Source organism: Nonomuraea sp. NPDC049378 (assembly GCF_055586745.1).
Window position 1 is genome coordinate 237,169 of record NZ_JBVJHP010000007.1, and the last position, 182,755, is coordinate 419,923.

Annotated in this window: 172 protein-coding genes, 1 rRNA gene and 1 pseudogene (1 of these 174 cut by a window edge); 85 read left to right on the top strand and 89 right to left on the bottom strand. The window is 69.9% G+C overall.

What is annotated here, in order from left to right; translation table 11 throughout:
• Positions 1–56, bottom strand: the start of a protein-coding gene (locus tag ACZ6SA_RS17410; RefSeq protein ID WP_465828896.1) for an FGGY-family carbohydrate kinase. The gene continues 1,435 nt to the left of window position 1, outside the view; only the first 56 of its 1,491 coding nucleotides appear in the window; the start codon lies at positions 54–56; its stop codon lies beyond the left edge, outside the window.
• A gap of 61 nt (positions 57–117) precedes the next feature.
• Between ACZ6SA_RS17410 and ACZ6SA_RS17415 the strand changes: the two genes are divergently transcribed.
• A complete protein-coding gene (locus tag ACZ6SA_RS17415; RefSeq protein WP_347644486.1) occupies positions 118–894 on the top strand; it encodes a DeoR/GlpR family DNA-binding transcription regulator in 777 nt (258 codons plus the stop codon).
• A gap of 24 nt (positions 895–918) precedes the next feature.
• Here ACZ6SA_RS17415 and ACZ6SA_RS17420 read toward each other — a convergent pair whose 3' ends face one another.
• Together ACZ6SA_RS17420 and ACZ6SA_RS17425 are read right to left on the bottom strand one after the other, a co-directional pair.
• Entirely contained in the window at positions 919–1,041 is a 123-nt protein-coding gene (locus tag ACZ6SA_RS17420) for a hypothetical protein (protein WP_347644487.1), read from the bottom strand.
• On the bottom strand, positions 1,038–2,363 hold the full coding sequence (locus tag ACZ6SA_RS17425; protein WP_465828897.1) for an SLC13 family permease: 1,326 nt from the start codon (positions 2,361–2,363) through the stop codon (positions 1,038–1,040). The genes ACZ6SA_RS17420 and ACZ6SA_RS17425 overlap by 4 nt, the downstream gene beginning before the upstream one ends.
• A 105-nt stretch (positions 2,364–2,468) precedes the next feature.
• Between ACZ6SA_RS17425 and ACZ6SA_RS17430 the strand changes: the two genes are divergently transcribed.
• Positions 2,469–3,095, top strand: coding sequence for a FadR/GntR family transcriptional regulator (locus ACZ6SA_RS17430; protein WP_347644489.1), 627 nt, complete (start codon positions 2,469–2,471; stop codon positions 3,093–3,095).
• A 255-nt stretch (positions 3,096–3,350) separates the two neighbouring features.
• Positions 3,351–5,672, top strand: a complete 2,322-nt coding sequence (locus ACZ6SA_RS17435; RefSeq protein WP_347644490.1) for a rhamnogalacturonan lyase — start codon at positions 3,351–3,353, stop codon at positions 5,670–5,672.
• 19 nt (positions 5,673–5,691) lie between these two features.
• Here ACZ6SA_RS17435 and ACZ6SA_RS17440 read toward each other — a convergent pair whose 3' ends face one another.
• From ACZ6SA_RS17440 to ACZ6SA_RS17455, 4 genes are all read right to left on the bottom strand, one after another.
• The gene (locus tag ACZ6SA_RS17440; RefSeq protein WP_465828899.1) at positions 5,692–6,603 is read right to left on the bottom strand and encodes a hypothetical protein; all 912 of its coding nucleotides are present in this window, start codon (positions 6,601–6,603) and stop codon (positions 5,692–5,694) included.
• 95 nt (positions 6,604–6,698) lie between these two features.
• Positions 6,699–7,262 carry a hypothetical protein gene (locus tag ACZ6SA_RS17445; protein WP_347644492.1) on the bottom strand — a complete coding sequence of 188 codons (564 nt, stop codon included), beginning with the start codon at positions 7,260–7,262 and terminating at the stop codon, positions 6,699–6,701.
• 239 nt (positions 7,263–7,501) lie between these two features.
• Positions 7,502–8,239 (bottom strand): hypothetical protein, encoded by a 738-nt coding sequence (locus ACZ6SA_RS17450; RefSeq protein ID WP_465828900.1) that lies wholly within the window; start codon positions 8,237–8,239, stop codon positions 7,502–7,504.
• Positions 8,236–8,949 carry an ABC transporter ATP-binding protein gene (locus tag ACZ6SA_RS17455; protein WP_465828901.1) on the bottom strand — a complete coding sequence of 238 codons (714 nt, stop codon included), beginning with the start codon at positions 8,947–8,949 and terminating at the stop codon, positions 8,236–8,238. The genes ACZ6SA_RS17450 and ACZ6SA_RS17455 overlap by 4 nt, the downstream gene beginning before the upstream one ends.
• Before the next feature lie 161 nt (positions 8,950–9,110).
• Here ACZ6SA_RS17455 and ACZ6SA_RS17460 point away from each other — a divergent pair, with 161 nt between their 5' ends.
• Genes ACZ6SA_RS17460 through ACZ6SA_RS17470 form a run of 3 tightly spaced genes read left to right on the top strand, consistent with a single transcriptional unit; the run spans position 9,111 to position 11,841 of the window.
• Entirely contained in the window at positions 9,111–10,283 is a 1,173-nt protein-coding gene (locus tag ACZ6SA_RS17460) for a sensor histidine kinase (RefSeq protein WP_465828903.1), read from the top strand.
• A 4-nt stretch (positions 10,284–10,287) separates the two neighbouring features.
• On the top strand, positions 10,288–10,941 hold the full coding sequence (locus ACZ6SA_RS17465) for a response regulator transcription factor (RefSeq protein ID WP_347644496.1): 654 nt from the start codon (positions 10,288–10,290) through the stop codon (positions 10,939–10,941).
• Entirely contained in the window at positions 10,942–11,841 is a 900-nt protein-coding gene (locus tag ACZ6SA_RS17470) for a phosphotransferase enzyme family protein (RefSeq protein WP_465828905.1), read from the top strand. It abuts the gene before it with no gap.
• Positions 11,842–11,851: 10 nt separating this feature from the next.
• Here the strand turns inward: ACZ6SA_RS17470 and ACZ6SA_RS17475 are convergent, their stop codons facing one another.
• Complete coding sequence (locus tag ACZ6SA_RS17475) at positions 11,852–12,829, bottom strand: nucleoside hydrolase (protein ID WP_465828906.1); 978 nt, start codon at positions 12,827–12,829, stop codon at positions 11,852–11,854.
• 104 nt (positions 12,830–12,933) lie between these two features.
• On the opposite strand from ACZ6SA_RS17475, the gene ACZ6SA_RS17480 reads away from it, so the two are divergent.
• From ACZ6SA_RS17480 to ACZ6SA_RS17490, 3 genes are read left to right on the top strand one after another with little or no spacing between them, the layout of a single operon-like run.
• Entirely contained in the window at positions 12,934–14,262 is a 1,329-nt protein-coding gene (locus ACZ6SA_RS17480) for an MFS transporter (RefSeq protein WP_465828908.1), read from the top strand.
• Entirely contained in the window at positions 14,259–15,791 is a 1,533-nt protein-coding gene (locus tag ACZ6SA_RS17485; protein ID WP_465828910.1) for a sulfatase family protein, read from the top strand. The genes ACZ6SA_RS17480 and ACZ6SA_RS17485 overlap by 4 nt, the downstream gene beginning before the upstream one ends.
• Before the next feature lie 23 nt (positions 15,792–15,814).
• Positions 15,815–16,564, top strand: a complete 750-nt coding sequence (locus tag ACZ6SA_RS17490) for a GntR family transcriptional regulator (protein ID WP_347644781.1) — start codon at positions 15,815–15,817, stop codon at positions 16,562–16,564.
• On the opposite strand, the gene ACZ6SA_RS17495 is transcribed toward ACZ6SA_RS17490, so the two are convergent.
• Entirely contained in the window at positions 16,558–17,352 is a 795-nt protein-coding gene (locus tag ACZ6SA_RS17495; RefSeq protein ID WP_465828912.1) for a cupin domain-containing protein, read from the bottom strand. The two genes, ACZ6SA_RS17490 and ACZ6SA_RS17495, sit on opposite strands and share 7 nt — an antisense overlap.
• On the bottom strand, positions 17,352–18,377 hold the full coding sequence (locus ACZ6SA_RS17500; protein ID WP_347644502.1) for a LacI family DNA-binding transcriptional regulator: 1,026 nt from the start codon (positions 18,375–18,377) through the stop codon (positions 17,352–17,354). Before ACZ6SA_RS17500 ends, ACZ6SA_RS17495 begins: the two co-directional genes overlap by 1 nt.
• A 311-nt stretch (positions 18,378–18,688) precedes the next feature.
• Here ACZ6SA_RS17500 and ACZ6SA_RS17505 point away from each other — a divergent pair, with 311 nt between their 5' ends.
• Genes ACZ6SA_RS17505 through ACZ6SA_RS17520 form a run of 4 tightly spaced genes read left to right on the top strand, consistent with a single transcriptional unit; the run spans position 18,689 to position 25,053 of the window.
• Entirely contained in the window at positions 18,689–20,998 is a 2,310-nt protein-coding gene (locus ACZ6SA_RS17505; RefSeq protein ID WP_465828914.1) for a beta-xylosidase/alpha-l-arabinosidase, read from the top strand.
• Positions 20,995–22,083: a Gfo/Idh/MocA family protein gene (locus ACZ6SA_RS17510; RefSeq protein ID WP_465828916.1), complete on the top strand. Its 1,089-nt coding sequence runs from the start codon at positions 20,995–20,997 to the stop codon at positions 22,081–22,083. Before ACZ6SA_RS17505 ends, ACZ6SA_RS17510 begins: the two co-directional genes overlap by 4 nt.
• Positions 22,083–23,018 carry a DUF6807 domain-containing protein gene (locus ACZ6SA_RS17515; RefSeq protein WP_465828917.1) on the top strand — a complete coding sequence of 312 codons (936 nt, stop codon included), beginning with the start codon at positions 22,083–22,085 and terminating at the stop codon, positions 23,016–23,018. The genes ACZ6SA_RS17510 and ACZ6SA_RS17515 overlap by 1 nt, the downstream gene beginning before the upstream one ends.
• Positions 23,019–23,031: 13 nt before the next feature.
• A complete protein-coding gene (locus tag ACZ6SA_RS17520; protein WP_465828919.1) occupies positions 23,032–25,053 on the top strand; it encodes a beta-galactosidase in 2,022 nt (673 codons plus the stop codon).
• Positions 25,054–25,061: 8 nt separating this feature from the next.
• Here ACZ6SA_RS17520 and ACZ6SA_RS17525 read toward each other — a convergent pair whose 3' ends face one another.
• Both ACZ6SA_RS17525 and ACZ6SA_RS17530 read right to left on the bottom strand, forming a co-directional pair.
• Entirely contained in the window at positions 25,062–25,232 is a 171-nt protein-coding gene (locus ACZ6SA_RS17525; protein WP_465828921.1) for a hypothetical protein, read from the bottom strand.
• 34 nt (positions 25,233–25,266) lie between these two features.
• Positions 25,267–25,614 carry a class I SAM-dependent methyltransferase gene (locus ACZ6SA_RS17530; protein ID WP_465828923.1) on the bottom strand — a complete coding sequence of 116 codons (348 nt, stop codon included), beginning with the start codon at positions 25,612–25,614 and terminating at the stop codon, positions 25,267–25,269.
• Between the two features lie 19 nt (positions 25,615–25,633).
• Here ACZ6SA_RS17530 and ACZ6SA_RS17535 point away from each other — a divergent pair, with 19 nt between their 5' ends.
• On the top strand, positions 25,634–26,089 hold the full coding sequence (locus tag ACZ6SA_RS17535; protein WP_347644782.1) for an NUDIX hydrolase: 456 nt from the start codon (positions 25,634–25,636) through the stop codon (positions 26,087–26,089).
• Between the two features lie 10 nt (positions 26,090–26,099).
• Here ACZ6SA_RS17535 and ACZ6SA_RS17540 read toward each other — a convergent pair whose 3' ends face one another.
• The 6 genes and pseudogenes from ACZ6SA_RS17540 to ACZ6SA_RS17565 all read right to left on the bottom strand — a co-directional run.
• A complete protein-coding gene (locus ACZ6SA_RS17540; protein ID WP_347644509.1) occupies positions 26,100–26,510 on the bottom strand; it encodes a VOC family protein in 411 nt (136 codons plus the stop codon).
• A gap of 296 nt (positions 26,511–26,806) precedes the next feature.
• Positions 26,807–27,868, bottom strand: a complete 1,062-nt coding sequence (locus ACZ6SA_RS17545) for a phosphotransferase family protein (RefSeq protein ID WP_465828925.1) — start codon at positions 27,866–27,868, stop codon at positions 26,807–26,809.
• 32 nt (positions 27,869–27,900) lie between these two features.
• Positions 27,901–28,728, bottom strand: coding sequence for a TIGR02569 family protein (locus ACZ6SA_RS17550; RefSeq protein ID WP_465828927.1), 828 nt, complete (start codon positions 28,726–28,728; stop codon positions 27,901–27,903).
• Positions 28,725–29,672, bottom strand: a complete 948-nt coding sequence (add, locus tag ACZ6SA_RS17555) for an adenosine deaminase (RefSeq protein ID WP_465828929.1) — start codon at positions 29,670–29,672, stop codon at positions 28,725–28,727. Before add ends, ACZ6SA_RS17550 begins: the two co-directional genes overlap by 4 nt.
• 56 nt (positions 29,673–29,728) lie before the next feature.
• The gene (locus ACZ6SA_RS17560) at positions 29,729–30,499 is read right to left on the bottom strand and encodes a class I SAM-dependent methyltransferase (RefSeq protein WP_347644513.1); all 771 of its coding nucleotides are present in this window, start codon (positions 30,497–30,499) and stop codon (positions 29,729–29,731) included.
• 109 nt (positions 30,500–30,608) lie between these two features.
• Positions 30,609–31,511 (bottom strand): annotated as a pseudogene (locus tag ACZ6SA_RS17565) (RNA polymerase sigma factor); the annotation flags it as partial.
• Positions 31,512–31,711: 200 nt separating this feature from the next.
• Here ACZ6SA_RS17565 and ACZ6SA_RS17570 point away from each other — a divergent pair.
• The 3 genes from ACZ6SA_RS17570 (at position 31,712) to ACZ6SA_RS17580 (ending at position 33,507) form a co-directional block, all read left to right on the top strand.
• Positions 31,712–32,518, top strand: coding sequence for a TetR/AcrR family transcriptional regulator (locus ACZ6SA_RS17570; protein ID WP_465828931.1), 807 nt, complete (start codon positions 31,712–31,714; stop codon positions 32,516–32,518).
• Positions 32,519–32,679: 161 nt separating this feature from the next.
• The gene (locus tag ACZ6SA_RS17575) at positions 32,680–32,880 is read left to right on the top strand and encodes a hypothetical protein (RefSeq protein WP_465828933.1); all 201 of its coding nucleotides are present in this window, start codon (positions 32,680–32,682) and stop codon (positions 32,878–32,880) included.
• A 108-nt stretch (positions 32,881–32,988) separates the two neighbouring features.
• Positions 32,989–33,507, top strand: a complete 519-nt coding sequence (locus ACZ6SA_RS17580) for a GNAT family N-acetyltransferase (RefSeq protein ID WP_465828935.1) — start codon at positions 32,989–32,991, stop codon at positions 33,505–33,507.
• Between the two features lie 105 nt (positions 33,508–33,612).
• Here ACZ6SA_RS17580 and ACZ6SA_RS17585 read toward each other — a convergent pair whose 3' ends face one another.
• Positions 33,613–35,043, bottom strand: coding sequence for a WS/DGAT/MGAT family O-acyltransferase (locus tag ACZ6SA_RS17585; RefSeq protein ID WP_465828937.1), 1,431 nt, complete (start codon positions 35,041–35,043; stop codon positions 33,613–33,615).
• Positions 35,044–35,258: 215 nt separating this feature from the next.
• Here ACZ6SA_RS17585 and ACZ6SA_RS17590 point away from each other — a divergent pair, with 215 nt between their 5' ends.
• From ACZ6SA_RS17590 to ACZ6SA_RS17600, 3 genes are all read left to right on the top strand, one after another.
• Complete coding sequence (locus tag ACZ6SA_RS17590) at positions 35,259–36,437, top strand: cysteine desulfurase-like protein (RefSeq protein WP_465828939.1); 1,179 nt, start codon at positions 35,259–35,261, stop codon at positions 36,435–36,437.
• Positions 36,438–36,494: 57 nt separating this feature from the next.
• Positions 36,495–38,150 carry an acetolactate synthase large subunit gene (locus tag ACZ6SA_RS17595; protein ID WP_465828941.1) on the top strand — a complete coding sequence of 552 codons (1,656 nt, stop codon included), beginning with the start codon at positions 36,495–36,497 and terminating at the stop codon, positions 38,148–38,150.
• A gap of 457 nt (positions 38,151–38,607) precedes the next feature.
• The gene (locus ACZ6SA_RS17600) at positions 38,608–40,062 is read left to right on the top strand and encodes an RNA polymerase sigma factor (protein ID WP_465828943.1); all 1,455 of its coding nucleotides are present in this window, start codon (positions 38,608–38,610) and stop codon (positions 40,060–40,062) included.
• A gap of 27 nt (positions 40,063–40,089) precedes the next feature.
• Here ACZ6SA_RS17600 and ACZ6SA_RS17605 read toward each other — a convergent pair whose 3' ends face one another.
• From ACZ6SA_RS17605 to ACZ6SA_RS17625, 5 genes are read right to left on the bottom strand one after another with little or no spacing between them, the layout of a single operon-like run.
• Positions 40,090–41,256 (bottom strand): lipid-transfer protein, encoded by a 1,167-nt coding sequence (locus ACZ6SA_RS17605; protein ID WP_465828945.1) that lies wholly within the window; start codon positions 41,254–41,256, stop codon positions 40,090–40,092.
• A 17-nt stretch (positions 41,257–41,273) separates the two neighbouring features.
• The gene (locus ACZ6SA_RS17610; protein ID WP_465828947.1) at positions 41,274–41,687 is read right to left on the bottom strand and encodes a MaoC/PaaZ C-terminal domain-containing protein; all 414 of its coding nucleotides are present in this window, start codon (positions 41,685–41,687) and stop codon (positions 41,274–41,276) included.
• Entirely contained in the window at positions 41,687–42,619 is a 933-nt protein-coding gene (locus ACZ6SA_RS17615) for a bifunctional MaoC family dehydratase N-terminal/OB-fold nucleic acid binding domain-containing protein (RefSeq protein ID WP_465828949.1), read from the bottom strand. Before ACZ6SA_RS17615 ends, ACZ6SA_RS17610 begins: the two co-directional genes overlap by 1 nt.
• Entirely contained in the window at positions 42,616–43,770 is a 1,155-nt protein-coding gene (locus ACZ6SA_RS17620) for an acyl-CoA dehydrogenase family protein (protein ID WP_465828951.1), read from the bottom strand. The genes ACZ6SA_RS17615 and ACZ6SA_RS17620 overlap by 4 nt, the downstream gene beginning before the upstream one ends.
• Positions 43,770–44,915, bottom strand: a complete 1,146-nt coding sequence (locus tag ACZ6SA_RS17625; RefSeq protein WP_465828953.1) for an acyl-CoA dehydrogenase family protein — start codon at positions 44,913–44,915, stop codon at positions 43,770–43,772. The genes ACZ6SA_RS17620 and ACZ6SA_RS17625 overlap by 1 nt, the downstream gene beginning before the upstream one ends.
• A 181-nt stretch (positions 44,916–45,096) precedes the next feature.
• On the opposite strand from ACZ6SA_RS17625, the gene ACZ6SA_RS17630 reads away from it, so the two are divergent.
• The 6 genes from ACZ6SA_RS17630 (at position 45,097) to ACZ6SA_RS17655 (ending at position 50,246) form a co-directional block, all read left to right on the top strand.
• Positions 45,097–45,264: a hypothetical protein gene (locus ACZ6SA_RS17630; RefSeq protein WP_465828955.1), complete on the top strand. Its 168-nt coding sequence runs from the start codon at positions 45,097–45,099 to the stop codon at positions 45,262–45,264.
• Positions 45,265–45,430: 166 nt separating this feature from the next.
• Positions 45,431–46,093 carry a TetR family transcriptional regulator gene (locus tag ACZ6SA_RS17635; RefSeq protein ID WP_465828957.1) on the top strand — a complete coding sequence of 221 codons (663 nt, stop codon included), beginning with the start codon at positions 45,431–45,433 and terminating at the stop codon, positions 46,091–46,093.
• Positions 46,094–46,318: 225 nt separating this feature from the next.
• The gene (locus tag ACZ6SA_RS17640) at positions 46,319–47,314 is read left to right on the top strand and encodes a sigma-70 family RNA polymerase sigma factor (protein WP_465828959.1); all 996 of its coding nucleotides are present in this window, start codon (positions 46,319–46,321) and stop codon (positions 47,312–47,314) included.
• Between the two features lie 43 nt (positions 47,315–47,357).
• Entirely contained in the window at positions 47,358–48,473 is a 1,116-nt protein-coding gene (locus tag ACZ6SA_RS17645; RefSeq protein WP_465828961.1) for a steroid 3-ketoacyl-CoA thiolase, read from the top strand.
• Between the two features lie 44 nt (positions 48,474–48,517).
• Positions 48,518–49,540: an MBL fold metallo-hydrolase gene (locus tag ACZ6SA_RS17650; protein WP_465828963.1), complete on the top strand. Its 1,023-nt coding sequence runs from the start codon at positions 48,518–48,520 to the stop codon at positions 49,538–49,540.
• A gap of 25 nt (positions 49,541–49,565) precedes the next feature.
• Positions 49,566–50,246 (top strand): FadR/GntR family transcriptional regulator, encoded by a 681-nt coding sequence (locus ACZ6SA_RS17655; RefSeq protein WP_347645474.1) that lies wholly within the window; start codon positions 49,566–49,568, stop codon positions 50,244–50,246.
• Here ACZ6SA_RS17655 and ACZ6SA_RS17660 read toward each other — a convergent pair whose 3' ends face one another.
• Positions 50,247–50,978 carry an SDR family NAD(P)-dependent oxidoreductase gene (locus ACZ6SA_RS17660; protein ID WP_465828965.1) on the bottom strand — a complete coding sequence of 244 codons (732 nt, stop codon included), beginning with the start codon at positions 50,976–50,978 and terminating at the stop codon, positions 50,247–50,249.
• Between the two features lie 101 nt (positions 50,979–51,079).
• Between ACZ6SA_RS17660 and ACZ6SA_RS17665 the strand changes: the two genes are divergently transcribed.
• Positions 51,080–51,940, top strand: coding sequence for a helix-turn-helix transcriptional regulator (locus ACZ6SA_RS17665; protein ID WP_465828967.1), 861 nt, complete (start codon positions 51,080–51,082; stop codon positions 51,938–51,940).
• Between the two features lie 303 nt (positions 51,941–52,243).
• On the opposite strand, the gene arfA is transcribed toward ACZ6SA_RS17665, so the two are convergent.
• Complete coding sequence (arfA, locus tag ACZ6SA_RS17670; RefSeq protein WP_465828969.1) at positions 52,244–53,740, bottom strand: arabinosylfuranosidase ArfA; 1,497 nt, start codon at positions 53,738–53,740, stop codon at positions 52,244–52,246.
• Between the two features lie 83 nt (positions 53,741–53,823).
• On the opposite strand from arfA, the gene ACZ6SA_RS17675 reads away from it, so the two are divergent.
• Positions 53,824–54,840 carry a LacI family DNA-binding transcriptional regulator gene (locus tag ACZ6SA_RS17675; RefSeq protein ID WP_347645478.1) on the top strand — a complete coding sequence of 339 codons (1,017 nt, stop codon included), beginning with the start codon at positions 53,824–53,826 and terminating at the stop codon, positions 54,838–54,840.
• A 9-nt stretch (positions 54,841–54,849) separates the two neighbouring features.
• On the top strand, positions 54,850–55,797 hold the full coding sequence (locus ACZ6SA_RS17680) for a DNA polymerase ligase N-terminal domain-containing protein (RefSeq protein ID WP_465828972.1): 948 nt from the start codon (positions 54,850–54,852) through the stop codon (positions 55,795–55,797).
• 428 nt (positions 55,798–56,225) lie between these two features.
• Here ACZ6SA_RS17680 and ACZ6SA_RS17685 read toward each other — a convergent pair whose 3' ends face one another.
• Genes ACZ6SA_RS17685 through ACZ6SA_RS17715 form a run of 7 tightly spaced genes read right to left on the bottom strand, consistent with a single transcriptional unit; the run spans position 56,226 to position 63,528 of the window.
• Positions 56,226–57,149: an aldo/keto reductase gene (locus tag ACZ6SA_RS17685; RefSeq protein WP_347645480.1), complete on the bottom strand. Its 924-nt coding sequence runs from the start codon at positions 57,147–57,149 to the stop codon at positions 56,226–56,228.
• 5 nt (positions 57,150–57,154) lie between these two features.
• Positions 57,155–58,129, bottom strand: coding sequence for an ABC transporter permease (locus ACZ6SA_RS17690; RefSeq protein ID WP_347645548.1), 975 nt, complete (start codon positions 58,127–58,129; stop codon positions 57,155–57,157).
• 11 nt (positions 58,130–58,140) lie between these two features.
• Positions 58,141–59,622 (bottom strand): sugar ABC transporter ATP-binding protein, encoded by a 1,482-nt coding sequence (locus ACZ6SA_RS17695; protein WP_465828974.1) that lies wholly within the window; start codon positions 59,620–59,622, stop codon positions 58,141–58,143.
• Positions 59,622–60,644, bottom strand: a complete 1,023-nt coding sequence (locus ACZ6SA_RS17700) for a sugar ABC transporter substrate-binding protein (RefSeq protein ID WP_465828976.1) — start codon at positions 60,642–60,644, stop codon at positions 59,622–59,624. Before ACZ6SA_RS17700 ends, ACZ6SA_RS17695 begins: the two co-directional genes overlap by 1 nt.
• Positions 60,645–60,665: 21 nt before the next feature.
• On the bottom strand, positions 60,666–61,391 hold the full coding sequence (locus tag ACZ6SA_RS17705; RefSeq protein WP_465829096.1) for an SDR family NAD(P)-dependent oxidoreductase: 726 nt from the start codon (positions 61,389–61,391) through the stop codon (positions 60,666–60,668).
• Positions 61,392–61,393: 2 nt separating this feature from the next.
• Positions 61,394–62,686 carry an enolase C-terminal domain-like protein gene (locus ACZ6SA_RS17710; protein WP_465828978.1) on the bottom strand — a complete coding sequence of 431 codons (1,293 nt, stop codon included), beginning with the start codon at positions 62,684–62,686 and terminating at the stop codon, positions 61,394–61,396.
• Positions 62,683–63,528, bottom strand: a complete 846-nt coding sequence (locus tag ACZ6SA_RS17715) for a fumarylacetoacetate hydrolase family protein (RefSeq protein WP_443154876.1) — start codon at positions 63,526–63,528, stop codon at positions 62,683–62,685. The genes ACZ6SA_RS17710 and ACZ6SA_RS17715 overlap by 4 nt, the downstream gene beginning before the upstream one ends.
• Before the next feature lie 365 nt (positions 63,529–63,893).
• Between ACZ6SA_RS17715 and ACZ6SA_RS17720 the strand changes: the two genes are divergently transcribed.
• On the top strand, positions 63,894–65,078 hold the full coding sequence (locus tag ACZ6SA_RS17720) for a cytochrome P450 (protein WP_465828979.1): 1,185 nt from the start codon (positions 63,894–63,896) through the stop codon (positions 65,076–65,078).
• Between the two features lie 66 nt (positions 65,079–65,144).
• On the opposite strand, the gene ACZ6SA_RS17725 is transcribed toward ACZ6SA_RS17720, so the two are convergent.
• The 6 genes from ACZ6SA_RS17725 to ACZ6SA_RS17750 form a co-directional block, all read right to left on the bottom strand.
• On the bottom strand, positions 65,145–66,002 hold the full coding sequence (locus ACZ6SA_RS17725; protein ID WP_465828981.1) for a hypothetical protein: 858 nt from the start codon (positions 66,000–66,002) through the stop codon (positions 65,145–65,147).
• A 205-nt stretch (positions 66,003–66,207) separates the two neighbouring features.
• Complete coding sequence (locus tag ACZ6SA_RS17730) at positions 66,208–67,026, bottom strand: hypothetical protein (protein WP_347645488.1); 819 nt, start codon at positions 67,024–67,026, stop codon at positions 66,208–66,210.
• A gap of 155 nt (positions 67,027–67,181) precedes the next feature.
• Complete coding sequence (locus ACZ6SA_RS17735; RefSeq protein ID WP_465828982.1) at positions 67,182–67,562, bottom strand: SgcJ/EcaC family oxidoreductase; 381 nt, start codon at positions 67,560–67,562, stop codon at positions 67,182–67,184.
• 153 nt (positions 67,563–67,715) lie between these two features.
• Positions 67,716–68,126 (bottom strand): DUF2000 domain-containing protein, encoded by a 411-nt coding sequence (locus ACZ6SA_RS17740; RefSeq protein ID WP_347645490.1) that lies wholly within the window; start codon positions 68,124–68,126, stop codon positions 67,716–67,718.
• Positions 68,127–68,179: 53 nt separating this feature from the next.
• Positions 68,180–69,013, bottom strand: a complete 834-nt coding sequence (locus tag ACZ6SA_RS17745) for an SRPBCC family protein (RefSeq protein WP_347645491.1) — start codon at positions 69,011–69,013, stop codon at positions 68,180–68,182.
• Positions 69,006–69,584: a helix-turn-helix domain-containing protein gene (locus ACZ6SA_RS17750; RefSeq protein ID WP_347645492.1), complete on the bottom strand. Its 579-nt coding sequence runs from the start codon at positions 69,582–69,584 to the stop codon at positions 69,006–69,008. The genes ACZ6SA_RS17745 and ACZ6SA_RS17750 overlap by 8 nt, the downstream gene beginning before the upstream one ends.
• A gap of 59 nt (positions 69,585–69,643) precedes the next feature.
• Between ACZ6SA_RS17750 and ACZ6SA_RS17755 the strand changes: the two genes are divergently transcribed.
• Complete coding sequence (locus ACZ6SA_RS17755; protein WP_347645493.1) at positions 69,644–70,498, top strand: helix-turn-helix transcriptional regulator; 855 nt, start codon at positions 69,644–69,646, stop codon at positions 70,496–70,498.
• Positions 70,499–70,761: 263 nt separating this feature from the next.
• On the opposite strand, the gene ACZ6SA_RS17760 is transcribed toward ACZ6SA_RS17755, so the two are convergent.
• Entirely contained in the window at positions 70,762–71,793 is a 1,032-nt protein-coding gene (locus ACZ6SA_RS17760; RefSeq protein ID WP_347645494.1) for a GDP-mannose 4,6-dehydratase, read from the bottom strand.
• Between the two features lie 249 nt (positions 71,794–72,042).
• Between ACZ6SA_RS17760 and ACZ6SA_RS17765 the strand changes: the two genes are divergently transcribed.
• The 5 genes from ACZ6SA_RS17765 to ACZ6SA_RS17785 all read left to right on the top strand — a co-directional run bounded on the left by ACZ6SA_RS17765 (position 72,043) and on the right by ACZ6SA_RS17785 (position 77,679).
• Positions 72,043–73,287, top strand: a complete 1,245-nt coding sequence (locus ACZ6SA_RS17765; protein ID WP_347645495.1) for a glycosyltransferase family 4 protein — start codon at positions 72,043–72,045, stop codon at positions 73,285–73,287.
• A 41-nt stretch (positions 73,288–73,328) separates the two neighbouring features.
• On the top strand, positions 73,329–74,039 hold the full coding sequence (locus tag ACZ6SA_RS17770) for a class I SAM-dependent methyltransferase (protein WP_347645496.1): 711 nt from the start codon (positions 73,329–73,331) through the stop codon (positions 74,037–74,039).
• Entirely contained in the window at positions 74,036–75,118 is a 1,083-nt protein-coding gene (locus ACZ6SA_RS17775) for a prenyltransferase (protein ID WP_465828985.1), read from the top strand. The genes ACZ6SA_RS17770 and ACZ6SA_RS17775 overlap by 4 nt, the downstream gene beginning before the upstream one ends.
• Positions 75,119–75,249: 131 nt before the next feature.
• A complete protein-coding gene (locus ACZ6SA_RS17780; protein ID WP_465828987.1) occupies positions 75,250–76,245 on the top strand; it encodes a DUF1702 family protein in 996 nt (331 codons plus the stop codon).
• A 111-nt stretch (positions 76,246–76,356) separates the two neighbouring features.
• Positions 76,357–77,679, top strand: a complete 1,323-nt coding sequence (locus ACZ6SA_RS17785) for an MFS transporter (protein WP_465828989.1) — start codon at positions 76,357–76,359, stop codon at positions 77,677–77,679.
• On the opposite strand, the gene ACZ6SA_RS17790 is transcribed toward ACZ6SA_RS17785, so the two are convergent.
• Positions 77,676–78,305 (bottom strand): class I SAM-dependent methyltransferase, encoded by a 630-nt coding sequence (locus ACZ6SA_RS17790; protein WP_465829098.1) that lies wholly within the window; start codon positions 78,303–78,305, stop codon positions 77,676–77,678. The two genes, ACZ6SA_RS17785 and ACZ6SA_RS17790, sit on opposite strands and share 4 nt — an antisense overlap.
• An 85-nt stretch (positions 78,306–78,390) precedes the next feature.
• Here ACZ6SA_RS17790 and ACZ6SA_RS17795 point away from each other — a divergent pair, with 85 nt between their 5' ends.
• Genes ACZ6SA_RS17795 through ACZ6SA_RS17805 form a run of 3 tightly spaced genes read left to right on the top strand, consistent with a single transcriptional unit; the run spans position 78,391 to position 80,179 of the window.
• A complete protein-coding gene (locus ACZ6SA_RS17795; protein WP_465828990.1) occupies positions 78,391–78,843 on the top strand; it encodes a pyridoxamine 5'-phosphate oxidase family protein in 453 nt (150 codons plus the stop codon).
• Complete coding sequence (locus ACZ6SA_RS17800) at positions 78,840–79,031, top strand: ferredoxin (protein WP_465828992.1); 192 nt, start codon at positions 78,840–78,842, stop codon at positions 79,029–79,031. The genes ACZ6SA_RS17795 and ACZ6SA_RS17800 overlap by 4 nt, the downstream gene beginning before the upstream one ends.
• Positions 79,032–79,090: 59 nt before the next feature.
• Complete coding sequence (locus tag ACZ6SA_RS17805; RefSeq protein ID WP_347645502.1) at positions 79,091–80,179, top strand: Zn-dependent alcohol dehydrogenase; 1,089 nt, start codon at positions 79,091–79,093, stop codon at positions 80,177–80,179.
• Between the two features lie 98 nt (positions 80,180–80,277).
• Here ACZ6SA_RS17805 and ACZ6SA_RS17810 read toward each other — a convergent pair whose 3' ends face one another.
• The 11 genes from ACZ6SA_RS17810 to ACZ6SA_RS17860 form a co-directional block, all read right to left on the bottom strand.
• Entirely contained in the window at positions 80,278–81,171 is an 894-nt protein-coding gene (locus tag ACZ6SA_RS17810) for a hypothetical protein (RefSeq protein WP_465828993.1), read from the bottom strand.
• 81 nt (positions 81,172–81,252) lie between these two features.
• Complete coding sequence (locus ACZ6SA_RS17815; protein WP_465828995.1) at positions 81,253–81,642, bottom strand: peptidase inhibitor family I36 protein; 390 nt, start codon at positions 81,640–81,642, stop codon at positions 81,253–81,255.
• A 55-nt stretch (positions 81,643–81,697) separates the two neighbouring features.
• The gene (locus ACZ6SA_RS17820; RefSeq protein WP_465828997.1) at positions 81,698–82,096 is read right to left on the bottom strand and encodes a peptidase inhibitor family I36 protein; all 399 of its coding nucleotides are present in this window, start codon (positions 82,094–82,096) and stop codon (positions 81,698–81,700) included.
• A 485-nt stretch (positions 82,097–82,581) separates the two neighbouring features.
• Entirely contained in the window at positions 82,582–83,583 is a 1,002-nt protein-coding gene (locus ACZ6SA_RS17825) for a sugar phosphate isomerase/epimerase family protein (RefSeq protein ID WP_347645508.1), read from the bottom strand.
• A 3-nt stretch (positions 83,584–83,586) separates the two neighbouring features.
• Positions 83,587–84,750: a Gfo/Idh/MocA family protein gene (locus ACZ6SA_RS17830; RefSeq protein WP_347645509.1), complete on the bottom strand. Its 1,164-nt coding sequence runs from the start codon at positions 84,748–84,750 to the stop codon at positions 83,587–83,589.
• An 11-nt stretch (positions 84,751–84,761) separates the two neighbouring features.
• Positions 84,762–85,808, bottom strand: a complete 1,047-nt coding sequence (locus ACZ6SA_RS17835; RefSeq protein WP_347645510.1) for an ABC transporter substrate-binding protein — start codon at positions 85,806–85,808, stop codon at positions 84,762–84,764.
• Positions 85,805–86,836: an ABC transporter permease gene (locus tag ACZ6SA_RS17840; RefSeq protein ID WP_347645512.1), complete on the bottom strand. Its 1,032-nt coding sequence runs from the start codon at positions 86,834–86,836 to the stop codon at positions 85,805–85,807. The genes ACZ6SA_RS17835 and ACZ6SA_RS17840 overlap by 4 nt, the downstream gene beginning before the upstream one ends.
• Complete coding sequence (locus tag ACZ6SA_RS17845) at positions 86,836–88,320, bottom strand: sugar ABC transporter ATP-binding protein (protein ID WP_465829000.1); 1,485 nt, start codon at positions 88,318–88,320, stop codon at positions 86,836–86,838. The genes ACZ6SA_RS17840 and ACZ6SA_RS17845 overlap by 1 nt, the downstream gene beginning before the upstream one ends.
• A 37-nt stretch (positions 88,321–88,357) precedes the next feature.
• Complete coding sequence (locus tag ACZ6SA_RS17850) at positions 88,358–89,515, bottom strand: ROK family transcriptional regulator (RefSeq protein ID WP_347645514.1); 1,158 nt, start codon at positions 89,513–89,515, stop codon at positions 88,358–88,360.
• Between the two features lie 202 nt (positions 89,516–89,717).
• Complete coding sequence (locus ACZ6SA_RS17855) at positions 89,718–90,590, bottom strand: SDR family oxidoreductase (protein ID WP_465829002.1); 873 nt, start codon at positions 90,588–90,590, stop codon at positions 89,718–89,720.
• A gap of 105 nt (positions 90,591–90,695) precedes the next feature.
• The gene (locus ACZ6SA_RS17860; RefSeq protein WP_465829004.1) at positions 90,696–91,754 is read right to left on the bottom strand and encodes an MBL fold metallo-hydrolase; all 1,059 of its coding nucleotides are present in this window, start codon (positions 91,752–91,754) and stop codon (positions 90,696–90,698) included.
• A 55-nt stretch (positions 91,755–91,809) separates the two neighbouring features.
• Here ACZ6SA_RS17860 and ACZ6SA_RS17865 point away from each other — a divergent pair, with 55 nt between their 5' ends.
• A complete protein-coding gene (locus tag ACZ6SA_RS17865; RefSeq protein WP_465829006.1) occupies positions 91,810–92,655 on the top strand; it encodes a glutathione S-transferase family protein in 846 nt (281 codons plus the stop codon).
• On the opposite strand, the gene ACZ6SA_RS17870 is transcribed toward ACZ6SA_RS17865, so the two are convergent.
• Together ACZ6SA_RS17870 and ACZ6SA_RS17875 are read right to left on the bottom strand one after the other, a co-directional pair.
• Positions 92,603–93,886, bottom strand: coding sequence for an MFS transporter (locus ACZ6SA_RS17870; RefSeq protein WP_465829008.1), 1,284 nt, complete (start codon positions 93,884–93,886; stop codon positions 92,603–92,605). The two genes, ACZ6SA_RS17865 and ACZ6SA_RS17870, sit on opposite strands and share 53 nt — an antisense overlap.
• Entirely contained in the window at positions 93,883–94,458 is a 576-nt protein-coding gene (locus tag ACZ6SA_RS17875; protein WP_347645519.1) for a winged helix-turn-helix domain-containing protein, read from the bottom strand. The genes ACZ6SA_RS17870 and ACZ6SA_RS17875 overlap by 4 nt, the downstream gene beginning before the upstream one ends.
• A 73-nt stretch (positions 94,459–94,531) precedes the next feature.
• Here ACZ6SA_RS17875 and ACZ6SA_RS17880 point away from each other — a divergent pair, with 73 nt between their 5' ends.
• The 5 genes from ACZ6SA_RS17880 to ACZ6SA_RS17900 all read left to right on the top strand — a co-directional run bounded on the left by ACZ6SA_RS17880 (position 94,532) and on the right by ACZ6SA_RS17900 (position 100,936).
• Positions 94,532–95,176 (top strand): B3/B4 domain-containing protein, encoded by a 645-nt coding sequence (locus tag ACZ6SA_RS17880; RefSeq protein WP_465829010.1) that lies wholly within the window; start codon positions 94,532–94,534, stop codon positions 95,174–95,176.
• 204 nt (positions 95,177–95,380) lie between these two features.
• Positions 95,381–99,019 (top strand): multifunctional oxoglutarate decarboxylase/oxoglutarate dehydrogenase thiamine pyrophosphate-binding subunit/dihydrolipoyllysine-residue succinyltransferase subunit, encoded by a 3,639-nt coding sequence (locus ACZ6SA_RS17885; RefSeq protein ID WP_347645521.1) that lies wholly within the window; start codon positions 95,381–95,383, stop codon positions 99,017–99,019.
• Between the two features lie 98 nt (positions 99,020–99,117).
• Positions 99,118–99,297: a DUF6104 family protein gene (locus tag ACZ6SA_RS17890; RefSeq protein WP_020544136.1), complete on the top strand. Its 180-nt coding sequence runs from the start codon at positions 99,118–99,120 to the stop codon at positions 99,295–99,297.
• Between the two features lie 98 nt (positions 99,298–99,395).
• Positions 99,396–100,199 carry a DUF4097 family beta strand repeat-containing protein gene (locus ACZ6SA_RS17895; protein ID WP_347645522.1) on the top strand — a complete coding sequence of 268 codons (804 nt, stop codon included), beginning with the start codon at positions 99,396–99,398 and terminating at the stop codon, positions 100,197–100,199.
• The gene (locus tag ACZ6SA_RS17900) at positions 100,196–100,936 is read left to right on the top strand and encodes a PadR family transcriptional regulator (protein WP_465829013.1); all 741 of its coding nucleotides are present in this window, start codon (positions 100,196–100,198) and stop codon (positions 100,934–100,936) included. The genes ACZ6SA_RS17895 and ACZ6SA_RS17900 overlap by 4 nt, the downstream gene beginning before the upstream one ends.
• A 30-nt stretch (positions 100,937–100,966) precedes the next feature.
• Here ACZ6SA_RS17900 and ACZ6SA_RS17905 read toward each other — a convergent pair whose 3' ends face one another.
• From ACZ6SA_RS17905 to ACZ6SA_RS17930, 6 genes are all read right to left on the bottom strand, one after another.
• Positions 100,967–101,824, bottom strand: a complete 858-nt coding sequence (locus ACZ6SA_RS17905; protein WP_347645524.1) for an oxygenase MpaB family protein — start codon at positions 101,822–101,824, stop codon at positions 100,967–100,969.
• Positions 101,825–101,899: 75 nt separating this feature from the next.
• A complete protein-coding gene (locus ACZ6SA_RS17910) occupies positions 101,900–102,856 on the bottom strand; it encodes a zinc-binding dehydrogenase (protein WP_465829015.1) in 957 nt (318 codons plus the stop codon).
• A 65-nt stretch (positions 102,857–102,921) separates the two neighbouring features.
• The gene (locus ACZ6SA_RS17915; protein ID WP_347645526.1) at positions 102,922–103,827 is read right to left on the bottom strand and encodes a hypothetical protein; all 906 of its coding nucleotides are present in this window, start codon (positions 103,825–103,827) and stop codon (positions 102,922–102,924) included.
• A 44-nt stretch (positions 103,828–103,871) separates the two neighbouring features.
• Positions 103,872–104,291, bottom strand: a complete 420-nt coding sequence (locus ACZ6SA_RS17920) for a type II toxin-antitoxin system VapC family toxin (protein ID WP_443156327.1) — start codon at positions 104,289–104,291, stop codon at positions 103,872–103,874.
• Positions 104,284–104,538, bottom strand: coding sequence for a hypothetical protein (locus ACZ6SA_RS17925; protein ID WP_443156287.1), 255 nt, complete (start codon positions 104,536–104,538; stop codon positions 104,284–104,286). The genes ACZ6SA_RS17920 and ACZ6SA_RS17925 overlap by 8 nt, the downstream gene beginning before the upstream one ends.
• Before the next feature lie 99 nt (positions 104,539–104,637).
• Complete coding sequence (locus tag ACZ6SA_RS17930) at positions 104,638–106,089, bottom strand: acetyl-CoA synthetase (protein ID WP_465829019.1); 1,452 nt, start codon at positions 106,087–106,089, stop codon at positions 104,638–104,640.
• Between the two features lie 284 nt (positions 106,090–106,373).
• Between ACZ6SA_RS17930 and ACZ6SA_RS17935 the strand changes: the two genes are divergently transcribed.
• The 3 genes from ACZ6SA_RS17935 to ACZ6SA_RS17945 all read left to right on the top strand — a co-directional run bounded on the left by ACZ6SA_RS17935 (position 106,374) and on the right by ACZ6SA_RS17945 (position 109,634).
• Positions 106,374–107,498, top strand: a complete 1,125-nt coding sequence (locus ACZ6SA_RS17935) for a trypsin-like serine peptidase (protein WP_347645529.1) — start codon at positions 106,374–106,376, stop codon at positions 107,496–107,498.
• 337 nt (positions 107,499–107,835) lie between these two features.
• Positions 107,836–108,945 carry a trypsin-like serine peptidase gene (locus ACZ6SA_RS17940; RefSeq protein ID WP_465829021.1) on the top strand — a complete coding sequence of 370 codons (1,110 nt, stop codon included), beginning with the start codon at positions 107,836–107,838 and terminating at the stop codon, positions 108,943–108,945.
• A gap of 29 nt (positions 108,946–108,974) precedes the next feature.
• Positions 108,975–109,634 (top strand): Fic family protein, encoded by a 660-nt coding sequence (locus ACZ6SA_RS17945; RefSeq protein WP_465829023.1) that lies wholly within the window; start codon positions 108,975–108,977, stop codon positions 109,632–109,634.
• Between the two features lie 156 nt (positions 109,635–109,790).
• On the opposite strand, the gene ACZ6SA_RS17950 is transcribed toward ACZ6SA_RS17945, so the two are convergent.
• The gene (locus ACZ6SA_RS17950; protein ID WP_465829025.1) at positions 109,791–111,836 is read right to left on the bottom strand and encodes a sugar transferase; all 2,046 of its coding nucleotides are present in this window, start codon (positions 111,834–111,836) and stop codon (positions 109,791–109,793) included.
• A gap of 352 nt (positions 111,837–112,188) precedes the next feature.
• On the bottom strand, positions 112,189–112,407 hold the full coding sequence (locus ACZ6SA_RS17955) for a hypothetical protein (RefSeq protein ID WP_465829027.1): 219 nt from the start codon (positions 112,405–112,407) through the stop codon (positions 112,189–112,191).
• 98 nt (positions 112,408–112,505) lie between these two features.
• Between ACZ6SA_RS17955 and ACZ6SA_RS17960 the strand changes: the two genes are divergently transcribed.
• Complete coding sequence (locus ACZ6SA_RS17960) at positions 112,506–112,742, top strand: GntR family transcriptional regulator (protein WP_347618857.1); 237 nt, start codon at positions 112,506–112,508, stop codon at positions 112,740–112,742.
• Between the two features lie 25 nt (positions 112,743–112,767).
• Here ACZ6SA_RS17960 and ACZ6SA_RS17965 read toward each other — a convergent pair whose 3' ends face one another.
• Positions 112,768–113,844: a DUF418 domain-containing protein gene (locus tag ACZ6SA_RS17965; protein WP_465829029.1), complete on the bottom strand. Its 1,077-nt coding sequence runs from the start codon at positions 113,842–113,844 to the stop codon at positions 112,768–112,770.
• A gap of 149 nt (positions 113,845–113,993) precedes the next feature.
• On the opposite strand from ACZ6SA_RS17965, the gene ACZ6SA_RS17970 reads away from it, so the two are divergent.
• Entirely contained in the window at positions 113,994–114,485 is a 492-nt protein-coding gene (locus ACZ6SA_RS17970; RefSeq protein ID WP_465829031.1) for a hypothetical protein, read from the top strand.
• Positions 114,486–114,949: 464 nt separating this feature from the next.
• Here the strand turns inward: ACZ6SA_RS17970 and ACZ6SA_RS17975 are convergent, their stop codons facing one another.
• From ACZ6SA_RS17975 to ACZ6SA_RS17985, 3 genes are all read right to left on the bottom strand, one after another.
• Complete coding sequence (locus tag ACZ6SA_RS17975; RefSeq protein ID WP_465829033.1) at positions 114,950–115,543, bottom strand: DUF4240 domain-containing protein; 594 nt, start codon at positions 115,541–115,543, stop codon at positions 114,950–114,952.
• 1,153 nt (positions 115,544–116,696) lie between these two features.
• Positions 116,697–117,128, bottom strand: a complete 432-nt coding sequence (locus ACZ6SA_RS17980) for a hypothetical protein (RefSeq protein WP_347645538.1) — start codon at positions 117,126–117,128, stop codon at positions 116,697–116,699.
• Between the two features lie 73 nt (positions 117,129–117,201).
• Positions 117,202–124,455: an RHS repeat-associated core domain-containing protein gene (locus ACZ6SA_RS17985; RefSeq protein WP_465829035.1), complete on the bottom strand. Its 7,254-nt coding sequence runs from the start codon at positions 124,453–124,455 to the stop codon at positions 117,202–117,204.
• A gap of 768 nt (positions 124,456–125,223) precedes the next feature.
• On the opposite strand from ACZ6SA_RS17985, the gene ACZ6SA_RS17990 reads away from it, so the two are divergent.
• The 4 genes from ACZ6SA_RS17990 to ACZ6SA_RS18005 all read left to right on the top strand — a co-directional run bounded on the left by ACZ6SA_RS17990 (position 125,224) and on the right by ACZ6SA_RS18005 (position 131,280).
• Complete coding sequence (locus tag ACZ6SA_RS17990; protein ID WP_443156297.1) at positions 125,224–125,658, top strand: transposase; 435 nt, start codon at positions 125,224–125,226, stop codon at positions 125,656–125,658.
• Between the two features lie 452 nt (positions 125,659–126,110).
• On the top strand, positions 126,111–127,640 hold the full coding sequence (locus ACZ6SA_RS17995; RefSeq protein WP_347650498.1) for a trypsin-like serine peptidase: 1,530 nt from the start codon (positions 126,111–126,113) through the stop codon (positions 127,638–127,640).
• Positions 127,641–128,073: 433 nt separating this feature from the next.
• Positions 128,074–129,606: a trypsin-like serine peptidase gene (locus tag ACZ6SA_RS18000; RefSeq protein ID WP_465829038.1), complete on the top strand. Its 1,533-nt coding sequence runs from the start codon at positions 128,074–128,076 to the stop codon at positions 129,604–129,606.
• A gap of 174 nt (positions 129,607–129,780) precedes the next feature.
• A complete protein-coding gene (locus ACZ6SA_RS18005) occupies positions 129,781–131,280 on the top strand; it encodes a trypsin-like serine peptidase (protein ID WP_465829040.1) in 1,500 nt (499 codons plus the stop codon).
• Positions 131,281–131,363: 83 nt separating this feature from the next.
• Here ACZ6SA_RS18005 and ACZ6SA_RS18010 read toward each other — a convergent pair whose 3' ends face one another.
• Both ACZ6SA_RS18010 and ACZ6SA_RS18015 read right to left on the bottom strand, forming a co-directional pair.
• Positions 131,364–132,716, bottom strand: coding sequence for a tetratricopeptide repeat protein (locus tag ACZ6SA_RS18010; protein WP_347650495.1), 1,353 nt, complete (start codon positions 132,714–132,716; stop codon positions 131,364–131,366).
• Between the two features lie 236 nt (positions 132,717–132,952).
• Complete coding sequence (locus ACZ6SA_RS18015; RefSeq protein ID WP_347650494.1) at positions 132,953–134,143, bottom strand: NAD(P)-dependent malic enzyme; 1,191 nt, start codon at positions 134,141–134,143, stop codon at positions 132,953–132,955.
• Between the two features lie 272 nt (positions 134,144–134,415).
• Between ACZ6SA_RS18015 and ACZ6SA_RS18020 the strand changes: the two genes are divergently transcribed.
• The 4 genes from ACZ6SA_RS18020 (at position 134,416) to ACZ6SA_RS18035 (ending at position 137,334) form a co-directional block, all read left to right on the top strand.
• Positions 134,416–135,270: an ABC transporter substrate-binding protein gene (locus ACZ6SA_RS18020; protein WP_465829043.1), complete on the top strand. Its 855-nt coding sequence runs from the start codon at positions 134,416–134,418 to the stop codon at positions 135,268–135,270.
• Positions 135,271–135,273: 3 nt separating this feature from the next.
• Complete coding sequence (locus tag ACZ6SA_RS18025) at positions 135,274–136,101, top strand: amino acid ABC transporter permease (protein ID WP_347650492.1); 828 nt, start codon at positions 135,274–135,276, stop codon at positions 136,099–136,101.
• The gene (locus ACZ6SA_RS18030) at positions 136,098–136,841 is read left to right on the top strand and encodes an amino acid ABC transporter ATP-binding protein (RefSeq protein WP_465829046.1); all 744 of its coding nucleotides are present in this window, start codon (positions 136,098–136,100) and stop codon (positions 136,839–136,841) included. Before ACZ6SA_RS18025 ends, ACZ6SA_RS18030 begins: the two co-directional genes overlap by 4 nt.
• 67 nt (positions 136,842–136,908) lie before the next feature.
• The gene (locus ACZ6SA_RS18035; RefSeq protein ID WP_347624494.1) at positions 136,909–137,334 is read left to right on the top strand and encodes a CGNR zinc finger domain-containing protein; all 426 of its coding nucleotides are present in this window, start codon (positions 136,909–136,911) and stop codon (positions 137,332–137,334) included.
• Between the two features lies 1 nt (position 137,335).
• On the opposite strand, the gene ACZ6SA_RS18040 is transcribed toward ACZ6SA_RS18035, so the two are convergent.
• Positions 137,336–137,716, bottom strand: coding sequence for a S24 family peptidase (locus ACZ6SA_RS18040; RefSeq protein WP_465829048.1), 381 nt, complete (start codon positions 137,714–137,716; stop codon positions 137,336–137,338).
• A 17-nt stretch (positions 137,717–137,733) separates the two neighbouring features.
• On the opposite strand from ACZ6SA_RS18040, the gene sodN reads away from it, so the two are divergent.
• From sodN to ACZ6SA_RS18055, 3 genes are all read left to right on the top strand, one after another.
• The gene (gene sodN, locus ACZ6SA_RS18045) at positions 137,734–138,135 is read left to right on the top strand and encodes a superoxide dismutase, Ni (RefSeq protein WP_132331356.1); all 402 of its coding nucleotides are present in this window, start codon (positions 137,734–137,736) and stop codon (positions 138,133–138,135) included.
• Between the two features lie 173 nt (positions 138,136–138,308).
• Positions 138,309–138,755, top strand: a complete 447-nt coding sequence (locus tag ACZ6SA_RS18050; RefSeq protein WP_132510121.1) for an ATP-binding protein — start codon at positions 138,309–138,311, stop codon at positions 138,753–138,755.
• Between the two features lie 17 nt (positions 138,756–138,772).
• Positions 138,773–139,552, top strand: coding sequence for an RNA polymerase sigma factor SigF (locus ACZ6SA_RS18055; RefSeq protein WP_171055307.1), 780 nt, complete (start codon positions 138,773–138,775; stop codon positions 139,550–139,552).
• Here the strand turns inward: ACZ6SA_RS18055 and ACZ6SA_RS18060 are convergent.
• On the bottom strand, positions 139,549–139,932 hold the full coding sequence (locus tag ACZ6SA_RS18060) for a hypothetical protein (RefSeq protein WP_347650488.1): 384 nt from the start codon (positions 139,930–139,932) through the stop codon (positions 139,549–139,551). The two genes, ACZ6SA_RS18055 and ACZ6SA_RS18060, sit on opposite strands and share 4 nt — an antisense overlap.
• A gap of 89 nt (positions 139,933–140,021) precedes the next feature.
• Here ACZ6SA_RS18060 and ACZ6SA_RS18065 point away from each other — a divergent pair, with 89 nt between their 5' ends.
• On the top strand, positions 140,022–140,981 hold the full coding sequence (locus ACZ6SA_RS18065; RefSeq protein ID WP_347650487.1) for a diacylglycerol/lipid kinase family protein: 960 nt from the start codon (positions 140,022–140,024) through the stop codon (positions 140,979–140,981).
• Positions 140,982–141,257: 276 nt separating this feature from the next.
• The gene (locus tag ACZ6SA_RS18070; RefSeq protein ID WP_347624499.1) at positions 141,258–141,512 is read left to right on the top strand and encodes a WhiB family transcriptional regulator; all 255 of its coding nucleotides are present in this window, start codon (positions 141,258–141,260) and stop codon (positions 141,510–141,512) included.
• A gap of 76 nt (positions 141,513–141,588) precedes the next feature.
• Here the strand turns inward: ACZ6SA_RS18070 and ACZ6SA_RS18075 are convergent, their stop codons facing one another.
• Positions 141,589–143,058, bottom strand: a complete 1,470-nt coding sequence (locus ACZ6SA_RS18075) for a histidine kinase N-terminal domain-containing protein (RefSeq protein ID WP_347650486.1) — start codon at positions 143,056–143,058, stop codon at positions 141,589–141,591.
• Positions 143,059–143,566: 508 nt separating this feature from the next.
• Between ACZ6SA_RS18075 and ACZ6SA_RS18080 the strand changes: the two genes are divergently transcribed.
• The 6 genes from ACZ6SA_RS18080 to ACZ6SA_RS18105 all read left to right on the top strand — a co-directional run bounded on the left by ACZ6SA_RS18080 (position 143,567) and on the right by ACZ6SA_RS18105 (position 149,521).
• Positions 143,567–144,286: a GntR family transcriptional regulator gene (locus ACZ6SA_RS18080; protein ID WP_347624501.1), complete on the top strand. Its 720-nt coding sequence runs from the start codon at positions 143,567–143,569 to the stop codon at positions 144,284–144,286.
• A gap of 150 nt (positions 144,287–144,436) precedes the next feature.
• Positions 144,437–145,150, top strand: coding sequence for a dethiobiotin synthase (gene bioD, locus ACZ6SA_RS18085; protein WP_347650485.1), 714 nt, complete (start codon positions 144,437–144,439; stop codon positions 145,148–145,150).
• Between the two features lie 80 nt (positions 145,151–145,230).
• Positions 145,231–146,391 carry a sensor histidine kinase gene (locus tag ACZ6SA_RS18090; RefSeq protein ID WP_347650484.1) on the top strand — a complete coding sequence of 387 codons (1,161 nt, stop codon included), beginning with the start codon at positions 145,231–145,233 and terminating at the stop codon, positions 146,389–146,391.
• Complete coding sequence (locus tag ACZ6SA_RS18095) at positions 146,382–147,038, top strand: response regulator transcription factor (protein ID WP_347624504.1); 657 nt, start codon at positions 146,382–146,384, stop codon at positions 147,036–147,038. Before ACZ6SA_RS18090 ends, ACZ6SA_RS18095 begins: the two co-directional genes overlap by 10 nt.
• Positions 147,035–147,811, top strand: coding sequence for a DUF4097 family beta strand repeat-containing protein (locus tag ACZ6SA_RS18100; protein WP_465829055.1), 777 nt, complete (start codon positions 147,035–147,037; stop codon positions 147,809–147,811). The genes ACZ6SA_RS18095 and ACZ6SA_RS18100 overlap by 4 nt, the downstream gene beginning before the upstream one ends.
• Before the next feature lie 63 nt (positions 147,812–147,874).
• Entirely contained in the window at positions 147,875–149,521 is a 1,647-nt protein-coding gene (locus ACZ6SA_RS18105) for an acetolactate synthase (protein ID WP_465829057.1), read from the top strand.
• Positions 149,522–149,523: 2 nt separating this feature from the next.
• On the opposite strand, the gene ACZ6SA_RS18110 is transcribed toward ACZ6SA_RS18105, so the two are convergent.
• Positions 149,524–151,053: a serine/threonine protein kinase gene (locus tag ACZ6SA_RS18110; RefSeq protein ID WP_465829059.1), complete on the bottom strand. Its 1,530-nt coding sequence runs from the start codon at positions 151,051–151,053 to the stop codon at positions 149,524–149,526.
• A 274-nt stretch (positions 151,054–151,327) separates the two neighbouring features.
• On the opposite strand from ACZ6SA_RS18110, the gene ACZ6SA_RS18115 reads away from it, so the two are divergent.
• Positions 151,328–151,717: a thioesterase family protein gene (locus ACZ6SA_RS18115; protein WP_347624508.1), complete on the top strand. Its 390-nt coding sequence runs from the start codon at positions 151,328–151,330 to the stop codon at positions 151,715–151,717.
• Between the two features lie 6 nt (positions 151,718–151,723).
• Here the strand turns inward: ACZ6SA_RS18115 and ACZ6SA_RS18120 are convergent, their stop codons facing one another.
• From ACZ6SA_RS18120 to ACZ6SA_RS18155, 8 genes are all read right to left on the bottom strand, one after another.
• Positions 151,724–151,939 (bottom strand): biotin/lipoyl-binding carrier protein, encoded by a 216-nt coding sequence (locus tag ACZ6SA_RS18120; RefSeq protein ID WP_132336371.1) that lies wholly within the window; start codon positions 151,937–151,939, stop codon positions 151,724–151,726.
• Positions 151,940–151,979: 40 nt separating this feature from the next.
• A complete protein-coding gene (locus ACZ6SA_RS18125; protein ID WP_347650480.1) occupies positions 151,980–153,344 on the bottom strand; it encodes an acetyl-CoA carboxylase biotin carboxylase subunit in 1,365 nt (454 codons plus the stop codon).
• A gap of 132 nt (positions 153,345–153,476) precedes the next feature.
• Positions 153,477–154,772 (bottom strand): HD-GYP domain-containing protein, encoded by a 1,296-nt coding sequence (locus ACZ6SA_RS18130; RefSeq protein ID WP_465829062.1) that lies wholly within the window; start codon positions 154,770–154,772, stop codon positions 153,477–153,479.
• The gene (locus ACZ6SA_RS18135) at positions 154,769–156,124 is read right to left on the bottom strand and encodes an HD-GYP domain-containing protein (RefSeq protein WP_465829064.1); all 1,356 of its coding nucleotides are present in this window, start codon (positions 156,122–156,124) and stop codon (positions 154,769–154,771) included. The genes ACZ6SA_RS18130 and ACZ6SA_RS18135 overlap by 4 nt, the downstream gene beginning before the upstream one ends.
• An 18-nt stretch (positions 156,125–156,142) precedes the next feature.
• Positions 156,143–156,265, bottom strand: a complete 123-nt coding sequence (locus tag ACZ6SA_RS18140) for a hypothetical protein (RefSeq protein WP_347650477.1) — start codon at positions 156,263–156,265, stop codon at positions 156,143–156,145.
• A 94-nt stretch (positions 156,266–156,359) separates the two neighbouring features.
• Positions 156,360–157,301, bottom strand: coding sequence for an NAD-dependent epimerase/dehydratase family protein (locus ACZ6SA_RS18145; protein WP_347650476.1), 942 nt, complete (start codon positions 157,299–157,301; stop codon positions 156,360–156,362).
• Between the two features lie 10 nt (positions 157,302–157,311).
• On the bottom strand, positions 157,312–157,539 hold the full coding sequence (gene rsrA, locus ACZ6SA_RS18150) for a mycothiol system anti-sigma-R factor (protein WP_443156313.1): 228 nt from the start codon (positions 157,537–157,539) through the stop codon (positions 157,312–157,314).
• A gap of 35 nt (positions 157,540–157,574) precedes the next feature.
• Complete coding sequence (locus ACZ6SA_RS18155; protein ID WP_132630305.1) at positions 157,575–158,180, bottom strand: sigma-70 family RNA polymerase sigma factor; 606 nt, start codon at positions 158,178–158,180, stop codon at positions 157,575–157,577.
• Between the two features lie 234 nt (positions 158,181–158,414).
• On the opposite strand from ACZ6SA_RS18155, the gene ACZ6SA_RS18160 reads away from it, so the two are divergent.
• Positions 158,415–159,155 (top strand): class I SAM-dependent methyltransferase, encoded by a 741-nt coding sequence (locus tag ACZ6SA_RS18160; protein WP_132336385.1) that lies wholly within the window; start codon positions 158,415–158,417, stop codon positions 159,153–159,155.
• Positions 159,156–159,179: 24 nt separating this feature from the next.
• On the opposite strand, the gene ACZ6SA_RS18165 is transcribed toward ACZ6SA_RS18160, so the two are convergent.
• Positions 159,180–159,512, bottom strand: coding sequence for a TraR/DksA family transcriptional regulator (locus tag ACZ6SA_RS18165; protein ID WP_347650475.1), 333 nt, complete (start codon positions 159,510–159,512; stop codon positions 159,180–159,182).
• Positions 159,513–159,669: 157 nt separating this feature from the next.
• Complete coding sequence (locus ACZ6SA_RS18170; protein WP_347650474.1) at positions 159,670–160,470, bottom strand: SOS response-associated peptidase; 801 nt, start codon at positions 160,468–160,470, stop codon at positions 159,670–159,672.
• A gap of 97 nt (positions 160,471–160,567) precedes the next feature.
• Here ACZ6SA_RS18170 and aroA point away from each other — a divergent pair, with 97 nt between their 5' ends.
• The 3 genes from aroA (at position 160,568) to hisN (ending at position 164,035) form a co-directional block, all read left to right on the top strand.
• The gene (gene aroA, locus ACZ6SA_RS18175; protein ID WP_347650473.1) at positions 160,568–161,839 is read left to right on the top strand and encodes a 3-phosphoshikimate 1-carboxyvinyltransferase; all 1,272 of its coding nucleotides are present in this window, start codon (positions 160,568–160,570) and stop codon (positions 161,837–161,839) included.
• 174 nt (positions 161,840–162,013) lie between these two features.
• Positions 162,014–163,057, top strand: a complete 1,044-nt coding sequence (gene rsgA / locus ACZ6SA_RS18180) for a ribosome small subunit-dependent GTPase A (RefSeq protein WP_347650500.1) — start codon at positions 162,014–162,016, stop codon at positions 163,055–163,057.
• A 159-nt stretch (positions 163,058–163,216) separates the two neighbouring features.
• Positions 163,217–164,035 (top strand): histidinol-phosphatase, encoded by an 819-nt coding sequence (hisN, locus tag ACZ6SA_RS18185; RefSeq protein WP_465829069.1) that lies wholly within the window; start codon positions 163,217–163,219, stop codon positions 164,033–164,035.
• Here the strand turns inward: hisN and ACZ6SA_RS18190 are convergent.
• A complete protein-coding gene (locus ACZ6SA_RS18190; protein WP_465829071.1) occupies positions 164,025–165,731 on the bottom strand; it encodes a right-handed parallel beta-helix repeat-containing protein in 1,707 nt (568 codons plus the stop codon). The two genes, hisN and ACZ6SA_RS18190, sit on opposite strands and share 11 nt — an antisense overlap.
• Before the next feature lie 64 nt (positions 165,732–165,795).
• Here ACZ6SA_RS18190 and ACZ6SA_RS18195 point away from each other — a divergent pair, with 64 nt between their 5' ends.
• On the top strand, positions 165,796–166,638 hold the full coding sequence (locus ACZ6SA_RS18195; protein ID WP_465829073.1) for a TetR/AcrR family transcriptional regulator: 843 nt from the start codon (positions 165,796–165,798) through the stop codon (positions 166,636–166,638).
• On the opposite strand, the gene ACZ6SA_RS18200 is transcribed toward ACZ6SA_RS18195, so the two are convergent.
• Together ACZ6SA_RS18200 and ACZ6SA_RS18205 are read right to left on the bottom strand one after the other, a co-directional pair.
• The gene (locus ACZ6SA_RS18200; RefSeq protein WP_465829075.1) at positions 166,635–167,474 is read right to left on the bottom strand and encodes a fructosamine kinase family protein; all 840 of its coding nucleotides are present in this window, start codon (positions 167,472–167,474) and stop codon (positions 166,635–166,637) included. The genes ACZ6SA_RS18195 and ACZ6SA_RS18200 overlap by 4 nt on opposite strands.
• Positions 167,461–167,946, bottom strand: coding sequence for a low molecular weight protein-tyrosine-phosphatase (locus ACZ6SA_RS18205; protein ID WP_347650468.1), 486 nt, complete (start codon positions 167,944–167,946; stop codon positions 167,461–167,463). Before ACZ6SA_RS18205 ends, ACZ6SA_RS18200 begins: the two co-directional genes overlap by 14 nt.
• 120 nt (positions 167,947–168,066) lie before the next feature.
• On the opposite strand from ACZ6SA_RS18205, the gene pstS reads away from it, so the two are divergent.
• The 5 genes from pstS to ACZ6SA_RS18230 are packed head-to-tail and all read left to right on the top strand — an operon-like array spanning position 168,067 to position 172,540.
• The gene (pstS, locus tag ACZ6SA_RS18210) at positions 168,067–169,164 is read left to right on the top strand and encodes a phosphate ABC transporter substrate-binding protein PstS (protein WP_347650467.1); all 1,098 of its coding nucleotides are present in this window, start codon (positions 168,067–168,069) and stop codon (positions 169,162–169,164) included.
• Between the two features lie 6 nt (positions 169,165–169,170).
• Positions 169,171–170,151, top strand: coding sequence for a phosphate ABC transporter permease subunit PstC (pstC, locus tag ACZ6SA_RS18215; protein ID WP_347650466.1), 981 nt, complete (start codon positions 169,171–169,173; stop codon positions 170,149–170,151).
• Entirely contained in the window at positions 170,148–171,023 is an 876-nt protein-coding gene (pstA, locus tag ACZ6SA_RS18220) for a phosphate ABC transporter permease PstA (RefSeq protein ID WP_465829078.1), read from the top strand. Before pstC ends, pstA begins: the two co-directional genes overlap by 4 nt.
• 15 nt (positions 171,024–171,038) lie before the next feature.
• Entirely contained in the window at positions 171,039–171,815 is a 777-nt protein-coding gene (pstB, locus tag ACZ6SA_RS18225) for a phosphate ABC transporter ATP-binding protein PstB (protein WP_347650464.1), read from the top strand.
• The gene (locus ACZ6SA_RS18230; RefSeq protein ID WP_347650463.1) at positions 171,815–172,540 is read left to right on the top strand and encodes a winged helix-turn-helix transcriptional regulator; all 726 of its coding nucleotides are present in this window, start codon (positions 171,815–171,817) and stop codon (positions 172,538–172,540) included. Before pstB ends, ACZ6SA_RS18230 begins: the two co-directional genes overlap by 1 nt.
• Here ACZ6SA_RS18230 and ACZ6SA_RS18235 read toward each other — a convergent pair.
• The gene (locus ACZ6SA_RS18235) at positions 172,509–173,450 is read right to left on the bottom strand and encodes a serine hydrolase (RefSeq protein ID WP_465829081.1); all 942 of its coding nucleotides are present in this window, start codon (positions 173,448–173,450) and stop codon (positions 172,509–172,511) included. The genes ACZ6SA_RS18230 and ACZ6SA_RS18235 overlap by 32 nt on opposite strands.
• Before the next feature lie 146 nt (positions 173,451–173,596).
• Positions 173,597–174,751 carry an ROK family transcriptional regulator gene (locus tag ACZ6SA_RS18240; protein WP_465829083.1) on the bottom strand — a complete coding sequence of 385 codons (1,155 nt, stop codon included), beginning with the start codon at positions 174,749–174,751 and terminating at the stop codon, positions 173,597–173,599.
• A 243-nt stretch (positions 174,752–174,994) separates the two neighbouring features.
• Here ACZ6SA_RS18240 and ACZ6SA_RS18245 point away from each other — a divergent pair, with 243 nt between their 5' ends.
• The 4 genes from ACZ6SA_RS18245 to ACZ6SA_RS18260 all read left to right on the top strand — a co-directional run bounded on the left by ACZ6SA_RS18245 (position 174,995) and on the right by ACZ6SA_RS18260 (position 180,918).
• Positions 174,995–176,608 carry a beta-N-acetylhexosaminidase gene (locus tag ACZ6SA_RS18245; protein WP_465829085.1) on the top strand — a complete coding sequence of 538 codons (1,614 nt, stop codon included), beginning with the start codon at positions 174,995–174,997 and terminating at the stop codon, positions 176,606–176,608.
• Positions 176,605–178,527: an ABC transporter permease gene (locus ACZ6SA_RS18250; RefSeq protein WP_465829087.1), complete on the top strand. Its 1,923-nt coding sequence runs from the start codon at positions 176,605–176,607 to the stop codon at positions 178,525–178,527. The genes ACZ6SA_RS18245 and ACZ6SA_RS18250 overlap by 4 nt, the downstream gene beginning before the upstream one ends.
• Positions 178,528–178,549: 22 nt before the next feature.
• Positions 178,550–179,812, top strand: coding sequence for an extracellular solute-binding protein (locus tag ACZ6SA_RS18255; protein WP_465829089.1), 1,263 nt, complete (start codon positions 178,550–178,552; stop codon positions 179,810–179,812).
• 413 nt (positions 179,813–180,225) lie between these two features.
• On the top strand, positions 180,226–180,918 hold the full coding sequence (locus ACZ6SA_RS18260) for an SRPBCC family protein (protein WP_465829091.1): 693 nt from the start codon (positions 180,226–180,228) through the stop codon (positions 180,916–180,918).
• 224 nt (positions 180,919–181,142) lie between these two features.
• Here ACZ6SA_RS18260 and ACZ6SA_RS18265 read toward each other — a convergent pair whose 3' ends face one another.
• Positions 181,143–182,030 carry a phenylalanine 4-monooxygenase gene (locus ACZ6SA_RS18265; protein ID WP_347650456.1) on the bottom strand — a complete coding sequence of 296 codons (888 nt, stop codon included), beginning with the start codon at positions 182,028–182,030 and terminating at the stop codon, positions 181,143–181,145.
• A gap of 127 nt (positions 182,031–182,157) precedes the next feature.
• Between ACZ6SA_RS18265 and ACZ6SA_RS18270 the strand changes: the two genes are divergently transcribed.
• Positions 182,158–182,616: an Lrp/AsnC family transcriptional regulator gene (locus ACZ6SA_RS18270; protein WP_347624534.1), complete on the top strand. Its 459-nt coding sequence runs from the start codon at positions 182,158–182,160 to the stop codon at positions 182,614–182,616.
• 63 nt (positions 182,617–182,679) lie between these two features.
• On the opposite strand, the gene rrf is transcribed toward ACZ6SA_RS18270, so the two are convergent.
• A 5S ribosomal RNA gene (rrf, locus tag ACZ6SA_RS18275) occupies positions 182,680–182,755 on the bottom strand; the annotation flags it as partial.

Below are 182,755 nucleotides of genomic sequence, written 5' to 3' on the forward strand. Positions count from 1 at the left end.
AAGAAGCCCACCTTGACGTGGGTGGTGCCCACGTCGATCCCGCACAACAACGCCATATTGTCACTATAAGTCCATAAGTTGGCCGAAAAACGCCAACTTATGGGGCATCATGGTCATATGAGCGACATGGAGGCGAGCCTGCGCTACTCGTCGGCCCCGCACAGGCGCGAGGCGATCCTGCGCAGGATCGAGCTCGACGGGTACGTCGCCGCCGCCGACCTGGTCACCGAGCTGGGCGTCTCCCCCAACACCGTCAGGCGCGACCTGCGCAGGCTGGCCGGTGACGGCCTGGTCAGGGCGGTACGCGGAGGCGCCGCAGCAGCCGACATGGGTGCCACGCCGTTCACCGACCGCTCCGTTCAGGCGTCCGCCGCCAAGCGGGCGATCGCCGCCGCCGCCGTACGCCACGTGGAGCCGGGCACGGCCATCGCCCTCGACTCGGGCACCACCACGCTGGAGATCGCCAAACTGCTCCCCTCCGGGGCGAACCTCACCGTGATCACCCACTCGCTGCCCGCCATCGCCGTGCTCGCGCCGAGACCCGACATCACGCTCATCGGGGTCGGCGGCCAGTACGGCAGGGACACCCGCTCGTTCGGCGGGCCGGAGACCCTGGCGTGGCTGGAGCACATGAGCGTGCGCACCCTGTTCCTGGCGGCCACCGCGCTCGACGGGAACGGCGTCTACGGGGCCACACCGTACGAGGCCGAGACCAAGCGCCGGCTCATCGCCATCGCGCGCAGGACGATCGTGGTGGGCGACGCGCGCAAGTTCGCGCTGAGCGCCCCGATCCGGGTGTGCGGCTGGGACGCGGCCGAACTCCTGGTGACCGACGGCGTGCCGCCCTGGTTCGAGGACGTCGGCGTCGAGTTCGCGTCACAGGCCCCCTCCTGAGGGCCCTCACCACCTCGGCCGGCGTCACGCGACCGCGTCGTCGACGGCGGTTCCGGGTGCGGTGGCGGAGTGGCGCGTGTCGGTGGCGCTGCCGAGGATCCGGTACCGGCGGAGCCGTTCGGCGAGCAGGTCGGCGGAGCGGGTCATGACAGCCCCGGCACGATCAGGACAAGCCAGCACAGAAGCGGCGCGGCGACCACGATGGTCATGCCCCACGTCATCAGGCGCTTGAACACGTCGTCCCGGACCGCCACGTCGGCGTTCGCGACGATCAGCGCGCCGTTGGTGGAGAAGGGGCTGCAGTCCACCACCGAGGAGGAGATCGCCAGCGCCGTGACCATGCCGACAGCGCCGACCTGCCCGGTCTGCAGGAAGGGTACGGCGAGCGGGATCAGCGCGCCCAGGATGCCGGTCGTGGAGGCGAAGGCGGACACCACGGCGCCGATCAGGCAGATCAGCAGGGCCGCCAGGAGCGGAGCGCCGACCTCGGCCACGCCGTCGCCGAGCCACTTCACCGTGCCCTGGTCCTGCAGCAGGGCGACGTACGTGACGATGCCGCCGACCAGGAGCACCGTACCCCAGCTGATCTTGTCGACGGCTCCGCGGGCGGCGGAGGGGAAGATCAGGGTCAGCACGACCGCCACCGCGAGCGCGAGGAAACCGATGTCGAGGTCGAAGACGAGCGCGCCCACCGCCAGCACGAGCAGGCCGATCAGCGTGAGCGAGCGCTGCGCGTCTAGGCGGGGCAGGGCGTCGTCCACGGGGTGGTCGCCGCCGTCAGTATCGCCGTCGGGGCCGTCACCGGGGCCGGGGCCGCCGCCGGCGCGGCTCATGACCGCCGTCCTGAACGACTGCCGGTCACGCTGCAGCAGCTTGGTGCCTCCGAAGGCGAGGAAGCCGACGAGGCTGATGAGAGCGCACGCGCCCAGCGCCCCACCGAACAGGACGGCCGCGTTGCCCGGCAGGTCGCTCTGGTCGACGACGCCGTTGGTGATCGCGCCGAAGATGCCGATCGGTGAGAAGCTCCCACCGGTCGAGCCCTGCACCACCATCAGGCCCATCATCACGGGGTGGATCCGGTAGCGGGCCGCGAAGCCCATCGCCACCGGCGCCACGATGGCCACCGCGGCCGGGCTGGCGGCGCCGATCGCGGTGATCGCGGCGCAGACCGCGAACATCACCCACGGCATCAGGGCGACGCGACCGCGCACGGCGACCACCGCCCGGTGCACGATCCAGTCCACGGTGCCGTTGGTCTTGGCCAGCGCGAACAGGTACGTGACGCCCACCAGGATGACGAACAGGTTCGCCGGGAAGCCGCCGAGCACGTCGTCCACCTCCACGCCGAACACGGAGGTCCCCACGACGAAGGCGGCCACGAGTGCGAGCGCGCCCATGTTGATGGATCGGATGGTGGCCACCAGGAACACCAGTACGAGCACGACCAGCGCGATGATCTCCGCTGACATCGGCAGCTCCTCAGGGGGTCGGGCGCCTGACCCGGTTACGTGCGCCATTTCCAGATTGGCCTAGCCTCTGCTCCACTGAGGCGGGCTGTCAATAGACTGTCCTCCGTGACCAAGAAGCGCCCGCAGACCTCCGCCGTTCCAGGACGCCTGGAACGGCCGCGCCTGTATGTGCAGCTGGCCGATCACATCGCGCGCTTCATCGAGGCCCAGGGGCTCTCCCCCGGCGATCGCCTGCCGCCCGAGCGGCTCCTGGCCGCGGAGCTGGGGGTCAGCCGCGCGTCGCTCAGCCGCGCCCTGGTGGCGCTGGAGGTTCAGGGCAAGGTCGAGGTGCAGCACGGCAACGGCGCCGTGGTGCTCGCGCCGACCCTCCAGGACGAGAAGCCGGCCCTGTCGTCGTTGTGGGCCGAGCGTGATCCCGCCGATCTCGCCCGGGCGCGGGAGGCCGTCATGTCGGGGCTGGCGCGCAGCGCGGCGGCCCACCCCGACAGGAGCCTCCGGCTCGCCCTGCTCGACGCGGACGGCTCTCAGGTCCGCTTCTCCGACACCTGGCCCTGCGTGCGCCGGCTGTCCGGGCCGAGCCTGCTGGCCGAGCTCGACGACCTGCTCGCGGAGGTGGCGCCGGTGGACGAGTCCCGGATCGCGGCCGACCGCCTGGTGGCTCTGGCCCGTGCCGTCGTGGTAGGTGACGAGCAGGCCGCCGCCTCCGCCTGCGCCGGCCTGTTCCACTTCTGACGCCCCGCACGGGACGCGCGCGGGGCGTTCGCCGGAGTACGGGCCGGCCGGAGCGAACCCAAAGAACCGCGCATTATCCATCAAATGTCCCGTGAAATACCGCCACGTCGCAATAAGTCGGTAAATAGCGGCGATACGCACCCTTGACACCTTGCCAAGGCAGCAATAACCTCCCGATTGATTATATCGATTTAATCCGCCAGGGTGCCGGGCCGACCGCATCCATGCGGGCGTCACCCCCAGGAGCCCGTGACCATGAAACCCCCCAGCAGCATCCGCCGCGCGCTCATCACCTCCCTGGCCGCCCTGCTCTGCCTCCCCCTCAGCGCGGCCCCGGCCGCGGCGGGCGGAGCCGGTCACGGACGGCCGGGCGCGAGCCTCCGGCTCGAACACCTCGACCGCGGCCTGGTGGCGGCCACGACCAGCGGCGGCGTCTTCCTGAGCTGGCGGCTGCTCGGCGACGAGGTGACGGGGTACGGCGAGACCGGCATGAAGGGCCCGGCCTTCCGCGTCCACCGCGACGGCCGCCCCATCGCCACGGTCACCGACAGCACCAACCACCTCGACGCCGGCGGCACCCGCTCCTCGCGCTACCACGTGACCCCGGTGACCAGGGGCCGGGAGGGCCGGCCCAGCGCCTCAGTCCAGCCATGGGATAAATCGTTTTATGACCTCAAGCTGCGAAAACCGGCCGACGGCGTGACGCCCACGGGCGAGGCCTACACGTACACCGCCAACGACATGAGCGTCGGCGACGTGGACGGCGACGGCCGCTACGAGTACGTCGTCAAGTGGGACCCGTCCAACTCCAAGGACGTCTCCCAGCGCGGCTACACCGGCAACACCTACGTCGACACCTACGAGCTCGACGGCACCCTGCGCTGGCGGCTCGACCTGGGCGTCAACATCCGTTCCGGCGCCCACTACACCCAGTTCACGGTCTACGACCTCGACGGCGACGGCCGATCGGAGATGATGCTCAAGACCGCACCCGGCACGAGGATCATCCGGTACGGGAGCAGGGGCCAGGTCGTCTCCGAGCGTTACGTCACCATGCCGCGCCGGGACGTCAGAGCGGGCTATTCGCACCAGGACGACTATCGCAAAAGCGCAGCAGACTATTTCGACCATGTTGTGGACATGTTCGCGAAATGGCACAAGCACCCGGAGGTGGTCGCGAAACGCTGGCCGGCCACGCTGGAAGAGGCCTTCGGCATCGAGCCGGCCCACGAATATCCGCTCTCCCATGAGGACGCCGTAGAGCTCGCCACCTATTTCGTCGACGTCTACGCCCCGGGGCGCAGCGGCAACAACCGGCTGCGCGAGTTCGAGGGCTTCGTCCTCACCGGCCCCGAATACCTGTCGGTGCTCGACGGCGCCACCGGCAGGGAACTGCAGACGATCCCCTACAAGCCCGGCCGCGGCGACGACGGGCTCATGTGGGGCGACTACGCGATGTCCAGGATCGAGCCGGGCAACCGGGTCGACCGGTTCCTGTCCGCGGTGGCCTACCTCGACGGCAGGCGCCCGTCAGCGGTGTTCGCCCGCGGGTACTACACCCGCACCACGCTCGTCGCCTACACCTGGAACGGCCGGCGGCTGGAGGAGGTCTGGTACGTCGACAGCGGCCACGCCCCGATGGCGAACCCGTTCGACGCCTCACCTCACGGCGTCCCCGGCAGCAACCCGGAATATGCCGACCTGACCACGCAGGGCTTCCACTCGATGAGCGCAGCCGACGTGGACGGCGACGGCAGGCAGGAGATCGTCTACGGCGCCGCGACCATCGACGACGACGGCGACCTGCTGTACTCGTCGTTCGCCGAGGGCCCGCCGCAGAGCAGCGTGCCCGGGCAGAACGTCCGGCTCGGCCACGGCGACGCCCTGCACGTGGGCGACTTCGACCCCGACCGGCCGGGCCTGGAGATCTGGACGGTGCACGAGGGCGGCGCCTGGGCGCCGTACGGATGGGCGTTGCGCGACGCGGCCACCGGCGAGGTGATCCACGGCGGCTACAGCGGCCGGGACACCGGTCGTGGCATGGTCGGCGACATCGACCCGGCCGTCCGCGGGGTGGAGGCGTGGTCGTCGATGCCCCCCGACCAGGAGATCCAGGCGGGCCTGTGGTCGGCCCGCGGCGAGCACCTGGGGCGCGGCACCCCCGGCACGAACATGAGCATCCGCTGGGCCGCCGACATGACCACGCAGCTCGTCAACGGCGCCGCGACCACCGAGCTGCAGACGCCGACGATCGACGACTGGAGGCGCGGCACGGTCCTCGCCGCCGACGGCACGCTGGCGAACAACTGGACGAAGGGCAACCCGGGGCTGGTCGCCGACGTCTTCGGCGACTGGCGCGAGGAACTGCTGGTCCGTACGGCGGACGGCGAGGCGGTGCGGATCTATCTGAGCACCGAGGTGACCGGCAGGAAGATGTACACGCTGATGCACGACCCGCAGTACCGCGCCGACGTGGCCCGGCAGCAGACGGCCTACAACCAGCCGGCGTACCCGGGCTTCTACTTCGGCTCCGACATCGACTGGTCGCGGGTCCCCGTGCCCCGCGTCAGGACATAGGCACGGGGCCCGGCCCGCCTCACGCGGCAGGCCCGTCGACGGGCAGGATCGGCCCGTCGAGGGGCTCGTCGCGGTCGCAGGTCAGCTCGCCGTCGCGCACCCGCAGCCGCGCGACCTGGACGGACGACCGGCGGCCTCCGTCGGGGTGGGTGAAGTAGAAGGCGAGCGCGTCCTCCCCCGTCACGACGACGTCGGCGTGGTGACCGAACCCGCCGTCGTCCCGGTGGGCGCCGGGCCGGTCGAGGATCAGGCCGCGCGGCTCCCAGGCGTCGAGGTCGGCAGAGGCGAGCACGCGCTGGCCGCGCCATTCGTCGACGATCATCCAGTGCCGGCCGCCGAGCGTGAACACGTTGGGCCCCTCATGCGCCGAGATCGTCACCACGGGGCCCCTGACCTGCCAGTGGTGCAGGTCGGGGCTGTCGGCGGCCCAGGTGTGGGACCCGTCGGCCTCGTCCTTGTACCAGAGCCGGTGGCCACCGCCCGGCAGCGGCGCCACGCAGGCGTCGATCACGTAGGGGGACGACAGGTTCAAGGTGGAGCGGTAGTCCCAGCGCACCAGGTCGGGGCTGGTGTAGTGGCGGATGTGGCGCTCGTGGGGCCGCCAGGCGGCGGGCACGCCGCGGATGACGCTGACGTACATGTGGTACGTGGCGCCGTCGTCGACGATCTCCGGCGCCCAGTAGGTGTGCCGGCCCCACTCGGTGCCGAGCCCTTCGACAGTGCCGCGGTAGAGCCAGGTGACGCCGCCGTCGGTGGACGACGCCACGCCGAGGTCGGTGCCGTGCACCCAGCTCACGTCGCCCCGGTCGGGAGCCGTCGCGCGCCTGCTGGTGTAGACGAGCCACCACGCGCGCTCCGCCCGGTTCCAGATGACGGTCGGGTCGGTGGCGCCGTCGTGGATGGGGTCGCGGTAGAGCGGCCGGGGGACCATCTGGCGCCTTCCTGTAGGTGATCGCCGCCACGATACCGGCCGGACGCGCCGAGGGCGCCCCCCGGTGCGGGAGCGCCCTCGGCGTACGTGCCGGGTCAGGCGGGAAGCTTCACCAGAACCGGCGTGGTCGCGGGCCGGGTGTCCTTCTCGGCCCACGCGCCGGTCGAGAAGGACACCGGGTGGTTCTTCTTGCCGGCCCCGTCGCCCCACTTGGTGACGACGTAGTCGATCTTGATGTGGCCCTTGCCCCCGTTGTCCTCGACGCCGAGCGTCTCGGAGTTGAAGGTGCCGCCGGTCAGCTCGGCGAAGGTCTTCGCGTCCAGGTCGAGCATGACCCCGCGGCTGGAGGGGTCGCCCGGGCCGCGGTCGCCGACGAAGAACGGCACCTTCTTGCCCTGGTAGATGGCGTACCCCTCGGTCATGAGGGGCCAGCTGGGGCTGGCGGCCAGGCCCTTCTGCATGGGCTTGCCCGAGGCGGGCAGGCCGGTGTCGCCGGCCCGTCCGGAGGCGTCGTCCCAGAAGTACGACGCGGTCGTCGAGCCCTTGAGCATGACCTGCTGCACGGTGCCGTTGTCGGCGTGTGCCGGAGCGGCGCCCATGGCCAGGGCGGTCGCGGCGGTCGTGGCCAGCATGGCAAAGGTACGCAGGCGAGCTGTCATGATGGTGTCAGGTCCTTTGTTAGGGGACTATGGCAGTTCGCGCTCGCTTGGACGGACGTAGCCGGGCGGCACGCCATACGGGACGCTACGCGGAGCACGGGGGAATCCAGCGGAGGGATCCGGGTTCCGGCGCCCTCGCCGCGACTGCGCGGGCATGGGTCATCGCCGGACAGTCACCAATTTAGCCCCTAAACCGGACAAAGGCAAACATATCGCCATGAAACGGATATAGATCTACCTCAACCGATCTCTCTGCGCATCGTCCGCACCATGCCCGCCGCCATCGGCAGCACGATCCACGCCAGCGCCGACACGGCCAGCCGGGCGGCGTCGCCGCCCGTCATGTCGCCGTTCACCAGCGGGACGGTGGCGGTGTTGAGGTCCAGCCACTCCATCGCGGCCTCCCCCGCGGCACCCAGCCGGCCCACGACACTCCAGACGACCGTGCTGGACAGGCAGATCACGATCGCCGCGGGCGCGTTCATCAGCACCGTCCCCAGGGCCAGCCCCTGGGCGGTGAGCAGGACCGTCGTCGCCGTCCATCCCGCCAGGGCCGGCGGCGCGACCTGCCAGTCGGCCGGCACGCCCTGCGCCGCCGCGACGGCCGCCGTCACCGGCACCGCGACCACCAGCGCGAACGCGCAGGCCACCACGGAGGCGACCAGGGGCGGCAGGCACTTGGCGGCCATCACCCGCCCCCTGCGGGGTTCGAGCGTGAACGTGGTCAGCGCGGTGCGGTGACTCCACTCGCCGGTGACGGTGAGGATGGCGAGCACGGGAAGCAGGATGCCGAACACGATGCCGGCCGTCCCCGCGACGGTCTGGAACTCGGGCCCCGAGACGGCGCCGCGGCCGACGACCGAGCCGACCGCCAGGGCGACCAGCACCCCGGCGATGATCCTGCTGCCGCGGGTGTCGACGAGCTTGCGCATCTCCACGCGCAGCAACGTCGGGAAGGGGACGCGTCGGGTGTTCATGCCAGGCTCCTGTCGGCGGCGGCGGTCAGTTCGAGGAACGTCTGCTCCAGGCCACGGCCCTGGCCGAGCTCGGCCGGAGTGCCCTGGGCGAGCAGGTGGCCGCGTCCGATCATCACGATGCGATCGGCGACCTGCTCCACCTCGTGCAGCAGGTGCGAGCTGAGCAGCACCGCGCATCCCGAGTCGGCCAGGTCGCGCAGCAGCCCGCGCATCCAGTGGATGCCCTGGGGGTCGAGGCCGTTGGCGGGCTCGTCCAGGATGAGCGCCCGGGGCCGGCCGAGCAGGGCGTGCCCGATGCCGAGCCGCTGCCGCATGCCCAGCGAGTAGCCGCCGACCGCCCGCCGTCCCTCCTTGCCGGTCAGGCCGACCAGCTCCAGGACCTCGTCCACGCGCGAACGTGGCAGGCCCAGCATCATCGCGCCGAGCGTCAGGACCTCCCGGCCGCTGCGGCCGGGGTGCTGGGCGGAGGCGTCGAGCAGCGTGCCCACCTCGTAGCCGGGGCGCTCCAGCTCGGCGTACCGCCGCCCGAGCACGGTGGCGGAGCCGGAGGTGGGACGGGACAGCCCCGCCAGGATGCGCATGGCCGTCGACTTCCCCGCCCCGTTGGGCCCGAGAAACCCGGTGACGGAGCCGGCCGGCACGGTGAAGGACACGTCGTCGAGCGCCTTCACGTCGCTGTACCTCTTGCCGAGGCGTTGAAATTCGATCACCCTCAGAGTCCATCGAACGCGCGCCCCGCGTGCATCGGACCTGGGTCCACGCCGGGTGGCGGCCCGGCCGCCACCCGGCGCCCGCGGTGTAGACCAGGGTCTGCAGCACGATGGACCCCGGTCGCTGACCGGCGCGGCGGCGGGTCCCTAGGCTGGTGGGCGTGCACGACGCCGACGAGCACCAGCCGCCCATCGACCGGCTGGGCAGCACGCTGCGCCACCTGTTCGCGGCGCTGCCCCTGCTGCTCTACGTCGTCATGGTGGTGCTCCTGTCGGGCCGCGTGCCGATGCCGTACAGCTCGCTCGGCTGGGTGCTGGCCGACATGGGGCTGGGCGCGGCCGGGCTGGTCCTCATGCGCTGGCGGCGCAGGTGGCCGTGGCAGATCGCGCTGGCCACCACGATCCCGACCATCGCGTCCTTCACCGCGAGCGGGCCCGCGCTCGTCGCCTACACCTCGCTGGTCACGCACCGGCGCTGGCGCCAGATCGTGCCGGTGGCCGCCGTGGCGATCCTGAGCATGTTCCTGGCGGGCCGGTGGCAGGGCACCCCCACCACGGGCCTGCTCAACGCGGCGGTCGGCGCCGTCACGCTCGCCGGCGCCACCGTCCTCGGCCTGTACGCCCGCAGCCGCCGTGACCTGGCCGCCTCCCAGCGGGAGGCGGAGGCGGCGGCCCAGCGGCAGCGGGTCGAGCAGGCCCAGCTCGCGGAGCGGCTGCAGATCGCCCAGGAGATGCACGACGTGCTGGCGCACCGGATCTCGCTGCTGGCGATGCTGGCCGGCGGGCTGGCGTACCGGAAGGACCTCACGCCCGAGCAGACCAGGGAGGCGGCGCTGGCCATCCAGGAGAACGCCCACCAGTCGCTCAACGAGCTGCGTGCCGTGCTCGGCACGCTCAGGCGGGACGGCGGTCCCACCGGCGGTGCGAATGAGGGTCCCGAGGGCCCGCAGCCGACGCTGGACCATCTGGACACCCTGTTCGAGGAGGTGCGGGCGGCCGGGCAGCGGGTCGAGGTGGACGACGCCATCGACTGCCGCGAGCGGTTGCCCACCCAGACGGGACGCCACGCGTACCGGATCGTGCAGGAGGCGCTCACCAACGCGCGCAAGCACGCGCCGGGCAGCCGTGTGACGGCGGAGCTGGGCGGCCGGCCGGGCGAGGGGCTGCGCATCAGGGTGAGCAACCCGGCGCCGCCCGGCCAGTCGGCGGGGCCCGGCAGCCGGCTGGGCCTGGTCGGCCTGGCCGAGCGCACCCGGATGGCCGGCGGCACCATCAGCCACACCGTCCGTCACGGACGGTTCATCCTCGACGCCCGGCTGCCGTGGGAGGCTTGAACCCATGACCCGCCTTCGCATAGTGATCGTGGACGACGACCCGATGGTGCGCACGGGGCTGCGCCTCATCCTGGGCGGCGAGCCCGACCTCGAGCTGGCCGGGGAGGCGGCCGACGGCAGGCAGGCCATGGCCGTGATCCGCGACCTGCGCCCCGACGTCGTGCTGATGGACATCCGCATGCCGCACCAGGACGGCCTCGCCACCACCGAGCTGGTGCTCAAGAGCCCTTCCCCGCCCAAGATCCTGGTGCTGACCACGTTCGACGCCGACGACATGGTGCTGCGCGCCCTGCAGCTCGGGGCGCACGGCTTCCTGCTGAAGGACACGCCGCCGCCCAAGATGATCGAGGCCGTGCGCGCGTGCGCGCGGGGCGAGCCGGTGCTGTCCCCGAGCGTCGCCCAGCAGGTCATCGCGGCCGCCACCGGCAGGCACGACCCGCGGCGACCGCAGGCGCTGGAGGAGCTGTCCCGGCTGACCGAACGCGAGCGGGAGGTCGCCGTCGAGATCGCCAAGGGCGGCTCCAACACCGAGATCGCGGCCGGCCTCTGCGTGAGCGTGGCCACGGTCAAGGCCAACATCACCCGCATCTTCGCCAAGCTCGGCACCGACAACCGGGTTCACGTGGCCATGAAGGTGCGCGACGCGGGACTGATCTGAATGCCGCTGGACACCGACCGGCTGCTCGCCGCGCTGACCGCCTGGAACCTGCCGGTGGCCTCCGCCGAGCCGCTGCCCGGTGGCTGGAACTCCGTCACCTGGCTGGTCCGCACCCCTCCCGGCACGCGCTACGTCGCCAAACTGTCCGACGTGGGGTCCGCCACCGCCTTCCTCGGCGGCCTGCGGGTGGCGGCCCGCGCGGAGCGGGGCGGGCTGGCCAGCGGCGCTCCCGTTCCCCTGCCCGGCGGCCGCCTGGCCGCGGACCTGGACGAAGGGCTGCTGGCCCTGCTGCGCTACGTCCCCGGCCGCCCGCCGGACGCCTCCTCGGCGGGCGACCTGCACCGGATGGGGGCCGTACTGGCCCGCGCGCACCGCGCGCTCGGCAACGACATCGCCGACGTCGGCAGGCAACACCGGTGGCCGTGGCCGTGGGCGAGCGACTGCCTGCGGGAGCTGCCGATGCCGCCGCACGTCCGCACGGCGGCGGCGCGCGTGCTGGAAGAGGCGCGCGAGACCGCCCCGCACCTGCGCGCCGGCGTGGTCAACGGCGACCCCGGCCTCGACGGCTTCCGCCTCAGCGCGCGCTCGCCCGAGGAGGACGGCCTGGTCGACTGGGGCGCGGTCCTGCAGGCCCCCATCCTGTACGACCTCGCGTCCGCCGCCGTGCTGACCCGCGACACCCCCCACGCGATCCGGCACATCGTGGCCGGCTACCGGGCCGTCGCCCCGGCCATCGACGACGAGCTGCCCCATCTGGGCACGTTCGTGCGGCTGCGCTGGATGGCCCACGCGATCTACTTCTCCGACCGCATCGAGCGCGGCCTGCTCAGGGGCGTCACCAGCGCGGCGGGCAACGAGGAGGGGCTCGAGGAGGCGTACGCCGGCATGCGCGGCCGCTGACGCGCCAGCCCTACGAGGGCCCTACGAGGGGAGGGCCGCTCAGCAGCGTGTCGAGGAAGAGCTCGCGGTAGCGGAGGGCGTCGACGCCGAGCGCCACGTCGACGCCGTGCGCCGTCCCGGCCAGCCCGTGGGCGGCGTCCTCGCCCGGCAGCGCCCGCCGGTCCACCAGCGTCTGGCCCCTGCTGTATCCGGGGGCGAGCTCCACGCTCACCGGCAGCCGCTCGGTGGTCAGGCCCTCGGGGTCGGCCACCGCGCACACCGCTCCCGCGTCGCCGAGCAGCCCGTCGCCGTTGACGCGGGGGTCGGCCCCGCACAGGGCGATCTGGTGCCGCAGCAGCAGGCCCGCCAGGCGGCTGCCCGGCTCCTCGTGCCCGATCAGCTCCGCGCACGTGGGCGCGTCCACGGAGACGTGGTAGAAGACGTCCAGCCCGTACATCGTCACCGGCACCCCGGCGTCCACCACGATCGCGGCCGCTTCCGGGTCGTGCCACACGTTGAACTCGGCGACGGGGGTGGCGTTGCCGGTCGAGGCGCTGCCTCCCATGAGGACCAGCCGCTCGATGTTGCCGGCGACCTCCGGGTAGGCCCGCAGCAGCAGCGCCAGGTTGGTGAGCGGGGCCAGGCCCACCACGACGACGGGCTCTGGGGCGCCGAGGATCGTGTCGCGCAGCAGGTCGACGGCGGGCACGCCCGCCGTTTCGCGGGCCGAGGCGGGCAGCCCGAGGTCGGCGAGACCGTCGGCGCCGTGGATGTGGCTGGCGTCGCGGGCCGGCCCGATGAGCGGCCGTTCCGCGCCCGCGCTCACCGGCACGTCCGGCGCGCCGGCCGCGTCAAGGACCTTGAGCGTGTTGGTGACCACCTGGCCGAGGCCCGCGTTGCCGGCCACGCACGTCACCGCGCGCAGCCGCAGCTCCGGGTGGCGCACGGCGAAGAGGAGGGCCAGCGCGTCGTCCACGCCGGTGTCCACGTCGAGAATCAGGTCCTTCATCCCATTCCTTCCTCGATGCACCTTGACAGGTGCGCGGACACCATCCCACCATGTCCTATCTGACCCATGAGGTCTAGACGTCTACCCTCCAACGGGAGCACGCCGTGACAGACGTCCCGCCCACCCCGTCCACCACCACCCCCTCAACCGAGAGGGCCCGCGCCGTGCCGTGGAAGCTCACCGCGGCCACGATCGTCGGCAACACCATCGAGTTCTACGACTTCACCATCTACGGCACCCTCACCGCGCTGGTCTTCGGCCGGCTCTTCTTCCCCACGTCCGACCCCCTCGCGGGAACGCTGCTCGCGTTCGGCACCTTCGCCGTCGGCTTCGTGTCACGCCCCCTCGGCGGCGTGCTCTTCGGGCACCTCGGCGATCGGCTCGGCCGCAAACCGACGCTCACGTGGAGCCTCGCCGTGATGGGCACGGCCACGTTCCTCATGGGATTGTTGCCGACGTACGCGGACATCGGCGTCTGGGCGCCCATCATGCTCACCTTCCTGCGATTCTGCCAGGGGCTGGGCATCGGCGGCGAATGGGGTGGCGCGGTCAGTCTCATGGTCGAAAGCGCGCCCCCGTCCAGGCGCGGGTGGTACGGCAGCCTCGTCCAGACCGGCAGCGGCTTCGGCATCATCCTGTCCAGCCTCACCCTCACCACGCTGCTGGCCACGCTCGGCACCGGCGAGCTGCTGGCCTGGGGCTGGCGCATCCCGTTCCTGGTCAGCGTGGTCCTGGTCGGCGTCGGCGTCGTGGTGCGCATGCAGATCCAGGAGTCACCCGAGTTCCACGAGGTCAAGGCCGGGAAGCAGGTCGAGCGGGCGCCGGTGTGGCAGACCGTGCGGGAGCACCCGCGCACGATCGCGCTCGCGATCGGCATGTACGTCGCCATCGCCGCCTTCGGCTTCGTCATCGGCGTGTTCGTGATCTCGTACACCGTCCAGGAGCTGGGCCTGTCGCGGGAGCTGGCGGTCACCGCCAACCTCGTCAACGGGGTCTTCTACGTGATCGGCATCCTGGCGGCGGGGGCGCTGTCCGACCGGATCGGCAAGCGCAGGACGTACCTGCTGTGCGGGCTGCTGCTGATCCCGGCCCCGTTCCTCTACTTCGCGCTGCTCGACACCCGGTCGATCCCGCTGATCCTCGCGGGCAGCGTGTTCGTCGGCCTGGTCAGCGGCCTGCCGTACGGCGTGCAGGCCTCGCTGTTCTGCGAGCTGTTCCCCGCCAGGCTCCGCTACAGCGGGATCTCGCTCGGCTTCCAGGTCGCGACCGTGCTGGGCGGGGCGCTCGCGCCGACCGTGGCCTCGCTGCTGTTCGCGGCGGCGGAGCACAGCTGGGCCATCTCGGCCTACATCGCGGGCCTCGCCGTGATCATGGTCCTCTGCACGCTGGCCGTACGGCCGTACCCGGAGACGACGAAAGGCATCAACGGATGACGAACCGGCCGAACATCGTGCTGGTCATGGTCGACCAGCTGGCCGCGCGCTGGCTGGAGCGGGCCTGGCAGGGCGTGGTCGACCTGCCGAACCTGCGGGCGCTGGCCGAGGGCGGCGTGCGGTTCCCCAACGCGTTCACGCCCAACCCCGTCTGCGCCCCGGCGCGCGCCACCGTCGCCACCGGGCTGACCAGCCAGGGGCACGGCGTCACCGAGTGCGGCTACGACCTCGACCCGGCCCTGCCCACGTTCATGCGCACGCTCCAGCGGGGCGGGTGGCGTACGGGCGCGTTCGGCAAGCTGCACCTGCGCACGCAGATCGGCGGCGTGCGCCCCGACTACCGCCCCTACGGGTTCGACGTCACCCACATCACGGAGGACTCCCGCGCGGGCGAGTGGCTGGACTGGGTGCGCGAGCACCACCCCGAGCACTACCGGGCGGCGCTGTCCACCGTCTGGATGACGATGATCCCCGAGCTGCGCGCGTACGGGCCGGAGCGGCGCGACCTGGTGGCCGAGATCGAGGCCGCCCGGCGGGAGTTCCCCGCCTCCACCGGCGAGGCGTACACGCTGCCGTTCCCCGCCGAGATCTCCCAGACCAACTGGATCACCGAGCGCGCGTGTGACTTCATCCGCGATACCGAGGCCGGGCGGCCGCTGTTCGCGCACGTCAGCTACGTGCAGCCGCACAACCCCTTCGCTCCGCCCGCCGGGTACCTGCCGCGCGTGCGGGCCGAGCGCATCCCCGGCCCGCTGCCCGCGGAGTGGCGCTCGGGCGGGCCCGCCTACTTCGACCGGGAGCAGTACCGGCAGGCGTCCTACGACGTCGACGACTGGAAGAGCCACCGGCTGCACTACTTCGCCGACCTGGCGCACCTGGACGAGCAGCTCGGGCGGCTGGTGGACTGCCTGCGCGAGACGGGGCGGCTGGCCGGCACGTACGTGATCTTCACGTCGGACCACGGCGAGCTGCTGCACGACCACGGGCTGGTCGGCAAGTGGGAGCGCCACTACGACACCTGCATCCGCGTGCCGCTCATCGTCTCGGGACCCGGGCTGAGCCCCGGCGTGCGCTCCGAGCTCGCCGAGCTGACCGACCTCGCGCCCACCATCCTCGACCTGGCCGGCCTCGAACCCGACCCGCTGGCCCGCCCCCAGCTCGGCAACCCGCACGTCCCACGGCAGCTGCCCGCCCTGCCGGGCAGCTCGCTGCTGCCCCTGTGCCAGGGCCTGGACCTCGACTGGCGCACCGCGGTCTACGTGCAGAGCAACAACAACCACTGGGAGGCCTCGCCCCGGAGCTGGTCGCGTACGGTCCGCACCGCCCGCCACCGCTACACCCGGTATTTCGGCGGGGGCGGCGAGCAGCTCTTCGACCTGGAGGCGGACCCGGACGAGCAGCACGACCTCGCCGCCGACCCCGCCGCCGAGCCGATCCGCCGGCGGCTCCACGACGAGCTGCTGGAGCTCGTCGTGCTCGACGGATATCCCAACAGCCCGCGCGGGCTTTACGGCATCGGAACGTGGTAGCGCGGCTCTACAGTAGTCCCGTGATGAAACCGCCCAAGCGAGCCGCCATGGCCGCCCAGGCGATCCGTGAGCTCATCGCGGCGGAGTTCGAGCTGGGCGACCAGCTGCCCTCCGAGGCCGAGCTGGCCCGGCGGCTGGCCGTGAGCCGGGTCACCATCCGCGAGGCCCTCGGACAGCTCTGGCTCGAAGGCCTCATCTCCCGCCGCTGGGGTGTGGGCACGTTCGTCCGGCAGCGTCCTGGGCCGGCCGCGGGGCCGTTCACCAACGTCTTCGTCGACCTGCACGACATCGGCTCGCTGCCGCACCGGATCGCGGCCACGGGCCGCACGCCGTCGCTTCCGCACGCCCGGGTCGAGCAGGTTCCCGCTCCGCCCGAGGCCGCCGCCGCGCTGGGCCTGGAGGCCGGCGAGCCGATCTGGCGGGTGGAGCGCTGCCTGGCGATCGACGGGACGCCCGCGATCGTGCTTTACGACCATGTCCCGCTCCGGGTCAACGGCGTCCCGTTCGACCCGGGGCCGGTGACGGGGATGGGAGGCGACTTCCCCACGCTCGTGCACGCCACCGGCACCCGCATCGTCAGGGACGAAGCCCGGCTGGAGGCGGCGCTGGCCGACGAGGGCGTGGCGAAGCTGCTCGGCGTCGACGCGGGGTCGCCGATCCTCGCCACGCGGCAGACCAGCCACGCCGACACCGGCACGGTGGTGCTGTCGACCCGCTGCTTCTACCGGCCGGAGGTCTTCTCGATCCTGCTGGTCCGCACGGTGCCCTACTGACCCTGGCTCTGCCGTCCTGTGCCGGCCGGGGGCTCGACGGGGTGGAGCACGTCGTGGGTGCGCAGCCGCCCGCACATGCCCCACCTGGCCTCCGGGCTCTGCGGCGATTCCAGGAGCGCCGACGCGCGCAGGTGCGCGCCGTCGCCTCGGGCCAGGGCGTCGAGCACGGCGGCGGTGTGGCGGGTCTCCTCGGCGACCGTGCGCTGCCAGGTCTCGCGCCAGGCCGCGACCTTGGGCCGCACCAGCGCCACCGCGTGGTCGTAGAACCGCTCCAGCGGGCCGGGGTCGCCGCCGGCGGCGGCGCCCGCCAGAGCGCGGAAGCCCTGCACGGCCAGCTCGCGCCGGCGCATCGCGGCCGCCTCCATCGACTCCTCCTGCTCACCGGGCAGGGCGGCGGGCAGGGCGGCGGGCAGGGCGGCGGGCAGGGCGGCGGCGGCGCGGTAACGTTCGGGGTCGGCCATGATCTCGGGTGGGAAGGTCATGACCGCGTCGCCCGCCTCGGGCAGGCCCGCGTTCGCCATCACGACCACGACCTGCAGGCCGCCGCGGTTGACCGCCCGGTGGACGGTGCCGGGGGTGAACCACACGGTCGATCCCGCCGCGAGCTCCGTCTCCCTGAAGCCGTGCGTGTCGAGGGTCTGCAGCGCTCCGCGCCCGCCGATCACGACGTAGCCCTCAGTGGAGGCGGTGTGCAGGTGCGGGGTGCCGCCTTCCAGGCCGTCGGCGCACGCGCCGGTGTAGACCGACAGGCGGGTGACGGACGTGCCGCCGGGGAACGCCGCGGGCATCACGCGCTCCGCTCGAACGACGTGGTGCTGCGCCGGACGACGAGCGTGGTGGCGAGCTCGATGCGGGTGCCGGAGGGGCCCCGGGGGTGGGTCAGCTCCTCGGAGACGAGCCGCACCGCCTCGTTGGCCATCTCGTCGAGCGGCTGGCGGACGGTGGTGAGCGGCGGCGAGAGCATCTCGCACACCATCGAGTCGTCGAACCCGACGACGGACAGCTCGTCGGGCACGCGGACGCCGCGCTCGGTGGCCGCCTGGTAGACGCCCGCGGCCTGCAGGTCGTTGGCCGCGAAGATGGCGCTGGGCGGGTCGTCGCGGCCGAGCAGCCGGGCGCCGTATTCCTTGCCGCCGTTGACCATGAAGTCGCCGTAGTGGGTGAGCCCGGGGTCGGGGTGGATGCCGAACGTGCGGTGCGCGGCCAGGTAGCCCTCGTAGCGGTCGAGGGTGCACTGCGCGTCGAGCGGGCCGCCGATGAAGCCGATCCGGGTGTGCCCGAGCTCCAGGAGGTGGGTGGTGGCCATGACGCCGCCCAGCCAGTTGGTGGCGCCGACGGTGGAGATGCGCGGGTCGCGCTGGCCCGCGGGGTCGAGCAGCACCAGGGGCACGTGCAGCAGCTCCTCGATCGCCTCGATCTCCCGCTGGTCGGCCCGGGTGAGCACCAGCACGATGCCGTCGGTGCCGCGCTTGCGGACCGTGCCGATCCAGCGCCGCAGGTCGAAGTCGTGGCGCGCGGAGGAGGTCACGACGAGCGAGAACCCCCAGCGTGCCGCCGCCCGCTCCGCGCCCCTGATGAGCACCTCGGCCCACGGCGAGCCGAGCCCGTCGATGAGCAGGTCGACCAGGCCGACCCTGGGCGAGCTCGGCGGGCGCGGGGTTTCGTAGCCGAAGACCCTGACCGCTTCGAGGACTTTGTCCCTGGTGGCGGCGGAGACATGTTTCTTGCCGCTCAGGACCTTGGAGACCGTCGGCACCGACACTCCGGCGGCCGCCGCGACGTCGGCCAGCGTGGCTCGCGGCGCTCGGGGCACAGAACCTCCCGTTGCCGTGGGTGCCGGTGTCCCACCGGCACCTGCGAGGTCGTTTTCGGAAAATGCGCACACCCGACATGCCGCCAGCTGACCTGGTGATACCAGGGAGCTGCGGTTGCCTCATGAGGCTGTTGACATGGATGCAGCTCGGAGCCTACCGTAACGGATCGGCAATGTCACCGTAATCTTTCGGAAAGTCATCCGGAAACTTTCTGATCCGTAAGACACGTCCGGCCGGCGCGCCGCGATCGAGCAGGCCCCCTGTTAGCGCTATCAACAGATGGAGATCTCCATGCCACGAACGAGGGTGTATGCCTGCACGAGGTGAGCAGCCGGAGACCGCGGCGCTCAGGGTCGACGACCTGCTCGCGGAGATGTCGCTCGACGAGAAACTCGCCCAGCTCGTCGGCCTGTGGCTGAACGTCAACCGGGAAGAAGGCGTCGTCGCGCCGTTGCAGGACGCGATGCAGGGCGACGAGGAGGAGTTCGAGGCGTTCGCCCGCCACGGGCTCGGCCACGTCACCCGCCATTTCGGCACCACGCCCGTCGACCCCGCGCAGGCGAGCGCCGAGCTGGCCGGACGGCAGCGCTGGCTGCGCGACCACACCCGGCTCGGCATCCCCGCCATCGCCCACGAGGAGTGCCTGACAGGGCTGGCTGCCTGGCGGGCGACGACCTATCCCGTGCCGCCCGCGTGGGGCGCGACGTTCGACCCCGCCCTCGTGGAGGAGATGGGCCGCAGGATCGGGGCCTCCATGCGGGCGCTCGGCGTGCACCAGGGCCTGGCCCCCGTGCTCGACGTGATCCGCGACCAGCGGTGGGGCCGGGTCGAGGAGTGCATCTCCGAAGACCCGTACGAGGTCGCGACCATCGGCGCGGCGTACGTGCGCGGCCTGCAGTGCGCGGGCGTGATCGCCACGCTCAAGCACTTCGTCGGCTACTCCGGCTCCCGCGCCGGCCGCAACCTCGCCCCCGTGCACGCGGGCCCCCGCGAGGTGGCCGACACGCTGCTGTTCCCCTTCGAGGTCGCCGTGCGGGACGCGCGGGCGGGCTCGGTCATGAACTCCTACGCCGAGATCGACGGCATCCCGATCGCCGCCGACGCCCACTACCTCACCCGGATCCTGCGCGACGAGTGGGGCTTCGACGGCACGGTGGTGGCCGACTACTTCGCGGTGGCCTTCCTGCACACCCTGCACGCCGTGGCCTCCGACGCCGAGGACGCGGCCGTGCAGGCGCTCAGCGCGGGCATCGACGTCGAGCTGCCCACCGGGGTGGCCTACCTGGAGCCGCTGAAGCGGGCCGTGGCCGCGGGGCGGATTCCGGAGTCGCTCGTCGACCGGGCGCTGCGCAGGGTGCTGACGCAGAAGGCCGCGCTCGGCCTGCTCGACGACGGGTACGAACCGCGCGGGTCCGGCCCGATCGACCTCGACGACCCGGAGTCGCGGGCCCTGGCGCGGCGCCTGGCCGAGGAGTCGATCGTGTTGCTGGCCAACGACGGTGTGCTGCCGCTCGGCCAGGCCGCGGGCAGGCGCGTCGCGGTCGTCGGCCCGAACGCCGGCAGCGTCGCGGCGCTGTTCGGCTGCTACTCCTTCGTCAACCACGTGCTGCCGCACTCCCCCGGCGTGGAGACCGGCATCGCGGCGCCCACGGTGCTCGACGCGCTGCGGGAGGAGCTGCCCGAGGCCGTGATCAGGACCGAGCGGGGAACGGGGGTGGACGACGGCGATCGCTCGGGGATCGCCGCCGCCGCCCGCCTGGCCGGCGAGTCCGACGTCGCGATCCTCGTGCTCGGGGACCGGTCGGGGCTGTTCGGCAGGGGCACCTCCGGCGAGGGCTGCGACGTGGAGACGCTCGACCTGCCCGGCGCGCAGCAGGAGCTCGCCGACGCGGTCATCGCCACGGGCACGCCGGTCGTGGCGGTGCTGATGACCGGCCGCGCGTACGCGGTGCCGGGGATCCTCAGGAACGCCGCCGCCGTCGTGCAGGCGTACTTCCCCGGCGAGGAAGGTGCCGGCGCCATCGCCCGGGTGCTCAGCGGCGCCGTGAACCCCTCGGGCCGGCTGCCGATGAGCATGCCGCGCTCGGTCGCCGGCCAGCCCTACAGCTACCTGCACCCCAAGCTGGGCGCGGCCGGCTCGGTCAGCAACATCGACCCGGCCCCCGAGCTGCCCTTCGGCCACGGGCTGAGCTACACCCGCTTCGCCTGCGAGGGCCTGACGGCCGGCGGGCAGGTCCGGGCCGGCGAGCCGATCCGGTGCTCGGTCGTCGTGCGCAACGCGGGCGAGCGGGCGGGCGCCGAGGTGGTCCAGCTGTACGCCTCCGACCGGATCGCCTCCGTCACCCGGCCGCTCGCCCAGCTCGTCGGCTACGCCAGGGTCGAGCTGGACCCCGGCCAGTGCGCGACGGTGAGCTTCGACGTGCCCGCCCGGCTGCTGGCGTTCACCGGCAGGGACGGGCGGCGCGTCGTCGAGCCCGGCGAGGTGGGCGTGTCGGTGCGCCGCTCGGCCGCCGACGTGGTGGCCGAGGCGAGCGTGCTGCTGACCGGGCCCGTGCACGAGGTCACCGGGGACGAGCGGCGGCTGACCACCGTGTCGGTCGAGAAGGGGCAGCCGTCATGAGGATCGCGATCGTCGGCGCCGGCGGCATCGCCGGCGTCCACGCCGCCGCCCTGTCGGCGCTCGGCGGGTCGGCGCGGATCGTCGCCGCCGTGGACATCGACGCCGCCCGGCTGGACGCGTTCGCCACCACGTGGGACGTGCCCGAGCGCTACACGCGCGTCGAGGACCTGCTCGAACGCTCGGAGTGCGACGTCGTGCACCTGTGCTCCCCTCCCGGCCTGCACCGCGACCAGGCCGTGGCGGTGCTGGAGCGGGGCTGGTCGGTGATGTGCGAGAAGCCGCCGGCGTTGTCGCTGCGGGAGTTCGACGAGATCGCCGCGGCCGAGGCGCGCAGCGCCGGCTCGTTCGGCACCGTCTCGCAGCACCGGTTCGGCGCCCGCGCGGTCGCGCTGCGCGAGGCGATCGCCCGAGGCGACTTCGGGCCGCTGCACCTGGCGCTCTGCAACACGCTGTGGTTCCGTCCCGACTCCTACTTCGCGGTGCCGTGGCGCGGCACGTGGGAGTCGGAGGGCGGCGGGCCCACCATGGGCCACGGCATCCACCAGATGGACCTCATGCTGTCCCTGGCCGGCCCGTGGGAGTCGGTGCGCGCCACGGCGGGCCGCAAGGCGCGGCCGACTCAGACGGAGGACTTCTCGACCGCGGTGGTGACCCTCGCCTCTGGAGCCACCCTGGTGATCGTCAACAGCCTGCTGTCCGCCCGCGAGACCAGCTACCTGCGCTTCGACCTCGCCGGCGGCACGGCCGAGCTGGAGCACCTGTACGGCTACGGCGACGACTCCTGGCGCTTCACCCCCGCCCCCGGCGACCCGGACGCCACGTCCCGCTGGAACGCGCTGCCTCCCGGCGGGCCCTCCGGCCACTCGGCCCAGTTCGCGGCCGCCGCCGAGGCCCTGCGCTCCGGCGCGCCCATGCCGGTCACGACGGCGCAGGCCCGCCCGACCCTCGAGCTCATCGCCGCCGTCTACGCCTCCGCCTTCACCGGCCGGGAGGTGGCGCGCGGCGAGCTGGCGGAGGGCTCCCCGTTCTACTCCTCCATGGGCGGCCACCGGGCCCCGTGGCTCACGACCGAAGGGACCGCCTGATGACCGAACCCGTGGACGGGCTGCGGCTCACCGACGAGCGCGGGCGGGCGCTGACGCTCCGCAGCGACGGCGTCGACCTGTTCCGCTACGTGTACGGCCCGTGGGACCGGCAGCTGGAGTCGCCCCGCCCCTACTTCCACCCGCTGCGCACCCGGTCCGACCGGCTGGTGTCGCTCTACCGGCCCTGGGACCACGTCTGGCACAAGGGCATCGCCTGGTCGCTGCCGAACGTGGGCACCCAGAACTTCTGGGGCGGCGTCACGTACTACCGCGACCGCGGCTACGTGCAGGCCGACAACAACGGCGCCATCGTGCACGACGGTTTCGACTCGATCAGCAGCGGCGCGGACCGGATGGCCGTCAAGGAGTCGCTGACCTGGGTGGCGAGCACCGGCGAGCCCTGGTTCACCGAACGCCGTTCCTTCGGGGCGCTGCTCGGCGAGCACGGGTGGACGCTGGCGTACGCGACCGAGTTCACCAACGTCTCCGGCGCCACCGTGCCGATCGGCAGCCCCACCACCGAGGGACGGCCCAACGCCGGGTACGGCGGGCTGTTCTGGCGCGGGCCGCGCTCGTTCAGCAACGGCCGCGTCTACCTGGACGGGCGCACCGGCGGCGACGAGATGATGGGCGAGCGCGGCACGTGGCTGGCCTACTCCGGCGACCACGACGAGGTGGACGCGAGCTCGACCCTCGTGTTCGTCGACGACGGGCCCGATGACGGGCCCGATGATGAGCCGGTCCAGTGGTTCGTGCGGACGGGGATCTTCGCGTGCGTCTGCCCCGCGCCGTTCTTCGACGTCGTGCGGCCGGTGGAGCCGGGCGCGTCGCTGGCCTTCCGCTACGCGGTCACCATCGCCGACGGCGACCCCGGACCGGACGGCGCGGCCCGCATCGCCGCGGACACGGCCGGCGTCACCTCGCGCCTCCTGTGATCGGAGTTCCCCTATGACCCGCATGGACACGTTCCGTACCCGCGTCGGCGGATTCGCCTACGGCGGCGACTACAACCCCGAGCAGTGGGAGCCCGCCGTGTGGCACGAGGACGTCCGCCTCATGCGCGAGGCCGGCGTCAACACCGTCAGCCTGGGCGTCTTCGCGTGGGCGTCGCTGGAGCCCGAGCCGGGGACGTACGAGTTCGGCTGGCTGGACGACGTCATGGACCTGCTCCACGAGCACGGCATCAGCGTCAACCTGGCCACCCCGACGGCGGCGCCGCCCGTCTGGCTCACGCACCTGCACCCCGAGGTGTTCCCCATCATGGCCGACGGGGAGCCGTTCGGCTTCGGCAACCGCCTGCACTACGACCCGTCGTCGCCGATCTACCGCGAGTACGCCGCCCGCATCACGACCAGGCTCGCGGAGCGGTACTCGTTCCATCCCGCGCTGGCGATGTGGCACATCAGCAACGAGTACGGTCCGACGGCGTACAACGAGGCCGCGTCGGTCAACTTCCGCAGATGGCTGCGGCGCAGGTACGGCGACCTCGACACCCTGAACGAGGCGTGGACCACCCGATTCTGGGGCCAGCTCTACACCGACTGGGAGCAGATCGAGGTGCCGAACATCCCGCGCACCTGGATGAACCCGGCCCGCAAGCTCGACTTCAAACGCTTCACCTCCGACGCGCTGCTGGAGTGTTATCTGGCCGAGCGGGACATCGTGCGCTCGTTCCGCGATGACGTGCCGGTGATGACCAACTTCATGCGTTTCTTCCGGCACGCCGACTACTGGCGGTGGGCGCCGGAGGAGGACGCGGTCGCGCTCGACATCTACCCCAATCCGGCCGAAGCCGACTCGCACGTGTCGGCGGCCTTCAACTACGACCTGTTCCGCTCGCTCAAGGGCGGGCAGCCGTGGATGCTGATGGAGCAGTCGAGCAGCGCGGTGTGCCAGTGGAAGCTCAACGTCGTCAAGGAGCCGGGGCGGATGCGGCTGGGCTCGCTGCAGGCGGTGTCGCGGGCGGCCGACTCGGTGATGTTCTTCCAGTGGCGGGCCGGCCGGGGCGGGCACGAGCGTTTCCACTCGGCGATGTTGCCGCACTCCGGCCCCGGCTCGCGCACGTTCAAGGAGATCGTCGAGCTCGGCCGGGAGATGAAGCTGCTGGCGCCCGTGGCCGGGACGACCTCGCGCGCGGAGATCGCCGTGCTGTTCGACTGGGACGGGTGGTGGGGGCTGGAGGAGACGCACGGCCTGCCCCGCAGCGACTTCAGCTACACCGACACGGTCATGCGGCACTACGCGCCGCTGTGGGAGCGGCACCACGCGGTCGACGTGGTGCCGGCGGGGCCGTCGCTGGACGGGTACAAGGTGCTGGTGGTGCCCAACGCGTACCTGATCGGCGACGAGGGCGCGGAGCGCATCCGGGCCTTCGCCCGCGACGGCGGCACGGTCGTCATGTCCTTCTTCTCGGGCGTGGTCGACGACTGCAACCGGGTACGGCCCGACGGGTATCCCGGCGCGTTCCGCGACCTCATCGGCGCGAAGATCGACGAGTACTGGCCGGCGCGCCCGCACGAGACATTCGCCGTGGAGTTCGCCGACGGGCGGCGGGCGACGTCGACCTGGTGGCGCGACGACCTCCACCTGGAGAGCGGCACGGCGCTGGCCACCTACGCCGACGGGCTGCTCGAAGGGCGGGCCGCCGTGGTCGAGAACCGCTACGGCTCGGGGCGGGTCGTGTACGTGGCGACGCTGCTGGAGCAGGCCGCCCTCGACGCGGTGGTGCTGGAGGCCGTGGCGTCGGCGGGCGTGCGGTCACGGTTCGCGGGCGTGCCCGCGCACGTGGAGTGCTCGGTGCGGGGGGACGACACGTACGAGTACGTGTTCCTGCTCAACCACAGCGCGGAGCTCGGCGCGTCCGTCCCCCTCGAAGGGCCGGGGACGGACCTGCTCACGGGGTCGCCGGTGGCGGGGCAGGTGGAGCTGGGGCCGCTGGGCGCGGCGGTGATCCAGCGGGCGCTCCCGTAGCGGCCGCGTCACCCGCGTGGCGCGCCCCTTCCGCGGCGCCAGATCACCGCGCCCAGCACGAGCGCTCCCGCCACCACCGCGACGATCACCATCAGGTTCGTACGGTCGAGGGCCGGCTCGGCGCGCACCCGGACAGGCGTGCCCAGGGCGTCGATCAGCTCGGGGGTGAGCGGCCGCATGCCCTGGGTCCGGCGAGTACGCGTGACATCACGCCTACCGAAACGTGGCGCGGGCCCGATCTGTTCGCCCGTCGCCGGTCACCGTCACCATCCCCGCCCCTCGCTCGTCACCCGTTGGCATGTCGGTGTGCACCATGAGCAGGGCTGCGCTGCGGAACGGCAGCCGCCCGGCGTCCCCGCGCACGACCGGCAGCCTGGAGCGCGCGTACTCCAGCATGCCCGCCGACAGGTCCATGCCCACCGGCGTCCACCCGAGCTCCCTGACCGCTCCCGCGTACGCGCCCGTGCCGCATCCGGTTTCCAGGCACGGCCCGGTCCCCCGCCCGAGCAGCTCACGGATCGAGCGCCGGATGCAGAGGCGGTCGAGATCCCCGTACGTCACGTGATATCCCTGACCGGTGATGATCGCCAAGGAACTGCGCGTGTCCGCGTACGCCATCTGCGTGGAGGACGGACAGATCCTCCTGGCCCGCTGGGTCGGCCCCGCCGGCGAGCGGCTCTGGACGCTGCCCGGCGGCGGCCTCGACCACGGCGAGGACCCGGTCGACGCCGCGATCCGCGAGGTGGAGGAGGAGACCGGCTACACCGTCGCCATCGACGCCCTGCTCGGCATCAGCACCCTGCACCGCCCCTACCCGAGGGCTGACCAGCGCCAGGCCGACTTCCACGCCCTGCGCGTCATGTACGAGGGCCACATCACCGGCGGCACGCTGCGCCACGAGATCGGCGGCAGCACCGATCGGGCCGCGTGGATCGCCCTGGCCGACGTCACCGGCCTGGAACGGTCGGAGGTGGTGGACGCCGGCCTCGCCCTCCACCGCACACGACCGCCCGACGGCCGGGCGAGCGTCCCCTGATTTCAGGCGCTCAGCGCAGCTCCTGGACGCGGATCATGTTGCCGGCGGGGTCGCGGAAGGCGCAGTCGCGGACCCCGAACGGCTGCTCGACCGGCTCCTGCATGACCTCCGCGCCACCGGCCTGCACCCGCGCGAAGAAGCCGTCGAGGTCGTCGGTGGCCAGCAGGATGCCGGTATAGGTGCCCTTGGCCATCATCTCGGCGATGGTGACGCGCTCGGCGTCGGTGATCCCGGGGTCGGCGGCCGGTGGCTGCAGGACGATGGACGTGCCGGGCTGACCTGCGGGGCCGACCGTGATCCAGCGCATCCCGTCGTAGCCGACGTCGTCGCGCACCTCGAAACCGAGGACGTCGCGGTAGAAGGCCAGGGACGCGTCCGGGTCGTCGTGCGGCAGGAAACTCGCGTGAATGGATACGTTCATGCACGTCAGGCTAGGCACTGTCGGCGGCTGCACGCTTCTCGATTCCTGATCTCCTCGCCGCCCGCACCGTAGCCTTGCCGTCTTGAAGCTCGTGCCGTTGTGGTTCGCCTGGCACGAGCAGGCCGTCTGGCTGTCGACCAGGGCCACGAGCCCGACCGGGCGCAACCTGCGCAACGGCGGCCGGACACGGCTGGCCTTCGCCGACACCCAGGACGTCGTGCTCCTCGACGGCGAGTGCCGGACGATCTCACCCGGCTCGCAGGCACGTCCACGCCGCGAGGCGGACACGGCCGCGGTCACAGTGCCTGCGACAGGACGAAGTCCTCATAACCATCGGGCACCCGCATGCCACCGGACACCATCCAGTGCACGCGCCCGGCACCGGTCAGCGCCAGCGTCGCGCGATAACCCACCTCGACGTCCGCCCGGTCGAAGCGCCCGCCCGCCCCCGCCAGGTAGTCGTCCAGCGGATCCACGAACGTGCTCAGCGCCAGCGCCGCCAGGTCGGCTCCGACCGGTCCGGCGCCCAGCGTGGCCCAGTCGAGCACCACGGTCCCGCCCGCCGAGTCCAGCAGGTTGCCGGCCGAGAAGTCGCCGTGCGACAGGACCACCGGCAGCCTGGACAGCTCGGCGAGCAGCTCGTCCTGCCCGCGCCACAACTGCTCGATGCGGGGATCGACGTCCGCCGGCGTCCATTCCGTGACCGCGAGCCGCTGGGCGAGCTGGTGACCGGCCAGCCACGGCGCGTCCGGCACCGCCGTGGCCGCCTGCCACGCGCCGAGCCCGCCGGCCGCCGCGCGCGGCGAGGCCGGCGTGCCGGTGACGTCCTCGAGGTACACCACGTCGTCCACGACGCCGTAGCAGCGCGGCGCGGCCAGCCCGGGACCGCGCGGCAGCAGGCCGCTCGCGTACGCCAGCGGCTCCCGCCGCCAGTACGCCCAGTGCCGTGGATCTCCGGCGTACGGGGCGTGCCGCCCGGTCCGCAGCGGCCGGAACTCCTTCCTGACCATCCGGAACGGCACCTCCCGAGCCCCCGAACCTCGAGCACCCCCCACGCCGCGGGTGCCGTCGGTGTTGTTCACCCGGGTCGATGCGGCGCCGGACGCGCCTGCCCCGGCATCGTCCGGCCCGAGCAGAGCCGTTCCGGAGAGGCGGGTCACCGCGCCGGTCACAGCACCGGTCACCGCGCCGGTCACCGCGCCGGTCGCCGCGCCGGTCGCCGCACCGGTCGCCGCACCGGTGCCGCTGCCGATCGGCTCGGCGTGGCAGCCGAGCACCCTGCCACCCGACCGCCCCAGGACGGCCGCCAGCACCGTGCCGGGCAACCGGTCACCGCGTTCCGCCCGGCCGTCACCCACCGGCGACCGTGGGCGGGACCCGGGCGGGGGGGTCATCCGGCGGCCGGGCGGGCGTGGGTGACGGCGAGGTCCACCACCGGCCGGTAGGCGGCCACCTGGTCCGGAGTCCATGCCTCAGGCCCGTTCAGGGCCTCGTGGGTGACGATCCGGTAGATGAGCGCGCGTACCAGCATCTGCCCCCATTCGGGCAGGTGTGCCAACCGTTCGGCCAGCGCGGGCGAGGCGCCGTGCCAGCACAGCGCGTCCGCGACCGCGACCGCCGCGGCCCAGGACGGCGGACGCCAGTACACCGGCCAGTCGATGATCGCCGGTGGCAGGCCGGGGGCGAACAGCACGTTGCCGGGCAGATCCCCGTGGACCGCCTGCGACGGGAGATCCACCGGCCGCCGAGCCCGTACGAGCGGTTCCAGCAGCCGGGCCGCGCCGGGCGGGCCGGGGAGTTCCTCCCACGCCACGCGGTCCCCGTGGGACCAGGGGTCGTCACGGACGTCCAGGAACGCGGGCCGGGGCAGGTGGGCGATCGCCTCGTGGAAGGCGGCCCCGGCCCTGAGCACGTCGTCCTGCCTGCCGACGTCGGGCTCGCCCGGGACGAGCCGGGCCGCTTCCCATCCGTGCGCCACCCATGCACCGTCCCGCGCTCGTACGGGACGGGCCACGCGGAACTCGGGCGAGTCAGGCAACGCGGACAGCGCTTCGGCCCGCCACACGGTCTCCGGCAGGAAGTCCACCTGCTTCACGACCGCATCGCCGACCCGCCAGGCCCCGCCCATCCAGACCGGCCGCCCCTCGGCCCCGTACGCGTCGAGCACCTCGTCAGGAGGGCCGTCCGGCGTCACCCCGCCCGCAACAGGGCCGCTCACGGCGCCGTGGCCCAGGCGTGCACGGCGGCCCTGAGCTCGGCCTTCATCTCGTCGGGGGCGAACGACGCGTCGATCGACGCGCGTGCCAGCCCGGCCAGATCGTCGTCGGTGCAGCCGAAGACGTCGCGCAGCCGGGTGTACTCGTCCGCCAGCGCCGTCTCCCCGTCGGTGTTGATCGTGACGGTGAGCCCAGCCGCCCGCAGCCGCGGCAGCGGGTGCTCCGCCAGCGACGGGACGAGCCCGAGCAGGACGTTGGACGTGGGGCAGACCTCCAGCGGGATCCCGCGCTCGCGCGCCTCCGCCACCAGGCTCTCGTCGTCGAGGATCCGGATGCCGTGCCCGAGGCGCTCGGCGTGCCCCAGGTCGAGGGCCTCGCGGATGCTGGCCGGGCCGGCCGCCTCGCCCGCGTGGTGGACGAGATGGAGCCCCGCGTCCCTGGCCGCGTCGAGCACCTCGGCGAACGGCGCCAGCGGATGGCTCTCGTCGCCCGCCAGCCCCATGCCGATCACGTTGTCGTAGCGGGTGGCCAGCTTGTACGTGCTCCACAGCCGCTCCACCGGCCGTCGCCTGGAGTGGTCGAGCAGCACCTGGCACTCGATGCCGTAGCGGGCCCTGCCCTCGTCCAGCCCGTCGAGCACCGCCTCCAGCGGCATCTCCGGCTTGCCCACCCGCTCCCCGTGGGAGGCGGCGGTGAAGGTCACCTCGGCGTAGCGGGTGCCCTGCGCGGCTTCGTCCGCGCAGAACTCCACCGCGACGCGCCGGAAGTGCTCGGCCGTGCGCAGCAGCGCGCGCACCCGCGCCCGCTGGTCGGCGAACTCCCTGAAGTCGCGGAACACGCCGCCGTGTCCGGGTGTGCCGCCCAGGTCGCGCACGGTCTCAGGGCGTACGGTGCTCTCCAGGTGAACGTGCAGATGGGCTTTGGGCAGCGACCGGACGTCTTTCACGCGCCACAGGCTAGGCCAGACCACCGCGCGCACGCAGGTCGTTTTCCGCCGTGCGGCTAGGAGGCGGCGGCCCGCCGGGTGACGCGGATCTTCGACTGCTTGTGCGGCAGGCGTTCCCAGTCGTCCATGAACCTCGCCTGCAGCCCGTGCTTGGCGGCCAGCGCGATCAGGGTCTCGGTGCGGTAGTAGAAGTCCTCCCGCAGCACCTGGTGCTCCTTGCCTTCGGTCCGGTCGAAGGTGAAGTCGAACCATCCGCCGGGTTTCATGACGCGGCCGACGTGGGCGAAGCACTCCTCGATCACGTCGAGCGGCGAGTGGGAGAAGACGCTGTGCGCGTGGACGACGTCGAAGTGCTCGTCGGGCAGGAAGGCGAAGCGCAGGTCGCGTACGGGGGTGAGGTGCGGGAGCTTGTCGCCCAGCCCGTGTTCGGCGAGGGTGTCCTGGGCCGCCATGAGGATGTCGGGCGAGATGTCGATGCCGTAGTAGTTGCCGGTGTGCAGGTAGTCGATGAACAGGTGACCGGCCCGCAGGTTGCCGCAGCCGATCTCCAGCATCCGGCATTCCGGCTTCAGCCCGTGCTCGACGAGGTAGTCGAACTGCATACGGCCCAGCGCCAGCCACCGGCGGTGCGTGTGTGAGCCGACCGCGCCCTCGGGGTCTCGCGCGGTGTCGGACTTCATGACGGCACGGTAGTAGGCGACGTGGTCGCGGGTACGCAGCCTGAACCAGGTGTCGCGGGCGAGCCGCCTCACGTGGGGCAGGATCTTGCGCGGGTTCTTGAACGCGTACGTCACTTGGTGGACGAGGCTCGAACGGGAGCGTTTCACGCCTGGGAATCTAGGTCACTCACAGCAACATCCAAGGGGCTGTGGCGACAGTCTTGAGTTCCCGTTTGCGCAGCCTTTCTCTCCGGAACCTCGTGCGCCAGGTGAACGGTCAGCTCAGGTAGTCGCGCAGCGCCAGCGAGCGGGACGGATGGCGGAGCTTGGACATCGTCTTGGCCTCGATCTGCCGGATCCGCTCCCTGGTGACGCCGTAGACGCGCCCGATCTCGTCGAGCGTGCGCGGCTTGCCGTCGGCCAGGCCGTAGCGCATGCTGATCACGCCCGCCTCGCGCTCGGAGAGCTGGTCGAGCAGGGCGTGCAGCTGCTGCTGGAGCAGCGTGAACGACACCGCGTCGGCCGGGGAGACCGCCTCGGTGTCCTCGATGAGGTCGCCGAACTCGCTGTCGCCCTCCTCGCCGAGCGGCGTGTGCAGCGAGATGGGCTCGCGACCGTAGCCCTGCACCTCGATGACGCGGCTCACCTCGAGCTCGCTCTCCTTGGCGATCTCCTCCGGCGTGGGTTCGCGGCCGAGGTCGCTCTGCAGGCGCCGCTGCACCCGCGCCACCTTGTTGATCAGCTCCACCATGTGGACGGGAATGCGGATCGTGCGGGCCTGGTCGGCCATGGCGCGGGTGATCGCCTGCTTGATCCACCACGTGGCGTAGGTGGAGAACTTGTAGCCGAGCCGGTAGTCGAACTTCTCGATCGTCCGGATCAGGCCGAGGTTCCCCTCCTGGATCAGGTCGAGGAAGAGCATGCCGCGACCGGTGTAGCGCTTGGCGATGGAGACGACCAGCCGGAGGTTGGCCTCCAGCATGCGCTGCTTGGCCCGCGTGCCGTCCGCGGCGATCCACTCCAGGTCGGCGCGGAGCTCGCCGGGAAGGTCGGGCTCGGTGTCGAGCCGCTCTCTGGCGAACAGCCCGGCCTCGATGCGTTTGGCCAGCTCGATCTCCTGCTCGGCGGTGAGCAGCGGCACCCGCCCGATCTCTTTCAGGTAGGTCTTGACCGAGTCGGCGCCGATGGCGCTGCCACTGTCGGCGACGCTTTCGTCCAGCTCGAGAACCTCTGCTGCTTGGGACAAAACACTCTCCTCGCTCGCGTTGGGTAGGATGGACGGCAACCTAAACTTAGGTAACGCCTAACATTAGGTACATACTCCTCTTGAAGCAAGCCTAAATATAGGTCGCACCTAAAAATCTGTGAGAGACTGCGGCTATGAGCATCGACACCTTGGGATTGAGGGAACAGAAGAAGCGCGAGACCAGGCGGGCCATCTCCGACCACGCTACCCAACTGTTCCTGCAACGTGGCTTCGACCGCACGACGATCGCCGACATCGCCGGCGCCGCCAGAGTGGCCAAGATGACCGTCACCAATTACTTCCCCCGTAAAGAGGATCTGGCCCTGGACCACCACGAGGCGTTCGTGGCGGGCCTGGCGGAGGCGGTCGCCCGGCGCCCACCTGGGGAGTCGGCGCTGGGCGCGGTACGTCGAGCATATGCGCACGCGCTGGAACAGCGTGACCCGGTCATCGGCTTCACCGGACGCGACTTCGCCCGGATGGTCGCCGGCAGCCCGACTCTGGTGACCCGGCTGCGCGACCTGCACGACCAGCGTGAAGAGGCCCTCGCCGGCGCGCTCGCCGCGGAGACGCACGCGGCGGCCCCCGACGAGTCCGCCACGGCCGGCACCCCGGAAGCCGCCAGGACGTCGTACGACACCGCGGCCAGGGCGGCCGTCCACGGTGGCGAGGAGACCGCCGGAGAGTCCCAGGGCGGGACGCCCGCCGCCGGCGTCGAAGGGGACGTCGAGGGGGACATCGAGGGGGACACGGTCGTCGCGCGGGCCGTGGCGGCACAGCTCGCGGCGGCCGACCGGCTGCTCTTCCGCGAGCTGCAGCGCCGCACCCTGGCCGGACAGGACGACGACGAGATCGCCGGGGCGCTGGCGGAGGCCGCGCGGCGCGTCTTCGACCTCCTCGAACCCGCCATCGGCGGCTACGCCGTCCGCCGGCCGGCGTAGCCGGCCACCTTCAGAAGCAGGCGCCTGCGCCACCGGCGCCCCCGCATCCGCCGGATCACGCCCCACCATGCGGCGGCCCGTCGGACGCGCGCCGTCAGAGCGCGCCAGAGCCGTGCGGGCGGCGGTCTTTCGCGTCCACGTTGCCGACCAGAGCCCTGAGGATGCCGGGGAGCTCCGCCACGGTCGCGGCGGGCCTGGCCGTGCTGGCGACGGCCGCGGGCGCCACAGCCGCGGCAGAGGGCTCCGAAGGCACCCCGGACGCCCTCGCCGCCGGCTACGACCTGGTCTTCCTCATGGCGGCCGGGCTCGGCCTGGCCATCGCGCTGGTCAGCCTGCTGCTGCCGCGGCACGGGCGCGCCTGACGGCCGCTCACGGCTCCGGCCGCACCTCTCATGCCGCCGCCGACCGAGATGGGATCTGCTAGATTTATCTTTCCGGCCGGAGGTTGCTCCCGGCCGGAAAATGCTTGTATGACGATTCTTCAGGCAACCGTGCGGCCCGTGAGCGCCGCCGACCACCCCGCCGTCGAGCGCCTCTGGCTCATGTTCCGCCACGACATGGCGAAGTTCCAGGGCGGGCTGCCCAGCCCTGACGCCACCTACCACGGCGAGCGGCTGCGCTCGGCGCTCGAGGACGACGACTGGGCGGCCTACCTGTTCACCAGCGGCGACCGGCCGCTCGGCTTCTCCTTCGTGCGGGCGCTGTCCGGCCCCGCCCGCGTGCTGAACGCCTTCTTCGTGGTACGCGGCGCACGGCGGTCCGGGATCGGGATGACCGTCGTACGGGAGGTGATCTCCCGGCACCCCGGCCCCTGGGAGATCGCCTTCCAGGACGCCAACACGGCGGCCGTCGCGTTCTGGCGGCGCGTCGCCACCGACGTCGCCGGCGACGCGTGGACCGAGGAACGCCGGCCCGTCCCGAACCGGCCCGACGTTCGCCCTGACGTGTGGATCTCCTTCACCGCCGCCGCACCGTCACGGGCGGGATAGCGGCGACCCGGCCCGGTGCTTGCCGAACATTCCGGTCATCTGACTTGTCGCGCGATCAGACCGCCGCGAGCGGGGCGATCGAGGATCATCCGGGAAGCGCAGGCGTCATCGCGGCACGCCGGCTTCCGCGTCGCGCAGGTCGGCCAGGGCGTCCCGCAGGTATCCGGCCAGTTCCCAGGCGTCGGGCACCATCGCGCGGTCGGTGACGACGCCGATGTCGAGCGAGCCGTCGTAGGAGAAGGCCGTGATGTTGACGCCGCCGCTCACGTCCGAGATCACGGAGACCGGATAGTGGTGCAGCAGCCGGGCCCCGCACACGTACAGGGGGAACTGGGGTCCCGGCACGTTCGAGACGATCAGGTTGATCGGCGGGGCGGCCTGCCCGAGCAGGGCGAACGCCGAGCGGGAGGCCAGGCCCATGAGAGCGGCGGGCATCGACTCGCTGAACTCGCGCAACCACCGCGCGGACGCCGGCGAGAACCGGTCCTTGAGCCGCCGCATGGCCTGCCGCACGTGCTGCAGCCGGTCGGCGGGGTCGGCGACGTGCACGGCCAGCGGAGCCGTCATGATCGTCACCTGGTTGCCGGGCCCCTCGGCCCCGGCGTCCCGCAACGAGAACGGCACCCCCGCCACCAGCGGCTGGCTCGGGACGCCCCCGTGCGCGGCCAGCCACCCGCGCAGCGCTCCCGCGCACACGGCCATGACCACGTCGTTGACGGTGACGCCGAACGCCTTGCGCACCTGCTTGAGCTCGTCCAGCGGCAGCGACACGTACGCGAAGCGCCGGTGCTCCGACACGGGACCGCTGAAGGGCGTCCTGGGCACGGGCAGCGTCGGCAGGTCGGGAACCTGCCGGGCGCCGGCCAGCCTGCGGGCCAGCCCGGAGACGAACCGGGCGCCGGGGAGCGCGGACACGACGGGGATCTCGTCCAGGTAGGGGACGGCCATGGACGCGAACCGCACGGCGTGCGCGGGGTTGCCGGCCAGCCTGGCCACGCCGCGCGCCAGCATCTCCGCCTGCCCGGGAGGCGGGGCGTCGCGTTCGGGCTCGGCCTCGGGCGGCGGCGCGGGCCGGGGGCCGGTGTCGAGCAGCGCGGCCAGCACGTCGGCGCCGCCCACCCCGTCCACGGCCGCGTGATGGATCTTCGTGTAGAGGCCCATGCGGCCGCCGGCCAGCCCGTGAATGAGATAGATCTCCCACAGCGGCCGGCGCCGGTCGAGCCGGCGGGCGTGCAGCCGCGAGACCTGCTCGGCGAGTTGCCGCTCGTCGCCGGGCGGCGGCAGGCCGATCTCGCGCACGTGGTAGTCGAGGTCGAGATCGTCCTCCTGCATCCAGTACGGGTGGTCGAGCCCCAGCGGCACCGGGGCCAGCTTGCGGCGCAGCGCGGGCACGTACGGGAGCCGTTGTTCGAGGAGGGCCTGCAGGTCGGCGCGGTGGAGGTCGCCGTCGAGGATGGCCAGGCCCGCGATGTTGGCGATGTTCGTGGCCGTCTCGAAGTGCAGGAACTGCGCGTCCAGGGCGGTCAGCTGGGGCATCCGTCGAACCTCCGCCCGGACAGTCCGGCCACCCACGTCAAGGGCGCGTTCGGCACGTCGTCCAGCCCCCTTCCCGCGAGATCCGCAGACCTCTTCAGCTCCCTGCCCGGCGGCCAGGCCCGTACGGCGCCGCGTTCTTCGCATGACAGCACAAGAAGGTGCTGACGCGTCGGCGCGGCACGATTGAGGTCTCCGAGGCTGAGCATCTACATACCATGCCTTTCCCTATCAAAACGGTACGCGCCACCTATCCCGCACTCTCCGACGGCTACGCCTATCTTGACGGAGCCGCCGGCACGCAGACGCCGCAATCGGTGATCGACGCCATCTCCACCGCATACCGGACCGGGATCGGCAACGTCGGCGGCGCCTTCCCCGCCAGCCACCGCTCCGACGCCATCGTCGCCGCCTGCCGCGCCGCCGTGGCCGACCTGGTCGGCGGCCATCCGGACGGCGTCATCCTCGGCCCGAACATGACCACGCTCACCTACCGCCTGGCCAGGGCCGTCGCCGGCCCCGGCGACGAGGTCGTGGTCTCCAGGCTCGACCACGACGCCAACGTGCGCCCCTGGACCCAGACCGGCGCCACCGTGCGCTGGGCCGAGGTGGACCCGGTCACCGGGGAACTGCCGGTCGAGCAGTACGAGAGCCTGATCGGCGAGCGCACCAGGGTCGTGGCGGTGACGGCGGCGAGCAACATCCTCGGCACCCGCCCCGACGTGCCCGCGATCGCCGAGCTGGCGCACCGGGCGGGCGCGCTGACGTACGTGGACGGCGTGCACGCCACCCCGCACGGCCCGGTGGACATGCGGGCGCTGGGCGCCGACTTCTACGCCACGAGCGCGTACAAGTGGTCGGGACCGCACATCGGCGCGGTGGTGGCGGACCCGGCGCTGCTGGAGACCATCAGGCCGGACAAGCTGGCCTCCTCGGCCGACACCGTGCCGGAGCGGTTCGAGACGGGCACGGCCGCGTTCGCCGACCTGGACGGGGTCACGGCGGCCGTGGACCACCTGGCCTCCATGGTCCCCGGCACGGGGAACCGCCGCGAGCGCCTGCTCGCCTCGATGGCCGCGGCGGAGGAGCACGAGCTGGCCCTGTTCCAGGTGCTGGTCGAAGGGCTGGAGACGATGCCGCACGTCACCATGTACGGCAAGCCCGCCAGGCGCACCGCCACCGCCTACTTCAACGTGGCCGGCCACACCCCGCGCCAGGTGGCCGAGCACCTGGCCAGGCTCGGCGTGAACGTGTGGAACGGCCACAACTACGCCTGGGAGCTGACCGGCGCACTCGGCATCCGCGAGTCGGGCGGCGCGGTGCGCGCGGGCCTGGTGCACTACAACGACCGCTCCGACGTCGACCGGCTGCTCGAAGGGGTGGCCAGGCTGGAATGAACCGGGGTCTCCCGGTGCTGTCGAGGAACGCAGTCTTCATGAAAAGAGGCGTTTCCCATGTCCCGGCAGGCCGTCGCCGCCCAGCTGATCGTGCAGGCACTGGAGGCGGAGGGCGTCGAATACGTCTTCGGCATCCCCGGTGAGGAGAACATCCACTTCGTCGACGCGCTCCACGACTCCTCCATCCGTTACGTCCTCGTACGTCACGAGCAGGGCGCGGCGTTCATGGCGGAGATCTACGGCAGGCTGACCGGCAGGCCCGGCGTGGCGTCGGCCACGCTCGGCCCTGGCGCGATCAACCTGCAACTCGGCGTGGCCGACGCCACCACCAACAGCACGCCGGTGGTGGCGATCACCGCCCAGGTGGGGCTCGACCGCATCTACAAGGAGTCGCATCAGGTGGTCGACCTGGTCTCGCTGTTCAGGCCGATCACCAAGTGGGCGGAGCTGGTGCCGTCGCCGCAGGCGCTGCCCGAGATGATCCGCAAGGCGTTCAAGACCGCGCAGACCGAGCGGCCCGGCGCCGTCTACCTGGCGATCCCCGAGGACGTCGAGTCGGCGCCGATCCCCGACGGCCTGGCCCCGCTCCCGGTGAACGTCGTACGCCCGCAGGATCCCTCGGCCGCGCAGATCGCCCGCGCCGCCGAGGTGCTCGACGGCGCCCGCCGGCCCATCGTGCTGGCCGGCCACGGCGCGACCAGGGCGGGCGCCTCGCAGGCTCTGGTGCGCTTCTCCGAACAGCTCGGGCTGCCGGTGGCCACCACGTTCAACGGCAAGGGCGTCTTCCCCGACGACCACCGGCACGCGCTGGGGGCGGTGGGGTTCATGCGCCACGACTACGTGAACTTCGGCTTCGACGAGGCGGACGTGCTGATCAGCGTCGGGTACGAGCTGCAGGAGTTCGACCCCGTCAAGATCAACCCGCTGCGCGACAAGAAGATCATCCATATTCACCGGTTCCCCGCCGAGGTGGACGACCACTACCCCGTGGCGGTAGGGGTGCACGGCGACGTCTCGCGCTCGCTGGACGCGCTCGGCGACGCCGTGCACCGGCGGTTCGAGATGAACGGCACCGGCCAGAAGATCCGCCGCATGATCGGCGAGGAGCTGGCGCAGGGGCGTGCCGAGGGCGCGTTCCCGCTGTCGCCGCGCAGGATCGTCGCCGACATACGCGAGGCCATGGGCCGCGACGACATCGTGCTGGCCGACACCGGCGCGGTGAAGATGTGGATGGCCCGCATGTACCCGACCTACGAGCCGAACACGATGCTGGTCTCCAACGGGCTGTCGTCCATGGGCTTCGCGGTGCCGGGCGCGCTGGCGGCCAAGCTGGCCCACCCTGAGCGCAAGGTGCTGGCCGCGACCGGGGACGGGGCGTTCCTGATGAACTCCCAGGAGCTGGAGACCGCCGTGCGCGAGCGGATCCCGTTCGTGGTGCTGGTGTGGGTGGACGACGCCTACGGCCTGATCGAGTGGAAGATGGACCTGGAGCTGGGGCGCGACTCCCACGTCGCGTTCGGCAACCCCGACTTCGTCACGTACGCCGAGAGCTTCGGAGCCCGCGGCCACCGCGTGACCAGCGCCGGCGAGCTGCTGCCCACGCTGCGCAAGGCGCTGGCCGACGACGTCGTGTCCGTGATCGCGGTCCCGGTCGACTACGCGGCCAACCTGCAGCTGACCGACAAGCTGGGCGAGCTCACCGGCCCCTTCTGACAGGACGGCGGGCCGGCGCCGGGGGGGGGGGGGGGGGGGGGGGGGGGGGGGGGGGGGGGGGGGGGGGGGGGGAGGGGGGGGGGGGGGGGGGGGGGGGGGGGGGGGGGGGGGGGGGGGGGGGGGGGGGGGGGGGGGGGGGGGGGGGGGGGGGGGGGGGGGGGGGGGGGGGGGGGGGGGGGGGGGGGGGGGGGGGGGGGGGGGGGGGGGGGGGGGGGGGGGCGGGGCCCCCCCCCCCCCCCCCACGACCGCCGCATGATCTCTTGAACCCACACACTACGGCGATCCGGCCCGCTCTGTCCCCATCGGGGCGGGCTTAAGCGTTTCACTGACCAGGGATATTTACCCGAAATCTGCATCTGGTAGTGCGCCGGACCATCCGGGTTGGCATGATTACCACAACAATCTCCTGACGCGCACCCTCACCCTCAGCGTCGGCCCACAGCAAGAGGATCGGCCCGTGTCCCAGCCGCTCACCGATCAGCGCCCCCGCGCCGAACTGATCGCAGAGCTCTACGACCGTCATGCCGCGGGGCTGTTCGCGTACTGCGCTGACCAGCTCGGCGACCTCGGCTCAGCGTCCGATGTCCTGGTTGCCGTGCTGACCGGGGTTCCGGTCGCCCAGCCGCCCCGCGCAGCTCTCTACGCGTTCGCCCGCCGCGAGATCCACCGGCGGGACATCGTCTACTCCCCGCCCGCCGTCGACCCGCTCATCGACCCGGCCACCGCCCTCGTCGAGCGCGTCCTGCGCGAGCTGCGCCCCCACCAGCGCGAGGTGCTGGTCCTGTCCGCGGTGTGCGGGCTGAGCAGGGCCGAGCTCGCGTGGGTGCTGGACCTCGCGCCCGACACCGCCGACGAGCTCACCGTGGCGGCCGCGAACCGGTTCAGGGAAGCGCTCGGCACGGCACTGGCCGCGACCGGGCTCCGCGTGCCCAAGCCGGTGGCGGACGTCTACGGCGCGCTGCACGTGGCGCCGCTGCACGACGTGCTCGGCCGCCTGCCGTGGCCGCAGCCGCCCGGCGCGCTGCGCATCCACTTCGCAGGCTCCCGTTCCGCGGCTCCCGGGCCGCTGTTCGTGAAGCCGCGCTGGCCCAGCCCGCCGATGTGGCCGCAGCCACTGGCCGAAGCGGATCCCGCCACCAGCACGGTGATCTTCCCCGCCGAGCTGCTGACGCCGCCCTCGCCGGCGCAGGTGCCGGAGCACGACGCGACCACCGCCCCGATGCCCAAGTTCCGCGAGTCCACCGACGATCACCATCGGCTGCGCGACCCGCTGGGCTCCATCAGGCCGCTCAGGGATCCGCTCGGCGGCCCCTGGCCGTCCTCCTCGCCGGCGGGGGAACGACCGTTCTTCATGGCCGCTCCCGAGCCCGACGGTCCCGGGCCGTTCGCGACGGGCGACGTGATCCTGCCCAAGGACGCGCCCGACCCGTACATGACCGGGGACGTCCTCGTCCACAAGGGTCCGGTCCGTGCGGTCCCGCCGCCGCGGGGGGAGGACGAGGTGCGGGAGGCCGCGCCGCTGTTCCGGCCGCGTACCAGGACCGGAGGGAAGGCCGCCGCGGGACCGGCCGCCGCGCCCACGCCGCCCACCGGGCCCGCCAAGCCGTCCGAGCCGGTCTATCGGCTGCCTGACCTGCAGAAGGACCCTCTGAGCAAGGAAGTCCGCGCCGGGGAGCCGCCCGCTCGCGAGGCGTCCCGTCGCGAGGCTTCCGGTAGCGAGGCGTCCGTGCTGGCGCCGCGTCCTGTGCGGGCCAGGCCCGCGCCGAAACGGCGTCCGGCACCGGTCGGGCCGCAGAAGGCGCGGCGCCGCAGGGAACGCCACCACGACTGGGCCTGGGAGCTGGTCGGGTTCCTGATGTGCGTGGCGATCGCGATGATCGTCTTCTTCTCCATGCCGATCTTCAACGGCTGAGACCCGCCGGCCACCCGGGCCGGCGGGTCAGCCCGCGGACAGGATGAGACCGCTGGTGGGCACGCCCGTTCCCGCCGTGACGAGGACGTTCGTGACGCCGGTGAGCTGGTTGGCGGCGGTGCCCCTGATCTGGCGCACCGCCTCCGCGATGCCGTTCATGCCGTGGATGTACGCCTCGCCGAGCTGCCCGCCGTGCGGGTTGACCGGCAGGCGGCCGTCCAGCTCGATGCCCCCGTCCCTGAGGAACTCCGGCGCCTCGCCGCGGCCGCAGAAGCCGAGCTCCTCCAGCTGGGTGAGCACGAACGGGGTGAAGTGGTCGTACAGGATGGCGGTCCGGATGTCCTGGGGCGTCAGGCCGGACTGTTCCCAGAGCTGCCGGCCGACGACGGACATCTCGGGAAGGCCGGTCATGTCGTCCCGGTAGTAGCTCGTCATCATCATCTGGTCCGCGCCCGCGCCCTGGGCCGCCGCGGTGATGACCGCCGGGGAACGGCGCAGGTCGCGGGCGCGCTCCGCGCTGGTCACGACGAGCGCCACCGCGCCGTCGCTCTCCTGGCAGCAGTCGAGCAGGTGCAGCGGCTCGACGATCCACCTCGACGCCTGGTGCTCCTCCAGCGTGATGGGCCGCTGGTAGAACCAGGCGGCCGGGTTGGTGGCCGCGTGCCGGCGCATGGCCACCGCGACCCGGCCGAAGTCCTCGGAAGTCGCGCCGTGGACGTGCAGGTAGCGCTGCGCGAACATGGCCACCCAGGCCGCCGGGGTCATCAACCCGAACGGCACGTGCCAGCTCATCTCCAGCCCCTGCGAGGAGGGTTCGCCGCCCACCTGTGCGTTCGGCTGGCCGAAGCGGCGTCCCGAACGCTCGTTGAAGGCGCGGTAGCACACCACCGTACGGGCCATCCCCGTCGCCACGGCCATGGCGGCGTGCGCCACGGTCCCGCAGGCCGCGCCGCCTCCGTAGTCGACGCGGGAGAAGAACGTCAGCTCGCCGACGCCGGTCTCCCTGGCGACGGCGATCTCCTGGTTGGCGTCCTGGGTGAAGGTCACCAGTCCGTCCACGTCGCCGGGTGACAGTCCGGCGTCGTCCAGCGCCGACAGCACGGCCTCGGCGGCGAGCCGCAACTCCGACCGTCCCGACTTCTTGCTGAACTCGGTGGCGCCGATGCCCGCGATGGCGGCGCTCGTTCGTGACAACGCCTGCTCCTTCTGGTTCAACCGGCTGGGGGGAGGATCAGGGAGACGGTGGCGGTGGCGTGGAAGCCCAGGCTCACCTCGCCGCGCACCTCGACCGTGACGTGGCCGCCCTCGCGCGACACGACCGTCCCGGTGAAGCTCAGGCGGTCCCCCGCGTACGCGGGGACGCCGAGCTTGACGTCGATGCCCCTGATGACGGCCTCGGGACCCGCCCAGTCGGTGACGTACCGCTCGACCAGGCCCATGGTGGTCAGGATGTTGAGGAAGATGTCCTTCGAGCCCTGGGCGCGGGCCCGGTCCCGGTCGTGGTGCACCGGGGTGAGGTCCATGGTGGCCAGGGCGGTCGAGACGACCACGGTGGGCGTGAGGTCGATCGACGACTCCGGCAGCCCGGAACCGGCCTCGACCTCGTCCGCTGTCAGCGTTCGCATCACGGCTCCTCCGGGGCCCACATCGGAAGGACGAGCCGGTCGTCCATCGGCCGGTACGTCACGCGCAGCGCCATGCCGATCTCCACCTGCCCGGTCGGGCAGTCCACGACGTTGCCGACGATCCGTACGCCCTCCGGCAGCTCCACCACGCCCACCACGAACGGGGTCTCGCGGCCGGGCACCGGCGGATGGTGGTGGACGGCGTAGCTGTAGAGGGTCCCGAGGCCGCTCGCGACCGTGTAGGTGAGGCGGGAGGAGCGGCAGCGGGGACACAGGGCGCCCGGCGGGTGGCGTAACCGCCCGCAGTCGGCGCAGGTCTGGATGCGCAGCTCGCCGATCTTCACGCCCTCCCAGAAGAAGGCCGTGTCCTGGTTGATCGCCGGCTGGAGCGGGTACGGGGACCGCTCCTCGCGGGCGCCCTCCCGCGGCCGGAACTTGAGCACGCGGAAGAGCATCTCCGCCACCGGCTCGTCGCCGTCGCCGTACCAGGTGACGTTCCAGGTGGCGAAGTAGCCCACGCCGAGCGCGGTCCGTTTGGGGCCCGCCAGGTCCGTGAACCTGGTGGCGGGCGTCAGCCGTTCCCCCAGGCGCGCGTAGCGGTGGTAGGTCTGCTCGCAGTTCGTCGCCACCACGCCCGTGTAGCCGGCGGCGTCGAGTGCGGCCAGCAGGTCGTCCACCGGCGAGCGGTCCTTGGCCCGCGGGGCCCGCATGGTCCACACCTGCGCCATCGCGGGCGGGGCCAGGCCCTTGTCCAGGTAGGCCGGGTTGGCGTCGCCCATGGCGGCCAGCCAGTGCCGGATCATGGGCTCGTTCACGGGGTCGGGGGCCGGGGCGCCGCGCACCTCGCCCAGCGCCGCCTGCTTGCCCGCGAGCTCGTGCAGCTCGTCCTCGCCTATCGCGGGAGCGCGGGTCCCGGGTCGCGGGTCGCTCATCGCGGGGGCCTCGGCAGGCCCAGGCCGAGCATCGCGATCAGCTCCCGCTGCACCTCGTTCACCCCGCCGCCGAACGTCAGCACCACCGCGCCCTTGACCCCGTGGTCCACGCGTTCGAGCAGCTCGGCCGTCTCCGGGTCGGACGGGTCGCCGTACCTGGCCAGGGTGTCGCCGACGATCCTGCCCGCCTCCTGCATCCGCTCCGAGCCGTAGATCTTGGTGGCCGACGCGTCGGGAGCCCCCAGCCAGCCGAGGTCCATGTTCGCCGCGACCTGCCAGTTGAGCAGCTCGTTGGTGCGGAACGCCGCCCACACCCTGGCCAGCGCGCGCCGTACGTCCGGATGGTCGGCCAGGCCCGTACGGCGGGCCCAGGCGAGGAAACGGTCGTAGGTCTGGCCGAGGTTCCCAGCGGGGCCCAGGGTGACGCGTTCGTGGTTGAGCTGGTTGACGATCAGGTCCCAGCCGCGGTCCACCTCGCCGACCACCATGGTCACGGGGACGCGCACGTCAGAGTAGTAGGTGGCGTTGGTGTGGTGGCGGCCGTCCATGGTCACGATCGGCGTCCACGAGAAGCCGGGGTCGTCCGTGGCGGCGATCATCATGGTGATGCCCTTGTGCTTCCTGGCCTCGGGGTTCGTACGGGCGGCGAGCCAGATGTACTGCGCGTAGTGCGCGCCGCTGGTGAAGACCTTCTGCCCGTTGACGACGTAGTGGTCGCCGTCGAGCACCGCCGTGGTCCGCAGGGAGGCCAGGTCGGTGCCCGCCTCCGGCTCGCTGTAGCCGATGGCGAAGTGGCACTCACCGGCGAGGATGCGCGGCAGGAAGAAGTCCTTCTGCTCCCGCGTCCCGTACTGCATGAGCGTGGGCCCGACGGTCTGCACCGTGATGATCGGGTACGGCACGCCCGCCCGCGCGATCTCGTTGGCGAAGATCTGCTGCTCCAGAGGGCCGTAGCCGCCACCGCCGTACTCCTCGGGCCAGCCGAGGCCGAGCTTGCCGTCGCGGCCGAGGTTGCGGCAGTGCTCCATGTACGTCTCGCCGAACGGGTCCGCGGCGATCTTCCTGCGGTCCTCGGCGGTCAGGCAGCCCTGGAAATACTCGCGCAACTCGTCCCGGAGCGCGCGCTGCGGAGGAGTGAGGTCGATCAGCATCAGACGAGCGCTCCGATCAGGTCGAGCTGGGCGTCGGCGCCGCCGAGCAGGTGGGACAGGTGCTTGGCCTGCGCGAAGTAGCGGTGCAGCGGGTAGGTCACGTCGAGTCCGAGCCCTCCGTGCAGGTGCTGGCAGGTGTGGAGCGCCTTGACGGCCTCGCCGGCGTGGTACGCGGCCAGCGCCAGGTCCTGGTCGGCCGGCAGCCCCTCCCCCAGCCGCCACGCCGCCGACCACACGGCCACGTCGAGCGCTCTTCCCGCGATGTAGACGTCGGCGATCTGCATGGTCACCGCCTGGAACTCGGCCAGCGCCCGGCCGAACTGCCGGCGCGTCCTGACGTACGACGTGGTCAGCTCCAGCGCCCCCGCGAGGACGCCGGCGGCCTGGGCGGCGACCGCTGCCGTGAACAGCCGCCTGGTCCCGTCCACCGCCTCCGGCCCGCCCACCCGCTCGGCCGGGGTCCGGTCGAGCACGAGGGTGGCCGCCGGCTCGCCGGTGGAGGCGAACTCGGGGATCATCTCCATCCCACGCGCCCCGGCCCCGGGCACCCCGCCGGACGCCCCTGCCCATGCGCCGCCGGACGCCCCTGGCCGTGCGCCGCCGGAGGGAGCCTCGACCAGGAACAGCCCTTCGTCGGCGGCGACCAGCACCGCCGAACTGGGATGGGGCACCGACACCTTCCGCCCCGTCAGCACCCACCCGTTATCGCCCGCACCGGGAGAAGCCATCATGTCCCTCACGTCGTCCGGCGCACCGGGCGAAACCGTCGCGCCGGTCCCGTCGTCCGGCGCGCGGCCGGCCCGGCGCGCGGCCGTCACGGGCGGATCGGACAGGGCGCGGCCGGGCTCGCGGAGCGCGACGGTGGCCCGGGTGACGCGACGCTGCTGGTCAGGGGTGCCATAGCGGGCGAGGGCCAGCGTGCTCACCAACGTGGCGAGCGCGGGGACAGGTGCTGCCCGCGCCCCCACCTCGCGCAGCACCACGGCCATCTCCACCGGGCCGAGCCCGGCCCCGCCCGCCGCCTCGGGGACGCACACGCCCATGAGCCCGGCCTGCCAGAGCCGGTCCTCGTCCCCTTCCCTGGCCAGGACCTCGGCCGCCAGTTTCTGCAGATCCTGCTGCGTCTCGTCCAGATTGAAATCCATCAGAGTCTCCCGAGGGGACCGTCGGCCTTGAGGAGGCGGGGGGATAGGGAGCGGGAGGGCCGCCAAGGCCCGAGCGTGTCCTGACCTGTCAGGTCTGCGTGTCACGGATGTCCTTCCTGGTTTTGTCGGCGCCGGCCGGTATCGGGTGGTTTCGTTACCGAGCGTGATGGGGGGGTGGGGTGTGCGCAGGTCGTTCCGATTCCTGCTGCGCCCCACGGCCCGGCAGGCGGCGGCGCTGGTGGCGTGCCTGGAGGACCACCGCCATGAGCCCCGGCCGGTCGTCGTCGGCCCGGGCGAGAAGCAGGGACGCGAGCGTGTCCGCGATCATCGCTCCTCCAGCAAGCGCTAGGTCAGACGAATCGCAAACTAGAACAGATTCTAATATCTGTCCAGTAGTCACCAATCCCAATAAGTCGGGATATACGCCTGTAACCCCATAGACATGGGGCTATACGGCAAGTTTGTAACCCGTGAGTAACAAGCCGCGCCATCGAGAAGTCAGATAACGTGTTCTCATGCGTACCACGCACGCGACGCCCCCTGCGCCCTCCGGCGACGCCGACGGGGCACACGACGGGGCCACCGACAGCCACCCCGCCCCTGGCGGGCACAGCGTCCGTAGTCGCAGCCAGCACCAGCGCCGCAAGCGCATCGTCCAGGCCGCGGCGGCGCTGGCCTCGCGCGGCGGGGTCGAGGCCATGCAGATGCGCACGGTGGCCGAGCGCGCGGGCGTGGCGCTCGGCACGCTCTACCGCTATTTCCCGTCCAAGATGGATCTCGTCGTGGCGGTGGTCGGCGAGGAGATCGACCTGCTGGAGAGCAGCATCGAGCGGCGCCCGCCCGGCGCCGCCACCCCGGCGAGCCGCGCGGTCGACGTGCTGATGCGGGCGACCCGCGGCCTCATGCGCGAGCCCGAGCTGGCCGACGCGCTCATCCGTTCCCTGATCATGGCCGAGGTGCAGACCCCGTTCGGCGACCGGATGACGGGGCTGCTGCTGCGCGTCGCGGCCGACGGCCTGCCGATCGAGGATGCCGGCGAGGAGCAGCTCGACCTCGCGGGGTCGCTGGCGAGCGTGTGGGTGCAGGAGCTGCTGGAGATGTTGCGCGGGCGGCGCACGTACGACCAGATCCAGCGCCGCATAGAGACCGCCGCAACCAGGCTGCTCGCCGGCATCTGAGATCCTTTACGGCTCCGCCGTGGCCGGCCACCCGCCGTCGCCGGCCGGCCGCCCTCCAGGAAACGCCCGCTGACCCTTCGGTGGCGCGCCACCGTTACGGAGCGCGCCCTGGGCCCGCCGACCGGTGGTGGTTTCCCTGTCGATTCATGATTGTTCCACCCGATTCGGCGGGCCGATGGTAAAGAAATCGCCGTTATGTCAGTGGCGCCGTTTATACAGGGAGGTATGACCGACAAGCCGACGAACGAAGACTTCCTTCGGCAGGCTGATCCGATGCGGCGCGAGCTGCTGGCGCACTGCTACCGGATGATGGGCTCGGTGCACGACGCCGAGGACCTCGTCCAGGAGACGTACTTCCGCGCGTGGCGCGCCTACGACGGCTTCGAGGGTCGCTCCTCGCTGCGTACGTGGCTCTATCGCATCGCCACCACCACCTGCCTGACCGCGCTGGAGAGCCGCGGCAGGCGGCCGCTGCCCACGGGCCTCGGGGCGCCGAGCACGGAGGCCACCGCGCCTCTGGTGCAGGACCACGAGGTGCCGTGGCTGGAGCCCGTGCCCGACGCGCTGGCGGGCGCGGGCGCCGACGACCCGGCCGCGATCGTGACCTCGCGCGAGAGCATCAGGCTCGCGCTGATCGCCGCGCTGCAGCACCTGCCGCCCCGGCAGCGCGCGGTGGTGATCCTGCGCGACGTGCTGCGGTGGAAGGCGGCCGAGGTGGCCGAGGCGGTCGGCGTCTCCACCGCGGCCGTCAACAGCCTCCACCAGCGGGCCCGTGCCCAGCTCAAGGAGGTGTCGCCGACCATGGACGACCCGGTCGAGCCGCTGACGCCTGAGCAGCGTGACCAGCTCGACCGCTACGTCGCGGCGTTCGAGAGCTACGACATCGACAGCCTGGTCCACCTGTTCACCGCGGACGCGATCTGGGAGATGCCGCCGTTCGTGGGGTGGTACCAAGGGCCGCGGACGATCGTCGAGCTCGTCAAGGGGCGCTGCCCGGCGGAGAAGGCGGGCGACCTGCGGCTGGTGCCGATCGCGGCCAACGGCCAGCCGGCCTACGCGCTCTACCACCTGGAGGACGGCGTCCACCGGCAGTTCGCGCTGATGGTGGTGACGTTCTCCGGAGAGCACATCAGCCACGTCGGGATGTTCTTCGAAAAGCGCCTGTTCGACACGTTCGGCCTGCCGGAGACGTTGCCGGCCGAGGCTTCCGCGACAAAGTAGAACGCGTTACTGTCGCCTCCAGAGCATCGTTCTGGAGGCGACAGTGGGCACACCTGTGATCGTCGAGGCCGTCCGCACGCCCATCGGCAAGCGGGCGGGCTGGCTCGCCGAGCTCAAACCGCAACAGGTTCTGGCCACGGCGCTGAACGGGCTGGTGCGGCGCTCCGGCCTCGAGCCGGCCGCCGTCGACCAGGTGTTCGCCGGTTGCGTGACGCAGGCGGGCGAGCAGGGCGGGCACGTCGGCCGGCACGCGTGGCTCTACGCCGGGCTGCCCTACCAGACGGGCGTCACCACGGTCGACGCGCAGTGCGGGTCGTCGCAGCAGGCGGTGCACCTGGCGGCGGCCCTGATCAGCGCGGGCGTGATCGAGACCGGCATCGGGTGCGGGGTCGAGGTGATGAGCCGGGCGCCGCTGGGCAGCAACGTACGCCCCGCCAGCCCGCGCCCCGACGACTGGGCCATCGACCTGCCCGACCAGTTCACGGCGGCCGAGCGGATCGCGCGGCGGCGCGGGCTGACGCGCGAGCGCCTCGACTGGTTCGGGGCGCGCTCGCAGCGGCTGGCGGCCAAGGCGTGGGCCGACGGGCGGTTCGAGCGGGAGATCGTGCCCGTCGGCGAGGTGCGCAGGGACCAGGGGCTGCGCGAGACCACCGTGGAGAGCCTGGCCGGGCTCAGGCCGGTGGCGGAGGGCGCGCTGCACACGGCGGGCACGTCCTCCCAGATCTCCGACGGCGCGGCGGCCGTGCTGGTGATGAGCGAGGGCGCGGCGCGCCGGCACGGGCTGCGGCCCCGGGCGCGCATCCTGGCGCAGGCCCTCGTCGGCGCGGAGCCGTACTACCACCTGGACGGGCCCGTGGACGCGACGGCGAAGGCGCTCGCCGCGGCCGGCATGACGATCGGCGACATCGACAGGTTCGAGGTGAACGAGGCGTTCGCGTCGGTGGTGTTGTCATGGGCGAGCGTGCACGAGCCCGACCTCGACCGGGTCAACCCGAACGGCGGCGCGATCGCGCTCGGCCACCCGGTGGGCGCCACGGGAGCGCGGCTGATCACCACGGCCCTGCACGAGCTGGAGCGGTCGGACTCGGCGACCGCGCTGGTGACGATGTGCGCGGGTGGGGCGCTGGCGACGGCGACGATCCTGGAGCGCATCGGCTGAATCTTCAGCACACTTGTCACGCAGGGAAACACGATCGGGGGCGTATGAAGACCAGACGCAGGCCGTACACCGAGCAACGTCCGCAGGACCTCGGCGGCGGGGTGTGGAGCGTGCCGGTGCCGATCCCCGGCAACCCGCTCGGCTACACGCTCGTCTACGCCGTCGAGTCACCCGCGGGGCCGGTGCTGGTCGACGCCGGATGGAACCACCCGGAGGCGTGGGAGGCGCTCAGCGGCGGCCTGGCCGCGCTCGGCATGGACGTGGCCTCCGTGCGCGGGGTGGTCGTCACCCATTTCCATCCCGACCACGCCGGGCTCGCCGGGCAGGTCAGGGAGGCGTCCGGCGCCTGGATCGCCATGCACGAGGACGACGCGGCGCTGGTCAGGCTCATGATCGAGTACGCGGGCGACAAGCACGACGCGTTCCAGTCCGACATGCTCAGGCGGGCGGGGGCCGATCCCGGCGAGGCGCGCGAGGCGATGGGCGGCCGTCCCGCGCCGCCGGCGCCGCCCGATCGGGAGCTGCGCGACGGCGACCTGGTGGACCTGCCGGGGCGCCGGCTGCGGGCCGTGCACACGCCCGGCCACACCCCCGGCCACATCTGCCTGCACCTGGAGGACGCCGATCGGCTCTTCACCGGCGACCACGTGCTTCCCGGCATCACCCCGCACGTCGGCATCTATCCCTATGACCGGGACGACATCGATCCGCTCGGTGATTTCCTGCAATCATTGGACCGGGTGGCCGGGTTCGGGCCGCTGGACGCGCTGCCAGCACATGAATGGACATTTCCGGATGTGGCCGCGCGGGCGGCCGAGATCCGCGACCATCACGAGGAGAAGCTCCAGCGGCTGCGCGTCCTCCTGGCCGAGCGGCCGGAGCCGCTGACCATCTGGGAGGTCGCCGCGATGATGACCTGGAACAGGCCATGGGAAGAGCTGTCCCCCATGCTGAGAGGCATGGCGGCCGGCGAGGCCGCGGCCCACCTGCGCGCCCTGGAGGTGCAGGGCCACGTACGCCGCCATGCCGGTGTCGAGCCGGTCCGCTTCCAGGCCCTAGACTCCTAGACATCCGATGTCTAGGGAGAGAAGCGTGGCGGTCACCGACGCGGCCATCGACAAGATCAAGCAGATGATCGTCTCCGGCGAGCTCGCTCCCGGAGACCGGCTGCCCAAGGAGGCCGACCTCGCCGAACGGCTCGGCCTGTCACGCAACTCGCTGCGCGAGGCCGTGCGCGCGCTGTCGCTGATCAACGTGCTCGACGTGCGCCAGGGCGACGGCACCTACGTCACCAGCCTGGAGCCGCGCCTGCTGCTCGACACCATGTCGTTCGTGCTCGACCTGCACCGCGACGACACGGTGCTGCAGTTCTTCGAGGTCCGCCGCATCCTCGAGCCGGCCGCCACGGCGATGGCGACCGAGCTGATGACCGACCAGGACATCGCCGAGCTGCGCGAGATCCTCGACGCGCTGCCCGCCGAGCCCACGGTCGAGGAGCTGGTGGCCAACGACCTGACGTTCCACCAGCGCATCGCCAGGGGGTCGGGCAACAGCGTGCTCTGCTCGTTCATCGAGAGCCTGTCAGGTCCGACCACCCGGGCGCGGGTCTGGCGCGGGCTCACGCAGGAGGGCGCGATGGAGAAGACCAGGGAGCAGCACACCGCGATCTACGAGGCCATCGCCGCCCGCCGGCCCGACGTCGCCCGCTCCTGGGCCACCGTGCACGTGGCCGGGGTGGAGTCGTGGCTGCGCCGGGCCCTGGAACTCGACTGATCACCAGGGATGGCTGCCGCCGAGCTCGCTGAGGAAGACGCCGGTCGGGGGAAGGTCCATGGTGACCTGGCGGGCGATGTGCGCGCCGCCCTCGTCCGCGCTCAGGACCCCGCGGTGGCCGTTGAGGTCGGTGGCGCAGAAACCGGGCGAGACCGCGTTCACTTTGATCGGCGTGTCCCGCAGCTCCGCCGCGTACATCAGGGTGACGGCGTTCAGCGCGGCCTCGGAGGAGTTGTAGCCGAGCAGCGTCGCGTACTGACGCAGTTCGGGCGCCGGGTCGGTCAGGAACGCGACCGTGCCGAGGCCGCTCGACACGGTCGCGATGCGGCCGGCTGCCGACCTGCGCAGCAGCGGGAGCATGGCGTTGATCACGGCGACGACGCCGAGCACGTTGGTCTCATAGACCTCGCGCAGGTCCGCCACCGGCATCTCGCTCGGCCCGCGGTGCTGGTCGCGGCTGATCGCGGCGTTGTTGACGAGGATGTCGAGGCGGCCGAACTCCCGGTCGACGAAGGCGGCGGCCGCCTCCACGGTGGCGAGGTCGGTCACATCCAGACGGACGAAGCGGGCGTCCAGCCCTTCCGCCGCCAGCTCCGCGGCCGCCTTCGTGCCCCGCTCCCGGTCGCGGGCTCCGACGAGCACGACGTGGCCTGCCCTGCCGATCGTGCGGGCGGTGGCGTACCCGATGCCCTTGTTCGCGCCGGTGATGAGGACGATCTTCTGTTGCGTCATGGCCTCAGCCTCGCCAGGGCTGCGCCCGACCGGTAGAGACCCGCCGAACCTCGGATCGGCGGTCCCTGGTTACCGTCCGGCAGGTCAGGCATGCTGGCCACATGGACCGCATCAACAGGGCGGAGCTGGCGGGGTTCCTGCGCAGCCGCCGCGAGCTGGTGCGACCGGCCGACGTCGGCCTGGAGAGCGGCGGGCGCCGCCGCACCCCGGGGCTGCGGCGCGAGGAGGTCGCCGCGCTGGCCGGGATGTCCGTCGACTACTATGCCCGCCTGGAGCAGGCGCGCGGGCCGCGTCCCTCGCGGCAGGTGCTCGGCGCGCTCGCCAGGGCGCTGCGGCTGACCGACGACGAGCGCTCCCACCTGTACTACCTGACCGGCGAGCCGCCCGGCCCGCCGCCCGGGCCGCCGCGCGACGTCAGGTCCGGCGTGCTGCATCTGCTCCACCGGCTGGACGACACCCCGGCGTTCGTGATCGACGCCAAGTACGACGTGCTGGCCTGGAACCCGCTCGCCGCCGTGCTGATCAGCGACTTCTCCGTGCTGCCGGCGACGGAGCGCAACATCATCTGGCGCTTCTTCACCGACCCGGAGGCCAGGGCCCGCCACGATCCCGAGGGGTCCTGGCAGTTCGCCAGGGAGTCGGTAGCCGACCTGCGCGCCGCCACCGCCCGCTACCCCGACGACCCCGGCATCCTGCGGCTCGTCGAACGGCTGCTGGCGTCCAGCGCCGAGTTCGCCGAACTGTGGGCCGAGCATGACGTGACGGTGCGGCGGTCGGCGTGCAAGCGGCTCAAGCATCCGGCCGTGGGCTGGCTGGAGCTCGACTGCGAGGCCCTGCACGTGCCCGAGAGCGACCAGATGGTGGTGCTCTACACCGCCGCGCCCGGCACGCCGTCGTACGAGGCGCTGCGGCTGCTCAAGGTCATCGGCACGCAGGACCTCCAGCGCTCCCCCGGCCTCTGAAGCGCGGAGCATCGGTAAGTACAGGCGAATGTGCCCGCACTGCGAGAAGGGGGACGGCCACGGAGGAGACGCGGGCCGCCCGCACGCGGGAGAAGGGCGCTGGGCAAGCCCGTGGCCGCTCCGCACGGACAGGCGGCTTGCGCAATCCGGTCAGCGGTTCGCCACGTGCCTGGGCGTCGGCTTCGGCCCTGGCCGAACGCGGTCGGTCGATGATGCAGGCGCACCAGAAGTTCGCCGTGGATTCCGCGCTCTGACCTGGGCGTGAAGCTGACACGTCTTGTGATCACATGGCGGACCGGCTCCTCAGGAGAGCCGCGCCTTGAGGACGTTGAAGGACACCGGCGGCAGGACCGCCGTGAGCCGGTCACCGTCGATCTTCGCTCCGTCGACGGCCCTCGGCTCGACCCGGTGCGGGTCCCTCTCGGTGTTGCGCGCGCCCGTGTCGTCGTCGGCGACCGTGACGTGCGAAAGGTCCGACGCCTGCGGCAGGCCGCGCAGGTCGATCTCCACCGGCAGCGGCAGGTCGCCGCGGTTGACCGCGAAGACGGCGAGCCGGTCGTCGTCCAGCGTCGCCGCGGTGGCCAGCACGGGCACCTCGCCGTACCGCTCGGTCGGCATGACCGGCGCCGTGGCCTGCACGCGCAGGATGCGGCCGCGGGCATGGGCAGCGGTCAGCGCGAACGGGTGGAAGATCGTCTGCCGCCAGGCCGGCCCGCCCGGCTCGGTGCGGATGGGGGCGATCACGTTGGCGAGCTGGGCCTGGCAGGCGATGCCGACCCGGTCGGCGTGGTTGAGCAGGGTGATGAGCAGGCTGCCGACGACGGCCGCGCCGGCCACGTCGTACTCCTCCTCGATGATGCGCGGCGCGTGCTCCCAGTCCAGGCTGCTCTCGCCGCCGAACAGGCTCTGCGACCAGACGTTCCACTCGTCGAAGGAGACCTTCAGCCGCTTGCGGCTGCCGAGCTTGGCGGCCACGTGGTCAGCGGTGGCGGTCACGCCCTCGATCTGCTGCTCCATCTCCACGGCCGAGGCCAGGAAGTCGGCCCTGCTGCCGCCCACCGGGTCGTAGTAGGAGTGCGCGGAGATGTAGTCGACCTGGTCATAGCAGTGCTCCAGGACCGTGGCCTCCCACGAGCCGAACGTCGGGATCCGCATGTTCGAGCTGCCGCAGGCGACGAGTTCCAGGCCGGGGTCCACCCGGCGCATGGCCTTGGCCGCCTCGAACGCGAGCCTGCCGTACTCGTCGGCGGTCTTGCCCCCGATCTGCCAGGGCCCGTCCATCTCGTTGCCCAGGCACCAGACCCTGATGCCGTACGGCTCCCGCACGCCGTGCTCGATCCGCAGGTCGGACCACCGCGTGCCGCCGGGGAAGTTGGCGTACTCGACGAGGTCGCGCGCCTCCCGGATGCCCCTGGTGCCCAGATTGACCGCCATCACCGGCTCGGCGTCCACCTCGCGCATCCAGGTCATGAACTCGCCCAGACCGAAGGCGTTCGTCTCGATCTGCCGCCAGGCCAGGTCGAGCCTGGTGGGCCGCTCGGAGGCGGGCCCGACGCCGTCCTCCCATTCGTAGTTGGAGACGAAGTTGCCGCCCGGGTAGCGCACGGTGGTGACGCCCATCTCCCTGGTCAGGTCGATGACGTCGCGGCGCAGCCCGTCGTCGCCCGCCCGCTGGTGCCCGGGCTCGAACACGCCCGTGTACACGCAGCGCCCCATGTGCTCGACGAACGAGCCGAACAGTCGCCTTTCGACCGGGCCGACCTCGAACGCCGGGTCCAGGGTGAGCTTGGCGGATCTCATGGGCAGTCCTCCTTCGTCGGGGCTCTGCCCATCTATACATCGTTGTATTCAACGTTGTAAACTCAATTATAGACTTTCTGTTCATGGAGAAACCCCGCGTCGGTCTCAAAGACGTGGCCAGGCTGGCCGGAGTCTCGGTGAAAACCGTCTCGAACGTCGTCAACGGCTACGTGCACGTCACCTCCGCCACCAGGAGCCGGGTCGAGGCTGCCATCAAGGAGCTCAACTACCGTCCCAACCTGTCGGCCAGAAACCTGCGGCAGGGCCGCACCGGGATCATCGCGCTGGCCGTGCCCGAACTGGACATCCCCTACTTCGCGGAGCTGGCCAGGTTCGTGGTGACCGCGGCGGAGGAACACGGGCTGACCGTGCTGATCGACCAGACGGGCGCGTCCCGCGAGCGCGAGCAGCTCGTCGCCGAGGGGTTCCGCGCCCACCTGATCGACGGCCTGATCTTCAGCCCGCTCGCGCTGACGCCCGAGGACCTGGCCGCCCGCATGGACGACACGCCCATGGTCCTGCTGGGCGAGCGCGTCTACGAAGGGCCCGCCGACCACGTCGTGGTGGACAACGTCGCGGCGGCCAAGGAGGCCACCCTTCACCTGGCCGCGACCGGCAGGCGGCGCATCGCGGCGATCGGCGCCCAGGACGACGCCGCGGCGGAGACCTCGCGGCTGCGGCTGGCGGGCTATTTCGAGGCGCTCGCCGAGGCCGGCCTGCCCGCCGACGACCGCCTCGTCCAGCACGTCGAGACCTACCACCGCGCCGACGGCGCGCGCGCGATGGCCCGGCTGCTCGACTCGGGCCAGGCGCCGGACGCGGTCTTCTGCTTCAACGACCTGCTGGCCCTCGGCGCCCTGCGCACGCTGCTGGAGCGCGGCCACGCCGTACCCGGCGAGGTGGCGCTGGCGGGCTTCGACGACATCGAGGACGGCAGGTACGCCACCCCGACCATCACCACGATCTCCCCCGACAAACAGGCGATCGCCCGCCAGGCGGTCGATCTGCTGGCCGCCCGCATGACCAAGGGCTCGCCGGCCGAGGCTCGGGAGGTGCGGGTGGCGTACGAGCTGGTGATCAGGGAGAGCACGGGCGGGTAGAAACCTGCTGTGTCCGACAAACTCGCGAGATATCGGAGCAAGCGCGACGACAAACGCACCCCCGAGCCCATCCCCGCCGAACCTCCGGCCCCCGGAGACGACCGGGCGTTCGTCATCCAGGAGCACCACGCGCGCTCGCTCCACTGGGACCTGCGGCTGGAACGCGACGGCGTGCTGGTCTCCTGGGCCGTGCCCAAAGGGCTGCCCGCCGACCCCGCCACCAACCACCTGGCCGTGCACACCGAGGACCACCCCATGGAATACCTCACCTTCCACGGCGAGATCCCCAAGGGCGAGTACGGCGGCGGCACCATGACCATCTGGGACACCGGCACGTACGACACGGAGAAGTGGTCGGAGCGCGAGGTCAAGGTCGTCCTGCACGGCACGCGGGCCTCCGGCCGGTTCGTGTTGTTCCGGACCCGGGGCAACAACTGGATGATCCACCGCATGGACCCCCCGGTCCGCGATCCGTTCCCCGACATCGAGCCCATGCTGCCCACCGAACGCGCCAGACCACCGCGCGACGCCTCCGCCTACGCCTACGAGTTCGCGTGGGGCGGGCGCCGGCTCCTGGTGCCCGTCGAGGGCGGCCGCACCACGGCATCCCGCGAGCACCCGTGGCTGCGCGAGCTGGCGGAGTCGTTCGGCAGCCGCACGGCACTGCTCGACGGCGAGCTCGCCACCCTCGGGGGCGCCGAGATCCTGGTCTTCTACGACCTCCTCTACGACGACGGGCATGCGCTGGTGGACCAGCCCTACACGGCCCGCAGGACCGCGCTGGAGGCGCTCGACCTCGCGGGCGCCCGCTGGCAGACCGCGCCATCCTGGCCGGGCGAGGCGGGGCCGGTGCGGCAGGCGGCCCGCGAACAGGGGTTGCCGGGGGTGGTGGCCAAGCGCCTGGACGCGCCGTACGAGCCGGGGCCGTCGAAGGCCTGGCTCTTCGTCCCCTCCTGACCACCCGTATACCGCCGCCGGCCTGGCCGCGGCGTCCACGTACGCGGCGACCGATCCACCACGAACCTGGGCGACCAGCCCACCACCGAACCCGCGGCCAAACCACCACTGAGGGCCCGCTCACGTGCCATGGTGAACACTCCTCTCGGCCGGGTGGTGTCCCGTCATGCCGAAGCAGCCCTGGCCGAAGCCCTGGCGGACACCTGCGTAATTCTGGTCAACGGTGCGCGCCAGCCCGGGAAGAGCACGCTGGTGAAACAGGTCGCCAAAGGATCAACGGCGGAGTGGCGGCACCCCAGCCGATCGGCTCGGCGGCGACCTGATCGCGGGGATCGTCCTGCAGACCGGCACGCAGGCGCTGTCCTTCGGTGACCGGATGCGTGCTATTCCGGTGAGCGCCCTGTGGGAGGCCGGGTGAGCGGCGTGGGTCAGGCCGGCAGCAGCCCCTCCGCCTTGAGCTCATCCCAGAGCATGTCGGGGACCGGCCGGGACCACAGGGCGGCGTTCGTGTGGACCTCCTCGGGAGCGCGGGCGCCCACGACGATCGACGCGACGGCCGGGTGGCGCAGGGGGAAGGCCATGGCCGCCTGGGGCAGCGTGACGCCGTGTCGCTCGCAGACGGCGGCGATGCTCCTGGCCCGCGCCACCAGCTCGGCCGGCGCCGGCCGGTAGTCGAAGGTCCCCGACGGCTCGTGCGTCGCCAGGATGCCGCTGTTGAACACCCCGGCCGCCAGCACTCTGACGCCGCGCTCGACGCACTCCTCCAGGAGCGGCAGGCCCGACTGGTCGAGCAGGGTGTAGCGGCCCGCCAGCATGACGACGTCGATGCCGGTCTCCCGGACGAAGCGCAGCGGCGCCTGCCACTGGTTCATCCCGACGCCGATCGCCTTCACCACGCCCTGGTCGCGCAGCTCGGCCAGCGCCGGGTACGCCTGCGCGATCGCCTGGTCGACGTGGTCGTCCGGGTCGTGGATGAGCACGATGTCGATCCCGGGCAGCCCGAGGCGGTCAAGAGACTCCTCCAGCGACCTGCGTACGCCGTCGCCCGAGAAGTCCCACACCCGCTCGATCGAGGCCGGCACGTCGAAGCCCTCGCCGTCACGTGCGTCCTGCGACGACGCGGGCACCAGCAGGCGCCCGACCTTCGTGGACAGGACGTAGCCCGAACGCCCGGCCAGCGCCGCGCCCATGCGGCGCTCCGACAGGCCCAGCCCGTAGTGCGGCGCGGTGTCGAACAGGCGCACGCCCCGATCCCACGCGGCGCCCACCGTGGCGCGGGCCTGCTCGTCCGCGACCGACTCGAAGAGGTTGCCCAGGGGCGCCCCGCCAAGCCCGTGGCGCGGCAACTCCATCACTTTCAATCTTGTGCCTTCCCGCCAGCTATTCTGCTGATCATCAGCGCGATGAGGATGATCGCGCCGTAGATGACCGGCTGCCAGAAGCCCGACACGCCGATCAGCGTGAGGATGTTCTGCACCAGGCCGATCACCAGCACGCCCGTGAGCGCGCCCAGGATGGTGCCCTTGCCGCCGTCCATGCTGACGCCGCCGATGACGGCCGCCGCGAACACCATGAAGATCCACCCGACGCCCTGGTTGTTGCCGATCGCCCCGAGGCGTCCCGTCTCCAGGATCCCGGCCAGCGCCGCCAGCGTGCCGCCCAGAATGAACACGCCCCAGAGCACCCGGTCGACGCGGATGCCGGCCGCGCGGGCGGCGTCGGCGTTGCCGCCGATCGCGTAGAGCGCCCGGCCGACGCGGAGATAGCCGAGGGCGAAGATGCCGGCGGCGAACAGCGCACCGGCGATCCAGATGGCCGCGGGCAGGCCCAGCCACAGCGCGCTGCCGAGATAGAGGATCGAGTCGGGCAGCTGGAACAGCGTCTTGCCCTCCGTCGGCCCCTGCAGGAAGCCGTGGACGACGATCAGCATGGCCAGCGTGACGATGAACGCCGACAGCTGGAACCTGATGATCAGGAAACCGTTGAACGCCCCGATGGCGGCGCCGACCAGCAGCGCCAGCGGGATGACCAGCATCCCTGGCAGGCCGATGCCGAATCCGCCCGCCGACACCGGGATGATGAGCATCACGGCGATCGCGGGCGCGGTGCCGACCGTCGACTCCAGCGACAGGTCGAACTTGCCGGCGATGAGGATCATCGCCTCGGCCAGCACGAGCAGCGAGATCGCCGCCTGCTGCTGGAGCACGTTCGTCAGGTTGCCCGCCGTCAGGAAGGTCGGGTCGAGGAACGCGCCCACGACGAGCAGCAGCACGATCACCGGCACGAGCGTCAGGTCGCGGAACCGGGCCAGCCGCACCCGGGGGGCCGGCACAGTCAAACTGGTCACTCTTCCATGCCTTCCATCACGGCCACGAGCTCGTGGTCGGTCCAGCCACGCGGCATGTCCCTGACGACCCTGCCGTGGAACATCACCAGCACCCTGTCGCAGATGCGCAGGTCGTCGAACTCGTCGGAGACGACCACGGCGCCCGCGCCCCGCTCTACCGCGTCCTCGACGGCGCCGAGCAGCGCCTGCTTGGCCTTGACGTCGACACCCGCGGTCGGGTTGATCACCACCAGTACCGACGGGTCGTCCACGAGCGCCCGCGCGAACACCACCTTCTGGGCGTTGCCCCCGGACAGGTCGCCGACCGGCTGATCGGCTCCTTCCGTCTTGATGTGCAAACTTTCGATCATCTCCTCCGCCTTGGCCCTGCGGCGCGCCGGCGACACCAGGCCGTAGCGCCCCAGCTTGCGGGCGATCGGGAACGTGGCGTTCTCCCCCACGGACAGCCGCGGGACGAACCCCTCGCGGTGGCGGTCCTGTGGCACCCAGCCGAGCCCGGCCCGCAGCGCGGCGGGCACGTCGCCCGGCCGGATCCGCCTGCCGTTGACCGTGACGGTGCCGGAATCGGCTGTGTGCAGCCCGACCAGCGTCTCGGCGAGGCCGACCTTGCCGCTGCTCGCGGAGCCTGCCAGGCCGACGACCTCACCGGATCTGACCGAGAGGTCGACGTCCTGGTAGCGGCCGGTGAGCGACAGGCCCGCGCCCGACAGCACGACGGTGTCGCCGGGCGTGCGCGAGCGGGACGCGTACGCGACCGTGGCCTCCCCCGTCATCGCGGCGACCAGCTCGTCGTGCGGGAGGTCGGCGACCGGGCTGGTCACGATGTGGCGGGCGTCGCGGAACACCGTGACGCTCTGGCAGATCTCGTAGACCTCGTCGAGGTGGTGGGAGATGTACATCATCGTGACGCCCTGCTCGCGGAGGGAGCGCATGCGGGCGAACAACCGCTCGATGGCCGGCCCGTCCAGCCTCGCGGTCGGCTCGTCGAGGATGATGAACCTGGCCCCGAACGACAGCGCGCGGGCGATCTCGACGAGCTGGCGCTGCTCCACGGTGAGGTCCGCGGCCAGCGCCTGCGCGTCGACGTCCACCTCGTACGTGTCCAGCAGCTCGCGCGCCCTGTCCCGCAGCGCCCGCCACCTGATCACGCTGCCCCTGCCCGACTGGCGGTTGAGGAAGAGGTTCTCGGCCACCGACAGCGCGGGGATGATCGTCGAGTGCTGGTAGACGCAGGCGACGCGCCGCCGCCAGGCGTCGCGGTCGGCGAGGGGCGGGGCCGGCTCTCCCGAGAACCGCACGTCGCCCTGGTCGGGCCGCAGGAGCCCGGTGAGGATCGACACCAGGGTGGACTTGCCGGCGCCGTTCCTGCCGACGAGCGCGCGGGTCTCGCCCTCGGCGATCTCGATGCCCGCGCCGTCGAGCGCGGTGGTGGGGCCGAACCGCTTGACGATGTTCCGGGCTGCGACATGAAGGTTCATCAGCCGGCCTGGTTGCCCCAGAGACCCTTGTCGTCCACGTTCTCCTTGGTCACGAGCGGCGCGGGAAGCTGGTCCTCCAGGCCGTTCGGGAGCTGGATGATCGTGCTGCCGTGGTCGGTCGGACCGGGTTTGAACGTCTTGCCGTCCGCCGCCGCCTTGGCGTAGAAGAGCGCGTACTTCGCGTACAGGTCGGCCGGCTGCGAGACGGTGGCGTCGATGTCCCCCTTGCGGATCGACTCGTACTCCTGCGGGATGCCGTCATTGGAGACGACGAAGATGTGCTTGGGGTCGCTCGGCGGCACGAGCAGCCCCTTCTGCTTGAGCACCTGCAACGTCGGGGCCAGGTGCACGCCTCCGGCGTGCATGTAGATCCCCTTGATGTCGGGGTTCTGCTCCAGGCGGGTCTGCAACATGGACGCCGCCTTGCTGCCCTCCCACTCGGTCGGCTCGCTGAAGACCGTGATGCCGGGGAACTCGGCCTTCATGCACTGCAGGAACGCCTCCGACCTGTCACGGCCGTTGATCGAGCTGAGCGCGCCCTGGAGTTGCACGACCTTGCCCTTGCCGCCGAGCTTCTCGCCGAGGAACTCGCACGCCTTGATGCCGTACGCGCGGTTGTCGGCCCGTACGACCATGTAGACCTTGCCCTTGTCCGGCCGGGTGTCGACGGTCACGACGGGGATCTTCTTGTTCTCCAGCTGCTGCAGCGTGTTGGCGACCGCGCCGGTGTCCTGCGGGGCCATGACGATCACCTTGGCCCCCTGGCCGATCAGCGCCTGCACGTTGTTGACCAGCTTCGCCACGTCGTTCTGCGAGTTGGTGGCGGGCATGAGGTCGACCTTGAGCTCGCCCGCCATCTGCGGAACGTACTTGATGTAGGAGTTCCAGAAGTCGGAGTCGGCGCGCGGGTGATCGATGCCGATCTTGGTGCCGCCGTTCCCTCCTCCCGCCGCGGTCCCTGAGCCACACGCGGTGACGATCGTCAACAGGGCCGCCGCCGCGACCGCCGATCCGAGCTTCATGGGGGGTGTCACCTTTCTCGATCAGTTGGGTCTGAGCCGCAACCCCTGCATGCCGCCGTCGACCGCGAGCACGGTGCCGGTGGTGGCGCTCGCCTGCGGGCCCGCGAGGTAGGCGATCGCCGCGGCGACCTCCTCCGCGGTGACCAGGCGGCCCATGGGCTGCCTGGCGTTCAGCGCCGCCCGCTCCGCCTCGGGATCGTCGGCCGCGTCGAGCAGCCGGGCGACCCACGGCGTGTCGGCGGTGCCCGGGTTGACGCAGTTGACCCGGATGCCCTCGCGGATGTGGTCGGCGGCCATGGCGAGCGTCAGCGACTGCACCGCGCCCTTGGTCGCGCTGTAGAGCGCCCGGTTCGGCAGCCCCGCGGTGGCCGCGACCGAGCAGACGTTGACGATGGCGGCATGCTCGGACCTCCTGAGGTACGGCAGCGCCGCCCGCGCCACCCGGACCATGCCCAGCACGTTGATGTCGTACACCTTGTGCCACTCGGAGTCCGGGTTGTCCTCGATGGTCCCCTGAGCGCCGATGCCCGCGTTGTTGACCAGCACGTCGATGCCGCCCAGGCGCTCGGCCGCCTCGGCCACCGCGGACCTGACCACGGCGTCGTCGGTGACGTCCGCCTTGATCCCGATGTACGGCTCGCCCGGCGGGTTGAGGTCGAGGCAGGCGACCTTCATCCCGCGCCCGGTCAGCTCGGCGGCCGTGGCCAGGCCGATGCCGGAACCGCCGCCGGTCACGATCGCTCTCATCGTCACGACGCGTTCCTCCAGACCTCGCCGTCGGGGAAGGTGTGGGCGGCGATCGACGCCGCGTGCATCTCGGCGCTGAAGCCCGGCGCGGACGGGGCGACGTACCGGCCGTTCCTGATGACGACGGGGTCGACGAAGTGCTCGTGCAGGTGGTCGACGTACTCGATCACGCGGCCGTCCATGGAGCCGGTGACCGCCACGTAGTCGAACATCGACAGGTGCTGCACCAGCTCGCACAGCCCGACGCCGCCCGCGTGGGGGCACACCGGGACGCCGAACTTGGCCGCGAGCAGCAAGATCGCGAGGTTCTCGTTGACCCCGCCGACGCGGGCCGAGTCGATCTGCACGTAGGAGACGGCCTCGGCCTGCAGCAGCTGCTTGAACACGATGCGGTTCTGGACGTGCTCGCCGGTGGCCACCGGGATCGGCGCGATGCCCCGCGCGATGGCGGCGTGGCCGAGCACGTCGTCGGGGCTGGTCGGCTCCTCGACCCAGTGCGGGTCGAACTCCCGCAGCGCGTTGATCCACGCGATGCCGGAGCCGACGTCCCAGCGCTGGTTGGCGTCGATCGCGATCGGGTAGCCGGCCCCGCACACCTCGCGGGCCACCCTGAAGCGGCGCCGGTCGTCGTCGAGATCGGCGCCGACCTTCAGCTTGATCTGCCCGAAGCCCTGATCGATGGCCTCCTTGCAGAGCCTGCGCAACTTCTCGTCGTCGTAGCCGAGCCAGCCGGGCGAGGTCGTGTAGGCGGGGTAGCCGGCCTCGACCAGGTGGCTGATGCGCTCAGCCTTCCCCTTTTCCACCTTTTTCAGGATTTCGAGGGCTTCGTCCTGGGTCAGTGCGTCGCTCAGGTAGCGGAAGTCGATGAGGCCGACGATCTCCTCGGGCGACATCTCGGCCAGCAACCGCCACAAGGGCTTGCCCGCCCGCTTGGCCTTGAGGTCCCACAGGGCGTTGACCACGGCGGAGATCGCCATGTGCATGACGCCCTTCTCCGGCCCCAGCCATCGCAGCTGCGAGTCGTTCACCATGTCGCGGTAGAGGGCGCCGAGGTCCTCGACGTCCTTGCCGACGACGTACGGCTCCAGCGCGGTGATGGCCGCGGTCTGGATGTCGTTGCCGCGCCCGATCGTGAACGCGAACCCGTGGCCCTCGTGCCCGTCGTCGGTCGTGAGGACGACGTAGGCGGCGGAGTAGTCGGGGTCGGGGTTCATCGCGTCCGAGCCGTCGAGCTCGCGCGAGGTCGGGAAGCGTACGTCATGCGTCCTCATCCCGGTGATGCGGTAACCGCTCATGCCTGGCCCACCGTCTGGCGCTGCCGGCCCAGCCCTTCGATCTCCAGCTCCATCACGTCACCGGCCCGGAGGTACGGCTGGCCCGGCATCCCCATCGCCACCCCGGCGGGCGTCCCCGTGTTGATCACGTCGCCCGGCTCCAGGACCATGAACTGGCTCAGGTAGCGCACCACCTCTGCCACGTCGAAGATCATGTTCTTCGTGTCGCCGTCCTGGCGCAGCTCGCCGTTCACCCAGAGGCGCAGGGGCAGCCGCTGCGGGTCGCCCACCTCGTCGGCCGTCACCAGCCAGGGACCGAACGGGTTGAACGTCTCGCACGACTTCCCCTTGTCCCACTGGCCACCGCGTTCGAGCTGGAACTCGCGCTCGGAGACGTCGTTGGAGATCGCGTAGCCGGCGATCACCCCTCGGGCCTCCTCCGCGCTGCCCAGATAGCGGGCCTCCTGGCCGATGACGATAGCCAGCTCCACCTCCCAGTCGGTCTTCACGCTCCCCCGCGGGATCAGTACCTCGTCATCAGGTCCGATCATGGTGCTGGAGGCCTTCATGAAAACGACCGGCTCGGCCGGCACCTCGGCGCCGGACTCGGCGGCGTGGTCGCTGTAGTTCAGGCCGATGCAGACGATCTTGCCGGGGCGCGCGAGAGGGGCGCCGATCCGCACCCCCTCGGCGTCGACGACGGGCAGATCGCCGCGTTCGAGCGCCTCGCGGACGCGCGCCACTCCCCCGGAGGCGAGGAAGGCGCCGTCGATCTCGGGCTCCCCGATGTCGCGCAGCTTCCCGGCGTCATCCAGCACCACCGGCCGCTCCTGGCCGGCAGGTCCTACTCGCAGCAGCTTCACACCGCATCCTTCATCTATACATCGGATGTCTCAACCTCTGATGCTCGTGCGAGCGTGCTGGGCATGTCAAGGGGCACCGATCCGATACATCCGATACGTGACTCGTGGAAGATTCCCGGGGCAGGGTCATGGGCTGTGATACGCGGTACCGCTCCGATGGCTACGTTCACATAGCCAGAATTCCACCGTCCCAAACATCGGAGGTAAAACGTGCACCATGAAAGGAAGGCGGTGCGAGCACCCATCGACCCCACCAGGAACGATCTAAGGCTTGGCGGACAGGTCTCCTTGACGGCCGTACAGTGACGTAATAGAACACGTTTCAGTACTGCGTAACCAAGCGCTTGATCAAGAGGGTGATCCGGGTGCACATCGACCTCGTCGACAGGGACGTTTACGCGACCACCGGCCCTCCGCACGACCAGCTGGCCTGGCTGCGCGCGAACTCGCCGATCCACTGGCACGACGGTGATCCCGGTTTCTGGGCCGTCACCACGTACGACGAGGTCGTCCACGTCTCACGGCACTCCGACCTCTTCTCCTCCTACCGGCGCCTGGCCCTGTTCGACGAGATGGCCGACGACCAGATCGCCCTCCAGCGGCACATGATGCTCAACCAGGACCCGCCCGAGCACACGAGGCGGCGTTCCCTGGTCAACCGGGGCTTCACCCCGCGCACGATCGGAGCCCTCGAACAGCACATCCGCGACATCTGCGACGACCTGCTCGACAAGTGCTCCGGCGAGGTCGACTTCGTCACCGAAGTGGCCGCGCCCCTGCCCCTCTATGTGATCTGCGAGCTGCTAGGCGCGCCCGTGGCCGACCGCGACAAGGTCTTCAACTGGTCGAACCGCATGATCGGCGCCCAGGACCCCGACTACGCCGCCTCTCCCGAAGAGGGCTCCGCCGCCGCCATGGAGGTCTACGCCTACGCCAACCAGCTCGCGGCGCAACGCCGGGCCAACCCCAAGAACGACATCGTCACCAAGCTCATCCAGCCCGACGAGCAGGGCGAGACGCTCGACGAGAACGAATTCGACCTGTTCGTTCTCCTCCTGGTCGTGGCGGGCAACGAGACCACCCGCAACGCCGCCTCGGGTGGCATGCTCGCCCTCTTCGAGCACCCCGACCAGTGGGAGCGGCTGGTCGCCGACCCCGCCCTCGCCAGGACGGCCGCCGACGAGATCGTCCGCTGGGTCTCCCCGGTCAACCTCTTCCGCCGCACCTCGACGACCGACCAGGTGCTGGGCGGGAAGCAGATCAAGGCCGACGACAAGGTCGTGGTCTTCTACTCCTCCGCCAACCGCGACACCACGGTCTTCCCCGACGCCGAGGTCTTCGACATCGGCCGCGACCCGAACCCGCACATCGGCTTCGGCGGCGGCGGCGCCCACTTCTGCCTCGGCAACCACCTGGCCAAGCTGGAACTCCGCATCCTCTTCGAACAACTCGCCCGCCGCCGCCCCCGCCTCCGCCAGACCGGCCCGGTCCGCCGGCTGCGCTCGAACTTCATCAACGGCATCAAAGAACTCCCGGTGTCCATCGGCTGACACGGTCACGGACGGACCAACGGACACGGTCGCGGGCGGAACAACCAGACATCCACCGGCCCTACATCAGCCACGTTCGCCGAACAGGTCATGGAGAGTCTGGGTGGTGGCAGCACGGACGGCCCAGTCCTCGAGCTGAGCCAAGTCAGCGCAGGTCACGATCCGGGCACGGGTGTCGTCAGGGACGTCGAATCCGCGAGCGGTCAGCACCAGCAGCACCATCCTGGCCGCCTCTTCCGCCCTGCCTTCTGCCTTGCCTTGGGCTTGGCCCTCTTCGAGGCCACGACCGAAATGCTCGCGAGCGAAAGGACTGTAGACCGGCCAGGTGGTGGACGTCATGATCTCCTCCATGAGGCAGCGGATCTCGGGCGCGGCAATGCTGTAGGCGTATTCATAGTACTGCGGAGCGTGTTCGTCATGGGTGTCGGCGAGTGCTGTGGCGAACGCCTCGACGACTTTGCGGTCGTTGCCGTGGATCATGACGGACATGGCGGCGAGGTCGAGGTTGGCTGCGGCCTGCTGGGGATCGGTGATGGCCGGTATCCCGTCCGGCCCGAGCACCACGGGGAGCAGGCAGTAGCCGGTCAGCCCTGACTCGATGGGTCGCGCGTAGTGTGCGGCGGTCTTGTGATCGGGACAGACGATCAGCACAGTGACGTCGCACCCCAGGAGCAGCCAGGTGGCGGCGGCGTAGCGGGCGAGCTGCCGGGAATCTTTGGACGTGCCCTGCTGGATTTCGACGATGATGGCGTGTGCGGGTTCGTTCGGTGGCCCCAGAGTGAAGATCAGATCGACTTCGATGTCGTCGGAGTTGCGAGTGTTGAAGGTCCGCTCCTCCTGCCGGATCAGCGGGGTGTCGGGCAGTTGCACACCCATGAGGTCGCGCAGGATCTCCACGGCGAGTTGCGGACGGTCGCCGAACATCTTGACCAGAGTGTCATGTCGGGGGGACGGCATGGCACTAACTGTTACATCACCAGCACAATAAGTGGTGTCGATTCACGCGATCTTGTCGCCTCCGCAGCTCGTACGGCCGCCCGCTCGCCGGTGTCGTGCGCCGTCGTACAAGCTCGGTGGGACGGCCACGTCCATCTGCCGGCGCCTTCTTCGCGCACGCGGTCCGGACGTCTCACCGGCCGGGGCGGTAGCGGGACTTGTGGTGGGCGGCTCGAATGCGGCGCAGGATGCGTTCGGTGCCGCCTGGACCGGGATGCCAGCCGCGCTCCAGCAGGACCTCGGAGACATGCCGCAGCAGGGCGGGGATCCGACCGGGGATGACGTCTCCCCGGACGATGATCACCCGCCAGCCCGACCGCCGCAGGTCTTCCCTCCGGTCGCCGTCGTGTCGTTGGTCGGCGGGCGAGGTGTGGTGGCCTTGGCCGTCGTATTCAACGGCGACCTTGAACTCCTCCCAGCCCAGGTCGAGGTAGGCCAGCCGGCCGTCGCCCAGTTCGGCCCTGATCTGGGCAGCAGGCCGGGGCAGGCCGCCGTCGACCAGGATGACCCGCAGCCAGCTCTCCCGGGGCGAGCGGGCGCCCGGGTCGGCGAGGGTCAGGAGGTCTCGCAGATGCCAGGGGGTGAGCGGCCGGTGCCACAGGGCGTCCATGTCGACGCCCTTGCGGGCCAGCTGGTCGAGGACCGCTACGGCGTCCATGCGCGGCAACCAGCGGGCGCAGTCGAGAGCCGTGCGTTCCATGGTGGTGAGTCGGACGCCCTTGTGCGCGGTGACGTCCGCGCCGGGGAGCGAAGTCAGGTAGGTGACGCAACCGGGGAGCGCCAGGTGGGCGGGAGCGGCCAGCTCGACGGGCCAGTCGGCTTGCGGAGCGGTCAGCACGCTCGCGCCCCAGATGTGGGCGGCCGTCCGGCGGCACACGACGGCCTGCGGCACCGCCCGAGTGATCCTGGCGGCCCGGACGATCAGGGAGGCGGTGCGGGATGGCTGCTGCATGCCGCCAAGGGTGCTCCACGGGCCCGGGTCGCCGACGTACCGAACCACGTTCTGTGGATGGGGCCGCGCTGTCCGCCGCTCTTCGGGCCCGCTACCCGGGCCGGCCCGGCCGCCACGCGCTTCACCGTACGACGCGGTGCCTCGTCGGTGACGCGTCAGCGGGCCGCCGCGTGGTACTGGCTGATCAGCCAGGCGTCCTCGCGGTGCCGGATGACGACCGACAGGCGGATGGGAAAGGTCTCGCCGGCGCGGGCGGTGAAGGTCACGTCCGCGAAACCCCCCACGAGTCCGTCGCCCAGCCGCTGCGCCTCCAGCACCTGTACGGTCGCCCGAGTTCCCTCCCCGGCGTCGCCGTAGTACTCGGCGATCTCGGCCCTGCCGACCCGCAGCCGGGGGCTGATGCCCTGGAACAGCGCGTCCTCGACGAACAGCGAGACCATCTCGGCCACCGACCGGTCGTCGAACGCGCGCCGCCACCGGTCCAGTGTCTCCCTGACGACGTCGTGCGCGGGGCTCGTGCCTGTGAGGCCGGTCACCGACCGTCACCTCTCGTCCCCGCCTGGCCGGATGACGGACCTGCTCCGATTGGGAGTGGCATGGGACGACCCCTTCGCTGGATGATGCCTGTCCGCGCCGACGTTAGGGCGTCACATCCATGTGAAGGTCAAGCCCGGGAGACGAGCGAGCGGTCAGGGGTGCAGGGAGAGGCCCTTGAGCACCTTGTCCACGCCGTTCTTCGGCCCGTGGACCGCCACGCCCACCAGCGCCAGCTCCTCCGCCTCCACAGCGCGTACGGCCGCCCGGTTGTCGGCGTCGTGCCCGGTCTTGAACATCTCCTCGATGTAGACGGCCACGTCCATCTGCCGCGCCATCGCCTTCTCCCTGACGGCCCGCAGCTGCGTCAGATCAGCCGCGTAGATCAGCACCGGCTGCCGGATCATCGGCAGGTACGCGTTGCCCGACCCGTCCTCGTACGGCTCTCCCATGGTCTCCGGCACCCCGCCCGCGACCGCGCCGGACAGGAAGGCGGTGACGTTGAGCTTCTGCCACGCGGCCAGATCCGCGCGCACCACAATGCCGATCTTGGTATCGAATCGCATGGCTGAAGTCTCGACGTCACCGCCCGGCCAGGTCTTGAACGCTCGTGCGCGACCTACGGCAGGAACATCGGCTGCCAGTCGGGCACCTCGTGGTAGCGCCGCAGCTCCGCGAGCCCCGACAGGAAGCCGCCCCACGCCGCGTACGGAGGCCGCCCCTCGTCGAACCCGCTCTGCACCAGCGTCAGGCGCGTCTTGCCGCCGGAGCCCTCCAGTTCCCACATGCCGACCCCCGCGGCGCCCCAGTCGACGGAGAGCTTGCGTCCGGGCTCGAGTTCGACGATCTTGGCCGGGCTGGGGTCGTTGGCCAGCCCGCCCATGGCGAAGCGCCCGCCGACGTACGGCTCGATGTCGATGGGATAGCCGAACCACCGCGTCACCGCCTCCGAGTCGGTCAGCGAGTCGAACACGTCGGCCGGCGAGGCGTCGATCGTGATCCGGGCCCGCATCTCCGAAGTGGAGAAGTCGATCCGCGGCGTGAGCTCGCGCCCTTCGAGGTGCTCGGCCAGGTTGGCGAGCGCGCAGCACCAGAACGTCTGCAGCACGCCCCTGATGCTCTTGCCGGTGATCACGTCCTGGAAGTCGAAGTGCGTCTGGGACACCGACACGATGGTCGCGTCGCCGTCCTCCTCCAGCGTGAACTCGGTGGTCGTCTCCTCGCCGTCGAGCAGCCAGGCGAACCGCAGGGTGCGCTCGTCGGCGTGCAGCGGCCGCTGGTGCGGCGCGTCGCCTTCGGGGATGGTGCGCCCCCAGAACCCGAAGGTGGCGGGCAGCGCCACCTCGGCGTGCTCGCCCAGCCAGACGCGCAGCGCGGCCGGGTCGGTGAGGGCGTGCCTGACCGTCTTGAGCGGCGCCTGGACGCGGACACGGATGATCATGGGCTCAGTCATCGTCTCGCTCTTCCTCTGGGTGGTCCGTGGTCTTGGGGTAGCAGGCAACGGCGATCTTGAAGGCGTCACCTTCGGCTCCGCCGTACCGGGTGAACAGGTCCTGCAGCATGGCCTGCAGCTCGGTCATGAACTGGTGCCGGTTCTCCTGGCGCACGTGGATCTCTCCCGACAGGCCGAGTGACGGCAGCTCGGGCGCGGTCCTGTCGAGCGCCGCGATGTCGGCCTGCACCTCTTCCACGAGGTCGAGCAGGTAGCCGAGGCTCAGCTCGTCGCGTGCCTTGCGCAGCCCGATCCGGCCCACCAGGCGCGGCGACAGCCAGTACGACCGCGCGCCCGCCTGGTAGATGCCCTCGCTGATCCCGCGGACCTTGCGCTCGGACACCAGGTCGACGAGACCGGCGTCGACCAGCCGCTTGACGTGGTAGTAGACCCGCTGCGGCGTCTGCCCGAGCCGTTCGGCGACCTGCGAGCAGGTGCGCGGCTCGGCCAGCTGCCGCAGCACCTCCACGCGCTGCGGCTTGAGCAGCGCCTCGGCCTGCTCGATCTCTTCCAGGTACAGGATGTCCCTCATTGCAAAAACTATCCTTTACGTAAAAATCCTTCTTGTCAATAAGGAGGGAGAATGGAGGCATGGCGCAGGACTGGTCGCGCTACTGGCGCTCACCCGACCGCCCGCTCGAGGTCATGCACGCCCACTTCGAACGGCACGTCTACCACCGGCACAGCCACGAGACCTACTCGTTCGGGGTCACGGAGACCGGCGCGCAGTCGTTCACCTGCCGGGGTTCGGCGCACACCAGCGCGGCGGGCATGATCATGGCCTTCAACCCCGAGGACCCGCACGACGGCCACGCCACCGACGCCCTCGGGTTCACCTACCGGATGGTGCACATCGGCCCCGAGCTCGTCTCCGGCACCCTGACGGACGCTACGGGCCGCCTGACGGGCCTGCCGCTCTTCACCGAGCCCGTGGTCGACGACCCCGCCTTGGCGGGCACGCTGCGCGTCCTGCACAGCGCCCTGCTCGGCGAGGCCCCGTCGCTGCGCCGCGACGAGCTGCTCACGACGACGATCACCCAGCTCGTACGCCGCGCCGCCACCCGCCCGATCCACCCGGCGGGCCTGGCGGGACGATCGGCGCGGGTGGCGCGACAGGCCAGGCAGCTCCTTCACGACCGCCCGCTGGACGATCTGACCATCGACGACCTGGCCCGCGCCACCGGTGCCAGCCGCTACACGGTCTACCGCGCCTTCCACGCCGAGTACGGCCTGCCGCCGAGCGACTACCAGCGCCAGCTACGGCTCAGGACCGCCCGCGCGCTGATCGCCGACGGCGTCCCCATCAGCGAGGCCGCCACCACGACGGGCTTCGCCGACCAGAGCCACCTGACCCGCTGGTTCACCCGCTACTTCGGCCTGACCCCAGGCACCTACCGCCGAGCCGTCCACCCCGCAGGGCCCGGCGAGAACGGCGACCAGGGGTGAACGGTGAACCGGGCAAGAACGGCGGGCCGGGCCAGGAGGCGGCCACGCCGACGATGACCGCGCGGACCGGGGCAACTGCGCCACGGGCGGCGGTCGGTGCCGAACAACCACGTCCACGGTGAACGTGCGCGCCGTAACGGCGGCGCGCCACTGACCGGTCAGAGGCCGTTCCCCTGGACGGAGGCGAGCCGACGACGGCGACTGGCGAGCGTTGGCGGTGCCGTAAAAAACAAGAAACGGATTGTCAGCCAGACGAGAACCGTCTACGGCCAGGAAGAGTCCTGATCGGGGTCGCCGCCGTCGGTGAGGAGGCGCAGGTCGGAGTCGACCATCATGGCAACGAGCTCGTCGAAGGACACCTTCGGCTCCCACCCCAGCTGCGTGCGCGCCTTCTTCGGATCGGCGCAGAGCAGGTCGACCTCGGCCGGCCGGTGCAGCGCCTGGTCGGTCACGACGTGGCGCTCCCAGTCGAGCCCCGCGGCCGCGAACGCCGCCTCCGCCAGCTCCCTGACCGACTTCATCCGCCCGGTCCCGATCACGTAGTCCTCGGGGCTGGCGGCCCGCAGCATCAGGTGCATCGCCTTGACGTAGTCGCCGGCGAAGCCCCAGTCGCGCCGGGCCTCCAGGTTGCCGAGGCGCAGCTGCGTGGCCAGCCCCAGCTTGATCCTGGCCACCCCGAGCGACACCTTCCTGGTGACGAACTCGGCACCCCGCCGCGGCGACTCGTGGTTGAACAGGATTCCGGACACCGCGAACATCCCGTACGACTCGCGGTAGTTCTGGGTGAGGAAGTGCCCGTACGCCTTCGCCACCCCGTACGGCGAGCGGGGGTGGAACGAGGTGCTCTCGGTCTGCGGGGTCTCGCTGACCTGGCCAAACATTTCGGAGGATGAAGCCTGATAAAAGCGGATCTGTCCGGAGGAGCCGGCACCCCCGCCGCCCCGCGACACGCCCGAGCACACGCGGATCGCCTCAAGCATCCGCAACACGCCCATCCCGGTCACCTCGGCCGTGAGCTCGGCCTGCTCCCACGACATGGGCACGAACGAGATCGCGCCCAGGTTGTAAACCTCGTCCGGCTGGACGCGTTCCACCGCGGAGATCAGCGAACCCTGGTCGAGCAGGTCGCCCCGCACCACGCGTACGTCGGCGAGCAGCTTGCGCATTCTGGACACCCGCGGGTTCGCCTGTCCCCGGGCCAGCCCCCAGACCTCGTAGCCCTGCTCCAGCAGGTGCTCCGCCAAGTAGGAGCCGTCCTGGCCGGTGATGCCGGTGATCAGAGCGCGCCTGGCCAAGGGGTCCTCCAACGATCGCGTCCCGCGTCCCTTTGGGACGGGAATGTACAGCTAAGCGCCCTGATGGGGCATCAAGCCACCTAGAACGCGTTCCACCGAACCACGCTCGGTTACTGCAACTTCGCAGTTCGCACGGCCTGTGAGGGCCACTGTGAACAATTCTCGGCAACCTACCGAATGGTAGCCTTCTCGCACTAAGGTCATCTTTACGGTACACGCCCGTCTCCGGGCCTTACCGGCGAGAAAGGGGTGTCCGTGCGGGAGCGAACGCTGCGGATCGCGCTGCTGTCCTACCGCAGCAAACCCACCTGCGGTGGCCAGGGCGTCTACCTCCGCCACCTGAGCCGTGAACTCGTCGCACTCGGGCACCACGTCGAGGTGTTCTCCGGCCAGCCCTACCCCGAGCTCGACGACGGCGTCATCCTGCGCGAGGTGCCCAGCCTCGACCTCTACCGCGACGAAGACCCCTTCAGAACGCCCAAGCTGCACGAATTCCGTGACTGGATCGACTGGCTCGAGGTCGGCACCATGTGGACGGCCGGGTTCCCCGAGCCGCTGACGTTCACCATGCGGGCCTACCGCGAGCTGAAGAAGCGCGTCGGCGACTTCGACGTCGTGCAGGACAACCAGACCCTCGGCTACGGCCTGCTGGGCATCCAGAAGTTGTTCCCCGTCGTCGGCACCATCCACCACCCGATCAGCGTCGACCGCCGCATCGAGCTCGAAGCCGCCCGCGGCACGAAGAAGCTGACCATGCGCCGCTGGTACGCGTTCGTCAAGATGCAGGCCCGCGTCGCTCCCCGGCTGAGCCCGATCCTGACCGTCAGCGAGTCGTCGCTGGCCGACATCCACCGCGACTTCAACGTCCCCCAGGCCAACATGCGCCTGATCCCCCTCGGCGTCGACACCCGCTATTTCCACCCACGTCCCGGCAAAACCAAGCGCAAAGGGTCCATCGTGGCGGTCGCCAGCGCCGACTCGCCGATGAAAGGCGTCGCCACGCTGCTCAGAGCCGTGGCGAAGCTGGCCACCGAACGGGACGTCAACCTCACCGTCGTCAGCCGGCCCACCCCCGGCGGCCCCACCGAGCAGCTCGTGCAGGAGCTGTCGCTGCAGGACCGCGTGCGCTTCGTGCACGGCATCTCCGACGACGAGCTGGGCGAGCTGATCGCCACCTCGGAGATCTCCGTCGTGCCCTCGCTCTATGAAGGCTTCTCGCTGCCCGCCGTCGAGCACATGGCCTGCGGCACGCCCCTGGTGGCCAGCCGCACCGGCGCCCTGCCCGAGGTCGTGGGCGACGCGGCCGTGCAGGTGCCGCCGGGCGACGCCGAGGAGCTGGCCGCGGTGCTGCGCCGCCTGCACGACTCCCCCGATGAGCGCGAACGCGTCGGCAGAGCCGGATACGACCGCGTCATGGAGCGCTACACCTGGCACGTCGTGGCCAAGAGGACCGTCGAGGCCTACCGCGAGGCCATCGCGGCCCGCGCGAGCTGATCACCACTCGATCACCACTCGATCACGAGGAGAAGCGACAAGTGCTGACCGTGGACTTCGCCCGGCTTCCCGTCGGTCCCGGCGTACGCGTGCTCGACCTGGGGTGCGGCGGCGGCAGGCACGCCTTCGAGGTGCTCCGCCGGGGCGCGGACGTGACCGCGTTCGACATGGATCAGGCGGAGCTGGACAGCGTGGCGGCCATGTTCGCGGCCATGGACAAGGCGGGCGAGGTGCCCGAGGGCGGCGCAGGGGAGACCGTCCAGGGCACGGCGCTCGACATGCCGTTCGAGGACGCCGCCTTCGACCGCGTCATCGCCGCCGAGGTGCTGGAGCACATCCCGGACGACATGGCGGCCATGCGTGAGATCTTCCGCGTGCTGCGGCCCGGCGGCACTGCCGCGGTGACCGTGCCGAGCTTCCTGCCCGAACGCATCTGCTGGGCGCTGGACGAGGACTATCACACGGCCCCGGGCGGCCACGTGCGCATCTACACGCTGGCGGAGCTGTCGGCCAAGCTGAAGTCCGCCGGCTTCGTGATCGGCCCGCACCACCACGCCCACGGCCTGCACGCGCCCTACTGGTGGATCAAGTGCGCGGTCGGCGTCAACAACGACGACCACCCGCTCGCCAAGGCCTACCACGAGTTGCTGGTCTGGGACATCATGAAACGCCCTGCCGCCACCAGGATCGCCGAGGCCGTGCTCAACCCGGTCATCGGCAAGAGCGTGGTCCTCTACGTCCGGAAGCCATGATCTCCCACGCGGAGGTCGTGCGTACGGCCGAGAGCATCGCGGCGATGCAGCAGGACGACGGCGGCGTGCCGTGGCCGGAGGGCCACGTCGACGCGTGGAACCACATCGAGTGCCTGATGGCGATGTCCGTCGCCGGACTGGCCGAGCCGGTACGCCGCGGCTACGCCTGGCTGGCCCGCCACCAGCGCGCCGACGGCTCGTGGCCGATGAAGCTGGTCGACGGCGTGCCCGCGGAGCTGGGCGGCGAGACCAACCACGCCGCCTACGTCGCCGCCGGCGTCTGGCACCACCATCTCGTCACCGCTGACCGGCGCTTCACCGAGGAGAGCTGGCCCATGGTCAAGGCCGCGCTCGACTACGTGGCGGGGCTGCAGACCGAGCGGGGCGAGATCGCCTGGGAGCGCGACGCGCAGGGCAGGCCCTCGGCGTACGCGCTGCTCACCGGCTGCTCCTCCATCCACCAGGGGCTGCGCTGCGGCGTGCTGCTCGCCGACCAGCTGGGCGACCCGCAGCCCCACTGGGAGCTGGCGGCCGACCGGCTGGCGCACGTGCTGGCGGCGCATCAAGAGGCGTTCGCGGACAAGAGCCGCTTCTCCATGGACTGGTACTACCCGGTGCTGGGCGGCGCGGTGCGCGGGCGGCAGGCGTACGAGTTGCTGGAGCGCGAGTGGGCGACATTCGTGGTGCCGGGGCTCGGCATCAGGTGCGTGTCCGACCAGCCGTGGGTGACGGGGGCGGAGACGTGCGAGCTGGTGCTGGCGCTCGACGCGCTGGGCGATCGGGACCGGGCGGCCGCGCTCTTCGCCGACGTGCAACATCTGCGGCACGAGGACGGCTCGTACTGGACGGGGTGGCAGTACGCCAACCGCAAGCACTTCCCGCACGAGCGGTCCGGCTACACCGCGGCGGCGGTCGTCCTGGCGGCCGACGCGCTGATGGGGATCTCGCCGGGGTCCGGGCTGTTCCGCGACATCGCGGGTACGTCCGTGTTCGACCCGGATGTCTGCGGCTGCGCCGCCGGGACAGGCCGGCTCCGGCCTCCCCCGGTGACCGAGGGGTTCCCCGGCGAAGGCGTCTGACCTGGTACTTCGGCGGTCCACAAGGCCTTTTGCGGGTTCTTTGCCGGGGAAATCCGGTGCGCCGCCGATGAAAGGCCCAATGGGGTAACTAGCTTCGTCAGTGGCCGGTACGAGACGTCTTCGGGGGAAGCGTGGGCGACACGGGCACAACAACGTTCTTGGACCAGGTCGGGACCGAGCCGACACTGTCTCCGGCGCGCGGATGGCGGAGGTTCCTGGCCAAAGACGCACGGGATTCCGATCTGGGCCGGCGAAGGTTCCGGCTCAGAGATGGAGCTTCTCCGACCGAATTCACCGATGCCGAAAAGTCGTACGTTCTCGGCTTCAACGCGGTGATGTCGCGAGAAGTCGAGAAGATCGAGGAAATGTCGGCTGAGCAGCGGCCCTTCGGCTACGAAGGGGCCGCTTCCGCCTGCACCGTCCTCGACCTTCTCACGCTGACCCGGGGCCGGCGCCTTCACGAGCTACTGGCCGGCCCCGCCCAGCACCACCGCCACGCCGCCTACCTCGGCGCCGGCCGCGGGTACGCGCTGCTGCGGCTGCGGCCCGTCAGGGGCGCCCGGCGCGCCCATCCGCTGCTGCGCTGGCTCGCCGTCGACGGGTTCGGGTTCCAGTGGAGCCTGGCCAGGGCGGACCGGATGGTGGGCGAGCGGATGATGCCCGACCTGCTCACCAGGGCTCACTGCGCGGTGTTCGACCAAGGGCTCGGGCGGCTGCTGTGGTACCACGACGGCGCCTCGGCCGGCGACCTCGCCGCCAGGATCGCCGGGTTCCCCGCGGGGCGGCGGGCCGACCTGTGGAGCGGGATCGGGTTCGCCGCCACCTACACGGGCGGGGCCGAGACCGACGAGTTGTGGTGGCTGGCCGAGCACGCGGGCGCCGACGGGTTCCGGGCACACCTGGCACAGGGCTGCGCGTTCGCCGTGGCCGCGCGGCTGCGTTCGGGAGAGCTGCCCGGCCACGCGGCGCGGGCCGTGCCGATCCTGGCCGGCACCGACGCGGAGGAGGCGGCCTCGTGGACCGACCGGGCGCTCATCGCGCTCGGGCACGAGGCGCACACGCACGAGGACTTCCGCGGCTGGCAGGCACAGATCCGCCGCTCGTGGACCCACCGCCTGCGCACCTGACCACCGGCACCCGCGCCGGCCCTCCCCTGGCTGACGACCGGCGCGAGTTCCGGGTCCGCACGCGCTAGCCTTCTCGGTCTGACCAGCAGGCCGAAGGGAAACAGCCCTCTCTTGATCCGCGACTTCATCAGCCCCGGCGGCACGACCGCGGCGCAGCGGCGGGTGCTCATCGGCGCCGGCACCGGCCAGTTCGTCGAGTTCTACGACTTCGCGATCTACGGCTTCTCGGCCGTGGCCGTCGCCGAGGCGTTCTTCCCTGGCGCGAACCCGGTGGCGAGCCTCCTGTCGGTCTTCGCCGTGTACGGTGTCGCCTTCGTGGCCCGGCCGCTCGGCGGCGTCTTCTTCGGCGCGCTGGCCGACCGCGCAGGGCGGCGGGCCGTCCTCTACACGACACTCATGTGCATGGGCGTCGCGACCGCGCTGATCGGGTTGCTGCCGACGTATGCGGCCGCCGGGACCGTGGCGCCCGTCCTGCTGGTCGTGTGCCGGCTGGTGCAGGGGTTCTCCGCGGGCGGTGAGGCGGTCGGCGCGCCCTCGTTCGTGCTCGAACACGCTCCGTTCGAGCGCCGCGGCACGTGGATCGCCGTCTCGGTCGCGGCCACGGGGGCGGCGTCCGTGCTCGCTCTGGTGTTCATCATGGCGGTCTCCGGAGTGCTGTCCGACACGGCGTACGCCTCGTGGGGCTGGCGCGTGCCGTTCCTGGTCGCCCTGCCGCTCTCCCTGGCCGGCGTCTACGTCCGCGGGCGCACCGAGGAGAGCCCGGTGTTCCGCGAGCTGGAGCGGGACAACACGATCGAGCGCCATCCCGTGCGCGGCAGCCTGCGCGGGAACGGGACCCGGCTGGGGCAGATCTTCGCCGTCATGGCCCTGTCCGGGCTCGGCTTCTACGTCCTCGTCGGCTATTTCGTCACCTCCCTGCAGACGGTCACCCGGCTGAGCCTGCTGGAGTCGCTCGTGGCCAACGCCGTCGCGCTGCTCTCCTTCACCGTGCTGCTGCCGATCGGCGGCAGGCTCTCCGACGCGTTCGGCCGCAGGCCGATGCTGGTCGCCGGCGCCGCGGCGGTCGCGGTGGTCAGCATGCCGGCGTTCCTCCTGGTCTCGAGCGGGTCCCTGGTCGCAGCGGTGGCCGGGCAACTCCTGCTCGCGGCGGCGCTGTGCGCGTACGGAGGCGGCAGCTACACCTTCTTCGTCGAGCTGCTCCCGCCGGCGACCCGCGTCACGGGCGCCGCCATCAGCTACAACGCGGCCCTCGCGCTCTTCGGCGGTACGGCCCCGTTCGTCTCCACCTGGCTGGTCGACGTCACGGGGACGCCGGTGGCGCCGGGCTGTTACCTGCTGGTCGTCGCCCTCGTGGCGCTCGCGGTGGCGCTCACGACGCCCGAGACGCGGACCGGCGCGGAAGCCGCGGGGGAAGGCGTACGGTCGCGCGGCTAGATGCCCTGGCCGACGCGCTCCAGCACGCGGAGCGAGCCGTGCACCGCCACCTCGGCGAACGCGCCCGACGCCAGCGCCCGCCGGTAGACCCGGTAGGGGCCCTGCCCGCCGTCGGCCGGGTCGGGATGGATGTCATGGAAGGCCAGCGCGCCGCCCTCCATCACGTGCGGCGCCCAGCCCTCGTAGTCGAGGGTCACCGGCTCGTCGGAGTGGCCGCCGTCGATGAACACCATGCCGAGCGGGGTGTTCCAGAGCCCGGCGACCCGCTCCGACCTCCCGACGACCGCGATCACCTCGTCCTCCAGGCCCGCCGCCGCGATCGTGGCCCGGAACGTCGGCAGGGAGTCCATCTTGCCGAACCGGAGGTCGACCAGAGTGGGGTCGTGGTGGGCCCAGCCCGGCTGGATCTCCTCGGAGCCCCGGTGGTGGTCGACGGTGACGACCACGGACCTCGCCTGCCTGGCCGCCGCGCCGAGGTAGATCGCCGACTTGCCGCAGTAGGTGCCGATCTCGCAGATGGGGCCGAGCGGGCCGTAGCGCAGGGCCGTCTCGAAGAGGGCGATCCCCTCTTCCCGCGGCATGAATCCCTTGGCGTGCTCGGCCGCGCGGAGCAGCTCTTGCGGCATGGTCATGGGCATGCACCCTAGCCGAACCGAATAACATTCCGTCGGGCTCTTGCCCGGTCCTTCTGCAACCTGTTCTACTTGCAACGTGAATCAGCGCGCTCGCATCGCGATGTCCGACGACGACGTCACCGCCTTCCTGGAGGCCGCAAGCAAGCTGCAGCTGGCCACCATCAACAGGGACGGCACGCCGCACCTGGTGACCATGTTCTACGGGCTCTCCGAGGGACGGATCGCCTTCTGGACCTACGCCAAATCGCAGAAGGCCCGCAACCTCGCCCGCGATCCCCGGGTGACCTGCCTCGTCGAGACCGGCGACGCCTACGACGAGCTGCGCGGCGTCCTGGTCTACGGCAGGGCCGAACGCCTCGACAACCGCGACCGCGTCATGGACGTCGGCATGACGGTCGCCCGCAGGACGACACCCGGCGTGCCGGACGAGCTGCTGCGCCCGTACGTCGAGAAGACCGGGCTCAAACGGGTTGCGTACGTCGTCGAGCGCACCAAAGTGGTCTCATGGGATCACAGGAGGCTCACATGAGAATCACCGTCGATGAGCTGGTCTGCGAGGCCAACGCCGTGTGCATGGGCCTCGCGCCCGAGGTGTTCGAGGTGGACGACGACGACCGGCTGCACATCCTGTTGCCCGCACCACCGCCCGAGGTGCAGGACCGCGTCCGCCACGCGGTGCGGTCCTGCCCCAAGGCCGCCCTTTCGCTGGAGGAATAGCCCGATGGGGGTTCACCGCCCCCAGCACCCCGCACACGTCCCACCGAGGAGGACTCCACATGCGCGCCGCGATCCTGCACGCCGTAGGCAACGACAAGCTCGACATCCGCGACGACGTCACCCTGGCCCCCGTCGGGCCGTCGGACGTACGCGTGCGCGTCAGGGCCACGGGCGTCTGCCACTCGGACCTGTCGGCCATGAGCGGCGTGCTCCCGCAGCCCGTGCCGCTCGTTCCCGGCCACGAGGGCGCGGGCGAGGTCGTCGAGGTGGGCGAGCACGTCACCTCCGTCAAGCCGGGCGACCACGTCGTCATCAGCTGGCGCCCGGCCTGCCAGGAGTGCGACCTGTGCGTGGGCGGCCAGCCGTACCTGTGCATGAAGTACGTGATCGAGTCCTTCAGCAAGGGCAACTTCCGGCTCGGCGGCGACGAGGCGACGGTGTTCGGGATGGCGGGGTGCGGCACCTGGGCCGAGGAGATCATCGTGCCGTGGCAGGGCGCCATCAAGATCGACGACGACGTGTCGTGGGAGGCGGCGGCCCTGATCGGCTGCGGCATCACGACCGGCGTGGGCGCCGCGATCAACACCGCCAAGGTCCGCCCCGGCTCCACGGTCGCGGTGATCGGCTGCGGCGGCGTCGGCCTGTCCGTCATCCAGGGCGCCCGGCTCTCCGGCGCGCGCACGATCCTCGCGGTCGACCCGCTGGAGTCCAAGCACGAGCTGGCCAGGAAGGTCGGGGCCACGCACGCGGTGACGCCCGAGCAGGTCCCCGAGGCGGTCGGCGAGCTCACCGGCGGCGCGGGCTTCGACTACGGGTTCGAGGTCGTCGGCAAGTCGGCCACCATCCAGAGCGCCTGGCAGGTCACGCGGGCGGGCGGCGACGTCGTCGTGGTCGGCGCGGGTGCGACGGACGACATGGTGTCGATCTCGGCGTTCAGCCTGCTGTTCGAGGGCAAGAACCTGCTGTCCAGCCTGTACGGCGAGGCGGACGTCCGCCACGACTTCCCCTATTTCGCCAAGCTCCACAAGGCCGGCAAGCTCGACCTGGAATCCATGATCAGCTCGCGCATCCGCCTGGCCGACCTGAACGACGCGGTCGCGGCCCTGCGCGGCGGCGAGGTCCTGCGCCAGATCGTCATCATGGACTGACGACCCCATCCGGCCCTGTTGGCGACCAGGGCACGGCGCTTATCCTTTCACGCAGCTTCTGGCCGTGGAAGGATAATCCGTATCCTTTCACGTCGGGGTCATTGGACCGACTGTCCGGCACCACCGCTGGAGGGTTCCTGGCTCGGAAGGCGCCGGGAGATGATGGACTCGGCGTCCTCCAGCCACCGGGACTTCCCGTCCGCGAGAGCCGCGAATTGATCGCGGTGCTCTCGCAGGCCGCGTTCCTGCAGCTCGCGTTCCACCCCTGACCAGACCGCGACCAGGCTTGAGCGCTTCTTGCACCGTACGTCGGCACCGGCGGTGCGGATCTCGTCGCCGGTCGGAGCGGGAGTCCGCCACCGGGGGTCACCCACCGCCTCGGCCGGATCGGAGTAGGAGAATCCCTGCTCGCGCATGCACGCGCTCCACTTCCGAAACGCGGAGAGCACATCCGGATGCTTCGCGGAGGTGTCGTAGGACTCCTGGTCGAGCCTTCTCAGCGCAGGGCTTTCCCCTTCGGCGGCTCCTTGGTTGACCCGGACGTAACCGTCCCTCATGCAACCGCTCTTGCCGTCCTCGCCGTAGGCGGCGACGTGCTCCTCCGAGGTGAGCCTGTCGTCGCGCGCCTGCCAGGCCTGCTCTTTCCGCAGTTCCCCCGGGTCACGCACGGGGTGGTAGCCGAATCGCTTCGCCGCCTCCTCCTCGATGACCCCGTACCGTCTGCGGTGGAGAGCGTCATCGACGTGGAACCGGGGCAACCTGGTCCAGGGCACGCCCTTGCCGCGCATGCAGGTCTCGACCAGCGTGTCCGCGGCATGGTCGAGCATGGCGGACTCATCAGCGCTCACCCTGTACGCGTCCAGCGGCAGGCGCAGCGCCCTGGCCTCGGGACCGGCGGGCAGAGCGGCCACCGCCTCACCCTCGCGGCTCTGGTCACCGCACCCGGCGAGGAACAGCGCACAACAGACAACCGTCACCGAACGCCAACGCATCCGTAGCTCCTTGATGGCGCCGGAGCGGGCCCGTCCGATGGGGAAGGAACGGGCCCGCTTTCACGCACTGGTCCACACGGCCTAGCCGATCTCCAACGATTCGGCGTTGTTGTCGAACGACGGGTTGCCGGAGTTCTTCGTCAGGTCGGCGTCAGAGGAGTACGGCCGCGCACGGTAGGACGTGCCCGAGTGAAAGCGGCCGCTCCACAGGCGGACGTTGTATCCGGTGTTGTTCTTCATAGAACTGGCACCGTTGTAGACGGACCGGTAGGTACCGCCCCATCGGTTGTTCGCCAGGTTACTGTCGCTCTTGCTGAAACAGGCCCGGCCGCCCTTGTAGTTGTCATGCTCGTAAAGACAGATGGACCCCGCAGCCGACGACGACCGGGAATCGGCGTGCACCGCCGCCACCCCAGGAGCCCCCACCACGGCAACCACAGCCAGCAAAGAGCCGACCACGACCTTCTTCATGAACGTCCTTTCCGTTACTGGCCGGACCTCGCCCGGCCGGTGAACGATGTATCCCTCATCCGTAATTGCGGAAGAAAACCCTGCTGGCCTTGTTGTCGAACGACTTCTGGCCGGAGTTCTTCGTCAGGTCCGCGTCCACGGAATACGGCCTGGCGATATAGCCCGACACTCCGCCGCTTCTGCTGTCGACGAGGTGTACGTAGTATCTGGTCCGGTTCTTCATCGAGCTCGCACCGTTGTCGACCGACCGACTGGTGCCGTGCCATCGATTGTTCCTCAGGTCCCCGTCACCTGTTTTGAAACAGGCCGCGCCGCCCTTGTAGTTGTCATGCTCGTAAAGGCAGAAAGACCCCGCAGCCGACGACGACCGGGAATCGGCGTGCACCGCCGCCACCCCAGGAGCCCCCACCACGGCGACCACAGCCAGCAAAGAGCCGACCACAACCTTCTTCATGAACACCCTTTCCGTTCTGCGCGCACGCCGAAAGGCCAGCCGGGACATCACCCAGGCTTTTCGTTCGGGAGTCGCGGGAAAATTCCGCCGGCCCTGATCCCGCTATGCCGACACGGAGGTCGCGCCGTCCAGACACGTGTCATGACCAGCGCGTGACAAAGACCTTATCGATAGGTGCGAACCGCTACGGCAGAATGCGAGGCCAAAAATGCCTCGTTTTAGGACAGCCCGGTGTCTCAGCAGGCCTCTTCCGGCCCGGGGTCTCAGGCGTGCGTGTACGGCCAGGCCTCCGATGTGGGCATCCGATCGGGGTGAGCGGCACCAGATCGATCGGTGAGAGTCGCGGGAGCGGCGGCGCGGGGTGACAGCCGTGTGGTCCGTGGCCCGGTGAACGGGTGGACGTGTTCCTGGAGGAAGGACGAGCTCCGCGTCCAACGGCAAGCGCGGCGCGCCGGCCGAGACCGGTGGCGCGCCGCGCGGAGGGGCTACTCGGTGGAGAAGGCTGCGTCGAAGGCCGTGGCCGGCGGGGTGATGGAGTTGAGCGTGCGGATGTAGCTCAGCGCCTCCCGGGCCCCGTCCAGCCGGTCCATGCCGGCGTCCTCCCACTCGATCGAGATCGGGCCGTCGTACCCGATGGAGTTCAGTGCGCGGAAGCAGTCCTCCCACGGCACGTCGCCCCGGCCCGTGGAGACGAAGTCCCAGCCGCGCCGCATGTCGGCCCACGGCAGGTGCGAGGACATGCGGCCCTTGCGCCCGTCGCCGACGCGCATGCGGGTGTCCTTGCAGTCGACGTGGTAGATGCGGTCCTTGAAGTCGAGGATGAACGCCACCGGGTCGAGGTCCTGCCAGACCATGTGCGACGGGTCCCAGTTGAGTCCGAACGCCGGCCGGTGGCCGATGGCCTCCAGCGTGCGCTGGGTGGTGTAGTAGTCGTAGGCGATCTCGCTCGGGTGGATCTCGTGCGCGAAACGCACGCCGGCCTCGTCGAAGACGTCGAGGATCGGGTTCCAGCGGTCGGCGAAGTCCTGGTAGCCGGCCTCCACCATCGAGGCCGGCGTCGGCGGGAACATGGCGACGGTGTGCCAGATCGACGAGCCGGTGAAGCCGACCACCGTGTCGACGCCCAGCAGCGCGGCGGCCCGCGCGGTGTCCTTCATCTCCTCGGCGGCGGCCTGGCGCACCGACTCGGGGTCGCCCTCACCCCAGATGCGGGCGGGCAGGATGGCCTTGTGACGCTCGTCGATGAGGTCGCAGACGGCCTGGCCGACGAGGTGGTTGGAGATGGTCCACACCTTGAGGCCGTGCTTGTCCAGCTGGGCGCGCTTCTGCTCGACGTACGACGGGTCGGCCACGGCCTGGGCGACGTCGAAGTGGTCACCGGAGCAGGCGATCTCCAGGCCGTCGTAGCCCCACTCCGCCGCCAGCCGGCACACCTCCTCGAACGGCAGGTCGGCCCACTGTCCGGTGAACAGCGTGACGGGTCGCATGTGTCAGTCCTCCACGTTCGTGTAGCGGCTGCCCTCAGCCGCGCTCTGCTCGACCGCGGCCAGCACCCGCTGCACCCGCAGCCCGTCGGCGAACGACGGCGTGGGATCGGCTCCGGTGGCGATCGCCTCCAGGAAGTCCTTGACCTCGTGGGTGAAGGTGTGCTCGTAGCCGAGCCCGTGCCCTGGCGGCCACCAGGCGCCCACGTAGGGATGGTCGGGCTCGGTGACGAGGATGCGCTCGAAACCGCCTCCGCCCGCGCTGAACCACAGCTCGTTCATGGCCTCGAAGTCGAACGCGAGGCTGCCGAGCGAGCCGTTGATCTCGATGCGCATGGCGTTCTTGCGTCCGGTGGCGAAGCGGGTCGCCTCGAACGAGGCCACCGCCCCGCCCGAGAGCCGGCCGATGAACAGCGCGGCGTCGTCGACGGTGACCTGGCCCGTGGCGGAGGTGCCGGTCGCGCCGAGCCCGGCCGACTCGGCCGCCAGCGGGCGCTCCTTGATGAACGTCTCCGTCAGCGCGGACACGCCCACCACGTTCTGTCCGGTGATGAACTGGGCGGCGTCGACGATGTGGGAGCCGATGTCGCCGAGCGCGCCGGCCCCCGCCTTGTCCTTCTGCAGCCGCCAGACCAGCGGGAACTCCGGGTCGACGATCCAGTCCTGCAGGTACTGCGCCCGCACGTGCCTGATCTCGCCGAGCCTGCCCTCCTCGACGTACCGGCGGGCGAGCGCGACCGCGGGCACCCGCCGGTAGTTGAAGGCCACCATGCTCTTTCCTGGGCTCTTGCCCGGCGCGGCCGCGGCGGCCCGCACCATGGCCTCGGCCTCGGTGACGGTGTTGGCCAGCGGCTTCTCGCAGAGAACGTGCTTGCCGGCCTCCAGCGCGGCCACGGCGATCTCGGCGTGCGAGTCGCCCGGCGTGCAGATGTCGACGATCTGCACGTCGTCGCGCCTGACCAGCTCTCTCCAGTCCGTCTCGACGGCGTCCCAGCCGAGCTGCGCGGCCGCCGCTTCTGTGCGCTCCTTCGACCTGCCCGCGAGCACCGCCATGCGCGGTGCCAGCGGGAGGTCGAAGAAGGCCCCCACGCTCCGCCAGGCCTGCGAGTGGACGCGGCCCATGAAGGCGTAGCCGACCATGCCCACGCCGATGGTGGTTCTGTCTGACATGCAACCCCCGATCAGGATTCGAAGCCGAGCGACAGGTACTTCTCGACGTTCTCCTTGGTGATGGTCTCGGACGCGAGTGTGATGGACTGCGGAACCTGGTTCTCCACCAGGTCACTCATGCCCTTACCCTGTGCTATCAGACGCGCGAGTTTGATCGCCGAGGAGGCCATCGTCGGGCTGTAGGTGACGGTGGCCTGCAACACCGAGGTGCCCGACTGGATCTCCTTCATCGCGTTCAGCGAGCCGGCCCCGCCGACCATGATGAACTCGTTCCTGTTGGCCTCCTTGATGGCGGCCAGCACGCCGACGCCCTGGTCGTCGTCGTGGTTCCACATCGCGTCGATCTTCTTGTGCGCCTGCAGCAACGACGTGGCCACCTCGTTGCCGGTCTCCACCGTGAACTGCGCGTCCTGCTTGGCGGTGACGCTGAACCCGTACGTCTTGAGCGCGTCGGCGAAGCCCTTGGTGCGGTCCTGGGTCAGCGGCAGCGTGGCGATGCCCTGGATCTCGACGATCACCGGGTTCGACACGCCCTTGTCCTTGAGCTGCTTGCCGATGAAGTGCCCGGCCGCCACGCCCATGCCGTAGTTGTCGCCGCCGACCCACGTCCGGTAGGCCAGCTTGTCGGGGAAGACGCGGTCGAGGTTGACGACGGGGATGCCCGCCTCGGTGGCCTGCAGCGCGACCTGGTTGAGCTGCTGGCCGTCGTTCGGCAGGATCACCAGCACGTTCACCTTGGCCGCGATGAGCGACTCGACCGCGGAGATCTGCTGGTTGATGTCGTTCGTCGGCTCGACCGGCTTGAACTCGACGTCGGAATACTGCTTCGCGGTGGCCTCGGCGTTCTTGGCGATGGCCGCGATCCACCCGTGGTCGGCCGCCGGCGCCGAGAAGCCGATCACCACCTTCTGGCCCGGCTCGTCGTTGCCGCTGGCCGCGGGGGCGGGCACGGCGGCCGCGCTGGTCGGCGCCGCCTCGGGCTCGTTGCTGGTGCAGCCCGCCGCTAAGAGTACGGCTCCGCCGACGAGGAATCCCCTGCGCGCGACGTTCTCACTCATGGTGCTCTCTCCTTCAGGTTCCGCCGCTGGAGAAGGACGGCGGCGACGATGATCAGGCCCTTCGCGATCAGCTGGTCGCTGGTGTTGAGCCCGTTGAGAATGAACAGGTTCGTGATGAGCGTGAAGATCAGCAGGCCCAGGATCGAGCCCATGATCGTGCCCCGGCCCCCGGTGAGCAGCGTGCCGCCGATGATGACGGCGGCGATGGCGTCGAGTTCGTACAGGTCTCCGTGGGTGGACGAGCCCGTCGTCGTACGGGCCATGATGAGGATGGCGGCGATGCCGCAGCACATCCCCGACAGGGCGTAGAGCAGCATCGTGTGCCTGCGCACGTCGATCCCGGCGAGCCTGGCCGCCTCGGGGTTGCCTCCGACCGCGTACGTCCGCCGCCCGAACGTCGTGCGGTTGAGCACCACCCAGCCGAGCACCACGACCAGCGCGAAGATGTAGACCAGCAGCGGGATGCCCAGCACGCGGGTGGTCGACAGCTCCACGAGGGCGGCGTTGTCGGCGTCGATGAGCTGGGTCTTGCGGTCGGACATGCGCTGGGCCAGGCCGCGGGCGGCGACGAGCATGGCGAGCGTGGCGATGAACGGCACGAGCCGCCCGTAGGCGATGAGCAGCCCGTTGACCAGTCCCGCCCCGGTGCCGACGAGGATCGCGCAGATCGCCATCACCACCGGCCCGTACGACTGCGTGGCCACCGTCGTCGCCCAGACCGACGCCAGAGCCATGACGGCGCCCACCGACAGGTCGATGCCGCCACCGATGATCACGAACGTGGCCCCGACCGTGATCACGCCGATCGTGGCGGCCAGGGACAGGATGCTGACCAGGTTGGAGGCGGTGGCGAAGTTGTCCGGCCGGGTGACCAGGCCGACGACGACCAGCAGCGCCAGCGCGCCGAGCAGGCCGAGATGCCGCATCTCGCCGAGGCCGCCCAGCGATCCCAGCCCGGGTATGCCTCCGCGCGACGGCCCGCCGCCTCCCGCGGCCGACGGCGCCTGCGCTTTCGTGGGCTCGCTCATCACGCCGCCCTCCCATTCATGATCATGTCGAGTACGCGGTGCTCGTCCAGCCCGGCGGCGTCGCCCTCGTGGATGACGCTCCCCTCGCGCAGCACCAGCACGCGGTCGGCCATGCCGAGCACCTCGGGCACCTCGCTGGAGACCAGCAGCACGCCGATGCCCTGCTCGGCCAGGTCGCGGATCACCGCGTACAGCTCGGCCCTGGCGCCCACGTCCACGCCTCTGGTGGGCTCGTCCAGCAGGAGGAGTTTGCGGCTGCCGAGCAGCCAGCGGGCGAGCACGGCCTTCTGCTGGTTGCCGCCCGACAGGGTCCTGATCGGGCGTTCTGGGTCGGGCGGCCGGATGTCCAGCATCTCCGCCAACCGCTTGGCCTCCTCCCGCTCGCGTTTACGGTCGAGCCAGCCGAACCGGGCGAATCCCGGCAGGCTGCCCAGCGTGATGTTCGCGGTGACGCTCTGGTCGAGGAGCAGCGCCTGGGCCTTGCGCTCCTCGGGCGCCAGGCCCATGCCGCGGCGCACCGTGCCGACGACGCTGCGGCGTACCGGCCGGCCGGCGAGCAGCACGCGGCCGGTGGCCGGGCGCGCGCCGTACACCGCTTCGAGGATCTCCGAGCGCCCGGAGCCGACGAGGCCGGCCAGCCCGACGATCTCGCCCGCGCGCACGGAGAACGAGACGTCGGAGAAGACGCCCGGCGAGCTCAGCCCTTCGACCTCCAGCACCTCCTCGCCCGGCGACCTGCCCGCCTTGGCGGGGAAGACGTATTCGACGTTCCTGCCGGTCATGAGGGAGACGATCTGCGTGGTGGGGGTGTCGCGGGCGGACAGGCCGACGGCGACCGTGCGGCCGTCCTTCAGCACGGTGACCCGGTCGCCGATCTCGCGGATCTCCTCCAGGCGGTGCGAGATGTAGACCACGGCCACGCCCTGGGCGGTGAGCTCGCGGATGATGCGGAAGAGGTTGGCGACCTCGTCGTGGGCGAGCGCCGCCGACGGCTCGTCCATGATGATCAGGCGGGCGTCGTGGGAGAGCGCGCGGGCCATCGAGACGACCTGCTTGGCCGCCGGCGACAGCCGGCCGACCTCGGCCGACGGGCGGATCTCGCCGTGACCGAGCCGTTCGAGCACCTCGCGGGCGGCGCGCCGGGCGGCCGGCCTGTTCACGAAGCCGAAGCGGGCGTGCTCGTGGCCGAGGAAGATGTTCTCGGCCACGCTGAGCCCGTCGACCAGGTCGAGCTCCTGGTAGATGGTGGCGAAGCCGAGCCTGATGGCGTCGATCGGGCTGCTCGGGCGCACCTCGGCGCCGTTGAACACGATCGTGCCCTCGTCGGGCTGGTGCACTCCGGCCAGCACCTTGATCAACGTGGACTTGCCGGCGCCGTTCTGGCCGAGCAGGCAGTGCACCTCGCCCGCCCGCACGTCCAGGTCGACGCCGTCCAGCGCGCGCACGCCGGGGAACTGCTTGACGATGCCCTTCATGACCAGCATCGGAGATCCCTTCCAGCGTTCTTGCCGGGCGTTCTGCTCAGGCGTTGACGATGCGGTTGATGTTGTCGGGGGACAGGTAGTGCTCGATGGCGAGCATCCCGGCGCCGAGCACGGCGGCGTTGATGCCCGTACGGCTGGGCGTGATCGACAGGTGGTGGGTGGCCAGCGGGAGGGATCTGCGGTAGACCGCCTCCCTGATCCCGGCGAGCAGGTGCTCGTGCACGCGCGACAGCGCCCCGCCGATGACGATGACCTCGGGGTTGAAGAAGTTGACCAGGCTGGCCAGCACCTCGCCGATGAGCCGGCCCGCCTCCCTGACCAGCCGCAGCGCCTGCGTGTTGCCTGCCTGCACCAGCGCGACGACGTCGGCCCCGGTCTCGGCGGGCAGGCCCAGCTCGGTCAGCCGCCTGGCGATCGCGGCGCCGCCGGCCACGGCCTCCAGGCAGGCGCTGTTGCCGCACCGGCAGCCGGCGTCCTCGTGGCCGCTGACCCTGATGTGGCCGATGTCGCCCGCCGAACCCTGCGCGCCCCTGTGCAGCCTGCCCTGGGCCACGATGCCGCAGCCGATGCCGGTGCCGACCTTGATGAACAGCAGGTGGCCGGCGTCGGCGAAGGAGGTGCGGTGCTCGCCGAGCGCCATCACGTTGACGTCGTTGTCGACCAGCACCTCCACCCCGTCGAAGTAGTCGGGAACGGGGTAGTCGTTCCAGCCGGGCATGATCGGCGGGTTGTTCGGCCGCCCGGTGGCGAACTCGACGGGTCCTGGAACTCCGATGCCGACGGCGCGCAGAGCGGACCTGGGCCGTCCCGCCGTGCCGAGCAGCCGGTCGAGCCGCTGGTCGACGTGGGCGAGCACCTTCTCGGGGCCGTCGCTGATCAGCATCGAGTCCTCGCACTCGGCGAGCACGTTGCCGGAGATGTCCATCAGTGCGACGCGGCAGTGGGTGGCGCCCAGGTCGACGCCGGCGAAGGCGTGGTCCTCGGTGTGCAGGCGCAGTTGCCGCGGCGGCCGCCCTCCGGTGGACTCGCCGCTCTCGGTCTCCTCCACCAGGCCGCGTTCGATCAGCGCGTCGACCCGCTGCGAGATCGTCGATCTGGCCAGGCCGGTGAGCCGCGCGAGATCGGAACGGGTCGTCGCCGATCCGGCGCTGATCAGCGTCAGCACGTCGCCGGCTGAGCCCGGCTGGGGGGTCATGTGGCGACAATAAGATCACTCATACGGCGAATCAAGAGTATGGATCGCCCAAACTCCCCCAACTTCCGCCGAAGATCGAACAAAGCCAAGCCAATTCCCGACATTCCCCCCATTGCTTGACATTTAGCCAGTCGTCTGATGACCCCGGAACGACGGAACCGGCCCGCGCCCCAGGCGAGGACCGGCTCGGGAGACCGCCGCTTTACAACATGGCCTTCATCGAGTCACCCGCCGTGAGCACGTACGGCTGCTCGGCCATGATCGTCTCCCAGTTGCCGGCGATCGTCTCGGGCGTGAGGTCGTCGGTCTTCCAGCCGGGCCCCTCGGCCACGAACACCCGCGCCACCCGGCCGCCGCCGACGCTGAACACCTCGCCGCTGGCCTCGCACGAGTCGTGCACGAGATAAGCCACCAGCGCGCTCACCCGCTCGGGCGTGAACTTGGCCTCGAACTCGGCAGGCAGCAGCGCCTCGGTCATCCGGGTCCACGCGATGGGGGCGATGGCGTTGGCCTTGATGCCGTTGCGCGCGCCCTCGATGCCCAGGGTCTTGGTCAGGCCGACCAGGCCCATCTTCGCGGTCGAGTAGTTGGCCTGGCCGAAGTTGCCGAACAGGCCGGCCGGGCTGGAGGTGTTGACGATGCGGCCGTAGCCCGCCGCCGTCATCAGCGGGTAGGCGGCCTGGGTGACCAGGTAGGAGCCGCGTACGTGCACGGCGAGCACGCCGTCGAAGTCCTCGACCGTCATCTTGCCGAACGACTTGTCGCGCAGGATGCCCGCGTTGTTGACGACGATGTCGACCTTGCCGAACGCGTCGACGGCGGTGCTCACGATGGCCCTGGCGCCCTCGGGCGTGGCGACGTTGTCGGTGCTGGCGACGGCCTGGCCGCCGTTCTTCGTGATGAGCTCGGCCACCTCGGCGGCCGGCCCCGCTGAGGCGCCGGTGCCGTCGAGCGCGCCCCCGAGGTCGTTGACCACGACCTTGGCCCCGCGCTCGGCCAGCAGCAACGCGTGCGACCTGCCGAGGCCGTGCCCCGCCCCCGTGATGATCGCGACCCTGTCATCGAACCGAAGCATCGAACCTCCCAGGCAGGAGAACAACATTCTAGTACGAGTACGATAACCCGCCCTCAGTTCCAGCGCCCGCCCCACGCCCGGGAGCCTCCGCCCCAGCGACCCCGGTCAGGCCGGGAACCACAAATCCTGCTCGCCCGCCACCCGGCGCACCCGTCCCCTGGCCTCCAGCCAGGCCAGGTGCGCGAGCGTCTCGTTGTTGGCCGCGCGCCGCATGAACGGGGGGATCGTCTCCCACGGCCGCGACCAGGTCAGCCGGGTGGCCAGGTCCCAGCAGGCGGCGCCGTCGAGCGAGCCCACCACGCGCTCGATCTCGGCCAGCCGCTCGTCGTGGTGCGCCATCACGGTGTCGACCCGCTCGGCCAGCTCCAGGAAGCGGTATTCGTGCGCGGGCAGCACCTCCTCGACGTCCAGCTTGCGCACGGCGGCCAGCGAGTCGAGGTAGTCGGCCAGCGGGTTGGGGCCCGACTGCGGGTGCACGGCCACGATCGGCGTGATCTTGGCCAGCACGTGGTCGCCGGAGAACAGCACCCTGCGCGCGGGCGAGACGAAGCACAGGTGCCCGGGCGAGTGGCCGGGCGTCCAGACGGCCCGCAGGTCCCAGCCCGGCAGCCCGAGCTCGTCGCCGTCCTCCACCAGCCGGTCGGGCTTGGCCATGGTGACCACGTGCCGGATCATCATCGAGGCCCCGGCCAGCTCGTCAAGCGTCAGCTCGGGCACCCCGCAGCGGCGTAGCAGCTCGCGCTCCCGTTCCACCAGGGAGTCGATGGCCGCGTCGTCGTAACGCTCGCGGACCAGCCGCGCGTCGGCCGGGTGCAGCGCGATCCACGCGCCCGACATCTCGCGAACGCGCCCGGCCAGCCCGTAGTGGTCGGGGTGGATGTGGGTGACGAGCACGCCCTTGACGTCGGTGATCGCGTAGCCGGCCACGGCCAGGCCGGCGACGAGCGCGTCGTACGCCTCGTCGGTGTTCCACCCGGCGTCGATGATCGCCACCCCGTCGGGTAGCTCCAGGACGTAGACCAGCACGTACCGCAGGGGATTGACCGGAATCGGCACCGGCACGGACCACAACCCCGGGCGCACCCGTTCGACCTCGGGGATCGCCCCGCCTGCCCACGCGTCCCGCTGTGCCACATTGGCAGGGGTCACCACGAATTTCGTCATGGACCCGATTGTGCCCGAACGGGGTTCGGCATCCGAATCATGTTCTACTAGGACCATGAAGCCGAGCCGCGAGCTTTCCGACACTGGCCGCTTCGTCCGGCAGCCCAACCGTTTCACGGACCGGCTCGGCCCGCCCGAGCCGGGACGGTACCGGCTCTACGCCTCCTACGCCTGCCCGTGGGCGCAGCGCGTGCTGATCGTACGGTCACTCCTCGGGCTGCAGGACCTGCTGGACGTCACGATCGTCGACCCCGTCCGCGACGAGAAGGGCTGGCGCGTTCCCGGCGGCGACCCGGAATATCTGTCGGAGCTCTACCACGCGACGGACCCCGGCTACACGGGCCGTTACACCGTCCCCTGCGTCTGGGACACGAAGGACCAGCGCATCGTCACCAACGACTTCCCCCAGATCACCCTCGATCTGGAGACGTCATGGGGCACCTCGCCGAACCTCTACCCGGAGCGCCTGCGGCCGGACATCGCCATCATGAACGACCGCCTCTACCACGGCCTCAACAACGCGGTGTACGAGGCCGGCTTCGCCCGCGATCAGCAGGTGTACGAGGAGGCGGTCACCCGCGTCTTCACCACCCTCGACCTCCTGGAGGTACGCCTGGCCGAGTCGGAGTTCCTCTTCGACACGCTCACGGACAGTGACGTGCGCCTCTACACGACCCTCGCCAGGTTCGACACCGTCTACCACGCGCACTTCAAGTGCTCCATCAGGCGGCTGACCGACTACCCGGCGCTGTGGGCGTACGCACGCAGGCTGTACGCTCTCCCGGCCTTCCGCGAAACCACCGACTTCGACCAGATCAAGCGTCATTACTACATCACCCAGACCGACATCAACCCGAGCCGGATCGTGCCGGTAGGGCCCGAGCTGGACTGGAGCCTGTAGGCGCGGGCATCCGGACGAACAACAGCGCCGAGGCCAGCGTCACCACGGCCACCACACCCCAGGCGGCGGCGAGGCCGGCCTGGGCGGCCAGGCCGGCGAGCGTGAGGTTGGCCAGGGTCCCGCCGGACTGCAGGGCGATCGAGCTCGTCGAGGTGACCGTGGTCCGCTCGGAGGCGGTGACGGCCTTGTGGGTCAGCTCCAGGCAGAGCACGCCCGTCAGCGAGAGGCCGACGAACAGCACGACGTAGGCCAGCCCCGCGCTCAGCATTCCCGGCAGGCCGTCCAGGCCCGCCGTCGCGGCCAGCGCGCCCACGGAGAGCGCGGCCGGCACCGTCCCCGCGACCGCTCCCCTGGCCGAGCCACCGGCCAGCCGGGCCACGCGGGGCGCGAGCGCGTTGCCCACCGTGCCGCCCGCGAAGCCGAGCGCCGCGACCACGGCGTAGGCCAGGCTGCCTTCTTCCGCCGTGCCCGCCAGCTCGGCCAGCCGTCCGGGGGTGAGCAGCTCGATGGTCATCAGCACGACGCCCGTCGCCACCGCGACCATCATGAGCCTGCGCAGCAGCGCGTGGCCCGCCGCCAGCCGGATGCCGCCCGCCACCGTCACGGGCACCTCGCGCAGGACGCTCGACAGCGTGCGGCGCCGGTGGGCCGGCTCGGGCAGCGCGAGCATGACCACGAGCAGCAGCGCCGCCGCCGCGACCGCGCCCAGCAGCGACGGCGCGGCCAGGGGGAGGACCAGCGTGGGCGGCACGACGAGCGGCAGGCCGCCGCCCGCCAGGACGCCGGCGCACAGGGCCACGGACTCCATCGCGCCGCCTCTGGCCAGGCCGGGCTTGAGGTCGGCGTCGTGGCCATCGACGCCGTGCAGCGTGTCGACGTACCAGGAGGTCGCGGGGCCGCTGGACAGGGCTCTGGCCACGCCTTTCAGCACGCCGGCCGCCAGGAACATCCCGAGCGTCGTGGACACGCTCATCAGCGCCAGGCCCGCGACGGTGAACGCGGCCGAGGCCGCCAGCACCACGCGCCGCCCCAGGACGTCGGCCAGCCCGCCGGTGGGCAGTTCCAGGCTCACGGTCACGATGGAGAACACCGTCGTCACCAGCCCGATCTGCGCCAGGCCGAGACCGCGCTCGGTCATCAGCAGCACCTGGGCGGCCATCGCGAGCCCGACCGGCAGCCAGGTCAGGAAGCTGACGAGCATGTAGCGGTGTAACGCCGATCGCGCGGTCATCGGTCGTCCCGCCGCTCCTCACGGTTGCGCGGGATCGCGCCGAACCAGACGGTGACCTGCCTGGCGGCCGGTTCGGCGGCGTAGCGGGTGGAGAGCTCGCCCATCAGCTCCTCGATCCTCTTCTTCAACTCCTGGATCGCCGCGGGCGGCAGCGTGAGGAGGTGGTCGCTCATCCCGGCGGCCTCCACCCAGTCGTCGGGCCAGTCGCCGGGGTCGAACGCCTCCATCAGCCGCCCGACCATCTCGGCCTGCCGCAGGTGCACGACCTTGACCGCCTCGCGGCCCTCCTCGGTGCCGGAGAGCTCGACGGCGTCCCACGAGGTGTAGCGGTGGCGGGCCCGCCATCGGCGCTCGCGCCCGTCGCGCCGGTCGGGGTCCTCCTCGATGAAGCCGTACTTGAACAGCTCGCGCAGGTGGTAGCTGGTCGAGCCGGAGCTCTCGTCGACCTTGCGGCCGAGCTCGCTCGCGGTGGCCGGCCCGTCGCTGCGCAGCAGGCCGAGCAGGCGCACCCGCAGCGGGTGGGCGACGACCTTGAGCACCTGCGCGTCACTGATCTGGTACTGCTCCTCCATACCCCCACCGTAGACCGCAAAGACAATTTTGCAAAGTGTGCTTGGCGATTTCCCCGGCTCATAAACTGTGGGGATGCTTGACGACATCCAGGTGGACGACGCGGTCTTCGCGCTGCGCCCCGACTTCGCGGTCCTCGTCATAACCGCCCGCGACCTGCGCAACGGGCCCACCGACGAGCGCTCACGCGCCTGGCTCGCCGAGGCCTCGGCCGTTTCCGTCCAGACCGACAAGATCGACGCCTGGAAGGACGCCTACCGCGCGTTCGGGGCCAAGCCTCAGCGCACCAGGCCCTCGGTCGACGCGCTCACCCGCCGGATGCCGCTGCCGGAGATCAACCAGGCCGTCGACGCCTACAACTCGATCAGCGTGAAGCACGCGCTGCCCATCGGCGGGGAAGACCTCGACCGCTATTCCGGCCCGGCGCGGCTGGTCAGGGCGGTTGGTGACGAGCCGTCCGAGGAGGCGCTCGGCACGCCCGACCCCGGCGAGGTGATCTGGCGCGACGACCTCGGAGTGACCTGCCGCAGGTGGAACTGGCGCCAGGTGGTGCGCACCCGGCTCACCGAGGAGACCACCAACGCGATCTTCCTGCTCGAGCGCCTGGAGCCGATGTCGCTGGAGGAGCTCAAGCAGGCGGGCGAGGAGCTCGCCGACCTACTGTCCGAGTTGTCCCCTCAGGTGCGAATCGCCAGCAGATTGGTGTCTGGAGGGAAGTAAACCTCCGGACAGGGTGTTGATACCAAATAGTGATAATCGCGCAACCCCCCGGGTTGACTAGGGGGTCGTGACCTCATCGCGCCGTCCTGAGAGGATCGTGCGTGGCGGCACGCCCACCTAGGCGCGCGCTGCCAGTCCGGGCGAGTAGCCTTGGAAAGGTTCTCTAACATCAACGCCGATCTGCGGAAGAGGGCGATTTCCGCCGTGTCGTCTGAGTCGTCGCGGACAAACCCGCTGGCAAGCTTTGGTCAGAACGAGTGGCTTGTCGACGAGCTGTACCAGAAATACCTCCAAGACCCCGAGTCGGTCGACAAGGCTTGGTGGAATTTCTTCGCTGACTACAACCCTGACTACGGACCGGGCCGGTCCCCGGCCAAGGAGGCGGGGAACGGCACTGTGACCGCCCCCGCGCCTCCCAAGGCGGCGCCCAAGGCGCCACCTGCGGCCGAGAAGCCGAAGCAACCGGCCACCCCGGTGCCCAAGGGCGCCGAGGAGGTGAAGTTGCGCGGGGCCGCGGCCCGCACGGCCGCCAACATGGAGCAGTCGCTGTCGGTGCCGACCGCGACCAGCGTGCGCGCCATCCCGGCCAAGCTGCTGGTCGACAACCGCATTGTGATCAACAATCACCTCAAGCGGGGCCGCGGCGGCAAGGTGTCCTTCACCCACCTGATCGGCTTCGCGATCGTCAAGGCGCTGCGCGCCATGCCGGAGATGAACTACTCCTACACGGAGATCGACGGCAAGCCCACGCTCGTCAAGCCCGAGCACGTGGGCTTCGGCCTGGCGATCGACGTGCAGAAGAGCAACGGCGAGCGCCAGCTCCTCGTGCCCTCGATCAAGGGCGCGGAGGAGATGGACTTCCGGCAGTTCTGGATGGCCTACGAAGAGGTCGTCCGCAAGGCGCGGGGCGGCAAGCTCGGCGTCGACGACTTCGCCGGCACCACGATCTCGCTGACCAACCCCGGCACCATCGGCACCGTGCACTCCGTGCCGCGCCTGATGCCCGGCCAGGGCACGATCATCGGCGTCGGCGCGATGGAATACCCCGCCGAATACCAGGGCGCCTCGCCCGACACGCTCTCGCGCCTGGCCGTCTCCAAGGTCATGACGCTGACCAGCACCTACGACCACCGGATCATCCAGGGCGCCCAGTCGGGCGACTTCCTGCGCCAGATCCACCGGCTGCTGCTGGGCGAGGACGGCTTCTACGACGAGGTCTTCGAGTCGCTGCGGATCCCGTACGAACCGGTCCGCTGGGTCCAGGACGTGTCGACGTCGCACGACGACGACGTGTCCAAGTCGGCGCGGGTGCTCGAGCTGATCCACGCCTACCGCGTGCGCGGCCACCTGATGGCCGAGACCGACCCGCTGGAGTACAAGCAGCGCAAGCACCCCGACCTCGACATCCAGTCGCACGGCCTGACGCTGTGGGACCTCGAGCGGGAGTTCGCCACCGGCGGGTTCGGCGGCCGGCCGCTGATGAAGCTGCGCGAGATCCTGGGCGTGCTCCGCGACTCCTACTGCCGCACGGTCGGTATCGAGTACATGCACATCCAGAACCCCGAGGAGCGGGCCTGGATCCAGGAGCGGGTGGAGAAGCCGCACAAGTCGCCCGAGCGCGACGAGCAGCTCAACATCCTGTCGCGGCTCAACACCGCCGAGGCGTTCGAGACGTTCCTGCAGACGAAGTTCGTCGGCCAGAAGCGCTTCTCGCTGGAGGGCGGCGAGTCCCTGATCCCGCTGCTCGACTCGGTGATCAGCGACGCCGCCGACGAAGACCTCGACGAGGTCGTCATCGGCATGGCCCACCGCGGCCGGCTCAACGTGCTGGCCAACATCGTCGGCAAGTCCTACGCGCAGATCTTCGGCGAGTTCGAGGGCAACATCGACCCGCGCACCGCGCACGGCTCCGGCGACGTGAAATACCACCTGGGCGCGACGGGCGAGTTCACCGCGCCGAGCGGCAAGACGATCACCGCGTCGGTGGTCGCCAACCCCTCCCACCTGGAGGCGGTCGACCCGGTCCTGGAGGGCGTCGTCCGCGCCAAGCAGGACCTTCTGGAGCGCGGCGAGGAGGGCTTCACCGTCCTGCCCGTCCTCGTCCACGGCGACGCGGCCTTCGCCGGCCAGGGTGTCGTGGCCGAGACGCTCAACCTGTCGCAACTGCGCGGCTACCGCACCGGCGGCACCGTGCACGTCGTGGTCAACAACCAGGTGGGCTTCACCACCTCGCCCGCCTCGTCCCGCTCGTCGGTCTACGCGACCGACGTGGCGCGGATGATCCAGGCGCCGATCTTCCACGTCAACGGCGACGACCCCGAGGCCGTGGTGCGCGTGGGCGAGCTGGCCTACGAATACCGCCAGGCGTTCCGCAAGGACGTCGTCATCGACCTCATCTGCTACCGCCGCCGCGGCCACAACGAGGGCGACAACCCGGCCTTCACCCAGCCGCTGATGTACGACCTGATCGACGCCAAGCGCTCGACCCGCAAGCTCTACACCGAGGCGCTGATCGGCCGGGGCGACATCACGGTCGAGGAGGCCGAGCAGGCGCTGCGCGACTACCAGGCCAAGCTGGAGCAGGCGTTCACCGAGACCCGAGAGGCGGCCAAGAAGCCGCTGGAGGCGGGCGCCATGCGGGTGCCGCCGGCCGAGGTGGTCAAGTGGTCGCACGACGACACGCCGACGGCGATCAGCGACGAGACGCTCAAGCGCATCGTCGACACCCAGCTGAGCCTGCCCGAGGGCTTCACGCCGCACCCGCGCCTGGCGCCGGTGTTGCAGCGTCGCGGCCAGATGGTCGAGCAGGACGCCATCGACTGGGCGATGGGCGAGACGCTGGCGTACGGCTCGCTGCTGATCGACGGCCACCCGGTGCGCCTGGTCGGCCAGGACTCCCGGCGCGGCACGTTCACCCAGCGCCACGCCGTCCTGGTGGACCGGATGACCGGCGCCGACCACACGCCGCTCAAGACGTTCAACCACGGCACGACGAAGTTCTACGTCTACGACTCGCTGCTCAGCGAGTTCGCGGCGCTGGGCTTCGAATATGGTTACAGCGTCGTGCGGCCCGACGCGCTGGTCGCCTGGGAGGCGCAGTTCGGCGACTTCGTCAACGGCGCCCAGACGATCATCGACGAGTTCATCTCGTCGGGCGAGCAGAAGTGGGGCCAGAAGTCCTCGGTCGTGCTGCTGCTGCCGCACGGCTACGAAGGCCAGGGCCCCGACCACTCCTCGGCCCGCATCGAGCGTTTCCTGCAGGTCTGCGCGCTCGACAACATGACGGTGGCGCAGCCGACCACGCCGGCCAACTACTTCCACCTGCTGCGCTGGCAGGTGGAGTCCAAGCGCCACAAGCCGATGGTGGTCTTCACGCCCAAGTGGCTGCTGCGGCACAAGGCGGCCACGTCCAAGGCGTCCGACTTCACCTCGGGCACCTTCCAGCCGGTGCTCGGCGACACGACGGTCGACCCTGGCAAGGTCACCAAGGTCGTGCTCTGCTCCGGCAAGCTCTACTACGAGCTGGCCGCGCAGCGCGACAAGACGGGCCGTGACGACGTCGCCCTGGTCCGGCTGGAGCGCCTCTACCCGTTCCCGTCCGACGAGCTGGCCGCCGAGCTGGCGCGCTACGGCGAGCAGGTGGAGCTGGTCTGGGCCCAGGACGAGCCGGTCAACATGGGGCCGTGGCCCTACCTGACGCTCAAGCTGGCCGAGGACCCGCAGGTCCTGGGCGGGCGGCGGCTGCGACGGGTGTCGCGCACCCCCAACAGCTCGCCGGCCACGGGCTCGCACAACACGCACGACCATGAGCTCGATGCCATTGTCGAGCAGCTCTTCGGCTGAAGCAGGCCCGCACGGTGAGCCCCCGGCCTGTCCGGGGGCTCACTGGCGTTCTGACAGGTTGAGCCGGGCACGTTGCCCGGTGGAAGGAATGGACGACGATGTACTTCACCGATCGGGGGATCGAGGAGCTGGTCGAGCGCCGGGGCGAGGAGGAGGTCAGCCTCCTGTGGCTCGGCGAGCGGCTACGCGAGTTCGTCGACCTCAATCCCGAGTTCGAGACGCCCGTCGAGCGGCTGGCCACGTGGCTGGCGCGGCTGGACGACGAGGACGACGAATGACCCGTTCCTGACGCCCACAAACGCGATACATCTTGAGATCTCGCCAGACGCGACATATCGTGTCCCTAGGAGACGTGTCGCCAAGAAGGGCAGGGATCATGCAACAGTGGGCGATCGAGGCACCCGAGCAGCTCACGTTCGACCAGGTGGAGACGCTGGACGTACGCATCGTGGCCGGCCGGCTGGCCGTGCTCGCCAGCGAGGGCCCACCCACGCTGGAGGTGGCCGAGGTCGACTCGGCGGCGCCGCTCATCGTGACCTACGACGAGCACACCCGGTCGCTCACCGTCGCCTACAAGGACCTGACGTGGGACGGCATGCTCGGCTGGCTGCGCCGCGACCGCCGCAGGACGGTGTTGTCGATCACCGTGCCGAAGACGTGCAGGGTCAACGCCGGCGTGGTCACCGCACCGGCCGTGGTGGCCGGGTTCGAGACGAGGACCCACGTCAAGAGCGTGTCGGGCGAGATCGTGCTCGACGCCGTGAGCGGCGACGTGCTGGCCAACACCGTGTCGGGCCCTGTCGAGAGCCGTGCGATGTCCGGCGACCTGGCGTTCAAGAGCGTCTCCGGCGACCTGACGGTGGCCGACGGCTCTCCGCGCAGGCTGAAGGCCACCACGATCTCCGGCCGGTTCACGGCCGACCTGGCGCTGCGTCCCACGGGTCACGTGACGCTCAACAGCGTCTCCGGTGACATCCTGGTCAGGCTGCCGGAGAACGTCGAGGCGGACGTCAGCCTCAGATCCACCTCGGGCAGGCTCGTCAGCACGTTCGATGAACTGTCCAACACGGGAGGCCCCGGCTCCAAGGCGCTGTCGGGGCGGCTGGGTGGCGGCATGGCCTCGCTTTCGGCGATCACGGTCTCCGGTGAGGTCACGCTGCTCAAGGGGGAGAAGGAATGAGCCCTGTCTTCGGTCACGGCCGGCTCCGGCTGTACCTGCTCAAGCTGCTGGACGAGAGCCCACGCCACGGCTACGAGGTCATCAGGCTGCTCCAGGACCGCTTCCTCGGCGTCTACTCGCCCTCGCCCGGAACGATCTACCCCCGCCTGGCCCGCCTGGAGGAGGAGGGCCTGGTGACCCACGAGGTGGTCGAGGGCAAGAAGGTCTTCTCGATCACCGACCGGGGTCGTGAGGAGCTGAACGACCGGCTCGACGAGCTCGACGACCTGGAGGAGGAGATCTCCGCTTCCGTGCGCGACATCGCCCGCGAGGTCAAGGAGGACGTCCGCGACACCGTCAAGTCGCTGCGCGACGAGCTGACCCGGATGGCCAAGGACGTGCGGACCAGCGGCCACGACGACGCCAGAGACCTGCTCGACAAGCAGAGGGAGGGCCTCAGGCGGCTCAAGGAGCAGCAGAAACGCCAGTGGATGGAGCACGCCGACCACTGGCAGGGCGAAGGCGAGCGGCTCAGCAAGGAATGGCGCAGGATCTGGTCGGAGGTCTGGGCCACGCTCGGGGGCGCGCCGCCCAACCGGGCCGACCTCGACGCCGAGCTGGGCGAGCTGCTGGCCGACTTCGTCGCCCAGACGCGCGAGGAGGCGTCGGGCACGCGCCTGACGCCGGAGAAGGTGGCGGCACTGCGCGTGACGCTCGACGACGCCGCCCGCAACGTCCGCGACATCCTCGAACGCTGACACGTCCCGCGCCGGACGGGCTCGCGGGCGTCAGGCCGGACGCAGGAGACGCTCGACACGACGTGCCCTCCGTGCGGCGCGGCGGGCACGGTAGGCGATGGGCATGTAGCGCAGGCGTTCGGGCAGGCGCGGCGTGAGCGTCGCCACCGCGTGCCCGACCTGCCGCAGCCGCCGCTCGTCCCGGGCCGCCCATCGCAGCCCCAGCTTCCCGCGTACGGACGGCGGCAGCGTGCCGACGGTCACGAAGTGGTTGAACTCCCCCGACCCCACCCCGACCGGCGCCCACAGCCCGCGCAGCGGCCGGGGCAGAGCGGGCGGCGCCGGGGTGTCGCGCATGACGGCCAGCACCTCCAGCGCGGTCGGATGCGGCTCGAGCCGGTCGGCCACCATGTCGTCGAAGTACCGCCGGTACGCCGCCAGATCGCCCGGCATCTCCCGCTCGGGCACCCGCAGGATCGCGCCGAGCTGCCGTGACTCGGCGTAGAACCGCTCCTCCTGCTCGTGGGTGAACGGGGTGCCGAACCACCGGTTGAGCGCGATGAAGCGTTCGAACAGGGAGAGGTGCACCCAGGCCCACGCCTCGCCGTTCAGCGCGTGGTAGTGCCTGCCGTGCTCGTCCACGCCGCTGATGTCCCGGTGCAGCCTCCTGAGCCGCTCGCCCTCCGCCGGGCCGCCGGGGCCGCCGTACACCCAGGTCTGGACGGAAGTGAGCGTGCGGGTGAGCCGCCCCCACGGGTCGGACTTGTACGTGGAGTGCTCGGCGACGGCCGCGCCCACGGCCGGGTGCATGGTCTGGAGGACCAGCGCGCTGCCGGCCACGAGCAGGTTGCGATATTCGCCGGCCGTGTCCCAGTGCAGCGAACCTGGGCCGAAGGGTTCGACGTCCATGCTGACGGCCTCCCGGGTGATACGGCTCTCTCTGCTTGTATCACCCAGGAGCACCAGAAGTAACCATTTACTTATTCATCCGGAAAAGACGATCTTCCCGAAGATCTCTCCCGCCGCCAAGGCCGCGAACCCGTCCCGCGCCTCGGCCAGCGGCACCGTACGGTCGACGACCGGACGCACGCCGGTCTGCTCCAGGAACACCGCCAGCCGCTGCAGCTGGTCGCGCGTCCCCATCGTCGAGCCGACCACGGACAGCTGCAGGAAGAACACCCGGTTGAGATCGGCGGGCGGGACCGCGCCGCTGGTGGCTCCGGACACGACGATGCGGCCGCCGGGCTTGAGCGACTTGAGCGAATGGTCCCAGGTCGCCTGCCCGACGGTCTCCATGACGGCGTCGACCCGCTCGGGCAGCCGCGCTCCCGTCTCGAAGACCTGGTCGGCGCCGAGCTCGCGGGCACGCTCGCGCTTGGCCTCCGTGCGGCTGGTCGCCCAGACGCGGTAGCCGCCCGCCCGGCCGAGCGCGATCAGCGCGGTGGCGACGCCGCCGCCCGCGCCCTGCACCAGCACGGTGGCCCCGGGCTGGAGCCCGGCCTTGTCGAACAACATGCGGTACGCGGTCAGCCAGGCCGTCGGCAGGCAGGCGGCGTGCTCGAAGCTGAGCGCGGCCGGCTTGGGCACGAGGTTGCGGCGCGGCACGGCGACCCGCTCGGCGAACGTGCCGTCGTACGTCTCCGACAGCAGGCTGCGCCTGGGGTCCAGCGTCTCGTCGGGGCCCGAGCCGATCACCGCGTGCACGATGACCTCGTTGCCGTCCTCGTCCACGCCGGCGGCGTCGCAGCCCAGCACGATCGGCAGCCGGTCCTGGCGGATGCCGACGCCCTTGAGCGTCCACAGGTCGTGGTGGTTGAGCGCGGCGGCGCGCACGGAGACGGTCGTCCAGCCGTCCGGCGTCTTGGGCTCGGGGTGCTCTCCGAGCGTCAGCCCGGCGAGCGGATTGTCGGGATCGGTCTGTGTGGCGGTTACGGCGAACATGGCCGCACCCTACTAACAAGATTTCGCTCGACGGCCCGCCACCCTGCCGCCGCGCGTCGCACGTCCTACTCGAACGCGATCCGGATGCCCTTGATGGCCTGGTCGCGGAACGTGGAAGGGCCGGTGACGGTGACCTGCACCCCGCCGCGGCACGCCGAGTCGACGGGCCGCCCGCGCCCGTCGATGACGTCGGGGATCGCGGTGGTGCTCCTGCAGCCGGGCGCCGGCGCCAGCACCACCATCGTCCCCGCCCCGCCGCCGAACCACAGTTGCGGCCCCACCGGCTCTCCCCGCACGGTGTCTCCCGGTTCGGCGAGCCGCACGCCGTCTGCCGAGCGGGCGGCCGACAACACCAGGTAGCCGCCCTTCGTCACCTTGCCGCGGAGTCCTTCGGCGAGCGCCGTGCGCTGCTCGAACGACAGCCCCCTCCCCCGGTCGTACATCGCCAGCCGCCACGGTCCGAACGCGAACATCAGCACCTGCCCGTAGCCGCCGCTGCCCGCCTGGCGCGGCCAGAGCGTGACGTTGGGGGCGTAGTTCCTGATCGGCTCGCCGCCCTGGGTGATCTGCGTCTCGCCGCCGTACGGGGCGACGAACTGGCGGTAGTTTCCCTCCACCCAGGCGCCCTGGAACGGTCGCACGCCCATCTCGGCGAGGCCGAGGTCGGCCGGATAGCGCACCTCGGCGCGCGCCCCGTGCGGGAACACCACGTCGATGACCTCGTCGCCGCCCTTCTCCGTCGCCTGGGCGTGCAGGACGTTGGGCGGGTTGTCGATCGTCCGTAAGGACCTGATGGGCTCGGGGACCGGCTGCGGCAGCACGGCCTCACCTTCGGGACCGCGCTCGGGCTCCCGGCTGACGAGCAGGCTGACAGCAGGGACCAGCAGGAGCGCCAGCACCACCGCCAGCCCGATCCAGCGGCGGCGTCCGCGCTCGCCGCCTGACTCGATGACGTCGAACCGGTCAGCCACGACGTTCCTCGCCGAGTAGCCTGGCTTACGCCCTTTCCTCCAGTTCAGTTGAGGGGGGACCGCCAGCGCAAGCCCTCGAACCTGGCGAAATCCTTGTCGCAGGTCACGAATTCACAACCGTGCTCGATGGCGAGCGCCGCGAGGTAGGCGTCGGGGACGAGCTTGCCCGACGCCCCCGCCTCCCGGCACAGCCTGACGAAGATCTCCCAGTGCCGGGGACCGGCATGGACCACGACCGCATGCGGCTGGTGACGCACAATGTCGGCGAACTTCCGCGCGTCTTCGAACGAGGTGGCGCCCGGGACGCGCTTGTTGGTCACCACGCGGATGAAGCCGTTGAGCGCGAAGTCGCTGACGGCGTAGGCCTCGTCGCCGTGCAGGATGTCCGCGAGCATGGCATGGCACTGCTCGTGGTGCTCTGCGTCACGCCGCTGCGCGTTGAAGAAGACATTGGTGTCAAGCATCCGCACGGTCGGCCCCCAGTGCACGCTCGATGTCCTCCTGCTCCAGGATCTCCTTGATCTCGGCCCAGGTCAGCTTCGGACCGGATGCCGCCCCGGAGACCGGGAGGGTGATCCGGGGGCGCTCCGCCACTTCCGTGGAGCGGTTGATGAGTTGCCGCAAGGCGTCCTCCATCACTGAGTTGAGACTGCGTCCGTTTCTCGCCGCGTATGCCTTCGCCTCGTTGAGGAGCGTCTCGTCGATGCGCACCGTGGTCCTCCGCATGACTCCAGCGTGGGCGAGTGACATAAAAATGTCAACACCGGATAGTAGTCGAGCGGTCACAGATTTTGCACCCACTTTAGAGGATCACCAGGTCGCCACGTTCACCTCGCCGTCGTGCGCGACCCGCACCACCTGCCCGACCAGCTCGCGCGACTCGGCGTCGGCCAGCAGCTCGTCCCGCGTCACGACCGCGTACGCCCGCCCGCCGGAGGGCACGTCCACCACGAGCACCCCCCGTTCGAGCGCGCCGTCCCGCCCGTGCGCCACCGTGTACCCGGCGACGACCGCCTCCCCCGAGAAGGCCGGCACGATCGGCGCCTCCTCGGCCACGAACACGGGCGCGGCCGCATCGAGCAGCCCGCCCCGCAGCCCGCCGGGCTCGGTGGACCAGACGGCGTAGGCGTGCTTGGTCAGGTGCATCCCCACCCCGGTCACCAGCCCGTGCCCGGGCTGCGCGCGCAGCAGCCCCGCCATCGTGGCCGTCGAGTGCAGCACGTAGCCGCTGGCCGGCCCGCCCGCGTACGGCAGCCCGCCGGTCACCGTGAGCCCGCGCCGGTCCAGCGGGTCGAGCCCGACGGCGTCACACGCCTGCCGCAGCGCGATCGCGAAGCAGCTGTAGAGGTCGAGGGCGTGCACGTCGTCCGGCCCGAGCCCCGCGCGCTTGAAGGCGGCCTCCGCGGCCCTGCCGATGGCCTCCGAGCGGCCGAGCGCGGGCCGCGCCGCCACCTCCCAGGTGTCCTCCGCGTACGCCCACCCGCGCAGGTACACGCGCCGGCCGGCGGGCACCCCGAGCCGGTCGGCCAGCCGCGAGCTGGCCAGGACGACGGCGGCCGCCTGGTCCACCTCCATGACGGCGACCGTGTTCCTGGTGTAGGGCCAGCCGACGAAGCGGTTGCCGTGCACCAGCTCGCCTGGGGTGCGCGCGGTCCTGCGCCAGGCGTACGGGTTGGCGGCGGCCACCTCGGTCATCGGCGCCATCATGCGCCCTCGCTCGCGCATCTCCTCCTCGATCGTGAGGCCGAGCGCCGCCCGCCGCGCCGTCTCCATGATCGCGTACGTGTGCACCGGCATGAACAGCCCGTGGGCCAGCGCCGCCGGATGCGGCGGCCGCTCCCATCCGTACGGGGGTTTGGGCACGGCCGGATGGCTCCAGGGCACGCTCTCGCCCGCCTGCCGGTACGCCCGGCGCGTCGCCAGCGCCTCAGCCCCGGCGACCAGCGCCGAGTCGATCTCCCCTGCCGCGATCCTCGCGGCGGCCTCGCCGATGAGCAGGTGCGGAGCCGTACCGCTGACCTTGGAGTAGGCGCGGTGGCGCGGCACGGCGCCGAGGCGCTCGGCGAGGCGGCCCACCGGGGAGTCGTACTGCCAGGAGTCGGTGTGGACGAGCTGGATCGAGTCGAGCCGCCCGGCGGGGAGGCGGGCGTCGGCGGTGGCCGCGCGCGCCACCTCCTCCCACAGGGCGAGCGGCTCCGGGCCGGGCTGCTCGCGAACGGTGCGTTGTGCGATGCCAATGAGGCAGGGCGTGCGAGGATCCATGAAACCATCTAACCAGAATAATATTCGGTTGATAAGCAGTGGTGTCTGATAAAGCGAGTTACCACTGTTGCCGGAGAAGAAATACCGGCACCCTCCACCTGCGGAAATGCCGATCAGGAATACATGCGATCTCGCTATTTCTATAACGGAACGGAACCGGGCCATGCTTTTTCCCGTCGTTTCCTGGCCGCCGGTCCGGCCATTCATTAACGTTCCGAACGTTTTCCTGGCCCACCCGGGGCGCAGCACCCCGCTCTGGGCCGCCGAAAGCCGAGAGGAGCTCCATGAATTCCCGAGCAAGGCGCGTCGCGATCCCGCTGGCCGGCCTGGTGGCCGTCGGACTGGCCGCGGGAACGGTCAGCGGCGCCGCGGCCGGCGCGACGGCACCCTCAGACGTCGTGTCCAAGAACGCGGCCACCCCCGCCGAGCAGGCGATCCAGTTCTGGACGCCGGACCGCGTGAAGCGGGCGACCGACCACGACGACACCATCGACCTGACCACCAAGGGCATCAGGGGCGGCAACAGCACCCCCGACGGCCCTGCCGGATCCGTTCCGCCGATCGGCGGGGAGAAGAAGACGAAGACCAAGAAGAGCAAGCAGGTCAACCTGCCGAACACCGTCGGACGCGTGTTCTTCACGCTGCCCAAGGCCGACCCGCGCAACCCGAAGAACTGGCGTTACTGCTCGGCCAGTTCGGTGCAGGGCAAGTACCGCAACCTCGTGGCGACCTCCGCCCACTGCGTGTACGACACGAAGAAGAACACCTTCTACGACAACTGGGTCTTCATTCCGTCGTACTGGGACGGCAAGAGCGTCTGGGACGGAAAAGCGCCCTACGGCATCTACGCCGCCAAGACGTTCAACGCGCACGACGATTTCCTGGTGAAGGAGGACTTCGACTACGACTACGCGTTCGTCAACGTCTACAACGGCATCAAGGTCGACTGGGCGAAGGACAGGGGCCGCTGGAGGTGGACGGTCAAGAACGTCGGCCGCCTCGGCGACAACGTCGGCGGTCAGGGCTTCACCTGGAACCGGAGCACGAAGGCGACCGTGTTCTCCTTCGGCTACCCGGCCGGCGAGCACCCTGACGGCGACAAGCCGTTCAGCGGGCGCACGATGAAGTGGTGCTACGGCAAGACCAAGCCGATGCCCGAGGCCAAGAAGTACAACCTGCAGGAGCACGTCGGCCTCAAGTGCTCCTTCACCGCCGGAGCGAGCGGCGGGCCACTCCTCTACTCCTACAAGAGCGCGTCGCGCACCGGCTACCTGATCGGCGTCAACAGCGTCGCGTGGGACACCGACGGCAACGACCGCTACGACCACATCTCGTCGCCGTACTTCAACACCGACACCTACAAGGTCTACAAGGCCGCCGCCAACCGCTGGACCGGCAACATGCCGTGATCGAGCCCGCACCCCAGGCCCCGGTTCCCGGGTGGGATCCGGGGCCTTCCCCTGGCGGCGGAATGGGGCGGGCGGCGACGTGGCGTGCGCCACTCGATCGACCCCGAAAGCCACCTGAATGACGACATTTCCCGACACATCATCAAGTCCGCACACCCACGCTGACCTGGGGAAACGATGCGATTAATGATCATTTAGAGGTATCCAGAGTGGATGCCTGACACGTTCCTTATAGTGCGAAGTGCACCCTTGATCAGGTAACGAATCTCTATCCTCGCTGCAATACCGTCTGTACATCTGGAAAAATCCCACCTTACGACCCTAAGAAAGGCAAAAGATGATCCCCCGGGCCAGGCACGTCGCGCTCGCTGCACTGAGCAGCGCGCTGCTCGTGCTGTCCGCCCTCACGGGGATCGCCGACGCCACGGCCAACAGCGCCGCCAACAGCAAGGTGTACGCCGTCCCCCTGGCCACGACCCAGGCGGACGTGAAGAGGGTCGCCGAGCACTGGAAGCCCGACCGGCTCAAGGTGGCCGACAACTACAGCCCGGCCACGCCCGGCGCCAAGGCCGCCCCGACCTCCGAGCCCCAGACCGCCACGGATCAGAGCAACCCCGTCGCCGCCATCAGGCGCACCCTCGCCGCGCAGAGCGTGGCGTCCGCGATGCCGCGCAAGGGCAAGACGGCCACCACCATGGGCAAGGTCTATTTCCGCTTCGGCGACAAGGAGTACTGGTGCTCGGCCAGCGCCGTCGCCGCCCGCAACCGCAGCGTCGTCGCCACGGCCGCCCACTGCGCGTACGACTCGCGCCAGGCCAGGGCCGCCGACTCCTGGATCTTCGTCCCCAACCCCGGCCCCAACGGCGAGGCATCCCAGGGCATCTACGTCGGCGCCGCCATCAGCATGCACGAAGACTGGTCGGGCAAGGGCGACTACGACTACGACTACGCCTTCGTGACCGTGCACCGCGGCTTCACCTGGACGAAGAAGAACAACTCCTACGCCATGAAGGACATCGGCCGGCTCCAGGACAACGTCGGCGGACAGGGACTCGACCTCAACAAGAAGCCGTCCACCTACTCGGCGTTCTCGTTCGGCTACCCGGCGGGCCCCCAACCCGACAGGAGCAACCCGTTCAACGGCAAGAAGCTGCGTAGCTGCGAGAGAGGCACCACCCTGTGGGCAGCCGTGGCCCCCGCCTTCGACCTGCAGAAGGGCGTACAGCTCCAGCCGTGCGACTTCAGCCACGGCGCGAGCGGCGGACCCTGGCTGGTCGGCTGGAACGAGAACCGCGGGCTCGGCACCCTGGTCGGGGTCAACAGCCTCACCTGGAACCGGGACGCCCAGGGCTGGTACGACGCCGTGTCGTCACCGTACTTCGACACCACCACGGGCGAGGTCTACCGGCACGCCGCCTCCGTACGCACGATCTCCAAAGTCGCCTGATCCCAGGCACCACCCGCGAAGACGTGGGTGTGCACTCGGTTGAGCGGGCCGTCTGGCGCTATCAGCGCGCCCTCCCGGAGTTCGTGTGGGATGCCGCCGCGCTGGAGGGAAATCCCTTCACCTACCAAGAAGTGCAAACGATTATGGACGGCATCACGGTGGGAGGTCGCAAGATCAGCGACGAACGGCAGGTGGTCAACCTCGCCGAGTCGGCCAAGGAGTTGGTCAGGGTCGTAAAATCCGAGAAGTTCACGCTGGACAGGCCGACGTCGGATCATTTCCAGCAGCTGATCGCACAGGGCGAGGCTCTCGAAGTGGGGCACTTCAGAGGAGAAGGCCCGCTTACTCTCACACCCGGAGTCAGCCTGGGAGAACACGGCAGATATATGCCGCCTCCGACCGAGCCTGGAGGAGACAACCTTCGCCGAATCTTCACGGCCGGCGTGGCAACCATCCGGGCCGAGATCGAGTCGCCGTTCGAGCAGGCATTGGCATACTTCTTGTTCGCCGCTCTCCAGCGTTTCTACTTCGATGGCAACAAACGCACCGGCCGTACGATGATGAACGGGCACCTGATGTCGCACGGAATCGACGCCATCAGCGTGCGGGCCGCACGGCGGGCCGAGTTCAACACCACCATGGTCGGCTTCTACCGGACCGGAGACGCCACCACCGCGTTCGCTTTCTGACCTCATGCCACCCGGACTTCGAGAACCCTCCAGGCATCCTGTAACGCCTTCCGCTCTGCCCTGTCGAGTCTGCTGGTGAAGTGAGAAGGCAAGCCGCCGCCTCCCTGACACCCGCCCCGAGCGGTTCCGCTTCGCATATGGGCACGCGAAACGGGCTCAGCCCTTCCCTCCCCCCGTCACCGCGGAGCCCCAGGCTTTCATCATCTTCCCGAATTCCTTGCGGAAATGCTCCCGGTCGATCGTCTCATTGGCGTGCTGGAAATACCAGTTGTCCAGCCTCCCTCGTAGCTGGTTGAACTGCGGGGAAGCTGCCTCATAGCCGAAGTATTCCTTGTAGTACCCGAAGTGGCTCCACATCCCCGCAGTGACCGCCTTCTTGCCGGTCGTCCACGTGTGGTTGACCTCCGGACTCAGATCGCGCGCCATTTCTCGATGTGTCGCGTCCACCAGGCCGCGGGGGTCGATGAACGACATCCTCCCCATGGCGACCTGCGGCAACTGCAGGAGTTCGTCCCAACCGGCCTCTCGCATGGTTTTGCCGAAGTCTGTGATCCGGGTATCTGCGGATCCCAGGCTGGAATCCATGCCATCGGCGCTCTTCATCGAGCGGAATTTCCACATGTTGAAAAGTTCGCCATTTTTGCCGAGCCGTTGCTGCGTCATGAAGGGACTCTTGCCATCCTCGAGGAATTTCACCAACGCCGTGAAGCCGGCCACGGGCGCGGCGAGCGGCATGAACGCCATGGACCATTTGAACTCCATCCACCTCTTCTCGGGGCTGCGCAGCCACGGAATCCCCTTCTTGGGGAAGGGCTCCCGTGGCAGGCGCAGCGCCAGCTCGGGAGACACACGCTGCCGGCCGGCCATGAATGTCTTGCCGGCCAGTTCCGCGCCGGTGCCGAGGAGGGCCATGCCGAAGCCGGCCTGTGCGGCGTGCTTCCAGTCCCAGCCGTACCCGCTCGCCCATCCGGCCGTCGCCAGGGCGCCGGTGCTCACCGTTCCCCCGACGAGGAGGCGGGAGAGGACCCGTTCCCAACCCGGCTTCTCCATCGCCGCGGCCAGGCCGGTCAGCAGCGGACCGCCCCTGCGCAGAAGCGAGGGCAGGGCGCCGTGCGCGCCGCCCATGAGGCCGCCGGCGACCGCCCCGTGCCATGTCGTCTGGAGCAGCTGCTTCAGGTCGACGTCACCGGTGGTGAACAGCTGGTCGATCACGTTCAGCCCGCCGGCGAAGGCCATGCCCAGCACCGCCTCGCGAATGATCCGCAAGGTGATCTGCAGGGCCATCCCCTCCAGCCGGATGGCCCTCGCCGCCGCGGCGTTGAGGTAGGGGTTGATGACGATCGCCACGTACACCAAGGTCACCACGTAGGCGGCGGCCACCCAGTAGTGCCACTGCGCCTTGGAGATCGCGTCCATCCCCGTCCGGCAGTACTCGGCGAGCTCATCCGACTGCCGTTTCAGCTCCTCCAGCAGCCCCTTCTCGCCGGTGAGCATCTTCACGGCCTTCTTGAACTCGTCCGTGTTCGGCCCGTCCCCGGACGTGATCACCCGCCCCGCGTGCTCATCGACCTCCTCCGCCACCCGGTCGACGACGCGGCCGATCTTCAGCGCGGCCTCGCGCAGCACGTTCACCTTGCCGATGTCGCCGTCAGGGTAGGCGCACCCGAAACCCATGGCCTGCAAGAACCATGCCGCCTGCTGCACGAAACCGGGTGGCGGGACCGTCGAGGGCAGCCTGCCGCCCTCGATCGCCGGCCGATACTCCTCGATCTCCTCCAACGCCGCGGATGGCGGGGACTGCGAGGACCTCCGTCCGGTCAGGACATCCATGGTCGCGCTGTTCGCGCTGCGGTAGACGATGCCGGCGTTGACCATTCCGGCTCCCATGCCCTGGAGCAGGTTCACCGTACCGACCAGGTTCTCCAGCAGGGCGTCGCGCAGCCCCACGAAACCCGGCGCCTTCCGCGCCCGATCGCCCTCGTACAGGGCCCGGCCCAGATCGTCACTCCCGAACGGCCGCTCGCCCATCGCGTCGCAGAACTCGTCCACACCGATCCGCAGGTCGCGCACCGCGTCCTGGACGCCACCCCCCGCTCCCATCCAGAGTTTGGCGGAGAATGCGGTTTCCAGCATGATTGCGACCCCAGCGAGCGTTAACGACGATCGGTTGATCTTGTCGCGAAGACTGTCAAGAGTGTACAAGGATCACCGAATGGTGCAATTCGGATACAGAACTCCTCGCATGGGGCGACGTGTCACCACGCTCGACCGCTCAGAATACGCAGCCACAGCACCTGCGCCTCGCGGACCGACGTCCAAGGACTCTCGACGATCACTGATGCGCCGTCATCTCTGGACGCTCGGCGAATGAACGACAGGCCCCCTGCCGCACACAGCTCATACGAGGGCCGCCGGCAGTTGCAGGTGAAGTCATTGACCCGGATCCGGCAACCGCGTGGATGGCATCGTTGCCAGTCCACCCGTTCAGCCCCAGGCTGAGGAGCCGGCACGTGTACGCCATGGTAGTCGCCCCAGGCGAACGGCTCCGGGACCGTCATGGCGTCGTACGCCTGCCGGTCTGGTCGCGCAGACGCTCCACGAAACTCGCTACGTCATCGGCGCTCACAGTCTGCTGGAGCCCTCGTTCGATTGCCGTGTTGCTGAGCCTGATGCCGCGCCGCGTCGCATAGAAGATGCCCGCGTCGCTGCGGAAGCACGACCAGTCAGGGAAGGTTTGCCGGATGAGGTCGAGCTCGTGGGGAGGTTGTGTCATGCCGACAGGGTAGGAGTGCAGTACGCGGTTGTCTATAGGGCACCATAGAGCCATCCGGAGATCGATGGAAATGCACAGGTTTCTACAGTGGCCTGGTGATGGAGTTCCGCGAAGACCAGCCCCGATGGCAGCAGGTTGCCCAGGTGATTCGCGAGCGCATCGCCGAAGGGACATACCGTCCCGGCTCCCGGGTGCCGAGCGAGAACGACCTCATGCAGGAGTTCGGCATCGCCCGCATGACGGCGCACAAGACCATGAGAGCCCTCCGCGAGGAGGGCTCCATCTACACCGTGCGAGGCATGGGCAGCTTCGTCAGCATTCCCGAGGGCACATGAGTGGCGGCCCACTGGCCCGAGCTCGTCACGTACCGACCCGGCTGAAGGGCGGGCGGCGGGCCCAGGTGGCCCAGCGCCAGAGCCATTCGAGCGGGCCCTGACGGTAGCGGCGCAGCCACAGGGCGGACAGCAGCCACTGGGCCGCGAGGATGGCCCCCGCGGTCACGAACGCCACCTGCAAGGACTGGCCGACCGGCAGGCCGAGGACGCGACTGGCCGCCAGGACGAGCAGCGTGGCGGTCAGGTAGTTGGTCAGGGCCATCCGGCCCAGCGGCGCGAAGACGACCCGCAACACCGGCCGCAGCGGCGTTCTGAGCAGGACCAGCAGGGCGCACACCACCACGCCGGCGATGAGCAGATCGGCCAGGCTGGACGGGAACGACGGCTGCATCGGATCCGCTCCGGTCGCCACCTGAGCGTGCACCCACAGGGCAGTGGCCGCCCCAGCCGCGAAGACCAGCCCCAGCAGGAGCGGCCCTCGGGTGGATCGCTCGATCCGCTCGATCACCCCGTACCGGACCAGTGCCGAGCCGAGGAGGAACAGCCCGGCGATCAGCAGAGGCCCTCCCCCGCCGAACAGCGCCACCGGAACGAGCACGGCGGCGAGGCCAGCCACGGCCCATCGCGGCAGCCAGGACGAGGGCAGCAGCACCAGCACGCCGACCACCGCGTACTTGGTCAGGATCTCCCCGGGCCACAACACCATGTGGACGAGCCCGATCGCGAGCAGCGCCACCAGCCGTCGCAGCAGGACCAGCCACGGGCGGGAGACGCGGTCGGCGGCGGAGTCCAGCAGCAGCGTGAACCCGATGCCGAACAGCAGGGAGAAGATCGGTAATCCGAGCCACGGATCCCAGTCACCCATGGGCTGCGTCACGACGGCGGTGCCGTGATTGGCGATCAGCTGGATGTTGGCGAACAGGATCTCGCACAACGTGAACCCACGCAGTACGTCGAGCGCGATGATCCGCGGCCGGCCGGAGGAGAGCGCACCGGTCTGCGGCCGGCCGGACGCGGGCGGAGCGGTCGAGGCGGTGGCGTCGTGCGGGAGACGGTGACCGGGATGGCTGGTCGGTTCTCGGGGGAACTCTTCGCGAGGCATAGGGCCGAATCCTGCAGGGCCGCCCGCGGGGACGGTATCGGCCGAAAGCAGGGTCAGCAGCAGCCAAGATCATACTTTCGGGCAAAATTACAGGCGGTGGCGACGTCCTATGGTCGGCCGGTTGCTGATCGTGCCCGATGCTGGATGTCATGTTCCAGATTCCGCCGCGCACGGCCACCGACGCCTACCTCTCCAGGATGGGCGGATCGATACGTCTCGACATCGTCTTCGACGTCGATCTCGGAGAGCTGGTGGAAGGCCACCACGTCGTCGCCCGCGGGCTGGAGTTGACGGACGCCGGCGGCGTGCTGCACTACGAGTTCGTGCCCGGACTGCGGCAGCAGGAGGAGGAAACCAAGGGCCCCTTCTTCTGGTACTGGATGTTGTCCACGGAGGACGACCTCGGCACCCCCTACAACGACTACAACAACGGTGCATTCGACCCTGACGGCGAGGCGGCCGCGCATGGAACTCGCCACCTGGGCGGGCCGGTGCCCAGCACAGCCTGCCTGCTGCATCTGAACTTCACGCCGGCCGAGGGATGGACACCACCCCGATCCTGGTGTCGGCAACTGGACATTTCCTTGCCCGACGGCCACGTAACAGAGTCGCGGACTCCCCCACAGCACGACGCCGAATGAGAACGGCACAGAGCACTCGTCGACTGATCCCCAGCCAACAACACGAACCAGCGCTGTCCACCGCCCTCAAACACGGCCTGGACGTCATGACCGTCCTGCGCGACGCGCTCGTGTGCCACCTCTGGATGCCACCAGACCCGGTCACCGCCTGACACTTCGGCAGCAGTCGCACTCCTGCACGCCGCTGGGCGATCACGCAGCGCGATCACCAGAACTCGAAATGCGCACGACGTGAATGCTTACCTCCTCCACCTGGATCGCGTTGTCGTAGACAGGATCGGCCATGCATCAGATTCAAATCTGTGAATCCACGCTGAGTAACGCGACACCCGTCGATCACACAAGAGCAATCTGGGCCCGCGGTCATCAATGGCGATGATTTACCGGCGTTGGACCAACCATTATTCTGCGAGACCTCTTCTGCGGCTGTCACATCTATCATCGCTTTGCGGAGCGCCCTGCTTCTATTCAGACGCGCTCCCCGACTCCCCTTGAGTGAGGTATCGGTGGATACGTGGTAGCCGCCACCGCGCCTCCTCAGGATCGTCCCAGTAATCCCCGGTTGGATTAAACGGTTCTCGGACTTCGATGCCTCTGGCCCCTAGCGTCTCCCAAAGGGACAGCACACCTTTACCAGTCACCTGCTCATAAGGCTGGATCGCAAGTGAGCACAGTGACTCGAACTCGGGATACAGCTCTTCCGGCAATCTGCCCACCGACCGACGATATTGGACACGCTCTCGCGCCTCAGGCAGGTCGATCAGACTGTCGGGATTCGCTATGGTAGTTTCAAATGCTTTTCTTCCAAGACCGATGAGCCAGCCCACAAAATACTGGAAACCGTCGTCAGAGGAAATGCCGAAAAGATGTCCAGCCGCGCCAAATAGCTCCCAAGTCTCGGCGCGTTTCTGATTCAGAAACATCCACATATGGAAATCAGCGATTTCTTCTGGCGATCTTGCAACCAATATGTTTTTCAGCCAACGCACTCGCTCAACCTTTGTCCAACCGTCACCTTTCGACGACTCAATCAAAGCCCAGAAGTCATCTTCACTCATACCGTGGTACCGCTGCACGTTTCCTCCTAGTGTTTTGAGTCGTTGCTTCGCTGGCAGTACCGGCGACGGGATCGAGGATCTAGTCGGCGGTCTAGGTCCAGATGTAGGGCGGGTGTTGGCGTTCCATTCTCGTGTTAGGCGGTGCGGTCGCGTTCGAGCCCGCCGCTTGATCTCCGGCTTCTGGCGTGCGGAGAGGCTGTAAAGCAGGTGCACGTCCAGGTCGTCCATACGTGCCGCTTGATGCTGTTGAGAAAGCACGGAGGTCGCCGACATGATGCGGCTTAGTGATTACCTTGCCGTGGCAACAATCAGGAGGGCGAACAGATCAGTGGTGCCGACCCGGATGTAATGGTGGGTGACCAGCAGGAGCGGTGCAGGGCATCATCGGCTAGCTGCGATCCGGTCGGCGCTGGGCTTGTGGTCCCGGCCGGACCTGCCGCTGCATCCGGCCTGGATCACCACGCTTCCCGCAGGCATGCGGAGACCGGTCTCAAGCACTCAGGAACGATCTTTGCACACTGAAGTGACAACCTCCCTGAGGCTGGTTGCAAAGGGCTGAATGAGGTCGAAGAGCGGATTGAGGTCGGGAATCGCGGTACCTGGTGGGACGGTCCAGCCCCACTCCCTGTTGTCGCTGTCCCACGACTCTTCCAGTTGCGGAAACGGGCTGGTGAGACCGATTTCGCTCGGCACACCTGGGACCTTGGCCGCGAGGCGAGGCACCCGCTTGTTCCAGAGGTCGATGACCAGAACGTTGTAGCTACCGGCGCGTTGGAACGCGATGTAACCCTTTTCATCACCTTTTGCCAGGCGAGTCCGCGCTCTTCGACCGCTTCCGCTATGGACTCGGCGAGGAGTCGGCCGACCTCAATCATCTCCGGAGGAATGCGCAGACCACATAACCCAATATTCGAGCGGCATACGCCCTACGCGAGCACGAACACATCTACAAGCAGCACCAAGCCCATTGAGCCCTGGACCAAGCAGCGCCGCTGCGTACCGTCCCCAATTCGATCACGGATCCAGAGCGAATCACCGACCTGAATGTACGCCGGCGAGACCAGCTCGGCGACGTTCTCCACGAGTACTCACATGCGGCTTGAACTCCATGGATGGAATTTTCAGCAAGCGCACTGTCGACGTGCAGACACCCTCACCAACCTACGTACGCGTAAACGCTCACGAGCGCCGTGGGCTTGATGCCCCGACTTTCGATGGCCTTCATCGCTTCGGGTCGATCGTGCTCCTCGGAAACGCTCCACGCATAAGCAGCAACGGTGGCACCTTTCCACCGGGATGATTTCAGCCACACATTTAGCGGCCGGCTGTCCACCTTGGTGGTCCAGTTTCGGCTGTGGAGATAGGCTACCGCCTTCCCGAGCGATTCCTCCTCAGTATCGCCACCGACATCGACCAAGAAAGCATGGGTTACTAGGATTTCTGACCCCGTTGAGACTTCTTGGCGTTCTTTCCAGATAACTGTGCCAATCTTGTTAACTTCTTCCAGTACGCCAGGGTCGACCTCTTCGGGCTGCTGCGCACATCCTCCAACAAGAAGAGAAATCGCAAGAGCAATTGCAGTCAACTTTCGTCCCCGCGTAACCCTCATCCTTTTATCTCTTCTCGCTCGCGGTATCGATTGAGGACGAAATCGTATCTTACATGTAGGTCCAGCATGCAGCTCTTCCGCATGCGAAGAGCTCAGGGGCGGCCTTCACGTATCCTAGTAGAGCGTTACGGCGCTCCTCTGCGATTCGCCCGTTCTCTGGATTCTGCTTGGTGGCCTCGGGCCTGCCGATGTAGCCACTATTTGCCCAAGCCACGTATCGCTTGGCGCTGACCACTCCGGTTTTCGGGTCCACGACCGCTCCGGAGCAGGTGCAGTAAGCGATGGCCGCGTCCATGTCGGTCATAGGACGATTAAGACCTGTTATGCGCTCTTTCAGATAGCGCATATAAGCCGCTGCCGCATGTATTGCAACGGAGGGATTTTTCATCATATCCGCGATCTCACCGTTGCTATAATTTCTAGCCGCAAATCCCTTCACGTATGCGTTAAGTGCATGCCTTATTTTATAGATTTCCAATTGGCCAATGCCAATCGATGCCCCTTCTCCTTGCGTCAAAAAGCTAAGGTTATCGCCACCCTTGGCCCCAAGTGTCTGATTGGCCTGCCAGTGGCTTTCATACATGAGACCTGCAGCCAGGGCATTTACGTCTTTGATTCCGTGATTCGCGGCCGCCTTCTCGATATCCCTCCAGTATCTAACGATGTACTTATAGCTTTCATAAGAAGCATATCTAGAGGCGCTGGTTCCGTCCTTTGGCTTTGTAGCATACATGCCCGTGCCACCTACTTGCTGCATCTTTCGCCACTCGCCGAGTCTTACATCGTTGGCGTTCTTCTTCGCCGCCTTCTCCATGGTGGCGAAGCTTTCCAGCCCGCCGGCCGCCACCCAGCTGAAGGCAAGCTGCTTGTCGGTCATAGTAGGCGACCAGTTAGACATGTATTTGTTTTGCACTTTTTCGCTAGCGAACCAGAAGTTGGGCTGGTCGACGGGCCGCCCGTTGGGCATAACCTTCATGCCCAACCTCTCGACCTCGTCTTGGCCGAGCCAGAATTTCTTTTCCTTCTCCAGTTCGATCATCCGGAGCCAGGTCGGGTCGACAACGACGGCGCCACAATTGGGGACGAATCCAGGCGCGCCACCGACTGCGAGACATCCGATGGCTCCGCCTCCTCCAGTGTCGTCGATGGACTGACAGCTCCCGATATACAGTCCGGTCCCGCCACATCCTCCAGTCACGATGCCGTGCTGGGCGTAGATGCTGCTGGCTTCCTGGGCGCTGATGCTGGGGGTGTAAGCCGCGCTCCCGATGCTGGCGGTGGCGTGGCCGGTGGGGTCGGTGCCGGTGAGGGGGGAGGCGTTGGCGTAGGTGTAGCGGTTGGCCTGGACCGAGGGGTTCGGGTTGAGGGTCATGGTGTCGCGGCTGGTGAAGGTGCCGGTTCCGGGTTGGTACCAGCGGGCGTGCATGTTGACCTTGCCGGTGTCGGGGTCGGTGTATTCGCCCTGGTAGCCGAGGTTGGTTGTGGTTCCGGTCTGGGCGGTGACGGCGCCGAAGGGGTCGTAGGCGGTGGAGGTCTGCAGGGTGGTGGTGTAGGTGGCCACGAGGTCGCCGTGCAGGTCGGTGAACGCCGCGGCCGCCGCGCCGGTGCCTTCCTTGAGTCCGAGCAGGCCGCCGCCAGCGTCGCGGGCGTAGCGTGCCTGGACGGCGCCGCCGCTGTCGGTGATGGCGGCCAGGTCGTTGCCGAGCCCGGTGTAGGCGAAGGTCTGCTTGGTGGTGCCGCGGATGCGGCTGGTGAGGCGGTCGAGGGCGTCGTAGGCGTAGACGCTGTCGCCGTCGGCGATGAGCCGGTCGAAGGCGTCGAAGGTGTAGTCGGTGGTGGTGCCGGCCTTGGTCTCGGTGGCCAGGGTGCCGCGCGGGGTGTAGGTGTAGGTGCTGCCGTCGCCGGTCAGCAGCCGGTTGCGTTCGTCGTAGGTGAAGGTCTTGTCGCCGGCCTTGGTGCGGTTGCCGGCGGCGTCCCACTCATAAGCGGTGGTGGCGCCGTCGGGGGCGGTCCAGGAGGTGAGGCGTCCGGCGTGGTCGTAGGCGTAGGTGTTGGTGCCTGCCCCTGCCGTGCCCGCGGTGGTCTTGGTGGTGAGGTTGTCGTCGGCGTCCCACCCGTAGGTGATCTTCACGAGCTGGGTGCCGGAGCCGCTCTGCAGCGTCTGACCGGTGAGGCGGTCCATGGCGTCGTAGTCGAAACTCTGGGTGCTCGCCTGGCCGCTGGTGGCGGTGACGGTCTTCAGCCGGCTGGCCTGGTCGTAGCCGTAGGTGAGGGTGCGGCCGGTCACCGGGTCGGTGGCGGTCTTCAGGCGGCTGGCGTTGTCCCAGGTGAAGGTGGCGGTGCCGGCGGCGTCGATGCGCTGGGTGGGGTTGCCCAGCGCGTCGTAGGCGTAGGCGGTTTCCTGGGTGCTGCCGCGCGTCACCGTCAACGGCAGGTCGCGGTCGTTGTAGTCGACGGTCACATTGCCGGCGGTGGTCATGCGGTTGGCCAGGTCGTAGCCGAAGCTGCGCTCAGCGGTGGCCGCGCCGCCGCCCGCGCCGTTCTCGCTGGTGAGGCGGCCGAGGTGGTCGAAGGTGCGGTCGATGCGGACGCCGCCGGGCTGGAGGGTGGCGACCGGGTTGCCGGCCGCGTCGTAGAGGTGGGTCCAGGTGCGCTCGGCCGCGTCCGGATGCGCGGCGGTGGCCGGTTCGGTCACCGATTCGGCCAAACCGAGGCTGTTGTAGGTGGTCCAGGTGGCGTTGCCGCGGCCGTCGGTGAGCCGGGTGCGGGCGCCGGTCGCGTCGTAGCCGAGGCTCGTGGTGATCGACTCGCCGTCCGAGACCGGCTCGACGAGCGTAGTGGGGCGGCCCAGGGCGTCGAACCTCTGCTGGGTGAGGTGTCCCTCGGGGGAGGTGACGCTGGTCTGGTTGCCTGCGGCGTCGTAGCCGAAACGGTAGGTGCGCAGCACGTCGCCGGTGCCGTCGAGGTCTTTGGCGGCGATCTGCCGGCCGGCCAGGTCATAGGCGGCGGTGGTCGCGTTGCCGTTGGGGTCGGTGGTCTTGATCAGGCGTCCGGCCAGGTCGTAGTCCATGCTGGTCGTGTTGTTGTTCGGGTCGGTCACGGAGGTGACCTCACCGGCCGCGTTCACCCCGTAGCCGGTGACCTTGCCGCCCGGGGCGGTCTGCTTGACCAGCCGGCCGGCGTCGTCGTAGTCCATGGTGGTGGTGTAGGACGCCGTGGACGGCTTGCGCTCGATCTGCGTGGCGGTGATCTGCCGGCCGAGGTCGTCGTAGGTCGCCCCGGTACGCGCCCCGGTCGGGTCGACCGTGGCGAGCTTCTCCCCGGCCATGTCGTACTCCGTCACCCACGTTCCGCCCTGCTGCCCATCCGGGGCGGGGTCGGTGACGCGCACCTGACGGCCGAGCCTGTCGTACTCGAAAGTGGTCGTGTGGCCGCGCGGGTCGGTGGTGGAGGTGAGCTGGCCGGCCGCGTCGTAGGTGAGCGAGGTGGCCGGGGTGAGCGCGGTGCCGCCGGGCGGGGTGTAGCTGGGCGTCTTCTGACTGGTCAGGCGGCCGGCCTTGTCGAAGACCGAGGTGACGGTACGGCCCTCGGCGTCCGTCTCGTGCGTCTTGGCGCCGAGCACGTCATAGCCGAACCGCACCGTGGGGCGCGCGTCGCCGGCCGTGCCAGCTTTTTCGACCTTGACCTGAGGGCCGGTGGTTTCTGTGAGGCGGCCGAGCGCGTCGTAGCGCATCTCGGTCGTGTACGCGTCCTTGTCGGCGCCGGCCACATTGCCGCGCGGGTCGGTCGTGGCGACGGCCAGACCGCGGTCGTCATAGTCGACGGTGGTGACGAGGTCCTCCTCGCCGTTCTCGACCGTCGTCCTGGTGGGCAGGTTCGTCGTGGTGTAGGCCTGTTCGGTGACCTCGGCGCGGTCGCTGCCGGCGCTGGTGCGGGTGGTCTTGATGATGTTGCCGTTGGCGTCGTAGGCGAACGCGGTCCTGCGGTCCAGCCTGCCCGGGTCGAACGTCTGCGAGGTCAGGAACCCAGCCGCGTCGTAGACGTACTCGGTCGTCGCCTCCTCCTCGCCGCCGGTCACCAGCTTGATCTGGTTGCCCGCCGCATCGTAGGTGTGCTTCTCCAGCTCGACGTCCCGCGCGGTCGCGGAGCCGTTCAGCTTCACGTTGTCGGCGATCTTCTTGGCGAGCAGGTTGTCGCCGAAGTACTCGAAGGAGGTCCTGCGGCCCATCGCGTCCGACTGGGCCACCAGGCGGCCCGCCGCGTCATAGCCGAACGACGCCAGCACCTTGTCCGTGGCGGGTTGCGGGTCGACCGGGCTGCCGGTCCAGCCCTTCAACGTCTGAGTGACCAGCTCACCACGCTCGCTGTAGGCGTGCTCGACCACCGCGCCCCTGGCGTCCGTCACCGTGGCCAACCTGCCGATGGTGTTCCAGCTCTGGCGCACCACACCGCCCTCAGGGTCGGTGATCGTCTCCACCCTGCCGTGGTCGTCGTAGGTGTAGACGGTCGCGCGCTCGGCGTCGCCGCCGGTCAGGTCGCTGACGGTCTCCCGCAGCTTCGCGCCGTCCGGGTCGTAGGCGTACGTGGTGCGCTTGGTGTGCGTGACTCCGGACACCTCGTTCTTCACACCCTGCTCGGTTCGCGTCGCCACACGGCCGAGCACGTCGTAGGTCAGGACGGTCTTCACCCCGTCGGGGTGGGCTCCGGACACTTCCGAGCTCTCGCGGAGCCGGCCTAACGCGTCGTAGTCGAGTTCGACCTTCAGTCCTTCGGGGTCCCGTTGCTCGGCCAGGTCACCGGCCGCTGTATAGCGGTAGGTCCACGTGTTGCCCCTGGGGTCGGTCTGGGAGGCGACCAACCCGGCCGGGGTGGTGCCACCCCCGACGGCTGCTTCCGTGCCGTCAGTGTAGGAGGTCGAGACGGAGCGGCCGTCGGGGAAGCCGGAGGTGGCGGGGGTGGTCTGCTTGGTCTGCTCGCCGTACTGGTTGTACTCCCACCGGGTCGCGTAGGTGTCGCTCTCCAGGTCGGACGAGCGGGCATCCCGATGGACCAGCCGCTTGCCGTTACGCGGGTCGAACTCGTCATCCTCGTTGAAGTGATAGTCGGCGTAGGCATATTGGCAACTGGAGTCCGTACGACATGACTTGCCGCGGATCGGGTTGCCGCGCTTGTCGTTCCACCAGCGGACACTGTTGCTGTTGCGGTCGATTCTCTTGGCCGGGTAACCGCCGGTGTCGTACTCGTAGCTGGTCTTGAACTGGAGCTGGTCGATCTCGTACACCAGACGATCAGCACGACCTTGGTCATAGCCGTACGTCTGCTTGCCGTCGCGCGGATCGGTCACCTCGACCGTGTTGACCTTCTCGACCCAGTCGACCTCGGGCTTACCGACCTTCCACGTGCCCCCGTGCCTGTCGACGTGTGTCAGGAGGCGGTCTGTCGCGGTGTCGTAGGTGTTTGTGGCCCAGATCCGGCCAGACGGCAGCGTGACCAGCGTCAGCTTGTTGCTGACCTTAGCCCGGGCCGCCCAGTGCGCCCGGATCGTGGCCTCCGGCAATGGCTTGCCGTAGACCGCGAACTCGTCGATCGTGCCGTTGAACGCGAAGGCGCCGGATGCCGCCGGGCCTCCTGGAATGTTCGACCAGGAGTTGGCACGGTAGCCGCTGCCGACGAACGCACGTGCACGGTATTCCGCCACGGTCGTTCCGGTCAGCTCACCGGCGAGTTCACCGTCGAGATAGAGCTTCTGCTGCTCACCCGCCACCGTGAGCACGACATGATGCCATTGACCATCGTTGACCGGAGCGGCCGACGTGATCGGGGTGAACCCGGAGTCCGACAGCTCGCCCAGCTGACCCCGCAACCGCCCGTCCGTGCCGACGTACAGGATGGGTTCGGTGCCGCCGAACTGGTGGCCGAACTGATCAGCGGAGAGCACGACACCGTTCTGGGTCGTCTTGATCCAGCCTTCGATCGAGACTTCTTTCCGCAGGCGATCCAGCATGTTGAAGGGAAGTTCCATGGTGGACTTCGTGAAGCCCGCGGCGGTGTCGCTGCTTCCCTCCAGCGCACCCGGCCGGCCCACGGTGACGCCGGTATAGATGCCCGTGCCGCCCTCACTGCCAAGGTTGGCCGCGGGCTCGTCCTCCGCGTCGCCCAAGCGCCAATAGCCCACCGGCTCAGCGTCGAGAACGACGCCCTGGTAGCGAGAACCTTCCCCATAGGTGTAGGTCGTGCAGTTCGGCGCGGCCGCCGGCGAGCACACCGACGTCAAATTGTCGCCCGCATAGCTGTACGTCCACGTCAGCGCCTTGCCATCCACAGCGTCCGTGGACACGGTGGCCACGCGGGACCCGTTCCAGGTGAAATGCAGCGCCCGGCCGCCAACCCCCGTCACCGAGCTGAACGTGCCGCCGTCTCCATAGGCGAGGGTCTGCGCCCGGCCACGCCTGTCCACGATCTTCAGCAGCCGTCCCGACGCGTTGAAGTGATAGGAGGTGGAAGAGGTGTCCATCAGGCGCCAGCCACCGCCCTCCACCTCCGCCAGCACATCCTTCATCCCCGGCGGCGGCTGGTACGTGCCGTCACCCTTGGCGGCGAACCGCACCCGCCGACCACTCGGATAGCTCACCAACAGGCTCGTCGTCGCCGTTCCGGACAGCTCCGCTACAACCTTCATGTCCCACGGCGACGACCACCCGCCGCCGAAAATGCCGTCCGTGCGCGCATCCTGGCTGTTGTACGTCCGCACCACCGACAAGGGCGGACCCGCCGCCGCCACCTGCGCGTCCACAGCGCTCGTGGTGTAGTTCCCGGCGATAGGCGAGAACTCCTGACCCTCGCTTGCGCGCTCACCCAGATGGAGACTGTTCAACGGCTGACGCGCACCTGTAACGACCAGCTGCCTGTCGCTGACGGCGGAATCGCTGCTCTCCGGATCCACGACGCGAACCCACCACTCGTACGGCTGCCCCCATTCCAACGTGTCCTCAGGCACCCGCCAACTACTCACACCCGACTGAACGCTGGACTCCCAACACTCCGGCGTCGGGACCGGCTCACCCGGGTCAGGAAACTCGTCCTCGTCCTCCTCCGGCTTCTCACAGATCTTGAACCCGAAGCTCAGGTCTGCCTCCGTCCCACCGCCCAAACTGGTCGCGCGCACAGTCAGCAGCGGAGTCGTGCTGACCAACGACCCCGTCTCGGGATACACGTGGTTGATTGCCGGAGTCGCGGCCGGCAGAGCCTGCCGATCCCTCTGTTCTGCGCGCTCGACACCAGGCGGCAACTCGGACTTCTCCACCTCCAGCGCCTCGCCACGCCTGTCCAAAGGAAGGGCCCCCGGTACTCGGGAGTCCCCTTCAGACGTCTGCCCGCCCGCGGTCGATGTGGTGGTCACGAGGCTGGGCACGACCCCCGAAGAACCCAACTGCTGCTTGGGGAGGACCAAATCCCCCTGGCCGGCGGCAACCTGGCTGGCCAATCCCTTCGCTGCCGATACAGGGGTGGCCGTCAAGGAAAGTAAGCCCGGTAGTGCGGCGGCCATGATAGCCAATGCCGATTTAGACAGAAAGGCACGCGAAAACATCCGGCGCATACGCCGTCACACTCCGAACCACGCAGGGCGCCTTGACGCCGGACGAAGCTCCACCCCACCGGGCAGAGGCCGAAATCCCTGACAGTGCAGCTCGGAGCGTGTTAGCAAACGGGCAAAGCATAAAATGCCCACAAACTAACAACAAGATCAAATCTGTGATACGTGCATAACATTCTGTGACACTCCGGCCAGATCGCAGCTCAAAGGCTGAAATAGCACTGTCACCGGGGGGATTCCTTAGCCGCCGATCACAACCGTTTGCTGCAAGGGCTCATGCGCCATGGTGGGCGCTACCACGCTCTCGGGCCCGCCGGGCAAGGCGGAACATCGGCATTGACGCCCCATGCGCGTCCCGCAGGCCGAGAATGTAGCGAAGCACCTGCTTCGAACCGGAACGGCAGCATCGGCCGGGGCATTGGGAAGATCTTCCTTGGTTCCACTGACAGAGCGTGTTTGCCTTGTCACTATGGGCGCATGCGTCGTGGTGATCTGACGAACGCCGAATGGGAACGGCTGGCGCCGCTGCTACCCCCGGAAGAGCTGCTACCCCTTGACGACAGACGCGGCCGGCCGCGGACCGGCCATCGGGCGGCGATCAACGGGATGCTCTACCAGGCCCGCACCGGGGAGCACTGGCGAGATCTGCCACAGCGGTTCGGATGCTGGGTCGCCATATACAAGCGTCACCGGCGCTGGGCGACGGACGGGACCTGGCAACAGTTGTTGTCCGCGATCGAAGTCGTTCAGGGCACGAGCGCCCGGACGCCCAGCGACGCCTCGAGCCGTCGCCCCAAGCTGCGCGCCGTCCCGCCGCCGGCGCCTCGGCGCAAGAGACCGACTCCGAGCGATCCGGTGCTGGCGCGGCTCCGCGCCCACCTGGCGGAGGTGGTCGGCCGAAGGACCGTATAGGTCGCGCACGGCGGGCAGGCCACACCTCCATAGAGGGGAACGCGTCTCGTTGCTGGGGCAACGAAATCCCGACAAACGGGGCAAATGCGGATGCATTGGGCCAGAACCTGAAGATCACCTGAGAGGAGGCAAGCATCTTAGACGGGGCATCCCCCCGATCTGGTTCCTGTGATCTGAGTCACGTTTTGCTGGCTACAGTGCGTGTCAGGGCACTAACGGAACTTTCGTTCCAGCAGCAACATGCCACCCATACCCTGCAAAGACGTAACCTCTCGGTCACCATACGCGAAGATCTCTGACTGATAACGGCCCGGTAACGGCGACAAGGGTGCCTTCCGGATGTTCCAAACCGGGTTCCACCTGCGGAGATCACCACGCTATGTTCCTTGCTATCCCTTTACTGACGCATGGGACGCACGTTGCGACCCACGACAGAGCAAGGAGCAGTTCCCTTGAAGCGCATTCTCATCCCCGCCGGCGGTGCCGTTCTCGCCACCGGTCTTCTGGCCGCCGGCCTCGCCGGTACGGCCCAGGCCGACAGCGACGTCGCCAAGGACAACATGGCGACCAGCGCGGCCAACGCGAAGGCCATCGCGAACTTCTGGGCGGAGAACAACGGCGCTGCCCTTAAGGCCGCCAAGCAGTCCGACGTCTGGACCAAGTCCGACGTCGCCAAGCTGCAGAGCAAGGGCGGCTACAGCTCGGACACCAAGCCGGGTTCGACCGCTCCGATCGGCCAGGAGAAGAAGTCCTCGTCGAAGACGCAGAACGTCAACTTCCCGAAGACCATCGGCAAGGTGTTCTTCGTCAACAGCAAGGGCGAGAAGAAGTGGTGCTCCGCCACTTCGATCCAGTCGAAGTACCGCAACCTGGTCGCCACGGCCGGTCACTGCGTGTACGACACCGCGACCAACTCCGCCACCATGGACAAGTGGGTCTTCGTCCCGGGTTACTACCAGGGCAAGTCCCCGTGGGGCATCTACGTCGGCAAGACCGCCTTCACCCACTACGACTTCGACGTGTACGAGGACTACGACCGCGACTACGCGTTCGTCACCGTCTACAACGGTGTCAAGCTGGACGCGAGCAAGTCCAAGAACGTGTCCAAGGCAGAGTGGGACAAGTACGAGGGCATCAAGGATGCCAAGGACGTCGAGGTCAGCCGGGAGGAGTTCCGCAAGGGCAAGCTCGACCCTAACACCTCTGACTACTACTGGCGGCAGAAGGGCAGCAAGGCCGAGCTCACCGGCCCCGACTACCCTGGCGCCGAGGTGTCCAAGGTCGAGGTCTCCCAGGAGCGCTACAAGGCCGCCCGGGTCGGCAAGGGCAACGGTCGCAAGTTCGGCGAGCCCATCGTCGAGAACGTGACCTACAACGAGGCCGCCGCCTACCTGAAGAACCAGAAGGCGAACCCGGACAAGTTCCCGGGCACCGTCAAGCTGGACAGGCGTGGCAACTCCACGATCACGCACTACTACGTGCAGGCGTGGTACAAGCCCGGCAAGGACGCCAAGTTCTTCAAGACCGTCTTCTACATCATCGAGGACTTCGCCAAGGACGCGGGTCGTCTCGGTGACAACGTCGGCGGTCAGGGCTTCGCGTGGAACCAGCCCACCGGCAAGGCCGTCCGCGTGTTCGGCTACCCGGCCGCTCCTCACCCCGACGGCAACAAGAACTACACCGGCATTACTCCGAAGTGGTGCTACGGCAAGACCACGAAGAAGCTGGTCGGTTCGAAGGCCAAGAAGATCGAGGAGCACGTCGCCCTCAAGTGCGCCATGACCGAGGGCGCCGACGGTGGCCCGTGGCTGTACAAGTACAGCAACGCCAAGCGTCTCGGCTACGTGAACGGTGTCATCAGCACCTTCAACGACCAGGACGGCAACGGCCGCGTTGACTACATCTCGTCGCCGTACTTCGACGGCGAGACCAACACCGTCTACAAGGCCGCTGCGGCCTCGTGGTCCGGCAAGGTCGTCTAGGTAACCCATAGCGACCGGCCATAAACCGTTCGTCAGGCGTTACAAGCAAGGGGCTCGGCATCTGCCGAGCCCTTCTGCTTTTCCGGCACAGAAGTGAAGGCGTTTGGACGCATGGGACCGCGAGATGGTGCCATACATGCGTTGTGATCTGTGTCACACAAGTCCGTTGGCCTTGATCCGCGCGGCCCTCGCGCCTCGCTGGTCACACTGACAACGCACTCATGTTGATCAGGGCAAACGACGACAACATGAGCTTCGCTCAGCTCCTGCGACTCAGCCAGTTAAACATCACGAAACGATCACGCCCGACTTGTCGCAGCTTTTCCTAGCAAAGCGGCTACCGGTCACCAAGATCGACACTGTATGTTCCTGGCTATCCCTTTACTGACGCATGGGACGCAAGAGGCGTTCCACGACAGCGCAAGGAGTCATTGTGAAGCGCATCCTCATCCCGGCTGGTGGCGTGGTTCTGGCCACCGGTCTTCTGGCTGCCGGCCTGGCCGGCACCGCTCAGGCCGCCGACAAGACCGTCGCCAGCGACGCTCTTGCTGCGAACGCGCAGAAGGCGGCGGAGACGCTCGAGTTCTGGACCAAGTCCAACAACGCTGCCCTCAAGGGTGCCGTGGCGTTCAGCCCCGACTCCCTCGAGGTCAAGAAGATCCAGAGCAGCGGCGGTTATTCCGCGGACACCAAGCCCGGTTCGACCGCGCCGATCGGCGAGGAGAAGAAGTCCTCCTCCAAGACCCAGAACGTCAACTTCCCGAAGTCCATCGGTAAGGTGTTCTTCGAGGGTCGCGACGGCAAGCTGTACTGGTGCTCGGGCACCTCGATCCAGTCGAAGTACCGCAACCTGGTCGCCACGGCCGGTCACTGCGTGTACGACATCAAGGCCAACCAGGAGACCGTGTCTCGCTGGGTCTTCGTCCCGGGTTACTACCAGGGCAAGGCTCCTTGGGGCGTCTACGTGGGTAAGCAGGCCTTCACCCACTACGACTTCGACGTGTACGAGGACTTCGACCGCGACTACGCGTTCGTCACCGTCTACGACGGCATCGGCGGCACGCTGAACAAGCCGAAGCAGGTCACCAAGGCCGAGTTCGACGCCTACAAGGGCGAGAAGGAGGCCAAGGACGTCGAGGTCAGCAGGGACGAGTTCCGCAAGGGCAAGCTCGACCCGAAGACCTCCGACTACTACTGGCGTCAGAAGGGCACCGACGCCGAGCTCACCGGCCCCGACTTCCCTGGCGCGGAAGTTGCCAAGGTCGAGGTCAGCGAGGCTCGGTACAAGGCCGCCCGGGTCGGCAAGGGCAACGGTCGCAAGTTCGGCGAGCCCATCGTCGAGAACGTGACCTACAACGACGCCTTCGCCTACCTGCAGAACCAGAAGAAGGACCCGGCCAAGTTCCCCGGCACCGTCAAGCTGGACCGCCGTGGCAACTCCACGATCACGCACTACTACGTGCAGGCGTGGTACAAGCCCGGTGCGGAGAAGAAGTACTTCCGCACTGACTTCTTCATCATCGTTCACGAGGTGAAGAGCGTCGGCAAGCTCGGCGACAACGTCGGCGGCCAGGGCTTCGCGTGGAACCAGGCGCCCGGCCAGACGGTCCGGACCTTCGGTTACCCGCAGGGCGCGCACCCCGACGGCAACAAGGCCTACACGGGCGTTACGCCGAAGTGGTGCTACGGCAAGACCAGCAAGAACAGCTACAAGATCGCCCAGTACCGGGTCGAGGAGCAGGTGGCGCTGAAGTGCGCCGTCACCGGCGGCTACGCCGGTGGCCCGTGGCTGGCCAAGTACAGCAACGCGAAGCGTCTCGGCTACGTGAACGGTGTCACCAGCCTGATCGTCGACAGCGACGACAACAAGCGCTACGACACCATCACCTCGGCGTACTTCGACGGTGAGGCCAACACGGTCTACAAGGCCGCTGCGGCCGCGTGGTCCGGCAAGCTCATCCCGTAGTGAGCTGCGGTACCTGAGCGAGGACTTGTCTTCGTTCACCAGCACGACCAGAGGGCTCGGCATCCAGCCGGGCCCTTTGCCCTTTATTAGCGTGAAAACCGTGATTCCCCTTACAAGAGTGACTCAAGGGTCGATAGGGTTCTTACGCCCGTTTTGACAACTGTGGAGCCTCCCGTGAAGCGCCTGCTCATCCCCCTAGCCGCCGCCGGCCTGAGCGCCGTGACCCTTGCCGCGCCCGCCAGCGCCCAGCCGCACTGGGCGTCCGACGACCTCCAGCCCAAGCCCGCCGACGCCTACGGCGCCGCCTTCTTCTGGCTCGACTCCAACGGAGCCGCGCTGAAGAAGGCCACCCAGTACACCCTGGACACCAAGTCCGTGCCGAAGATGGTGACGTCGGGCGGCAGCGGCACCACGGACAACGGCAAGCCCGGGAGCACCGCCCCCACCGGCACGACCAAGAGTTCCGCCAAGGTCTCGAACGTCAACCTGCCCAAGACCGTCGGGAAGGTCTTCTTCCTCGACAAGGCCGGCCGCTACCGCTGGTGCACGGCCACGTCCATCCAGTCCAGGAACCGCAACCTGGTCGCCACCGCCGGGCACTGCGTGTTCGAGAACGGCAAGGACGACGTCTACGACAAGTGGATCTTCGTCCCGGGCTACTACCAGGGCAAGGCTCCCTGGGGCGTCTACGTCGGCGCGTACGCCTACACCGCGTACGACCTGGACACCTACGACGACTACGACGGCGACTACGCCTTCGTCGCCGTGCACAACGGCTTCTCCCTGGGCCCGGACAAGGCCGTCTCCTTCAAGGAGTTCAAGGCCTGGGCCGGCGACAAGTGGGTCAAGCCGCGCGAGATCAGCCGCGAGGAGTACCTCAAGTGCGTGCTGAACCTCGGCGAGTGCTGGTCCGAGGGCAAGACCACGCCCGCCGACCTGGTCGGCCCCGACTACCCCGGCGCCGTCCTCGAGAAGGTCGAGGTCAGCGCGGCCAAGTACAAGGCCGCCAGGGTCGGCAAGGGTCAGGGCTTCAAGTTCGGTGAGCCCGTCGTCGAGCACGTCACCAAGCCCAAGTGGGCCGCCTACAACGGCCCCGGCGACAAGGGCAAGGGCCCCGACGCCCTCGGCAACTACAAGATCACCCACTACTACGTGCAGAAGTGGGTCAAGCCCGGCACGTCCCGTAAGTACTACGAGGCGCAGTTCATCATCGGCATCGCCAGGGACATGGGCCGGCTCGGCGACACCGTCGGCGGTCAGGGCTTCGCCTGGAACCAGCCGCTGAACCAGAAGGTCATGGCCTTCGGCTACCCCTCCGCCCCGCACCCCGACGGCGACAAGCCCTTCACGGGTGTGACGCCGAAGCACTGCTACGGCAAGACCGGCACCAAGACGACCCAGGTCAACATGTTCAGGGTCGACACGCACCAGACGCTCAAGTGCTCGATGACCCCCGGCGCCGACGGCGGCCCGTGGCTCATGAAGTACAGCAACGCCAAGCGCGTGGGCTACGTCAACGGCGTGACGAGCATGTTCCACGACACCGACAAGAACGGCCGGATCGACCACATCAGCTCGGCCGTCTTCGACAGCGAGACGGCCGACGTGTACAACAAGGCCAACTACGCGACCACCAAGAAGATCGTCGGCCCGAACGGCGAGCTTCTCAAGTAAGAGGTCCAGCGCGACGGCCCGGATCGCCCGTGAGGGCGGTCCGGGCCGTTCCGTGTCCGGACGGCACTGTGAGAACGGCGGGTCTAGACGGCGGTGGACAGCTCGCGCTCGCGCAGCGCCCGCACGGGCCGCTCGTTGCGGTGGGGCTTCAGGCGCCGCCGGAGGTCGCCGGCGTAGGAACGGGACCTGGCCGACTGCAGCTCGCCCGACAACGCCAGCGCGCTGGACGCGACCTTGCAGGCCTCCTCCAGCTCGCCCGACTGCAGCAGCCCGGCGGCCAGCAGCGACAGGTTGAACATCCGCCCTCGCACGTAGCGGGAGTCCATGTCGAGCGAGCGGTGCGCGTGGCGGACGACCTGCTCGCCCTCTCCCAGGTCGCGAAAGCAGTGGGCGAACTTGGCCGACAGGTAGGCCTCGTCGAAGTAGCTCAGCCACGGGGGCTCGTCGGCGGGCCTGCGGGCGTCGAAGGCCCGCTCCGCCTCGTTGAGCGAGGCGGAGCAGGAGCGGGTGTCGCCCATGCCGGCGTGGGCGTGGGCCTCCAGGACCTGGGAGGAGGCCAGCAGGGTTTTGACGCCGGCGTCGCGAGCCGCCATCTGGGCGGCCCTGGCCAGGTCGAGTGCGTGCGCCGGCTGGCCCATGTAGATGGCCTGGTGGGCCATGCCGGCCAGGATCTCGCCGCCCAGGGTCTGGTCGTCGGCTCCCCTGGCCAGGCGCAGGGCCTGGATGAGGTAGCGCTGGGCGAGGCCGTGCTGCTCCATGTCGTAGGCCATCCACCCGGCCAGCCGGGTCAGCTCGGCGGCCGCGGAGGCCAGCTGCTTGCCGGTGGCGTCGTCGTAGGAGCCGTCCTTGAGCAGCGGCGAGACGGCGTTGTCGAGGTATCTCACCACGGACGAGCGGACGCGGCCGCTGCCGAAGCGGTTGTCGAGCTCACCGAACGATCGGGTGACCTCGCGGATGGCGACGATGTCCGCGCGGCCCACCCGCCGCGCGCCCATGCCGCTCGGGCGCCCCTCGGTGGGGGACGTCAGCCAGCGTATGGCTCCTACGGAGCCGGCTCCGATCGCGAATGTCGAGTCGATCAGGAACCTTCGTCGCTCTACATCGGCACGCCATAGCGCCGTCACGGTCGCGACCCCCTCCTGCCAGGTGTGCGTGAACTCCTGTCCGAGATCGAGGGGGGAGATGGCCGGCATGCCCAGGTCGTCAGAGGTGACCCGCCTGCCCAGCCGTAGCGCGAAGATCTCGGTGAGCAGACTCGGCACGGGATCGCGCGGCTTCTGGCCGCTGATCCAGCGCAGCACGGAACTGTGGTCGTACTTGAGGCCTGGTGTCCCGCGCGCGGCTCCCAGATCGTTGAGACGTCTGGCCAGTCCCTTATGGGAGAACCCCGCCTCCGCGATGAGTTGCTGCAGCAGACGGTTAGGCTCGCGTTCCATCGCTCTCCTCGTTGCAGGAGCCGGCGCCCACAATCTTTACAGAGAGCTACAGTTATAGCACCTAGCGTAAAGATTTTATGGAAGTTCGCTGACCTCAACCAGACTCCGTCCCGCACCCGGCCGTCGGCGATCCCCCCTCATGGAGAAGATCCGCCACTACCCGCCGTCGCAGGAGACAACCGTGGCAAGAAGAGAGCGAGGGCCGTCGGGCCCCCGCTCTCAGGAGTTGCCGCAGGTCAGGCGCGGGCGACGCCGTCGGCGCGGGCCTGGGCGGCCACGGCGGCCGTCACGGCGGGCGCGACCCGGTCGTCGAACGGGCTCGGGATGACGTACGTCGCCGACAGGTCGTCACTGACGACGGTCGCGAGCGCGGTGGCCGCGGCCACCTTCATGTTCTCCGTGATGGTCGTGGCCCGCACGTCGAGGGCGCCGCGGAAGACGCCGGGGAAGGCCAGCACGTTGTTGATCTGGTTGGGGTGGTCGGAGCGCCCGGTGGCGACGACGGCAACGTGTTTGGCGGCCACGTCGGGCTCGACCTCGGGCGTCGGGTTGGACAGGGCGAACACTACGGCCTCGGGAGCCATGGACGCGATGGCCTGCTCCGGCACCGTCGACCCCGACAGCCCGATGAACACGTCGGCGCCCGCGAGGGCGTCCTCCGTCGACCCGGCGTGCCCGGCCCGGTTGGTCTGGCGGGCGAGCGCCTCCTTGACCGGGTTGAGGCCCTCCCGGCCCTCGTAGATCATGCCCTTGGAGTCGGCGACGGCGATGTCACCGACACCCGCCTCCAGGAGGATCTTGGTGACCGCGACGCCGGAGGCGCCCGCGCCGGCCACCACGGCGCGCAGGTCGCCGAGCGCGCGGCCGGTCAGGCGGGCGGCGTTCTGGAGCGCGGCGAGCACCACGATGGCGGTGCCGTGCTGGTCGTCGTGGAAGACGGGGATGTCGAGCAGGTCGCGCAGCCGGTCTTCGACCTCGAAGCAGCGCGGGGCGCTGATGTCCTCGAGGTTGATGCCGCCGAACGAGGGCGCGAGCCGCACGACGGTCTCGACCAGCGCGTCGACGTCGGTGCAGTCGAGGCAGATCGGCACGGCGTCGACGCCGGCGAACTCCTTGAACAGCAGGGCCTTGCCCTCCATGACCGGCATGGCGGCCGAGGGGCCGATGTCGCCCAGGCCGAGCACGGCGGTGCCGTCGGAGACGACGGCGACCACGTTGGGGACCCAGGTGTAGTCGTCGGCCAGCGCGGGATTCTCGGCGATCGCGGTGCAGACCCGGGCGACGCCGGGCGTGTAGGCCAGCGACAGGTCGTCGGCGTCACGGACGGGAACGGTGGAACGGACCTCGAGCTTGCCCCCGCGATGCAGCGCGAAAGCAGGATCGGCGTCGAGCGTGTCAAGTGAAGAAGAAGCGGGCTTGGCAGCCACAACGACCCCTGTGTGATCGGTAGCGGAAGAGACCTTCGGCGGACGAGCGCGAGCGGGCTGGCCTCGGTAGCTGCCAGGATCCCCTCGTCGGTCGTCTCGGAGGGGGTACGGGGGTCACCCGTGTGCCCATCTTGCCACATGGTGAGATGGTGTCGGCGCCGACGCCGTTCCGTTGACGCATTGTTAAATCACAGATGACGTACCTGCACAAAACCCCATTTAAACTGCACAAAACGCAAGTTTCGTGGCTTTTCACTCCTAGGAGGCCGTTCATGGCCCTCAGCCTCAGAGGCCGCCGTGGCTACGCCGCCGGCGCGCTCGCCCTGACCGCCGCTCTCGTGCTGACAGCGTGCGGCAGCGAATCCGGCTCGAGCTCCGGCACCACGAGCGCCAGCGCCTCCGCAGCCGGTGGCGCCCAGCTCGTCCAGCCGGGCAAGCTCACCGTCTGCACCAACATCCCGTACGAACCCTTCCAGTTCAAGGACGACACCGGCAAGATCGTCGGGTTCGACGTGGACATCGTCGACCTCGCCGCGAAGAAGCTCGGCGTGGAGCAGAACATCGTCGACATCGACTTCGCGGTGATCAAGAGCGGCGCCGCCATGGCCGCCAAGAAGTGCGACGTGGCCGCCGCCGGCATGACCATCACCCCGGAGCGCCAGCAGAACATCACCTTCTCCGACCCTTACTTCGACGCCACGCAGGCGCTGCTGGCCAAGAAGGGCACGGGCGCCACGTCGCTGGAGGACGTCAAGGCCAAGGGGCTCAAGCTGGGCGCGCAGGCCAGCACCACCGGCCTCGACTACGTCAAGAAGCACGGCCACAACCCGACCGAGTACGCCGACTCGTCCAAGGAACTGCTCGCCCTGCAGGCCGGCCAGGCCGACGTGATCGTCCAGGACCTGCCCGTCGTGCTCACCTGGCTGAAGAAGCCCGAGATCGCGGCCAAGTTCGAGATGATCGCCAGCCTCGACACCGGCGAGCAGTACGGCATCGGCCTGAAGAAGGACGCCGACCCGGTGCTCCTCAAGACGATCAATGAAGAGATCGCCAAGGCCAAGCAGGACGGCACGTACGAGAAGATCTTCGTGAAGTGGTTCGACAAGAAGCCGGGCGAGCTGAGCTGATCCATGGCCGACCAGCCGACGACGGCTGAGCCTGTCCGCGCCAGGTTCAGCCCCCGGAAAAAACAGCAGATCAGCCGCGGCGTCCAGTACGCCATCCTGGTCGTGGCGCTCGTCGCCGTGGCGCTGTACGCCGACTGGGGCAGCCTCGCCGAGAACTTCGCCAAGGTTCAGGTGGCCGAGCAGGCGCTGCCAGACCTCTTCACCATCGCGCTGCGCAACACGATCATCTACGCCGTCGGAGGGTTCGTCTTCGCGTTCGTGCTGGGCCTGGTGCTCGCGCTCATGCGCCTCTCCCAGGTCAAGCCCTACCGGTGGATCGCGATCCTCTACATCGAGATCTTCCGCGGCCTGCCCGCGCTGCTGATCTTCCTGATGATCACCTTCCTGCCGCTGGCGCTGCCCGGGTTCGAGGTGCCGTTCGGCACCTACGGCCAGGGCATCCTCGGGCTCGGCCTGGTCGGCGCCGCCTACCAGGCGGAGGTGTTCCGCGCCGGGCTGCAGGCCGTGCCCAAGGGCCAGACCGAGGCCGCCAGGTCGCTCGGCATGTCGGCGACCAGGGCACAGGTCACGGTGGTGATCCCCCAGGCCGTGCGCATGGTCATCCCGCCGACGACCAACCAGTTCGTCTCCCTGCTCAAGGACTCGTCGCTGGTGTTGTTCCTGGGCGTCTCCGGCGAATATGTCGAGCTGGCCAAGTTCGGCAACGACCTGGCCTCCCAGTACGCCAACGCCACGCCCATCATGGTGGCGGGCGTGACGTACCTGATCGTCACGATCCCGCTGGGATACCTCGCGTCCCGGCTGGAGGGACGTAAGGGGAGGAACCGATGACGCACGCCATCGAGCTCAAGGACCTGCACAAATACTTCGGCAAGAACGAAGTGCTCAAGGGCATCGACATGACGGTCGAGCCCGGGCAGGTGGTCTGCGTGATCGGCCCCTCGGGATCGGGCAAGTCCACCCTGCTGCGCTGCGTCAACCTGCTGGAGCAGCCCACCAAGGGCAAGGTGTTCGTGGAGGGCACCGAGGTCACCGACCCCGACGTCGACATCGACGCCGTACGCCGCCGCATCGGCATGGTCTTCCAGCAGTTCAACCTCTTCCCCCACATGACCGCGCTGCAGAACGTGATGATCGCCCAGCAGCGGGTGCTGAAGCGCGGCAAGCGCGAGGCCGAGGTCGCCGCCAGGGAGAACCTCGACAAGGTCGGCGTCGGCGAGAAGTGCGACTCGCTGCCCGGCCAGCTCTCGGGCGGGCAGCAGCAGCGGGTGGCCATCGCGAGGGCGCTGGCCATGGACCCCAGCCTGATGTTGTTCGACGAGCCGACCTCGGCGCTCGACCCCGAGCTGGTCGGCGACGTGCTGACCGTCATGCGCAAGCTGGCCGAGGAGGGGATGACCATGCTCGTGGTCACCCACGAGATGGGCTTCGCCCGCGAGGTGGCCGACCGGGTGGTGTTCATGGACGGCGGCGTGGTCGTCGAGGACGGCCCTCCGTCCCAGGTCATCGGCGACCCGCGGCACGAGCGCACCAAGGCGTTCCTGCACCGGGTGCTGCACCCCGAGGGATAGCCGCGGCCGGCGGGGCGTCTCCCCGAGCCGCCCCGCCGCACCGGCGGCCATGGTGTAATGAACCAGAATGGACCTGACCTCTTACGCCGAGTGGGCTGTCCGGCTGGCCGACGATCCCGCCCCGCCGCCCGACCTCGCTCGCCTGCGCGACGAGCTGGCCGCCGTGTTCGACGCGGCCGGCGACGACCGGCGGGTGGTCGCGCTGCTCAACACCCTGCTCGTGCGCTATCCCGTACGCCCTCAGCTCTCCGACCACGACGGCCGGCCCTGGCATCTCCACCTGGCCGACGACTACGCCGCCTGCGCCGTGATGGGCCTGGCCGCGGTCGTGGCCGAGCTGGGCGTCGACCGGCTCGGCCGGTGCCTCGACCCGCGCTGCGGCAAGGCGTTCCTCGACACCTCGTCCAACCGCTCGCGCCGCTACTGCTCGGCCCGCTGCGCCAGCCGCGCGAACGTGGCCGCCTTCCGCGCCCGCCGCAAGAACGCCTCCTGACTCACCGCACCGGCGAGCGGGCCCGGCGCGCCAGTGGCCAGTAGCGCAGCACCACCCGGCCGACGATGTCGTGGACGGGGCCGAAGTCCCAGCTGTCGCGCCGGCCGCCGGCCCGCTGGTTGTCGCTCTCCAGCCACCACCCGTCCGCCCCGTGCCACCGCGCCCGTTTCACGATGAGGCGTTCGGGGTCGCCGGGGAGCCTGGCCACCACGAGGTCCCCCGGGCGCACGGTCGCGCCGCGCCGGACGAGAAGCCAGTCTCCCGGCGCCAGCGCCGGACGCATCGAATCGCCTTCGACACGCACTCTCATGGGCTGCGACCCCCTACTCCACGGGCACTGGGACCCGAGTAAGGTCGGTTGTGGACCAAGCTGATTCAGCATCAAGGAAGGACTTTCCGATGCTCGCACGACTGCTACGACCCAAGCATGTCGCATCCGCACACTGCGACCTGCCCTGCGGGGTCTACGACCCCGCTCAGGCCCGCATCGAGGCCGAGTCGGTCAAGGCGATCATGGAGAAGTACGCGGCCAACGAGGACCCGGTCTTCCGGGCCCGCGCGGTGACCATCAAGGAGGAGCGCGCCGAGCTGGTCAAGCACCACCTCTGGGTGCTCTGGACCGACTACTTCAAGCCGCCGCACCTCGAGCAGTACCCGCAGCTTCACCAGCTGTTCTGGGACGCGACAAAGCTCGCGGGCGCCGCCGGCGCCAAGGGCACGGTCGACGTCGGCAAGGCCGAGGATCTGCTGGGCAAGATCGACGAGATCTCGAAGATCTTCTGGGAGACCAAGGCCGCCTAAAACGGCACCTAAGGCTCTGCGCGGTCAGCGGCCGCGCAGAGCCTTTTCCATTGATGGCGAGTCTGAAGCGTCCAAGCACCGCTCAGGGACGGTAAGTTGCAGTTGGCGTCGGATACGGTGGGTCGCGGTCAGCGGCCCGCCACGTGGCGGTTCCCACGTACGCGAGGAGGAACGTGACCGAGGAAACCGAGACCCGCGCGGAGGGCGTGGCCGGCATTCGCGACGTGGTGAGCATCAGGCTCCCCGCCGCCAGTGCCTACTTGTCCGTGCTGCGCACGGCCACCGCCGGGCTCGCGGCGCGGCTCGACTTCACGCTGGACGAGATCGAGGATCTGCGGATCGCGGTCGACGAGGCGTGCGCCATGCTGCTGAGCGAGGCGGTGCCCGGCACCGACCTGACCGCCGAGTTCGAGCTGACCGGCCAGGAGATGCAGGTCAGGGTCGAGGTGGCGACCGTCGGCAGCTCCGCTCCCAAGCGTGACGACTTCGCCTGGATGGTGCTGACGGCCCTGGCCGATGACGTGGACGCCGTGGCACCTTCCCAGGGCTTCCCCGATCGCATGGCGATCGTCCTGCGTAAGCGCCGAGGCGCGGCCCAGAGAACGGCGGGGCCGGCGTGACGGAAAGGACTGGAGCCATGGCCACCAGCGAACACGCCGTGCCCGACAGGGTCCGTGCCCGCAGGCTCTTCGCCGAGCTGGCCGAGCTGGGTCCTGAGGAGCCGCGCCGCCAGCGCATCAGGGATGAGCTGGTCGAGCTCCACCTTCCTCTGGTGGAATACCTGGCGCGCCGCTTCCGCAACAGGGGCGAGTGGCTCGACGACCTCACCCAGGTCGCCACCATCGGCCTGATCAAGTCGATCGACCGGTTCGACCTCAACCGGGGCGTCGAGTTCTCCACCTACGCGACGCCCACGATCGTCGGCGAGATCAAGCGGCACTTCCGCGACAAGGGCTGGGCGGTGCGCGTGCCGCGCCGCCTGCAGGAGCTGAAGCTCTCGCTCACCAAGGCCATCAGCGATCTGTCGCAGCGCGAGGGCCGGGCGCCGACGGTGTCCGAGCTGGCCTCCTACCTGAAGATGACCGAGGAGGAGGTGCTCGAGGGCCTCGAGTCGGCCAACGCCTACTCGACCGTGTCGCTCGACGCCCCCGACTCCGGCGACGACGACGCTCCCGCGGTGTCCGACTCCCTCGGCATCGTCGACGAGTCGCTGGAGGGCGTCGAATATCGCGAGTCGCTCAAACCACTGCTGGAGCGGCTGCCGCCGCGGGAAAAACGTATCCTGCTGCTGCGCTTCTTCGGCAACATGACGCAGTCGCAGATCGCGACCGAGCTGGGCATCTCGCAGATGCACGTCTCGCGCCTGCTCGCCCGCACGCTGGCCCAGCTGCGCGAGGGCCTGACCGCCGACGACTAACCGTCTCCGTAGAGAGCGTGGGTGGTGGGGGGCGCCAGCAGGGTCACGAGCCCTGTCACGGCGACCACGATCAGCGGGATGCCGAGCTGCGGCTGGTCCGACTGGATGAGCGTGACGGCGATGACCAGCATGAAGATCTGCGTCAGCACGGCCGGTGACCTCCCCCACCGCTCCATCCTGAACAGACCGCCCAGGGCCACCCAGAGCAGCCCGGCGGCCACCAGCAGCGCGAACCCCGACTCCGCCAGGGCCGTCGTCACGTTGGCCGGCGCTCCCGTCAGCGTCTGCACCGCGACGAGCACGCCGAGCCCCAGTGCGACGAGCCCTTCCAGGGCGACGACGGCGGCGGCGATGAGAAGGGTAAGCGGGCGACCGTTCACGTCCGTACCCTACCGCCAGGGCCGTACGGTCCGAGAAATAGGACGTTAGGCCCACAAAGCGGACGAGCTTAACCGGCTACGCTGGCGATATGCGCGCCATGCTGCTGGTCAACCCCAAGGCCACCACCACCAACGCTCGCACGCGTGACGTGCTGATCCGCGCGCTCGGCGCGGCCGTCGACCTCGCTGTCGAGGAGACCCGCTACCGCGGTCACGCGGCTTCGCTGGCGTCCACGGCACGGGCCAAGGGCTACGACCTGGTGGCGGTGCTCGGAGGCGACGGCACGATCAACGAGACCGTCAACGGCCTGCTGAACCCGGTGGACGGCGAGCCGGCGGCGGACGACCCCAGCACCGGCCGCCCCGGCCTGATCGTCATCCCCGGCGGCAGCGCGAACGTCTTCGCCCGTGCCCTGGGGCTGCCGAACGATCCGGTCGAGTCGACGGGCGCGGTGCTGGAGGCGCTCAGGGAGGGGCGGCGCAGGACCGTGGGGCTCGGGCAGGCCCTCTGGGAGGGGCAGAGCCGCTACTTCACCTTCTGCTCGGGCATGGGATACGACGCGGAGGTTGTGCGGGCCGTGGAGGGCCTGAGAGGCGCCGGGAGGAAGGCTACCCCCACGCGGTATGTGAACACGGCTCTGCGGCACTATCTGGCCACGGACAAGCGGCATCCCGCGATGACGCTGACCGGCCCCGGCATCCCTGCCACCGAGGGAGTGTTCATGGCGATCATCTCCAACACCTCGCCGTGGACGTACGTCGGCACGCGACCCGTGACGCCCACCCCGTGGGCCTCCTTCGAGACCGGGCTCGATCTGCTCGGGCTGCGGCGCATGAGCCCGATCGCGCTCGCGCCGGTGATCCGGCATATCCTCACGGAGAGTGACGTCCTACCGTCGGGCCGGCACCTCGTCCAGCTGCACGACGAGCCCGAGTTCACGCTCACCGCGGGCCGCCCGGTGGCCTTCGAGCTGGACGGCGACTACCTGGGCGAACGCGAAACCGTGACGTTCCGGTCCACGCCGAACGCATTACAGGTTCTGGTCTAGTTGGTTACATTCGGTCATTGTGTGACGCATCCGACATCCATAACAGCCAAAACTTCGCGTCAACCCTCTTGCGTGCACTGAAAGTGACTGAAAGGCTCAACACTGACGTCGGAACGTAGGACCTTTCGCAACCCAGAGGTCCTCCGGGCGTCAAGCGGGCGGCCCCCGGTCCTCAACAGGATCCCGGGTGATCGTTCGCGCGAGTTAGTGAAACTCTTCACAAAGTAGTAGCCGCACGGAGCCGACCTAGAGGCTCCATCTACTAAGGAGTGACGCATGGACTGGCGCCACCGAGCTGCCTGCCGTGACGTGGACCCCGAGCTCTTCTTCCCGATCGGCAACACCGGCCCCGCCCTCCTGCAGATCGAGGAGGCCAAGCAGGTCTGCCGGTCCTGCCCCGCCGTCGAGGCCTGCCTGAAGTGGGCGCTGGAGTCCGGACAGGACGCCGGCGTCTGGGGCGGACTGAGCGAGGACGAGCGCCGCGCCCTCAAGCGCCGCTCCGCCCGCGCCCGCGCCCGGCTCTCCGCCTGACCCGATCACACCCCCCTGCTCCGGTGCGTCCGCACAGGATGTGCCCGCTGGCAGCTCGGACGCGGATTCGCCCGGGTCAGCTCGGCGGGAGCGGGATCGACATCACCACCTCCGTGCCGCCTTCCAGCCGTGGCTGGATCGACAGCCGGCCCGACAGCTCCCCCACCACGAGCGTGCGTACGATCTGCAGCCCCAGGCTGGTGGAGCTGTCGAGGTCGAAACCGCTGGGCAGCCCGCCCCCGTCGTCCCAGACCGTGAGATTGAGCCGGTCGTGCTCCGGCTCCACCACCACCTCCAGCCGCTTGGGCCTCCCGTGTTGCAACGCGTTCTGCAACAGCTCGGTCAGCGCCATGGCCAGCGGCGTGGCGATGAGCGACGGCAGCACGCCGAAACCTCCGACGCGCCGCGGTGTCACGGCCGCCTCCGCCGCCGACACCTCACCCGCCATCGCGATCACCCGGTCGGCGATCTCGTCGAAGTCGACGAACTCCTCCGGCGCATGAGAAAGCGTCTCGTGCACGATCGCGATCGACCCGACCCTGCGTACCGCCTCCTCGAGCGCCTCCCTGCCCTCCGGCACCTGCAGCCGCCTGGCCTGCAGCCGGAGCAGGGCGGCGACGGTCTGCAGGTTGTTCTTCACCCGGTGGTGGATCTCGCGGATCGTGGCGTCCTTGGTCATCAGCTCGCGCTCGCGCCGGCGCAGCTCCGTGACGTCCCTGATGAGCACCAGCGCGCCGATGCGGCCGCCGCCCACGATCAGCGGGATGGCCCTGAGCTGCACGATCGTGCCGCCGGACTCGACCTCGGTGCCCTTCGCCGCCCGCCCGCTGGCCACGATCATGAGGTCTTCGTTGATGGGCTCGTCGGAGTAGCACAACTGCGCGGTGACCCGCCCCAGCTCCGCCCCCACCAGATCGGCGTGCAGGCCCAGCCGCCGGTAGGCGGACAGGGCGTTGGGCGAGGCGTACGTGACGCGCCCCGCCCGGTCGAGCCGGAGCAGGCCGTCGCCCACGCGCGGCGAGCGGACCAGGATCGGCTCGTCGCCGGAGAACGGGAACCGGCCCTCCGCCACCATCTGCGCCAGGTCGGAGGCGCTCTGGAGGTAGGTCAGCTCCAGCCGGGAGGGCGTGCGGGCGGAGGAGAGGTTGGTGGAGCGCTGGATCACCGCGAGGAAGCGGGCCTCGCCGCCCTCGACGGCGCGCCGCACGGGGATCGTCTCCTCCCTGACGGGCACGCCGGTGGACCAGTCGGGATCTCCCTCGCGGCAGATGCGGCGTTCGTTCCAGGCGGTGTCGATGAGGTAGCGCTCGCCCTTGGCCGCCACGGTGCCGACGATGTCGTCGTGGTAGACGGTCGGGCCGGTCGTCGGCCGCATCTGGGCGATCGCGATCCAGCCGTTCTCCCCCAGCAGCGGCGCCCACAGGACGAGGTCGGCGAAGGACAGGTCGGCCAGCAACTGCCAGTCGGAGACCAGCGAGTGCAGCCAGTCGAGATCCGCCTCGTCCAGCGCTGTGTGGCGGGCTACGAGGTCGCTCAGTGTCGGCACGAGTGCATCATGCGTGCTTTCCCCCGCAACAGCCAAACCGGCCGTCGGGCGGCGGGCCCGCTGAGGTGGGCATTTGACCGCATAGCCGGTACTCGGGCACAACCCCGTACGAGTGCGGGCGTACCGCGCCATCCTCGTACAGTGCTGACACCGTGCCCCCTGGTGACCGTTTCGTGAAATCTCACATGGTGAGAAGCATCACACCGCCGCCACCGCTCAGCTGCAGGAAAAGGGCTGCGCGCCACCAGCCGGAGGTGATCCGCACGGGCGGGTGGTTCCTCCGCGACACGGCTGGTGGACCGGCCTCGGTTGCGATCGCGCACATCGCTGTGGATATCCTTCACCATCAACCTGAGCAGCCCGGATCCGTGCGTGCCAGCTGTCGTACGCGCTCGGCGCCGGTCGGCGGCTCCGGCCCGCGGTTGACCGCTCGGGCCGAAGTGAGTTCCGATGATCTCGCGGTGACCAGACACGCCCTCACCGCCGTGGCAGAAGTGAAGGTGAGAGCGTGACTGACGACAGCCCCCGCGTTCCGAAGTACTACGACGTGAAACGGAGCCTGCTCGAGCTCACCAAGAGCCTCTCGCCGGGCACGGCGCTGCCGCCCGAGCGCACGCTCGCCGTACGCTTCGAGACCTCCCGCACCACGGTCCGGCAGGCGCTGACCGAGCTGGTGGTGGAGGGCAGGCTGCTGCGCATCCAGGGCAAGGGCACGTTCGTGGCCCAGCCGAAGGTGGCCCAGGTGCTCCAGCTCACCTCCTACATCGGCGACCTGCGCACGGCCGGTCTGGAGCCGGACACCAAGATCCTGGAGATCGGCTACATCACCGCCGACGAGGCCCTGGCCCGGCGCCTGGCCATCAACCCCGGCGGGCGCGTGCTGCGCATCCACCGCCTCAGGCTGGCCAACGGCGAGCCGGTCTCCATCGACACGACCCACCTGTCCGCCCGCCGCTTCCCCCGGCTGCGGCGCGAGCTGGAGGTGCACGCGTCGCTGTACGAGACCCTGCACAACGCCTACAACGTGCGGCTCACCGACGCCGAGGAGATCATCGAGACGGTGCTGGCCACCCCCTACGACGCCAAGGCCCTGGGCGTCGACGTCGGCCTGCCGATGCTGCTGCTCACGCGCCACGCCTTCGACGCCGACGGCAACCCCGTCGAGTGGGCCCAGTCGCTCTATCGCGGCGACCGGTACAAGTTCGTCACGCGCCTGCGCCGTCCGTGAAGAACCTCATGCGTTACGGCAGGCCACCCTGCCCGGACCCGCCGACGCCGGCTCGCCTCCGTCGAGCGCCGGTCGTGAAGGCTCACGGGGCACTCGCCGTGACGAGCGCGCCGCGGGCCGTGTTCTTCGCTGACTCCTAGGCTGACGTCCATGAGCATTCTCGTCGTCACCGGCACCGGCGCCGGGGTGGGCAAGACCGTGGTGACGGCGGCCGTGGCCGTGTTGTCGCTGGCGCGCGGGGCGGCGACCGCCGTGGTCAAGCCCGCCCAGACCGGCGTGGCCCCCGGTGAGCCGGGCGACGTCGACCACGTGATCCGGCTGTCCGGGGTGGCCACCACCTTCGAGCTGCGCCGGTTCACCGACCCGCTCTCCCCCGCCGCCGCGGCGAGGGCGGCGGGCATGCCGCCCGTGTCGCTGGCCGGGGCCGCCACGCTGGTGCGGGAGCTGGGTGAGAGCAACCGGCTGGTGGTCGTGGAGGGCACCGGAGGGCTGCTGGAGCGCTTCGACGAGGACGGCGCCACCGTCGCCGACCTCGCGCGCTCCCTCAACGCGCAGGTGCTCGTCGTGGCCGGGGCCGGGGGCGCCGCGGTCAACCACACCGCGCTCACCCTGGAGGCGCTGGCCCACCGCGGGCTCGACCTGGCCGGCCTGGTCATCGGCCGGTGGCCGCGGCGGCCGGGGACCGCCGCGCGCAGCGGCGTGGCCGACCTCGAGATGCTGGCCGCGCGGCCGCTGGCCGGGGCGCTGCCCGACGGCGCGGGCGACCTGGACAGGCAGGCGTTCGCCGAGGTGGCGCGCAAAGGGCTGGGCGCCACGCTGGGCGGCACGTTCGACCCCGCGGCCTTCCGGCGGCGGGTCCTCTGACAAGGGTGGGGCTAGCCCCACCACGCACCAGCACACCAGGCCCATTTCGCGGCTTCCCCGCCGGTCAATACCGTTGGGGCATGACAGTCCCCCGTCCGTGGTCGGCACGGGCCTGGCTCGACACGGCTCACGTCATGACCGGCCTGCCGGTCGCCGTGCTGCTCGGCGGGCTGACCGTCCTGCTGGCCGTGGTCCCTCGCCTGCTGTGGCAGGCCCTGCCGTGGTTCACCCGGGTGCAGTGCTCCCGGTTCGCGGCGTTCCAGGGGGTGCGCATCCCGCCCACACCGCCCCTGGCGGGATGGCGGAGCCCCACAGCGTGGCGGCAGATCGCCTACCACCTGCTGTCGCCGTTCGTGGGCGCCGCCGCGGCGTTCCTGGTGGCCGTGGTGTGGGGCGGATCGTTCGTGGGGCTGCTGTCGTTCCTGCCGCCGCGGCTGGTGCCCGCGCCCATGGTGTTCGAGTTCAACCTGCGCGACGGGCGCGTGCTGGGGATCTTCATGGGGGTGGGGCTCGCGCTGCTCGTCCTCGCTCCCTTCCTGGCACGCGGCATGGCGGCGCTCGACCTGGTGGTGGCGCGTACGCTTCTCGGGCCCAGCCGCTCGGAGCTGGGGCAGCGGATCGAGACGCTGACCGAGAGCCGGGCCGGCGTCATCGACGCGGCCGACGCCGAACGCCGCAGGATCGAGCGTGACCTGCACGACGGCGCGCAGCAGCGGCTCGTCTCGCTCGCCATGAACCTCGGCCTGGCCAGGGCCACCCTGACCGACCTGCCCGAGCCGGCCCGCCAGGCGATCGAGCAGGCTCACGAGGAGGCCAAGCAGGCGCTCAAGGAGCTGCGCGACTTCGTCAGGGGCCTGCACCCTGCCGTGCTCAACGACCAGGGCCTGGACGCGGCGCTGTCCGGAGTCGCCGCCCGAGCGCCCGTGCCGGTCAAACTCCGGGTCGACATCGAGCGGCGTACGAGTCCGACCATCGAGGCGGTGGCATTCTTCATCGTGTCCGAAGCACTGACCAACATCGCCAAACACGCCTCGGCCACCAAGGCCGAGGTGAACGTGCGGCGTGAGCGCGACCGCCTGCACGTGGAGGTCTACGATGACGGTTGCGGCGGCGCCACGCTGGACGGAGGCACCGGGCTGCGCGGCCTGGCCCAGCGGATCGACGCGGTCGACGGCTCGCTCCGGTTGTCCAGCCCGCTGGGCGGCCCGACGACGATCGAGGTGGAACTGCCGTGCGAGTAGTGCTGGCCGAAGACTCCGTGCTGCTGCGGGAGGGCCTGATCCGGCTCCTCGACGCCTCCGGCATGGACGTGGTGGCGGCCGTGGACGAGGCCGAGGGGCTGCTGCGGGCGGCCGAGGAACACCGGCCCGAGCTGGTCATCACCGACGTCAGGATGCCGCCCACGCACACCGACGAGGGGCTGCGGGCCGCACTCCTGCTGCGCCGCCAGCAGCCGGGCCTCGCGGTCCTCGTGCTCTCCCAGTACGTCGAGGAGCGCTACGCCGCCCAGCTGCTGGCCTCGGCCGCGACCGGCGGCGTCGGCTACCTCCTCAAGGACCGGGTGGCCGACGTGGCCGAGTTCATCGACGCGCTGCGCAGGGTGGCCTCCGGCGGCACCGCCCTCGACCCCGAGGTGGTCGCCCAGCTGCTGCTACGTGGCAACAGCGACCCGCTGGAGCGCCTGACGCCGCGCGAGCACGAGGTGCTGCAGTTGATGGCGGAAGGCCGGTCGAACGCGGGCATCGGCCAGGCGCTGGTGCTCAGTGAAGGGGCGGTCGGCAAGCACATCGGCAACATCTTCACCAAGCTCGACCTGTCACCCGCCGAGGGCGACCACCGGCGAGTGCTCGCCGTGCTGCGCTTCCTCAGGATCAGGAGCCTGCCATGAGAGCGGCCTGGCTGATCGTGGGCGCGCTGACGACCACGGTGGCGCTGCTGGTGTCCACGGCGGGGCTCTGGCACGTGTTCGCCAAGGCCAGGATGCCCGAGGACGTCAAGCTACGGTCCATCCCGTTCACGGAGAGCAGGATCCAGATCAACGCCGCCAGGGGCGACGTGCACGTGTCCATCCTGCCGGGCGACGCCGGCGAGGTGTTCATCCACAGGTCCCTGCGGTGGACGCGTGACCGGCCCGCCGTCACGGAGGACTGGGACGCGCGTACGAGCACCCTGCGGCTCGAGGCGGCCTGCCCCGGCGCCGACCAGCCGGACGGGCCCCTCTGCATGGCCGACTACGTGCTCTTCGTGCCGCCGGAGACCGACATCGAGGCCGGCACGACCGGTGGCCGGCTCAGCGTCGGCGACGTGTACGGCGACGTGCGCCTGACCTCCGTCACCGGCGACGTGCGCGTCGACGACGTCGCCGGCTCCCTCTGGGCCAGGGTCGGCACCGGCAGCGTGCACGCCGACGCGCTCAACTCCGAGGAGACCGATGTGGAGGTCGGGGCGGGAAACGTGAGCCTGTCGTTCGTCAACCCTCCGGCGACCGTGAAGGCCGTCGTCAGGACGTCCGGCAACGTGCAGGTGCACGTGCGCGAGGGCTCGTACGACGTCTCCGTGGTCGCCCGCAACAGCACCCTGAACATCGGCAAGGACCCCAGCTCGCCGCGGAAGATCAGCGCGAGGGCGCCGGACGGCAACGTCACCCTGTGCTGCCGCTGAAGATCACCGGTGTCCGGGCCTTAAGGTCTGTTTACTCTTGTGACTGGTTGGTAAGTTCCCGGCATGGAGTCTGCGAAGCACGCCGGTGACGCCGCCGTCGCCGTGTCCAAGGCCTATGGCGTCGAGACCATGTTCACCCTGTCGGGAGGGCACGTCTTTCCGCTCTACGACGGCGCCGTGCACGAGGAGATGCGCATCCTCGACGTACGCCACGAGCAGAGCGCGGTCTTCGCCGCGGAAGCGACGGCCCGGCTGACCAGGAAGCCCGGGCTGGCCGTGCTGACCGCCGGCCCCGGCATCACCAACGGCGTCAGCGGCGTCGCGACCGCCCACTTCAACGGCTCCCCCGTGGTCGTCATGGGCGGCCGGGCGCCCCAGTCGCGCTGGGGCAGCGGCGCGCTGCAGGAGATGGACCACCCGCCGCTGCTCGACCCGATCACCAAGCTGTCGTTCACGGCGAGCGGCGCCGAGTCGGTCGGCCACGAGGTCGAGATGGCCTTCCGCACGGCGGTCGCCTCCCATCGCGGCCCGGTGTTCCTCGACTTCTACATGGACCACCTGTTCTCTCCGTCGCCGGTGCACGACGTGCAGACGCAGACGCCGTCGCCGCTGGAGCCCGACCCCGGCGACCTGGCCGGCATCGCACGGCTGCTGGCCGAGGCCGAGCGGCCCGTGCTGGTGTACGGGTCCGACGTGTGGATGGAGCGCGCCGAGGAGGCCGCCCGCGACTTCGCCGAGACGTGGCGGCTGCCGGTCATCCCCAACGGCCAGGGCCGCGGCATCCTGCCGTCCGGGCACGAGCTGCTCGTCACCCGGGCGCGCGGGCTCGCCTTCTCCCAGGCCGACCTGGTGATCGTGGTCGGCACCCCGCTCGACTTCCGCCTCGGCTACGGGTGGTTCGGCGGCAAGGACGGCGCGCCGCTGGCCCGCGTGGTCCACATCGCCGACGCGCCGTCGCAACTGGCCACGCACATGCAGCCGGCCGCGTCCGCCGCGGGCGACCTGTCGGTGGTGTTCTGGGGCCTCGGCGCCGCCTGTGGCGACGCGGGCGTCAAACCCGACGCCTACGCCCCCTGGGTGACGAGGTTGTCCGACACGGCCGCCGCGGCCATCGCCGGCGACGCCGAGTTGCTGGCCTCCGACTCCGACCCGATCCACCCCATGCGCATCTACGGCGAGCTGGGCAAGATCCTCGCCGACGACGCCGTGGTCATCGGCGACGGCGGCGACTTCGTCTCCTACGCGGGCAAATACGTCGAGCCCCGGCAGCCGGGCAACTGGCTCGACCCGGGCCCGTACGGCTGTCTCGGCACCGGCCTCGGCTACTCCATCGCCGCCCGCCTGGCCAGGCCGTCCTCACAGGTGGTGCTGCTGCTCGGCGACGGCGCCGCCGGGTTCTCCCTGATGGACGTCGACACCCTCGTACGCCACCGGCTGCCGGTCGTCATGGTCTGCGGCAACAACGGCATCTGGGGGCTGGAGAAGCACCCCATGCAGATGTTGTACGGCTACGACGTGGCGGCCGAGCTGCAACCCCAGTGCCGCTACGACCAGGTCGTGACCGCACTCGGCGGCGGCGGCGAGCTCGTCACCAAGCCGTCCGAGATCGGCCCCGCGCTGCGCAGGGCGTTCGACTCGGGCATCCCCTACATGGTGAACATCGCCACCGACCCGCAGATCGCCTACCCGCGCAACACGACGGGGGTGTGACGCTACTGCTTCGGGCTGGCCGACGGGGTGGGGTTCGGGCTGCCGGTCGTGCAGGGGCTGTCGACGACGACCAGCGTGATCTTCGCCCCTTCGTCCGCCTGGGTGCCGCCCTTGGGGTTCATGGCCTTGACGGTGCCGCAGCGCAGGCCGGCGGTGGTGGTGGTCTGGTCGTCGAGGTCCACCTCGAAGCCCATCGCCAGGAGGATGTCCTGCGCCTCGAGGAACCTCATCCCGACCACTTTGGGCACGCGCTTCTTGCCGGCGGTGGGCGTGGGAGAGCCCGACGGCGTGGTGGTGGGCGTCGTGGTGGGCGTCGGCGTGCGGGTGGGGGTCCTGGTCGGCTTGGGCTCCGGGGTCGTCGGGTCGGGCCTGGGCGGCCTGGTGGTCGGCTTGGGCTCCGGGGTCGTCGGGTCGGGCCTCGGCGGCCTGGTGGTCTTCGTCTCGCGAGGGGGCTGGATGGACGACGTGTCGCCCCGCGGAACAGCGGTCTCGGTGATCTGCGGCTCGCCGGGGGTCATGCCCGTCAGAGCGACCGCGCCGGCCCCCGCGCCGAGCACCACCGCGACCGCGATGCCCGTGATCAGGCCGGTCCTGCGCGGCGCCTTCGCCGCCCGCCGGCTGCCGCCACGGCGCTCGGACACGTTCGTGTCCTGGGATGCCTGCTGGTGCGCACCGGTCTGGTACGCCTCCATCGGCGGAGCGGCCGTGCCCGTCCCGGTGGGGGGCGCGTGAACCGGCTCCGGCACGGGCGAGGGCTGCCCGCTGGCGGCCGCGTGGGCCGCCTCGCTCATGGCTTTGGCCGACGGGTAGCGCCTGGCCGGGTCCTTCGACAGCGCGACCTCGACCAGCGTGCGCACCGCCTGGGGGATCTCGGCGGGGAGCGGCGGCGGAGCCTCGCGGATGTGCTTGAGCGCGATCGTGACCGCGCTGTCACCGTCGAACGGACGCTGCCCCATCAGGCACTCGTACGCGACCACGCCGAGCGCGTAGATGTCGACCGCGGGCGTGACGGGCGCACCCTCGGCCTGCTCGGGGGCGCAGTAGGCGGCCGTGCCCAGCACCATGCCGGCGTCGGTGAGCCGGTTGGCCAGATCGGACCTGGCGATGCCGAAGTCGGTCAGCACGAGCGTGCCGTCGCGCTGCACGAGCAGGTTGCCCGGCTTGACGTCGCGGTGCACGATGCCCTGGTCGTGCACGGCCTGCAACGCCGAGGCGGCCTGGGCGATCAGGTCCATGGCCTGCTGCGGCGCGATCCGGCCCAGCCTGGACAGTAAGCGGTCGAGCGGCTCGCCGTCGACGAACTTCATGACCAGGTAGACGGTGTCGCCGCTGACGCCGTAGTCGTAGACGTCGACCACGCCGCTGTGGTTGATCGTGGCCATCGCCCGCGCCTCCCCCTGGAAGCGAGCGACGAACCCCGGGTCCTCCATACGGCCTGGCAGCAGCACTTTGACGGCGACGGTGCGGGCCAGGACGATATCCTCGCCCCGCCACACCTCGCCCATGCCGCCGGCGCCGATGCGGGTATCCAATCGATACCGCCCCGCGAGCGTCGTCCCTTGTGCCACCATGACGCCCCCGTTACCCCCCTACTTCAGTAACCTCTCCCACCCCGCGAGTCTCCAACAAAGCGAACTTTCATCGCGGTAAGGTAACACAGTGGTCACGGAAGTCAGAGAGTGTACGACTCACCTGTCCCACATGCCACTCAAATGCCTCAAGCCGTACAAACTCTATCCTGCGGCCTCACGACGAGCCTTGTCCGCGTTTCGCGGAACTCAACGGCCGGATCGCTAGGCTGATCCCATGACGCTCGCACCTGGCCTTCGCGCCCAGTCGCTCATCGTGGTCGAGATGGACGACACCGCCAAGAGCGTGGGCAGCGGAGACGTGCCCGTGCTGGCCACGCCCCGGCTGCTCGCGCTGGCCGAGGCGGCGACCGTGCGCGCCGTCGAGCGGCACCTCGCGCCGGGCCAGACGTCCGTCGGCACCCGGGTCGAGCTGGAACACGTGGCCGCCAGCCCGCTCGGCACGCGCGTGCAACTCGGCGTCGAGCTGACGCGGGTCGACGGCCGTCGCCTGACCTTCGCCTTCGAGGCCCACGACGAGCACTCCGTCGTGGGCAAGGGCACGATCGAGCGCGTCCTTGTCGACCGCGCCAGATTCCTGGCCGCGAGCGAACGGCGCACGACGTGAGGGCCGCTAGTCGTCGATGACGGCGATCAGGTCGCCTTCCTGGATCACGTCGCCCTCGGCCACCTTGAGCTGGGCCACCGTGCCGTCGTCCTCGGCGAGCACCGGGATCTCCATCTTCATCGACTCGAGAATGACGAGCGTGTCACCTTCGGAGACGGTGTCGCCCTCGCGGACGACGACCTTCCACACGTTGGCCACCATCTCGGCGCGTACCTCAGCCACCGCGACTCCCCTCTTTCCATGATCCGATAATGTTCACGACCTAGGCGCGCATGCGCGCGACCAGACCGGTGTCGTAGTCGCCGGCGACGAACTCCGCGTTCTCCAGCAGCTCCGCACAGAATGGCAGATTGTTCTTCGGTCCCTCTACGGTGAACGCCGCCACCGCCTTGCGGCCCTTCTCCAGCGCGTCGGCGCGGCTCTCGCCGCGGACGCAGAGCTTGGCCATCAGCGGGTCGTAGAACGGGGTGACCGTGTTGCCCATCTCATAGCCGGAGTCGACCCGCACGCCGTCGGCGACCGGCTCCTCCCACGCCGAGATCGTGCCAGGACCGGGGAAGAACCGCTTCGGGTCCTCCGCGTAGACGCGGAACTCTATCGCGTGCCCGGTCGGCTCGGCCGGCACCTCGGGGCTCTCGCCCGCCGCGACACGCAGCTGCAGCTCGACCAGGTCGACACCGGTGACCAGCTCGGTGACCGGGTGCTCCACCTGCAGCCTGGTGTTCATCTCCAGGAACACGAAATCCTGCCGGTCGGCGTCGACCAGGCACTCGACGGTGCCCGCACCGGCATAGCCGACGGCCTCGCCGGCCCGCACGGCGGCGGCGAGCATGCGCTCGCGCAACTCCGGCGTGATGCCGGGGGACGGCGACTCCTCGACGACCTTCTGGTGGCGGCGCTGCACCGAGCAGTCGCGCTCGCCCAGCGCCACGACCCGGCCGTCGGGCAGGCCGAAGATCTGCACCTCGACGTGGCGGGCCCGCTCGATATAGCGCTCGAGCAGGACGGCGGGCCCGTCGAGCGCGTCGCCCGCGCTCCCGGCGAACCTCGCCGCAGCCCTGGCCGCCTGGTCGTACGCCTTGCTCAGGCCCTCGTCGTCGTAGGCCACGCTCATGCCGATGCCACCGCCACCGGCCGCGGTCTTGACCATGACCGGATAGCCGATGGACTCCGCGGCCCGCAGCGCCAGCGACAGGTCGGTGACCGGCTCGCGGGTGCCCGCGGCGACGGGAACGCCCGCGGCCTCCATGAGGTTCCTGGCGTTGATCTTGTCGCCCATCCGGTCGATGGCCTCGGGCGCGGGCCCGATCCACACCATCCCCGCCTCGATCACGGCCCTGGCGAACGCGGCGTTCTCGGCGAGGAACCCGTAGCCCGGGTGCACGGACCGCGCGCCCGTCGCCCGCGCCGCCTCCAGCACCTTGCCGGCGTCGAGGTAGCTCTGCGCGGGGTTGGCCGGGCCGATCAGCACCGCCTCGTCGGCCTCGCGGACGAACGGCAGGTCGGCGTCGGCCTCGGAGTGCACGGCGACGGCACGCAGGCCCATCCGTCTGACCGTGCGGATGATCCGCCGCGCGATCTCACCTCGGTTGGCGACCAGAACGGGTCCGAGCGTCTCAGTAAGCACGCCGACCACCTTATGGCCGTCACAGGCTTGACCCCTTTCCCCCGAAACCACCGAAGCGGCCAGCACGATCTGTAGGAACCCCACAATCAGGAGCGCTCCACGGGCCGGTGGCTGCGTGCGGGCGACAACAGCTTAGACGCGGCCGCGGTCGATCACACGCCCTAGCGCCTCGATCGCGTGGGGGTCGTAGGAGGCGCCAGGGGACTGCCGGACGCGCTCCAGCGCCGCCCCGGCGCGGTCGCGGTCGGTGGAGGGCCCCACCAGGTCGTCGTAGGCGTTGGCGACCTTGATGATGCGGCTCGACAGCGGCGGGTCCTCGGTGATCGGGTCGCACTGCCGTCTGACCACCTCCGCCACGCGGTCGAGCACGCCCGTCTGCCGGATCACCTCGGCGCCCAGCTCGGCGATGCGGCGGGCCTGCTCGGGCTCGGTGAGCACGGTGGCGCCGCCGGGGATGGGATCGCTCAGCGACAGCTGGCCGATGTCGTGCATCAGCGCCGCGTATTCCAGCTCCAGCAGCTCGGGCTCGGCCATGCCCAGCTCTCTGCCGATGGCCACGGCCAGCCGGCTCACCCGGCGCGAATGCCCGGGCTCGACGTAGCCGCCGACCTCCGTCACCCGGGACAGGGCACGCACGGTCTGCAGATAGGTGGCGCGGATGCCGGCGTATTTCCTGAAAGCGACCTGGGTGACCAGCAGCGGGGCGGCGAACACCAGCAGCGCCACCAGGTCCATGCTGTGTGTGGCCAGCGCCAGCAGCACGCCCGACGAGCCCACGGCGGCGCCCAGCGGGAACGCCATGTTGATCTCGTCGCGCACCGCCACCCGGAACGCGGTGCGCACCTGCTCCGCCCTGAGCAGGGCCGCGATCAGCACGTCGATCAGCAAGGTGATCGTGATGAGCGTGGCCATCGCCGCAAGCGCCGGCCACCACGTGCTGGTCGGCGGCTTGGTGAGCTCGTGGAGCGGGTCGGCCAGCGGCCGGAACGCGAACGCCGGCAACGCGCCGATGAGCAGCCGCCTGGCCATCGCGTCGAGCCGCGGCGGGCGGCCGACGGCCAGGTGCGGCAGCGCTCCCGCCGTCATGCCGACCGCGATCACGGCGACCACCTGCAGCGCGGGATGGCGCAGCGGGTTCTGGCTGAGGTCGAGCAGCAACGTGTAGCCGAGCGCCGCGGCGGCCCCGATGGGCGCGACCTCCCTGTTGCCCGGCATGGTGAGCCTGGCCAGCTCGCCGACCGCGATCAGCGCGCCGAACCCGACCGCGACCTCCGGGCGTTCGAGCCCGGCGGCGGCGGTGTAGCCGACCCCCGCCACCGCGACCAGCCCGGCCACGCAGATGAGCAGGAGCTGCCCCGAGTCGAGCCGGCGCAGCACCGTGCCCACGGACCGCTCGGCCCGCCGCCGGGGACGTGCTGTGGTGATCATTGACCGGTCACGACCTCGATGGGCATGGTCGGGTCGTCGTGGTCCTTGATCGGGGACTCGGCGGCCTCGGGGGGCGGCGGGTCGACGCGGCGCGGCGGCTGCCACGGCTCGCGGTCGAGCGCTCTGATGAAGGCCGCGACCATGACCGGGTCGAAATGGCTGCCGGCGCATTTGCGCAGCTCTTCCACGGCCACCGGCACCGGCCTGGCGCCGCGGTAGGAACGGTCGGAGGTCATCGAGTCGAACGCGTCGGCCACCGCGATGACCTTCGCGAACTCGGGGATCTCGTCACCGGCCAGCCCCATCGGGTAGCCGGTGCCGTCGTGGCGCTCGTGGTGGTGCATGATGCCGGCGTAGGCCTCGTCGAGGAACCCGATGCCGCGCACGATCTCCAGCCCGCGCATCGGATGCAGCTGGATCGCGGCGAACTCCTCCTCGGTGAGCGGCCCGTCCTTCTGCAGCACCTTGGTGGGCACGCCGAGTTTGCCCACGTCGTGGAGCATGCCGGCGTAGCGGATCGCCCGCACTCGCTCGACCCCCATGCCGATCTCCTGGGCGATCATCGAGGAGGCGTGCGAGACCCGCGTGCAGTGGCCGCGCGTGTAATAGTCCTTCGTCTCCACCGCCTGGCAGAGCGCGGCGATGGTGGCGTCGTAGGAGCGCTGCTGCGCGTGATACTGGCCGAACGCCCACCGCGCCACGAAGAGCGGCACCAGCACCAGCACCGCCGAGATCGACGCCACGGTGGCCCACAGCCCCGCCACCAGCAGCCCGAACGTGCCGTAGCCCAGATAGGACAGCAGGAACTGGACCATGCCGCGCATCGGCACCTCGGTGGCGCGCGACCCCGTGGCCAGCGCGATCACGGTGAGGGTGAGGACGATGTTGAGCGGCACGAAGACCGCCGTGGCCGCGACGTAGGGGCCGATCAGGTCGTCGAACGCGTTGACCTGAGGCACGCCGACCTGCCCGTCGAGCGCGACGTAGAGCCACCCGGCAGCGAAGCCGCAGATGGCGAACTGGGCACCGTTGAACAGACGTTTGATCAACGGCAGCCCCGGCCGCACGCTCACGATCGCGGTCAGCCCCACCAGCGCCGCCCCCTCGGGACCGAGCAGCACCACGGCGGCCAGCGAGGCCGAGAAGCTCACCGAGACGGCGAACTGCTCCACGTTGAGCAGCGTCGGCATCGACTCGCACACCAGGAACAGCAGCGCGAGCACGAGCAGGATGTCGAGGTCCTCCGGAGCCACGGGGGCGCCGGAGACCACGACGCCGCGAACGATGAGAGCGGCCGCCACCCCGATCACAGCGACCAGATAGGCCCTCGCGGGCCACGGCAGATCACGCATTGCGGCCCCCCACGGCGGTCAGGTCCAGGAAACCCCGGGTGGGATCGCTCCCTCGAACACGCCCCCGAACACCATGACCATCGGAGCGGCCAGCACGGCGGCCATGAACAGCCGGGCGACCATAGCCTTCAACATACGCATGCCTCCACGGTCGACTTGTGGAGTTTCACGCTACAGAAGAGGGCGTGGTCGCACCGCCCGAGTGTGAAATAGCAAGCAAAGCGTAATCAAGCCACTACGAGACGCGATGTGCGGCGGCCCACTCCACGGTCTTCTTCACGCCGGTCGACAGGTCGGTGCGCGGCTGCCAGCCGAGCCCGTCGTGGGCCGGCACCGGGTCGACCGCCATCGCCGGCAGGTCGCCCACGCGCGGCTGCGCGAACCCCGGCTTGTCCTGGGCGCCCGCCGCGTCGGCGATGAGCGAGTGCAGCCGGCGGTCGCTGGTCTGGATGCCGGTGCCGAGGTTGAACCTGCGGCCGTTGCCCTCCGCCCCGCACGCCCTGACGAAGCCGTCGACCACGTCGTCGACGTAGATGTAGTCGCGGGTCTGGGTGCCGTCGCCGTAGAGGACCGTGGGCGTGCCCGACAGCAGGGCGTCGGTGAAGATGGCGACCACGCCGGCCTCGCCCTCGGGCGACTGGCGCGGACCGTAGACGTTGGAGAGCACCAGCGTGGTGTATTCGAGACCGTAGAGGGCCCGGAACGTGGCGAGGTAGGTCTCGCCGCTCAGCTTGGACGCGGCGTAAGGGGAACGCGGGTCGGTCGGCGCGTCGCCGGGCACCGGGATCGCCGACGGCCTGCCGTAGACCGCCACCGACGAGGCGAACACCACCTTGCGGGTGCGGCCCTCGTGGGCCGCGGCCAGCACGGACGCCGTGCCCGCGACGTTGACGCCCGCGTCGTGCACCGGGTCGGCGACGCTCTTGCGAACGCTGATCTGCGCGGCGAGGTGGCAGATGACCTCGGGTTGCAGGTCGGCGACCAGGGCGATCAGCGCGGGATCGCGCACGTCGATCTGGTGCAGCCGGAAGCGGTCGCTCCCGCTCGCCTGCGCCAGGTTGTCCCGGCGCCCTGAGGACAGGTCGTCGACGACGTCGACCTCGTGCCCGTCGCCCAGCAGACGATCGACGAGATTCGAACCGATGAACCCGGCACCCCCGGTGACCAACGCGCGCATGCGGTCGATCCTAGTCGGCCAGCTCCGACCTCACTTGCGCGATGCGGGCCAGGACCTTGGATCGCAGGTCTGCCGGGACCGGATCGCAGCCGCAGTGTTTGTGCACAAGCGCCTTGACCGCTTTGTCCAGATCATATTCCTGCAGGCACGGGCTGCACTCGTCGAGATGCACGCGGATGTCGGCGACGTCGCTCTCGGTCAGCTCGCCGTCGAGATAGGCGTAAACCTTGTCGAGCACCTCGCGACAGTCGGTGTCATGCGGGTTGCCACAGCTCATTTCGATCCCTCCGCCGGGACCAGGCCACGCTCGCGAGCATAGTCCTCAAGGAGGCCCCGCAACTGCCTGCGTCCCCTGTGCAGCCTCGACATCACGGTGCCGATCGGAGTGCCCATGATGTCGGCGATCTCCTTGTAGGGGAAGCCCTCGACATCAGCCAGGTAGACGGCGATCCTGAACTCCTCGGGCAGGGCCGCCAGCGCCTCCTTGATGTCGCCGTCGGGCAGGTGCTCGAGCGCCTCGACCTCGGCCGACTTCAGCCCGCTCGACGTGTGCGACTCGGCCCGCGCGAGCTGCCAGTCCTCGATCTCCTCGGCGCCCGACTGCTTCGGCTCGCGCTGCTTCTTGCGGTAACTGTTGATGAAGGTGTTGGTCAGGATCCGGTAGAGCCACGCCTTGAGGTTGGTGCCCTGCTGGAACTGGTGGAACGACGCGAACGCCTTGGCGAAGGTCTCCTGCAGCAGGTCCTCCGCGTCCGCGGGATTTCGGGTCATCCGGAGCGCCGCGGAGTAGAGCTGCTCGAGATACGGCATGACATCGCGCTCGAATCGCTCGCTCCGCTGCTCCAGCGTCTCCGCGCCTGTCGCGGGCACCGGACCCACCCCCCTAAGATCACCGGTGGCCGACCGTGGCGGAACACCGTACTCAGGGGAGGATACCCGCTGGCCCGTGACCTCCTGGTCAGCGGGTTGGGGGCTGAGCAATGTGAGCATGCTCGTCGCAACACACCCGCGCCCTCGTCTGTTCCCGCAAGATAGAAGGTACGAAGGACCCGGTGCGGGGAACGTCATAACGTACCGGCTGGTAGCCCTTTTTCCGTAACCCAGGAGTCGCGTGTGCTGCCCATTCCGGCCGAGGAACTGAACGGCTCAGGGACGCTCGGGCCGTACTGGACCTTCTATCGCGCCGTCGCCGCCGAGCAACTGAACCGATGGCTTCCCAGCCAGCCCTCCGTGATCCTCGACCTGTCCGGCGGCCGCGGCCGGTGGTCCGGCCAGGCGGCCAGGGCCGGGCACCGGGTGATCGAGGTGCTCGACTTCCGCCGCACGGTCGACGCGCAGTCCCGATTGCGCGACGCCGACCGCGTCCGCCACGTGCGCGCCGACGATCTGTCGTTCCTGCCCGACGAGAGCGTGGACGCCGTCCTCGCAGAAGAGCGCGCGATGTCGGTCGAGCTGATGGCCGAGTCGGCGATGAGCGACGTGGCCAGGGTGTTGCGCCCCGGCGGCCGGGCGCTGGTGTGCGTCGACTCGCTCGTGCTGGGCATGGCGATCCTGGCCGAGCAGGGCCAGTGGCAGCACCTGCGCCAGACCGGCGAGGTCATGCTCGTGCCGTGGCCCGACGGCAGCATCACGCGCTGCTTCAGCAGCGGGCAGCTGCGCGAGTTGCTGGCGGGCACCGGGCTGGAGGTGGAGTGGATGCGGCCGCGCACGGTGTTGTCGCCGTCCACGGTCGACCACGTGCTCTCGTCCGACGCGCGCGCCCTGTCCTATCTGGTGCGTACGGAGCTCGAGGCCCATCCCGACGACGACGACACCGTCGGCATCCACCTGGTGGCCAGCGCCCGCAAGCGCTGAGCGCCTGCCGGCGGCCCGGCGCGGTCAGCGGCGGCGCTCCCGCTTCCCCTGGCACTGCACGCACCGCGCGGCCTCCGGGCGGGCCTCCAGCCGGCCCTCCGGCACGGGCTTGCCGCAGTCGACGCACCTGCCGTAGACGCCTTCGTCGATGCGCCCGATCGCCTCCACCACCGCGCGGCGCTGCGCGGTGGCCACGGTCAGCATGGCCTGCGCGCGGTCGGCGTCGGTCAGGTCGGAGCCCGCGTCGGCCGCGGAGTATTCCCGCACCGCGACGGGGTCGCCTCTGAGGACCCCGATCGAGCGGTCCAGTTCGGCGAGCATGTCCTTCAGCCGCTCACGAGCGGTCGTGACGTCCACGAATCCGCACCTCCGGGTGAATGAGGGAAGCCTGCGGCCAGGACTCCCCGGATGTCCCCGCCGGCGCGATCAATGGGGGCCTATGTGGCGGTGACACCGAGTGAACGGTTGCATCGCTTTCCTCACCGAATGCCCACTTACCGCGCTTCTTACACCTTTAGAACAGCGCGGACTCCCCCGCCTCGGGGAGCGGTTCGATGAGGTGGGGGCCGTTGTTCCTGACGTTGTTCACGTCCGTGGCGACCGCGTACGCCGTGAGCCGCCCCGACTCGGCGGGCACCAGCAACTCGGAGGCCCGCCCGGTGTCGGTGAGTTCGGGGTCGAGCCATTCGGCCCAGCGGTCGCGCTCGATCATCATGGGCATCCTGTCGTGGATGCGGCCGAGGTGGTCTTCGGCGTCGGTCGTGATGACGGTGCAGCTGACGAGCCACTGGAGCGGGTCGTCGTCGGCGCGCGACGGATCCTTCCAGAACTCGTACAGGCCGGCCATGGCCAGCACCCCGCCGTCCGCGGGATGGATGAAGTACGGCTGTTTCTTCTTCCCCTGCTTTTGGCCGCGCCCGCTTCGGCCCTCGCTCTCTCCGTCCGGGCTCGTGCGGTCCGGCTCGACCGGCATCCACTCGAAATAGCCGTCGGCCGGGAGCAGGCATCTGCGCTTGGCGAACGCCCGGCGGTAGGACGGCTTCTCCGCCAGCGTCTCGGCCCTGGCGTTGATCAGCCGCGAGCCGATCGACGGGTCCTTCGCCCAGGCGGGGACCAGGCCCCACTTGAGGATCCTCAGCTGGCGGACCGCCCGCTCGGCCTCGTGGGGCACGCGGCTCAGGACGGCGTAGACGTTCTTGGTCGGCGCCACGTTGTAGTCGGGGCCGAGCTCCTTGTCGGGGTCGCCGTCCTGCTCGATCTGGAACTCCTCGAGCAGCTCGTGCTTCTTGCGCGCCGAGGCATATCTACCGCACATGACACCACACTGCCATGTCCTTCCCCCACTCGCGTGTCCGCCCGGCGGCGGCGCGCGGACTTCGACCGCGTAGCGCCACTCCCAGTACTCTTTGACCATGCCCGCTCCGCTCTGGCCCGCACCGACGGCGACGACCCCCGTCAGCGCCACCGTCTCGCTGCCCGGCTCCAAGTCGGTGACCAACCGCGCGCTCCTGCTCGCCGCGCTCGCCGACGGCCCCGGCGTCGTGCGTGGTGCGCTGCGCAGCCGCGACGCGGACCTGATGGCGGCCGCGCTGCGGGCGCTCGGCACCACGCTGGTGGCCGGAGGTGAGAGCGCCGCGGGGGTCGACTGGCACGTGACGCCGGGCCCGGTCCGCGGCGGCGTGAGCATCGACGCCGGCCTGGCGGGCACGGTCATGCGGTTCGTCCCACCGATGGCCGCGCTGGCCGACGGCCCGGTCCACTTCGACGGCGACCCGCACGCGCGCAAGCGCCCGATGGGGCCCATCCTCGACGCGCTGCGCTCGCTGGACGCGCGGGTCGACAACGACGCGCTGCCGTTCACGATCATCGGGCCCGTCACGGGCGGCGAGGTGACGCTGGACGCGTCGGGCTCCTCCCAGTTCGTCTCGGGGTTGCTGCTGGCGGCCGCGCGCTTCGAGAAGGGCGTCACGATTCGCCACGTGGGCCCGCCCGTGCCCTCGCAGCCGCACATCGAGATGACGGTGCAGATGCTCAGGGCGGCCGGCGTCACGGTCGACGACGGCGAGCGCCACGTGTGGCGCGTCGAGCCGGGCCCGATCGCGGCGAGAGACGTCACGGTCGAGCCCGACCTGTCCAACGCGGCCCCGTTCCTGGCCGCCGCACTGGTCACGGGCGGCACGGTCACCATCCCGGCATGGCCCGCCGAGACCACCCAGCCCGGCGACGCCCTGCGCGGTCTGCTCACCTCCATGGGCGCCACGGTCACCCGCACGGCCGACCTGGTCGTCACGGGCACGGGCGAGATCACCGGCATCGACGCGGACCTGCACGAGGTCGGCGAGCTGACCCCGACGATCGCCGCGCTGGCCGCGCTCGCGCGCACCCCGAGCCGCATCCGGGGTGTGAGCCACCTGCGCGGCCACGAGACCGACCGCCTGGCCGCGCTGGCCACCGAGATCAACCGCCTCGGCGGCGACGCCGAGGAGACGGACGACGGCCTGGTCATCCGACCCCGCCCGCTGCGCGGCGGCACCTTCCACAGCTACGACGACCACCGCATGGCCACCGCTGGAGCGGTGATCGGGCTCGCGGTCCCGGGAGTGCGGGTGGAGAACATCGCGACGACCGCCAAGACCCTGCCGGAGTTCGTCCAGATGTGGGCGGCGATGCTGGACTCCCGATGACGACGGCCTTCCGGCCGCTGCCCGCCGCTGGTTTCATGGGGGAAGCCCCGGGCACGTCGGAGAAGGGCGAGACGTGACCGCGCGCTGCCCGCACCCACCCGCCGCACCCGGCCCGCGTCACCGAGCACCCTGTCACCGACCGCAGAGGGGAAGCGAGCGTATGGGAGCGGACCGCTGAGAAAGCGGGAGTACGACGAGGACGACGTACGGGTCAGGCCGGGCAAGGGGTCACGGCCGCGCACCCGGATCCGTCCTGCGCACGAGGACGCCGTCGGAGGGTTCGTGGTGGCCGTCGACCGGGGCCGCTACACCGTCCTGGTCGAGCCGGAACGCCCGAAGGGGTCGGCCCAGAAACGCAGGCACCAGCCTCAGCGCCGCCTGGTGGTCGCCATGAAGGCCCGCGAGCTCGGCCGCAAGGGCATCGTCGTGGGCGACCGGGTCGCCCTGGTCGGCGACGTCTCCGGCCGTCCCGACACCCTGGCGAGGGTCGTCCGCGTGGAGCCGCGCAGCTCGATGTTGCGCCGCTCGGCCGACGACACCGATGACACCGACGGCATCGAACGCCCGGTCGTCGCCAACGCCGACCAGCTCGTCATCGTGACCGCCCTGGCCGATCCGCCGCCCCGCCCTCGCATGATCGACCGCATGCTGGTGGCCGCGTTCGACGCCGAGATCGAGGCTCTGCTCTGCCTCACCAAGTCGGATCTCGCCCCGCCCGACTCCCTGGTCGCCCTGTACGAACCGCTGGGCGTCTCGCACGTCGTCGTGCGCAAGGGCGGCTCGCTCGACGAGCTGCGCGACCACCTGACCGGGCGCATCAGCGTTCTGGTCGGCCACTCGGGCGTCGGCAAGTCCACCCTGGTCAACGCCCTGGTCCCCGACGCCAACCGCGCGGTCTCCCAGGTCAACGCCGTCACGGGCCGCGGCCGCCACACCTCCACCTCGGCCGTCGCCCTGGAGCTGCCGGAGGGCGGCTGGATCATCGACACCCCAGGAGTGCGCAGTTTCGGCCTGGCCCACGTGTCGGTGGAGACGGTGCTGGCCGGGTTCCCCGACCTGGTGGAGGGCACGGTCGACTGCCCGAAGGGCTGCACACACCTGGGCGACGGTTGCGCCCTGGACGCGTGGGTGGCCGCCGGCAATGCCGACCCCGCCCGCCTGGAGTCGCTCCGTCGCCTCCTGTCCAGCCGCGAGGGCTCACCCGACGACGCTCCCTGACCCTTTTCACGTGCCCTTGCATGCTGCCTTTTCGGCGGTCAATGGACGGGCAAAAAGGACGGATTGCCAGGGAAGATCAGCGATATCTCTCGACATGACGTACTTACCGCTGACAGGGAAAAGGGATACCGGTTACCAGAAAAGAGACGTTGGTGACTGATGTTCGGTATACGACTCACGGTAGCGTGGGCGACCGTGCAGGGTTACAACGATGATCTTCGCCTCGCGCATGTCATGGCGGACGCCGCCGATGACCTGACCATGCGGCGGTTCAAGGCGGTCGATCTGAGGGTCGACACCAAGCCCGATCTGACGCCGGTCAGCGACGCCGACCGCGCCGTGGAGGAGACCATCCGGGGCACGCTGCGCCGTGCCAGGCCGCGCGACGCGGTCGTGGGAGAGGAGTTCGGCAAGACCGGGTGGGGCGCCCGGTCGTGGATCATCGACCCCATCGACGGCACCAAGAACTACGTGCGGGGCGTGCCCGTGTGGGCGACCCTGATCGCGCTCATGGAGTACGGCGAGGTCGTCGTCGGCCTCGTGTCGGCCCCCGCCCTCGGCAGACGCTGGTGGGCGGCCGCCGGGGGCGGCGCGTGGACCGGCAAGAGCCTGACCAAGGCGTCCAGGATGACCGTGTCGTCGGTCTCGACCCTGGAGGACGCGTCGTTCTCCTACTCCAGCTTCGGCGGCTGGGAGAAGACGGGCCGGCTCGACAACTTCCTCGACCTCGGCCGCGCCTGCTGGCGTACGAGGGCGTACGGCGACTTCTGGTCACACATGATGGTCGCGGAGGGTTCGGTGGACGTGTCCGCGGAGCCCGAGTTGTCGCCGTGGGACATGGCGGCGCTCACCGTGATCGTCGAGGAGGCCGGCGGCGTGTGGACCGACGTGGCGGGCGTGAAGGGCCTGGAGGGCGGGAGCCTCGTCTGCACGAACGGCACCCTCCACGACGAGGTCGTGCGCCGGCTCAACGCCTAGGACCGGCCTCGGACTGGATGCCGGCGGTTGCGGCGTTCAGCTCCCGTTCATCCTTGTACGTCACATTTCCGCCATACGTGACACCGCTGGGCGGATTGTCATGTCCCAGCGGATCCTGGTCCCAGAAGTTCCCCCGGTAGACCACGTTCTCCAGCGGCGGCCCCACCACGAGGACGGCCGTGTTGTCCGCCCGCAGGACGACGTTGCCCTCCACCGTCACCCACGAGGCCCCGTAGTCGGTGTAGAGCCCGAAGTTGTACGGCGTGTGCGTGTCCTTGATGACGTTCCCCTGGACGAGCGCCTGGTTGTCCGGGGAGTCGCCCTGCGGCCCCGACAGGTAGACGCCGCCCCCGTCGGCCAGCACCTCCATGGTGTCCGCCGCGAGGTTGCGCAGGATGCGGGCACCCTGCCCGGAACCCACGACGATCCCGCAGTGGGGCACGTGGGCCACCTCGTTGTGCGCGACCACGCAGTCGCGCGTGCCCGACACGGAGATGCCCGGCGCGCCGCTGAACTCGAGCCCGACGTGGTGCACGCGGTTGTCCTCGATCGAGGTGGCCCGGCTGCCGGAGACCTCGACGCCGGCGCCGGACAACGTGTCGAACGCGCAGCGGCGCACCGCGAGACCGGCGCCGCCGGTGACGCCCAGCCCGGAGGCGCCGAGCCGGGTGAACCGGCACCCCTCGATCGCCACGTTCTCGGTGGCGTCGAAGGTGACGCAGGCGGGGATCGTGACGGAAGCCGCGGGATACGTCACGGACGCCCCTTCCCCGATGACCGCCGTCTCGACGCCGCCGCCCTCGTAGTAGCCGGTGCCGTGGTAGTGCAGGAACCCCTCGGCCGCGCTCGGGCGCAGCCAGGTGGCCTCGGCGAACACCAGGCCCCTGAACGACACGTCCCGCGCTCCTGCGACGCTCACCAGGCGCTCCAGGACGGGTGCGACGACCCGCGTACGGGAGAGGTGCTCCCCGGGGCGGGGCAGGTACATCAGCACGTGCCGCCCCGGACGCGACCGGTCGAGCACGAAGGTGCCCGGCTCGGCCAGGAAGGCGGCGTCGTTCTCGATGCGGGTGGGCAGGCCGGGCCCGCTCGACGACTGACCCTCCCACGTCGAGTTGTACAGCTCGCCGGCCCATCCGAAGGCGGGCTGTGCCATGGCGATCACCGTCTCGTCGCCGTCGCCGGAGACTCCCGCGACCCCGCAGCGGGCCTCCGTCCAGGGGTAGACGCCACGGAAGACGAACTCGACGTCCGCGGGGCTGCGCCAGCCGAGCGGCTCGCCGCCGCCGGTGACGTAGCCGGTGGCGGTCACGCGGACCTCGCCGGGCAGCCCGGGGAGGGCGGCCCGCTCGGCCCTGCGCCCGTCGACGTAGAGCTGGCGGGTGTCGAGCTCGCCGACCTCGGCCACCCAGACGCCGTCGCGTTCCTGCCAACCCGTGATGACCCGGCCGCCGCTGATCACGGGCTCCTCCTGCTCGGGGGTGCCGTAGCCGTACGCCTGGAAGGTGATCCCCGAGTCGGCACCGGTGAGCTCGAGCGGCCGCGCGAGCGTGTGCACGCCACCCTTAAGGTGTACGACGGCGTCGCCGCCGGCCTCGCGGGCCGCGGCCCTGGCGCGGTCGAGGGTGGCGAAGGGGCGCCCTGCCGATCCGGGCCAGGAGTCGTCGCCGGAGGGCGCGACATGGAACTGGAACATCTGAACCACCTTTGCTGTTTATGCCGTACACGAAGTATTACACCATAAACGAGGGAGGGCGCACATGGCGAGGGGCAGGGCCGACGACCCCGACCACGGTGTCGAGCTGCTGTGGCGGGCCGGCGACCGCGAGCCGAGGCAGGGCCTCAGCCTGCCCAGAATCGTGCGCGCCGCCGTCGAGCTCGCCGACGAGGAAGGCCTGGCGGGCCTGTCGATGCGGAAGGTCGCCGACCGGCTCGGCTTCACGACCATGTCGCTCTACCGCCACGTGCCCGGCCGCGGCCAGCTCGTCGACCTGATGCTCGACGAGGTTCTCGGCGAGCACCCGCAGCCCATGGAGGCGGGCGGCTGGCGGGCCCGGCTGGAGGCCGTGGCCAGGCACGCGTGGGAGATCCGCAAGCGGCACCCGTGGCTGGCCGAGGTGCGCGGCAGCCGCCACGTCCCCGGTCCCAACGCCGTCGCCCACTACGACTACATGCTGAGCACGCTCGCCGGCACGGCGCTGCGCCCCTCGGAGGTCATCGCGGTCGTGGGCATGGTCGGCCGGTTCGTCGACGCCGAGGCCCTCGTCCTGGTCGAGACCCGGCGGGAGGAGCGGCGCAGCGGGGTGTCGGAGGAGGAGTGGTGGGGCTCGCGCGACTCGCTCTACGAACGCCTCGACCGCTATCCGACGCTCTCCCACCTGTGGACCGCGGGCGGCTGGGACCACCCCGAGGACTCCTTCGACTTCGGCCTGCGCCGCCTGCTCGACGGCGTCGAGGTTCTCGTCCGGAAGCGTGATGAAATGCGTGATGTAATGTGTACGGAATGCGGCGGCCCGCTGGAGCCGGCCCCGTCCGGCCGCCCCCGCGTCTACTGCTCACGCGCCTGCCAGCAGCGCGCCTACCGCAGACGCAGGAGCGGTTAGAGCGCCAGCACCCGCCGGGCCGCGTCCATCAGGGCGTCCCGGTAACCGCCCCCGAAGAGCACCACGTGCACGAGCAGCGGATGCAGCTGGTGCAGCGGCACCCGATCCCGCCACCCCTCCGCGAGCGGCCACTCCTCCCGGTAGGCCCCCAGCACCCGGTCGAGGTACGGCAGCCCGAACAGGTCGAGCATGGCCAGATCGGTCTCCCTGTGCCCGCCATGGGCGGCCGGATCGACCAGCACGCCCGACCCGCCCGACCACAACACGTTCCCGCTCCACAGGTCACCGTGGATGCGCGCGGGCGGTCCGGCCGGCCCCGCCACCTCGGCGAACCGGTCCACCGCCCGCTCGACCAGGCGGACGTCCCGCGCCGGCAGCCGGGCCCGCCGCAGGAACGGCAGCACCCGCCGCGAGGCGTAGAACGACGGCCAGTCGGCCGCGGGGGTGTTGTCCATCGGCAACTCGGCGATGAACCCCGGCCACGGCGCCCCGAAATTGTCCGCGCCCTCGCGGTGCAGCCGGGCCAGCTCACGCCCGAGCCGCTCGGCCGCCGCGGCGCCGGGCGGCTCCTGTCGTACCCATGACAACACGAGCCGGTCCGGCCCGGCCTCGATCACCTCGGGCACCGCGATCACCTCGCCCAGCCAGCGCAGCCCGGCGGCCTCGGAGGTGAACACCCCGGAGCGGCGCCGTCCGTCCTGCCCGACCTCCGGGCCGCCCGCCACGGAAGCCTCGGAGATCGGGCCGCTCTTCACGAACACCTCGCGCCCGTCGTCCAGCACGCCCCGCTGGAGCCGCCAGCCGTGCGACGAGCCGAGGTCCTCAGCCAGTCTCATCGCCGAGTTCATCGGCGATGTGCTTGGCCACGCCCTCGGATGCCGCCTTGACCAGCGCGAGCACCTCCTCGAACCCCTCGGTGCCCCCGTAGTACGGATCGGGCACCTCGGCACCCTCCGGCGCGGCGGGGTCAAAGGAACGGAACAACCGCACCTCCACCTCGTACGGCGCCATCCGCCGCAAAGTGGATAGGTTGTCCCTATCCATGGCCAGAACCAGGTCATAACGGGCGAACCAGTCGCCCGCGAACTGCCGCGCCCGGTGCACCGAGCCGTCGTACCCGTGCCGCGCCAGGAGGTCGAGCGCCCGCTCATCCATGGGATCCCCCACGTGCCACTCGCCGGTCCCGGCGCTGTCGACGGTGACCCGGTCCCCCAGCCCGCGACCGGCGAGCGTCTGGCGGAGCACCACCTCCGCCATCGGAGAGCGGCAGATGTTCCCCATGCACACGAGGCATACGCGATACGTCATAGCTCCCATCATGAGGGTGACCTGGTGCGTTCACCGAACGTTCACCCTTGCTAGGGGTCCGAGTCACCTTCGCTGCATAGCTTCATGGCGACTAAGGACCAAGTGGGAGGAAACCCAACCGTGAAGTATGCAGGCCGGCTCGCCGCCGTCGCCTTCGTCGGCGCGCTCTCGCTCGCTGCGTGCGGCACAGACAACAACACCGGGGCCACCGGCACCACCGCCGCCACCGAGGCCGCGGCTGACAGCGGTCTGAGCGGCACGATCAACGCTGCGGGCTCCTCTGCCCAGGCCAACGCGATCGACCAGTGGAAGAAGGAGTTCCAGGCCAAGAACTCCGGGGTGAGCATCAACTACCAGCCCAGCGGGTCCGGTGCCGGCATCCAGGCGTTCATCCAGGGCACGGTCGCGCTCGCGGGTTCCGACTCGGCCCTGAAGGACGACGAGCCCGCCAAGGCCGACGCCCGCTGCAAGACCGGCAAGGCCGTCAACATCCCCATGGTGACCGGCCCCGTCGCGGTCGTGTACAACCTGCCCGGCGTCGAGGGCCTGCAGCTGTCGCCCAAGACGCTCGGCGGCATCTTCAACAGCAAGATCACCAAGTGGGACGACCCGGCCATCAAGGCCGACAACCCCAATGCCACGCTCCCCTCCACGCCGATCCAGGCCTTCCACCGGGCCGACGAGTCGGGCACGAGCGACAACTTCACCAAGTTCCTCGAGGCCACCGCCGACTGGCCGTACGAGGCCGCCAAGGCCTGGCCCGCCGAGGCCAAGGGCCAGGGCGCCAAGGGCTCCGACGGCATCGCCTCCTCGGTCAAGGACACCGAGGGCGCGATCAGCTACGTCGAGATGTCGTACGCCGACAACTCCCAGCTCCAGAAGGCCAAGGTCGCCAACGGCTCCGGCGAGTTCGTCGAGCTGACCCCGGAGAGCGCGGCCAAGACCGTCGAGACCGCCGAGATCAAGGGCACCGGCAACGACCTCGCCCTGTCGATCGACTACGCCACCAAGACGCCGGGCGCCTACCCGATCGTGCTGGTGACGTACGAGATCACCTGCGAGAAGGGCCTGCCGGCCGAGGAGTCGAAGCTGGTCAAGTCGTTCCTCACCTACACCGCCAGCGACGAGGGCCAGGCGGCGCTGAAGGACCTGGGCTACGCCCCGCTGTCCGGCGAGCTGCTCACCAAGGTCCGCTCCACTGTCGAGGCGATCTCCTAAGAGCTGATGACCACCAGAACGGAAATCCGTGAGGGCGGACCGGCCACGAGCCGGTCCGCCTCGCGGCGCAGCCATGGTGAAGCGCCCTTCCGCTTCCTGTCCACCGGGGCCGGCGTCCTCCTGCTGGGGATCATGGCGGCCATCGCCGTCTTCCTCATCGGGGAGGCCATCCCCGCGCTTCGGGCCGACAAGGGCAACTTCCTCACCGAGCTGACCTGGGACCCGAACAGCAGCCAGGTGTTCGGCATCGGCGCGCTGGCGTTCGGCACCGTGCTCAGCTCGGCACTCGCACTCGTCATCGCCATGCCCATCGCGGTGGGCGTGGCGCTGTTCATCTCCCACTACGCGCCGCGCCGGCTGGCCGGCCTGCTCGGTTACCTGATCGACCTGCTCGCCGCGGTGCCCAGCGTGATCTACGGCCTGTGGGGCGTGGCCTTCCTGGTGCCGCTGCTCAGGGAGCCGTCGCAGTGGCTGAACGAGCACTTCGGCTGGTTCCCGCTGTTCGCCGGCGAGGGCGCGATCGGCGGCAAGACCATGCTCGCCGGCGGCATCGTGCTCGCGATCATGATCCTGCCGATCATCGCGGCCATCTCGCGCGAGGTGTTCCTGCAGGTCCCGAGGATGAACGAGGAGGCCGCGCTGGCCCTCGGCGCCACCCGCTGGGAGATGATCCGCATGGCGGTGCTGCCGTTCGGCCGCCCCGGCGTGATCAGCGCCGCGATGCTCGGGCTGGGCCGGGCCATGGGCGAGACCATCGCGGTCGCCCTGATCTTCCCGGCGACGTTCGGCATCAGCTTCCAGATCCTCACCCCGCAGGGCAACAGCATCGCCGCCAACATCGCCAACGGGTTCGGCGAGGCCGGCGACATCGGCCGTGGCGCGCTGATCGCCTCAGGCCTGGTGCTGTTCGTCATCACCCTGCTCGTCAACATGGCCGCCCGCATGATCATCAACCGGCGCAAAGAGCTCATGAAGGCCGACACATGACCACCATCCAGCACATATCGACCGGCCGCCGGCTCAAGGACCGCATCGTCCAGGGGCTGGTCTATCTGGCGTTCGCGCTGGCCGTGGTGCCGCTCGTGTCCGTGCTCTGGCTGGTGGTCTCCAACGGCCTGGCGCGCTTCGACATGACGTTCCTCACCCACTCGATGCGCGGAATCGGCGCGCGCGACGTGGGCGGCGGCGCCTACCACGCCATCATCGGCACACTGGAACAGGTCCTGCTCGCCTCGCTCATCTCCGTCCCCATCGGGTTGCTCACCGCGATCTACCTGGTCGAGTACGGCAACGGCGGCCGGCTGAGCCGGGCCATCAGCTTCTTCGTCGACGTCATGACCGGCATCCCCTCGGTGGTCGCCGGCCTGTTCGTGCTGGCGTTCTGGATCCTGTTCCTGGGCATGCCCTACTCCGGCTTCGCCGGCGCCATGGCGCTGTCGATCCTCATGATGCCGACCGTGGTCAGGTCCGCCGAGGAGATGCTGCGGCTGGTGCCCGGCGACCTCCGTGAGGCTTCGTACGCGCTGGGCGTGGCCAAGTGGCGCACGATCCTCAAGGTCGTGCTGCCGACCGCGTTCACCGGCATCGTGACGGGCGTCATGCTGGCCGTGGCCAGGGTCGCGGGCGAGACGGCGCCGCTGCTCCTGACGGTGTTCTTCACCGACTCCATCAACAACGACCCGTTCAACGGGCCGCAGATGGGCCTGCCCCTCTACGTCTTCGACCAGGCGGCACGTCCCAACGACACCGCCATCGACCGGGCGTGGACCGGAGCCCTCACGCTCATCCTGATCGTCATGCTGCTCAACCTGGTGGCGCGTCTGATCGCCTGGTGGCGTTCACCCGCCAGGCGCCGATAGGGGGTAACCGCAGATATGTCCAAGCAGATCCAGGTCTCGGGCCTCGACGCGTACTACGGGTCGCACAAGGCGATCGAAGACGTGTCGATGACCATCGAGCCGCGCTCGATCACCGCGTTCATCGGCCCGTCCGGGTGCGGCAAGTCGACGTTCCTGCGCACGCTCAACCGCATGCACGAGGTGATCCCCGGCGCTCGGGTCGAGGGCAAGGTCCTGCTCGACGGCGACGACCTGTACAGCAGCAACGTCGAACCCGTCTCCGTACGCCGGATGATCGGCATGGTCTTCCAGCGCCCCAACCCGTTCCCCACGATGTCGATCTACGACAACGTCGCCGCCGGCCTCCGCCTCAACGGCCGCGTCAGCAAGGCGCACCTCGACGACACCGTGGAGGAGTCGCTGAAGGGTGCCAACCTCTGGAACGAGGTCAAGGACCGCCTCAGCAAACCCGGCGCCGGCCTGTCCGGCGGGCAGCAGCAGCGGCTCTGCATCGCGCGGGCCATCGCGGTCAAACCGCAGGTGCTGCTGATGGACGAGCCGTGCTCGGCGCTCGACCCCATCTCGACGCTGGCCATCGAAGACCTCATGGCCAAGCTGAAGGACGAGTACACGATCGTCATCGTCACCCACAACATGCAGCAGGCCGCCCGGGTCAGCGACAGGACCGCCTTCTTCAACCTGGCCGAGCAGGGCAAGCCCGGCAAGGTCATCGAGATGGACGAGACGTCCCGCATGTTCACCAATCCGTCCCAGAAGGCCACCGAGGACTACATCACGGGACGCTTCGGTTGATGAACCGACAGCAGACGGCATCCACGATGAACGGGGACACGAGGACCAAACCCGTACTGCTCATCGCCGACCCTGACGGCGCCGTCGTGGACGCCCTGGCGGCCGCCCTCGAACGTGAGGGCGTGGCCGTCACGGGCGCGCCTGACGGCGCCCAGGGGCTGCTGCAGGCCGGTGCCCTGCAGCCTGACGTGGTGCTCGTCTCGGCCACGCTGCCGGTCATCGACGCCGTGGACTTCGTTCGCGCCGTACGCCTCGCGCGGGCCGTACCGGTGCTGCTCGGCGTCGGCGAGGGGCACGCCGAGCAGGCCGTACGCGCGCTCGCGGCCGGGGCGGCCGCCTGCGTGGCCAGACCCTACCGGGTGCCCGAACTGCTGCCGTTCATCCAGGCGGCCTCCCCCGATTCGCACAAGGTGCTGGCGGTGGGCGGGGTCGAGCTGGACGTACAGGCCTACCAGGTGCGCGTGGCCGGACGCACCGTGCACCTGCCGCTGCGGGAGTTCGAGCTGCTGCAGTATCTGATGCGCAACGCCGACCGTACGGTCACCCGCGAGCAGATCATGCGTCACGTGTGGAACGCCGCGGCGTCCACGTCGACCAACACGATCGCCGTGCACGTCAAACGCCTGCGTGCGCGCCTGGGTGACGAGGACGACCAGCTCATCCAGACCGTACGCGGCGTGGGCTACCGCCTCGTCACTCCGAGCATCTCCGGAAATCCCGCATGATGCGCTCGGTGACGCCTTCGACGGTCGCGATGCCGTACCCCACCTCCGGGCTCCCCTCGGTGAGCACGGCAACGGCGTAGGCGCGGCCGTCACCCCTGATCAGCCCCACGCTGATCGTGGCCCAGCGCTTGGTCGACACGCGCCTGAGCCACCCGTTCTTCAGCGCCGCGCGCTCACCCTCGCACGTCGCGGCGCTGATCCCCCAGGCCTGGCCGTCGACGACCCGGCCCATGAGGTCGAGCACCTGCTTCCGGTCCTTGGCCCTGAGCGGGCTCTTGCCGGACACCAGTGCCTGCATGAGGCGGATCTGGTCCTCAACGGACGTTCGGGTGATTCCCCAGCAATAGAGGTCGAGGCAGTCCCCCGGAACTCCCTGCGTGTGTTTCAGCCCCAGCTTCTCTCCCGCCCTGGTGAAACCGGGCGCTCCGCCGATGCGCAGCCAGAGGCGGTCGGCGGCGTGGTTGTCGCTGTAGCGGATCATCAGTTCGGCGTCGTGCCTGACGGCCGCGGGGAGCTTCGTCCAGGGGGTGTCGAGCAGGAGCGCCATGAGGATCTGGACCTTGGCGGTGCTCGCCGTGATCAGCCGCTCGCCGGGACGGTAGCGGTAGACCCGCCCGGTCTCCAGCTCCTTGACCATGGCCGTGACCGGTCCCGGACGGCCCCGCAGATAACGGTCGAGACGTTCGGTGATCTCCTTGGCCGGGATCGGCGGCAGCGCCTCCTCGCGCGCGCTCCGCTCGATCCTTCCCCGCGCTTCCCGGTGCACCTCGGAGGACGTGGTCACGTCCAGCACGGCCGGCAGGGCGGCGTGCATCCTCGCGGGCACGGGCCGGGGCATCGGGACCAGCGGCAGGAGCAGGGCGAGAATGATGACCAGTCGTGGTATCGCTCTCACGCCAAGCGCGATCATCCGAGCATTATCACGACATATCACAACACGCCGCTAGACCTGCTACGAGCGGGTCGCGCGCCGGGAACAGGACGGCACCCTGAGCCCGGCTACTGGTCCGGCTCGCCGAAGACTCCGCCCAGGAGGCCCGTGCCGGAGATCCGTGGTCAGCGCGAGGTGGGCAGGGGGACGTCCGGGGTGAAGTGCAGGTCGTCGATGTGGGCGACGGCGTAGTCGATGGCGCCCATGACCACGCACTCGTCCCCCAGCGTCGAGGCGCGCAGCTCCGGCGGGCGGATGCAGGCGCGCTCCAGGCGTTCGCGCAACCTGGGCAGCAGGACGTCGGCCGAGCGGGAGAAGCCGCCGCCGAGCACGACGACCTGCGGGTCGAGCAGCAGGACCATCGCGCTGGTGCCCACGGCCAGGTCGTCCACGTACCGTTCGACCGCCGCGAGCGCCACCGGGTCGCCGGCGCGGGCGGCGGCCAGGGTGTAGCCGGCGGCGTCCGCCGGAGAGGTGTCCTCGGGGATGACCGGGCAGTTCTGCAGGTGCTCCGAGGCGTCGAACAGTTGCGCCTGCGGCAGCATCGCGATCTCCCCGGCCGCGGCGCCGAAGCCGCGGTGGACCTTGCCGTCGATGATGACCGCCGCTCCCATCCGCCGGCCGACGTGCAGGAACACCACGTCGCTCGCGTCCCGCGCGGCGCCGCGCACGGCCTCGGACTTGGCGGCCAGGCGGCTGTCGTTCTCGACGAGGACCTCGCAGGGGAACATCCCGCGCAGGTGCCCGGCCAGGTCGAGCCCGGTCCAGGCGGGGATCGCGGCGCAGTAGCGGATGCGTCCCTCGGGGGTGACCACGCCGATGGTGCCCGCCGCGACGATCCACACGTCGTCGATCGTCTTGCCGCCCAGCGCCAGGCAGCTCGCGACCGTCCGCTCGATGGCGGCCAGCCGCTCGTCCAGGGGGGTGTCCGGCTGTACGGGCTGGCGGGTCTCGGCGAGGATCGCGCCGTTCAGGTCGGACAGGGCGGCGCGGATGTTGTGGCCGCCTATGTCGAGCCCCACGAGGTGACCGCTCGTCGCACGGAAGCGGTAGCGGCGGGCGGGCCGGCCGATCGTGCCCTGGGCGGGCGGGGTCTCCTCGACCCAGCCGAGCCGCATGAGCTCGTCCACGACCTCCTTCGTGGAGGGACGCGACAGGCCGGTGCGCTCGGCCAGGGCCGACAGCGTCAGAGGGCCGGCGCCGCGCAGCGTCCCGATCGCGGCCAGGGCGTTGAGCTGCCTGAGCCGTGACAGGTCGCCGCCGCGGAGTGTGGCTGCCATCGTCCGTCCTAACGCAGGTTTCCTGTGCAAGTCGCTTCATTATGCCAGCAGCCGAGTGCGCAAAGATGACCAGGAGCGCAAGATCTGCGCAGAAATGAGCATTGACCCGTAATCTGGGCTGGTGCTAATAATGAAAGGCTCCTTCGTAAATATGTGAGAGGTGGAGCCGATGCCGTTCGTGCACGTGGGGAAGGCGGGAAGCGCCCGCGTCCCGGCGCTGGTCCGTTCCGAAGGGACCGGTCGATGATCGTCCCCAAGCCCTTGCGGTACGAGCCGCGTCCCGGCCGTTTCGTCATCGACAGGGAGACCGCGCTCACCGCCGACCCGGTGCTCGGCCCGGTCGCGGCGTGGCTGCGCGGTGAACTCGCCCCGGTGACCGGAGGCGAGCTGCTGCCGTCAAGCGGCCCGGGGCCGGCGATCAGGCTCGCTCTCGGCGACGGCCTGCCGCCGGAAGGCTACCGGCTCACCGTCGACCCTGGCGGGGTCACGCTCGACGGCGGATCGGCGGCCGGGGCCTTCTACGGGGCGCAGACCCTGCGCCAGCTCCTGCCGCCCCACGCCTTGCGCAGGTCGGGGACGGGCGAGGCGCTGGAGCTGCCCGCCGTGCACGTGGCCGACGAGCCCCGCTTCGCCTGGCGCGGCGCCATCCTCGACGTGGCCCGGCATTTCATGACCAAGGCAGACGTGCTGCGCTTCATCGACCTGATGGCCCTGCACAAGCTGAACGTCCTGCACCTGCACCTGACCGACGACCAGGGCTGGCGCATCGAGATCAAGCGCTACCCGCGCCTGACCGAGATCGGCTCCTGGCGCGAGGAGAGCCAGGTCGGCTGGATGGGCGAGATGGACGGCCGGCCGCACGGCGGCTTCTACACCCAGGACGACCTCAGGGAGATCGTCGCCTACGCCGCGCGCCGCCACATCTCGGTCATGCCCGAGATCGACCTGCCCGGCCACACCCAGTCGGCCATCGCCGCTTACCCGGAGCTGGGCAACGTGGACACCCCGCTGGGCGTGGGCACCACGTGGGGGGTCGGCTCCAACGTGCTGAACGTCGAGGACGACACGACCACGTTCTTCAAGAACGTCTTCGACGAGGTGCTGGAGCTGTTCCCCAGCCCGTACGTGTGCGTCGGCGGGGACGAGTGCCCCAAGGACCAGTGGCGGGCCAGCCCGTCGGCCCAGCGCCGGATCGCCGAGCTGGGGCTGCGCGACGAGGACGAGCTGCAGAGCTGGTTCATCCACCAGTTCGACGCCTACCTGGCCGAGCGCGGCCGGCGCCTGGTCGGCTGGGACGAGATCCTGGAGGGCGGGCTCGCGCCGGGCGCGGTGGTGGCCGCCTGGCGCGCCGACGTGGGCGCGGTGGCCGCCGCCCGGGCCGGTCACGACGTCATCAACTGCTCCAACACCGCCGTCTACCTCGACTACCGGCAGAGCCCGCTGGAGGACGAGCCGCTGCCGTTCAGGACCGTGCTCACTCTTGAGGACGTCTACGCCTTCGAGCCCGTCCCCGCCGAGCTGCGCGGAGACCCGGCCGCGGGACGTGTCCTGGGCGCCCAGTGCGGGATCTGGACCGAGCTGATCGACTCCACCCGCCACGTCGACTACATGGCATTCCCCCGGTTGGCGGCCTTCGCGGAGACCGTCTGGTCGGGGCCCGAGCGGGACCTGGCCGACTTCCGCCGCCGCCTGGAGGCGCACCTGCCGCGCCTGGACGCGATCGGGGTCGAGTACCGGCGCGAGTCCGGCCCGCTGCCCTGGCAGCGTCGACCGGGGGTGCCCGGCAGGCCGGAGGAGCCCGCGGAGTGGCAGGCAACGCTGGACTCCTGGACCGCCAATCTCAGAAACCCCCGATGAGCACCCGGACGGCGGGTCCCCGCGCGGGCTCCGGCGCGGCCCCCGGACTGGCGGGCCGGGCCGCGGACCTGTGGCGGCGCACCGTGCCATGGCGCTGGCTGACGCCGAGCACGGTGCTCATCGCGGGGGTGATCGGATTCCCCGCCCTCTACATGGTCTGGATGTCCTTCCTCGACATCAGCAGGATCGGGCTGGTCACGGGGATGGCGGGGCTGGACAACTACGCCCGCCTGCTCGGCGAGGACGCCCTCGGCCTCGTCGTCGGCAACACGCTGCTGTGGCTGGTGGTCGTCGTTGGGCTGACCATGCTGCTCTCGCTCGCGCTGGCGCAGTTCCTGGCCAAGGACTTCTTCGGCCGCAAGTTCGTCCGGCTCGCGCTGGTGGTGCCGTGGGCGACCTCGCTGGTGATGACGGCGACCGTGTGGCGCTTCATCTACGAGGGCGGCAACGGCCTGCTCAACCGGATGCTGATGGACCTGTCGATCATCTCCGCGCCCGTCGACTGGTACAAGGATCCGGCCACGGCGCTGTACTCGGTGATGGCCGTGGGCATCATCACCTCGATGCCGTTCACCACGTACGTGCTGCTGTCCGGGTTGCAGACGGTGCCGCACGACGTGCTGGAGGCCGCGCGGATCGACGGCGCGAGCGCGTGGGCGACCTGGCGGCGGGTGACGCTGCCGATCCTGCGGCCGTCGATCATGATCGCGCTCGTCCTCAACATGCTGCACGTCTTCAACGCGTTCACCGTCATCTGGGTGATCATGGGCAAGACGGCCGGCAACCACGCCGACACGACCGTGACGTGGCTGTACAAGATCGCGTTCACCGCGCAGCTCGACGCCGGTGAGGCGGCGGCGCTCGGCGTGCTCAACGTCGCCTTCCTGCTGCTGCTCATCCTGGCCTTCGTGCTGGTGCTGCGGCCGCACCGCAGTCCCTCGGCGAGCAGCGCGCCCCCCGCTCCGTCGCCCGTCGTCCCGGAGCCTGCGCCGGTCGCTAGCCAGGTCGGTCCGCCCGCCGGGCTCCCCAGGAGCCCCGAGCCGGGGCGGCGGAGCGGACGGCCGGCGGCGCTCGCGCGGGCGGGGCGCGGGTGGCGGCGGATCCGTCCCGTCGTGCTCCCGTTGATCGGGTTCGCGGTGGCGCTGTTCTTTATCGCGCCCTACGCCGCGATGTTGTTCGGCTCGCTCAAGACCGACGCCGAACTGTTCGCCGTGCCGGCGAACTACCTGCCCGAGACCTGGGCGTGGTCCAACTACGCGGACGTGTGGCGGCGCATCCCGCTGGCGGACTTCTTCCGCGTCAGCCTGACGATCGCGCTGGCCTCCACGGCACTGGTGCTGGTCCTCGCCGCACCGGCGGCGTACGTGCTGGCCCGCATGAGGTTCAGGGGACGCACCGCGTTCCTCAGCGTGATCCTGGTGACGCAGATGTTCCCCGCCGTCGCGCTGCTCATCGGGCTGTACCGGCAGGCGGTGTTCGTCGACGGGATCAACAGCTACGGCGTGATCATCGCCATCAACTCTGCCTTCAACCTCGCCTTCGCCGTGTGGATCCTGCACGCCCACTTCAGCGCGATCCCCGTCGAGATCGACGAGGCCGCCATGATGGACGGTCTCGGCAAGTTCCGGATCATGCTGCGCATGATCCTCCCGCTGGCCGCGCCCGGCCTCGTCACCGTGATGATCTTCACCTTCATCCAGGTGTGGAACGAGTTCGTCATCGCCCTGACGCTCTTCAACGACCCGGCCGGCGGGCGCGTGCCCCTCACGGTCGGCGTCCAGCAGTTCATCGGCCTGTACGAGACCAACTACCAGTATCTCTTCGCCGCGGCGCTGATGGCCATCGTGCCGGCGGTGATCCTGTTCGCGTTCATCGAGAAGCATCTGGTGAGCGGCCTGACCGCGGGCAGCACCAAGTGACAACGAGAAAGATCGGTGTGAGATGACCTCCAGAACCAGACCACGGCTCGGCGCTCTGGTCGCGCTCGCAGGTCTCGTGCTCGCGCTGGCCGGGTGCGGCGGCGGGCCGGGTGGCGCGGACGGCGGCTCCGGCGGCCAGAACTCCATCAAGCTGGTCGTCGCCCAGTACACCGAGGGCACCCGCCCCTACTGGGACAAGCTGATCGCCTCCTTCGAGGCGGCGCACCCGGGCAAGAACGTCGACCTGCAAGTGATCGACTGGGGAAACCTGCAGAGCCAGGTGAACACCATGGTGCAGACCAGGCAGTTCCCCGACATCCTGAACATCAACCTCTTCGCCGACTACGCGGAGGCCGGACTGCTGTACCGCGCCGAGGAGGTGGTCTCCAAGGAGGTTCTGTCGGACTTCCTGCCGTCCTTCGCCGAGAACGCCTCCTTCGACGGCGTCCAGTACGGCCTGCCGTTCGTCGCGACCGTCAACGGCCTGTACTACAACAAGAAGATCCTCAAGGAAGCCGGTCTCGACAAGCCCCCGGCCACGTGGGAGGAGTTCCGCGCTGCGGTCAAGACGATCAAGGCGCTACCCGGCGGCTACGTGCCGTACGCGATGGCGCTCGGCGCCGAGGCCGGCGACTACGAGTTCGGCACCTGGATGCGGGCCAACGGCGGCGACTGGCGTACCGGTGACCGGTGGACCGTCAACGACGAGCGCGCCGTCGAAACCCTGCAGTTCCTCAAGTCACTGACCCAGGACGGCTACACCCAGCCGAACCCCGGCCAGACCAACCGCCCCGACGGCACCTGGCCGCTGTTCGCCCAGGGCAAGGCTGCCATGGTGTACGCCTCCTTCGGCACCCGCGCCTTCCTCGACCAGGTGGAGAAGTCGGGCGTCGACTACGGCACCGCGACGCATCCCACCAACCACGGCGCCGAGCCGGCCACCCACGGCATCCAGGACTACCTGATGGCCTTCAAGAAGGACGGCAACCAGCAGCTCGTCCGCGAGTTCCTCGACTACTTCTACCAGGCCGACAACTACGCCGAATACCTGAAGGTCGAGGGCCTGCTGCCGACCACGTCGTCCGCCTCGGCGATCATGCGCGAGGACCCGAAGGTCAGCCCCATCGTCGACATGGTGGCCAAGGCGCGCTTCGACCCGACCTCGCAGCCGGTGTGGGCCGAGCTGCGCGGCACGGTGGCCGCCGAACTGGGCACCGCCGTCGGCCCCAGCGGCGACCCTCGTGCGGTGCTCGACAAGTTCCAGCAGATCGTCGAGCCCTCATGAGCCGTTTCGCCCGCTGATGGTAGGTATTCGCACTCGATATCCGCACCGCCAGGGCTGGACGCTGCACCAGGGCCCGCTCGGGTCCGTGCCTGGTGAGCTCGCCTCGCCCCGCGCCGAAGGGGGAACAGGCAGCGATGACGCCCAGCGTTTGAACCGCTCATAGCAGGTCTCCAAGGACCGTACCGCTCGACGTCCCACCGGTCCGCAACCGCCACAGAACACCGTTGATCACTTCCCGGCGGTCCCGCCAGGGACATCCCCGCCCGGGCCACCTCACAACCCGTTGGCGGCATGGGTGCGGGTTCCGCCCACACGACCGACGAGTTACGCCTCGCCGCGTCGTCTGCCTGTAGGGAACGTCCCCATCCGCGCCTGTGGGAGGCCGGGACGGGACGGCAGGGAGCGTGCACACCATGGACCAGGAGAACGTCAGCGCCACCCTGACCGTCGCCGTGCCCGCCGCGAGGGTGTTCGCGGCGCTGGCGGACCCGACGACCCATGCCGCGATCGACGGCACCGGCGGGGTTCACGAAGCCGTCAACCAGGCGCCGCTCGCCGAGGTGGGGCAGATCTTCCGGATGGACATGCATCACGCCGACCATCCGAATGGTGACTACCGGGTGGTCAACAAGGTCCAGGTGCTCGACCAGCCGCGCGCCATCGGCTGGCTGACGGGCTATGACAAGGGCGACGGTCAGCTGGAGTTCGGCGGCTGGATCTGGCGGTACGACCTCACGCCGCTCGGTCCGTCCAAGACCGAGGTCACGCTCACCTACGACTGGTCGGCGGTGCCCGACTCCGTCCGGGCATACCTCCGGTTCCCGCCGTTCGCCCGACCATCTCGCCAACTCGCTGCACCACCTGGCCGAGCTCGTCTCCGACAGGTGACCGGCGAGCGACCACCCGCACCGGCGACCTTTACCACCCGCACCGGATGCGCCCACCAGCACCGGCGACCTTTACCGCCCGCACCGGATGGCTCGGACCGGCGATGGCCACCGGCACCTGAGACCCCGGACGCAGGCGACACCCTCTGGCTCCACCCCGCTCTGAACGACGCCCCGTGGTCGGTGCCCGACCGGTGCGGGCCACCGGTTCACCCATGACGACATCTCGCCGACGGGAGACGTTGATCGCTGCACTCCGGCAGGACACGGCCCAGCCGTGCACTTCGACCGAGGCCGGACGGGCTACCCCTCCGGGCACCGTCCGCCGCACCCCCCGGCCCCGCAACACCAGCATCGATTGACGTCGCGCCGCCGGCAACGGAGCGAGGTCAACCATCGAAGCCTGACCACCACCCCAACCCGTTGATCATTCGGTCAGAGCGCTAGACGCGAGCGGCGACCAGCTTCGCGATGGAATCGTCGTCACACGTGTCCCAGAAGTCCCCGACGACGTCTTCCAAGTGCTGGACCGACTCGGCCCGGAACAAGACATCCTGATATTTCGTGATGTCGTAATGCGTGGTGCCCATGGCCGACAGGTCCAGCGGCCTGATGTCCATCCCGCGGAACTCCTCGATCTCCCCGTACGACGACAAGATGCCCGCCCCGTACGCCTTGAGCTCGCCGGTCTCCTGCATGACCCCGAACTCCATGGTGAACCAGAACACCTTCGACACGAACTCCAGCGCCTCCTCCCCCTCGACGCGCCGTGCGGCCTGGCCCGCCAGGCGGTAGAGGGCGGCGTACCTGGGGTGAGCGAGCGCATTGGCATGCCCGATCACCTCGTGGATGACGTCGGGCTCCGGCGTGTAGAAGGGCACGGAGTGATGCCTGATGTACTGCGTCGAGTGGAAGAACCCGTCCGCGAGCACTCCGTAGAAATCCCGCAGCGGCACCAGGCCGGCCGCAGGCAGATAGCGGAAACCGGTCAGCGGCTCCAGGAGCTGGGACACCTCCTCCAGTTGCGGGATCCTCTCCTGAGGCAGCCCCAGCATGGCGGCGCCGTCGAGATATTCCGCCGTGGCGTACTTGGCGTGTTTGATCCCCAGTTCCCTGGTGACGGTCGCCCACACCTCGTGCTCCTGCTCGGTGTATTCGGCGATCGGGATGGGCGTGCCCGGCTGATAGTTGACCGCCAGCCCTGCGATGGCGTTGCGCCGCGACCGATACACCAGATCCGCGAACCCCGGATGCGAGGCGGACAACTCGACCACCACGGAGCCATCCGCCTGAGCCGCAACCGGGGCGAAGTACTGCGCTTCCTCGAACATGCCCCACATGACAACAAGTCACGCTTTCACTGGCAAGAGCGACCAACTTGACTGAGCGATACGCTAGTTCTCGCATGCCGGAACACGCATTTCCTGGACGAATCGCACAGCCGCGGAGGACGCCCTCGTGGACGATCTAGACGCCCGCCTGCTCGTGACCATGCGAGCCCACCCTCGCATCGGCCTGACCGAACTCGCCCGCCTGCTCGGGGTGGCCAGGGGCACGGTCCAGGCCAGGGTCGAAAAGCTGACCGCCAGAGGCGTCATCGAGGACTTCGGCCCCACCGTCTCACCGGCCGACGCCGGCTATCCGATCCTGGCGTTCGTCTGGCTGCAGATCGCGCAGGGGCGCCTGGAGGAGGCGGTGGAAGCGCTGCGCGCCGTACCGCACATCCTGGAGGTGCACGGGACGAGCGGGCAACACGACCTGCTGTGCCGGGTCGTCGCCAGAACCACGGAACACCTGCAGGAGATCATCGCCCACATCCTGACGTCCCCCGCGGTGCAACGCACGGACTCCACCATCGCCCTGTCCACCCAGATTCCCCACCGGATCGAACCGCTCCTGGCAGACGCCGTCACCTGACGGAAAACACAAAAAAGAGGGGGTCCCGACGCGCTCAGCGTCGAAACCCCCTCCACAAAGATTGTCCGGCGGTGACCTACTCTCCCACACCCTCCCGAGTGCAGTACCATCGGCGCAGAGAAGCTTAACTTCCGGGTTC

Bases quoted from the DNA above. Each gene is read 5' to 3' on its own strand.
- ACZ6SA_RS18025 (WP_347650492.1), top strand. From the start codon at position 135,274: ATGGCCGACCAGCCGACGACGGCTGAGCCTGTCCGCGCCAGGTTCAGC.
- ACZ6SA_RS18070 (WP_347624499.1), top strand. From the start codon at position 141,258: ATGGACTGGCGCCACCGAGCTGCCTGCCGTGACGTGGACCCCGAGCTC.
- ACZ6SA_RS17775 (WP_465828985.1), top strand. From the start codon at position 74,036: ATGATCTCCCACGCGGAGGTCGTGCGTACGGCCGAGAGCATCGCGGCG.
- ACZ6SA_RS17825 (WP_347645508.1), bottom strand. From the start codon at position 83,583: ATGCGACCCGTCACGCTGTTCACCGGACAGTGGGCCGACCTGCCGTTC.
- ACZ6SA_RS17450 (WP_465828900.1), bottom strand. From the start codon at position 8,239: ATGAACACCCGACGCGTCCCCTTCCCGACGTTGCTGCGCGTGGAGATG.
- ACZ6SA_RS17615 (WP_465828949.1), bottom strand. From the start codon at position 42,619: ATGAGCGACCCGCGACCCGGGACCCGCGCTCCCGCGATAGGCGAGGAC.
- ACZ6SA_RS17610 (WP_465828947.1), bottom strand. From the start codon at position 41,687: ATGCGAACGCTGACAGCGGACGAGGTCGAGGCCGGTTCCGGGCTGCCG.
- ACZ6SA_RS17440 (WP_465828899.1), bottom strand. From the start codon at position 6,603: ATGGTCCCCCGGCCGCTCTACCGCGACCCCATCCACGACGGCGCCACC.
- ACZ6SA_RS17700 (WP_465828976.1), bottom strand. From the start codon at position 60,644: ATGAAGCTCGGATCGGCGGTCGCGGCGGCGGCCCTGTTGACGATCGTC.
- ACZ6SA_RS17675 (WP_347645478.1), top strand. From the start codon at position 53,824: ATGGAGAAACCCCGCGTCGGTCTCAAAGACGTGGCCAGGCTGGCCGGA.
- ACZ6SA_RS17445 (WP_347644492.1), bottom strand. From the start codon at position 7,262: ATGACAGCTCGCCTGCGTACCTTTGCCATGCTGGCCACGACCGCCGCG.
- ACZ6SA_RS18055 (WP_171055307.1), top strand. From the start codon at position 138,773: ATGGCCACCAGCGAACACGCCGTGCCCGACAGGGTCCGTGCCCGCAGG.
- ACZ6SA_RS17840 (WP_347645512.1), bottom strand. From the start codon at position 86,836: ATGAGCGAGCCCACGAAAGCGCAGGCGCCGTCGGCCGCGGGAGGCGGC.
- ACZ6SA_RS18235 (WP_465829081.1), bottom strand. From the start codon at position 173,450: ATGATCGCGCTTGGCGTGAGAGCGATACCACGACTGGTCATCATTCTC.
- ACZ6SA_RS17870 (WP_465829008.1), bottom strand. From the start codon at position 93,886: ATGACCGCGCGATCGGCGTTACACCGCTACATGCTCGTCAGCTTCCTG.
- ACZ6SA_RS17860 (WP_465829004.1), bottom strand. From the start codon at position 91,754: ATGACGAAATTCGTGGTGACCCCTGCCAATGTGGCACAGCGGGACGCG.
- ACZ6SA_RS17790 (WP_465829098.1), bottom strand. From the start codon at position 78,305: ATGCCGCAAGAGCTGCTCCGCGCGGCCGAGCACGCCAAGGGATTCATG.
- ACZ6SA_RS18205 (WP_347650468.1), bottom strand. From the start codon at position 167,946: ATGACGTATCGCGTATGCCTCGTGTGCATGGGGAACATCTGCCGCTCT.
- ACZ6SA_RS17740 (WP_347645490.1), bottom strand. From the start codon at position 68,126: ATGCGATTCGATACCAAGATCGGCATTGTGGTGCGCGCGGATCTGGCC.
- ACZ6SA_RS18240 (WP_465829083.1), bottom strand. From the start codon at position 174,751: ATGGCAGCCACACTCCGCGGCGGCGACCTGTCACGGCTCAGGCAGCTC.
- ACZ6SA_RS17745 (WP_347645491.1), bottom strand. From the start codon at position 69,013: ATGACTGAGCCCATGATCATCCGTGTCCGCGTCCAGGCGCCGCTCAAG.
- ACZ6SA_RS18065 (WP_347650487.1), top strand. From the start codon at position 140,022: ATGCGCGCCATGCTGCTGGTCAACCCCAAGGCCACCACCACCAACGCT.
- ACZ6SA_RS17590 (WP_465828939.1), top strand. From the start codon at position 35,259: ATGCCTTTCCCTATCAAAACGGTACGCGCCACCTATCCCGCACTCTCC.
- ACZ6SA_RS18250 (WP_465829087.1), top strand. From the start codon at position 176,605: ATGAGCACCCGGACGGCGGGTCCCCGCGCGGGCTCCGGCGCGGCCCCC.
- ACZ6SA_RS18100 (WP_465829055.1), top strand. From the start codon at position 147,035: ATGAGAGCGGCCTGGCTGATCGTGGGCGCGCTGACGACCACGGTGGCG.
- ACZ6SA_RS17730 (WP_347645488.1), bottom strand. From the start codon at position 67,026: ATGCAGCAGCCATCCCGCACCGCCTCCCTGATCGTCCGGGCCGCCAGG.
- pstB (WP_347650464.1), top strand. From the start codon at position 171,039: ATGTCCAAGCAGATCCAGGTCTCGGGCCTCGACGCGTACTACGGGTCG.
- ACZ6SA_RS17965 (WP_465829029.1), bottom strand. From the start codon at position 113,844: ATGCCTCGCGAAGAGTTCCCCCGAGAACCGACCAGCCATCCCGGTCAC.
- ACZ6SA_RS17750 (WP_347645492.1), bottom strand. From the start codon at position 69,584: ATGAGGGACATCCTGTACCTGGAAGAGATCGAGCAGGCCGAGGCGCTG.
- ACZ6SA_RS17625 (WP_465828953.1), bottom strand. From the start codon at position 44,915: ATGGATTTCAATCTGGACGAGACGCAGCAGGATCTGCAGAAACTGGCG.
- ACZ6SA_RS18020 (WP_465829043.1), top strand. From the start codon at position 134,416: ATGGCCCTCAGCCTCAGAGGCCGCCGTGGCTACGCCGCCGGCGCGCTC.
- ACZ6SA_RS17805 (WP_347645502.1), top strand. From the start codon at position 79,091: ATGCGCGCCGCGATCCTGCACGCCGTAGGCAACGACAAGCTCGACATC.
- ACZ6SA_RS17580 (WP_465828935.1), top strand. From the start codon at position 32,989: ATGACGATTCTTCAGGCAACCGTGCGGCCCGTGAGCGCCGCCGACCAC.
- ACZ6SA_RS17705 (WP_465829096.1), bottom strand. From the start codon at position 61,391: ATGAGAGCGATCGTGACCGGCGGCGGTTCCGGCATCGGCCTGGCCACG.
- pstA (WP_465829078.1), top strand. From the start codon at position 170,148: ATGACCACCATCCAGCACATATCGACCGGCCGCCGGCTCAAGGACCGC.
- ACZ6SA_RS17510 (WP_465828916.1), top strand. From the start codon at position 20,995: ATGAGGATCGCGATCGTCGGCGCCGGCGGCATCGCCGGCGTCCACGCC.
- ACZ6SA_RS17895 (WP_347645522.1), top strand. From the start codon at position 99,396: ATGCAACAGTGGGCGATCGAGGCACCCGAGCAGCTCACGTTCGACCAG.
- ACZ6SA_RS17820 (WP_465828997.1), bottom strand. From the start codon at position 82,096: ATGAAGAAGGTTGTGGTCGGCTCTTTGCTGGCTGTGGTCGCCGTGGTG.
- ACZ6SA_RS17910 (WP_465829015.1), bottom strand. From the start codon at position 102,856: ATGTTCGCCGTAACCGCCACACAGACCGATCCCGACAATCCGCTCGCC.
- ACZ6SA_RS17535 (WP_347644782.1), top strand. From the start codon at position 25,634: ATGATCGCCAAGGAACTGCGCGTGTCCGCGTACGCCATCTGCGTGGAG.
- sodN (WP_132331356.1), top strand. From the start codon at position 137,734: ATGCTCGCACGACTGCTACGACCCAAGCATGTCGCATCCGCACACTGC.
- ACZ6SA_RS18195 (WP_465829073.1), top strand. From the start codon at position 165,796: ATGGCGAGGGGCAGGGCCGACGACCCCGACCACGGTGTCGAGCTGCTG.
- ACZ6SA_RS18200 (WP_465829075.1), bottom strand. From the start codon at position 167,474: ATGAGACTGGCTGAGGACCTCGGCTCGTCGCACGGCTGGCGGCTCCAG.
- ACZ6SA_RS17575 (WP_465828933.1), top strand. From the start codon at position 32,680: ATGCCGGGGAGCTCCGCCACGGTCGCGGCGGGCCTGGCCGTGCTGGCG.
- ACZ6SA_RS17435 (WP_347644490.1), top strand. From the start codon at position 3,351: ATGAAACCCCCCAGCAGCATCCGCCGCGCGCTCATCACCTCCCTGGCC.
- ACZ6SA_RS17830 (WP_347645509.1), bottom strand. From the start codon at position 84,750: ATGTCAGACAGAACCACCATCGGCGTGGGCATGGTCGGCTACGCCTTC.
- ACZ6SA_RS17835 (WP_347645510.1), bottom strand. From the start codon at position 85,808: ATGAGTGAGAACGTCGCGCGCAGGGGATTCCTCGTCGGCGGAGCCGTA.
- ACZ6SA_RS17525 (WP_465828921.1), bottom strand. From the start codon at position 25,232: ATGCGGCCGCTCACCCCCGAGCTGATCGACGCCCTGGGCACGCCTGTC.
- ACZ6SA_RS18115 (WP_347624508.1), top strand. From the start codon at position 151,328: ATGACGCTCGCACCTGGCCTTCGCGCCCAGTCGCTCATCGTGGTCGAG.
- ACZ6SA_RS17890 (WP_020544136.1), top strand. From the start codon at position 99,118: ATGTACTTCACCGATCGGGGGATCGAGGAGCTGGTCGAGCGCCGGGGC.
- ACZ6SA_RS17415 (WP_347644486.1), top strand. From the start codon at position 118: ATGAGCGACATGGAGGCGAGCCTGCGCTACTCGTCGGCCCCGCACAGG.
- hisN (WP_465829069.1), top strand. From the start codon at position 163,217: ATGTTCGGTATACGACTCACGGTAGCGTGGGCGACCGTGCAGGGTTAC.
- ACZ6SA_RS17800 (WP_465828992.1), top strand. From the start codon at position 78,840: ATGAGAATCACCGTCGATGAGCTGGTCTGCGAGGCCAACGCCGTGTGC.
- arfA (WP_465828969.1), bottom strand. From the start codon at position 53,740: ATGAGATCCGCCAAGCTCACCCTGGACCCGGCGTTCGAGGTCGGCCCG.
- ACZ6SA_RS17475 (WP_465828906.1), bottom strand. From the start codon at position 12,829: ATGAAGGACCTGATTCTCGACGTGGACACCGGCGTGGACGACGCGCTG.
- ACZ6SA_RS17810 (WP_465828993.1), bottom strand. From the start codon at position 81,171: ATGCGTTGGCGTTCGGTGACGGTTGTCTGTTGTGCGCTGTTCCTCGCC.
- ACZ6SA_RS17570 (WP_465828931.1), top strand. From the start codon at position 31,712: ATGAGCATCGACACCTTGGGATTGAGGGAACAGAAGAAGCGCGAGACC.
- ACZ6SA_RS17490 (WP_347644781.1), top strand. From the start codon at position 15,815: ATGAAACCGCCCAAGCGAGCCGCCATGGCCGCCCAGGCGATCCGTGAG.
- ACZ6SA_RS17420 (WP_347644487.1), bottom strand. From the start codon at position 1,041: ATGACCCGCTCCGCCGACCTGCTCGCCGAACGGCTCCGCCGGTACCGG.
- ACZ6SA_RS17900 (WP_465829013.1), top strand. From the start codon at position 100,196: ATGAGCCCTGTCTTCGGTCACGGCCGGCTCCGGCTGTACCTGCTCAAG.
- ACZ6SA_RS17930 (WP_465829019.1), bottom strand. From the start codon at position 106,089: ATGGATCCTCGCACGCCCTGCCTCATTGGCATCGCACAACGCACCGTT.
- ACZ6SA_RS17880 (WP_465829010.1), top strand. From the start codon at position 94,532: ATGCTTGACGACATCCAGGTGGACGACGCGGTCTTCGCGCTGCGCCCC.
- ACZ6SA_RS17635 (WP_465828957.1), top strand. From the start codon at position 45,431: ATGCGTACCACGCACGCGACGCCCCCTGCGCCCTCCGGCGACGCCGAC.
- ACZ6SA_RS18170 (WP_347650474.1), bottom strand. From the start codon at position 160,470: ATGTGCGGTAGATATGCCTCGGCGCGCAAGAAGCACGAGCTGCTCGAG.
- ACZ6SA_RS17725 (WP_465828981.1), bottom strand. From the start codon at position 66,002: ATGTTCGGCGACCGTCCGCAACTCGCCGTGGAGATCCTGCGCGACCTC.
- ACZ6SA_RS18010 (WP_347650495.1), bottom strand. From the start codon at position 132,716: ATGGAACGCGAGCCTAACCGTCTGCTGCAGCAACTCATCGCGGAGGCG.
- ACZ6SA_RS17520 (WP_465828919.1), top strand. From the start codon at position 23,032: ATGACCCGCATGGACACGTTCCGTACCCGCGTCGGCGGATTCGCCTAC.
- ACZ6SA_RS18030 (WP_465829046.1), top strand. From the start codon at position 136,098: ATGACGCACGCCATCGAGCTCAAGGACCTGCACAAATACTTCGGCAAG.
- aroA (WP_347650473.1), top strand. From the start codon at position 160,568: ATGCCCGCTCCGCTCTGGCCCGCACCGACGGCGACGACCCCCGTCAGC.
- ACZ6SA_RS17515 (WP_465828917.1), top strand. From the start codon at position 22,083: ATGACCGAACCCGTGGACGGGCTGCGGCTCACCGACGAGCGCGGGCGG.
- ACZ6SA_RS18230 (WP_347650463.1), top strand. From the start codon at position 171,815: ATGAACCGACAGCAGACGGCATCCACGATGAACGGGGACACGAGGACC.
- ACZ6SA_RS17505 (WP_465828914.1), top strand. From the start codon at position 18,689: ATGCCTGCACGAGGTGAGCAGCCGGAGACCGCGGCGCTCAGGGTCGAC.
- pstC (WP_347650466.1), top strand. From the start codon at position 169,171: ATGACCACCAGAACGGAAATCCGTGAGGGCGGACCGGCCACGAGCCGG.
- ACZ6SA_RS18145 (WP_347650476.1), bottom strand. From the start codon at position 157,301: ATGCGCGCGTTGGTCACCGGGGGTGCCGGGTTCATCGGTTCGAATCTC.
- ACZ6SA_RS17955 (WP_465829027.1), bottom strand. From the start codon at position 112,407: ATGACACAACCTCCCCACGAGCTCGACCTCATCCGGCAAACCTTCCCT.
- bioD (WP_347650485.1), top strand. From the start codon at position 144,437: ATGAGCATTCTCGTCGTCACCGGCACCGGCGCCGGGGTGGGCAAGACC.
- ACZ6SA_RS17920 (WP_443156327.1), bottom strand. From the start codon at position 104,291: ATGCTTGACACCAATGTCTTCTTCAACGCGCAGCGGCGTGACGCAGAG.
- ACZ6SA_RS17595 (WP_465828941.1), top strand. From the start codon at position 36,495: ATGTCCCGGCAGGCCGTCGCCGCCCAGCTGATCGTGCAGGCACTGGAG.
- ACZ6SA_RS17650 (WP_465828963.1), top strand. From the start codon at position 48,518: ATGAAGACCAGACGCAGGCCGTACACCGAGCAACGTCCGCAGGACCTC.
- ACZ6SA_RS18140 (WP_347650477.1), bottom strand. From the start codon at position 156,265: ATGCGTATGTTGAAGGCTATGGTCGCCCGGCTGTTCATGGCCGCCGTG.
- ACZ6SA_RS17620 (WP_465828951.1), bottom strand. From the start codon at position 43,770: ATGCTGATCGACCTCACTCCTCCGCAGCGCGCGCTCCGGGACGAGTTG.
- ACZ6SA_RS18130 (WP_465829062.1), bottom strand. From the start codon at position 154,772: ATGATCACCACAGCACGTCCCCGGCGGCGGGCCGAGCGGTCCGTGGGC.
- ACZ6SA_RS17470 (WP_465828905.1), top strand. From the start codon at position 10,942: ATGCCGCTGGACACCGACCGGCTGCTCGCCGCGCTGACCGCCTGGAAC.
- ACZ6SA_RS18265 (WP_347650456.1), bottom strand. From the start codon at position 182,030: ATGTTCGAGGAAGCGCAGTACTTCGCCCCGGTTGCGGCTCAGGCGGAT.
- ACZ6SA_RS18245 (WP_465829085.1), top strand. From the start codon at position 174,995: ATGATCGTCCCCAAGCCCTTGCGGTACGAGCCGCGTCCCGGCCGTTTC.
- ACZ6SA_RS17990 (WP_443156297.1), top strand. From the start codon at position 125,224: ATGCGTCGTGGTGATCTGACGAACGCCGAATGGGAACGGCTGGCGCCG.
- ACZ6SA_RS17640 (WP_465828959.1), top strand. From the start codon at position 46,319: ATGACCGACAAGCCGACGAACGAAGACTTCCTTCGGCAGGCTGATCCG.
- ACZ6SA_RS18260 (WP_465829091.1), top strand. From the start codon at position 180,226: ATGGACCAGGAGAACGTCAGCGCCACCCTGACCGTCGCCGTGCCCGCC.
- ACZ6SA_RS17465 (WP_347644496.1), top strand. From the start codon at position 10,288: ATGACCCGCCTTCGCATAGTGATCGTGGACGACGACCCGATGGTGCGC.
- ACZ6SA_RS18105 (WP_465829057.1), top strand. From the start codon at position 147,875: ATGGAGTCTGCGAAGCACGCCGGTGACGCCGCCGTCGCCGTGTCCAAG.
- ACZ6SA_RS17970 (WP_465829031.1), top strand. From the start codon at position 113,994: ATGTTCCAGATTCCGCCGCGCACGGCCACCGACGCCTACCTCTCCAGG.
- ACZ6SA_RS18090 (WP_347650484.1), top strand. From the start codon at position 145,231: ATGACAGTCCCCCGTCCGTGGTCGGCACGGGCCTGGCTCGACACGGCT.
- ACZ6SA_RS17755 (WP_347645493.1), top strand. From the start codon at position 69,644: ATGGCGCAGGACTGGTCGCGCTACTGGCGCTCACCCGACCGCCCGCTC.
- ACZ6SA_RS17660 (WP_465828965.1), bottom strand. From the start codon at position 50,978: ATGACGCAACAGAAGATCGTCCTCATCACCGGCGCGAACAAGGGCATC.
- ACZ6SA_RS18190 (WP_465829071.1), bottom strand. From the start codon at position 165,731: ATGTTCCAGTTCCATGTCGCGCCCTCCGGCGACGACTCCTGGCCCGGA.
- ACZ6SA_RS17935 (WP_347645529.1), top strand. From the start codon at position 106,374: ATGAATTCCCGAGCAAGGCGCGTCGCGATCCCGCTGGCCGGCCTGGTG.
- ACZ6SA_RS17815 (WP_465828995.1), bottom strand. From the start codon at position 81,642: ATGAAGAAGGTCGTGGTCGGCTCTTTGCTGGCTGTGGTTGCCGTGGTG.
- ACZ6SA_RS17585 (WP_465828937.1), bottom strand. From the start codon at position 35,043: ATGCCCCAGCTGACCGCCCTGGACGCGCAGTTCCTGCACTTCGAGACG.
- ACZ6SA_RS17540 (WP_347644509.1), bottom strand. From the start codon at position 26,510: ATGAACGTATCCATTCACGCGAGTTTCCTGCCGCACGACGACCCGGAC.
- ACZ6SA_RS17940 (WP_465829021.1), top strand. From the start codon at position 107,836: ATGATCCCCCGGGCCAGGCACGTCGCGCTCGCTGCACTGAGCAGCGCG.
- ACZ6SA_RS17960 (WP_347618857.1), top strand. From the start codon at position 112,506: ATGGAGTTCCGCGAAGACCAGCCCCGATGGCAGCAGGTTGCCCAGGTG.
- ACZ6SA_RS17665 (WP_465828967.1), top strand. From the start codon at position 51,080: ATGGACCGCATCAACAGGGCGGAGCTGGCGGGGTTCCTGCGCAGCCGC.
- ACZ6SA_RS17425 (WP_465828897.1), bottom strand. From the start codon at position 2,363: ATGTCAGCGGAGATCATCGCGCTGGTCGTGCTCGTACTGGTGTTCCTG.
- ACZ6SA_RS17975 (WP_465829033.1), bottom strand. From the start codon at position 115,543: ATGAGTGAAGATGACTTCTGGGCTTTGATTGAGTCGTCGAAAGGTGAC.
- ACZ6SA_RS18135 (WP_465829064.1), bottom strand. From the start codon at position 156,124: ATGCGTGATCTGCCGTGGCCCGCGAGGGCCTATCTGGTCGCTGTGATC.
- ACZ6SA_RS17495 (WP_465828912.1), bottom strand. From the start codon at position 17,352: ATGCCCGCGGCGTTCCCCGGCGGCACGTCCGTCACCCGCCTGTCGGTC.
- ACZ6SA_RS17875 (WP_347645519.1), bottom strand. From the start codon at position 94,458: ATGGAGGAGCAGTACCAGATCAGTGACGCGCAGGTGCTCAAGGTCGTC.
- ACZ6SA_RS17865 (WP_465829006.1), top strand. From the start codon at position 91,810: ATGAAGCCGAGCCGCGAGCTTTCCGACACTGGCCGCTTCGTCCGGCAG.
- ACZ6SA_RS18035 (WP_347624494.1), top strand. From the start codon at position 136,909: ATGGACCTGACCTCTTACGCCGAGTGGGCTGTCCGGCTGGCCGACGAT.
- ACZ6SA_RS17485 (WP_465828910.1), top strand. From the start codon at position 14,259: ATGACGAACCGGCCGAACATCGTGCTGGTCATGGTCGACCAGCTGGCC.
- ACZ6SA_RS17710 (WP_465828978.1), bottom strand. From the start codon at position 62,686: ATGAGCGGTTACCGCATCACCGGGATGAGGACGCATGACGTACGCTTC.
- ACZ6SA_RS17695 (WP_465828974.1), bottom strand. From the start codon at position 59,622: ATGAACCTTCATGTCGCAGCCCGGAACATCGTCAAGCGGTTCGGCCCC.
- ACZ6SA_RS18040 (WP_465829048.1), bottom strand. From the start codon at position 137,716: ATGCTGAATCAGCTTGGTCCACAACCGACCTTACTCGGGTCCCAGTGC.
- ACZ6SA_RS17850 (WP_347645514.1), bottom strand. From the start codon at position 89,515: ATGACCCCCCAGCCGGGCTCAGCCGGCGACGTGCTGACGCTGATCAGC.
- ACZ6SA_RS17855 (WP_465829002.1), bottom strand. From the start codon at position 90,590: ATGCTTCGGTTCGATGACAGGGTCGCGATCATCACGGGGGCGGGGCAC.
- ACZ6SA_RS17845 (WP_465829000.1), bottom strand. From the start codon at position 88,320: ATGCTGGTCATGAAGGGCATCGTCAAGCAGTTCCCCGGCGTGCGCGCG.
- ACZ6SA_RS18255 (WP_465829089.1), top strand. From the start codon at position 178,550: ATGACCTCCAGAACCAGACCACGGCTCGGCGCTCTGGTCGCGCTCGCA.
- ACZ6SA_RS17905 (WP_347645524.1), bottom strand. From the start codon at position 101,824: ATGGACGTCGAACCCTTCGGCCCAGGTTCGCTGCACTGGGACACGGCC.
- ACZ6SA_RS17685 (WP_347645480.1), bottom strand. From the start codon at position 57,149: ATGGAGTTGCCGCGCCACGGGCTTGGCGGGGCGCCCCTGGGCAACCTC.